The following is a 225,264-nucleotide window of genomic DNA, read 5'->3' as shown; positions in this document are numbered from 1 at the left end:
CGCGCACCGTCGGCTGCCAGCGCATGTCCATCAGCGCCCGGAACGCCTGATCGCAGGCCGTGGCCGAAGTGGCGGCGGCATATTGCGGGTAGAGCGGCACCAGCAGGATACGGTCGCAGCCCTGATCGAGCAGCGCCTGGATCCGGCCGGCCACCTCGGGCTTGCCGTAGCGCATCGCCCAGTCGACTACCACGGACTCACCCATGGCTGCCTGGAGCCGCTCGGACTGGCCGCGGGTAATGGTCTTCAGCGGCCCCTCGTTCAGCGCGTTGTTCCATACGCTCGCATAGTCGCGACCTTTCGGCCCGGGACGCTTCGTCAGGATGATCAGGTTGAGGAGCGGCCACCAGATCAGCCGCGGCACCTCGATCACCCGCCGATCCGACAGGAACTCCTTGAGATACCGGCGCATGGGCCAGTAGGTCGTGCCCTCGGGCGTCCCGAGATTCATCAGCAGCACGCCGACGCGGCCCCAGGCCACCTTCGGGTGGTCGGCCGGCAGCGTATCGGCCGCGGGCGCGAGCGGTGCGAGGGGCCGGCCATTCGCCAGCGCGGCGGGTTCGACGCGTTCGTTCATGGCAGCGTTCCGGCGCCGCGCGCCGAGTCCTTCCTCTGGTTTCCGATATCCGGCGGCCGGCGCTTATGCCTGAGCTTGGCCGGAGGCTTAAACCCCGTCGGGTGCGCTACATGTAGGGTGCGAAGCCGCCCGGCGAAGACCGGACGCGCCATGCCGCACAGCGGTGTGCGGCACACTCGACCCCTGTCCCTAAACACGGGCGGCTCCGGGCCGCAACCGCCGCCCGGGTGATGGAATCCCGGCGCCCCCTATCTCGGCGCAGAAGCTGACCGCGAGAGACCATGACCGATACGCCCGTGGCCGACGCCCTCGCCGCCTTCCGCGCCTCCGCCTCACCCTGGCTGGCGCTGCCGTTCTTCACCGACGGGCAGGCCGACGCCGTGGCGGCCCGAGTCGACGCGCGAATCGCCGCGGGCGCCCGCGTGCTCCCTGCTCCGGACCGGATCTTCCACGCTCTGGCCGAGACGCCGCTGCGGAACGTGCAGGCCGTGATCCTCGGACAGGATCCCTACCCGACCCCGGGCGACGCGAACGGCCTCGCCTTCTCATTCGTGGGCTCGGGCCGCTTGCCTGCCTCGCTGAAGGCGATTCTCGCGGAGGCCGGATCCGACCCCGCCGCCGGTGGGGACCTGAGCGCCTGGGCTCGGCAGGGCGTCCTCCTGCTCAACAGCGCGCTGACCGTCGAAGCCGCCAAAGCCGGCGCGCATCTGCGCTACGGCTGGGCCGCGCTCACCGACCAGGCGGTGAGCGCCGTCTCAGCGCGTTCGGAGCCAGCCGTATTCCTCCTCTGGGGCACTCAGGCGCGGGCCAGGGCCGCGCTGATCGACGCGAGCCGCCACGGCGTGTTCGAGAGCGGCCACCCCTCGCCACTCAACCGCGCCCGGGATTTTCCCGGCTCCGACCCTTTCGGCCGGGCCAATCGCTGGCTCCTCGAGCATGGCCGCCGCCCGATCGATTGGCGCCTCGGCTGAAGGAGGCGCCGAGACCTACTGTGGCTTGGCGGGCTCGGCGGGTTTGGCTGGAGCGGAGGGCTCCTGGCCTGCGGGCAGGAGCACGTTCTTGGCCACCGTGCCCTCGGGCCCATACTCGCCCGCCACGGCGAGACACGCCTGATCGCGGTTCTGCGCCATCTGGTTCGACATCAGCGTGAACATGGTCTGGACCCGGTTGCCGAACGGCCCCCGGGGCTGGACGTCCCCGATCTGGACGTTCTGCTTGGCGAGCAATGCCTCGAACTGGTCGCTGCCGATCCGGTAGCCGCAGACGTTCGAGGCGGCGAAGATGTAGGCGGCGAATTCCAGGGCCCGCGGTGCCGGGGCGTTCCGGATCTGCGCCTGCGCCGGCATGGCCGCGAGCGTGAGCCCGGCGAAGAGGCAAGGTCGGGTCATTGTGAAGCGCATGCGCGGCGGTTTCCTCGATCGTGGGCAGCCTCTCGCGGGCTGCCTCTGGCGGCCGGGACATAGGCCGGTCCCGCGCGCGCGCCAATGCGACCGAAGTTGCCGGCAATGCGAGCGTCGCCGTTCACGACCCGTTGGCCATAGGTTCAGTGCCCTGCCCGTCGCGCGGACGAAAAGACGGCCGTTTTTCGGCGGAACGCCAACATGTGAGAGAGTGTTAACCTGCTCGCGTCACGCCAGGACCTGCAGTGTGTCCAGTTTCAGGCGGTCCGCATCGCATGTTCGGCGTCCATTCTCCTGCGGCCTCTATCCCCGTCCCGGCTCGGGACACCGACCACCAGCGCGTCCGGGCGGGCGCGTCCGGAGCCGCCTCCACGGATCGGCGCACTGCGCCGGCCATATCCGCCACGATATGCCCACATCGCTTTTCCCGCTGGGCCTGGGGTGAGGGCCTGCGGGCCGGTGAGGCCGTGGCCCTCTTGGTGCAGGATCTCGGGCAGGCGGAGGCCATGCGCCTCGGGCTCACCCGCCTGGGCCTGCGCGTCGTCAGCCTCGACTGCGCGGGCCGCGAGCAGGCGCTGGCCGACGCGCTCGCCCAGTCGGCAGCCGTGCTGGTTGTCGTCGATACCGCCCTCGCCGACGTTTATGCCGGCGTGATGGGCCGGCTCTGCGACTATCCTGCTCTGTGGTGGAACGGGCCGGGCGCCGACTTCGCGAGCCTCAACCTCGCCCTCGCCGAGCAGGCCTGAGAGACCCTCACTCGCTTAGGCGGCTCCGGTCCGAGCTGGTGCTTCAGCGCCAGCGGAAGTTCTGCCGCCAGCCTTCGAGGGCCTCGTAGCGGGTGGGGTCGTCCGGGCAGAGACCGCTGCCGCATTCCGCGGCCGTCGAGACGGCATTGGCAAGAACAACGCCCAGGAACAGCAGCAGGCAGGCGGTTCCGAGGGGGCCGGATCGTCCGCGCAGGGAGCGTGATTCGGATTCGAGGATCCGATCGTCCAGGAGCAGCACGCCCACCCCGACGCTCATCGCCACGAAGGAAATGAGTGCGAGGGTGTAGAAGTGCAGGCCGAACAGGGTCGATCCGAAGCCGCCGGTCCCTGGTACGATGTGCAGGGCGACCTGCCGCGCCGACACAGCCGCCCCCGCCATGGCGCCGAGGATTGTGACCGCGTAATGTGACGGTCGTGGACCGAAGCGGACGTTGAGCGCAAAGCCGATGGCTGCCGCCGCGAAGGCCGCCCGCTGAAGGAGGCACAGCGGACACGGCAATTCACCACCGTGAAACTGATACCAGAAAGCCACGATGAGGGCGGCGCAGCAGCCGAGCAGCCCCAGGGCGTTGAAGAGGCGGACCTGGTAAGATGTCATCGTGTGCTCCGCTCAGAAGTTGAGTTGGAGCGTGGCGGTGGCATGCGCGGCAAACAACGCGAGCGTGCCGATCAGCGACACAACCCATAGACCGAGGGCGACGCCGCGCCGTCCGCTCAGGATGGCCGCCGCGCTCCCGGCAAACCCGACGAAGGGCAGAACCATCATCGACAACGCTCCGCTCTGGGGCGGCCGTCGGATGATCCGACTCCGCCTCTGCGAGGGAAGCTTGCCTCAGGGGCTGTTTAAGCTTTGCTGACGGCTTGGCCTGCCGCTGCGGCATCGCCGACCCCGGACCCGCGTGCTATCCTAGCCCCACAAGACCGGCTCCATGCCAGGGAGGCCGGCGCCGGGAGATGCCGCCATGTCCGCAGCCCTTGCCACGGCTTCCTCCGTCGGGACGACCCAGGAGGCGTCAGTCCTGCTGCGCAGCGATGCCGACGGGATCGCGACCTTGACGCTTAACCGACCTCAGGCCCGCAATGCCCTGTCGATGGCCCTGATGGAGGCTCTCCAGGAACAGCTCGACGCAATCCGCCAGGATGCTACTGTGCGAGTCGTGGTCCTGCAGTCAGCTGGGCCTGCCTTCTGCGCCGGGCACGATCTCAAGGAGATGCGGGCCGATCCGTCCCGGGCAGCGACGGAGACGGTATTCCGCACCTGCGCCCGGCTCATGCTGAGCCTCACGCGGCTGCCACAACCGGTGATCGCACGGGTGCATGGGATCGCCACCGCAGCCGGCTGTCAGCTCGTCGCGACCTGCGATCTCGCCGTCTGCACCGAGACGGCCCGCTTCGCCACGCCGGGCGTGCAGATCGGCCTGTTCTGCTCGACCCCGATGGTCGCCCTGTCGCGGGCCGTATCGCGCAAGGCCGCAATGGAGATGCTGCTGTCGGGCGAGCCGATCGACGCCGCGGAGGCTCTGCGGATCGGGCTCGTCAACCGCGTCGTGCCGGAGGCCGATCTCGATGCGGCAGTGGGCGCCCTCGCGGTCCGGATCGCCGGAAAGGCCCGTCGCGTCCTGGCGATCGGCAAGGAGGCGTTCGGCCGCCAGATCGAGATGGGTCTGGAGGACGCCTACGGCTACGCCGCCGAGGTCATGACCCGGAACATGATGATGGCCGATGCCCAGGAGGGCATCGACGCCTTCCTGGGCAAGCGGCGGCCCCGCTGGGAGCCGTGAGCCCGCGTCCTGGCGCGATACGACGCAGGCTGTTCGGCCGCGCACGCGTAGGTGATGGCGTCGCCCTGCCCTAGGATAGGGGGCCGTCCGATCCTGCCGGGCTCGGCGCCGCAACGCGGAACGGCTGATGAGCACCATCGACCTGTTCGGTCTGACGCTGGCCTTCTACGGCACGATGCCGCCGCCGCGACCGCCGAGGCCGAATCGCAACGGCGCGACCTGGGCCGCCGCCGTGATCTTCGGGGGCGTCTGCCTCGCCATGATCGGGCCGATGATCACCATCTGGAGCTTCCACAGGCCCTATGCCGAGGCCAAGGCGCGGTGCATCGCCTCCGGCGGCCGGGTTCTGTACGCGGCCCTCGATGGCAGCGGACCCTATCGCTGCGAGCGGCCCGCCGCGGGCTCCACCATTGCGCATCCGGCCAAGCCGGCGGATTAATCCGCCCGCCGCATGGGCTTCGGGTTAATCCGGCGCCTCCCGACGCCAACCCGGATACCGTGACCTTGGAAAACGCGCTTACCCGCTGGGTCCAGTCGACCGCCCTGATGCGGTCGGATGTCGAGGCGCTGATCGGCTTCGCGCTGGCGATCGGCGTCACCCTGCACGCTTTGCTGCGGAAACGCCGGGTCAGCGTCGCGGTGGGTTGGATCGGACTGGCATGGCTGTCGCCGGTCTTCGGTACCGCCCTCTACCTCACCTTCGGTATCAATCGCGTCTCGCGCCGCGCCCGGCGGCTGCGGACGAAACCCTCCGACGCGACGAAGCTGCCTGATACCGACGACGCCGTAGTGCCGGAAGCTCTGTGGCCCCTCGACCGTGCGATCCGGCGGATCACCAGTTTGCCGGCCTTCGCGGGCAACACTGTGCAGATATTCCGCAACGGCGATGCGGCCTATCCGGTGATGCTGGCCGCGATCCGGGAGGCGCAGACCAGCATCGGGCTATCGAGCTACATCTTCCGGGACGACGCCACCGGCCGCGAGTTCTGCGACGCCCTGGTGGAGGCGCAGGGTCGCGGCGTGAAGGTCCGCGTCATCATCGACGGGATCGGCGGCGGCTATTTCCGGGCGCCTGCCTACCATCGCCTCACGGCTGCCGGGGTGCCGGCGGCCCTGTTCATGCACTCCGCCCTCCCCTGGCGGATGCCGTTTCTCAACCTGCGTTCGCACAAGAAGCTGCTGATCCTCGACGGGCGCATCGCCTTCACCGGCGGCCTCAACATCTCCCAACCGAACCGCGTCGCCCTGAAGCCGGAGCACCCGATCCGCGACACCCATTTCCGGCTGACCGGCCCCGTGGTCGAGCAGCTCGCCGCCGCCTTCGCGGCTGACTGGGCCTTCGTCGACGGCGAGAGCCTCGACGGCGCCCCGTGGTTCGTGGACCTCGAGCCGTGCGGGCCGAGCGTCGCTCGAGCCGTGACCTCCGGCCCGGATGCCGATGTCGAGAAGATCGAGCAGGTCATCCTCCAGGCGCTCGCCTGCGCGCGCCGTTCGGTGCGGTTCGTGACGCCCTACTTCCTGCCCGACGAGCTGGTGACCGGCGCGCTGGCTCAGGCCGCAACCCGAGGCATCACGATCGATGTGATCATCCCGCGGGTCAGTGACCATCCGTTCATCGACTGGGCGACGCGGGCGCATCTCGAGCCGCTCCTGCGGGCCGGTGTGCGAGTCTGGCTCGACGAGCCGCCCTTCGACCATTCCAAGGCGATGGTGGTCGACGACGTTTGGTGCTTCGTCGGCAGCGCCAACTGGGACATGCGCAGCTTCCGTCTCAACTTCGAATTGAATGTCGAGATCGTCGACGCCGAGCTTGCCGCCGACCTCGACCGGTTCATGCGCGGCAAGATGGAGGCGCGGCTCAGCCTGGAGGATCTCGCCGCGCGCGGCCTCCCGATCCGTCTGCGCGACGCAGGCGTGCGACTGCTGCTGCCATACCTTTGAACCGACCGGGGGCATGCGCCTCGGGAGCCGGGCCAAGATGGACGACGATCGGCCGATGATCGGAGCGCCCCCGCGGCAGCACCGCGTGCGCGTGGCAGACGAGGCCGCGGGCGAGGCAGCGATCGAGCCGCAGGGGCAGAACCTCGGCCATCGCGTGGGTCGATTGCCGCGGTCCGACATCGCGGAAACCCGGGATCAGCGCGGGGCCGACGATGTTGTAGTCACCGAGCACGGCGGCTCGCGGGGGCAATTCGCTGACGATGCGGCGCAGCTGCCGACGGTTCAGCATCTGGCCGTGCGACAGATGCACATTGGCCACGCCGAACTCCCCGAGATCGAGGATCTGGCAGACCCGGTGCACGAGCGCCCCTGAGGGCAGCGTGATCACCCGGGGGGGCGCCGGCCAGGGTTTGGGGCTCCACATGGCCAGGCCGTGTATCCGGCCTGGCAGGGGAGCCCAGGCGTAATGTCCGCCGATCCGGTCCAGGAGGAAGCCGATGGCTCGGGTCGCCTCCTGCATCAGCAGCAGATCGGGTTTCTCCCGGGCGACGAGGCCGGCGACGTCGTCCACCGCCGCGCCGGTGCGCCGCAGCAGGTTCCAGCTCACGATCTTGAAGGGCTGATGCGGCCGATCGGCGGGTCGGATTGGCGTAGCAGGTGACGGTGCGAGGTTGGAGCGGACCGGGCGTGCAGCAGGATTCATCGAGCCGGTCTCGTACCTCAACCCGCGGTGCTCCCGCCACCGCCACGCTCTAACGCGCCTGGAGCCGGGACGTTCGATCGGATTCGCGCCGGTGCCGGGCACGTTGTAGTCGGTAACAAGCCGCCGGGCCCAGCCTCGCTGCCGCACAACCCGTCACCGGACGCCGCTTGAGGCGAACCCTCTCGGCAGCCTAAGAGCCCGCATGGTAGCGCCGACGGTCCTGCCGGATCGCCGCCCCCATGTCACCACCGATCCATTCCGGAGACCGATGACGGCGTTCAGCTTCATCCACGCGGCCGACCTGCATCTCGGCAGCCCGCTCTCCGGCCTCGCCGCGCGCGACGCGGATCTCGCCCGGCGCCTGGCCTCGGCCGGGCGGCAGGCTTTCGAGGATCTGGTGAGCCAAGCGATCGAGCGGTCGGTCGCCTTCGTGGTGGTGGCCGGTGACGTCTATGACGGCGACTGGGTCGACACCACGATCGGCCTGTTCTTCGCCCGGCAGGTGGCGCGCCTCGACCGGGCCGGGATCCCGACGATCCTCGTGCGCGGCAACCATGACGCCGAGAGCGTCATCACGCGCTCGATCACGCTGCCGGCTTCCGTGCACGTCTTCCCGACCGCCCGCGCCGGCACCCTGCGTCTCGACGCGCTCCGCGTCGCGATCCACGGCCGCAGCTTCCAGGGCCGGGCCGTGGAGGAGAACCTCTCGCTCACCTATCCGGCTGCCGTGCCGGGCTGGTTCAACCTCGGGGTCCTGCACACCTCCTGCACGGGGCACGCCGCCCACGAGACCTACGCCCCCTGTTCGGTCGCCGACCTCGCGGCTCGAGGCTACGAGTACTGGGCGCTGGGCCACATCCACGAATACGCGGAGCTGTCCCGCGATCCCTGGATCGTGTTCCCCGGCAATCTCCAGGGCCGGAGCGTGCGCGAGTGCGGCGAGAAGGGCGCCGTCGTGGTGGACGTCTCCGACGGGCGGGTGAGCGGCGTCAGCCGCCTGCCCCTCGACCGCGCGCGGTTCGAGCGGATCACAATCGACCTCGCGGCGGCGGCCGATACCCGCGGCGCCGTGGAGGCCGTCGAGGCGGCTCTGAAGCCGCTCGCTGCCGTCGCGGCGCGCCGGCTGCTCCTGGTCCGCATCCACCTCGTCGGCACCACCCGGGCTCACGACGCACTTGCGGCCGATCGGGAGTCTGTGACGGCCGAGATCCAGGCGGCTGCACACCGGTTGCACGAGGACATCTGGCTGGAGCGCCTGAAGATCGAGACCCGCCGCCCGCGCCCACAAGGGGAGCCTTTCGGTACCGCCATCGACCCCGCGGCGCTGCTGGCCGATCTCGACCGGGATCCCGAATTCCGCGCGCGGGCGAAGGCAGCCCTGGCCGAGATCAGCGGCCGGATGCCCGGCACCGCCGCGGCGGAGGCCGGTCTCGACGCGGAATTCGATGCGCTCTGTGCCGAAGCGGAGGCGCTGGTGCTCGGGCGCCTCGGCGGCCGGCACTGCTGAGGCCATCGTCCATGGAACCCCGATGCGCCTGATCCGCCTCGCCCTTGAGCGCTACGGCGCCTTCACGGACCGCACCGTCGAATTCCGGCCGGACGCGCGCCTGCACGTCGTAGTGGGCGCCAACGAGGCCGGTAAGAGCACCGCGCTGGCGGCGGTCACCGACCTGCTGTTCGGCTTCGGCAAGACCACGCCCTATGCCTTCCTGCACGACATGCCGCAGTTGCGTCTGGGTGCGGAGATTGCCGCCGCCGACGGCCGCCGGCTGTCCTTCCGCCGTCGAAAGGGCAACAGCCGGACCCTCATCGACGCCGCCGAGGCACCGCTCCCCGACGATGCCCTGGCACCGTTCCTCGGCGGATTGTCCCGGACGGTGTTCTGCCGGGCCTTTGGCCTCGACGCGGCGAGCCTCCGAGCCGGCGGTCGCGAGATGGTGGACGTGGAGGGCGAGGTCGGCGCGAGCCTGTTCGCGGCGGGCTCGGGCCTCCGCGGGCTTACGGAGTTGCAGACGACGCTCGACCAAGAAGCCGACGCCATCTTCGCCCCGCGCCAGGCCAAGCATCGGACCTTCTACCAGGCGCTGGAGCGCCACGAGCTGGCCCGGCGGGCGATCCGCGAGCGGAGCCTGCGCGCCGGTGACTGGCGTGCGCTGAATGACGAGATCGCCGCAGCGGCCGCTCAGCTCGAGACGCTGCGGGCCGAACAGAAGGCGATCACGGTCGCGCGCGCCCGGCTGGAGCGGCTCAAGCGCGTCCGGCCGATGATTGCCGAGATCGACGCGCTGGAGCAGCGCATCGCTGTCGAAACCGACCTCGTCGACGCGGATTCCACCTGGATCGCTCGCCTCGGTGCGGCCTTGGACGCGTGCCGCACCGCGGAAGCCGAGGCAGCGCGGGCTGAAGCCGCGCTCGAACGAAACCGAAGCGAGGCCGAGGCGGTGCCGGTCGAACCGGGGCTGACTCACCGCGCGGACGAGATCCTGGCGGCGTTCAGCGGCACCAAGGAGTTCGAGAAGGGCGGCACCGATTTGCCGCGGATCGAGGGTGACGCCCACAAGGTCGGACTGGAACTGGAGCGGCTGCGCGCGCGGATCGGCCTGCCCGATCTCACTGCGCTCGAGGCCCGGCAGCCCCCGGATGCCGTGCGCGTCCGGATCGAGCGCCTGATCCGCGAGGGCCGGACCTTCGCGGCCGCTGAGGACCAGCTCGCCCGCGACCTCGCCGCCGCTCGCATTGAGCGAGAGCGCCTCAACCGGGAAGTGGAGGCGGCGGATGCAGCCCGGGATCCGAGCCCCCTGCGGGAGGCGCTGAAGCCACTCGTCCGGTTGCACGAATGGATCGCTGCCCGCGACACCCTCGATGCCACGATCCGCCGGGAGGCAGCGCTTCTGCGCAATCAGGCTGAGCGGCTGTCGCCGCCGGTTGCCGACCTCGCTGTCCTTGTTCGCACGCCCCTGCCCGCTCCCGACACGGTGGCCAATTACCGTCAGCGTCTTGATGCCAAGACGCGCGAGCATGAGCGGGCCGCCGATCGTCGTGACGCGGTGCGTCGGCAGGTCGCCGTGACCCGGGCGCGGCTTCGCGAGCGCGAGGCCGGCCGGCCCATCGCCACCCGGGAGCGGCTCGACGCGGTGCGGGCGAGCCGAGACGCCGCCTTCGCGCCGCTGCGCGATGCCCTCGCAGCCGGACGATCAGCCGGAATCGCCGAGATTGCGGCCTTCGAGCGGGCGCTCATCGAGGCGGATCGCGTCGCCGATGAGCGGGCCTCCGACGCGGCCCGGGTCGCCGCCCACGCTGTCGACCTGGAGCGGCTTGCTACCGAGGAGGCCGAGGCCGTGCAGGCCGACAATGTTCTCGCAGGTCTTGCCGCAGAAATTGCCGCTGGCGAGGCGGCTTGGCGGGACGCTTGGCGGCCTGCCGGCCTGGTGCCCGGGCCGCCGGCCGAGATGGCGGCTTGGCTCGCCGAAGTGGAGAGCCTGATCGAAGCCGAGCAGCGGCTCGCCGAGCAGCAGATCGAGGCAGATCGCCTCGGGACTCGGATTGAGGCCGCCCGGGCGCCGCTGGCCGATCTGCGCGCCCGCGCCGGGCTAGACGCCGCGCCGGAGCTTGAGATCGCCGCCGCGCTGGAGGGCCTCGAAGTGCGGGTCGCCACTCTGGCGAGTCGCTGGGAGGCCAATCTTCAGACCGGCGGCCTGCTTCGCGCTGCCCAGGCCGCAACCGGGCGGCTGGAGGCGGCCCTCGCAGAGGCCGCCGCTCGACGCGCGGCGTGGCAGACCGAATGGGCGGCGGCGCTGCTGCCCCTTGGGCTCGATAGCGAGGCCGCGCCCGAGGAGGCCGAGGGTGCGTTGGAAGCATGGCGGAACGTGCCGGACCGGCTGGCGGAGCGAGCCGCCTTGCAGCGCCGGTCGGCCGGGATCCGCCGGGACATGGAGGCGTTCCGGGTCACTGCGGCCGCCTTGGTCGCGGCGCTGGCGCCCGATCTTGTGGATGCGCCGCCCGCCGGTGCGATCCGGACGCTCCACGGCCGCCTCGTCGCCGCGCAGGCCCGCGAGGCGCGGCGTGTTGAGCTCGACCGTCGCCGCGACGAGGCCGAAGCGGCGCATCGCAGCGCCGCCGAGCATCGCGACTCGGCTCGGGCGTTGCTCCTCCGGCACGTCGCCGAGGCGATGCCGGACCTTGCCGCAGCGCCGATCTCGGAGATCGATCGCCTGTTCAGTCGCATGAGCGAGCGGGAGAAACTCCGTGCCGAGCGTCTGCGGCTTCGCGGCAGCCTCGCCGGTGCGGCCGATGGCCTCCCCGAAGCCGAGTTGCGCGCCGGTCTCGAGACCCTGCCCCCGGAAGCCATCGAGGCTGAGCTGGCGCGGCTGGCGCTCGAGGCCGACGAGCAGGCCGAACGCGGCCAGGTAATCTTCGCCGACCGTGACCGGGCCGAGCGGCGGCGGGCTGAGCTGGAGGGCGGTACTGGTGCCGAGCTGGCGCTCGCCGAGCGGAAGGCCGCGGAAGCGGATCTGCAAGAGGCCGCACGCTCCTGGGCCGTGCTGCGGCTCGCTGGATTGATGCTGGGGCAAGCGGTGGCCCGCCATCGCGCGGGACAACAGGATCCGCTCGTCGCCCGGGCGGGCGCCCTATTCCACGCACTCACCGGCGGCGGATTCTCCGGGCTCGCGCAAATCTACGACGAGGCCGACACCCCGAAGCTCGCCGGGCAGCGCGCCGGGGGCGGCACGGTGGCGATCGAGGGTATGAGCGAGGGCACCCGCGACCAGCTCTATCTCGCTCTTCGGCTGGCCTATTTGGAGGATTACGCCGGCCGCGCCGAGCCGGCGCCCTTCATCGGCGATGACCTGTTCTCCACCTTCGACGAGACCCGGACCGGATACGGTCTGGATGCCCTCGCCGAAATCGGCACCCGGGTGCAGCCGATCCTGTTCACGCACCACCGCCATGTCGCGGAGATCGCCCGCGACAGGCTCGGCGCGGCCGTGGACGTGGTGGCGCTCTAGGAGTGGCCGGCGGAGGGGAGCCGTCCCCTCCGCCGCCGCTCAGGCGCTCGCACCCCCGAGGTAGCGCGCCTCAAGATGTGACCGGAACGCCACCGTGCCGAGCTTCGTCCCGGTGGCGCGGGTGAGCAGGTCGTCGGTGTCGAGCAGGCTACCCACCGCGTGGACATGCGCGCGGAGCCAGTCCCGCAGGGGACCGAATTCGCCCTGCGCCAGGCAACCCGGCAGCTCCGGCTCGGCTGTGCGGGCGGCCCGGAACAGCTGCGCGGCCGCGAGGGCGCCGAGCGTGTAGGTCGGGAAATAACCGAACGCCCCGCTCGGCCAGTGGATGTCCTGGAGGCAGCCGACGCGGTCGTCCGGCACGGTGAGGCCGAGGAGATCGCGGAGGCCGTCGTTGAAGGCCCCTGGCAGGTCGCGCACCGCGAGGTCGCCCGCGATCATCGCGGTCTCCAGCTGGTAGCGCAGGAGGATGTGGGCCGGGTAGGTCGCCTCGTCGGCATCCACCCGGATGAAGCCGGGCGCGACCCGGGTGTTGAGCGCATGCAGGTTCTCCGGCGACCATTCGGACCCGGATCGCCCGAACGCCGTCTGCAGGAGCGGCGCCAGGAAGGTGAAGAACTCCCGGCTCCGGCAGGCCTGCATCTCGACGATGAGCGACTGGCTCTCGTGCAGGCTCATCCCCCGCGCCGCGCCGACCGGCTGGTTCCGCCACGCCGCCGGCCGGCCCTGCTCGTAGAGGGCGTGCCCGGTCTCGTGGAGAACGCCCATCAGCGCCCGGCCGAAATCGGCCGCGTCGTAGCGGGTGGTGATCCGCACGTCGTCGGTGGCGCCGCCGCAGAACGGGTGCAGGCTGATGTCGAGCCGGCCGCGGGTGAAGTCGAAGCCTACGGCCTCCATCAGCTTCAGGCCGAGGTCGCGCTGCACCGTCACGTCGAACGGGCCGGCGATCGGGAGCGGCGCCGGCCGGGATGCCTGGATCTCACGGGCGCGGGCGATCAGGGCCGGCAGCCAGCTAGACAGGTCCGCGAAGAGCGGGTCGATCGTCGCCCGGCGCATGCCGGGATCGTAGCTGTCCAGCAGCGCGTCGTAGGGATCGAGGCCGAGGGCCGCTCCCTTCGCCTGGCCGATCTCCCGCTGGAGCCGCAGCACCTCGGCGAGGTGGGGTTCGAGGCGCGCGAAATCGGCGTCGCGCCGCGCCTCGCGCCAGACCATCTCCGAGCGGGATACGGCGCGGGAGCTGGCCTCGACGAGGTCGCGCGGGACCGCGGTGGCGTGGGCCTGGGCGCGGCGCATCTCCCGCAGGTTGGCGGCGGCCCAGGGTTCGAGGCCCCCGCCCTGCTCGGCCGCCGCCAGCTCATCGGCGGCCTCGGGGGCGGTGAGCATCCCGTGGGCGAGCCCGCGCAGGATCGCGAGCTGGTCCCCGCGGGCCTCGGCGGCGCCGTCCGGCATCAGGGTCTGCGCGTCCCAGCCGAGGATCCCGGCCGCGCCCTCGAGGGCGGCGAGGCGGGCGAAGCGCTGTTCGAGGATCTGATAGGCGGTCATGCGGTCTCCGGTCCGGTACGTCTCGCGGCCTGGCGCTGCGGCCATTACCCGGCCTGAAGCATCTCCAGCTCCAGCCAGCGGTCCTCCGCCTGCGACAACTCGGTCTCGGCCTGGGCCAGCATGGCCGAGGCCTTGTCGAATCGGGCCGGATCGCGGGCGTAAAGTTCAGAATCGGCGAGGATCGTCTTGAGCTGGGCGATCGCCGCTTCCAGCTTCTCGATGCGGGCCGGCAGGGTCTTCAACTCGTGCTGGTCCTTGAAGCCGAGCTTGGGCTTGCCCGCGGGCTGGGTGGCCGGGGCGGCACGCTCGCGCGGCTCCTTGGCCTTCGTCGCGACGGTCCGCGCCTCGATGCCCTGACCGCGCTGGACCAGCATGTCGCTGTAGCCGCCGGCATACTCGACCCAGCGGCCGGCGCCCTCGGAGACCAGCACGCTGCCGGCCACGCGATCGAGGAAGTCGCGGTCGTGGCTCACCAGGATCAGCGTGCCCTGGTAGTCGCCCAGCATCTCCTGGAGCAGGTCGAGGGTTTCCAGGTCGAGGTCGTTCGTGGGCTCGTCGAGCACGAGGAGGTTGGCGGGCTGGGCCAGGGCCCGGGCGATCAGCAGCCGGTTGCGCTCGCCGCCGGACAGAACCGAGACCGGCGTGCGCGCCTGCTCGGGCGTGAACAGGAAGTCCTTGAGGTAGCCGATCACGTGGCGGCTCTGGCCATTCACCGTGACGCTGTCGCCGCGCCCGCCGGTCAGCACGTCGGTGACGGTCATCCCGGGCTCCAGTACGGCGCGGGCCTGATCGAGCACCACCGGCAGCAGGTTGGTGCCGAGCACGACCTGCCCGACATCCGGCGCGAGCCGGCCCATCAGCAGGTTGATCAGGGTACTCTTGCCCGCGCCGTTCGCCCCGACGATGCCGAGCCGGTCCCCCCGCATCACCCGCAGGGACAGGCCGTCGACGATCTTGCGCTCACCGTAGCTCTTCGCGATGTCGCGGGCCTCGACGACGAGGCTCCCGGAGGATTCGGCGTCGGAGGCCTGCATGCTGACGCTGCCCACCGGGCGACGCACCTCGCGGCGGTTCTGGCGCAGCTCGTGCAGGTTGCCGAGCCGGCGAACATTGCGCTTGCGCCGCGCCGTTACCCCGTAGCGCAGCCAATGCTCCTCGGCGACGATCTTGCGGTCGAGCTTGTGCTGGTCCCGCTCCTCCTCCTCGAAGAAGGCGTCGCGCCACGCCTCGAAGCTGGAGAAGCCCTGGTCGATCCGGCGGGTCTCGCCGCGGTCGAGCCAGATTGTGGCTCGCGACAGGGCCGAGAGGAAGCGCCGGTCGTGGCTGATCAGCACGAGGGCGGCGCGGGTGCCCTTTAATTCCGTCTCGAGCCACTCGATCGCCGGCAGGTCGAGATGGTTGGTGGGCTCGTCGAGGAGCAGCACATCGGGCTCGGGCGCAAGCGCCTGCGCCAGTGCGGTGCGGCGTCCCTCGCCGCCGGAGAGCTTGCTGGGATCCTCGGCACCGGTGAGGCCGAGGCTCTCCAGCAGGTATCGTGCCCGGTGGGTCGATTCGCCCGGCGGCAGGCCGGCCTCGACGAAGTCCAGGGTCGTGGCGAAACCCGTGAAATCGGGTTCCTGGGCGAGATAGCGGATCGTCGTGCCGGGCTGGACGAACCGGCGCCCCTTATCGGGCTCCGCCAGACCGGCGGCGATTTTCATGAGCGTCGACTTCCCCGACCCATTCCGGCCGACGAGGCAAGTGCGCTCGCCCGGCGCGATGGCGAGGCTCGCGTTCGTGATCAGCGGCGTGCCGCCGAAGGTGAGTGCGACGTCCTGGAGGGTGAGGAGCGGGGGAGCGGCCATGGGCCGGCTTATGGCAGCGTGGGGCGGCCGGTTCAAACGGCGCCGCCCCCTTCTGTAGACGCCCGGTCAGGCGATCGGATTGGCAGGGCCGGTGGGCGGGCTGATCTCGGGCGCGCCGGGATCATTGACCGGGATCTCGGGCGGCTGGATTCCGGGCGCTTCGGCCGGCGTATTCCCGGGGATTTCCGGCCCGGGCGGCTGCGTCGGCGCTTGCGGCGGATCGTACGGCCGGTCCGGGACCGGCGCCGGCTGCGGCGGCACCTCTGGCACCTGACCCGGATCTGCGAGCGTGAAATCGGGCACCTTCATCCTCCGCGAGACCGACGGTGCAGGTCCGCACCGTTTCGGCGGAAACAAGGTCCGGCCGATCCGGTTCCGGAGCGCTACTTCTTCGTCAGCAGCAGGTTACCCTCCTTGCTCGCCACCTTCTGGATCTTCTCGGCGAACAGGGCGAGGAGGAACGGCAGTTTCACCTCGAGGCGAACGCTCTCCGCGCCCACATCGATCGTGCCGGCGATTTTCTGGGCGACCGCGGACACACCGAAATCAAGGCGGTCACCCGTCCAGGCAAGCTGGTCGACCGTGATGCCGCTCTTGGCCAGGAAGGCCCGCGCCTGATCCGTGCCGTGCTCAAGGCGCCGCTTGGCCTCATCGCGGCCGAGGTCGTGCGGGATGTCGACGATGAGGGGCTTGGGCATGGGGGGCTGATCCGAACTGAACCCGGCAGCAGATGGTGCGTCCGGGTCCAGCAGACAACGCCTCAATCGCGGCCTCGCCCTTTCGGGGCAGAGGCGGCCTGGCGCGTGCGCCGCACCTCAGGGCTCAGTGCAGGACCTGCAGCGACACGTAGGTGGTGCCACCCATGCCGAGGGCGCGGGCGGAGCCGCGCGACAGATCGATGATTCGGCCGCGCACGAAGGGACCGCGATCGTTGATACGCACGACCACCGCGCGGCCAGTCCGCTGGTTCTCGACGCGGACCCGGGTTCCGAACGGCAGGCTGCGATGGGCGGCGGTCAGTCCGTTGGGGTTGAAACGCTCGCCGTTCGCGGTGCGATGGCCGCTGCCATACCACGAGGCTGCTCCGCTTTGCGCGGCGGCCGGGAGGCTGGTTCCGATGACGGTGGACAGCATTCCAAGTGAGACAACGAGCTTACCGAAACCAAACGACATTCGCGACGCATTCCCTTTGTTGTTATCGGGGCGGCGCCAGTCGTTTCAGAAACCGGCCGGAATATGGCAGGCATTTCCAGGCGGTTGCGGTCACATTTTGGCCGATTTTATGCTGGTCGCGCTCAATACATAAGCAATTATTTCAGTTTATTTCCGCTCTTGTTGAGGGTGATGCATTGGTGTGTCGTTTTGCGTATTCCCGAAGAACTGTTCACGTCAGTCTGCGGCGCGGCAAAATGGGATCATTTTCTTAAGCCCTGCACCGGGTGTAACCCTGCGTCCCGCTGAGATGGAAGCGGCTTGCGCCAGACCGGTCATTTGCGACGATGATTGTCATGCGCTGCCGTTTCAAAAGGACAGGCCGCCACGGCCGCGAAGAGCCGGAAGGATGGAGTGTCATCGCCACGTCGGAGAGACGTGGCGTTCCAGAGTAACAGCTGTTTAATCTGTCGGAGCATTGCCCGGGCGCCAGGTCGGCAAAATTTGCAGCCCCAGAACGGGACGCGTCGTCGTCGAATTCGACAACGTGACCTTTACCCTATCGGAGGCATGGTCTGCCGGTCAGTCGCGTAACCGGTGTTTGCCATGGCTTCCCCGCGTACCGTGGCTGCCGACGCCGTCGCCCGGAAACAGGTCTCGCGTGCCGGGCGGCCCGCGTCGGCGCCACGGATGGGTCTCGTACCCGCCCAGCGTTCTCTGCCCCTCGACCAGGTTGTTGTCGGGGACTGCATCGCCGCCATGAACGCCTTGCCGGCGTCGAGCGTCGACTGTGTGTTCGCCGACCCGCCTTACAACCTCCAGCTCGGTGATGCCGGGCTGCTGCGCCCGGATCAGAGCCGCGTCGATGCCGTCGACGACGACTGGGACAAGTTTGCAACCTTCGAGGCCTACGACGGCTTCACCCGGGACTGGCTCGCGGCCTGTCGCCGCGTGATGAAGCCGAACGCGACCCTCTGGGTGATCGGTTCGTACCACAACATCTTCCGGGTCGGGAGCGCGTTGCAGGATCTCGGTTACTGGATCCTCAACGACATCGTCTGGCGCAAGGCCAACCCGATGCCGAATTTCCGCGGCAAGCGCTTCACCAATGCCCACGAGACCCTGATCTGGGCCTCGCGCTCGGCGGAATCGAAGGGCTACACCTTCCATTACGATGCGCTGAAAGGGGGCAATGAGGATCTCCAGATGCGCTCCGACTGGTTCATCCCCCTCTGCACCGGCGAGGAGCGGCTGAAGGATGCGGAAGGGCACAAGGTCCATCCGACCCAGAAGCCCGAGGCCCTGCTCGCCCGGACGCTGCTGGCGGCGACCAATCCCGGCGACGTAGTGCTCGATCCGTTCTTCGGCACAGGCACGACCGGTGCCGTCGCCAAGCGCCTCGGGCGCCGCTTCATCGGCATCGAGCGCGAGACGACCTACGCAGAAGCAGCTCGCGCGCGGATCGCATCCGTCGAAACCCTATCGAAGGCCGCACTCATGGTGGCGCCGACCAAGCGCGCCGAGCCGCGGGTGCCGTTCCTGTCGGTGATCGAGGCGGGCCATATCCGCCCCGGCGAGATCGTCACCGACGAGCGCCGACGCTTCCGCGCGACAGTGCGCCCGGACGGGCAGCTCGATAACGGTCTCGTCATCGGCTCGATCCACAAGATTGGCGCCCTGGTCCAGGGCTTGCCGGCCTGCAACGGCTGGACCTTCTGGCACGTCGAGCGCGGTGGCAAGCCGGTGGCGATTGACACCTTCCGGGCCGGTCTCCGCCAGGCCATGGCGAACGGCTGAGCCCGTTTCGCTTCGAAGCACTCGACGGCTGCGGCGAAGCCGTCGACCGGTGAAGGCGACGATTTTCGTCCCGGCTCCGTCATCTGTGGTCTGCGAATCCGGTCACGGACTCCACAACCGCGCCGGAACCGTACTGTCGCGCTAGGGACTATGACGACGGCGGCTCTGGATTCTGGGCCTTCGCCTGCGGCGGGGCCCGGAACGACGGCGCGATTGCGTGATCACCGTCTTCGGCCCGGACTCCGGCGCCGCGGAGTGGTCGATGCTGCAGGCGGCTCCTCCTCCCCCTCGAGCAGATCGTCCGTCTCGGGCGGCGCGGGGGGCGGCTTCGGCTGGGGCTTAGGCACGGCGCGCACACGCGGACGCTGCTCGGGATCCGGCATCGAGACCGGCGGCTCCATCGCCGCGAGAAGCGGCATCGGCGGCGGCTCTTTCTTGGGGCGCCCGCGCGGCTTCTTCTCGGATTCCGGCTTCGGATCGAAGGCGTGGGCCAGGACCTTCAGCATCAGACCGGGCAGCGGCTCGTCGGCGAGGGCGCTGCGCGGTGTGAAACGCATGCCGGCTGGCACCGGCGTCGACAGCGCGACGCGGGCCACGAACACTGTCAGCTCCAATGGAAAATGCGTGAAGCCGTGGCGGACGAGCCCCGGGAGCCGTTTCCACCGCGCGTCGAGGGGGGCGTCCAGCAAGGCGGCAGCGCTGTCGTAATTTGGGTCCCAGGCGCTGCCCGGCGGCTCGGCCATGTTGCCGAGGAGCCCCTCGGGGGGGCGCGTCCGCAACAGCACCGCCTCGTCGCCGCTGCGGATTGCTACGAAGGCCGCGCCGCGGCGGAGGGCACCCTTGGCGACCTTGATCTTGCGCGGGAAGGTCTCCTGGGTTCCGAGCGACCGGGCACGGCAGGGCGGCATCCACGGGCAGAGCGCGCAGGCAGGGCGCTTGGGCGTGCAGATCGTCGCGCCGAGATCCATGAGAGCCTGGGCGAAATCGCCCGGCCTGTCCTCCGGCACCAGGGCTTGCGTCAGGCGTCGGATCTCTGGCCGGCTGCCCGGGAGCGGCGTCTCAACCGCGTAGGTCCGGCTCAACACGCGCTCGACATTGCCGTCGACGGCGGCCTCCGGCCGGTCGAATGCGATCGCGGCGATCGCACCGGCCGTGTAGGCGCCGATCCCCGGGAGCTTGCGCAGGCCTTCCGCAGTGTCGGGGAACTGCCCGCCGGCCGCCGCGACGGCCTTGGCGCAGGCATGGAGATTGCGGGCGCGGGAATAGTAGCCGAGTCCGGCCCAGGCCGACATCACCGCATCCTCGGGAGCCTCGGCCAGGGCGAAGACGTCGGGGAAGCGCGTCAGGAAACGCTCGAAATACGGCCGCACCGCCGCGATGGTCGTTTGCTGCAGCATGACCTCGGACAGCCAGACCCGGTAGGGATCCGCCAGCTCGCCAGCGAGAGCCCGCCACGGCAGCACCCGTCGATGCCGGTCGTACCAGGCGAGCAGGTCGTCGGCGCGCGGTCCGGGACCGGGCTTGGATTCCGTGGCTGTGCGAAGCGGCATGGGCAGGTCGACAGGGGTCGCGCTGCATAGCCGGAGCCCCGCGGCGATCATAGGGCGGCGAAAGCGCCGGCGCGTGCTCCCTTCGTCAACGATCCTGCGCTAACCTTCGCGGATCCACAGGGCCGGAACCAACATGGCGCGCGTCAAACCGCTGGCCGAGCTGATCGAGAGCTGCATCGGGCCGGCCTTTGCGGCGCAGGGCTTCGCCTCGACCGACATCCTGGCCGCTTGGCCGGAGATCGTTGGCGAGCGGCTCGCCCGCTACTGCCGACCCTCGAAGCTCGAATGGCCGAAGCGTCGCCGGAAAGAATCCGGCACACCCGAATCCGGCATGCCTGAATCCGGTACGCTGGTGGTGCGCGTCGAAGGCGTCTTCGCTCTCGAGTTGCAACATCTCGCGCCGGTCGTGATCCAGCGGATCAACGCCCATTACGGCTGGGCTTGCGTCTCCCGGATCGTGCTGCAGCAGGACCGGATCGGGCGCGGCGGGCGAGTGCCGTCTCCCGCCCGTATCGATCCCGCTGCCGCCGTCGAGGTCCAGCGTGCGGTCGCGGGGATCGCCGATGACGGTCTGCGCGCCGCCCTCGATCGCCTCGGTACCGCCGCGGTAGCGACACGCCCGCAGCGGTGAACGGTCGATTCGGTCACCTTGCCAGGACGGTCGCGCCCGAGTACCGGCATCGGGACGCCACGACTGATCAATCCGGCGGAGTCTGCCCGATGACGACGCGACGCGACGCTCTCAAGTTCTCCGGCCTCGCCCTCGGCGCCGGCCTCGCCCTGCCTTATCTCGGGTCCCCGGCCCGAGCGCAGAATTCCGATACGGCCGCGCTGTTGCAGCCGGGCCCCCTCGGCGATGTCTGGCTCGGCCCGGCGGACGCCAAGTGCACGATCATCGAATACGCCTCGATGACCTGCTCGCACTGTGCTGCCTTCCATCGGAACACGTGGCCGACCCTCAAGGAACGCTACATCGATACCGGCAAGGTGCGGTTCACCCTGCGCGAATTCCCCCTTGACCCGCTGGCTACCGCGGCCTTCATGCTCGCGCGCTGCCAGGGCGATTCCAAGTATTATCCGATCACCGACCTGCTATTCGACCAGCAGCCGGCCTGGGCCTTCACGCCTAAGCCCGTGGACGCGCTGGAACAGATGCTCCGGCAGGCGGGCTACAACAAGCAAACCTTCGAGGCTTGCCTGAAGGACCAGAAGATCTACAGCGCAGTCAACGCGGTGAAGCAGCGCGGGCTCGACGTCTTCAAGGTGGATTCTACTCCCACCTTCTTCATCAACGGCGAGCGCTACACCGGCGAGATGACCGTCGAGGGCATGGAGAAGGTCATCAAGCCGATTATCGGTGCCTGATAGCGGAGCGAGGACCTCGTGCGCAGCGCGGGTCCGGTGCGTCGCTCCAGGTTGGAATACCAGATCAGAATCAAACACTTACGGTGTATGGGGTTCGCCTTGACACTCAAGATAGGCGAAACTATGGTGCGCCCCGCTTGCTGGGGGTGTCCAGCCGGTTCCACAGCCTCCCGCCCGATGAGTTTTGAGCCGTGACCGGCGACGATCCGAGGGACGGGAAAGGGACCGAGCAGACGCCGACGGACAGCGAACTCTCCGCGAGGCTCAGACGTCTCGAGACGCAGATCGAACGGAAGCGGCCGCAGGCTGCTCCCGATCCTTCAACGCGCCCTCGGAACGGCGGGCCATCCTCGCTGGGCCAGGCCATGACGATCTCAACGGAGTTCGTCGCGGGCGTGATCGCGGGGGGCATACTCGGCTGGATCGTCGATCATGTCTTCGGGACGAAGCCCTGGGGCCTGATCATCCTCCTGATGCTGGGGTTCGTCGCGGGGGTCTACAACGTGATGCGGGTGTCGGGTTTCACCGGCGCGCGCCCGGGACGGCGCGATCGGCAGGAGCCATAAGGCGCGCCGGTCAGTAGGGAATGTGGGGCGGCCGACACCCGTCGGCGCGCCGGACAAGAAGGGCGGAAGCGGGAATGGCGGTCACGATCGACCCGATCCATCAGTTCGAGCTGAAGCCGCTCGTTTCGCTGGGCCATATCGGCCACCAGCAGCTCGCGTTCACTCAGTCGGCCCTCTACATGTTCGCCGCCGTCGGCGTGATCGCACTCATCACCATCGTGGCGACTGCGTCCCGCTCGATCGTTCCGGGCCGCATGCAGTCGCTGGCCGAGATCTTCTACGAATTCATCGCCGATACCGTGCACCAGGCGACGGGCGATGGCGGCAAGCGATTCATGCCGCTCGTGTTCTCGCTGTTCATGTTCGTGCTCATCCTGAACCTGTTCGGGATGATCCCCTACGCCTTCGCGGTGACCAGCCACCTGATCATTACCTTCGGCCTCGCCGCGCTGGTGATCTCCACCGTGGTGATCTTCGGCGTGATGAAGCACGGCACGCACTTCTTCGGCCTGTTCGTGCCCTCGGGCGTGCCGAAGCCGCTGCTCGCGATCTTGGTGCCGATCGAGGTGATCTCGTTCATCTCGCGCCCGATCAGCCTGTCGGTCCGTCTGTTCGCCAACATGCTGGCCGGCCACATCGCGATGAAGATCTTCGCGTTCTTCGTGGTCCAGCTTCTTCTCGCGGGCGCCTGGAGCGTGCTATCGCCGCTCCCGCTGTTCCTGACGATCGCGCTGACCGCTCTCGAGTTCCTCGTTGCGGCGCTTCAGGCCTACGTCTTCGCGACGCTGACGGCGATCTACCTCAACGACGCCCTTCACCCCGGCCACTAGTCATCAGACCTGGCCGGCTCCACCCGCCGCAAACGTCACTGCACGTTTCGATCTGAAGAGACCTCAGGAGTTACCATGGATCCCGTCGCTGCGAAGTACATCGGCGCCGGCCTCGCCTGCCTCGGCATGGCGGGTGCGGGCATCGGCCTCGGCAACCTGTTCGGTCAGTTCCTCGCCGGCGCCCTTCGCAACCCGTCTGCGGCCGACGGCCAGCGCGCCACCCTCCTCCTGGGCTTCGCCCTCACCGAGGCGCTCGGCATCTTCTCGCTGCTGATCGCGCTGCTGCTGCTCTTCGCCGTCTGATCGGCGCCGGAGGCCGCGGAGCCCGCGGTCTCCACGGGCAATCGCCCGATGAACGGGTGGGCGCTCCCTCGGAGCGTCCGCCTTCGTCCGTCACCGCATCAGCGGTGGCTTCAGCGAACGGTGTCAGTGTAGCGGTCTCATGGCGCAGCCCAATCCCCTCACCACGCCGCCCCCGGGCGCCGACACGCAGGTCGTGCCGGGCCATGCCGAGCATACGGAAGCGCATTCGGGTGCCTTCCCGCCCTTCGAGACCTCAGGCTTCCTGGCGCAGCTGATCTGGCTCGCCCTGGCCTTCGGACTCCTCTACTACCTGATGGACAAGATCGCGCTGCCGCGGATCCAGTCGATCCTGCACGCCCGCGCCGAGCGCCTGCGTGCCGATCTGGATCAGGCGCAAGCGATGAAGGCCGAGGCGGACGCCGCCGGTGTGGCCTTCGAGACCGCTCTCCGGGACGCCCAGGGCAAGGCGCGCGACATCGCGCAGACCACCCGGAACGCCCTGGCTGCCGAAGCCGAGACCAAGCGCAAGGCGCTGGAGGAGGAGCTGAACGCCAAGCTCGCAGCTTCCGAGGCGACCATCCGCACGCGGACCGAGGCCGCCATGGGCAACGTCCGCTCTATCGCAGGCGAGGCCGCGTCGGCGATCGTCGAGCGCCTGACCGGACACGCTCCGGACCGGGCGAGCCTCGACCGCGCCCTCGACGCCACCGCTCACTAGACGGGATCCCACGATGCTGCTCGAAGCCGAATTCTGGGTCGCCGTCGCGTTCGTCATCTTCATGGGCATCGCCTGGAAGGCAGGCGCCTTCTCGACAATGACCAAGGGCCTGGATGGCCGTGCCAACCGCGTCCGCCACGAACTCGACGAGGCCAAGCGCCTGCGCGAGGAGGCTGCCGCCGTGCTCGCAGACTACAAGCGCCGCCGTGCCGAGGCCGAGAAGGAGGCCGAGTCGATTGTCGCCAGCGCCCGCGAGGAGGCCCAACGCGCCGCCGAGGAGGGTCATCGCAAGCTTGACGACTTCCTAGCCCGCCGTACCAAGGCTGCCGAGACCAAGATCGCCCAGGCCGAGGCCCAGGCCGAGGCACAGGTCCGTGCCGCCGCCGCGGAGGCGGCCGTGAAGGTCTCGGAGACGATCCTGCGCGAGCGGATGCAGGGCGATGCCGCGCAGGGTCTGATCCGCGCGAGCCTCGGGGAAGTCCGGACCCGCATGCGGTCCTGATCTGCAAGCAAGATCGCAACGTTCGAAAAAGCCGCCTCCGGGCGGCTTTTTTCATGGCGGGTGGCGCTCGTCTTCGCGCGCAGCACAGAAACCCTGTCGGCGCCATGTTCATCCCCGTCGCAATGCCCTGGATCGCCCGCCTGTGCTGCAATGGCGAAGTGGCTCCGCCTTTTCCGCGGCGAACGTCATGGCCCTGACGGGGGTTTGCGACGCGCGGGGGATGCGGAGACGTTATGGCAGGCAAGGCACGGATCGTGATTGTCGGCGGCGGCGTCGCGGGCATCGAGCTGGCCACCAGCCTCGGACGGGGCGGTTCGGCGGACGTGATCCTGGCCGATCGCAGTCTGTCGCATATCTGGAAGCCGATGCTCCACACCTTCGCGGCCGGCACCGCTCGGGCCGACCGGCAGAAGGTGAATTTCTTCGCCCAGGCGTGCCGCAACGGCTTCCGCTTCCAGCCTGGCGCCCTCGTCGGCATCGACCGGCGGGCCAGACGCGTCCGGCTCGCCGTCGAGGCCGCGGAAGGGCGTCCGGAGGTGGAACGTGCCTACGATCTGCTCGTGCTCGCCATCGGCAGCCGCGCCAATGATTTCGGCACGCCAGGGGTCGCCAAGCATTGCTTGACTATCGACGACCTGGCCGAGGCCGAGCACTTTCACGAACAACTCCGCTGCCAGCTGCTGGCGCGGCTCGACGGCGGCGGCGTGCTGGAGATCGCCATCGTTGGCGGCGGAGCCACCGGTGTCGAGCTGGCCGCCGAGCTGAAACATGCCATCAACATGCTCGCGGCCTACGGCTCGCCGGACCTGCCGGGGCGCCTGCGCCTGACGCTGATCGAGAGCGGGCCGCGCCTGCTGCCGGCCTTTCCGGAGAAGGTCTCCCGGGCCGCCGCCCGCACCCTGTCGGATCTCGCGGTCGAGGTCCGAACGGGCGCGATGGTGACGGCGGCGGATGCGGCCGGCTTCGTCCTGAAGGATGGCACCCGCATCTCGGCTGAGCTGAAGGTCTGGGCGGCCGGCGTGAAGGCGCCGGATGTGCTCGCTGGCCTCGACGGCCTGGAGCGCTCGCGGACCGGGCAACTCGTCGTCGGTGCCGACCTGCGCACCACTCGCGACCCCGCTATCATCGCCCTGGGCGACTGCGCCAGCCTCACCGACCTGCGAACCGGCCAGCCCGTACCGGCAACGGCACAGGCCGCCCGACAGGAGGCTCAGCACCTGTCTCGGCATCTCGGCCGGGCATTGTCCCGCGGCGAGGCCCCGGCGACGCAGCTCCCGCCGTTCCGTTATGTCGAGAAGGGCGCCATCGTCTCGCTGGCCGACTTCAACGGATGGGGCACCCTCGGCCGCTATACCTTCGGCGGGGGGCGCCTGAATGGGCTTTCCGCACGGCTCACGCACGATCTGCTGTACCGGCAGCACCAAATCGGTCTGTACGGTCCGCTGCGCGGGACGATGACCTGGATGCTCGACGACCTCGACCGCCTGATCAGCCCACCTGTGCGGCTGGATTGAGCCTGTCTACTGGGAGGCACCATGGCGAGCGGCGTGTCGCAATCCGGCTGCGCGCCGTTGATCGATGTTGCATCGGCGCGGGCGACTTCGCGGCGCACGTGCTGACCGGGCGAAATCCACCGACATGCGACGGTCTCAATCCGGCCGCTCGCCCTCCACCGCCTTCGTCTCCTCAACCTCCGGGGCGACCTGCCCGTAATTGAGCACTGCCACCAGGGCCACGCCGCCGAAGGTATTGCCGAGCAATGTCGGGAGAAAGAACGTTAACCCGTAATCGGCCATCGAGGCGGCCCCCGTGACGACCAGGTAGAATGCCTCGACTGATCCGGCGACGATGTGGGCGAGGCTGCAGAGCGCCACCAGCCATGTCATCAGGAGGATCACGAAGGGCGCTGCGCCGGCGGTCGCGGGCAGGAACCAGACCATCAGGGCGATCATCCATCCGGCGAAGACGGCCTTGATGAACGTCGCCCAGAAGCCGTGCGCGATCGCGTCGTGGCTGATCTCCGCGAAGGCCTTGAGGACCGGCGGCTCGAAGGCGCCGGAATGGGCCAGGAGGGTCGCGATCGCCAGCGTTCCCAGGATGTTGCCCAACAGCACGATCATCCACAGCCGGATGACCCGGAGCGCCGTCTTGACCGAGCGGTCGTGCAGCAGCGGCAGGATCGGCGTGATCGTGTTCTCGGTGAACAGCTGCTGGCGGCCGAGGACGACGACCAAGAATCCGACCGCGTAGCCCATCGAGCTGACGATCTTGGCCCAGTCGGTCTCGGGCAGGTGGCTCCGCAATACGCCTGGGACGATCAGCGACAGTGCGATGCTGAGGCCCGCCGCGAAGGCCGAGAGGAACAGCGCGAGGCCGTGACGGCGGAGTTCTTCGTCGCCTTCGAGCCGGATGACCTCATGCAGAACGTAGGCGTCGGGCCGGCCGATCTCCGAGACTTCCTTGCGCAGTTCGTCGCGGCGTGCCTCCGGATCAGCCCGCTTGTCCTTGTCCCGCACCATCCACCAGCCCCGCTACGCAACCCGATCGTTTGGACAGTGACAAGTCAGGCCGAGAGCCGCGACAGCAGCGCCTCAACGGCGTTGCGCGCCTCGGCGAGCGCGCCGGGATCCCGGCTGCGCACGACGATCCGGTTGCGGAACCCCTCCGGGGTGATCGCCGGATAGGAGCCGATCGAGACGAAGGGCCGCGCCTTCGCGATTTCGCCGAGGCCGCCCGCGTAGGTGCCCTCCGGAAGTCCGGCTGCCTCGATCGTCTCGGAGAGCATCGCCGCGCCGCCCTTCAGCGTCGGGGCGATCGAATCCAGCATGGCCTGCATGATGCTCGGCACGCCGGCCATCACGTGGACGTTGCCGATCCGAAAGCCCGGCGCCTTGGACACCGGATTGGCGATCAGGTCGGCCCCGAACGGGATCCGCGCCATGCGCAGGCGGGCCTCGTTGAGATCCTCGGGCTTGTGCCGCTCCAGCAGCATCGCGCGGGCCCGCTCGTCGACGTCGATGCCGACCCCGAAGGCCTCGGCCACGCAATCGGCGGTGATGTCGTCGTGGGTCGGTCCGATGCCGCCCGTGGTGAAGAGGTAGGTGTAGCGGGCGCGCAGCGCGTTGACCGCCTCGACGATCATGGCGGCTTCGTCGGGCACGATCCGGACCTCGCGCAGGTCGATCCCGGCGGCGGTGAGGAAGTCGGCAATCGTGCCGATATTCTTGTCCTTGGTACGACCCGAAAGGATCTCATCGCCGATTACGAGGATCGCGGCGGTCACGGATTCGGTAGGCTGATTCATGGAACTCTGGCGTCGGGCGGATCCTGCAGGCAGATAGCGCATCCGCAGCCCGCGACTATGTGAACCCCGAGGATCCCATGCAGTTCGCCGCGCCGCTCCTGACGGGTCGGCTCGTGCAGCGTTACAAGCGCTTCCTCGCTGACATCGACACCGATGACGGTCGCGTCACCGTCCACTGCCCCAATCCCGGAGCCATGCTCGGGCTGAACACGCCGGGCGCCCGCGTTCTGCTGTCCCGCTCGACCAACCCGGCTCGGAAGTTGCCGCTCACCTGGGAGCTGGTGGAGGCCGATCTGCCCGGTGGAGCGCAGTGGGTCGGCATCAACACGATGCGGCCGAACGCGCTCGTGGCGGAGGCCTTCCAGGCCGGCGCGATCGCGCCGCTTGTCGGGCACGATGCGCTGAAGCCGGAGGTGCGCTACGCCGAGGCCAGCCGTGTCGATTTCCTGGCGAGCGGCCCGGAGGCCGGGCCCTGCCATGTCGAGGTCAAGAACTGCCACCTGATGCGGCGGGCGGGCCTCGCGGAATTTCCCGACTGCAAGGCCGCCCGCAGTGCCCGGCACATGCGCGATCTCGCCCAGGTCGTAGCCGAGGGCGGCCGCGCGCTCGTGGTCATCGTCGTGCAGATGCAAGCCGAGGCCTTCGATGTCGCCCGGGACATCGACCCGGCCTTCGACCGCGCCTTTCGAGACGCGCGGGCGGCGGGTGTGGCGGTCTGTGCCTACCGATGCACCGTCGGGCCTGCGGGCGTCACGATCGCCGAGGAGATTCCGGTGGTCACGCCGCCCTGACGGCGCCGCGCTCGAACATCAGGTTCAGCCGGGAGCGCGCGATCTCACGATAGCCGCAGCGCGCCAGATGCTGCGGCAGGTCGAGCTGCCATTGGCCGGTGCCGTTCTCAACCAGGAGGATCCGCGGCAGAAGCGCCTCCGGCGCCTCGCGGAGGAACGGCTCCAGGATCAGGTCCTCGGCGCCCTCGACGTCGAGCTTGATGGCATCGACCCGGCTGAGGCCCTCGCTGCGCAGGAGTTCGAGGAGCGTCACCGCCGGCACGGTGATCCGCGCCCCCTCGTTGGTGCCGACGATGCGCAGGCTCGACTCGCCGCGGTTGCGCGGATCGATGAACAGGGTCAGCTCGCCGGCCTTGTCGGCGATCGCGCATGCGACCGCCTTGACGGTGTGGAACGGGTTCTGGGCGATGTTGTAGGTCAGGCGGTCGAACACGTCGGGCTGCGGCTCGACCGCGACGATCCGCGCACCCGGTCCGGAAAAGGCAGCCACGCACAGGGCATAAGCGCCGACATTGGCGCCGATGTCGAGGAAGACGCAGTCCTTCGGCAGACGCTTCTCAAGGAGCGCTCGCTCCTCCGGATCGAAGAACTGCGGTGTGAAGAGCACCTTCTTCTCGCAGTTGTTGTTGTAGGGGTGCAGCCGCATCCGCGCACCGTAGCGGGTTACGTCGAGGGGTTTGCCGCCGAGCCGTGCGATGGCGATCCGGCGCAGGAACAGCGCGAGGCGCCGTCCGTACCAGGACTCGGCCGGGATCCGGTTCGTGCGGCGTGTGATCGCCGCCACGAGACCGGACGGTTCATAGGTGCCGTAGGGCTGCGTGTCCGTCATGACCGGGGCGGTTTGCCAGTCGGCGCCGCGACCCGCAAGCGGATCGATCCGCGTTGCTCCCGCGCGCCCGGGTGGTCTAAGCCGTGGCCGAGCTTGATGAACACAGGTTGTGCGGCATGGAGTCCTTCAATTCCGACGGCGTGCGGATCGCCTATATCGACGTCCCGCCTGCCGATGGGGCCGGCAAGCCGATCCTGCTGATCCACGGCTTTGCGTCGAACCACGCGGTCAACTGGGTCAACACCCAGTGGGTACGGGCCCTGACTCAGGCCGGCTACCGCGCGATCGCGCTGGACAATCGCGGCCACGGCGAGAGCGAGAAGCTCTACGACCCGGCCGCCTACAGCTCCGAGGCGATGGCCGGTGACGCGATCAGGCTGCTCGACCATCTCGGCATCGCGCGGGCCCACGTCATGGGCTACTCCATGGGTGGGCGGATCACCGCCCATATCGCCCTGGACCACGCGAACCGGGTGCGCTCGGCCCTGATCGGCGGCCTCGGGATGCATCTCGTCGAGGGCAAGGGCCTGCCCTCGGGCATTGCCGAGGCGCTGGAGGCGCCCGCCGGAACGCCGGCACCCAACCCAACGGCCGCCGCCTTCCGCACCTTCGCCGAGCAGACCCGGAGCGACCTGCGGGCGCTGGCCGCGTGCATGCGCGGCTCGCGCCAGACGCTGAGCCGCGCCGAACTCGCGCAGATCGAGGTGCCGGTGCTGGTCTCGGTCGGGACGCTTGATACGGTGGCTGGCTCCGGCCCGGGATTGGCCGCACTGATCCCGGATGCGCGGGCGCTTGAGATCGAGGGCAAGGACCACTCCACCGCGGTCGGCGCCAAGCCGCATCGGGACGGGGTGCTGTCCTTCCTGGCCGCGCAGCCCTGAGGCGTCAGCTCTTCAGCCGGTATCCGGTCCGGAAGATGTAGGTCACGAGGCCGAGGCAGATCACCAGGAACAGCGCGGTCATGCCGAGGCTGACCGCGATGTTCACATCCGCCTTGCCGAAGAACGCCCAGCGGAAGCCGCTGATCAGGTACACGACCGGGTTGAGCAGGCTGACCGCGTGCCAGAACGGCGGCAGCATGCCGATGGCGTAGAAGCTGCCGCCCAGGAAGGTCAGTGGCGTCACAATGAGGAGCGGCACGAGCTGCAGTTTCTCGAAGCCGTCGGCCCAGAGGCCGATGACGAAGCCGAACAGGCTGAACGTCACCGCCGTGAGCAGCAGGAAGCCGATCATCCAGAACGGGTGGTCGATCCGCAGCGGCACGAACAGGGCCGAGGTCGCCAGGATGATCAGCCCGATCAGGATCGATTTTGAGGCCGCCGCGCCGACGAAGCCCAGCACGACCTCCAGTGGCGAGATCGGCGCCGACAGGATCTCGTAGATCGTGCCGGCGAAGCGCGGGAAGTAGATGCCGAACGAGGCGTTCGAGATGCTCTGCGTCAGAAGTGAGAGCATGATCAGGCCCGGCACGATGAACAGCCCGTAGGGTACGCCGTCGACCGCCGAGACCCGGGAGCCGATCGCCGCGCCGAAGACCACGAAGTACAGGGTGGTCGAGATGACGGGAGCCAGGATGCTCTGTCCGGCCGTGCGCCAGAAGCGGCCCATCTCGAACCGGTAGATAGACCGGACCGCCGGCCAGTTCATCGTGAACGCGGCGCTCATGCCTGTGCCCTCTCCTCGCGTACGAGGCCCACGAAGATGTCCTCCAGCGAACTCTGCTCGGTGTGGAGGTCGTTGAAGCGGATCCCTGCGGCGGACAGCCCGGTGAGCAGGCCGGTGATGCCGGTGCGCTCGGCGCGGGTATCGTAAGTGTAAACCAGTTCGCGTCCCTCCCCGGCCAGCGCCAGCTCGTAGTCGGCGAGGTCCGGCGGCACCGCTGCGAGCGGCTGCTGGAGATGCAGCGTCAGCTGCTTGCGACCGAGCTTGCGCATCAGCGCGGCCTTCTCCTCCACCAGGATAATCTCGCCCCGGCGGATCACGCCGATGCGGTCGGCCATCTCCTCGGCCTCCTCGATGTAGTGCGTGGTGAGGATGACGGTGACGCCCTGCTGGCGCAGGTCGCGGACGAGGCGCCACATGTCTTGGCGCAGCTCCACATCGACGCCCGCCGTGGGCTCGTCGAGGAACAGAACCCGGGGCTCGTGCGACAGGGCCTTGGCGATCAGCACCCGGCGCTTCATGCCGCCCGACAGGGTCATCAGCCGGCTGTCGCGCTTGTCCCAGAGGGAGAGTGCCCGCAAGATCCGCTCAATATGCCCGGCATCCGGGTTCAGCCCGAACAGGCCGCGGGAGAAGTTCACGGTGTTCAGCACCGTCTCGAAGGCGTCGGTGGTGAGTTCCTGCGGGACGAGGCCGATCACCCGGCGTGCGGCACGATAATCCGCCCCGATATCGTGGCCGTCGACCAGAACGGTCCCCGAACTCGCCGTGACGATGCCGCAGACGATGTTGATCAGCGTCGATTTTCCCGCCCCGTTCGGACCGAGCAGCGCGAAGATCTCTCCACGCTCAACGGCGAGGTCGATGTCGCGCAGGGCGGTGAAGCCGGACGTGTAGGTCTTCGATAGCTTCGAGATGGAGATGATCGGCATCGGGGCCTGGAGCGAACTGGGGCATGCACGGAGCGGCAGCCGTGAGACCGCCGCCGGGCGCGGTGGCCGACCGTGCGGACCGGCTTCGACAACGGGCGCCCCTATAGCATGCTGTATTCACGGCGCTGACGGATCCCGTGTGTGCCACCGCACCACGGGCACCCCGGCCGCTTACGTGCGGCTGTAGCGCTCCACCAGTGCCACGCATTCCTTTCGAAGATCCGCGTCTTCGATGCGCGAGAAGGCCGTGAGCAGAGCGACACATTCCCCCGCGCTCGGACCGCGCCCCCTCGAAGACCCTGCCGGTCTCCGGAATGTCGAGACCGGCATCCTTAGCGCGTCGGCAATCTGGCGAAGCAGCACTTCCCGCTCATCAGCAGGTTTCGCTCTGCCGTCGAGATCGAATCCCCCCGCGTCCGCCATGATCTCTTCGAAACCAATTCTTCAGCCGAGCCAAAACGCGCGGGATGTCCAACATGCGCCGTTCGCGAAGCGCGTGGCTCGACCATTCACACTTTCTCGGCAGGTGCAACCTGCCGTTATGATCCCACCTTCGACAAGGCGCTTGACGAACGACGCGTCGGCAGCCGCGAAACAGCGTAATTTGCTGATTATGGTGCGAGTTTCATCAGAATCCGGTCACAGGCGCGCATAGATGTGCTCCGACAATGCAATCTTCGGTTTCGTGCTGCCCGCGCTAGGCCGCTCTCCGAAGCGTGATCAGCGTAGCCAGGCCGACGAGCGTCACGGCGCCGAGGCCCCGGCGCCAGGGATTCACCCCGCGCAGAAGTTCATCGGCCGCCCACCACGCCAACGCTATATCGGCCCCAAGCGTCAGCCAGGAGGCGAGTTCTCCCCGGTCCCGTGCCAACCAAGCGGCTAGGCTGAAGGCCGCGAACAGCCAGAGCTGCAGGTTGGGCCATTGCGCGACCGTGATCGCTCCGGTGGTTCGGTCGCGGAACATCCAGTCGACCGCCCGCCGGACTGGCTTGCGCGCGGGTGAAGACATGGCTCGATCCTTCGCGCGTCCCAGGAGGAGCGCGTCTTGGCGCGTCCTCGGACCAGAACGAGCGGCTGCCCAGGGATCCTACCGTAACGCATTGGTAACGTTAGTAAACGGAAACCGTCGGTAAATCCCTAACGGATCCTGAAAGGACTCGCGAAAAGCCTGCTCATTTGGTGATGATCGGTCATCCGAGCGGCAGCCAATTCGCCGAACAACGAGGATCGATCATGAGCGCCCATCTCGAAGACCTGAAGTTCATGCTGACGCTCAGCGTCGTGGTTCTTTTCGGCAGCGGCCTCGACATCATCCTGCGCTGATTGGGCTGGTGAGAATCGTTCGCGGAGCGGGACCGCCGCGCACAATGGCGCGTTCGAGCGCTGAGCGAGCGGCTGATGGGTGCGCGGGCGACCCACTCCCACGACCGGGCGTGAACGGGACGGCGACCGCCCGCGAGGCGCCTTCCGTGAGCCAACGCGCTCCGACGATGTCGGCAGTCGGGATCAGTCCGGAGCGGAGGAAGCTCCGCAATTCGACGGCCTTTGCCCGCCGCTCCGTCCGCATTTTGAGCACCGCGATCACGAGGCCGACCAGCCCGGCCGCCTCCAGAAACGCCGCGACCACATAGCCCGAAGCCATTCGTTTCCACCAACCATGTCGCGGGAATTGCCGCTCTCGCAGCGGCCGCCCCCGATCTGCGTGGTCATGGTTAGCGCGGCATTAACGGCTACGTAGATCGCCGCGTATGACGAAAATCCCGGCCTTCATCCGCGCCGCGACGGAAGCGAGCCAAGCCTCTGTTGCGGCAAAATGAACCGGGCGTGGCAGATGTGGTTGTGCCACACCCGGGGGCGTCTTCAGGAATCCGTTAGGGTCCGCACCGCCCTACCACATGTCGAGGGCGACGCGGGCCTCGTCCGACATGCGACTCTGGTCCCAGGGCGGATCGAACACCATGGTTACCGCGCAGGATTGCACGCCCGGCACGGCGCTCACCGCGTTCTCCACCCAACCGGGCATCTCGCCTGCCACCGGGCAGCCGGGAGCGGTCAGTGTCATGTCGATTGCGACGTTCCGATCGTCGCCGATATCGACCTTGTAGATCAGGCCAAGCTCGTAGATGTCGGCCGGAATCTCGGGATCGTAGACCGTCTTCAGCGCCGCGACGATGTCGTCGGTCAGGCGATCCAGCTCCGCCGGCGGGATCGCGGAGTCGCCGGCGACGGCGGGGGCGTTCATGCCCCCCGTGATGGTGGCGTCGGTGGTCATCGCTTCACTCTCCCCGGACCCGTGCGGACGGGACCAGCCTCGAACCACATATCAGGTGAACAGCATTTCTGCTCGACCGAGCGCTTCGGCAAGGGCATCGATCTCCGCAGTGGTGTTGTAGAGGCCGAACGAGGCCCGGCAGGTCGAGGTCACGCCGAAGCGCTTGAGCAGTGGCATGGCGCAATGCGTCCCGGCCCGCACGGCGACGCCCTGGCGGTCGATCACGGTGGCGATATCGTGCGCATGCGCCCCCTTCATCTCGAAGGCGATCACGCCGCCCTTCCCCGGCGCAGTGCCGATCAGCCGCAGCGCGTTCATCGCGCCGAGCCGCTCCTGCGCGTAGGCCGTGAGTTTAGCCTCGTGCGCCGCAATGGCATCGCGCCCGACGTTCATCATGTATTCGAGCGCGGCTCCGAGACCCACCGCCTCGATGATCGCCGGTGTGCCGGCCTCGAACCGATGCGGCGGATCGTTGTAGGTGATCGCGTCCTCGCTCACCGTCCGGATCATCTCGCCGCCGCCCTGATAGGGCGGCAGGCGCTCCAGCCACTCCTTCTTGCCATAGAGCACGCCGATCCCGGTGGGGCCGTAGACCTTGTGCCCGGTGAAGACGAAGAAGTCGCAGTCGAGCGCCTGCACGTCGACCGGCTGGTGCACGGCGCTCTGCGCGCCGTCGAGCAGCACCGGCACGCCGTGGGCGTGAGCGATGCGCACGATCTCGGCGGCCGGCGTCACGGTGCCCAGCACATTCGACATGTGGGTGATCGCCACCATCTTGGTCCGAGGTGAGAACAGCTTCTCGTATTCCTCGACCAGAAAGTTGCCCTCATCGTCCACCGGTGCCCACTTGATCACGGCGCCGCGGCGCTCGCGCAGGAAGTGCCAGGGCACGATGTTGGAATGGTGCTCCATGATCGAGAGGATGATCTCGTCCCCTTCGCCGATCAGCCCGGCCCAGCCCATCGACGAGGCCACGAGATTGTAGGCCTCGGTGGCGTTGCGGGTGAAAATGATCTCGTCGGTCGAGGCAGCGTTGAGGAACTGGCGGGTCGTCTCGCGCGCGCCCTCGAATCCTTCGGTCGCGGCATTCGCCATGTAGTGAAGGCCGCGATGGACGTTGGCGTAGCCGGTCTCCATGCAAGAGACCATCGCGTCGATCACCTGCCTCGGCTTCTGAGCGGAGGCGGCGTTATCGAGATAGACCAGCGGCTTGCCGTAAACCTGCTGCGCCAAAATCGGGAAATCCCTGCGGATCGCCTCGACGTCGTAGGCTGGGGTGAGGACGGGTGCGTTCATGGTCGCGACCTTCCGAAAACTTCGCCGATCCCGAAAACAGCCCTCATCCTGAGGGGTCGGAGCGAAGTGGAGGCCTCGAAGGAGCCCTCCAGCTGGCGTTGCGGTCCCTGGATCCCTCCTTCGAGGCCCGCTCGCGCAGGCGCCATCGGATGAGCGTCGGGTTGTAGGAGCGGCCGACCCTGCAGCCGGGTCGGCCAGGGTCGTCAGCCGCGCGCCCTGAGCCAGGCCTCGATCTCGCCGATGAGCGCCGCGCGGGCCCCCTCGTGCGTGACCGACTCCACAGCTTCGCCCACGAAGGCCTGGACCAGCAGGCTCTCGGCGATCGGGCGGGGCAAGCCGCGGGCCATCAGGTAGAACAGCAGATCCGGATCCGGCGCGCCGCAGGTTGCTCCGTGGCCACAAGCGACGTCGTCGGCGAAGATTTCCAGCTCCGGCTTGTTCATCATCTGCCCCTCGTCGGTGAGGAGGAGACAATCGGACTTCATCTTACCGTCGGTCTTCTGCGCAACCTGACGGACGATGATCTTGCCCTGGAACACGCCAGTGGCGTCGCCGTCGATGATCCACTTGAACTGCTCGCGGCCGACGCCGCCAACCGCGGCATGGTCGGCGAGCAGCGTGGAGTCGGCGAGCTGGCCGTTCCGCAGCATGGCCGCGCCGTTGACGACCACGTTGGTGTCCTCGCCCGCGACGTGGACGTAGATCTGGTGACGCGACAGCACCGCCCCGGTGACGAGATTGACGGTCTCGACCTGCGCTTCGGTCTCAACCTTCACCGATAGGGTCGAGAGCGCTATCGTGGCATCACCCTCCTTGTTCAGGCGGGTGTGCCGGAAAGCGGCCCGCGGGCCGACCACGACGTCGAGGGCGTCGTTCGGCTGGCAGGTGAGCCTGTCCGGACCTTCGTGGCTCTCCAGCAGGCTGAACGTCGCACCTTCTCCGAGTTGGACGAGCACCCGCGTCGCCGTGGAGAACGGCGTATCGCCCGAGCCGATAAAGCGCAGATGGAGCGGCCGGTCCGGTTTCGCACCGGCGGCGACCGAAACGACCGCACCGTCCGCCAGGAAGGCCGTGTTCAGCTGATAGACCGGGTTCTCCCGGGCCTGGGGCACGGGCGCGAGCTGCGCCAGGGCGCCATCATTCTTGGTCAACGCCTCATTCAGCGGCGCAACCCGGACCCCGTCCGGCATCGCGTCGAGGTCGGACAGCTCGCGGACGAGATGGCCGTTGACGAAGGTCAGGCGCGCGGCATCGATGTCTGCGAAGCCCTTCGCCTGCGCGACGACGGCCCTGGCGGCCTCGAGGCTCGGTGCGTCGGCGGGTGGTGCGACCTCGGTAATCGCGGCGCGCAGATCGGTATACTTGAACGCCTCGACCCGGCGGCTCGGCAGGCCGGTCGCCTCGAAGAAGCGGAACGCCTCCTCACGGGCGATCGTCGTGTCGCTGGCGAAGCTCCGGCGGGCGGTCTCGAACAGCTTCGACAGGCCGGCCTCGGCGGGGGAGCGGAGGTTGGTGACGTCGGCCATGGCTCAGGCCGCCTCGCCGGTGCGGTACTCGGCGTAGCCGGACGCCTCGAGCTCGAGGGCGAGGTCCTTTCCGCCGGTCTTTACGATCTGGCCCTTCGACATGACGTGCACGGTGTCGGGCACGATGTGGTTGAGCAGCCGCTGGTAGTGGGTGATGACCAGGAAGGAACGGCCCTGGTCGCGGAGCGCATTCACCCCCTCCGAGACGATGCGCAGGGCGTCGATGTCGAGGCCGGAATCGGTCTCGTCGAGCACGCAGAACTTCGGCTGGAGCAGCGCCATCTGGAGGATCTCCATGCGCTTCTTCTCGCCGCCGGAGAAGCCGACATTGAGGGCGCGCTTGAGCATCTCCTTGTTGATCTCGAGCTTGTCGGCCGCGCCGTTCACCGCGCGGATGAAGTCCGGGGTCGACAGCTCCGCCTCGCCGCGCGCCTTGCGCTGGGCGTTCAGGCAGGCCTTCAGGAACGTCATGGTGCCGACGCCGGGTATCTCCAGCGGGTACTGGAAGGCGAGGAAGATGCCGGCCGCGGCGCGCTCGTCGGCGGCCATCTCCAGCACGTTCTGCCCGTCGAGTAGGATCTCGCCGTCGAGGACCTCGTAGTCCTCCTTGCCGGCGATGACGTAGGAGAGGGTCGACTTGCCCGAGCCGTTCGGCCCCATGATGGCGGCGACCTCGCCGTCGTTCACGGTCAGGTTCAGGCCGTTCAGGATGCGGTTGTCCTCGATCTGCACGACGAGGTTCTTGATTTCCAGCATGTCAGTCCAAGTCCTTCAAAACCATTCGTCCCGCATCGCCCGCAGGAACGCGGCGGTCCCGACCGGATAGCCGGAGAGGTCGCCGATCACCGCGTCGATGCCGCACCGGGGACAGAGGGCGGTGCCGTCATCGGCGATCCAGCCCGCGATCTCGTCCGGCGCGAAGACCGCGAGGCAGAAGAAGCATCCGCACAGGACGCTGCTCCCGACCTCGTCGGCGTGCCGCGCGCCGTGCCGATGGGCCGCGCGCAGCAGGTCGTCGTCGAATCGGCCCAGGCGGTCAGCCCACCGAGCCTTCCAGGCTGATCGAGATCAGCTTCTGGGCCTCCACGGCGAACTCCATCGGCAGCTGCTGCAGCACGTCCCGGACGAAGCCGTTGACGATGAGCGCGGTCGCCTCCTCCTCGGAGAGGCCGCGCTGCTGGCAGTAGAACTTCTGGTCCTCGGAGATCTTCGAGGTCGTCGCCTCGTGCTCGAACACCGCCGAGGCGTTCTTCGACTCGATGTAGGGCACGGTGTGCGCCCCGCACTGGTCGCCGATCAGCAGGGAATCGCAGTTCGTGAAGTTGCGGGCGTTGGAGGCCTTCCGATGGGCCGAGACGAGGCCGCGATAGGTGTTCTGCGAGCGGCCGGCCGAGATGCCTTTCGAGATGATCCGGCTCGTCGTGTTCTTGCCGAGATGGATCATCTTGGTGCCGGAATCGACCTGCTGCATGCCGTTCGACACCGCGATCGAGTAGAACTCGCCGCGGGAATCGTCGCCGCGGAGGATGCAGGACGGGTACTTCCACGTGATCGCCGAGCCGGTCTCGACCTGCGTCCACGAGATCTTCGAGCGGGCGCCGCGGCAATCGCCGCGCTTGGTCACAAAGTTGTAAATGCCACCCTTGCCTTCGTTGTCGCCCGGGTACCAGTTCTGGACCGTCGAGTACTTGATCTCAGCATCATCCAGGGCGACGAGCTCGACCACGGCGGCGTGGAGCTGGTTGTCGTCGCGCTTCGGGGCGGTGCAGCCCTCGAGATACGAGACGTAGGAGCCCTTGTCGGCGATGATCAGCGTGCGCTCGAACTGGCCAGTGTCGCGCTCGTTGATGCGGAAATAGGTCGACAGCTCCATCGGGCAGCGCACGCCCGGCGGGATGTAGACGAAGGATCCGTCGGAGAAGACGGCGGAGTTGAGCGTCGCGAAGAAGTTGTCGGTCGCTGGAACCACCGAGCCCAAGTACTTCTGCACCAGCTCGGGATATTCCTGCACGGCCTCGGAGATCGGCATGAAGATCACGCCGGCCTTCGAGAGTTCCTTCTTGAATGTGGTCGCCACCGAGACCGAATCGAAGACGGCGTCGACGGCGACGCGGCGCTCAGGGGCGATACCCTCCAGCACCTCGACCTCGCGCAACGGGATGCCGAGCTTCTCGTAGGTCTTCAGGATCTCGGGGTCGATCTCGTCGAGCGACATCGCCGCGGGGCGCTTGGGCGCCGCGTAGTAGTAGATGTCGTTGTAGTCGACCTTGTCGTAGGCGACGCGCGCCCACTCCGGCTCCTTCATGGTCAGCCAGCGCCGATAGGCGTCGAGCCGCCACTCCAACAGCCACGCGGGCTCGTTCTTCTTCGCCGAGATGAAGCGGACGACATCTTCGGAGATGCCCTTCTCGGACTTCTCCATCTCGATGGTGGTCTCAAACCCGTACTTGTACTGGTCGAGGTCGATCGAGCGGACCCGGTCAATGGTTTCCTGCACAGCAGGCATTAGCGTCTCCTAGGCATCTCCGGCGTCAAGGACCGGGAAGCGTCTGGCGGAAAGCGGGGGCGCGGCGCTCAGGCCGCCTGTCCTCGCCGTCTATATAGGGGCTGCAAGGCCCGTTCGAAGGCGTCGAGGAAGCATGCCACCTCCTCGTCCACCGAGTTCCAGCCGAGGCTGACACGCAGTGCCCCCCCGGCGAGATCAGGATCGACGCCCATCGCGGCGAGCGTCGCCGAGCGCGCGACCTTGCCTGACGAGCAGGCCGAGCCCGACGATACCGCCACGCCGGCGAGGTCGAGGGCGATCAGGGCCGCGGGGGCGTCGAGCCCCGGGACCGAGAAGCTGAGGGTGTTGGGCAGGCGTGCGGCATCGGCGGCGAACACCACCGCATCCGGAGCCAGGGCGCGCACGCCCGCCTCGATCCGGTTGCGCAGGGTCGACAGGCGCGCCGCCTCCCGTGCGAGGGATTCGCGGGCGATCCGGGCGGCCTCGCCCATCCCGACGATCGCCGGCAGGCACTCGGTGCCGCAGCGCTGCCGGCGCTCCTGGCCGCCGCCGCGCAGAAAGGCCCTCTCCAGAGTGACGCCGTCGGCCAGCACCAGGGCGCCGACGCCCTTCGGCGCGCCGAATTTGTGGCCCGACAGGGTGAGCGCGTCGATGCCGAGGCCGGCCATGTCGAGCGGGATCTTCCCAGCCGCCTGCACGCCGTCGCTGTGAACCAGGATCCTGTCATGCTTTCGGGACAAGCCGACGATATCGGAGAGCGGTTGCACCGCGCCGGTCTCGTTATTGGCGGCGTGGACCGAGAGAAGCACGGTCTCGCCCGCCAGCGCGGCGAGACGCGCCTCCAAGATGGCGAGGTCGACCACGCCGTCGGCCTTGACCGGCACCTCCTCCGCGGCCGCCTCGGGGAACCGATGGCCCGCCGCGACGCAGGGATGCTCCGTCGCCGAGTAGAGAAGCCGGGTCGGGGCCGTCGTGCCTCGGCGACGCAGGGCGCCCGACAGGGCGGCGTTCGCTGCCTCGGTGCCGCCGCTGGTGAAGACGACCTGCTCGGGCCGTGCATGTACCAGGGCTGCGACCTCGGCGCGGGCCGCTTCGAGAGCAGCCCGGGCCGCGCGGCCCTCCGCGTGGATGGAGGACGGATTGCCGGGGAGCATCAGCGCGCGCGCCACCGCGTCCGCGACCTCAGGGCGGACTGGCGCGGTCGCATTGTAGTCGAGATAGGCACGTGCCCGGCTCATCCGCGTTCCGTTGGCCCTCTGCTGCGGCGCGTCACAATTCCTTGCCCGCGCACCGGCTCGCCGTGCTAAGGCGCGCCGAGAGAATGAGATCCCGCCGACCCAGCCCGGTCGGCTTTGCAGCCAGCGCGGAGCTTCATGCGGCTTCTTTAGAATAGTTCTAATCATCTAGAACTATTCTAAGACTGCTTTTATGGGGCGTGCGCGACGAGTCAAGGTTGCCGCGCCGCCGCGCCGATCGCCCGGCGGGCGGTCTCGAGAGTGAGAGACGAGCGATGCCCGAAGTCATCTTCACCGGCCCGGCCGGCCGCCTGGAAGGTCGTTACCAGGCTCCCAAGAAGCGCGGTGCGCCGATCGCCATCATCCTGCACCCGCATCCCCAGTTCGGGGGCACGATGAACAATCAGATTGTGTACAATCTTTTCTACACATTCGCCAATCGTGGATTCGCAGCCCTGCGCTTCAATTTCCGTGGGGTCGGCCGCAGTCAGGGTTCCTTCGACCACGGCTCGGGCGAATTGTCTGATGCCGCCGCCGCCCTGGACTGGGTGCAGTCCGTCAACCCTGAGGCGAAGTCCTGCTGGATCGCCGGCGTGTCGTTCGGCTCGTGGATCGGCATGCAGCTGCTGATGCGCCGTCCCGAGATCGAGGGCTTCATCTCCATCGCCGCGATGGCGAACCGCTACGACTTCACCTTCCTGGCCCCCTGCCCCTCATCCGGATTGTTCGTGCACGGTTCCGAGGACCGGGTGGCCCCCGCTCGCGAAGTCATGCCGGTGATCGAGAAGGTGAAGACCCAGAAGGGCGTCATCATCGAGCACCAGATGGTCGACGGCGCGAACCATTTCTTCGACGGCAAGGTCGAGGAACTGACGCAAACGGTGGACACCTACCTCGACAAACGCCTCGGCAAGCGCGAGGAGGCGGCCTGACCCATCCGATCCCTGCGCCTTGACGCGGGGAGCCCCGGAGGAATAGGGCGCGGACTTCGGAATTAAGACTCACCTTCGCAGGTCTGATGTCAGATAGCCTGTCCGACCAACCCGTGGTGCTCCTGGTGGAAGATGACGGCCTCCTGCTGATGGAGGCGTCTGACACCCTTGCGGATGCGGGCTTCACCGTCGTCGAGGCGACGCATGCCGACAAGGCGCTGAAGGTCTTGGAGAACCGTGACGATGTCGGCGTCCTGATGACCGACGTCGACATGCCGCAGGGCTCGATGGACGGTTTCGCCCTCGCCCGCCTCGTGGCGCATCGCTGGCCGTCAATTCCCGTTCTGGTGGTATCCGGGATGGGCACGCCCGGCCCCAACGACATGCCTGATGGCGCCCGCTTCATTCCGAAGCCCTACGAGCCGACGACCCTGGTCCGGACCCTTCAGGCCTTCATCAGCCGCGCGGCTTGACCCACAGAGCCGCTCGGGTTCACCCACGGTCCGGGCACCGAACACCCGACCGAGAGCCATGACGGATCAGAGCCGACCCTACCGCTTCGCGACCCGGGCCATCCATGCCGGCGCGGCGCCGGACCCCGCCACGGGCGCGCGGATCCAGCCGATCTACTTCACGAACGGCTTCGTGTTCGACTCGACCGAGCAGGCGGCGGATATCTTCGCCGGCCGGCGGACCGGCTTCTCGTACTCCCGCGGCTCCAACCCGACGGTCGCTGCGCTGGAACGCCGCATCGCCGACCTTGAGGGCGCCAAGGGTGCGGTGGCAGTCTCCTCCGGGCAGTCGGCGATGCTGCTCGTTCTGATGACTCTGATGAAGAGCGGCGACGCGTACGTCGCGTCGCCGCGCCTGTTCGGCGGCTCGCTCGGCCTGATGCGCCGCCTCGACGGCCGCTACGATCTGAAGCCCCGCTTCGCCGCCGGCATGAGCCCTGAGGATTTCGAGGCGGCGATCACCCCGGACTGTCGGGCGATCGTCTGCGAATCGATCGTAAATCCCTGCGCCTCCGTGATGGACCTCGACGGAATCGCGGCGGTGGCCCGGCGCCACGGCCTGCCGCTGGTGGTCGACAACACCCTCGCCTCTCCGGCTCTGATCCGCCCGATCGAGCACGGAGCCGACATCGTCGTGCACTCGACGTCGAAGTTTCTGGGCGGATCCGGCCAGACAATCGGCGGCGCGATCTGCGATGCCGGCCGCTTCGATTGGTCGAAATCCGGCGGCTACAACCTGATCACCGAGCCCTGGCCGGATTACGACGGGCTCGTCCTGACTAAGGCTTTCCCGGCGACCCCGTTCGCGGCGGCGTGCCGGTTCTTCGGCCTGCGCGACCTCGGGCCCGGCCTGTCACCGATGAACGCGTTCCTGACGCTCATGGGCATCGAGACCTTGCCGCTGCGCATGGAGCGCCACTGCGCCAATGCGCGAGCGGTAGCGGCCTTCCTCAAGGATCATCCGGCGGTGGCATGGGTGAGCTACCCGCTGCTGCCGGGACAACCCGGGGAGGACCTCGCCCGGCGCTACACGCCGAACGGGCCGGGCTCGATCTTCACCTTCGCGTTGAAGGGTGGCGAACCGGCGGCGCTCACGTTCATCGCCAGCCTGGAGCTGATCTCGCACCTCGTGAACATCGGCGAGATCAAGTCGCTGGCGATTCACCCATCCTCGACCACGCACCGGCAGCTGCCGGAGCACGAGAAGGCCACCGCGCAGGTCGGGCCCGAAACCGTCCGCCTCTCGATCGGGCTTGAGAATGAGGCCGACCTGATTGCCGATCTCCAGCAGGCGCTGGACAAGCTGGACTGAGCGGGACGTTCGTGCCCGGGGGGATGCGTGGACTCCCGCGCTCGCAAAGACGGTGACGGCGAGGCGATGCGCCTCGCACTCGATCTCTCCCGCGAGAGAGAGGAAAGCTGTGATTCGTGATCACCGACGGTGCGTGGGACCGCTGCTCAGCGCCGCCGCTCCAAGATCGACACGTAGTTTGCCACCGCCGCGCCGCCCATGTTGAAGATCCCGGCGAGTTCGGCTCCGGGCACCTGCATCTCGCCAGCCTCGCCCATGAGCTGGAGGCAGGCCATCACGTGCATCGACACGCCGGTGGCGCCCACCGGGTGGCCTTTGGCCTTCAATCCGCCGGATGGGTTGATCGGCAGCCGGCCGCTCTTCTCGGCCAGCCCCTCGCGCACGACGCGGTAGCCCTCACCGGGAGCGGCGAGCCCCATGGCCTCGTACTCGATCAGCTCCGCGATGGTGAAGCAGTCGTGGGTCTCCACGAAGGACAGATCCGCGTTGCTGAGCCCGGCCTGTGCGCGCGCCTTCTCCCAGGCCATCCGTGCGCCCTTGAACTCCGTGGGGTCGCGGCGAGACAGGGGCAGGATGTCGTTGACGTGCGCCCGGGCGCGAAAGCCGACCGCCCGATCAAGCCCCTCGGCCAGCTCGGCATCTGCCACCACCAAAGCCGCCGCGCCGTCCGAGATCAGCGAGCAGTCGGTGCGCCGCAGGGGCGCTGCGACGTAGGGGTTCTTGTCCGAGACGCGGTTGCAGAAGTCGAAGCCCAGATCCTTGCGCAGCTGCGCGAAGGGATTTCCAACACCGTTGCGGTGATTTTTGGCGGCGATGCGGGCGAGCTCCTCGCTGCGGTCTCCATAGCGCTGGAAGTATCCCGCCGCGATCCGTCCGAACACGCCGGCAAAGCCCCCTTCGATGTCGGCCTCCTCCTTGCGGTAGGAGGCGCCGAGGAGGATGTCACCCGTCTCGGCGACGGTTTTGGCCGTCATCTTCTCGGCGCCGATCACCAGGGCCACCCGGCCGCGGCCGCTATCCACGAAGTCAAGGGCGGCATACAGCGCCGCCGAGCCGGTGGCGCAGGCATTCTCCAGATGGGTCGCCGGCGCGTGGGCGAGGCCCGGCCGGTTCACTGCCACCAGCGAGCCCTCGAAGCCCTGCTTCGAGAAGCCGGTATTCATCGAGCCGACATAAATGCCGTCGACCTGGGATTCCTCGATCCCGGCATGGGCCACCGCCTCGCCCGAAACCCGGGCGATCAGCCCTTCAACATCCGGCTCCTCCAGCTTGCCAAAGGGTGTGTGGGCCCAGCCCACGATGCAGGCGCGCGTCATCCGGTGACCTCCCGAGTCTTGCGCGGACGATGGGCCCGCCGTGGCCGGCGATCAAGCCGTCCCGAGCGACCTCACCGCAGGTGGAATGCGATCCACGCGGCCGCGGTGAGCGCCAGTGCAGTCAGGAGGCCCCGGACGAGCCCACGATAGCGGCGTCTCACGTCTCAAACAGCTCCGGATGCCGCGCCCGGAGCGAAAGAACCAGGGTAAGTGTCTTCAGATCGGTGATCTCGGCGCGGTCGGCTCGGGCGGCGAGTTCGGCCAGCGGCATCTCGACGACCCGGATATTCTCGTGCTCGCCCTCGGCCCCGCCGCCGGCCTCCGCCCGATCCGCCTGGCCGTAGGGCGCGAGAAAGAGGTGGATCTTCTCGGTGGTGAGGCTCGCGCAGGAATAGGCGGCGGCGACGAATTCCAGGGCGTGCAGATGCAGGCCCACCTCCTCCATCACCTCCCGGCGGGCGTTCGCTTCCGGGCTGCCGTCCTCGATCAGGCCGGCCGGGGCCTCTAGCTGGACCTGCTCGCCGGCCACGAATAGCGGCGGGACCCGCAATTCGCGAACAAGCGTCGCGACCCTCCGCTCGGGGTCGTAGGGCAGGATCCCCACCGAGTTGCCGTGATCCTCGATCTCCCGCTCGACCACGGCGCCGTCGGCGAGGCGGACCTGAGCGATCCCGAACCGGCTCCAGCCCTGGTGGAGGAAGCGGATATTGAGGATCTCGGCTTTCATGCGCATTTCCATCTCTCATCGCCCGACACGGAAGCGTGTCTTCGAGTTCCCGGAACGCCGACGCCGGCGGCGAAGTTTGGTCGGATATGCGCATCGCCACGCTTCCGCGGGGCACGCCCCGGTTAGGATCGATGCGGGCAGGACCGATAAGTGGGATCAGGAGGCGCTCGCGACGCGACGGCGTCGCGATCTGGCTCGTCCTCGTCGTAACCTACATGGTCTTCGCCGGGTCGGTGAGCGCGAATGAGGGCCTCGCCGCCCTCGTCTGCGCCAGTCTCGGCACGTTTTGGTGGTGGGGCGTCGGCCGGCGCGGCGGCGTGCTGTTCCGCTTCGACCGAGGGACGCTGAGTCCAATCGGGCCTGCGCTTCGTGGCATGCCGCGCCAGACGGCCCGAGTGGCTCTTCACTTGGTGAGGGCGCTGCTCGGTGGCGTCGGTGGCGGGACGATCCGTGAGCGGAGCGCCGCCGAATTCGCCTGGGCAACGCCCGAGGGCCGGACGGCGCCGGCCGCGCGGGCTACCGGGCTGCTTGCCGCCTCGCTCGCCCCTGACAGCTACGTGCTCACTCTCGACCGCGAACACGGAACGGTGGCGACGCACGTGCTGGAGGATGACGCGCCATGACCATCTGGACAGCCGCCATCCTGGCGCTGCTGCCGCCACTCGCGCTCGCAGCGGCCCTGGCGTGGCGGGGCCCGCCTGGCCAGCGCTTCGCCGCCTACCAGCTCGTCGGCAGCGTCACGGTCCTGATCCTGACGCTCATGGCCTTCGCCACCGATCAGGCCTCGATCACCGACCTCGCCCTCACTCTGGTCCTGCTCAACCTGCCCGGCACGATGTTGCTCGCGGTCTTCCTGGAGCGCTGGATATGAGCGTCGTCATTGGTCTTCTGCTGACCCTCGCGGTGGCGGTGACGTGGCTCTCCGCACTCGCCCTGTGGCGTCTCCCCCGCGCTCTGGACAGGCTGCACGCGCTGGCCTTCCTCAACGTCTCGGCCTCTGCCCCCATCACGGTGGCTGCCTTCCTGGCCGACGGCCTCTCCGGGCGCTCGCTCAAGATCCTGCTGATGATGGTCATCTTCCTCGGCTGGGCGGCGGTGCTGTCGCACGTGTCCGGCCGGGCCGTGCTGATGCGCGAGGGCTGTTCGGCATGAGGACGCTTCGATGACCGTGATCCTGCCGCTGCTGTTCCTGTTCACCGCGATCTCCGGCACCGCCGTGGTGCTCGTGCGCGATCCCGCACGCCAAGTCTTCGCAATCGCGGTCAACGGGCTTGTCCTGGCAATCCTGTTCGATGGCCTCCAGGCCCCCGACGTCGCACTGTCCGAACTGGCGGTGGGCTCGGCGGCGGTGCCACTTCTCTTCCTGGTGGCGCTCATGGCCGTCCGAACCCAGTCGCCCGAGGAAAAGCCGTGAGCCCGCGCGTCCGCATCGCGCTGCTTGCTCTCGCGGCTCTCGTCCTGCTCCCCGGCGCAGCCGAGGTGATCGCGGGACTGCCGCCCTTCGGATCTACGGTCGCCCAGTACGGCGAACGTATCAACGCGATCACCCCGGAGGCGCGGCACGTCGCCAACATGGTGAGTGCCATCAACTTCGACCTGCGCGGCCTCGATACCCTCGGCGAGGAGTTCATGCTGCTCGCCGCCATCACCGGCACCGTTGTGCTGCTGCGAGGCCGACGTGGCGAGGGCAACACAGGGCACGCCATGCGCCGGCCCGGCCGCGCCGCCATCCCCCGCTCCGAAGCCGTGATCCTCGCGTGCCGGATCGCCGGTCCGCTCACGGCCCTGTTCGGCCTGTACGTGGTTCTGCACGCCACCGTCACCCCCGGCGGCGGCTTCCAGGGCGGCGTCATCCTCGCTTCCGGTACTCTGCTGATCTACCTCGGCGAAGGGTATGCCGGGTGGCGGGACGCCATCCGCAGTCACTGGCTTGACGCTCTGGAGGGCGGCGGCGCGCTGCTTTTCGCTCTGTGCGGACTGGTGCCGATGCTCACCGGTGCTGCCTTCCTGCAGAACATCCTGCCGCTCGGCACATTCCGAGACCTGTTCTCGGGAGGGCTGATGCTCGTCGAGAACCTGGGCGTCGCTCTGGCCGTGACAGGCGGGTTCACGCAGCTCTTCCTGGAATTCATGGAGGAGACCCGCGCGGCGGACGAGGCTGAGGAGCCGGGGGAGGAATCCGCGTGAGTGTTCTGCCCTATGCGGTCGCTGCGTGGCTGTTCGGGATCGGCCTCTACGGCATCGCAACCAGCCGCAACTTCATCCACCTCGTGGGCTGCCTCGGCGTCTGCCAGTCGGCGACCTACGTGCTCCTGCTCGGCCTCGGCTATCGCTGGGGCGGCATCGCGCCGATCTTCTACGATCACCCGCCGGGCACCCCCGCGGTCGATCCGGTGATGCAGGCGCTGGTGCTCACCGACATCGTCGTCGGCGCGACGCTCACGGCGCTGCTCCTCGTCCTGACGATCCAGGCTCACAAGCGCGGCGGGAGCCTGGATCCGGAGAAGCTCCGGCCGATGCGCGCCGGCGGAAAATCCGGGCGCGGCCACGGGTCGAGCCGAGTGAGCGACCGGGAGCAAAGCACCTCTTGACCGCTTTCCCCGCGGCCCTCCTCCCGCTGCCGGTTGCCATTCCGCTCGTGATCTGCGCGGCAATGCTGGCAACGGCGCACCTCCTGCCGGCTCGCCTGCCCGACATCCTGGCGACGCTGTCGGCGCTCACCGTCGCGGTGCTCTGCGGCGTCATCGCGGTGCATTCCGCCGACGGACCCCTGGTCTACTGGTTCGGCGGCTGGGAGCCGCGCGACGGCCTCCATCTCGGGATTGGGTTTTCGGTGGATGAGGCCAGCGGCTGGGTCGCGGCCTTCATCGGCCTCCTCTACGCCCTGACCTTCGTGTTCGCCTGGGGTTTCTTCGACCGCACGCACGGCCACTTCCACATTCTGATGCTGCTGTTCCTGGCCGCCATGGTCGGGTTTTGCTTCACCCGCGACATGTTCAACCTGTTCGTGTGGTTCGAGGTGATGAGCGTCGCAGCCTTCGCGCTCACGGCCTACCACTTGGCGGAATCGGGCCTCGCGGGCGCCATCAATTTCACGGTGGTCAACAGCCTCGCGGGCTTCCTGATGCTCGGCGGCATCGGGCTGATCTACGCGCAGACCGGCACGCTCGATTTCGAGGGCATCGCGGCTGCTGTTGCCCGGGGAGGCCGCGATCCGGTGGTAGCCGGGGCTTTCTGTCTCGTGGCGGGGGCCTTGATGATCAAGGGCGCGATCGTGCCGTTCCAGTTCTGGCTCGCCGATGCCCACGCCGTGGCGCCGAGCCCGGTCTCGGTGATCTTCTCCGGAGCGATGGTCTCGCTCGGGCTGTTCGGCTTGGCGAAGGTAAGCGCGGTGGTCTTCGGGGCCTCTGATCAGGTCCAGCATGCCCTGCCGGCGCTCCTCATCGGCCTCGGCTGCTTCACCGCGCTGTTGGGCGGCTGGATGGCCCTCCTGCAGCGCCATCTCAAGCGCATGCTTGCCTTCTCGACCATCTCCCATGCCGGGATCATGCTCACCGGCCTCGGCGCCCTCTCAGTCGACGGGACGGGCGGGATGCTGGTCTACGTGTTGGGGCACGGGCTGGTGAAGGGCGCCCTGTTCATGGTCGCCGGCATCCTGCTCGCCACCCAGGCCAGCATCGACGAGATCGCCCTGCGCGGCCTCGGCCGGGGGATCTGGCCGGCCGGGATGGCCATGGCTCTCGCCGGGCTGCTGCTCTGTGGCTTGCCCCTCGGCTTGCTCGACCAGGGCACGCGCCTCATCCAGGGGGCGCTGGCGCAGCAGGGGCACGGGATCGCGCTGGTGGCCGGCGTCATTGGCGCCGCTCTGACCGGCGCGGCGGTGTTACGGGCGGCAGGCCGCATCTTCCTCGGGCTCGGGCCCGATCCCGGCGACGAGGCTGGGGCGCCGAGCGAGGACGAGCGGGAGAAGGCCAATCGGCCGCTCTGGCTGATGCTGGGACCGTGCTGCGCTTTGCTCGCGCTCGATATGGGCGTGCCGGCGGGTCTGATCGAGCACGCTCTTCCGCGGGCGGCGTCGGCCTTCATGCACCGGCCGGCGGTTGATACGGTGTCGGAGGGACCGGGCTGGCTGCCCTGGGCGTCCGTGGCCGCCGCGCTGGCTGGGGCCGGCTACGGTCTGTTCCGGAACCGCCTGCCGGCGCTCCTCGTCCGGCCAGTTGGTGCAACGCAGTCGGCGCCGACGCGGGCGCTGGAAGTCCTCCACAGCGGCTTGATCGGCGATTACGCGGCGTGGCTAGCGGTCGGGGTTGCGATCATCGCGGCTGTGCTGGCCATGGCATGAGCGAGCCACGCGCCGCACGACCCTGAAAACACATCTCCGCCGGCTCGAAACCGGCGCGGGCTATCGGACAGAGGCTCGGCCGCGACAAGGCTTCTGGGAAGAGGCGCACGTCGTCGGGGAAAGTGGTGCCGCAAGAGGGATTCGAACCCCCGACCCCCTCATTACGAATGAGGTGCTCTACCAGCTGAGCTATTGCGGCCCTGGTCCTGATAGGACCGTCAGCGACGCGCGGTGTCCGGCGCCGCACGTGGCAGGCTCATAGCGGCCCGGCCCGCGTTAGGCAAGGCCGCAGCCGGCCCTTGCGGACGTCAGATCCTCGGGTCCGAGGCCAACTCGTCGCGCAGGAACGCCGCCACCTCAGCCCGGTCCACGCCCGGGGCGATAAAGCTCTGCCCGATGCCACGGGCGAGGATGAAGGTCAGGGCGCCGTCGCGGACTTTCTTGTCCTGACTCATCGCGTCGACGAGTGCCTCGGCGTCGCCGCATCCACCCGGGACCGCCTGCAGACGGGTCGGCAGGCCGGCCAGCGCGAGGTGGTTGGCCACCCGACCCGCATCCTGGCCGGCGCAGAGCCCGAGCCTGGTCGAGAATCGGAAGGCGAGTGCCATACCGATCGCCACACCCTCTCCATGCACCAACCGGGCGGAATCGTAGCCCGTCAGACGCTCGAGGGCGTGGCCGAAGGTGTGGCCGAGATTGAGCAATGCCCGCTCTCCGTCCTCGTGTTCGTCGCGGGTGACCACTGCGGCCTTGGCGCGGCAGCAGGCGGCGACCGCCTGCTCGCGCTCCGGACCGCCGGCGAAGATCTCGCGCCAATTCGCCTCGCACCAGTCGAAGAAGCCGGGATCGGCGATCAGCCCGTATTTGGCGACCTCAGCGTAGCCGGCGCGCATCTCGCGCTCGGACAGCGTGTCGAGGGCGGCCGTGTCCGCCAGGACCAGGCGCGGCTGGTGGAAGGCGCCGATCAGGTTCTTGCCCAGGGGCGCGTTGATCCCGGTCTTGCCCCCGACCGAGGAATCGACCTGCGCGAGCAGGCTCGTCGGCACCTGCACCAAGCGCACGCCCCGCCGGAGGGTGGCGGCTGCGAAGCCCGCGAGGTCGCCGACCACGCCGCCACCCAGCGCCACGACGAGATCGCCGCGCTCGACCTTCAGGGCCAGCAGCCCGTCGCAGACCTCCGCGTAGCCCGCATAGGATTTGGAGGCTTCACCCGGGGCCACCGTGACCACGCCCACCTGGAGCCCGGCGCGCTCCAGGCTCGTCCGCAACCGCGCGGCGTAGAGCGCGCCCACCGTCGCGTCCGTCACGATCGCCGCCCGGCGGCCCCCGAGCGCGGCCACGGCGGTGCCCGCCGTGTCGATCAGCCCGCGCCCGATGAGGATGTCGTAGGCGCGGCCGGCGTCGAGGGGCACGTGGACGGTCAGGAGGTCCGGATGGTGCGTCAGCTCGGTCATGGGTCGGGTCGCTCAGGTGTCACTGGGCAGCAACGGGGATGGATCCTTCACCGCTGAGATGCGCGTCCAGGGCCTCCAGCACGTCCTGAACGACCCGGTCGTGCGAGACCTCCCGGGAGATGACCATCACGTCGGCTGCGGCATAGACCGGATGGCGCACGGCCATAAGGTCCCGCATCGTCGCCTCGGGATCCTCGGTCTGGAGCAGCGGGCGGTTGCCGCGCTTGCGCACGCGCCGCATCAGCACATCCAGATCGGCCTTCAGCCAGACCGAGACCGCCGATTCTGCGATGCGCGCGCGGGTCGACTCGCGGAGATAGGCGCCGCCGCCTGTCGCCAGGACCAGGGGGCCAGCCCGGAGCAGCCGCGAGATCACCCGCTCCTCGCCGTCGCGGAAGCTCGGCTCGCCGTAGATCGCGAAGATGTCGGGGATCGTCAGGCCGGCTGCCGCCTCGATCTCGATATCGGCATCCTTGAAGATCAGCCCGAGGCGGCTTGCCAGGCGTCGGCCGACGGTGCTCTTGCCCGCGCCCATGAGGCCGACGAGCACGATCGAGCGCAGGCCGAGCGCGCGGCGCAGACGCGCCTCGACCGGTTCACCCGCCTCCTCGCCGCTCATGGCCTCCTGCATCGACTCCTGCATCGCATCCGTGTGGCGTCCCCGCCTCCTCACCGGCGCCCGAGCGTCCGTCGCCGGGCAGCCTCACATCCTGCGGCAGGCTCTTAGCGCGATTCAAGCGCTCTGCGAAACGGATCGCTGTGTCGTTGTGGGCCTTGTCAGCGCCGCGATCACGTGGTCGAACCCGGGCACCGGCGGCGGCTCGGAGAAAGCCTTCGCCCGCCCCCTTCCCGCCGCCAGCGCCCGTCTGCCCGAGGTTCGACCGACGTGCCGACCCTGTTCCGTTTCTTTGCCACCCTCGCGATCCTGGCGGGTTTGGTCTTTGCGGCGATGTTCGCGCTCGCGAACTTCGTCCAGCCGACACCGCGGGAGATCAGCGTGACCATCCCGGCCTCAAAGCTCCAGCCGGGCAACCGTTGAGCGAGTCGCAGGGCAGCGGTGACGCCGCCCCGGCACCCTGCCCCGAGGTCGCCGAGTACCTCGACATGCTGGCCGCGGAGCGGGGCGCCGGCCTCAACACTCTGACTGCCTACCGGCGCGATCTCGAGGATTACCTCGGCTACCTCGCCCGGTCGGGAACCGCGCTCCGCAACGTGGACGCCGGCACGCTCCGGGCCTTTCTGATCGACCTCGAAGCGCGCGGCCTCAAGGCATCCTCGGCGGCGCGGCGCCTGTCATGCGTCCGCGGTTTCCACAAGTTCCTCTACGCCGAGGGCGGTGCCGAAAGCGATCCCAGCGTCGCGGTCTCTGGTCCACGCCGGGGCCGGGTTCTGCCCAAGGTGCTGTCCATCGCGGAGGTCGACCGGCTGCTCGCGACCGCGCAGGCCGCCGCTGTCGCCGATCAGGCGCCGGGACCGGCCTGCCGTGCACGCCGTATGGTCTGCTTGCTCGAATTACTCTACGCCACGGGCCTGCGTGTCTCCGAGCTGGTCGCCCTGCCGCGCGCGGCCGGCGCGAGCCGCGAGCGCTACCTCATCGTCAAGGGCAAGAGCGGCCGCGAGCGCCTCGTTCCCCTGACCGAGGCAGCCCGCGTAGCCATGGCGGCACATCTTCCTGCGGTGCCGGTGGAGTCAGCCTGGCTGTTTCCCGCCGACAGCGACAGCGGATATCTCACCCGCCAAGCCTTCGCCCGCGACCTCAAGGCCCTGGCCTCTGCGGCAGGTCTGCATGCGGACCGCGTGAGCCCACACGTGCTCCGCCACGCCTTCGCCAGTCACCTCCTGCAGAACGGGGCCGATCTGCGCGTCGTCCAAGAGCTGCTCGGCCATGCCGACATCTCGACGACGCAGATCTACACGCACGTGCTTGATGAACGCCTGAAGGCGATGGTCCGGGATCTGCATCCATTGATGGATGGCTGAGGTTCACCGCGCAAAACGCGTGGCAATTCCGGCCGCGTGCCCCAATTGTATACGTATAGCGAACTGCCTAAGAGTGGCCCGTCGCCGTACCGGTATGCGAGCCCGTCTTTACCAGAGAGAGTTTTCCTATGTCAGGCCCAACGGCTTCGCAGATCGGCGCTGAGCCGGATCGGGCGGGGCATTCGCCTGCCGACCAGCTTTCGCAGCAGGAGCGGCAGCGCCTCGACAATCAGCTGTGCTTCGCGGTCTATGCCGCCGCGCACGCCTTCGGACGCGCCTACCGTAATCTTCTCGGGCGCCACGAACTGACCTACCCGCAATATCTGGTCCTGTTGGTGCTGTGGGAGCAGGACGGTTTGTCCGTCAAGGAGATCGGGAATCGGCTGTTCCTGGATTCGGGGACGCTGACGCCGCTTCTGAAGCGCCTCGAAGCCTCGGGGCGAGTCCGTCGCGCGCGGGACCGGGTCGACGAGCGCCAGGTCAGCATCTTTCTCACCCCGGCCGGCGAGGCCTTGCGCGGCGAACTGGCCTGCATTCCCGACGAGGCAGGAGGGCTGACCGGCCTCGATGTGCAGGGCCGTAAGGACCTGCTTCATGATCTCGTCACCCTCAGGCTCGGCCTTCAGGCAGGACTTATTCCCGAATAGCGCCATCCCACAGGGCCGGGAGCGGCTCGGTTGCCGCTCCCAGTTTCGGCGTTAACGCGTCGATGCCTCAGGACTGCGTCTTCAGATAAGCGATGACGTCGTTGATCTTCTTGTCGTCGGGATAGCCCTGGAAGATCATCTTGGTGCCCGGGACCTTCGCCTTCGGGTTCTTCAGCCACTCGTGGAGGTTGGCCTCGTCCCAGGTAATGCCGGAATTCTTCAGGGCGGCGGAGTAGTTGTAGCCCTCGTAGGTGCCCGCCTTGCGGCCGACGACGCCCTTCAGGTCGGGACCCACGCCGTTCTTCTGGAAATTGTGGCACGCCTTGCAGGGGGCGAACGCCTTCTCGCCGGCGGCCGCGTCTCCGGCCTCCTGGGCCTGTGCCGCGAGCGGCATGGCGACGGCAAGGACGGCGCCGAAAACGAGTGAACGCATGGATTTCCTCCTGTTGGCCGCCCTCGCGGCAGCGATGCGGGCAGAGCTTTCCTGCCTGGAATAGCTCTAAATGAATCTGCCCGCCCGGTGCAACGGCCTAGTCTGGCAAAGCCGGTACCGGTGTGCAGGTCAGCGACGTCCCTCGGTCGCCGCTTCCCTCAACACGGTGCGGCCGGATTGGCTCCCCGGACCGTCGGCGGTCCCTCGGAGGCCTCGCCAGGTATGCCTCAAACGTCGTGATAGCTTCGATACCACTCGACGAACCGGTTGATCCCCGTCTCCAGCGGCGTTGCGGGCCGGAAGCCGGAATCGCGCACGAGATCGTCAATGTCGGCGTAGGTTGCCGGAACGTCGCCGGGCTGCATCGGCAGCAGAATTTTCTCCGCCTTGCGGCCCAGCGCTGCCTCGAGGAGCGCGATCATATCCAAAAGCGCCACCGGCTCGTTGTTGCCGATATTGTAGATGCGGTAAGGGGCGGCGCTGGTCCCAGGATCTGGGGCGGCGCCGCTCCAGGCCGGGTTCGGCGCAGCCGGATGCTCCGCCAGCGCCAGGATCCCCGCGACGATGTCGTCGATGTAGGTGAAGTCCCGCAGCATCTGCCCGTCGTTGAACACGCGGATCGGTTCACCTGCCAGGATGGCGCGGGTGAACAGATACAGGGCCATGTCGGGCCGTCCCCACGGGCCGTAGACGGTGAAGAAGCGCAGGCCTGTAGTCGGAAGGCCGTAAAGGTGGCTGTAACTGTGCGCCATCAGCTCGTTCGCCTTCTTGGTCGCGGCGTAGAGGCTGAGCGGATGGTCGACGTTCTGATGCACCGAGAATGGCATGGCGGTGATGCCGCCATAGACGGAACTCGAAGAGGCATAGAGCAGGTGCTCCACGCCGCCATGGCGGCAGGCTTCCAGGATGTTCAGGAAGCCCACGAGGTTGCTCGCCGCGTAGGCGTGGGGATCGGTGAGTGAATGGCGCACGCCGGCCTGGGCCGCGAGGTGGATCACCGTCCGGAAGCGATGCCGGCGGAACAGGGCGTCGAGCCCGTCCCGATCCGCGAGGTCGAGACGCTGGAAGCTGTGGCCCGCGAAGTCCGCGAGGCGGCGAAGCCGCGCCTCCTTGAGCCTCACGTCATAATACGCGTTGACGCTGTCGAGGCCGACGACCTGACGGCCGGCCTCGAGGAGGCGCAGGGCAAGCTGGTTCCCGATGAAGCCGGCGACGCCGGTGACCAGAACTGGAGGCTGGGACATGCGCGGTCCGTCGGGCGGATCGGCCCGCCGACGGCCAGCTGTAGCATGGGGCCGGAACGCCACCAATCGCATGCGCGAGGCGGTCGCGATAAAGGGCCGGATCCGGCCCACACGGCTTGTCGCCCGGGTGCGACGCCCTGTAGATTCGCGCCTACCGTGCGGCCCAAGCCCAGACCGCTTCCGGAGAGCCTGACGCGATTGCTCGCCGCACCGGAGCGGCGCTCAGCCGGAGCGCAGAAGGCGCCTCCCCCGGGAGACGGGGTGCCGCGACCGGCGGATCGGTGCTCGGCGCACCCGGCGCTCGAGACAGCGATCCTCCACGCCTTCGTGTTCGGCCTGTCGGCACTCATCCGGCTCGTCGTGCTGGTGCTGTCCGTCCGGCTCGTCATGCGCTGAGCCTAAACGTTTCACCAGGGGCTGTGGATATCGGTGGTTTGCCTGTCCGTTGGCTTCTTCAACTCGTACGCGAACCGCCAAGTTAGCTATTGAAGCGGCCGAGACGGGGCGGCTCGGCGGCAAGGATTGACGATGTCTCTGACGGGGCGTTTCTGGTTCCGGAAGACTTGGACGGGCCGGCTGGTGTTGCTGGTCGAGGAGGAGCGGCCCCGCTGGTTCCGCCGCGGATCCGGCAAGCCACGCTGGCGCAACGCCAAGCTCCTCGACTTCGCGGAGCCAGAGCTGCAGCCGCTCATGGCGATGGAGAAGCAACACCGTGCTGGCGGTGTGACCGGGCAGCTGCGTACCCTCCGCTCGGTGCCATCCGCGCCGGAGGCGCGGTCGGCGCACGGTTGAAGGGCGCGAGCGGCTCCGCGCGTCGCCATCCTAGTCCTGTGACCGGCGATCACCACCTTTACGGATCGCTCCACCCCGGAGCGGCCCCTTAACCGGTGATGGCCATGCCACGCTACTTCTTCCACACGCAGATCGGTGAGGACATCATCTCCGACCCGACCGGGATCGAGTTGCGCGATCCGGACGCAGCCTGGGAGGCGGCCCGGGACACCATCCGCGCCGCCCTGCACGATCCACAGGATCAGGCCCGGCTGATGACCGCCTGCCTTATGGTCACGGACGAGGCTGGTGAGGTCGTGCTCGAATTCCCGTTCAGCGAGGCCGTCGTGCTGCCGCCGTTGGATGATCCGACGCGTCACTGAGTTCGGCGACGCGCGATCCGCGCCCTACATCGCGGCGCAGCCCATCGACGAGGAGCTGCGCCCGCATGGATTCGCCCCCCAATGATCTCGATGCCCACGCGCTCGGCCGAGCCGCGCCCGCCAAGGGGCTGGCACGGGAAGCCTGTCCCTATGCGGAGGGCACGCAGGCACACGCGCTCTGGCTGTCCGGATACGAGGAAGCCCTTGCGAACGGCGCAGAACCCGTGACCGGCGGTCTCGCCAAGCATCCGGTCGACGGGTCGGGCCGCTGATGGACGCCCGGACCGCACCGCATCCCGGCGCGCATCATCCGGCCCTGGATCGCAAGTCCGTCGGGGCCGTCGTCCTGGGCAACGCCCTCGAATTCTACGATTTCACGGTCTACGCCTTCTTCGCCAAGCCGATCGGCCAGGCCTTCTTCCCGGCGAACGACCCGACCCACAGCCTTCTGGCTTCGCTGGCGCTGTTCGGCATCGGCTACGTCATGCGGCCCATCGGCGGCGTGCTCATCGGCGCCTTCGCGGATCGCGCGGGACGCAAGCCCGCGATGCTGATCACCATCGCGCTGATGGCGGTCGGGATGCTGATGCTGGCCGCCTGCCCGTCCTACGCGATGATCGGCGGCTGGGCGCAGGTGATCGTCATCGTCGGGCGTCTGGTCCAAGGTCTCGCCCTCGGCGGCGAGGTCGGGCCGTCGACGGCCTTCCTGCTGGAAGCCGCTCCGCCGGACCGGCGCGGCTTTGTGACCAGCTGGCAGATTGCCAGCCAGGGCTGCGCCGCCCTGTTCGCCGGGATCGTCGCGACCGCCTTGGCGCTCGTGGTCGGCGACCAGGCCATGGCGCTGTGGGGATGGCGGCTGATGTTCGCCCTCGGCCTCTGCGTCGTGCCGATTGGGCTCGTCATCCGGAGCCACCTGCCGGAGACGGCCGGCGCTTTGGAGGATCCGGACGCGGCGGCCTCGACCATGGCGGTGATCGGCCGACTCCTGCGCGAGCACGGCCGATTGCTGGGTCTGACCTTCCTGGTCATCGCAGCCTCGACCGTCTCGAACGCGGTCGGGACCAACATGCCGGTCTTTGCCGGCGCGACCCTTGGCCTGAGCGAGACGGCGGCCACGGCCGTGCCGATTGCCCTCGGGCTCGCCTCGGTGATCTTCCCGCTGCTCGGCGGCTGGCTGGCCGACCGGTTCGGGCGGCGACCCGTGATGATATGGCCACGGGCGATGATCCTGATCCTGGCAGTTCCAGCCTTCGCCTGGGTGGTGCAGGCGCCGAGCGCTGCCAGCGTCTACGCGGTCACCTTCCTGCTCTCGGCCCTGTCGTCCATCAACGCCGCGGCGGTGATCGTCGGCATCCCTGAGGCGCTCCCGCGGGCGGTGCGCAGCGCCGGGTTGTCAATCGTCTACGCGATCTCGGTCTCGGTATTCGGTGGCAGCACCAACTACGTGGTGAATTGGCTGATCGCCGTAACCGGCGACCGGCTCGCGCCGGCTTACTATCTCGCGGCCTTCAGCCTGGTCGGCACCATTGCCGCCTTCCTGCTGCCCGAGACCCGCGAGCGCGATCTCGACGCTGAGGGTTGAGCCGGCCCGGTTCAGCGCATGCGTTCGAAGCATCGCGGCGGCGTATCCATGCACGCGCCGCGGAGCAGGAATGGGGCACATGTGCGCTCGCGCACGGCTCTCGCCGCGATCGGGACGGTTGCACGTTCTCAACACTAGGTCGGTGCGCACGCCGGGCCTAGACGGGTGGAATGCCAACGCCCCCAGAGACGCGTCGCCCGCTGGTCCTCGCCGCGGTGATGGCGGCGATGTTCATGATCGCCATTGAGGCGACGATCGTCTCGACGGCGATGCCGCAGATCGCCGGGCAACTTGGCGACCTTCACCTCTACGCCTGGGTGTTCGCCTCCTTCCTGCTGACCCAGACGGCCACCACGGTGGTGTTCGGCAAGCTGTCCGACCTGTATGGGCGCCGACCGGTCCTGCTCTTCGGGATCGTGGTGTTTCTGGTGGGATCCCTGTTGTGTGGGCTCGCGTGGTCGATGCCCTCGCTGATCCTGTTCCGTCTCGTGCAAGGCATCGGCGCCGGGGCGATCCAGCCTGTGAGCCTGACCGTCGTCGGCGATCTGTATTCGGCGCGGGAGCGCGGCCGGATCCAGGGTTATCTCGCGAGCGTCTGGGGCATCTCCTCGGTCGCCGGCCCGCTGGTCGGCGGACTGATCATCGGCCATCTGAGCTGGCCCTGGATCTTCTGGATCAATCTGCCGATCGGCGTGATCGCGGCCGGCCTGTTCCTGCGCTTCCTCCACGAGGGCGTCGAGCGCCGTCCCCGGCAGATCGACGCGATCGGTGCGGCCCTGTTCACCGCAGCCATCGCGGCGCTGATGATCGCGCTGACCGAGGCGGGTGAGTCGTTCGAAGCGGCCCTGTGGCCGGCGCTGGCCTTCGTGGTGGCCGCGCTCCTGTTCGTTGTCCAGGAGCGGCGCGCGCCGGACCCGATGCTCGACATCCGGTTGTGGATGCAGCGTCCCATCGCAACCGCCAACACCGCGACGCTGCTCTCCGGCATGACGGTGATCGGGCTCACGGCCTTCCTGCCGATGTATGTCCAGGGCGTGCTGCGGCAATCTCCTCTGATCGCCGGCCTGACGCTGACCCTGATGGTGCTCGGCTGGCCGATCGGCGCCACGACGGCTGCGCGCAGCTTCGTGCGGTTCGGCCTGCGCCCGATCCTGCTGGTCGGCGCAACGCTTCTGCCGCTCGGGGCGGTCGCCTTCGTGGCGCTCGGATCGGAAAACTCTCCGGTCGTGGCGGCCTGCGGTTCGGTCGTCATGGGGCTCGGCATGGGCTTTCTGTCCACCGCCGCCATCGTGATCATCCAGGACAGCGTCGCCTGGGCACAGCGCGGCGCGGCGACGGCCTCCAACATCTTCTCGCGCAATCTCGGCTCGACCCTCGGCGCCACAGTCCTCGGGGCCGTGCTGAATTACCGGCTCACCAACCCGTCGAGCGGCCCGGCGGTGAATTCCGACCAGCTCCGCCGCCTGCTGGATGATCCGGACAGCCTCGGCACCGGCGGCGAGGCGATCCGGGCCGGCCTGCAGCACGCGCTGCACGGCACGTTCTGGACGGTCTTCGCCGTGGCGGTGCTGACCCTGCTCCTCTCGCTGCTGGTTCCACGGGTGGCGATCTCGGACCGTCCGCGCGAACTCGCCGTGGAGTAGGCCGCGCCGACGCCTGTCAAGCGTCGTCATCTCCACAGCGGCCCTTTGACTGTCCCGCCGGAGCCCCCTAGCGTCCGGCGATGCCCCTCGTGCCGCCACCGCGCCCCGCATCCCAGCCCGCGGCGGATATCCCGCCGACCAGCGTGCTCAATGCCAACCAGCCCGAATGGTCGGTGGGCGAGCTGGCAGGCGCCCTGAAGCGCACCCTTGAGGACGCCTTCGGGCATGTGCGCCTGCGCGGCGAGATCTCAGGCTATCGCGGACAGCACGGTTCGGGTCATGCCTATTTCGCGCTGAAGGACGGGCAGGCGCGCATCGATGCGGTGATCTGGAAGGGCGTGTTCGGACGCCTGCGCCAGAAGCCCCAAGAGGGCTTGGAGGTCGTCGCCACCGGCCGCATCACCACCTTCGCGGGGAAGTCATCTTACCAGATCGTCGTGGAAAGCCTGGAACCGGCGGGTCTCGGCGCCTGGATGGCGCTGCTGGAGGAGCGCAAGAAGCAGCTCGCCGCCGAGGGGCTCTTCGCTCCTGAGCACAAGCGGGCGATCCCCTACCTGCCGCGGGTCGTCGGCGTCGTCACCTCGCCGACCGGTGCTGTGATCCGCGACATTCTCCACCGACTGGAGGATCGGTTCCCGCGGCCCGTCGTGGTCTGGCCGGTGCGGGTCCAGGGCGACGGGGCGGCCGAGGAGGTCGCGGCCGCGATCCGCGGTTTCAACGCGCTCCAGGCCGGAGGCCCGATTTCGCGTCCGGATGTGCTGATCGTCGCCCGCGGCGGCGGCTCGATCGAGGATCTCTGGCCCTTCAACGAGGAATGCGTCGTCCGCGCCGTCTTCGAGAGCACGATCCCGCTGATCTCGGCCGTCGGGCACGAGACCGACACCACGCTGATCGACTACGTCTCCGACCGGCGCGCGCCGACTCCAACGGGTGCTGCCGAGATGGCGGTGCCGGTCCGCGCCGATCTGATCGCGACCGTGGCGGATCTGTCTGCCCGCGGCAGAGGGGCGGTCGGGCGCCGGATCGACCGCGACCGGTCGGACCTGCGCGCCCTCGGCCGCGCCCTGCCGAGCGCCGACGCCCTGCTGGCGGCCAAGCGCCAGCGGCTCGATCTCGCCGAGGCGCGTCTCGCCCCGGCCCTGGCAGCGGGCGCCAGTCGCCACCGCGCGCGGCTTCAGCTTCTCCTCGACCGGATGGCGCGGCGCTCGCCCGACGTGGCGCTCGCCAATGCACGCGCACGGCTGGCGCGGATCGACCACCGACCGCTCCACGCCCTGCGCAACGACGTCCAGCGCAAGGGCGAGGCACTGGTCCAGCTCGGGCGCCGCCTCGTCGTCGCGCGGGATGCCAGCCTGGAGCGGGCCCGGGCCCTGCAGGCGCGCCGTACCGACCGTCTGCTCGCTCTCTCGGAGCGCCTCGCCCAGGCGGGCGGCCGCAGCATCGAGCGGCGCCGCGACCGGCTGGACGGGCTGGCCGGCCTGCTTGGCTCGCTGAGCTACCGCGCCGTGCTGGAGCGTGGCTACGTGCTGGTGCGCGACGCCGCCGGGTTGCCTGTCCGCCGCTCCGCGGATGCGGTGACCGCCACCCGCCTCAGCCTGCAATTCGCCGACGGGACCATGTCGGCCGTGCCCGATGGGACGTCCGATCCGTCGCTCCCGGCCAAGCCCGGGCAGCGCGGGAAAGCACTGGCCTCATCGACCTCCGGCAAGCGCGCCCTCCCGCGCGCCGCGCCGACGCGGCAGGGATCGCTTTTCGACGCCTGAGGCGGCCGCCACCAGGGGGCGAGACGCTTCGGCCGTCCGCATAAGCAAGGCAATCCCGTCGACATGACGAAGCTGACGTCACGTGACACCGATGCCCGTCGCTGGACGCGTGACCACTGTTCGGTGAGGTTCGAGCGCGGGAAGCACGTCGCGATCCGCCGTGCCGTTCACTCCGGCTCCGGACCGACCCGATAGTGATAGCGGTACAATTCCCGCTCGAAGCCGAGGGCGCTGTATAGCGCCCGCGCCGGCGTATTCGCGGCGACGACCTGAAGGCAGGCGGCCTCGGCGCCCTCCGCCCGGCCCCAGTGTAGCAGTGCGCCAACCGCGCGCCGGGCGTGGCCGCGGCCGCGTAGGGGCTCGGGCGTCGCCACCGCCTCGATGACCAGCAGCTCGCGGTCGAGTACCCCGAAGGCGATGGCGCCGATGCCGCTTTCGGCTGCGGCCGCCGCGAAGGCTCGTGGCAGTGCCAGGGCGGCGATGGTGTCGCGGAACACCTGTGCGGCGGCGGAGTCGGCTCGGTTCACCGTATCGCGCAGGGCCAACCAGTCCGGAGCCGGGGCTGCGGCGACCGCCACGCCCGGATCGGGCGCCGCCGGGAGGCCGTTGAGATCACGGATGAGCGTGCAGGTCTCGTCGACGACGATGTCGTCTCCATGGGCGCAGAGCGACTCCATCTGAGGTGCGATCGCCGGGATCCGGAAGATCGCGCGCTGTCCAAGACACCCGTAGATCACGCGTGCGGCCTCGATTGCGGGTTCAGGCGCACCACTCCCGCGCATGGGAGTGATGGAATTCTGCCGCTTCGAACGGCCGCCCGCGGCCCGCAGCAAATAGCCGTTCACCAGGAGCTCGCGCGGGCTCGGCCAAGCGTTCAGGCACGCTTCCTCGACGCGCCAAGCCTGTTCCAAATCCGACATCCCGTCCTCCTTCTGTCGCCGTGATCGCACGCGGTCACGTCTTAGCCAACGGGTCCGCCCGCAAGACTTTGACCATGCGGCGTCACGTACGCTTGAAGCATTCTGGCGCCGCGCGATGTCTCCGCGATGTCCGAATCTGAAGTCCTGTTCTGCCTGCACTTTCTGGGTGGCAGTGCCCGAAGTTGGGAGCGTCTCGCACGCACCCTCGACGAGGCGCCGTTGACTTGCGTAGCATTCGATCTGCCCGGATTTGGCGATGCCGCCGGCACGCCGGGCTATTCCGTCGCCGCGATGGCCGATCACGTGGCCGGTGCCATCAGGGCCTACGCGCCCGCGCGCTTCGGGATTGCCGGCCACAGCATGGGGGCCAAGGTCGCCCTGGTCCTCGCGCGGCGGTCCGAGGATGGCGAAGTGGGCTTGGCCGGGCTCACCGATCTCATCCTCGTCTCCGGCTCGCCGCCGAGTCCGGAGCCGATTCCGGACGACAGGCGGGCCAAGATGCTCGCCTGGATCGACGCGGATCCCGAGACCCGGCGGCGCGAGGCGCAGGCCTTCGTGCGCGCGAATGTCGGCGACCGGCTGGATCCAGAGAGCGAGGAACGGGCGGTGGCCGACGTTCTGCGCGCCGCGCCGGTAGCCTGGAAGGCTTGGCTCACGGGGGGCGCGAATGAAGATTGGTGCCGCCGCGTTGGCGTCCTGCGCACCCCGGCGCTGATCCTGGCCGGATCCGAGGATGCCGACCTCGGGCCGGATGCGCAGCAGGCCCTGACGGCGCCCCACCTCGCGCATCACCGCCTCGTGACCGTGGACGGAGCCGGCCACCTCCTGCCGCTGGAGCAGCCCACATCCCTGGCCGCGTGTCTGCGCGGGCATATCGGCGATAGGCCCCGCCGGCCGGTCGAGGCTGCTCCTGGGGTACCACCGGACTACGCGGCGCTGATCGCCTCCGACCGGGTGAACCGCCGCCTGCGCGCAACACTTGAGGAACGCGCTGCACCGGACGATCCCGCCTATCGGCCCGTCGCTCTCGACGCGGTGGAACTCGCCATCCTGCGGGCCGCTCTCGCTCGAGTGATGCCGGCACCGCGTCTCGATCTGGCCGCCCGCCTCGACCGGCGACTGGCATCCGGTGATGGCGACGGCTGGCGCTTCTCGGTGCTGCCGCCGGACGCCGAGGCCTACCGCGCCGCCTTGCGCACCCTGGATGCCGCCGCGCGGGCGGCCCATGCTCGTCCATTCGTGGTCCTCGACGCGTCGCAGCAGGATGCGCTGCTTACCCTCAGCCAGCGCGGTGATCTGAAAGTGCCGGATGCGCTCGGTGGCCGGCTCGACGCCGAGCGGATGCGGTTATGGTTCGAGGACCTGCGTGCCGACGCGGTCCGACTCTGGCTCGGCCATCCCGCAGCGCTGGCGCGGATCGGCTTCTCGGGCATTGGGGCGGGCGGCGACCGACCGGGCGAGATCGCCGACGGATTGCCGGGCTTCCACGCCGTCGGGCTCGACGCGCCCGAGCCCTGGGAGCCCCGGGTGCCGCAGGCGGAGGCGGGACGATGAACCTCGCGGGAATGCGGACCTACCGCGCGGACGACGTTGTCGACGCGGTCGTGGTGGGCACGGGTGCGGGCGGAGCGCCACTCCTCGCGCGCCTCGCCGCTGCGGGCCTCAAGGTCGTGGCGTTGGAGGCGGGGCCGAACTTCACGCCCGCGCACTACGCCTTCGACGAGACACTGGCAGACGAGATCTACTGGACCGATGAGCGCCTGAGCGGCGGCTCGACTCCGGAGGCCTTCGGCGCGAACAACAGCGGCACGGGCGTCGGCGGCTCGACGCTGCACTGGGGCGCCTTCGTGCCCCGTGCCGATGCCCGAGACCTGCGGCTCCATACGGAGACCGGCGAAGGAGTCGACTGGCCTCTGAATTACGGCGATCTGCTCCCGTACTACGAGCGGGTCGAGCGGTTCCTCGGCGTTTCGGGCCCGCAGAGCTATCCGTGGGATGCCGGCCGGCGCTATCCCCTTCCCCCGGTCCCTCGGAACGGCCCGGCGCACATCATGGCGCGGGCCTGCGAGGCCCGCGGCATCCGGTGGGCGGACGCGCCCGCCGCCGTGGTCTCGCAGGATTTCCGGTCCGAGGACGGACCCCGCCGCAACGCCTGCATCAATTGCGGCTTCTGCCACCAGGGCTGCCGCACGGGCGCCAAGGCGAGCATGGACGTGACCTACCTGCCCTACGCGGTGGCGCGCGGTGCCGAGATCCGGGCCGAGGCCGTCGTCCACGGCCTGGAGCGCGGCGCGGACGGCCGGATCACCGGCGTGGTCTACCGCCAGGACGGGGAGGATCGGCGGCAGCTTTGCGGCGCGGTCTTCCTCTGTGCCGGAGCCGTCGAGACGCCGCGCCTGCTGCTCCATCTCGAGCTCGCCAATTCCAGCGGCCAGATCGGGCGTAACTACATGGGCCACGTGGCGACCCAGGTCTGGGGCACCTTCGCGCACGAGGTCCGGATGAACCGGGGCTATCCGTCCTCGCTGATCACCGAGGATTTCATCCGCACCGACGCTGACTTCGCCGGCGGCTACCTGATGCAGAGCCTCGGCGTCATGCCGGTGACCTTCGGCAACTCGGCGGCGCGGGGGCGCGGCCTATGGGGGAAACCGCTCCTCGACTACCTCGACCGCTACAACTACTTCGCCGGAATCGGCATCAACGGCGAGACCCTCCCCTGCGACGCCAACGTGCTGACCCTCGCGGACGAGACGGACAGGCAGGGCATGCGCAAGGCTCAGATCAGCTTCGGCTACAGCACCAACGAGAAGCGTCTCAACGCACACGCCACGAAGGTCATGCGCGACCTCTGGGAGAATGCCGGCGCCGAGGACATCTGGGTGCTGGAGCGCGTTGCCCATACGCTCGGAACCTGCCGGATGGGCCGTGACGGGACGAGCGCGGTGGTCGACCCGCAGGGCCGCAGCTTCGACATCGACAACCTGTGGATCTGCGATGGCTCGACCTTTCCGAGCTCGCTCGCGGCAAACCCGGCGCTGACCATCATGGCGCTCAGCCTGCGCAGTGCAGAGGCGTTCTTGGTTGGCAGTCTCTGAGGCGCCTCAGCCCGCAGCGGCGCGCAGATCCGCAAGCCCGCGCCGCTGTCGACCCTCCGCGTCGAAATTGGCGGGATCGAGCCAGGCTGCGAAGCCGGCGCGGACCCGCGGCCACTCCGCGTCGGTGATCGAAAACCACGCCGTGTCGCGGGAGCGACCCTTCACCACGACGGTGTTCCGGAAGATGCCCTCGAAAGTGAAGCCCAGTCTCAGGGCCGCCGCCCGCGACGGGGCGTTGAGGCTGTCGCACTTCCACTCGTAGCGCCGATACCCGAGCTCGTCGAAGGCCCGGGCCATCATCAGCGCCATCGCCTCCGTGGCGGCGGGCGCACGCTGCAGCCGCGGCCCGAAATGGAGATGGCCCACCTCGATCACGCCGTTGCCTGGATCGATCCGGAGATACGAGGCGATCCCGAGGGCGTCGCCGCTCGCGGGATCGAGAATCGTGTGGAACAGCGGGTCCTCGCTCGCCTGCTGCGTCGTCAGCCGCGCCCGATAGATCTCCGCGCTCTCGGGCATCTCGTCGCCGAGATAGGTCCAGCCGCGCGTGTCGGGGGCGGCGCTGTAGGTGGCGTAGAGTGCGTCCGCATGGGCGGCTGCGTCGAGCGGGACCAGCCGGCAGTGACGGCCCTCCAGGGGCGCGCGCGGCGGCCGCGGACGCGTGCTCCAATCTGGAAGTGCCGGACCGATGGGCTGGCCGAAGCCGTTGAGGCGCGCGCTCACAGGCCGCTCCGCTCGGCGACTAGACCGGCGAGACCCGCCTCGCCGTCGGCGCGCAGCCCCGCGATGACTCCGCGGCGGTCGGCCTCGGGCCTGTTCTGGCTCATCTTCCATTTCCCCTCGGTCCGTGTGATCGAAATCTCGATGCCGATGATTCCCCGCACCTGCGCGGTCACGAAGGGCTCCGGCGCGTCCGCGACCGCCCACGGTTCGGTCCGGGGCGCCTCCCGCAGGGCGGTGAGATCGGCGATCTGGCGCCTGAGCCAGTCCGCATCCTCGATCACCCGCGGCCGACCCCAGGCGTGGACGGTGGCGTAGTTCCAGGTCGGGACCACCCGGCCGTGCTCGCGCTTGCTGGCGTACCAGCTCGGCGTGACGTAGCCCTGCGGCCCCTGGAACACGACCAGACACTCCTCCGCGGCGACGAGATCCCGCCCCTGCGGGTTGGCGCGGGCGAGATGCGCCCGCAGCACCCCGTGGGGACCGGAACCGTCCAGCAGAAACGGGATCGGGTTGGCGGTCAGGCCGTCCGCGCCCGCGGTAACCAGCAGGCCGAGGGGATAGGCGCGGATCAGCGCATGCTGCGCGGCTCGCGAATCGTCCCGGAACTGTGGCGGCTGGTACATGGGCCTGTCCTGCGGCGGTCTTGCAGGACCGTGCTTGACCATTCGGCGGTCCAGGCGAAAGGTCCAATTTTCCAACTGCCACTGGACCACTTTGCGCCATGGCTCGGCCCCCCCTGCCCCTGACGCTAACTCTCGACGCCGCGGCCGCGACGCCGCTGCACGCACAGCTTCGGGAGGCTTTGCGCGCGGCGATTCTCGATCGTCGCCTGCCGCGCGGAGCACGGCTCCCGGCCTCGCGGGTCCTGGCGGCCGATCTCGGCTGCGCGCGCGGGACTGTCGTCCTGGCGCTGGAGCAACTCACCGCCGAGGGTTATCTCACGGCGCGGCAGGGCTCGGCGACGCGCGTCGCCGCGACCCTGCCGGACGACGCGCTCCCCGCGCCGTGTCCGATCCGGCGACCGGGTGCCGAGCCGGCCCCGAACCTGTCGCGCCGGGGCACCCGGCTCGTGGCTGCCCCAGTGCGGCGCTACATGGCGGGGCCGGGCCTGCCCGATGCCTTTGCCCTCGGCCGGCCGGCTCAGGACGCCTTCCCGTTCGAGGTCTGGGGCCGCCTGCTTCAGGCCGAGTGGCGTCACGGCCCGACCGAGCAGCCTGATCCGCGCGGCTCGCCGGCCCTGCGCGGCGCCATCGCCGCCTATCTGGCGCAGGCGCGCGGCGTCGCCTGCGAGGCCGACGACGTCATCGTCACGGCGGGCATCCGCCAGAGCCTGCGCCTGTTGGCCGAACTGCTTCTCGATCCCGGCGAGACCGCGCTGGTCGAAGAGCCCGGCTTTCCCGGTATCGCACAGGCCCTCGCCAGTGCCGGCCTGCACCCGATCCCTGTCGCGGTCGGTCCGGGCGGCCTGCCGGTGACCCTGGCCGCCAAGCCGGCGCCCGGAGCGCGGCTCGCTGTGGTGACGCCGGCACATCACTACCCCCTGGGCCACGCGATGAGCTTGGCGAACCGCCTCGATCTCCTGGCCTGGGCCGAAGCAGTCTCTGGGTGGATCGTCGAGGACGATTACGACGGAGCCTACCGCTATGCCGGGCGCCCACTAGCACCGCTTCGCACTCTCGATCGCGGCGGTCGGGTAATCTATGTCGGCAGCTTCTCGAAGCTGCTGCTCCCCGCCCTCGGCCTGAGCTATCTCGTGCTGCCGCGCGGCCTCGTGGCGCCCGTCAACCAGGCCCTCGCGGAGGCGGGGCCGGCCCCGCCCGGGATCGGCCAATGGGCGCTGGCGCGGTTCATCGAGGACGGACATCTCGCCGGCCATCTCCGCCGGACCCGCCGCCTCTACGCGCTGCGGCAGGAGGCGTTGGTGGAGGCCGCACGCCGCCACGCCGCGGATCTCGTCGCAATCGCCCCGATGGAGGGCGGGATGCATGTCATCGCCCGCCCCGGGGCGGCCTGGGACGCTTCCCTCACCGACGTGGCCGCCGCGGCGGCGCTCGGGCAGGCTGGGATCTCCGCGGTCGCCCTGTCGGCCTATCATGCCGGGCCGGCGGAGCCGGGATTGCTGCTCGGTTACGCCGCCGTGCCGGAGCGGGCGATCGATCCGGCCGTTCGCCGCCTCGCGGAGACCCTGCGCGCCCTCCCCTGACATCCGTGGCGCGGTGCCGTTCACCCCCGCGGCGTCACCGTGACCACGACACCCCCGTGGACAGACCGCACGTCCAAGCTCCGCAGGGTCTTCATCCGGACGGTTGCGCCGCGACCCGGCGCAACGCGCACCACCCGCCGACCGTCGATGCGCAAGCTGAAGACACCGTCGCCGGTGATCCGCAGCGCTGTCGCGCCCTGAAACGAGGCGAGCGCTACCACCGTCCAGCCGGACTGAACCGCCATCCTGACCGGAGCCGGAAGCGCGGTCCGTTTGTCCAGCGCCAGCCATGCGAGCGCGCCGACGGTCATCAGCGCCAGCACGAGACGGCGCGGCCTCGGTGCCCAATGGTGCCGCCGAGACGGGGCGCCCGTGGGCGGCGGTGGATGCGCGACGGCTTCCGGGGCGGATGGCGCCTCCGCGCTGACCGGTTCGTCCGGTGCTGGTGACGGCACCAGATGGAAGCTCACCGCGGGCGCCGGGTCTGCCGGCGCCGGTTCCACGGGAACGTCGTCCGGTCCGTATCGCCGCGGCTCCTGGGACGCCCCGCAGAAGGGGCAGAATTGGACTGCGACGTAGTGGCCGCGTCCGCAGGCGCCGCAATGGCGGATCGGCGATAGAGGGGCTGCGGTCACGGCGTTTGCGCAGTCAGTTCACGATCGCGCCCGTTTCCATAAACCGGCTTAGGCGCTCGATCAGCGGCACGACCATCACCCTGTCGAGCTGCGGCAGCAACCCGTGCCGGGCATGTGCGACGTTGGCTTGGGCCGGGTCCCGGGCCACACGCTGCCAGCGCGCCCGGTCGTCCCGGCAGGCGGACCAAGCCCGCTCGATCGACCGGAACACGAGCGGCAGGCGCTCGGCAGGATCGGCCACGAGATCGTAATGGTGATCGATCAGGCCACCGAAGGTCTGGAACCCGAGTTCCGACAACCGTTCGACGGCACGCGGCGCGCCTACCATCACGAAGGGCAGGCCCGTCGCGGCCGCCTTCAACGACTTCTCGGTGATGCGCTCGACGCCCGATTCGAAGAAGTCGGTTTCGGAGATCACGGTCAGGTCGCAATCCCCATAGGCCTGGGTGTCGAGGGTCATCACCATGTCGGTGCGATGATCGGCATCGATCCGCTGCGCCCGGCGCGGAATCCAGCTGCCGATATCGGCGAGCAGCGTCCCGAAGGCCGCCTCGATCTCCGGGGGGGCGTGGAAGACGTTGATACCGCCTGCCTTCGGGTTGTCCTCGCCAATGCCGTGGAAGGATATCAGCCCGTCCTGGTCGAGCCCGCTGAGCTGGAACCAGCGGTACAGGAGCACACGGTGCCAGCGCAGAGCCGCGTTCTGGCAGAGGAAGCGGGCTGGCCCGGAGGCGCGAGCGAAGGGCGTGTAGCCGGTGCGGTCGAGGGGGTGTTGGGGGAAGAGCCGCGGGCCCGCCTCGGCGTCGAGCCAGAGGGCAACCTGGAGCGGGAAGAAGTCGAAGGTCCAGAACCGCAGGCCCTCGCCGTAGTGCCGCTCGTAATCGAGCCGGAGCAGCCGGTTCTGCGTGACCAGGATAACTCGATCGCGCGGGATGCCGAGACCCGCGAGGTTGCGGTGGAGCGCCTCGAACGTCGGCGCGTGCAGGCCCGGCCCCTCGTTCGAAAGGTCGAGGAGCAGCGCGGCGCGCCCGGCGCGGAGGTTCTCGGCATCCCCAGGCTCAAGGAGGTCGAGGCGGCCGTTCAGCTCCGGGAAGCCCAAGCGCACAAAATCCAGGACGGGCAGGCAGAGCACGTGATTCGCCGCGCCGGGCTGGGCCGTGACGGTAATACGCTTGCCCAGCCAGCCGAGCGCCGCGAGCAGGAAATGCCCGCCCTCGCCCCGCGGAACGAGCAGGATCTCGGTAGGGACTTGCTCGGAAATGACTTGGCTCATCATGACGCCCGAGCGGCGGGTTCGGTCGCGGTCCGCCGCCGTGGAACCGCGCCGAGCCGGATAAAGCCTCGGTGCGGGGGCGTCGAGATCAGGCCGGGACCGGCTCCGCCGCGCGCACCGGCGTCGGGCCGGCTCGGTACGCCTCCGCGGCCTCCTCGGTCCGCCAGCATGCGACGTGGTGACCGGGAGCGATCTCGGCGACCGGCGGCATCTCGCGGCGGCACCGCTCCTCGGCCAGGAAGCAGCGCGGCGCAAAGGGACAGCCCGGTGGACGGTTCGCGAGATCCGGCGGGCTGCCCGGGATGGTCTCGAGCCGGGAGCCCTTGGCCAGCGCCCCTTCCGCCCGGCTGCGCAACAGGCCGATCGTATAGGGATGGTGCGGGTTCAGGACGACCTGATGGGCGGTGCCGGTCTCGACGATCTTGCCCGCGTACATCACGGCGATCCGGTCGGCGACCTCCACGGCCGCGCCGAGATCGTGCGTCACGATGATGATCGACAGGCCGAGATCGCGCTGCAACTCGCGCAGGAGCAGCAGCACCTGAATCTGCACCGTGGCGTCGAGCGCCGTCGTCGGCTCGTCGGCGAGCAGCACCTGCGGCCGGCACGCGAGCGCGAGCGCGATCATGGCCCGTTGGCGCATGCCGCCCGACATCTCATGCGGGTAATTGTCGAGCCGCCGTTCGGGACTCGGGATCCGCACCCGCTCGAACAGGGCCAGGGCGCGCTTGCGGGCCTCGTCCTTCGACATCTTCTCGTGGCGCAGGATCGCCTCGGTGATCTGCCGGCCGACCGTATAGACGGGGTCGAAGGCGAGCAGCGGCTCCTGGAAGATCATCGAGACGTCGCCGCCGCGGAAATCGGCGAGCTGGCGCTTGGTCAGCGCCTGGACGTCCTTACCGGCTGCCAGGATCCGGCCCTCGATGCGGCTGCGGCCTTCAGGGAACAGCCGCAGGATCGCGCGGAGCGTCACGCTCTTGCCCGAGCCGGACTCTCCGATGAGCGCCATCGCCTGTCCGCGTTCCACGGTAAGGTCGACGCCGTCGACCACCTGCACCTTGCCGAAGGCGACGCGTAGGTCGTTGAGCGCGACGGCGGGTTCTGAAGGAGGTATCGGCATGCTCATGCGGCGATCGCTGGAATGGGTGCCGCGGAATGGCCGGAGCCGGGCTGCCGGGCGAGACAGGCGACGCGGTGCAGCGGCTGGATCCCGTCGAGCGGCGGTTCCGTCTGACCGCAGATGTCCTCTGCGAGAGCACAGCGCGGGTGGAAGCGGCAGCCCGTGGGCGGGTCGATCGGGTTCGGCGGGTCGCCCGCCAGCAGCGCCTCCTGTGTGCGGTTCTCGGGATCGAGGGAGGGCATCGAGGCGAGCAGCGCCTCGGTGTAGGGATGAGCCGGCGCATCGAGCACCGTGTCGGAAGGGCCGATTTCGGAGACTCGGCCGAGATACATCACCATCACCCGGTCCGAGATGAATCGGACCACGTTCAAATCGTGGCTGATGAAGATGTAGGTCAGGCCGAACTCGGCCTTGAGGTCGAGGAGCAGGTTGAGCACCTGCGCCTCCACCGACTTGTCCAGCGCCGAGACCGCCTCGTCGAGGAGCACCAGCCGTGGCTCCAGCGCGAGGGACCGGGCGATGTTGACCCGCTGGCGCTGGCCGCCGGAAATCTCGTGGGGGTAGCGACCGGCGAAGCGCTTCGGCTCCAGCCCGACCCGGGCGAGCAGTCCGCGGGCGCGCTCCACCGCTTCTCGGCCGGGCACGCCGTTCACCTTCGGGCCGAAGGCGATCGACTGCTCGACGGTCATGCGCGGATTGAGCGAGGCGTAGCTGTCCTGGAAGACCATCTGGACTTGGCGGCGGTAGGACCGCCAGGGCATGGCGCGCTCGCCGACCGCCTGCCCGTCGTAGAGCAGGCCGCCGGAATCGCGCTCGATCAGGCCCATCAGCAGCTTGGCGGTGGTGGACTTCCCGCAGCCGGATTCGCCGACGATGCCCAGCGTCTCACCCTTGAGGACATCGAAGTCGACGCCATCGACGGCGCGGACAACCTGCTTCTTCCCGCCCGCCTTGCGGACCGGGAAGTGCTTGGTGAGGCCCGAGACCGACAGGAGCGGCTGAGCGGGGCCACCCCGGTCGCGGGCGAACGGATCGGAGGCGTCCGGGATGGCGCTCACTGGCGAATCTCCGTCATTGGCGGATTTCCATGGCGGCGCGCAGGCCGTCCGAGAACAGATTGAATGCGATCGAGACGACGAAGATGCACACCCCCGGCAGGGCGGCGACGACCGGATTGACGTAGATCGCGGTGCGCAGGGTGTTGAGCATGAGGCCCCATTCGGGCTCCGGCGGACGCACGCCGAGGCCGAGGAACGAGAGGCCGGAAGCCAGGATCATCGAGACCGAGATCAGGCTGGTCGAATAGACGAAGATCGGCCCGACGACGTTCCCCAGGACCTGCACGCGCATGATGGTCAATGCCGAGGCGCCCGAGAGCTTGGCGGCATCGATGTAGTCGCGGCGGCGGATGCCGGTGGTGACGCTCTCGGCCACCCGGGCAATCTGGGGCACGAACACGCATGTCAGCGACACGATCGAGTTGAAGATGCCGGCGCCGAGCGCGCCAGACAAGGCGATTGCGAGGAGCACCGACGGGAAGGCGAAGAACACGTCGATGGTTCGCATCAGGATCGTGTTGGTCCAGCCGCCCACGTAGCCGGCCAGGATCCCGATGCCCGAGCCGATGACGAAGGCGATCAGTACCGGGGTGACGCCGATGAACAGCGACAGCCGCGAGCCCAGCATCAGCCGGCTGATCATGTCGCGGCCGAGTTCGTCCGAGCCCAGCCAGTAGGTCGCGTCGCCGACATGCTTGAGGCGGCGCAGCATGGAGCCCTTGTAGGGGTCCATCGGCGTGATCCAGGGCGAGAGGATCGCGATGAGTACGACGATCAGGATTACGGCCCCGGCGCCCATGGCGACGGGGTCGCGCACCAGCCGGTGGCCGACATGGCCCCAGAAGCCGCGCGATGGAGCAAAGGCGGCCTCGGGACCGTGGGTCACGTCCTCGGCGGCGAGTACGCCGCCGTCGAGGGCGACGGAGGCCGCGGTGACGGGAGCAGTCATCGTCGGGCTCCGTCTCAGGCGCGCTCGATGCGCGGGTCGAGGGCGGTCTGCATGACGTCCACCAGGAGGTTGAGGAGCACGAAGAACATCGCCAGCACGAGGATCGAGCCCTGCAGCAGAGGCAGATCCCGCTGGAAGATCGCGGCGTTGAGGAGGAAGCCGGTGCCTGGCCACGCGAAGACGGTCTCGACTAGGATCGAGCCGCCAAGCAGGTAACCGAGCTGCAGGCCCATGATGGCGAGCGCCGTCGGGGCAGCGTTGCGCACCACGTGCCGGAACACGCCGCGCTCATCCATGCCTTTGGCGCGGAGCGCCTCGACGAAATCCTGGGACAGGATGTCGGCGACCAGTGCCCGAACGGTTCGGGCGATGATGCCCATCGGGATCACCGACATCGTGAAGGCCGGCAGGATCAGATAGCGCAGGTGCTCAAGGTCGGGCCGCCAGTTGCTCGAGCCGTCGGGCCCGGCGCCGGTCGGCGGCAGCCAGCCGAGCGTCGCCGAGAACACGATCACCAGCACCATGCCGAGCCAGTAGTGCGGCACGCTCACGCCGAAGACCGACAGCGCGGAGGCCGCCCGGTCGGCGAGCGAATTTCGGTGGTAGCCCGCCACGAAGCCGAACAGGGTGCCGAAGGTGAAGCCGATCACCGTCGCCACGGAGGCCAGGATCAGCGAGTTGACCACCGCGCGGCTGACCTCGCCCAGCACGGGCCGTCCGGTCGCGATGGAGACGCCCAGATCGCCGTGAAGCACGTGCCACAGCCAGATCAGGTACTGGACCGGCAGCGGCTTATCGAAACCGTAGGCGGCCCGCATCTCGTCGATGGTGGCCTGCGTGGCGTCGGCCGGTAGCACCGCGCTCAGCGGATCGCCCGGAGCGAGATGGACGAGCAGGAAGCAGACCACGCTGACCCCGAACGCTACGGGCGTCACGTAGACCAGTCGTTTGAGGATGTAGAGCAGCATTCAACGCCCTGTGTCACGCGAACGAGTCTATTTCCCTCACCCTGTCGGGAAAGGGCAGAGGTGGGGGTGGCGCATGTGGCCCAAGACGCCGCATCCTGAATTACCCTCACCTCCGGATCCTCTCCGCAAGGGGGAGGCGAGAGGCGTCCCGTTCGCTACCGCCCCGCTGTCGCGATAGTGATCTTCGAAAAGTCCTGGAACCAGTTCTGCGCCTGTACGAAACCTTTAACCTTGGGACTCATCGCCCGCGGGTTCACGTCGTGGGTGATCATGACGAACAGCGCGTCGTCAACATACTTCTCGTGGACTTTCTCGAGGACCTTCGTCTGCTCGGCCTTGTCGAACGTGTTGCGGACCTGATCGAACAATTTGTCCATGGCAGGATCACAGTAGTAGCCCCAGTTGGTGCCGTTCGGCGGGGCGAAGTTGCACTGCAGGTGGCGGATGAAGCCGGTGAATGGGTCCTGGATGAAGTACGAATAGTTGATTGCCGAAACGCCGCGGGAGATATCGGCCTTGGCGCCAGCCCGCCAGATGTTGATCAGGGTGTTCCACTCGACCACCTCGTAATCGACCTGAATGCCGACGTCGGCGAGGTTCTGCTGCACGAATTCGTTCATCGGCAGCGGCTGCATCTGGCCGGATCCCGAGGCCGAGATCGCGACCTTGAGCTTCAGCGGCTTGGCCGGGCTGTAGCCTGCCTCGGCGAGGAGCTTCTTGGCCGCCTCTGGGTCGTATTTTACGTCGAAGGTCGGGTGGCCGAACCACTGGTGGCCCGGCGGCATGAAGCCCTTGGCCGGGATCGCAAGACCGCCGAGCAGCTCTTTCAGGCCCTCACGGTCGATGGCCAGGTTGGCGGCCTTGCGCACGCGGATGTCGTTCCAGGGCGAACCCTCGACCCGCGACAGGTGCCACGTCCAGTTATGCGGGTAGGCGTTGGTGATGATCGTGAACCCGGCGCCCTTGAGCGACGCCACGGAATCTGGTGCGGGTGCCTCGATCCAGTCGACCTGGCCGGAGCGGAGCGCCGCGGTACGGGCATTGGGTTCGGGCAGCGGGATGAGCACGAGCTTGTCGAGCTTCGGTACGCGGTTCGTGTCCCAGTACTCCTTGAACGGCACCATCTCGGCCCGCTCGCGTGGTGCGAACAGGGTGAGCTTCCACGGGCCGGTTCCAGAGGGCTGCTTGGCGAAGGCGTCCCAAGACTTGCCGAGCTTCTCCCATTGGGCCGGCGACGACATCATGATCCAGGCGATCTGGTAGGGAAGCGTCGCGTCGGGCGCCTTCGTGGTGATCTCCACGGTGAGTGGATCGACGACGCGGTAACTCGCCACGGCTGGAATCCGGGTCTTGCCCTGGGCAGACTGGCGCGGGTCGTATTGCGGAGCGTCTGCCTTCAGGAGCTTGTCAAGATTCCAGACGACGGCGTCAGCGGTAAAGTCGGAGCCGTCATGGAATTTGACGCCCGGCCGGAGCTTGAAGGTCCACTTGGTCTTATCGTTGGCGTCGACACCCCAGCTGGTGGCGAGCCCTGGGACGAGATCTGAGGCGAGTTCCGCGCTCGACAGGTCCCAATTGATGAGGCCGTCATAGACCGTATAGCCCATGAACCGCATGCCTTCGCCGCCATTGTCGGTCTGGCCGGTGGTCAGCGGAATGTCAGAGGCGGTCATGCCGATCCGCAACGTCCCCTGTGCGAGGACGGCGGTGCTCGCCGAGATCACCAGGGTGCCGGCCAGCGCCACACGGGCGCCGAGATTTCTCAAACGGGACAGCATCTTGAATCGGACACTCGCGTTGGCCCGAGCCTGAGGGCTGCGGGATACGCTCGACCGTATGCAAGCAAGCGGCCAGACGCTCCGCGGCGCGTGACCAAGCCGAATGCGGCTCTATTCGGCGTCGATCAGGCTGACATGGGCCGCGACCACCCGCCAACCCTCCGGGAAGCGCGCCCAGGTCTGGCTCTGACGGCCGATCTTGCCGGGCGCGCCCGCGCGAGTGAACAGCGTCATGGCGGTGGCGAATTCCCGTCCGTAGGTGGTGACCTGCGTCTGCGCCAGGGTGCGCTCCAGGCCCACCGGCGAGCGCGACCGGCGGAAAGCACGGATCGCGTCCATGCCGTAGAGGTTCTCGCCGATGCCGTACCGGATGGTCAGCGGGTCGTCCCGGAACAAGGCTTCCAGGGTCGGAACGTCGTTGGTGGTGAGCGCCGTTTCGTAGGCCCGGAAGGCGGCCTCGACTTCGGCTTTCACGGCAGGATCGTCAATGACCATCAGGAAAGCTCCGCGATCGGTGCCGTGCTTACGCCGGTTCGTTCGAGATGACGCGCCACGCGGAAGGCAAGATCTTCGCGCCAGGGAGCGGCGATCACTTGGACCCCAAGCGGCAATCCGGCGTCGAGCCGGATCGGTGCAGCCAGGACCGGGAGGCCGATGAACGAGATCGGCTGGGTGAATACACCGATGTTGGCCCGCACCGGAAGCGTGACGCCGTCGAGGACGAAGTGGGTCTGGCCGCCCTTCGGCGCCCGGCACGGTGTGGCCGGAGCCAGGATCACGTCGACGGTCTCGAACACCTCGAGCACGCGCGCCCGATACCAGCGGCGGAAGCGTTGCGCCCGCTCTACGTGCGCGGCCGGGATCATCGCCCCAGCGATCAGCCGGTCTCGCACTGCCGGGTCGAAATCCTGCGGCCGCGTCCGCAGGCGGTCGAGGTGGAGCGTCGCGCCCTCCGCGGCGGTGATCAGGTAGGCGGCCGCGCGTGCACGGTGCGCCTCGGGCAACTCCACTCTGCGTTCCGCCTCCAGGGCGTCGGCGGCGCGCGCAACCGCAGCGAAGGCCTCCGGATCGCCGCCGCGGGCGAAGTGGCCGCCAGCCACTGCGATCCGCAGGCCATCGATGCCGCTTTCCAGCGCGGACAAGACCGGCTCTGCCGGACGCGGCGCCGCCACCGGATCGTCCGGATCGGGCCCCTGCATCGCGTCGTAGGCAAGCGCAAGATCGGTCACGCTTCGTGCCATCGGCCCTAGATGGTCGAGGCTGCCCACGAAGGGGAAACTTCCCGCGCGCGTCAGACGGCCGTAGGTCGGCTTGAGGCCGAAGCAGCCGCAGAAGGCCGCCGGAACGCGGATCGACCCGTTGGTGTCAGAGCCCAGTGTCAGGGGCACCATGCCGGCCGCGAGGGCCGCACCCGAGCCGCCGGACGAGCCGCCGGTCATATGGTCGAGGGCGTGCGGGTTGTGGGCATCGCCGTCGTGGACGTTCTCGCCGGTGAAATCGTAGGCGTACTCGCCCATATTGAGGCCGCCCACCAGGATCGCCCCCGCCGCTTCCAGACGCCGTACCAGGGCACCGTCCCGCTCGGCGGGCGGCCGCTTCCGATTGATCTTTGATCCGGCACGGGTCGGGAGGCCCGCGATGTCGATCAGGTTCTTCACCGCGAAGGGCACGCCCGCGAGCGGTCCCGGCACCGCGCCGCCGCGGAGCGCCGCGTCCTGCGCGTCGGCCCGGGCCAAGGCGCGGGCGGCCAGCACGTCGGTGAAGGCGCCGACCCGACCGTCAAGCCGCCCGATCCGCTCCAGCGAATTCATCACGCTCTGTCGTGCGGTGGACTGACCGCTGGCAATCGCCGCGGTGATCGCGGCGGCCGTCCGCGAATCGCTCGCAGTCACGCTTCGAACCTCGGTGCTGCATCGGCCTCGTCGCCCAGGGGGAATGCCTCGACGAGCTCGGCCGCCGCGGCCAGGACCCGAAGATTGGCGGTAACCGGCGCGATCCACATCGGGTCGAGATTGAGGCCGAGAAGAGCGGCGGCAGCCTCAGCATAGGTCACTGGATCGAAGGCAGTGGGTGTTTCAAGCATCGCTGTCCTCAGGCTCGGTTCGGCAAGCACTGTTGGAATGCCAAGCAGGCCTCGTGCCGCGAAGAGACCCGGCCCCTACTTGTGCTGCTCGACATTGTTGCCTCTATTTTAGGCATTTTCGGCTGCGATGCCAGAGCGGGCACAGCAGTGAGGCACGAATGCGCAGGCCGTGTGCAGACCCTAGCGGATAAAGTTCGGGCGCGGCGTCGTACCGACTTCCGGAGACGATCGACTGCCGCTTCGTGCAGCCACGCGGCAGAAATGCTGTGGATTTTGCAGATCTGCTTTGTGAAACAAGAATGCGTTAGGCCGCGCGACGTTCACGCCGCACAGGATCGACTTGGTCGATTATGATTGGCGCGCCCACCTGAGCGCCTGCTCCCGTCCTTGTCCGAAGCTTGTGCACGACCTATCTGTCTCAGGCAGCGCTTTTCGCGCGTGATGATGCAATCCCACCCCTGCTGCTCTGAGCCGTTCGCTGAGTCGATGGTCTGAGGTTTTTCGGCATCGCCGGTCGAAACTTTTACAGAGATTGCGTGCTTTGTCGCTGCAGCGGCCTCTTGCGCAGATCCTGACGATTGCATCGCGCGTGAAGCTCTGATTAAGGGCTTTGCGTTTTTCGAACCCTGGTCCGACCCGAGCGCTCGGTCGAAAGCCGAGCGCTCGGGTCGGACCATCGGCTGTACCGATGGATCGATGCGGTTCCGAGGCACGGGGACGGCGTTGGAAACTGCAGACTGAGTACGTGCCCGGCCTCGCCGGATGTTCCCGCAACACGCGAGACGTACCAAACCGAGAAAGGTCATATGAGCGCATTCGACTACAGGAATTTCGACGACCGCCGCCAGAACTCCCAGAACGCCAAGGCCGCTTTGCTGGCCAAGTTCAAGGCGCGCCCGCCGGCCGACGATCCGGATGTGATTGCCAAGGCCAAGGCGCGTGCCGAGATCGCCAAGGCTCGGGATGAGCGCCTCCGCGAGCGCGAGGCCGCCAGAATCGCCGCCGAGCGGCAGGCCGCCGAGGAAAAGCGCCAACGGGAGGAGGCGGAACTCGCCGCCCAGCTCGCCCGCGAGGCTGCCGAACTTGCAGCGGCGCAGGAGCGCAAGTCGGCCGAGCTGGCCTCCAAGAAGGCGCAACGCGATGCGCGTTACGCGGCCCGCAAGGCGAAGGTCAAGACCAAGCGCTGATTGCGGACCGGTGGCTCATCCGAAGTTCGGGAGCCGCGACGCCCGCCGCAAGGCGGGCGTCGTCGCATGTAAGGATGCTGTCTAACTCCGGAAACCCACGGGCGCCTCGGCGCGTTGGGCGCTGCTGAACCCGCTACGCGCTGATGCGGCGCGGGTAGCCGAGGCCGTGATGCGATCCCGACCAATATTGGCGCTTGTCCTGGGTGCTCTGACACTCGCGGCGCCGTCAGATCCACGGGCGCGGGAGGCTGACTCGCTGGTCGCTTGCGAGACGTTGATCTCGGCACGCCGGATCGATGCGGCCTCCGGGGCTGCCGCCCCTGCTCCCTCGGAGGCCGGCTGCCGTCATATACCGAGCAGCGACGTCGGCCCCGTCGAGCAACGGGCGCTGATCGGTGGCAGACCCTATGAATGCGTGATTGTCGCCAATGCGGGACGATGCCTGTGGCTCGTGCCCTGAGTCGAGCCAGACATCGATTTCGCGAGGCCCCGTACTCTGACGAAGCTTTCCTGGTAAGCGCGGCGCGCTATTTCGGCCTGTCGAGTGAGTGAGGTCCGAACGTCAGTATGCCGAGTACCCTGGCAAGCACGCGTAAATTGGTATTCGCCTCAGCCTGGATCGTCTCGGCTCTAATTTGCGGGGCTGCCCGAGCAGAGCCGCCGATCCGGAGCCCTGAGGACGCGGCGTGCCGCAACGAGGCCCGTGCCAAGGTCTTTTCCGCGCCCAATCCCCAAGGGCTGGAACTCGAAGAGATCGGGCGACGCATCTACTTCGCCTGCATGAGCCGCGTTGCACAGGCGGCCTCGCCGCCGGTGAAGCGCGGAAGCCGGCGTCATCGACACCGGCGGCCTTGATCCGCGACGTTGCGCTCAGGCGTCGAGCGGAGCACCGATCCGGGCGCGGAGCCGGAGGCGTAGGGCCTCGTTGCCCCCCTCGGCCTCGAGCGCGGCCATCAGGCGGAGCAACTGGCTCAGCGGGGTCGACCGGCTCTCGACGGCATCGGCGATCTGCTCCGACAGCGTCTTGGCGGCCGGTACGAAGCGCGGTGCCGGGCTGGCCTGGTGAGTCTGGGGCATGCGAGGCGCTTGTCCTTCGAAGGAATCCAGATTGGCGGGCGGGTCGCTACGCCTTTCAGTCGTTCGGTACCAGCCCCTTTCGCGTGAATACGTAGCCGGCATCGCTCCGCGTTACCCTCAGGCAACAGCGCGGCGGGAAAGTGTGGACGACGGTGGCACTTTCGCAAAAGCTGCTTGCCCAGGCGCAATTCACCTGCCGGCGAGCGGCGGCTGCGCGAATCGGTTGTTTAGATCCGGCAGATCACGGTCGATCGCCACGCAGCCGGCTGCGATAAGATCCGTCTCTGGAAAGCCGCCGCAGACGAGTTCGATCCAGCCCAGGCCTGCTTTCGCGGCAGCCTCGGCATCGTAGGGCGTATCGCCGACGACGCGGATATCGTCGTGCGTCATGCGGTCCAGCTTCTTCAGGGCGACTTCGAGCCTGTCGGGGTGCGGATTCGATCGGTCGGTATCGTCCGAACGCGTGGCGACGTTGAGCAGGTCGCCGATCCCTAAGATCTCAGTATAGCGCTCGACCTCGGAGCGCTTTCCCGATGAGGTGAGCGCAATCTACGGGCCGGCGGCGCGGATCCGTTCGGACAGCGGCCGGACACTGGGGAAGGGCCGGACCTCGGACAGGTAGCGCCGCTTCAACAGGATCGAGCGGTAGGCCTTGATCGTTTCCCTTTCCTGCTCGATCCCCTCCAACGGGAAGACGGGCATCAGTTCGTCGCCGCCTTTACCGATCTGGCGGCGGACCTCCGTGAAGTCTGCCGTCACGCCGAAATGCGCGAAGCCTCCACCCAGGCGAGCCAGGCCGGACAACCTGTCGGGTGTCGGTCAGTTCCGTCCGGTCGGGGCGCACGAACGAAAGAAGCCCGCCCCTGCTAAGGGACGGGCTTCGAAGAGGGGCTCGGCAACGCCGAAGCGTCGGTCCGTCAGTGCATCGAGGCCGGGGTGCGGGCGGGCTTCGCCTTCGCGGCGAGGCCTGCGGTAACGGCCGTCTTGGAGGCCCGGGCGGTTTTCGGGGCGGCCGGCTTCGCGGCGGCCTTCACGGGCGGCGCCTTGGTGGCCGCCGGCTTTGCGGCGACAGGCTTGACGGCGGCAGGCTTGGCGGAGGCGGTCTTGGAAGCGGACGGCTTCGCGGCACCGGACTTCGCAGGGGTGGCCTTGGAGGGCTTCAGTGTCTCGGCCGTCTCGGATGCCGGGGCAGCCGCGATGATCGTGTTCGCGCGCAGTTCGGCTTCGGCGCGGATCCAGTGGGCAGCAGCCTGCCCGTGAACCCGGCCTTCGTTCTCCCAGATGTAATAGGCGCACTCGCGCACGTGGTGCTCGCTGATCAGCATGCGGTCGATCTCCTGTCCGTCCCGGGGCGACGATGGGAGAGTGGGGTTAAGCGTCAGTTAACCCTGCCCGCGGCGTCTGGAGGCGAACGGCGCGCCGGCGCACGGCCTATTCTGCGATCCCCAAGACCCGTCGCGCTTCGGTCAGGAGCACCGCGTGCCGAGCCGCGCCGGGACCCTGATCCGGCGCCTCTCGGCCGGCCCGGGCAATCAGGTCCTGGAACCGGCGCCGGTCGAGGGCGCGGGGGCCGATGCTCGCGAGAACGGCCCCAAGGACGGTCCGCACCGCCTCGGTGCGCTCGTCGGCCATGGCGGCGGCCTCGGCTGCGGCCGCGTGGTTCCGGGCGACCGTCTCCGCGACGGATGCTGCCTCCGACCGCGCTTCCGCGTTCTCGAGCGCCGCCGCAAGGCGCCGCCCGTCCTGCCAGGCCTGGTCGTGCTGGTGCGTGCGCAACGCGAGGAGCACCTTGAGCGAAGCCGCTTCCGAACGCGCCGCTTCCAGCTTGGTTTGTGCCTCGCGCAGATCCGTCAGCAATTCCTGCGCGAGGGTCTGGTCCGCGGTCACGTCCACTGCCGGCTCCTCTGGCTTCCCGATGCCGCCCGTCCTGTCGTGACGCCGCTCGAATGTCCACTCTCACGGGCAGGCGAGACCGGGTCGACCGGTTGAGAAAATCCGCTTGCCGGTCCACATGGAAGGTGGCGCCTCGCGGCGCCTGTCCCGGCCGGCCTTGAACCGGCGCAGCGGAGTGATCCCATCATGTTCATCCAGACCGAAGCCACGCCGAACCCGGCCACCTTGAAGTTCCTGCCCGGCCGTGTCGTCCTGGCTGAATCGACCTTCGAGGCGCGGGACGCCGAGGCCGCCGCCCGGTCCCCTCTGGCGTCGGCGCTGTTCGCCGTTCCGGGCGTGGCAGGCGTGTATTTCGGCCACGACTTCATCTCCGTGACCAAGGCCGAGGATGGCTCGGAGTGGGCGCAGGTCAAGCCGGCCGTGCTCGGCGCGATCATGGAGCACTTTCAGTCCGGCGCGCCGGTGATGGCCGAGGGCGGCCACGGCGAGATCGAGGCCGGCGAGGAGTTCTACGACGAGGCCGACCACGACACCGTCGTGACCATCAAGGACCTGCTCGAGACCCGGGTGCGCCCGGCGGTAGCGGGCGATGGCGGCGACATCACCTTCCGCGGCTACAAGGAGGGCGTGGTCTATCTGGAGATGAAGGGTGCCTGCTCGGGCTGCCCATCCTCCACGGCGACCCTCCGGCACGGCGTGCAGAACCTGTTCCGTCACTTCCTGCCGGAGATCCGCGAGGTCCAGGCGATCTGACGATCCGGCCTCACAGAGCAGCCTGCGGGCCATGCCATCGGGTATGGCCCTCGGGCGAATGTTGCCCGCCGCGTCACACCGGCCAGCCTGTGGCCGCTGCTGAGCGGCCATCAACAGGTTGGCGGTGCCCCGGTGGCGGTTATCCGGCCGATTACGATGCGTCGCAGATGGGCGAATAGCGTTTCTTGAGCCGGCGCGTTGTCCGGCTGTTGGGCAATTTGCGGGCGAGTATGACTTAGTCACGGATCGTCCGCATCTTCGATTTGTTGAATAATCGGCTCCGGGTAATACACGAATTTATCTTGACGAATGCTGTTGCGGCTTGTCCGGGTTGCGGATCGTTCCCGGAGATTCGCATGGACGTCCTCGCGCGCACGAAGCTCCTCACGAAGCTCCTGTCGATCAATCTGATCGTCGCCGTGATCGTCGGCGGCTGCATCTGGTTTGCGCAGAACCGCATGATGGCGGTGGATGCTGCCTATTCCACGATGATCGTCCGCGACGCGAAGGCGGTCTCGAATGTCCGCCGCAGCAACCGGCTGCATATGACGCTGGCCTACCTGCTGTACCGCCTGATCGGCGAGACCGACCCGGAACGGATCCGCTCGATCGTTGGCCGGTTCGACACGGTTGTCGGCGAGACCGGCGAGACGCTCGCCGAACTGGCCCGGCAGGTCCCGGCCTTCTCCGACTTGGTACTGGCCCAGCGGGACCGCACCGACCTCTTTGTCGCGCAGGCTTTGGCGGTGCGCGGCCTGGCCCTGGCGGGTCAGAGGGCTGCGGCGCTCGACCGCGCGCGTGAGGAGATCGATCCGAGCATCACGACCCTCGGCATCGAGGGGAAGCGGCTCGGCGATGCCATCGAAGGCAGCATGTACGCGCGGTCCGATGCGCTCACGGTCCAGACCGGGGCGGCCCGCTACGGTCTGATCGGGTTCGGTGCCCTCGGATTGCTCGCCGGCGTCGTCTGCGCGAGCCTGGTTTCCGTCCTCGGGATCTCCCGGCCCCTGGGCCGCTTGGTCGCCGCGCTTGAGCGCATGGCCCGCGGCGAGGTCATGGCGGAGATCGCGGAGGCGCGCCGTCGCGACGAGATCGGCGCCGTCGGACGGGCGGTCGATGGAATCAAGGCCATGATGGTGCGGAAGGCAGCCGAGGAGGCCGAGCGCCTGCGCCGGGCTGATGCGGCCACCGCTCAGGAACGGCGGCACGCGACGGTCGCCCTGGCGGCGCGGTTCGAGGAGGCGGTCGGCGGTATCGCCGCCCAGGTCTCCGCCTCCGCGGCGGAGCTGCAGGCCACCGCCGCGCGTATGACGTCCGCGGCTGCCGAGGCGGCGAACCAGTCCGGCGCTGTGGCGACCGCCGCCGAGGAGGCCGCCTCCAACGTCGGCACCGTGGCGGCGGCGGCCGAGGAACTCGGCACCTCGATCACCGAGATCGGCCGGCAGGTCGAGAACGCGTCCGATCTCGCCCGACGGGCCGTGGGCGAGGCAGACCAGACCGTCCATCGGATGCAGGCGCTGAGCGGTGTCGTGGCGAAGATCGACACCGTGGTCGGGTTGATTGCTGCCATCTCAGGCCAGACGAACCTGCTGGCGCTAAACGCGGCGATCGAGGCGGCCCGGGCCGGCGAAGCCGGATGCGGCTTCGCGGTGGTCGCCGCCGAGGTCAAGGCGCTGGCAAGCCAGACCGCCAGCGCCACCGACGAGGTCGCGGCCCAGATCGGCGCGGTCCAGGGAACGACCCATGCGGCGGTCGCCGCGATCGGCGCGATCACCGGCCGGATCCGCGAGATCGACGATCTGGCGGCCGGCATCGCGGCCGCGGTCGAGGAGCAGGGTGCGGCCACGCGGGAGATCGTCCGCAACGTCGCTGAGGCGGCGAGCGGAACCGGTGCGGTGACGGGCAACATCGCCGGCGTTGCCAAGGCCGCGGAAGGAACCGGCATGGCGGCCGCGCAGGTGCTGGAATCGGCCTCCGATCTGTCTCGGCAATCCGGCCGCCTCACCGAGGAGGTGCGCCGCTTCCTCGAGACCGTGCGCGCCGCGTGACGGCCCGCGCACCGTCGACGTCCACCGGCGCAAGCCGGCAACACTCCACCGTTGATCCGTCCGGCGCGGCTGCCCCGACGCTGACGACGCGGCGGTTTTGCTCTAACGCTTGAGACTCTGCGCGCCCGTCGCAGCGCAGGGAGGCAATGGCCGGTTCTGACCGGCCCGTGGGAGTGAGCGTGCGTATCCTGGCCATCGACACAGCGCTGGACACCTGCGCCGCCTGCGTCATGGCGGAGGATGCCGAGGCGCCCCTCGCCGCCGAGTCGCTGCCGATGGCGCGCGGCCACGCGGAATCCCTGCTGCCGCTGATCGAGCGGGTGATCGCCCGGGTCGAGGGCGGATTCGAAGCGATCGACCGCGTCGCCGTCACGGTCGGGCCGGGCAGCTACACCGGGCTGCGGGTCGGGCTCTCGGCGGCGAGGGCGATCGGACTTTCGACCGGGAAGCCAGTGGTGGGAGTCGGCACCCTCTCGGCCCTCCTGACACCCCTCCTGGCCGAGACCGTCGAGGGTACGATCGCGGCGGTGATCGATGCCCGCCACGGCGCCGTCTACGTCCAGGCCCTGGGATCCGGCGACGGCCTCGCGCCCGCGCATCTCCCCGTCGACGAGGCGGCCGAGCGGCTGGGCTCCGGCCCGGTGGTGCTCACCGGCTCCGGCGCGCCGTTGCTGGCTGCGGCTTTGGCCGAGCGCGGCGTCGAAGCCCGCGTCGCCAACGTGGCTGGTCCCGATATCGTGTCGGTGGCGTCCCTCGGCCTCGTCGCCGATCCGGCGCAGGCGCTGCCCCGGCCCCTCTACCTGCGAGGCCCGGATGCGCGGCCGCAGGACCATGCGCGGATCGCACGGCGATGACGCGCCCGCTCCCCTTCTGGCCCTTCGACTGGTGGTTCGCGTGGTGGGACGCGCTGACCCCGGAGCCCTACGTCGCCCCCCTCCGCGACGCCGCGCAGGCCCCTGCCCTTGCCCGGCTCCACGCGACGGCCTTCGCGCGCCCGTGGGACGCGCACGAATTCGAGCGCATGCTCTGCGAGCGCTCGACCCACGCGCATGGCCTGTGGCGCGCCGGGATGCTTCAGGGCTTCGTGCTCTCGCGCCGGGCGGCCGACGAGGCCGAGATCCTGACGGTCGTGCTGTCCCCGGCTCTGCGCGGCGGCGGCCATAGCCGCAAGCTGCTCCGCGAGCATCTGTCGAGCCTCGCGCTCGACGGGGTCGCCCGGGTGCATCTGGAAGTCGACGAGGGCAACGCGCCTGCCCTCCGCCTCTACGCGCGGCACGGGTTCCGGCAGGTGGGCTCGCGCACCGGCTATTATCTGAAGGCTGACGGCAGCCGGGCGACCGCGCTGACGATGAGCGCCGATCTGTGACGCCGTGAGCCGCTTCGGCATTGCCTGGCGGGTCGCGGCCCTCGCTCTCGCCTTTGCGCTGCTGGGACCGCCGCACTGGATCGCACTGCGCCTGCTGGGCCGCCGCACGGCCCTGGCGCCGATCCTGTTTCACCGCACCGTCCTGCGCCTGTTCGGCGTACGGGTGACACAGAGCGGCATGCCGCCCGTCCTCGGCGAGCCTGCTCTGGTCCTCGCCAACCACGTGTCGTGGCTCGACATCATCGTGATCGGCGCGTTGCGGCCACTCTCCTTCGTGGCGAAGTCCGAGATTGCCGGCTGGCCGCTGATCGGCACCCTCGCCGGGTTGCAGCGGACGATCTACATCGACCGCCAGCGGCGCGGCGCGACCGCCCACGTCAGCACCGCCATGGGCCATCGCCTGGCCGAGGGCGAGCTGGTCGTGCTGTTCGCGGAAGGGACCACCGGTGATGGCACCCGGCTCCTGCCGTTCCGCTCCTCGCTGGTCGGCGCGGCCCGCGCGGCCCTGCAGGCCGAGGCCGGGCGCGGGCGGGTGCGCCTCCAGCCGCTGGCTATCGCCTATCCGCGTCGCAACGGCCTGCCGGTGACGCGCGCCGAGCGCGCCGAGATCGCGTGGTACGGCGACATGGAACTGGCGCCCCACCTTGCCGCCTTCCTGCAAGGCGGCCCGATCGACGTCCACGTCGTCTGGGGGGCGCCGATCGCCTTCGAGGCCACCACAGACCGAAAGGCCGCGACGGCCGCCGCCGAGGCCGAGGTGCGCGCGGCCCTGCGGGGCATGCGTGCGAGCGGCGGCAGCCTGCCCGCGCCGGATGCGCGGCCGGCTTCACCGGATCTCGGTCTCCAGGGCTCGGAGGTCGCGGCGATCTGAACCCGCCTCGGGTGCCGTCCGTGCAGGCAGGGTCACGTATGCAGCGAACGGGATCCGCTTCGGTGTGATGATCCGGGCGTATGGTCCGAGGGCGTCGCCCGCGCGGTCTCTGCGCGCAGGCGCGGCAAGCCAGCCAGCGCCACGTCGTTCAGTCTTGCGCTACGCCAAGCCGCGGTCTTGCGAGCGGGATGATGCCGGTCCGGAGCATGACCGGAGCTCCGATGGCGCCACCGTGCGACGCAGCTTCACCCCCGGAGACCGGGACGCTTCCGGGCAGCATACTCTTGAAGGACTCCAGTCCTGATCAGCAGGCTCGGCCGGTTCCGATGCCGAATGCAGGCCTGCACGCGGTGCGTCATGTTGGCAGCACGGGTGGGGCTGGAGTTGCACTGGGTGTGTTTGGCTGTCCACGCAAGAATAATCTGGAGAAATGACCGCCGGAATACATGATGCAACGCATTGAGCAGGCGGAATCCGTCTGCTAGCTAAGCCGCAACCCGGAACAGTCGGGAATTGTGGAGGACGCCCGTTGCAAACCTGGAATCAGGTTTACGATCCGTTCGGGAGCGCTTGGCTCTCGACGCTCGCCGCCTCAGTGCCGGTCATCGCACTGCTCGCAATGATCGCCAGCGGGCGGGTGAAGGCCCATATCGCGGCCGTCATCGCCCTCGGCCTCGCCATGCTGGTCGCCATCGTCGGCTTCGGCATGCCAACCGAACTCGCCACCCGGGCGGCCATCCTCGGGATGGTCACGGGCTTCTTCCCGATCGGCTGGATCATCCTCAACGTCATCTTCCTCTACCGGCTGACGGTGGAGAAGGGCTGGTTCGCGATCCTGCAGCAATCGGTCGCCGGCATCACGGCTGACCGGCGCCTGCAGCTGCTCCTGGTCGCCTTCGCGTTCGGCGCTTTCTTCGAGGGCGCAGGCGGCTTCGGCACGCCGGTGGCCGTCACGGGCGCGATCCTGATCGGCCTCGGCTTCTCGCCGCTCGCCGCCTCGGGCCTGTCGCTCATCGCCAACACCGCCCCCGTCGCCTTCGGAGCGCTCGGCGCGCCGATCCAGGGCCTCGCCTCGGTGACCGGCTACCCGCCCGAGATCCTCGGCGCGATGATCGGCCGGCAGCTGCCGCTGTTCTCGCTGATCGTGCCGTTCTGGCTCATCTGGGTGTTCGCGGGCTTCCGCGGCATGATCCGGGTGTGGCCGCCGATCCTGGTCTGCGGCGCCACCTTCGCGGTCGCGCAGTTCCTGATCTCGAACTACGTGAACCCGTGGATCGTCGATATCGGCGCCTCGCTCGCCTCGATGCTGGCCCTGGTCCTGTTCCTGAAGGTCTGGCAGCCCCGCGAGATCTGGACCTCGCCGGCTCTGCGCGGCCACGATCCGTCGCTGGCCGTGGCCGGACCCCGTCCGGTGGCACTCGGCGCCGGCGTGCCCGGCACGCCCCCGGTCCATACCGGTGCCCGCACCGCGTCGCAGGGCGAGATCCTGATGGCCTGGGTGCCGTGGATCATCCTCTCGGTCGTGGTGGCGATCTGGGGAACCGGCTGGTTCAAGGGTATCGTCAACCCGCTCTTCACCTGGAAATACGAGGTGCCGGGCCTGCACAACGTGATCATGAAGGTGCCGCCGGTGGTGGCCAAGCCCGTCCCCGAGGGCGCGGTCTTCCTGTTCACCTACATGTCCTACACCGGCACGGGCGTGCTGATCGCCGCGCTCATTTCCGGCCTGATCATGCGCTTCTCGCCGCTGCGCCTCGTCACGGCCTATTTCGAGACGATCTGGGCCCTGCGCTACTCGCTGATCACCATCGCGGCGATGCTCGCGCTCGGCGTCCTCACCCGCTACGCGGGCGTCGATGCCACGCTCGGCCTCGCCTTCGCGGGCACCGGCATCCTGTACCCGTTCTTCGGAACGCTGCTCGGCTGGCTCGGCGTGGCGCTCACGGGTTCGGACACGGCCTCGAACGTGCTGTTCGGCGGGCTGCAGCGGATCACCTCCGAGCAGCTCGGCTTGCCCGGCGTGCTGATGGCGGCGGCGAACTCGTCGGGCGGCGTGATGGGCAAGATGGTCGACGCCCAGTCGATCGTCGTCGCCTCGACGGCCACCGGCTATTTCGGCCAGGAAGGCAAGATCCTGCGCTTCGTGTTCTGGCACTCGATCGCGCTCGCCTGCCTCGTCGGCCTGTTCGTGATGCTGCAGGCCTACGTGCCGTTCTTCCAGCAGATGGTCATCGACCTGCCCGCTGCGGCGCCGGCCGCGCACTGAAGCCTCGATGGCTGCGCCGGTCGCCCACGGGCGGCCGGCGTCGACGCTCGGGCGTAGGACCCCCGTTCTGACCGACGGAACCCCGCACCGTCTGCGCGCGCCAGTCCACATTCACCGCGTCATTCCGGGCTCCGCTATGCGGCCCCGGAATGACGCGGTGCTGTGATTCGGTGAAGGCCGAGCCTGCGATTGCCGGATGGGAGCCGCCGCCGCCGCGACGGCCCGCACGATCCGTGCTAGAGGCCACGCGCCGGCCCATCCCTGGAGGGCGGGCTCGAGAATGGAAGCGGACTGGTTCGGGACGGCGCGCGTTGAAGAAGGCTTTCGTCAAATCCTACGGCTGCCAGATGAACGCCTACGACGCGGCGCGCATGGCCGACGTCCTCGGCGCTGAGGGCTACGCGGCGACCGACTCGGTCGAGGAGGCCGATGTCGTCGTCCTCAACACCTGCCACATCCGCGAGAAGGCCGCCGAGAAGGTCTATTCAGAACTCGGCCGCCTGCGCGTGCTCAAGGGCGAGCGGAAAGCGCAAGGTCTCGACACGCGCATCGTGGTAGCCGGCTGCGTCGCCCAGGCCGAGGGCGCCGAGATCCAGGCGCGCCAGCCCGCCGTTGACGTCGTGGTCGGCCCGCAGAGCTACCACCGCCTGCCGGACCTTCTGGCGCGGTCCCGGGAGCGCCGCGTCGTCGACACCGAATTCCCCGTCGAGGACAAGTTCAACCACCTGCCCCGGCGGCGGACGCTCGGGGCTTCGGCGTTCCTCACCGTGCAGGAGGGCTGCGACAAGTTCTGCGCCTTCTGCGTGGTGCCTTATACCCGCGGTGCCGAGATCTCGCGGCCCGTGGCGGCGGTGCTCGCCGAGGCCGAGAAGCTGGCCGAAGGGGGCGTGCGCGAGATCACGCTCATCGGCCAGAACGTCAACGCCTATCACGGCGACGGTGCCGACGGCGCGCCCGTGGGCCTCGCCGAACTGGTGCGCGCGGTGGCCCGGATCCCCGGCATCGCGCGGATCCGCTACACGACGAGCCACCCGAACGATTTCGACGACGCGCTGATCTGGGCCCATGCCGAGGTTCCGGCCCTGATGCCCTACCTGCACCTGCCGGTGCAGTCGGGCTCGGACCGGATCCTCGCCGCCATGAACCGCAAGCATACCGGCGACGCGTATCGGCGCCTGATCGACCGCGTGCGTACCGCCCGGCCGGACATCGCCCTCTCCTCCGATTTCATCGTCGGCTTCCCGGGCGAGACCGACGCGGATTTCGCCGATACCCTGCGACTCGTGCGCGAGATCGGCTTTGCGAGCGCCTTCTCGTTCAAGTACAGCCCCCGTCCGGGCACGCCGGCGGCCGATCGCGGCGATCAGGTGCCGGAGACCGTGATGGCGGCGCGGCTCGCGGAGCTGCAGGCGCTCCTCGACGGCCAGCGCCACGCCTATCAGCGGGCGGCCGAGGGCGGGGTCTTCGACGTGCTGGTGGAGAAGCCGGGGCGGCATCCCGGCCAGGTCGCGGGCAAGACGCCGCACCTGCTGGCCGTGCAGTTCGACGCCGCGCCTCACCATATCGGGCAGGTGGTGCCCGTTCGGATCACCGAGGCCGGCTCGAACAGCCTGTTCGGGCAGCTTGTCTCGGCGGCTGCGGCGGCATGACGGGCGGGTTCAAGACGGGGATGTTGGCGAGGATGACGGCTTGAGCGCAACGGACGGGGCGAGCGCGCGCGGCGCGCTCCGGGGTCGCGGCCCGGCGGCGCGGCCGGCCGGATCGGACGCGGCGGTCGAGGTGCCGCTGACCTTTGACGACAACCGCCTCGCGAGCCTCGTCTTCGGCCAATACGACCAGAACGTCGCCCATATCGAGCGCCGGCTGGACGTGACCGCCACCGCCCTCGGCAATCACCTCGTCATCAAGGGGCCGGCCGACGCCGCCGAGACGGCGCGGCGGGTGTTCCAGAAGCTCTACGCGCGGGTCCGCACCGGCGGCAGCACGCTGACGCTCGGCGACGTGGACGGCGCGATCCGCGAGGCCACCGCCCAGGCGACGCTGTTCCCCGCCGAGGCGATTGCCGCCGAGGCCGACAGTCCGCTTTTCGAGCAGATCGCCACCCGCAAGCGCGGGGCCGTGCGCGCGCGCAACCCGGCGCAGGACGAATACATCAAGCTCCTGCGCACCAACGAGCTGGTCTTCGCCGAGGGGCCGGCCGGGACCGGCAAGACCTGGCTCGCCGTCGGCCACGCCGTGTCGCTGCTGGAACAGGGCCATGCCGAGCGGCTGATCCTGTCGCGTCCGGCGGTCGAGGCCGGCGAGCGCCTCGGCTTCCTGCCGGGCGACATGCGCGAGAAGGTCGATCCCTACCTGCGGCCGATCTACGACGCCCTCTACGATTTCATGGAGGCGCGCCACGTCGACCGCGGCCTGCAGACCGGCACGATCGAGATTGCGCCACTGGCCTTCATGCGCGGGCGGACCCTGACCAACGCGGTGGTCCTGCTCGACGAGGCGCAGAACACCACCTCCATGCAGATGAAGATGTTCCTCACCCGCCTGGGCGAGGGCTCGCGCATGATCATCACGGGCGATCCGAGCCAGATCGACCTGCCGCCAGGCCAGAAATCGGGCCTCGTGGAAGCGGTCAGCGTGCTGGACGGCGTCTCGGGGATCGGGCACGTGCGGTTCAAGGATGTCGACGTGGTCCGCCACGACCTCGTCCGCCGGATCGTCACCGCCTACGAGCGCGCCGCCCACGGCAGCGCGGAGACCGACCGCAATCCCAATCCACGGCGGCGGCCGCTGGCGTGAGCATGCCGCACGCGATCGATCTCGCCGTCGAGGACGCGCGCTGGGAGGCGGCGATCCCGGACCTCGAGGCCTTAATCATGCGCGCCGTGGAAGCCGGCCTCGCCATCGCGCCCGAGAAGCCTGGCGGCCCCGTCGAGGTCAGCGTCCTGTTGACCGACGACGCCGCCGTGCAGGATCTCAACCGGACCTGGCGCGGGAAGGACAAGCCGACCAACGTCCTGTCCTTCCCGGCCGCACCGCAGCCGGCTCATCCCGGCGTCCCGACGCCGCTCGGCGACGTGGTCCTTGCTTACGAGACCCTGGTGCGCGAAAGTGCGGAGCAGTCGAAGCCGCTCCAGAATCACCTCGCCCACCTCCTCGTCCATGGCACCCTGCATTGTCTCGGTCAGGACCACGAGATCGGCGAGGCCGAGGCCGATGCCATGGAAGCCCTCGAGGTCGCGGCTCTCGCGACCCTCGGCATCCCGGATCCCTATGCCTGAGCGCGCGACGCCCGATCGACCCCAGACCCGAGAGACATGAGCAACGATCGAAGTCGCGGCGCGGCCCTGGCCGCGCCCAGTTCCACCGAGGGTGAATCCCAGCACCGGGAGCCCTGGTACGACCGCCTGCTTCAGGCCCTCCATCTCAAGCCGCGCGATTCGCTGCGCGAAGGCCTTGAGGAGGCGCTGGCGGAGCCGGATGCCGGCGAGAGCGGCCTCACCCCGCTCGAGCGCGTCATGCTCAAGAACGTCCTCGGCCTGCACAAGGTGCGCGTCGACGACGTGATGGTGCCCCGGGCCGACATCGTCGCCGTGTCGAACGACACGAGCCTCGGCGAGTTGCTCAAGCTGTTCCGCACGGCGGGTCATTCCCGGCTGCCGGTCTACGGCGAGACCCTCGACGATCCCCGCGGCATGGTCCATATCCGCGACCTCGTCGACCACATCGCCGCCAAGGCGGAGCCGGCCCGGCGCAGCGCGCCGGCCGTCGTGAAGCCCGCGGAGACGACGGTCGACGGTGCCGCGGATGCATCCGCGGCACCGCGCCCGCGCCGGCCGGCGGCGCGCCTGCCGCGCGGGCTGGATCTCGGCAAGGTCGACCTGACGACGACTCTGGCGGCTGCGCGCATCCAGCGTCCGGTCCTGTTCGTGCCGCCCTCGATGCCGGCCATCGACCTGCTGGTGCGCATGCAGGCGACCCGCACCCACATGGCCCTGGTCATCGACGAGTATGGCGGCACCGACGGGCTGATCTCCATCGAGGATCTGATCGAGGTCGTAGTCGGCGACATCGAGGACGAGCATGACGTCGCCGAGGACAAATACGTCCAGCGCGTCGACGGCGAGGGCGAGGTCTTCGTGGCCGACGCGCGCACGCCGCTGGCCGAGGTCTCCGAGGTGACGGGCGTCGACCTCGTGGCGGCGGTCGGCGAGATGGCCGAGGAGATCGACACGCTCGGCGGCATGATCGTCACGCTGGCCGGCCGCGTCCCGTCGCGGGGCGAGTTGATCGCCGGCCCGGGCGATCTCGAATTCGAGGTTCTCGATGCCGATCCCCGGCGCCTGAAGCGCCTGCGGTTCCACAAGGGTGCGGCGCGGATCGGTGCCGTCGTGCCGCTCGCCCTGCCCCCGCCGTCGAGCAAGCCGGTCGCCGAGACGCCGCACCCGTGACGGTCGCGGCGTGACGGGTGCGGCGGACGGTTTCGCCCGGTCGCCCTCGGCGGTCGGCGCATCCATGCGCGGGCCGATGCGGGGTCCCATGTCCGATCCGGAGCGCGCGCGCGTGCCGGGCGCCGTCCGGGCTATCGGGCGCCTGACCGGCTGGCGCCGGCTCGGGCTTGCGTGGCTCGCGGGCGCGCTCGGCGCATTGGCCATGCCGCCCTACGGCATCCTGCCGGCCCTCGTCCTGTCCCTGACGGTCGCGGTCTGGCTGCAGGACGGGGCCGCCTCCGACCGGACCACCCTCCGGCGGTTCTGGCCCTGTTTCCTGGTCGGCTGGGCCTGGGGCTTCGGCTATCTCACCGCCGGTCTCTGGTGGCTGGGCCAGGCCTTCCTGGTGGAGGCCGACGAGTTCCTCTGGGCCCTGCCGCTGGGCGTCGTCGGCCTGCCCTTCGTCCTCGGCCTGTTCTACGGGGCCGGCTTCGGCGCGGCGGGCCTGCTATGGGGCCGGGGCGCGGCGCGGATCGCCGCCCTCGCCTTCGGGCTCGGCGCCGCCGACTGGCTGCGCGGTCACCTATTCACGGGCTTCCCCTGGAACACCCTCGGGATGGCGCTGGCCCAGAACCTCTGGCTGATGCAATGGGCCGCGACGATCGGGCTCTACGGCCTGTGCATCCTGGCCGTGCTCGTCTGCGCGGCGCCCGCGACCCTGGCCACCGGCGCGACTCGGCGCGACCGGTTCGGGCCGAGCGTCGCCGCCGCCATCATGCTCATCGGCATGGCCCTCGCCGGCGCCGAGCGGCTCGGCCCGCCCGATCCGGCCGTGTCCGGAATCCGGCTGCGCCTCGTTCAGCCGAACCTGCCGCAGGATGCCAAGTTCAGGCCGGAAAACCGGGCCGATATCGTCGACCGCTACATCGAGTTGAGCCAGCGCCCGACCGAGGCGGGGGCGCCCGAGCCGACCCACATCGTCTGGCCGGAATCCGCCTTCCCGTTCCTGATCCAGCGGGATCCCGACGCCCTGGCCAAGGTGGCGGCCGGCCTGAAGCCCGGGCAGCAGCTGATCACCGGGGCGGCCCGTGCCGAGGAGCCGCTGCCGGGCGAGCGCCTGCGCTTCTTCAACGCCGTCATGGTGATCGGGCCGGACGGCACGATTTCCGACAGCTACGACAAGGTCCACCTCGTTCCGTTCGGTGAATACCTCCCGGCGCCGCTCGATGCCGCCCTGCGGGCCCTCGGCCTACGGCAGTTCGTGGCCATTCCGGGCGGCTTCTCGGCTGGATCACTCGCCGGTCAACGGATCCTGACGGTTCCGGGCCTGCCGCCGGTGGCGGCGACGATCTGCTACGAGGCGATCTTCCCGGGCGCGATCCTGCCTCTCGGACACGCCGCGCCGTCGCCGCAGCCGCCGGGGCTCATCCTGAACGTCACCAACGACGCTTGGTTCGGCGACACGCCCGGTCCGCGCCAGCACCTGGCCCAGGCGCGCCTGCGGGCGGTCGAGGAGGGATTGCCGCTCGTGCGCGACGCCAATACCGGGATCTCCGCAGTGATCGACCCGCATGGCCGAATCGTCGCCCGGACGAGGCTGGACGCGGAGACCTGGCTCGACGCGGATCTGCCCGCCCGCATCGTCGGCGGCACGCTCTATGGCCAGTTCGGCGATGCCGCCTTCGCGCTGATGCTCGCCGCCTGCCTCGGCGGTGCCGTGATCGCGCGGCGGCGGCCGTGAGCCCGGGGCGCACCAGCGCGAACCGTTTCCTGCTCGGCCTGGCGCTGATGCTGGTGGCGTTCAACCTGCGCCCGGCGCTCAGCACGGTCGGCCCGCTGCTGGCGACGATCCGGGACGGCACCGGCCTCGGTGCCGGCGGCGTCGCCATCCTCACCACGCTGCCGGTCCTGTGCCTGGGCATCGCCTGCGCGCTGGCCGCGCCGCTGATCCGCCGGATCGGGCCCGACCTCGCGGTTCTCGCCGGATCGACGATCCTGGTGGCCGGCCTGGCGCTTCGCGGCCTCGGCGGCCTCGTGCCGCTCTTCGCCGGAACGGCGCTCGCCGCGATCGGGATCGGCCTCGACAACGTCCTGCTGCCGGCCCTCGTGAAGCGCGATTTCGCCGGCAGCGGCGGTCTGATGACCGGACTCTACACGATGACCCTGTGCCTCGGCGCCGCCGCCGGCGCCGGGGCGGCGGTTCCGGTGGAGCACGCCCTCGGGGGCGGATGGCCCTCTGCCCTGGCGGTCTGGTCGCTGCCGGCGCTCGTCGCCGCCTTCGTGTGGATCCCGTTCGCGCGCCGGACGATGTCGACCGCCGCGCCCTCCGCCGGGCGACTGCTGCGCGACCCGCTGGCCTGGTGGGTGACCGGCTTCATGGGCCTGCAATCGTCGCTCGCCTACATCCTGTTCGGCTGGCTGCCGCTGCTGCTGCAGGGACGCGGCCTCACGCCGCTCGATGCCGGGCTCTACGCCTCGCTGACCACGCTGGTTCAGGCTCCCGGCGCGCTCCTCACCGCCATGCTGGCCGCGCGCGCCCGGGATCAGCGGGGCTGGATCGTGGCCATCCCGGGCCTCACCGCCGTGGCCTTCCTGGTCCTCGCCTTCGGGGCGGACTCACTGCGCATTCCGGCTGCCGGCGCCCTCGGCTTCGGCATCGGCGGGTGTTTCGGCCTCGGTCTCACCCTGATCGTCCTGCGCGCCGCCGACGCGGCGAGCGCCGCAGGGCTCTCGGCCATGGCGCAGGGCATCGGCTACACGGGCGCCTGCCTCGGGCCGCTGGTCTTCGGCTTGGCCCATGAGTCCACGGGCGGCTGGGGCGTGCCGGGGGCCCTGTTCGTCGGCATCGCCGTCGCGGCGATCCTGATCGGCCAGGCCGCGGGCCGCGACCGCAAGGTCAGCGCGGCCGAGCCTGAGATGCGCGGGAAAGCGGCTCAGCCGCTGGCGTCGCTCCAGCCCGCGAAACCGGCCAGCGGTTCCTGATCGTAGCGCGCCATCAGGTCGGTCATCGCGACCCGATCCGAGAGGCGGCCCTCCGCGGCCAGCTGCGCCAGCCCCTCGAAGAAGCCCTCACGACCCAGCGCCGGCGCGAAGCTCAGGGTGAAGCGGACCGGCTCTTCGCTGCGATTGGCGAAGGCGTGGGCGATCCCGGGCGGGATCAGCGCGAAATCGCCTGGCCCGAGCGCGTGGTCCGTATCGCTGACATGCAGGGCGAGCCGGCCCGCCTCGACCGAGAAGGTCTCGGTCAGCCGGGCGTGGCGGTGCAGTCCGGCACCGGGCGTCCGCGGATCCATGTCGACCCGATAGATGCCGAGGCCGTCGCCCGTCTCGTCGCTGCGCGCCAGATAGGAGATCCGCATGCCGCCGACGACGGCGTTCGGGCCGAGCCCGCGCTGCACGACACTCGTCATCGCCGTCCCCGCTGGGTGTCCAAACAGGAACCCCGCGCGGCCGGGTGACCGCGCGGGGCTTCGATCGTGGTCGCGGCGCGCGCGGCTTACTCGGCGGCGACCCGGTGGGCCTGCGACCCGTCCGTGTAGGTCTCGGACTGCAGGCGCTTGCCCGGGGCGGCCCGGCCCGGCAGCGGCGGCAGGGCCTTGGCCTTCTCCAGGTCGATCCCGGCGCCCTCTGCGACCCGGCGACCGTAATCCTCGTCGGCGTGCCAGAAGTGCCAGACCATCCGCAGCTGGATCGGCTCCGGGCACTGCTTCATGTCGGCCACGAGGTTGGCGATCAGGTCCTCGCGCTCCCAATCCTCGAAGGAGCGGTAGCGCACGCCGGCCTGCGTGTAGTCGTCCTCTGTGCGCGAGGTCTGGTAGCGGCCGAGATTGCCCTGGACCGGCTGGTGATAGTCCTTGGCCGGCTTCGGCGCCTCGCGCAGGCCTTCGGCCAGGGTGGAGGGCTCGTAGTTGATGTGCTTGTTCGGGCCGGTGCCGTCGACACCGTAGGTCATCTGCCCGTCCCGCTGGTTCGAATAGACCTTCACGCCGGGCTGCGGCGCGTTGATCGGCAGCTGCAGGTAGTTGGCGCCGACGCGGTAGCGCTGGGTGTCCGAGTAGGACAGCGTCCGGCCCTGGAGCATCTTGTCGTCCGAGAAGTCGATGCCGTCGACCAGAACGCCGGTGCCGAAGGCCGACTGCTCGACCTCAGCGAAGAAGTTGTCCGGCACGCGGTCGAGCACCATCCGGCCGCAGGGCAGGAGCGGGAACTGGTCCACCGGCCAGAGCTTCGTGTCGTCCAGCGGGTCGAACGAGAGGTGGTCGTTCGGGCCGTCCGGCATGATCTGCACGGCGAATTCCCACTCGGGGAAGTTGCCGGCCTTGATGTTGTCGTACAGGTCGCGGGTCGCGTGGCCGACATCCTTGGCCTGGATCTCGGACGCTTGGCTCGAGGTCAGGTTCCGGACGCCCTGCTTGGGGATCCAGTGGAACTTGCAGAGCACCGCCTCGCCCTGGTCGTTGACCAGCTTGTAGGTGTTGACGCCCGAGCCTTCCATCTCCCGGTAATTGGCCGGGATTCCCCAGGGCGACTTCAGGTGCGTCACCATGTGGATCGCTTCGGGGTGCTGGGCCACGAAGTCGAAGAAGCGCCATGCCTCCTGGCGGTTCGTCACCGGATCCGGCTTGAACGCGTGGATCATGTCCGGGAACTTGATCGCGTCGCGGATGAAGAAGACCTTGAGGTTGTTGCCCACGAGGTCCCAGTTGCCGTCGACGGTCTTGAACTTCACCGCGAAGCCGCGCGGGTCGCGCTCGGTCTCCGGGCTCTCCTTCGCGCCGGCGACGGTGGAGAAGCGCACGAACATCGGCGTCTTCACGCCGGTCTCGTTCAGAACGCGGGCGCGGGTGTACTTGGAGGCCGGCTCGTCGCCGATCTTGCCGTAGGCCTCGAACCAGCCATGGGCGCCGGCGCCGCGGGCGTGGACGACCCGCTCCGGGATCCGCTCGCGATCGAAATGCGTGATCTTCTCGATGAACTGGTAGTTCTCGAGCGTCGCCGGGCCGCGCTCACCGACCGTTCGGGTGCTCTGGTTGTCGCGGACCGGATGGCCCTGGCGGGTGGTCAGGATCGGGCGTTGATCGCTCATGCGTACCGTCTCTCCGTTCTGCGAAGGCTCTCGGCGGACGAGGTCAGCCTGGAACCGTTCTGGTGAAAGGTTATGACCCCGGCGTGACCCCGAGGCAAATGCATCGTCACAAAGGTTCTGATAGACGCAGCCTATGAATCTGGCCGGCCTCTCGCTTCGGGATCTCGAATATGTCGTCGCGGTCGCCGACGAGGGGCATTTCGGCCGGGCCGCCGAGCGCTGTAATGTCAGCCAGCCCACATTGAGCGTGCAGGTGCGTAAGCTGGAAACCGCGCTCGGCCTGACTTTGTTCGAGCGCTCGAACCGCCGGGTCCTGCTCACCGAGGCCGGGCAGGCGATCGTGCGGCAGGCGCGGGTGGTGCTCGCGGAGGCGCATCGGCTGCTGGCGCTCGCCAGCGAGGGCCGCGGCTCGCCGCTGACCGGCCGGCTCGTCCTGGCGGCGATCCAGACGCTCGGCCCCTACTTCTTCCCGCTGGTGCTGCGGCCGCTGCGCGAGCAGTACCCGCTGCTGATGCTGTCGCTGTCGGAATCGCGGACCGCCGACATCGTCGAGGGCCTGCGCGACGGCCGCGTCGACGCGGCCCTGGTGTCGCTGCCGCTGCCGTCCGGCGGGTTCGCGGTCTCGCCGCTGTTCGTCGAGCCGTTCTGGCTCGCCTGCCCGTCCGAGCACACCCTCGCCCGGGGCGGCGCGCTCTCGGCCGCCGAGATCGCGGGGCCGGACCTCCTGCTGCTCGACGAAGGCAATTGCCTGCGCGACCAGACGATCGCGGCCTGCGGCGCCGGCTCCTCGGTCGGCCGCCACGCCACCAGCCTGGAGACGCTCCGCTCGATGGTGGCCGCGGGCGCCGGATACACGCTGCTTCCGGCCCTCGCGGTGCCCGCCAATCCCGATCCCAGCGGCCTGACGGTCACCCGGGCCTTCGATGTCGACGGTCCCGGTCGGACGATCGCGCTGGTCTGGCGGGCGAGCGATCCGCGCGCCGCGGGACTGGCGAGCCTCGCCGCCTTCTTCCGGGCGCACGCGCCGCCCGGCACCACGGCCTACCGGGGCGACGACGCGGTGGCGTGAGGCGCTCGCGTCATGAGGTCGTGATGCGGACGGACGCGCGGCGGGTCTATCAGGACCGGTCAGAACATGCGGAGCAGGCCGATGCGGCGCAGGATGATCTGGGGGGCTCTGGTGCTGCTGGCCCCCGTCGGCGCCCGCGCCGCGCCGACCGACAGCTTCGCGCGGATCGATCAGATCGACCGGGCCTCCCTGGTAATGAGCGTGGAGACCGGCATCGTCCCGCGTCCACTGGCCGCGACCATCGCCCGCGCCCTCGATCAGGTCGCCGCCGACGCCGCCAAGCCGGGTGCGGAACGGCCGGACGACTACCTCCGGATCGAGCCGCTGATCACCGCCATCGCCGGCCCCGACGCCACCCGGATGCATTCGGGGCGCAGCCGCCAGGACATCATCCCGACGGTGCTGAAGCTCGAGCAGCGCGACCGCCTCCTCGCCCTCGCCGCGGCCCTGAACGCGACCCGGGCCGCCCTGCTGGCGGTCGCCGATCGCGAGGCCGACACGATCGTCCCGGCCTATACCAACGGCGTCCAGGCCCAGCCGACGACGCTCGGCCACCTCTATCTGGGCTACGCGGCCGTGCTCGCCCGCGACGCGGATCGCCTGCGGGAGGCCTGGGCGCGCCTGAACCTGTCGCCGCTGGGCGCGGCTGCCCTCGGGACGTCGAGCTTCCCGGTGGATCGCAACCGGCTGGCGGCGCTGCTCGGCTTCGACGGGCCGGTCGAGAACAGCTACGATGCCGGCCAGCTCGCGCCCATGGATCTCGGCCTGGAGCTGACCGGTCTGGCGGGCAACCTCGCCACAATCGCCGGCAGCTTCGCGCAGGACCTCTACGCCCAGTATCACCAGACGCGGCCGTGGATCCTGCTTCGGGAGGGCGCGCTGACCGGACCGAGCAGCATCATGCCGCAGAAGCGCAATCCCGTGGCGCTCTATGCCCTGCGCATGAAGGCCAGCGACGTGGTCGGCGCTGCGCAGGCCTTCGTCATCATGGCCCACAACGTCGAGTCCGGGATGCCGGACTACAAGCGCAACCAGGACGAGCCGCCGGGGCGGACGCTCGCCGAGGCCGCCGAGATGTGCCGGCGCTGGACCCGCGTCCTCGACGGGCTGGTCGTGGACCGGGCGCGCGCCGCCGACGAGGTCGCGGCGGATTACGCGACCACCACCGAACTTGCCGACACGCTCCAGCGCGAGGCGGACGTGCCGTTCCGGCTCGGCCACCACTTCGCGTCGGAACTCGTGGGCTACGGCCGCGGCCACGATCTGCGCCCGGCCGATCTGCCCTTCCCGGAGGTGCGGCGGATCTACGCCGAGGCCGTTGCCGGGTCGGGGTTGATGCCGGACCTGCCCCTCGACGAGGCCCGCTTCCGGGCGGCTTTGTCGGCGCGCGGCATGGTCGACGCCGCCAAGGGACTCGGCGGACCGCAACCCGCGGAGGTCCGGCGCATGCTGGCCGGCGCCCGGGACCGGCTGGCGGCCGACCGCATATGGCTCGACGCCCGCCGCAAGGGGCTGGACGAGGCCCGGGCGCGCCTCGACGCCGCCTTCGCGGGCCTGACGCGCGAGCCCTGATCCCGGCGCGGGGGCGCCGTGCCGAAACTCTGCCGTGACAGGGCCAATATTGCGGTATAGCGCGCGCCTGACGCCTGCCGGCTCGTGCGGGCCGCTCCCGATCGGTTGCCTTGCCCCCTCTCCGCACAATCGGCCTCTGGGCCGCCCTCGCCGCCGCGTCCGCACTCGTCTCGTATGGCCTCGTGCGCGCGCAGTTTCCGGCCGCGCTGCTGCTCGGGCCGATGATCGCGGCCATCGCCTTCGGTGTCGGCGGCTCGCGCCTGCGCGTGCCCCGTTCCGCGTTCCAGGCCTCGCAGGCGGCGATCGGCTGCCTCGTGGCGCACGCGGTCACCGGGCAGATCGCCCAGACCCTGCTGGCGGACGGGCCGCTCATCGTCGCCGTCGTGCTGGTGACCGTCGCGGTCAGCGGGCTCGTCGGCTGGATCCTGACCCGCCTGCGCGTGCTCCCCGGGACCACGGCGGCCTGGGGCTCCTCCCCCGGCGGCGCCTCGGCCATGGTCGCCATGGCGGAGGATTTCGGCGCCGATCCGCGCCTCGTCGCCTTCATGCAGTATGTCCGCGTCGCCGCGGTGGTGTTCTCGGCCTCGCTGGCCGCCCGTTTCCTGATGGAAACCCCGGTCCCGGGAGCGGCTGCGGGCGTGGGTGAGGCGACCGGTCCGCTCTCGCTGCTCGCGACGCTCGCCGTCGCGGTCGTGGGTGCGGGTGCGGCGCTCGCGCTGCGTGTCCCGGCCGGCGCGCAGGTCGGCCCGATGGTGCTCGGCAGCCTGCTTCACGCCACCGGCCTCGTCCGCATGGCGCTGCCGGTGCCGATCCTCGAACTCGCCTACGCCTGCATCGGCATCTATGTCGGCCTACGGTTCACCCGTGAGACGCTGCGCCTGACCGTCACGGCCCTGCCCGGAATCCTGGCGGCGACCTTCTCGGTCATCACCCTGTGCGCGGCCTGGGGCTGGGGGCTGACTCTGCTTCTGCCGATCGACCTCCTCACCGCGGTGCTGGCCACGAGCCCCGGCGGCCTCGATTCGGTGGCGATCATCGCGGTCGGCTCGAAGGCCGACGTCTCCTTCGTGCTGGCGGTCCAGACCCTGCGCCTGTTCGTGGTTCTGCTCACCGGCCCGCTGCTCGCCAAGTGGATCAGCCGGTCCGTGCCGGAGACGGCCATCCGATGAACGCCCTGGTTCTCGCCTTCCTGAATTCCTGGCGCGGCCTGCGCCACGGCGCGCGCACCGAGCGGGCCGTGCGGCAGGAACTCGTGCTCCTGGCCCTTGGCGTGCCGGTCGCCCTCTTCCTCGGCGCGACGCTCTGGGTGCGCGTCGCCCTGATGGGCAGCCTGCTGTTGATGCTGGCCGCCGAGTTCCTCAACACCGCCGTCGAGAAGCTCTGCGACCATGTCCATCCGGGTCATCATCCGATGATCGGCACCGTGAAGGACCTCGCCTCCGCCGGCACCTTCATGGCGCAGATGGCCGCCCTGCTCGTCTGGGTGGCGGCGCTGGTCGAGCGGCTGGGCTGATCTGCCTCGCGCCGGGCGCGCTCGCATCCGCGGGCCGGAGGGTCTATCTGGCCGGCATAGCCCTGCACATCGGCCGAGACTCCACACCGTGACGGACTACATCCGCAAGATCCTCACCGCCCGCGTCTACGACGTGGCGATCGAGAGCCCCCTCGATCCGATGCCGCGCCTGACGCAGCGGCTCGGCCGGCCGGTTCTGCTGAAGCGCGAGGATCTCCAGCCGGTCTTCTCGTTCAAGCTGCGCGGTGCCTACAACAAGATGTCGGGCCTGAGCCCCGACCAGATCGCCCGCGGCGTCGTCTGCGCGTCCGCCGGAAACCACGCGCAGGGCGTGGCGCTCGCCGCCGCCAAGCTCGGCGCGCGCGCGGTCATCGTGATGCCGCGCACCACCCCGTCGATCAAGGTCGATGCCTGCCGGGCTCGCGGCGCCGAGGTGGTGCTGCACGGCGACGCCTTCGATGAGGCGCTCGCGCAGGCGAAGATCCTCGAGGCCGAGCAAGGCCTGACCTTCCTGCACCCGTTCGACGATCCCGACGTGATCGCCGGCCAGGGGACCATCGGCAAGGAGATCCTGGAGCAGCATACCGGGCCGATCGAGGCGATCTTCGTGCCGGTGGGCGGCGGCGGGCTGGCCGCAGGGATCGCCACCTTCGTGAAATACCTTCGGCCGGGCACCAAGGTGATCGGCGTCGAGCCCGAGGACGCCGCCTGCATGGCAGCGGCGCTGGCGGCCGGCACCCGGGTCAGCCTGCCCAGCGTCGGCCTGTTCGCCGACGGCGTCGCCGTGCGTCAGGCCGGCGAGGAGACGTTCCGGCTCTGCCGTGAGCACCTCGACGAGGTCATCACCGTCGACACCGATGCCATGTGCGCCGCGATCAAGGACATCTTCGACGACACCCGCGCGGTGTCGGAGCCCTCCGGGGCGCTGAGTCTGGCCGGCGCCAAGCTCTACGCCGAGCGCGAGGGTGGGGACGGCACGCTGATCGCCATCTCGTCGGGGGCAAACCTGAATTTCGACCGCCTGCGCCATATCGCCGAGCGTGCCGAGATCGGCGAGCAGCGCGAGGTCCTGATCGGCGTGACCATCCCGGAGCGCCCCGGCGCCTATCGTGCCTTCATCAACGCCCTCGGGCCGCGGGCCATCACGGAGTTCAACTACCGCCACGCGCCGGGATCCGAGGCCCAGATCTTCGTCGGCATCAACATCAGCGGCGGCAAGCGCGAGAAGCAGGCGCTGATCGGCTCGCTGCGGGAGGCCGGCTATCGGGTCCTCGACATGAGCGACAACGAGATGGCCAAGGTCCATGTCCGCTACATGGTCGGCGGCCGCGCCGTCGGCGTCGCCCATGAGCGGCTGTTCCGCTTCCAGTTCCCGGAGCGGCCGGGCGCGCTGATGAAGTTCCTCGATGCCTTGGGGCCGGATTTCGACATCACGCTGTTTCATTACCGCAATCACGGCGCCGATTACGGCCGGGTGCTCGCCGGCATCGCGGTGCCGCCGGCCGGGCGCGCGCGGTTCGACGCCGTCATCGAGGCGCTCGGCTATCCGGCCACCGACGAGACCGAGAACCCGGCCTACCGCCTGTTCCTCGACGGCGAGGGCGCCGGGGCGGCGTGATCAGCCACCGGCCCGGACGGTCCTCGATCGAAGACTTCGGCTCCGTCTGAGCCAGCGGGGCGCAGCCATCCGGCTGCGCCACAACCGCCGGCATCGCGCTGCCCTGGTTCGCTGCGCAGCGCCCGCGGTGACGGAGGGTGCTGCGCCGGACGCCGTCACTCCTCGGCCACTTCCACCGAGGTGACATCGGGCATCGCCCGCAGCTTCGCCGCGATCGCCTCGAAGCTCGTCCGGGACAGGCGCACGAACGTGATCGTTACCTCGTCGTGGTCCGGGTCAGGGCCCGGATGGACCTTGAAGGTCCGGACCCGCGAGGCGCGCTCGCCGGTCGCCGCCTGCAGGGTGTCGATCGAGATCGTTCCCGTCCGCGCGGTCAGCCGCAGCGTCTGGGCCCGCATCCGGTCGCGCCAGCGCTCCTCAAACGGCTTCACCCCGGCCAGGATGCCGACGATGAGCGCCGTCGCGGCCAGGGCCGGCACGTAGAGGCCGCTGCCGATCGCCAGCCCGATCGCCGCGACGCCCCAGAGACTGGCCGCCGTGGTGAGGCCCTTCACCACCTCCCCGCGCAGCAGGATCGTCCCCGCGCCCAGGAAGCCGATGCCGGAGACCACCTGCGCGGCGATACGGGAGGGATCGAGCACGACGTGTGCGGTGCCCAGCACGTCGGAGAAGCCGAAGGCCGAGACCAGCATGATCAGGCAGGAGCCGACGCAGACCAGCATGTGCGTCCGCAGGCCGGCCGCCCAGAGCAGGCGCTCCCGCTCCAGCCCAATGACGCTCCCGAACAGGGCCGCCAGCGCCAGCCGGGCCACCATCTCGCCGTTGCCGATCAGGATCGCCTCCGTCCCTCCGCCCCGTGCGGATGGGGCGGATCCTTGCGGCTTAACCGGGGGCGGATCAAGCGATCCCGAGCGCCGCCTTCTCGACCTCGTAGGCGGCCCGCACGGCGGCGGCCCCGTAGGAGCGCTCCAGGCGCCGGACGGTGAAATGCGCGCGTGCGGTCGACTGGAAGTGGTTCATGAAGGCGGTGTTGACCGCGGCTCCACCGAAGGCGCCGAGGATCGGCACCGCCTGCGCGGCGACCTTCTGGGAAACCACCAGACCGAAGCGCGCGGCGATCTGCGCGGTGAATCGGATCAGCGCCGGGGCCGATTGGTCGAGGAGCGTCTTGCTGCCAGCGTAGCGGGCGGCCTCCGACAGGGTCTTGGCCAGGGCGGCACGGACGGCGAAATAGCCGCTCTCGGTCAGCGCCGCGCCGGCCTCGGTCTCGGCCACGGTCCGGCCGCCGAGGGCGAAGACCTGCACGCAGGCGAGCGCCCCCTCGGGGGTCTCCAGATTCTCACCCTCCTCCCGGGCGATCTCGGCGATTGAGCGCAGCATCAGCGTGGTCGAGACCGGGAGCTCCACCGCCAGCGTCGCGAGCCCGAACGCGCCGCCGACCGCGCCCGAGAGCGCCGCCATCGCCTTGTGCTTGGCGTCGCCCGAGCCGAGCAGCCGCGCGATCCGGCCCTCGGCCTTCGCGGCGACCGCGCCGAGGCCGTCACGCTCGGCGGCGACGAGTTCCTTGCGCGGCAGCGTCGCCAGCGCGACGTGGAGCGCGCCCCGCATGGCCGCCTCGGTGCTGCGGCTGACGGCCTCGGTGACCGGCGCCGGCAGCGACCGGCCGATGATGTCGAGGGGGGCGCCGGCCGCCGCGGAGAGCCGCGCCGCCAGGCTCGGACGCTCCAGCACCTGCACGGCGCGGCGCAGGGCGGCCAGGTCCGCGTCGCTCAGCACCGTCTCTGGAGTCGCCGCCGGCAGCGTCTCGCCGGCGAGGGTGAGGTCGCTCGTGCTCATCCGATGATCCTTGGATCTGTCCCGCTCACGCCGCTCCCGGGGCGCGCGCCGTGGTAGGAAGCTCGGGCCCCGGGATGCGGTTCCCCGCCTCGTGCCCGTCTCGCGCCGGCGCCGCAGCCGCCGTCTCAGCCTGCAAGCTGCGCCGCCCGACGGCGACGCAGAGGATCAGGACCGGGATGCCCACGAGCGAGGTCATGACGAAGAAGGCCGGATAGCCGATCGCCGCGACCACGAAGCCCGACGAGCCCGCGATCAGCTTGCCCGGCAGCGCGTAGAGCGAGGAGAACAGTGCGTATTGCGTCGCCGCGTAGGCCGGGCTGGTGAGGCTCGACATGTAGGCGATCAGCACGATGCCGGCAAAGGAGCCGCAGAAATTCTCGACGGAGATGGCGACCGTCAGGCGCCACAGCTCGGGCGCGCCGGCCGCCAGCCACGCGAAGGCGAGGTGCGAGGAGGCGGCCAGGAAGGCGCCCAGCAGCAGCGTCGGGAACAGGCCGAGGCGGGCGAGCGCCCAGCCGCCCGCGAAGCCGCCCGCGATGCCGACCCAGATGCCGTAGAGCTTGGTGACGGTGGCGATCTCCTTGAGGTCGAAGCCCAGCGTCCGGTAGAGCGGGCTCGCCATCACGCCGGACAGGAAGTCGGGCAGCCGGAACAGGGCTACGAGCAGGAGGATGCCCCAGAGGGCGCCGCCGAACCGGCCGTACAGTTCGGTGAGCGGCTCCAGCACGGCGCGGCGCATCGACCAGAAGCGGGACCGGCCGGGCGTCTCCGCCTGGACCGCGCGCGGCCTGTCGAAGGCCGGGGCCAGCAGGGCCGCGATCATCCCGACCAGCATGAGCCCGGCCATGATCAGGTAGGCCATCGTCCAGCCGCCGGACGCGGCGATGAACAGCGCGCCCGCGCCGGCCGTGATCAGGCCGAGGCGGTAGCCGAGATTCGAGGTCGCCGCCAGGATGCCCTGGAAGTCGCTGCCGGCGGCGTCGATGCGCCAGCCGTCGATCACCACGTCCTGGCTGGCCGCGCAGAAGGCCACCAGGAAGGCCCCGAGGCCCAGGAGCGCGAGGTTGGTCTTCGGGTCCGAGAAGGCCATCAGGATCAGGCACAGCGCGACCGCGGCCTGCGTGGTCACCATCCAGGCCCGCCGGCGCCCGAGCCGGGCGCTCAGTACCGGCACGTTCAGGCGGTCGATCGCAGGGGCCCAGAGGAACTTCAGCGAGTAGGGCAGCGCCACGTAGCTGAACAGGCCGATCGCCCGCACGTCGATATCCGAGAAGGCGAGGCGGAGTGTGAAGGTCCCCAGCACCAGGAGCAGCGGCAGGCCCGAGGAGAATCCGAGCGCCAGCATGAGCGCGATCCGCCGGTCCTCGACGATGTCGCGGAGCCGGAAGCGACGCATCGCCTGTGGCTGGTTCGCCATGGCATGGAACTCCTGAGCCTTCGTGGCCTTGATCTCGCGAAATCGTGGCAGCCTTACGCCGCACCGGTTTTCGCTGGATCGTGCTGTCTTGCGCCTCAATCTTGGTAGAAGCTTGCTTAACGCGGTCTCCACATTCCGCGATCGGAGCGCGATGGTGGCGCCGCCGGACGGACGGATGCACCGCCTCATTGTGGAATGATGCGTTGAGTGTCCGATCCGTGTCCGGTCCGCCCCTCGCGACGCTCGTCGACGCCTTCGCGTCCAGCCCGTCGCCGATGGTCATCACTGATGCCCGCGCCCCCGACAACCCGATCGCCTGGGCGAACGTCGCGTTCCTGAACGCGACCGGCTATGCCGCCGACGAGATCGTCGGGCGCAACTGCCGGATGCTGCAGGGGCCGGCCACGGACCGGTCGACGGTGCAGCGCATCCGCTCGGCGGTCGAGGCCGCCGAGCCGATCTCGGTGGAACTGCTCAACTACCGCAAGGACGGGACGTCCTTCTGGAACGCGATGACGATCACCCCGGTGCGCGATGCCGAGGGCCTCGCCTATTTCTACGCCGCTCAGGCGGACATGACCCATGTCCACCAGATGGAAGTGTCGATGCGCGGTACCAACGACGAGCTGGAGCGCCTCGTCCGAGCCCGGACCCACGACCTGACCACGGCCCTGGAGCAGAAGACCGCCCTGCTCCACGAAGTCGATCACCGGGTGAAGAACAATCTTCAGGTGATCTCCTCGCTGATGCTGCTGAAGGCCCGGCGCACGCCTGAGGGCGAGGCGCGGGACGCGCTCCAGAGCATGGCGGAGCGGATCGGCGCGCTGTCGACGGCCCACAGGATGCTCTATTCCGAGGGGGATTGTACGCATTTCAACCTCGGCGATTTCGCGGACGAGTTCCTGGCGGACATGAATGCCGGCCTCGACCCGGAGCGGCGCCGGGTGGAGGCCGATGTCGAGCCGATCGCGGTGACCGCCGCGATGGCGGCACCCCTGGCGCTGCTGATCCACGAACTCACGGCCAATGCGCTGCGGCACGCCTTCCCGGGCGAGCGGGAGGGCCGCGTCTCGATCACCGTCCGCCGAACCGATGCCGGCATGCACATGACGATCCGCGACGACGGCGTCGGGGTCGCCGCGGCGTCCCCCAATCCGGCTGGCTTCGGGCGCAATCTCGTGGAGATGGTGGTTCGACAGATGCGCGGGACGATCGCCTGGACGGACGCCAGTCCGGGCACGACCGTCGAGATCCAGATCCCGATTCGGCAGCCGGCTTGAGAAATCGACGTTGAGGCCGCAAGCTCACTGGCCTCGGGGCGGGAGGACGAAGAACGCATGGGGACCGGGAATGCCGCCGCGGACGCCGTCCTCCGCATCCTCGTGGTGGAAGACGAGGCCCTGATCGCCCTCGAACTCGAATGTCTGCTGGATGATCTCGGGCATGTCACGGTCGGCGTCGCCGGCAACGCCGCCGAGGCGATCGCCATGGGCCGATCCACGGCGCCCGACGTCGCCCTCGTGGACATTCACCTCGTCGACGGCCCGACCGGCATCGAGGTCGCCCGTGCGCTCTCGGCCGACCGGCGCACCACCGTGGTGTTCATGACCGCCAACGCCAAGCGCATCCCGGCCGATTTCGCCGGCGCGATCGGAGTGATCGCGAAACCCTATTCCGAGCGCGTCGTGGCCAGCACCCTCGACTACGTGGCTGATCGCCGGGCCGGCCGCGACGGGCCGGCCTGTCCGGACGGATTCTGGCCGGCGCCCGTCTGAAGCGCTTCGGGCCAAGCCGCCACCGCGCGGCCTCGGGGTCTCAGCCCCGCGCCGCGCGCTCCCGCTTGAGCCGATAGAGCGCATCCAGCGCCTCCCGGGGCGTCAGCGAGTCCGGATCGATGGCGTCGAGCATCGCGCCCAGCGGATCTTCCGGCGTCGGCTCCGGCGGCGGAGGTGGCGCGAGGGCGGCGAAGAGCGGCAGATCGTCGATCCGGGCGCGGGCCGGGCGCCCACGCTCGGCCGTCTCGAGACTCTTGAGGATCGCGCCGGCCCGGGTCACGACGCTGCCGGGCAAACCGGCGAGCCGCGCCACCTGCAGGCCGTAGCTGCGATCGGCGACCCCCGGCACGACTTCGTGCAGGAACACGACTCCGTCCCGATGCTCGGCCACCTTCAGGGTCGCGTTCTCCAGCCGCGCTAGCCGGTCGCCGAGCGCGGTCAGCTCGTGGAAATGCGTGGCGAACAGCGCCCGGCAGGCATTGACCTCGTGGAGGTGCTCCAGGCAGGCCCAGGCGATCGACAGGCCGTCGAAGGTCGCGGTGCCGCGTCCGATCTCGTCCAGGATCACCAGCGAACGCCGCGTCGCCTGATTGAGGATCGCGGCGGTCTCGACCATCTCGACCATGAAGGTCGATTGCCCCCGGGCAAGGTCGTCGGCGGCGCCGACCCGGGAGAACAGGCGGTCGACCCGGCCGATCCGCGCTTCCGCGGCCGGCACGAAGCCGCCCATCTGCGCGAGCACCGCGATCAGCGCGTTCTGGCGCAGGAAGGTCGACTTGCCGCCCATGTTGGGTCCGGTGATCAGCCGGATCCGGCCGCGTGTATCGCCGGAGAGGTCGCAATCATTGGCGATGAACGGTTCGCCCGCGCGCCGCAGGGCGGCTTCGACCACCGGATGGCGGCCGCCGACCACGACGAAGCTCAAGGAATCATCCACCACGGGCCGCCGCCAGTCGAGTTCGACGGCGAGGTCCGCATGGCTCGCCGCCACGTCGAGACCGGCCAGTGCCTCGGCCACCACGGCGATCGCCTCGGCCTTGGCGAGGACGCGGGCCGCGAGGTCGTCGAAGACGGCGGCCTCCAGGGCAAGCGCCCGGTCTGAGGCGCCCGAGATCTTCGATTCGAGTTCGCCCAGCTCGACGCTGGTGAAGCGCATGGCGTCCACCATGGTCTGGCGGTGGACGAACTCGCTCTGGAGACCCTTCAGGCAGGCCTCGCCTACGGATTGCGGAACCTCGATGAAGTAGCCCAGCAGGTTGTTGTGCTTGATCCGCAGGGTCCGGCAGCCGGTTTGCTCGGCATAGCGCGCCTGCAGGGCGGCGATCACCTTGCGGGAATCCTGCCCCAGTGTTCGTGCCTCGTCGATTGCCGGATGATAGCCGGCGCGCACGAAGCCGCCGTCACGACGGCTGAGGGGCAGATCGTCGGCGAGCGCCGCCGCCAGGGTGGCGATGAGATCCGGATCGGCCTCAGCCAGATGCTCCGCCAGCCGGGCGAGATCCTCGGGCAGGTCCGGAATGGCGGTGAGGCGGGCGCCGAGATCCCTGGCCACGGCGAGGCCGTCACGGATGGCGGCGAGGTCCCGGGGGCCCGCGCGGCCGAGGCCGGTCCGCGACAGGGCGCGGGCGAGGTCCGGCGCCCGGACGAGGGCGTCGCGCAGGCCGCCGCGCAGGCGGGCGTCCTCCACCAGATGCGCCACGGCCGCATGTCGCCGGGCGATGGCGCCGAGGTTCGTGAGCGGGCCCGCGAGGTGCTCGGCCAGCAGCCGCGCGCCGTTCGCCGTCACGGTGCGGTCGATCGTGGCGAGCAGGCTCCCGGTCCGCTCTCCCGACAGGGTGCGGGTGAGTTCGAGATTGGCGCGCGTCGCCGCGTCGATCGCCAGGGTCGCGCCGCCGTCTTCGCGGGTCGGAACCGCCAGGGGCGGCCGGGCCGCGAGCTGCGTCCGGGCGATGTAGAGCAGCGCCGCCCCGGCCGCCGCGATCTCGGCCCGGGTGAACTGGCCGAACCCCTCCAGGGTCGTCACCCCGTATTGCTCGCGCAGGCGCCGTTCGGCGGCGGCCGGCTCCAGCTCCGCCTGGGCTAGGGGCACGATCGCGGCACGGCTTTCCTGCCAGATCCGCGCGAGGGCCGGATCGGCGTGGATCGCCTCGGAGAGGACGATCTCCCGCGGGTCGTGCCGGGCGATGGCACCCGACAGGTCACCGCCCGCGACCTCGCTCAGGGAGAAGCGCCCGGTGGAGATGTCGACGGCTGCCAGCCCATAGGCGACTGCCCCCTCCCCGGTCTTCCGGCGGCCGATCGCCAGGAGCAGGTTGGCGCGGGCCGGGTCGAGAAGTCTATCCTCCGTGATCGTACCGGGCGTGACCAGGCGCACGACCTCGCGGCGGACCACGGATTTCGGACCGCGCTTCTTGGCCTCGGCCGGATCCTCGGTCTGTTCGCACACCGCGACCCGGTGACCGAGGGCGATCAGGCGGTTGAGGTAATCGTCGGAGCGCTCGACCGGCACGCCGCACATCGGGATCTCGCTGCCCGCGTGCTTGCCGCGCTTGGTCAGGACGATGCCGAGCGCCCGGGAGGCGATTTCCGCATCCTCGAAGAACAGCTCGTAGAAATCGCCCATCCGGTAGAACAGGAGGCAGTCCGGATTGGCGGCCTTGATCTCGATATACTGCGCCATCATCGGCGTCGCGCCGGCCGGGTCCAGGCCGGGCGTGGGCGTCGGGTCGGGGGCGGGGCGGACGGCGGTTCGGGCCATGCCGCCTCTTAGCAGAGCGCCGCCGGCGAATCAGGCCGCGCGAGTCGACGCGCCTGGGGAGAAGACGATTCGAAGGCGCATCGTCGGTGGATGGCGCCTGGATCCGACACACGCACAACACAGGATCCAGGCGCGGTCCGGACCTCAGTAGCGCGGGCCGCCGGTCGTGTTGCCGAGCTGCTGCTGGTAGCCCGGGCGCGACGGATTCCGGGCGTTCGGGTTTCCATGGCGCATCGTGTTCATGCGCCGCATCCGGCGCTCGTGGCGGGTCGAGTGATGGCGGTGCATCCGATGGTGCTGCATGCGGTGGTGGTGATGCATCGCCACGGTCTCGACCATGTCGGATCCGCCAAAGCCGGGCTGCGCCCTCGCGGGCGCGGCCTCAGAGGCCACAGTTCCCGCCAGAAGGCCGCCGAAGACCACGCCCGCGGTCAAAAGAGAACGAAAACTCATCGTGGAGTAACTCCGATCAACTCATGCAAGTCACCAGCTAAGAATCTGATGCTCGTCATGTTCCGCATCAGAGAACGAAAAATATCGTGCGGTTCCCGGATGAAGAGCGGATTACAGGCGCTCACCGCGCGTACTCGGCCGCGCCGACGTTGGCACTGTCGGGGCTCGTCCGAGCATTGACCCTATACCTGCAACGTGCCCGCGTGGAATGAGCCCAGCGCTGCGCGTGATCTCCAGGGGGCCCGGCAGCTCAGCGCAGGAACGCGCGGAGTTCCGCGTTGACGGATGCGGGTTCCTCGTGCGCGAGCCAGTGGCTGGCCTGCTCGTACCAGCGGATCCGGCCCGCGTCGCAGATTGCGAGGCTCGCCTCCGCCAAGCCGGGTTGCAGCGCGGTATCCCGCCGACCCCAGAGGATCAGCACCGGCACCCGGACCCGGGGCGGGCTCGCCCGCGGCAGCCGAACCAACGCCCGGTACCAGTTGAGCATGCCGGTCATCGCGCCGGGCTGCAGCCACGCCTCGACGTAGCGGTCGAGGTCCGCGCTCGTGAAGGCGCCGGGGCGGCTGGACGTCGTCAGCGCGCGGCGCAGGGCTCGGCAGCGATCCGCCGTGAGCAGTCGTTCGGGCAGGCGGGGGAGCTGGAACAGGCCGACATAGGTGCTGCGCAGCCATTGGCCGGGATGGTGCCGCATGTAGGCGCCCACCACGGCGGGATGCGGCGCGTTGAGGATCGCCAGCCGGTCGACCCGGTCGGGGTTGCGGCTCGCGACCCACCACGCGACGAGGCCGCCCCAATCATGGCCGACCAGCCGCACCGTGGCGGCGCCACAGGCGTCGGCCAGCGCCAGGACGTCGTCTGCCAGCCGGTCGAGGTGATAGGCGGCGATCCCGGCCGGCTTGTCACTCAGCCCGTAGCCGCGCTGGTCCGGGACGATGACCCGCAGGCCGTCTTCGGCGAGCGGCCCGATCTGATGGCGCCAGCCGTACCAGAATTCCGGGAAGCCGTGCAGCAGGATGGTCGGTGGTCCCGTCTCCAAACCCGCCTCGGCCACGTGCAGGCTGACCTCCGGCCGCGCGACCCGGCGGAATCTCACGCCCGCGCCGTGCATCGCGTCTGCCACTTCGTCATGTCGATCTCCCACCGGCTGAGAACGCGTGCGCGCGCGGGTCCGATCCGCTCAGAAGCCGAGCGTGGCGCAAGCGCCGGCTTCCGGAGAGAGCTGGTCTCGCAGGCGGTCCGGCGCCGTGCGCGTCCAGAGGCACAGCAGCACGAAGGCGGCGCCGTGCAGCAGCGCTTGCGGTGCGGAGCGGTCGGCCGCGGCGTCCCGGACCTGCTCACGACCGGGGACGACGGGAGGCGTGGCGAGGTGGGTCATGGCTCTGATCTCCAAAGGTCGTCTGACAGACGTCTTGGGGACGTCGTGTGGAAGGGATCGGAGCCGCCGGCTCAGGGTTACAGGTCCCGCAGCGGCGACCGTGCGCTGCCGCACGCGGACATCTCACCGCAGCGGGTCGAGCCAGCGCGCCAGCGTGCCGGACGCGATCCCGGCGCGGGTTTCCCGGTAGCCGAGCTCCGCCGATTCCCGGAAGCGTGACCAACCCCGCAGATCAATTCCGGACAGCTGGGGCTTGAGCACGGCGGTCGCGTGGGCCGCCGCCATCAGGCTCTGGGCGTCGCTCGATACGGTGGCGGCGCGCAGCAGCAGTGGTGCCAGGCCCGGCATCGCCAGCGGCGAGCCGATCAGCTTGCGCATGATCCTGCCGCTCCAACCGCGCCGCGGCATGTCCTGGAACGCCCGGTCGGTCCCGACATCGACGGCCAGAACCGGGCCGCGCTCGAGCCCGGCGGCGACGTCGGCCGGGAGGTTGTTCATCATCCCGCCATCCACCAGGACACCCTCGTCGCAGAGCACCGGCGGCAGCAGGCCGGGAATCGCGATGCTGGCCCGCAGGGCCTTCGGCAAGTCGCCCGAGCGGTGCACCATGGTGTTGCCGGTGGTCAGGTTCGACGAGACGCAGAAGAACGGCAGCCAGAGATCCTCGATGCGCACGCCGCCGTAGCGCGCGGCGAGGCCGGCATCGACCTTGGCGCCGCGGGTCAGCGCGTGCAGCGGCAGGGTGTAGTCGTTGATCGGGTTGCTGGTGGCGAAGAACGCCTCGATCTGCGCCTGGATCTCCGCCACGCCCCAGCCCATGGCGAGGCTCGCCGCGATGATCGCCCCCATGCTGGTCCCGCCGACGAAATCCGGCGCGCAGGACGCCTCGTCGAGGGCCTTGAGCACCCCGAGATGGGCGAGCCCCCGCGCCCCGCCCCCGCCGAGGACGAGGCCCCGCGCGGCGCCGCTGGCGAGCCGGGCGAGGCGGTGCAGATCCCCCTGGTTGCCGTCCCGAAGCTGGATCCGCATGGCCGTGGGCAAGGCGGCCACCTCCGGATGCAGAGGCTTCGGGCGGCAGGCTGCGGGATCCTGGAGGACGACGAGGTCCATGCGGATCCAGTCGGAGCGCACCCGCTCGAGATAGGCGGCCACGCCCGGTCGCGGCGCTGCGCCGGGCTCGGCCAGGAGCAGGACATGGTCACCGCGCCGCTGGCTCTGGCGGCACCAGGGGCAGTCGATCTCGTGCGCCGCGAAGATCGTGCGCGTGTGGTCGCCCTCGAAGGCCTGGAACCACGCCTCGTCGGCGCCCTCCGGCCAGTCGGTGAGGCAGCCGGTCGTGCCGGGCAGCAGGGCGTCGAACGCGGCGGCGAGCTGCCGCGCCACCCGCGCCGGATCGAGCCCCTCCGTCACGGACAGGATCGTGAAGATCCGCGGCGCGTGGTGGACCGAGTAGCCGTCGTGGGTCGCCCGCAGACGGTCGGCCAGCATCCGGGCGAAGTAGAGGAGCGTGTGCGGATGTTCGGCGATCACCGCCTCGAAGGCGTCGCGAGTGAGCCGCAGGAGGTGCGAATCGCGCAGGGCCATCACGGTGGCCGCCCGCGGCGCGTCCGAGAGCAGCGCCATCTCGCCGAAGGTCTCCGGCGGTCGGAGGCGCGCGATTCGGGTCGGCCGCCCCGCATGGTCGCGGGCCGAGATGCCGACCGCGCCCGAGACCAGCGTGTAGAGCGCGTCTCCGGTCTCGCCCTGCTCGAAGAGGGTCCGGCCGCCCGGCACCGCCAGCGGCACCATGCGGGCTCGTATGGCCGCGACCGCCGACTCTTCGAGGCCGGCCAGGAACGGGATCTCGGGCCCGCTCACGCTGGAACCACCGCGTCCATCGTCCTGTACAGGCCTGCCGACGAACCCAGCGCCATCGTCCCGTTCCCCTCCCGTATCCGATGTGTTTCGCACCACCATAGCGCACTGCGCGCGCCGGTACGCCCCGTGACCGCTTCCCGCATCTGAAACGCCGATCCCTTCGCGCGGCGTCGGCCATCCGCTACAGGCGGAGCAACACCGAAACCGGGAGGAATGCATGTCGAAGGCACAGCGGATCGCGATCGTGACCGGGGCCGGGACGGGTGTCGGCAAGGCCGCTGCCCTGGCGCTCGCCGGCGCCGGATGGCGCGTCGTGCTCTCCGGGCGGCGTCAGGCCCTCCTCGACGAGGTCGCCGCGCAGATCGGCCACGGGGCCCTGGCGGTCTCCACCGACGTGACCGATCCGGATTCGATCGCCGCCCTGTTCGCCCGCACGCGGGCGGAGTTCGGGCGGCTCGACCTGCTGTTCAACAATGCGGGGATCGGAGCCCCGGCGGTTCCGCTGGAGGATCTGCCCCTCGAGACCTGGCGGCAGGTGGTCGACACCAACCTCACCGCCCTGTTCCTGTGCACGCAGCACGCCTTCCGGATCATGCGCGACCAGGATCCCCGCGGCGGCCGGATCATCAACAACGGCTCGATCTCGGCCCACGCGCCCCGGCCGAATTCCATCGCCTACACGGCGACCAAGCACGCCGTGACCGGGCTGACCAAGGCGACCTCCCTCGACGGGCGCGCCTACGACATCGCCTGCGGCCAGATCGACATCGGCAACGCCGACACGCCGATGGGCGGCAAGATGAAGGCCGGCGTGCCCCAGGCGGACGGTTCCCTCCGGGCCGAGGCGGTGATGGACCCGGACCATGTCGGCCAGGCGGTTCTCACCATGGCGAGCCTGCCGCTCGAGGCCAACGTGCAGTTCATGACCATCATGGCCACCAAGATGCCGTTCGTCGGCCGCGGCTGAGCCGGCCCCGGCGCCGAGATCCAGCGTGGAGGCGCCCCCGAACCAGGCTTTCAGAGCCTGTTCGGGACGGGTGTCGGGCCCATGATCGCCGGTTGAGGGCGCTGCCGGAGCCGCCACCGTGAGCCTCGTTCGGATGCGTTTTCCGAGATCGAGAGGGCTCCGACGGAGCGCCCAGGTCGGACGCCGGCCGGCGCTCGGGCACCCTGCACAGGACGGACGCCGCCTGCGAATCCCACGCGAAGGACATAAGACGGAGCATTCCCTGCTCCGGACTCGCGATGCGCCGGCCATTGCCGTCGCGCGGGTTTATCTGCCGCTCAGCCATGCGACCACAGTCGCGCTTTTGGGCGCACAACATCGCCTCGCTGATTGACGGTCCAGACCATAACTCATACAAATCGTTCGGCGGGATCGTTCCGGTCGCGCCCGGGCTCCTGCGCGGAGAGGGCAAGACAGGCTGACACAAAGATCCTTGTGGCTGGATCGATCAAGTGCAGACGGTGTTATTGAACCGGTCAGAGTTCTGCATGGCAATGATGGAAGATAAAATGATCTAATGTGTTGCCAATTTTCCATGATTAATAATCGATCACCGCTGATTATTGTTTCCTAAATTTTAAAAACAGATTATTAAATTAAAAAGTCGATTTGTTTAACATAGCGGCGCGAATAAGACCGAACAGTTGCAAATAAAGGGGGGAATCATGGTCGCGAAAAGGATGTTTTCCCGGCTCTTGCTGGCTGCGTCGCTTCTGGGTGGGCACGCCGTTGGACCGGCGCAGGCGGCGCGTGGTGATTCGATCGGGGTCGCCATGCCCACGAAGTCGTCGCAGCGCTGGATCGACGACGGTAACAACATCGTCCGGCTGCTCAAGGAGAAGGGCTACAAGCCGGATCTTCAATATGCGGATGACGACATCCCCACGCAGCTCGCTCAGATCGAGAACATGCTCACCAAGGGCGTAAAGGCCCTGGTGATCGCCTCCATCGACGGTACGACCCTCAGCGATGTGCTGGCGAAGGCGAGCGAGCGCGGCGTCAAGGTCATTGCCTATGACCGGCTCATCAGGGGCACGCCCAATGTCGATTACTACGCCACCTTCGACAACTATAAGGTTGGTGTCCAGCAGGCCACCTCCATTGTCGACGCCCTCGGGCTGAAGGAGGGAAAAGGACCGTTCACCATCGAGCTGTTCGGCGGTTCGCCGGACGACAATAACGCATACTTTTTCTACGACGGCGCCGTGTCGGTGCTGAAACCCTACCTCGATGCGAAGAAGCTCGTGGTGCGGTCGGGCCAGTTCGGCATGGACAAGGTGTCGACCCTGCGCTGGGATCCGGCGACCGCCCAGGCCCGGATGGATAACCTGCTCTCGGCCTATTACGGCAACGCCCATCTCGACGCGGTGCTCTCGCCCTATGACGGCATCTCCACGGCCATCCTCTCCTCGGTGAAGAGCGTCGGCTACGGCTCCGGCGCCGTGTCGCTGCCGGTGGTCAGCGGCCAGGATGCCGAGCTGCAATCGGTCAAGTCGATCATCGCGGGCGAGCAGACCGCGACCATCTTCAAGGACACGCGGGATCTGGCGAAGGTCACCGTGGCGATGATCGACGCCCTGGAGGCCGGCCGACAGCCCGAGGTCAACGATTCGAAGACCTACGACAACGGCAAGAAGATTGTTCCCTCCTACCTGCTGACGCCGGTGATCGTCACCAAGGCCAACTGGAAGTCGGCTCTGGTCGATACGGGCTACTACACCCTCGAACAGCTCAAGTGATCGACGCTGCGGCGGAGCGCGACCGCTCCGTCCGGTCCCATCCCCGCGCCACCATGGCTGGCGCGGGGTCCGAACGTGCAGTCCGAGCTGGTAGGCGCCGCATGCAGCCCGTCCTCGAAATGCGGGGGATCTCCAAGACCTTCCCCGGCGTGAAGGCCCTTGACGACGTCAACCTCACCGTCGAGCCCGCCGAGATCCTCGCCCTGGTCGGCGAGAACGGCGCCGGGAAATCGACGCTGATGAAGGTCCTGAGCGGCGTCTATCCCCACGGAGCCTACGCGGGCGACATCACCTATGAGGGCCGGCCCGGCCATTTCCGGGATATCTCCGACAGCGAACGCCGTGGGATCGTGATCATCCACCAGGAACTCGCCCTGGTGCCCTACCTGTCGATCGCCGAGAACATCTTCCTCGGCAACGAGCAGGCCCGGTTCGGGATCATCGACCAGGGCCGGGTCTATGCCCGCGCCCGCGAATTGATGGCGATGGTGGGGCTCGACGAGAGCCCCGACACCCTCGTCACCCATCTCGGCGTCGGCAAACAGCAGCTCGTGGAGATCGCCAAGGCCATCGCCAAGAAGGTCAAGCTGCTGATCCTCGACGAACCGACGGCATCCTTGAGCGAGACGGACAGCGAGGCCCTGCTGCAGCTTCTGCTGCGCTTCAAGGCTCGGGGCATCGCCTCGATCCTGATCTCCCATAAGCTCAACGAGATCGCCAGAGTGGCCGACCGGATCACCGTCCTGCGCGACGGCACCACCGTCGAGACGCTCGATTGCCGCAATGGCGCGATCGACGAGGACCGCATCATCCGGGCGATGGTCGGCCGCACGCTGGAGAACCGCTATCCGGTGCGCGCGCCGCGGATCGGCGACGTGCTGATGGAGGTGCGCGACTGGACGGTCCACCACCCCGTCCATGCCGACCGGGTGGTGGTGCGCAATGTCGGCCTGACCCTGCGCAGGGGCGAGATCGTCGGGGTCGCCGGCCTGATGGGCTCGGGCCGGACGGAACTCGCCATGAGCCTCTTCGGCCGGTCCTACGGCCAGGGCATCCGCGGCACCGTCCGGATCGACGGTGCGGAGGTCGACGTCTCGACGATCGAGCGGGCGATCGCGGCGGGCATCGCCTACGTCACCGAGGATCGCAAGCAGCTCGGGCTGGTGCTGGGCGAGGATATCGCCCGGAACACGACGCTCGCGAATCTCCCTGGGATCTCCACCGCCGCGGTGATCGACGAGGCGGTCGAGCACCGGGTCGCCACCGGCTTCCGCACGAAGATGCGCATCCGCTCCTTCGGGGTGACGCAGCGGACCGTGAACCTGTCCGGCGGAAATCAGCAGAAGGTCGTGCTGAGCAAGTGGCTGTTCACCCAGCCCAAGGTGCTGATCCTCGACGAGCCGACCCGCGGCATCGATGTCGGCGCCAAATACGAAATCTACAGCATCATCAACGAACTGGCCGAGGACGGGCGCGGCGTCCTGATGATCTCGTCCGAGATGTCGGAGCTGCTCGGCCTCTGCGACCGCATCTACGTGATGAACGAGGGACGCTTCGTGGCCGAGTTCCCGCGGGTCGAGGCCAGCCAGGAAGCGATCATGCGCGCAATCATGCGCTCCAAGGGCCTGAACGGATGACCGACATCACGGCGAGCAAGTCCATGAAGCCCGGCGGCGACCTCTTCTCGGGCGGCGCGGCCGCGGGCGAGCCACAGGGCCGGCGGCGCGAACGCCTGCTGATGGCGCAGCTGCGCGCCTACGGGCTGATCTTCGCGCTCGCGATCATCACGCTGTTCTTCGAGGTCGCGACCGGCGGCGTCCTGTTCCAGCCGCTGAACCTGACCAACCTGATTCTCCAGAACGGCTACGTCGTCGTGATGGCGCTCGGGATGCTGCTGGTCATCGTGGCCGGACATATCGACCTGTCGATCGGCTCCGCGGTCGGCTTTATGGGGGCGCTCGCGGCCCTGCTGATGGTGCGCTTTCAGGTCGACCCGCTGACCGCGACCGCCCTGTGTCTGGTGGTCGGCGCGATCATCGGCGGGGTACAGGGCTACTTCGTGGCCTATCTCGCCATCCCGAGCTTCATCGTGACCCTGGCCGGGATGCTGGTCTTCCGGGGCCTGACGCAGGCGCTCCTCCAGGGCGCCTCGATCGGCCCCTTCCCGGACGTGTTCCAGCTGCTTTCCAAGGGGTTCCTGGCCAATTTCGCCGGGCCCTGGACCGCGCTCCTGATCGCGTTCGGCGTCACCGCGCTTCTGATCGGCCTGAACTGGCGGAGCCGGCAGGCGCGGATCCGGGCGGAGGGCCCGGCCGAGTCCCTCGCGTCCTTCATCTTCCGCAACGGCGTGACCGCGACGCTGATGCTCGCCTTCGCGTATCAGATGAGCGCCTATCGCGGCCTGCCCAACGTCCTGCTCGTCATGTTCGCCCTGGTGATGCTCTATCACTTCATCACCATGCGGACGACGATCGGACGCCGGATCTACGCGCTCGGCGGCAACATCAAGGCCGCTCGCCTGTCCGGGATCAAGACAGAGCGGCTCACCTTCCTGACCTTCGCCAATATGGGCGCGTTGGCGGGGCTCGCCGGGATGATCTTCGTAGCCCGGCTCAACACCGCGAACTCGAAGGCCGGCGTCGGGTTCGAACTCGACGTGATCGCGGCCTGCTTCATCGGCGGCGCCTCGGCGGCCGGCGGCATCGGCAAGGTCTCGGGCGTCGTCATCGGTGCCTTCATCATCGGCATCATGAACAACGGGATGTCGATGCTCGGGATCGGCGTCGACTACCAGCAGGTGATCAAGGGCGTCGTCCTACTCGCCGCCGTCTGCCTCGACGTCCACAACAAGAACAACCGGCTCTGAGGGCTGCACAAGCTCCGACGCACCGGATCATGTCCGCGTCAGGCGGATCCAGGCGAAGCAGCGCGGATCCACCTTCGCGAGCGGAGCGACGCAATCCGGCACCGCCACGCTCGGAGACGGTGCGCTGCCCCGGGCCGCTTCGCTGCGCGTGCGATAATGGACCGACAGGGCCGCCGTGCCCTCGCATCGCGGCGCCGCCGAGGCCGTGCGCGGATATCCCCGCCGGTAAGGTCAGGTCTTGCGGGCGACCGTGAAGCGGGCGGCATCCCGGAGGACGCGGGCACCCTCCCCCCAGGACGACACCGCGTCCTCGCAGACGCCGACGAGCCGGTCGCATTCGGCGCGGGCACCGTCGATGCCGAGACGGTCGACGAGCGTCGCCTTGCCGGCCTCCTTGTCCTTGCCGGTGGCCTTGCCCATGGCTTCGGGTGAGGCTTCCCGGTCGAGGATGTCGTCGGCGATCTGGAAGGCTTGGCCCAAAGCGAGCCCGTAGCGCAGGAGGGCCGCCCGCTGGCCCTCGTCGGCGCCGCCGACGATCGCGCCGGCCTCCACCGAGAAGGCCAGGATCGCCCCGGTCTTCATCGCCTGCATCCGCAGGGTGTCGTCCACGTCCATGTTGGCCACGCCGAACCGGCCCTCGGCGGTCAGGTCGAGGAGCTGGCCACCGACCATGCCGCCGAGGCCCGAGGCGCGGGCGAGGCCGAGCACGAGATCGGCGCGGATGCGCGCATCCGGCTGCCAGGTCGGATCGGCGACGATCTCGAAGGCCAGCGTCTGCAGGGCGTCGCCGACCAGGATCGCGGTGGCCTCATCGTAGGCCTTGTGCACGGTCGGCTTGCCGCGGCGCATGTCGTCGTCGTCCATGGCCGGCAGATCGTCGTGGACGAGGCTGTAGCAATGGACCAGCTCGACGCCGGCCCCGGCGGCCAGGGCCGCGGCCTCCGAACCGCCGAGCATCCGGGCGGTCTCGATGGCCAGGAACGGCCGGAGACGCTTGCCGCCGCCGAGCACCGCATGGCGCATGGCTTCCATCAGGCGCGGCGGCCGGGCGATCTCGCCGGCGCCGAGCGTGGGGCCGAGCCGCTCAACCAGGAAGGTCTCGACCATCCCGGCGACCTCCGTCAACCTGTGGGTAAAATCGGCGGCCGGCGTGACTGCCTTGACCGAACCGGTCGGTGCCTGCGTTGAGGGGGTCGGGGTCATCGGGCTTACGTCCGGTCCTGGCCTTGCGAAAACCAATCGGGTGTCAGTTGGGCGGGGACGGACTCACGGTGGATGGGGCTCGACGCAGGCGGGAGACGGCAGGTCGAGACCTTCCACTCGCGCGCCCGCGCCGTTCCCGCCGCGTCCGCCAGGCCGTGGGAGCGCTGCTGCTGCTCCCCGCCGTCGGGTTCGTCCTCGCGCTGACGTTGGCGCTCGTCTATAGCGCGGTGATGCCGCCGTCGACCCTGATGCTCGGGCGATGGGTGACGCTTCAACCGGTGAACTGGGATCCGGTCCCGCTCTCCGCCGTCGCGCCGGCCCTGACCCAGGCCGTGATCGCCTCGGAGGATCAGCGCTTCTGCCTGGATCACGGTGTCGATTTCGGCGCGATTCGCGACGTCGTCGAGGACGAGGATTCGCCGAACCGCGGCGCCTCGACGATCGCCATGCAGACGGTGAAGAACGTCTTCCTGTGGCCGGGCCGATCCTACATCCGCAAGGCCATCGAGATCCCGCTGGCGCTGACGCTCGACACGCTCTGGGGCAAGCGCCGGATGATGGAGATCTACCTCAACGTCGCCGAGTGGGGCGACGGGATCTACGGGGCGCAGGCCGCGAGCCGGCACTGGTTCGGCAAGGATGCCAGCCGGCTGAACCGGGGCGAGGCCGCTCTCCTCGCCGCCGTCCTGCCGAACCCGATCACCCGCAGCGCCGGCCGGCCCTCGCCCGGCGTGCGCCGCAGGGCCGCACGGATCCAGGGCCTGATGGGGCAGGTCGACGGGCTCACGGGCTGCCTGCGGCGGTAGCAGGGGCCCGCGGGCCTCTGTAAGACGGGCCTTCGAAACGCGGGACCCGGGGCCGATACACGATGAGCGATGCCGTCTACGACCTGAGCCTGGAGCGCATCGCCCTGATCCGCCGGATGGTCGTCGCCTGGGGCGGCGTCGAGCCGGGGGCGCCGACCATCCACCCGGCGGCGCCCTACGGCAGCCTGGACCGCGACGGCGACATCGCCAACGTCACCGGCGACGACGAGGGGGCCGAGGAGGAGCACCGGGCGCTCGAGGACGGCCTCGCCGTCTTCATCCAGAATGCGCAACTGAAGCCGGGCCGGTACCAGTACCACAACGGTCTGGCGAAGCTCGATCCGGGCGCGGTTGGCGACGTCTTCCGGGACGCGGCGACCGGCGAGACGCCGGACGTCATCACCTTCGCGGTGACCCCGGAGCACCTCGCCCTGATCCGGCGGCTCAATGTCGGCTGGAACGCCGCGCAGGGGGTTCCGCACGTCGATCCGCAGCGGCCCTACGGCGAAGAGGGACCCTACAGCGCCGTCATGCGGCGCCATCTCGCCGCCGTGCCTGGGGCAGCCGCGAACGACGACGAGGATGCGGAGACGCGGCTGGTCCGGCTCCATCGCGAGCTGCAGCCGGCCCTGCAGATCTTCCTGCGCTACGCCGATCTCGGGCCCGGCGACTTCCGTCGGGCGGCCGCGCGCTGGGAGCCCGCCTGACTCTTCGCGGCCTCGGCGGGCCCGAGGGACTCAGCCCTCGCGCTTCTTGCGCTGCGCCAGCGTGCGCAGCCGCAGGGCGTTGAGCTTGATGAAGCCCGCCGCGTCGCGGTGGTCGTAGGCGACGGCGCCCTCCTCGAAGGTCACGAGATCCTGGTCGTAGAGCGAGTGCGGGCTCTCGCGGCCGATCACGTGGACTCCGCCCTTGTAGAGCTTCAGCCGCACCGTGCCGGTGACCTTCTCCTGGCTCCTGTCGATCAGGGCCTGGATCATCTCGCGCTCCGGCGAGAACCAGAAGCCGTTGTAGATCAACTCCGCGTATTGCGGCATGAGCTGGTCCTTGAGGTGCGCGGCGCCCCGGTCCAGCGTGATCGACTCGATGGCGCGGTGGGCCGGCAGCAGGATCGTACCACCGGGCGTCTCGTACATGCCGCGGCTCTTCATGCCGACGAAGCGGTTCTCCACGAGGTCGAGCCGGCCGATGCCGTTCGCGCGGCCGAGCTCGTTGAGCTTGGCCAGCAGGCTCGCGGGCGACAGCGTCTCTCCGTCGATCGACACCGCGTCGCCGCGCTCGAAGCCGATCGTGATGAGCGTCGGCTGATCGGGCGCTTCCTCGGGGGAGAGGGTGCGCGAGTAGACGTAGTCCGGCACCTCGACGGCCGGATCCTCCAGAACCTTGCCCTCCGAGGACGCGTGCAGGAGGTTGGCGTCGACCGAGAACGGGCTCTCGCCGCGCTTGTCCTTGGCGATCGGAATCTGGTGCTGCTCGGCGAAGGCGATGAGTTGCTCGCGGGAGCGCAGGTCCCATTCCCGCCAGGGCGCGATCACCGTCACGTCCGGCTTCAGGGCGTAATAGCCGAGTTCGAACCGGACCTGATCGTTCCCCTTGCCGGTGGCGCCGTGGCAGACCGCGTCGGCGCCGACACGTTCGGCGATCTCGATCTGCTTCTTGGCGATCAGTGGCCGGGCGATCGAGGTGCCGAGCAGGTACACGCCCTCGTAGACCGCGTTCGCCCGGAACATCGGGAAGACGTAATCGCGGACGAATTCCTCGCGCAAATCCTCGATGTAGATGTTCTCGGGCTTGATGCCGAGCAGCTCAGCCTTCCGACGGGCGGGCTCCAGCTCCTCCCCCTGGCCGAGATCGGCCGTGAAGGTCACGACTTCGCAGCCGTAGGTGGTCTGCAGCCACTTCAGGATGATCGATGTGTCGAGGCCGCCGGAATAGGCCAGCACGACCTTCTTCACAGGGCTCTTCGCGGGGACGGACATGCGGCTTCCGGAACTGGGCGAGGGATCTGGCTCGGCGTCCGCGGCTTATCGCGGGTATCACCGGCCTGCAACCGGCGTGCCGTCTCGCGCGTAGCCCAGATGCCGGAGGATCGGCCGCGTTTCGCCTCACGGCGGCCTTGCGGCTGTGTCAGAAACGGCGCCGGCGTTGCCAGTCGTCATCGCCGCGAGAGTGCATCGGAGAAGCGAAGTCTATGGCGCGCCAGCCAATTCTGGAGTTCTGGTACGAATTCGCCTCCACCTACTCCTACCTCGCGGCCATGCGCGTCGAGGCCGCTGCCGCCGAGGCGGGCGTGGCGATCCGGTGGCGCCCGTTCCTGGTCGGGCCGCTCTTTGCCGCGCAGGGCTGGACCACCTCGCCGTTCAACCTCTACGCGGCCAAGGGCAAGAACATGTGGCGGGACGTCGAGCGCGAGGCCGCGCGCCTCGGCCTGCCGCCAGTGACCCGCCCCGCCCAATTTCCACAGAACAGCCTCAGCGCCGTGCGGGTCGCCATCCTCGGCCAGGACCAGGACTGGCTGGTCCCGTTCTCGAAGGCGGTGTTCACCGCCAGCTTCGCCGAGGGGCGCTCCATCGCGGAGCCGGCGGCGGTGGCGGAGATCCTCGATTCGCTCGGCCTCGACGGGACGCAGACCGTGCGAGCCGCTGCCGCCGAAGCCAACAAGACCAAGCTGCGGGTCAGTGTCGAGGAGGCGCGCTCCCGCGGGATCTACGGGGCGCCGACCTTCCTGGCGGATGACGGCGAGCTGTTCTGGGGCAACGATCGGCTGGAGCAGGCGCTGTCCTGGGCAGCCGGCGAGCGGCCGAAGGGGCTGCGGTAGGGCCGCGTTCACGCCCATTCGCCATCAAACCGACTCGACCCCCTGGTTCTGGTCCGGCCCCGCTTCGGCGCGGCCGGGGCGGGACAGCGATGCCCCGGACGAGTCCCATGTCTGCTTCCATGCCTGTTTCGCGACGCCTCCTCCTCGCCGCAGTCGCCACCCTCGGTGCCGGCGTGATGCCCGTCCGGGCGCAATCCTATGGCCAGCGCGTTCCCGTGACCGGCGACGACGGCAAGGCGGTGGCGAACTCGATCCTGCCGGGCGAGATCACCGGGCAGATCCCGGCCCTGCGCGGCGTCACCTATGTCGGCCCGCGGGAAGCGGGCACCACGCTCTACGAGTTCTTCGACTTCAACTGCCCCTATTGCCGGAAGGCCGCCGCCGACGTGGTCGCCCTGCACGACAGCGACCCGGAACTGCGCATCGGGCTTGTCCACAACCCGATCCTGTCACCGCAGTCGGCCCAGGCCGCCAAGGTGATGCTGGCGGTGCAGCGCAAGCTCGGCTCGGAGGCCGCGTGGCACTTCTATCAGACGCTGCTCGGCAAGCCCGGCCGCATCGATGGGCCCGGGGCGCTCGCCGTCGCCGCCACGCTGGGGATCCCCCAGGCGGAGGTCGAGGAGATCGCCGACAGCGAGGAGGTGCGCGCGGCGCTCAAGAGCCAGATGCGCATGGCGGCCGATCTCGGCCTCTACGCAACTCCGTCCTACGTCCTCGGCAACAGCGGTATCCTCGGACATCCCGGCGCCCGCGCCATGGCGAAGATGATCGCGAGCGTCCGGCGCTGCGACCGGCTTGCGTGCTGAGCCCCTAATGCTGGGGCGCGCCTGGAGCGCCTCCTGCGTCACACTTCCGCCGTCGTGACGCGCTGCGCGCGGCGCCTACCGTGTTGCGTGCGGCCATGCTGGCATGCTAGGCGGTCGCCGCGCCGCGAGGACAGTTCTCGACCCTGTCCGTCGCCGGCGCGATCCCACGTCCCGAACGGTCACGCACCGCGCTCCTGCCGGAGCGCGCGGAGCGGGCGGGCAACCAGAGAAGAGAGCGACGGGTGGCGCAGAACGGTTCCGAGGCTGGTCCCCTGGTCGCAGGCGTGGCGGGCCGGTACGCTTCCGCCCTGTTCGATCTCGCGCGCGACGAGCGCCAGGTCGACGCGGTCGCCGAGTCCCTCAATCAATTCGACACGCTGCTGAAAGAGAGCGCGGATCTCCGCCGCCTCGTCCGCAGCCCTGTGTTCAGTGCCGAGGAGCAGGCCGGCGCCATCGGCGCCGTGCTCGACAAGGCCGGCATCGGCGGTCTCGCCGGCAACTTCATCCGTCTCGCTGCTTCGAACCGCCGGCTCTTCGCCCTGCCCGACATGATCGAGGCATTCCGGAGCTTGGTCCAGGATTCGAAGGGCATCGTCCGCGCCCAGGTGCGCGTGGCCGAGAAGCCGTCCGACGCCGTGGTCGAGGAAATCAAGGCGTCGCTGCGCGACATCGCCAAGGCCGAGGTTGCCGTCGACCTCGTGATCGACCCGAGCCTGATCGGCGGCCTCGTCGTGAAGATGGGCTCGCGCATGGTCGACGCCTCCCTCAAGACCAAGCTCAACGGTATCCGCCTCGCGATGCGGGCCGCGCGTTAAGCGCCCCCATCCGACCCGAACACGCATAAACGCATCAGCGACAGAGGCCCGAGTATGGACATCCGCGCCGCCGAGATCTCCGCGATCCTGAAAGAGCAGATCAAGAACTTCGGCGAAGAGGCCGAGGTCTCCGAGGTCGGACAGGTCCTGTCCGTCGGCGACGGCATCGCCCGCGCCTACGGCCTCGACAATGTCCAGGCCGGCGAGATGGTCGAGTTCGAGTCGGGTGTGCGGGGCATGGCCCTCAACCTCGAGCAGGACAACGTCGGCATCGTGATCTTCGGCTCCGACCGCGAGATCAAGGAAGGCCAGACCGTCAAGCGGACCGGCGCCATCGTGGACGTGCCGGTCGGCAAGGGCCTGCTCGGCCGCGTCGTCGACGCCCTCGGCAACCCGATCGACGGCAAGGGCCCGATCGTCTCCACCGAGCGCCGCCGCGTTGACGTGAAGGCTCCGGGCATCATCCCGCGCAAGTCGGTGCACGAGCCGATGGCCACGGGCCTCAAGGCGATCGACGCCCTGATCCCGGTGGGCCGCGGCCAGCGCGAGCTGATCATCGGCGACCGCCAGACCGGCAAGACCGCCATCGCCCTCGACACGATCCTGAACCAGAAGCCCGGCCACGCCGCCGGCGGTGACGAGAAGGCCAAGCTCTTCTGCATCTACGTCGCCATCGGCCAGAAGCGCTCGACGGTGGCCCAGTTCGTGAAGGTGCTGGAGGACCAGGGCGCCCTGGAATACTCCATCGTGATCGCCGCCACGGCGTCCGACGCGGCGCCGATGCAGTTCATCGCGCCGTTCGCCGGCTGCGCCATGGGCGAGTACTTCCGCGACAACGGCATGCACGCCGTGATCGTGTATGACGATCTCTCCAAGCAGGCCGTGGCCTACCGTCAGATGTCGCTGCTGCTGCGCCGCCCGCCGGGCCGCGAGGCCTATCCGGGCGACGTGTTCTACCTCCACAGCCGCCTGCTCGAGCGCGCCGCCAAGATGGGCGACGCCGCCGGCAACGGCTCGCTGACCGCGCTGCCGGTCATCGAGACCCAGGCCAACGACGTCTCGGCCTACATCCCGACCAACGTGATCTCGATCACCGACGGCCAGATCTTCCTCGAGACTGACCTGTTCTACCAGGGCATCCGCCCGGCGGTGAACGTCGGCCTCTCGGTGTCGCGGGTGGGCTCCTCGGCCCAGACCAAGGCGATGAAGAAGGTCGCCGGCAAGATCAAGGGCGAGCTCGCGCAGTACCGCGAGATGGCCGCCTTCGCGCAGTTCGGCTCGGATCTCGACGCCTCCACCCAGGCGCTCCTGAACCGCGGCTCGCGGCTCACCGAGCTCCTGAAGCAGCCGCAATTCTCGCCGCTGAAGATGGAAGAGCAGGTCGCGGTGATCTACGCCGGCGTGAACGGCTACCTGGACAAGATGCCGGTCAGCAAGGTCCGTCCCTTCGAGGACGCGCTGCTCAGCACCCTGCGCACCAAGCACAAGGACCTGCTCGACTCGATCGCCGCCTCCAAGGACCTGTCGGATGAGAACGCCGGCAAGCTGAAGAGCATCGTCGAGAGCGTCGCCAAGTCGATCGGCTAAGGCACCTCCCCTCCCCCTTGTGGGGAGGGGTTAGGGGTGGGGGTGGTGCAGGAGGCACCGTGCCGCTCCATCCTGAACCACCCCCACCTCCGGCTCCTCCCCGCAAGGGGGAGGAGAGGCCCTTTCAAATGGACCTGGACCTCACCCGATGGCGAGTTTGAAGGACCTGCGCAACCGCATCACCTCGGTGAAGGCGACGCAGAAGATCACCAAGGCCATGCAGATGGTCGCCGCCGCCAAGCTGCGCCGGGCGCAGATGGCTGCCGAAGCCGGCCGTCCCTACGCCGAGAAAATGTCGGCGGTGCTCGGCAACCTCGCGGGCAACCTCGTCGGCGGCGTCGGCGCCCCGCGGCTCCTGTCCGGGACCGGCTCCGAGCAGACGCATCTTCTCGTGGTGTGCACCGGCGACCGTGGCCTCGCCGGCGCATTCAACTCGTCGATCGTGCGCCTCGCAGTGCGTGAGCACGCCCAGAAGCTCGCCGCCGAGGGCAAGACCGTCAAGATCATGACGGTCGGCAAGAAAGGTCTCGACGCGTTGCGGCGGCAGTACCGCGACCAGATCGTCGAGAGCATGGATATCCGCGGCAACCGGCCGGTCGATTACGACTTCGCGGCCGGCATCGCCGACAAGATTCTGACTCGCTTCGAGAACGGCGAGTTCGACGTCGCGACGCTGTTCTACTCCGAGTTCCGCTCGGTCATCTCGCAGATCCCGACCGCACAGCGCCTGATCCCAGCCGAGCTGCCCGCGGCCGACACGACCGCGAAGGCCGCTTCCGGCAACGCCGCCCTGGAATTCGAGCCGTCCGAGGAGGCGATCCTGGAGACGCTGCTGCCGAAGAACCTGACGGTGCAGATCTACCGGGCGCTCCTGGAGAACGCCGCCTCCGAGCAGGGCGCACGCATGAGCGCCATGGATTCGGCTACCCGCAACGCGGGCGAGATGATCAAGAAGCAGACGCTGATCTACAACCGCACGCGTCAGGCCATGATCACCAAGGAACTCATCGAGATCATCTCGGGTGCGGAAGCCCTCTGAGGCACCGCAACCCGACCGCACAGCTTGAAGGGTAGGTTTACGATGGCGAACACCGCAATCCCCGGCACCGGCTCGAACAAGTCCGGCAAGATCACCCAGGTCATCGGCCCCGTGGTCGACGTGCAGTTCGAGGGCCACCTGCCCGAGATCCTGAACGCGCTGGAGACCAAGAACAACGGCGCCCGCCTCGTCCTCGAGGTTGCCCAGCAGCTCGGCGAGAACACCGTCCGCTGCATCGCCATGGACACCTCCGAGGGCCTGACCCGCGGCCAGGAGTGCTTCGACACCGGCGAGCCAATCAAGGTTCCGGTGGGCATGAACACGCTCGGCCGCATCATGAACGTCATCGGCGAGCCGATCGACGAGGCCGGCCCCGTCCAGGCCGACACCTACCGCGCCATCCACCAGCCGGCCCCCTCCTACGCCGACCAATCGACCGAGGCGCAGATCCTCGTCACCGGCATCAAGGTGGTGGACCTGCTCGCCCCCTACGCCAAGGGCGGCAAGATCGGCCTGTTCGGCGGCGCCGGCGTCGGCAAGACCGTGCTGATCATGGAGCTGATCAACAACATCGCGAAGGTGCACTCGGGCTACTCGGTCTTCGCCGGCGTGGGTGAGCGGACCCGCGAGGGCAACGATCTCTACCATGAGATGATCGAGTCCAAGGTGAACGTGGACCCGAAGGAGCATGGCTCCGCCGAGGGCTCCAAGTGCGCCCTGGTCTACGGCCAGATGAACGAGTCGCCTGGCGCCCGCTCGCGCGTCGCCCTGACCGGCCTGACCATTGCGGAGCAGTTCCGCGACGACGGCCAGGACGTGCTGTTCTTCGTCGACAACATCTTCCGCTTCACCCAGGCGGGCTCCGAGGTGTCGGCGCTTCTGGGCCGCATCCCCTCGGCGGTGGGCTATCAGCCGACGCTCGCTACCGACATGGGCGCCCTGCAGGAGCGCATCACCACCACCAACAAGGGCTCGATCACCTCGGTGCAGGCGATCTACGTGCCCGCCGACGATCTGACCGACCCGGCGCCGGCCGCCTCGTTCGCCCACCTCGACGCCACGACCGTGCTGTCGCGCTCGATCGCCGAGAAGGGCATCTACCCGGCGGTGGACCCGCTGGACTCGACCTCGCGCATGCTGTCGCCGACGATCCTCGGCGAGGAGCATTACGACGTCGCCCGTCGCGTTCAGCAGACTCTGCAGCGCTACAAGGCGCTCCAGGACATCATCGCGATCCTGGGCATGGATGAGCTGTCCGAAGAGGACAAGCTGACCGTGGCCCGCGCCCGCAAGATCGAGCGCTTCTTCTCGCAGCCCTTCTCGGTGGCGGAGGTGTTCACCGGCTCGCCGGGCAAGCAGGTGGCGCTGGAAGACACCATCAAGGGCTTCAAGGGCCTCGTGAACGGCGACTACGACGATCTCCCCGAGGCCGCCTTCTACATGGTCGGCACCATCGAGGAGGCCCAGGAGAAGGCCAAGAAGCTGAAGGCGGCGTAAGGCTGCTCCCTCCCCTCCCCCTTGCGGGGAGGGGTCGGGGGTGGGGGTGTTTCAGGATCGGGCGCCGCGGTGCCTCCTGCGCCAACCCCACCTCCACCTCCTCCCCGCACGGGGGAGGAGCGCGCGTTGCGGGTTCGGGAAGCTAGAGACCGATGGCCACCTTCCATTTCGATTTCGTCGGCCCCGAGCGGACGCTGTATTCCGGCGAGGTGACCGCCGTTCAGCTGCCCGGCACCGAGGGCGAGATGACCGTCATGCCGGGCCACGCGCCCGTGCTGACCTCGCTGCGGGTCGGCGTCATCGTGGTCACCGAGAGCCAAGGCAGCGGCAAGCGGATCTATGTCCGCGGCGGCTTCGCCGATATCGGCCCGACCGCCGTGACCGTGCTCGCCGAGCGCGCCGCGCCGATCGAGGAACTGACCCACGAATCCCTGGACCGGGACATCGAGGCGATCGAGATGCAGCGCGACGCCACCGAGGACCTGCAGAAGCGCGAGGAGCTGAACGGCCAGATCGTCCAGCTGCAGGAGACCAAGGCGCTTCTCAAGCTCTGAGCCAAGCTCTGAGCGTTGTTCAGCGGGCGCACTCCAGCGCCCGCACCAGCAGCTCGGCCCGCGCGTCCGAATCCGCCGGACAGCCCCGCTCCAGCCAGACCTTCCGCGCCGCAGCCAGCCCGCGCCCGATGCCGGGCCCCGGCGCGACACCGGCGGCGATCAGATCCGCTCCCGCCAGGGGGAAGATTGGCGACGCTCCCTCACCTTCGAGGGTGCGAAGGGCAGCTGTCGCCGCCTCCGTCACGGTGGGGCGCGGCTCGCCGGCCAGGATCGTGAGCATGTCGGCCAGCTGCGCCAGGCCGTGTCCCGCCGTGAGGGCCCGCATCGCAGCCTCATCCAGGATCGCGCGTCCGTGGAGATCGGCCAGCGCCTCCGCGTAGCCGAGCAGCCGCCCGTGCTCGCTGTTCGAGAGACGCAGTCGATCCCGCAGCCGATCCGCGTCATGGCGGGCGCCGACCGACAGGGCCGCGAGGCGCATCACCGGGGACAGCCCCGCGGCGGCGGCGCGCTCCAGACGTCCAAGCTCGGCGACGCCGCCGGTGATCCGCTGGAGCAGGCCGGTGGCGCTCAGCGTCCTCACCATGACAGCTCCGCCAGAAGCCGTGAGCAGCTTCAGGAACTCCGCCCGCACCCGCTCGCGGGAGAGCCGGTCGAGGCTGTCCCGCGCGGCCACGCAGGCCGCCAGGGCTGCCGAATCGGGCGCCCCGGCTCCGAAGCGGGCATGGAAGCGGAAGAAGCGCAGGATCCGCAGCGCGTCCTCGCGAATTCGGGTTGCCGGGTCTCCGATGAAGCGAACCCGCCCGGCTTCGAGGTCGGGCAGCCCGCCTACCGGATCGTGCGGCGTTCCGTCGGAACTGAGCGAGAGGGCGTTGACGGTGAAATCCCGACGTTCGGCGTCGCGGAGGAAGTCCGTGCCGAATCGGACGATTGCATGCCGACCATCGGTCTCGACATCCTCGCGCAGGGTCGTGACCTCGATCGGTCCGTCCTCGGTGACCAGGGTGATCGTGCCGTGCTCGATCCCGGTCGGCACCGCCTTGAGGCCGGCCGTCCGCTGCGCGGCGTTCATCACCGCCCCGGGCAGCAAGGTGGTCGCCATGTCGATATCGGCGGTCTGGACGCCGAGCAGCGCGTCGCGCACGCAACCGCCGATCAGGCGGGTCTCGGCGCCCGGAATGTCCAGGGCCGCGAACACCCGGCGCACGCCCGGGCGGTCGAGCAGGGCCGTGAGGCCGGCTCGGTGGAGCGCACGGTTCACCGGAAACCACCGGGCACGAGGCGGCCGTTCTCCATGTGGGTGGGCACGTAGCCCCCGGGGCGGCGCTCGGAGAACAGGCCCTCGTAGACCAGCGTGCCGATCACCACCGCCAGCCCGGCCAGGACGAGGCGGAGCACGTGGGGGTCCCAGTGCATTCGGCGCAGCGGGTTGCGACCGGTCAGCAGCAGGTAGACCAGGAACAGGGCAAAGGGGATGAGGAAGAGGCCGAACTCTTCGAGGACGCGACGCAGCATGGGGGCAGCCTAGCGTGCCGGGCGGCCGACGTCGCCGGGTTCGGCCTCGGGATAGAGCCGTTCCCGGAGATTGTTCAGGATCCCCGCGGTAACGCCCCAGATCAGCCGTTCGCCGAAGGTCACGGCATAGAACCAGCGCTCGCGCCCCTGCCAGGACCGGGAACGCAGGCGGTAGCGCTCGCGATCCATCAGGATCGGAAGCGGCACCTCGAACACGTCCGCCACCTCGGCGGGATTGGGTGTCACCACCGCGTCGGCATCGACTAGTCCGATGACCGGGGTCACCAGGAAGCCGGTGCCCGAGAGATACGGATCGAGATAGCCGAGCAGCCGCACCGCGTCGGGCCGGAGCGCGATCTCCTCGAACGCCTCCCGCAGGGCTGCCTCCGCAGGACCTGGATCGGACGGATCGATCTTGCCGCCCGGCAGCGCCACCTGCCCGGAATGGTCGCGCAGATTGGCCGCCCGCATCGTCAGGATCAAACTGGGGCCCTCCGCGCGTCGCACGACCGGCACGAGGACGGCGGCCCGGCGATGGGGCGGCGGCGGCATCACGGCCGAGCCGTCGGGGTCGAGGCTGTGGTCGCCGCGCGGGTTGGAGGTCGGATCGTCCGGCCCCGGCGGATCCGGCGACAGGCCGGCCGCGGCACGGGCGAGGAAGTCGGCGAGCGGGTCGCTCACGCGGTGGCGACCGGCGCGATGCTATGGAAGGTGCCGCCGGCCCACAGGCCGAGCCAGGGCTCGCCGTCGACGACGCGCTCCTCGGCGAGATCGACGAGGTCATAGGTGAGCGCCCGGGTGACGAGCGCCCAGAGCCCGCGGCGGACATGGAGGTAGGGCTTCAGTGCCCCGTCCGGCCCCTCCTCGAAGCGGAGGGCGTGCTCGGCATCGACGCTCACGAGATCGTCCACATTGGTGCGGAAGGAGATGCGTCGCCCCTCGCCCGTGCCGTCGACGGCCATCTCGACGGCCACGAAGGCCGCGTCCTCGACGGTGATGCCGACGCTCTCCACCGGCGTGACCAGGACGGTCTTGCCGTCCGGCTCGCGCCGCAGGATGGTGGCGAACAGCTTGACCAGCTTGTCCCGGCGGATCGGCGAGCCGTTGTGATGCCACGTCCCGTCCGCGGCGATGCGGATGTCGATGGCGCCGCAATAAGGCGGGTCCCACCGCTCCACCGGCGGCAGCCCGCGCGTCGGCACGTCCCCGAGGGCCGCGCTGAGGCGGCTCAAGGTCGGGTCTGGGGCGGGATCCTCGCTCATGCCCGACACAGATAGCGTGCCGATGGCCGGTCAGCCATGGCGGACCGAAGGATCGGCCCCGGTTCCGTCCCGGATTGCAGGGCCTCAACTGTCGGCCCGACGCGCAGGCCGGGTGAGGGCCGACGTCCGCGACTTTAGGACGGCCCGGCACCCTGGGTGTTCACCGTCAGGGCGTAGAGCGACTGGCTCGCCGCCATGAACAGGCGGTTGCGCTTGGGGCCGCCGAAGGTGAGATTCCCGCACACTTCCGGCAGACGGATCCGCCCGATGAGCTTGCCCTTCGGCGTCCAGACGGTCACGCCGTTGTAGCCCACGGCCCGGCCGGCATTGCTGGACACCCAGAGATTGCCGTCGACATCGGCCCGCAGACCGTCGAGCCCGCATTTCACCCCGTCCACGACGCAATCCGAGAAGAGACGCTTGTTCGAGAGCGCGGCCCCGGTCCCGACGTCGAAGGCGTAGATCTCACCCTTGCCACCGGGCCCGGTATCCCCCGGCCCCTTCCCCGTGGAGCAGACGTAGAGCGTCCGGTGATCGGGCGAGAAGCACAGGCCGTTCGGATCGGGCACCTCATCGTCGGTGAGCACACGATCGATCCGCTCGGCCGGATCGATGCGGTAGACCGCGTTCGGGAGCGCACGTCGCCGCAGGACGGTCCCGGCCGGCTGCCCGAGCCGCGGATCGAGATGGCCCTGCGGGTTGCTCGGCCCACCCGCCGCGTCGGGCAGGCCCTCGTAGAGCAGCGCGCCGTAAGGCGGATCGGAAAACCAGTAAGCGCCGTCCGGGTGCTGGACGACATCGTTGGGCGAGTTCAGCGGCTTGCCGTCGAACGAATCGGCCAGGATCGTCGCCGAACCGTCGAGCTCGTAGCGCACGACGCGCCCGGTGGCGTGCTCGCAGCTGAGCTGCCGCCCCTGGCGATCGAAGCTGTTGCCGTTGGAATTGTTGCTCGGCATTCGGAAGGTGGAGACGTGCCCGTCCTCCTCTAGCCAGCGCATCTGCCGGTTGTTCGGGATGTCGCTCCAGACGAGGTAGCGGCCAACGGCGCTCCAGGCCGGCCCCTCCGCCCAGAGGGCGCCGCTCCAGAGCCGCCGGATGGCGCTGTTCGGCACGATGTAGGGTTCGAAGGCCGGGTCGACCGCGATCACGTCCGGATCGGTAAAGTAGGTGGTCGGGGCCGCGCCCGGCCGGAAGTCGCGCGGCGGGCGCGTCACCGTGCTCGGCACTTCGGGCTGCGCCGCCGCGTCACCGACCGTTGCGGCGAGGGCGCCTAATCCTGCGAGGATCGCGCGTCGGGAAGGCGGGGGGAGCCCGCGCTCCGCCTCGATCCCGGATGCGTCGGTCTGCGACGGCCGCATGCGTTTCTCCATCGCGCATCCTGCAAGTGCTCCGCGATGCGCGCCGACAGGCTAGGACCAATGTCCTGCGCGGGTCAATCCGGCCGGCGCCGGAGGATCTTCCAGACTCCGTCCGCCGAGGCGAGGAGTCGGGTGCCGTCGCGGACGTCGCCGCGCATGAACACGAGGGAGCCGGTGCGCTTGACCACCTGAGGCCGGATCTCGATCCAATTGCCGAGGCGGCCGACATCGATGAACTTCATCTCCAGCTGGATGGTCACGCAATTGGCGCCGTCCGCCGCCCACATCGCGGTCTCGCCAAGCGCGCGGTCGGCAAAGCTCATCAGCATGCCGCCATGGACCACGCCAATCAGGTTGGCGTGCTTCTGCTCCGCCCGGAACGCGTAAGCGCCGTCCGCGCCCCTGAGATGCAGCGGCCCGACATGGGCGATGAAGCCCTTGTCCTCCACCAGGGCCCAGCCGTGGCCGACGGGATCGAGGGCTTCCGTTTCGGTTGTCATCGCGTCCGGTCCGTTCGTGCCGATGCGGGAGAAGGACGTGGTGGCCGTCAGGTTCCCCGGGGCTTGACCCGGCGAGTCGGCGCCTCGTTGAGCGGATTCTCAGGCCAGGGATGGCGCGGATAGCGCCCGCGCATCTCGGATCGCACCGCCGCCCAGGATCCGCGCCAGAAGCCCGGCAGGTCTCGGGTGATCTGGATCGGTCGCTGAGCCGGCGACAGCAGGTGCAGGACCAGCGGTCGCCCGCCAGCCCTGGGATGCCGGTCGAGGCCGAAGAGCTCCTGGACCCGGACTGACAGCGCGGGCTCCTCGGCCGTGTAATCCACCGGAATGCGCGAGCCTGTCGGCACCTCGACATGGGTCGGTGCCTCCGCGTCGAGACGGGCGCGCAGGTCCCAGGGCAGCAAGACCTGCAGGGCGTCCGCGAGGTCGCTCGGCGTGACCGACGCCAGGGCGGCGCGACCCGCGAGAGACGGCGCCAGCCACGTCTCCGCCGTCCGGGCCAGCGCCGCGTCCGACAGGTCGGGCCAGGTAGCGCCCTCGGCGGCGTGGAGGAAGGTCACCCGGGCCCGCCACTGCGCCAGGGCCGGCGTCCAAGGCAGGCGGTCAATCCCGAGTTCCGCGATGCCGCGCGCCAGGATCTCAGCGCTGTGCAGGTCGCACGGCACCGGCAGCGGCCGTGCCCCGAGGGTGACGGCGCCGAGCCGACGGACCGCCCGCGCCCGCAGGGCGGCGGCCTGCGGATCGAAGGTGATCTCGGTGCGGGACTCGATCCGGTCGGCGAACAGCCGCTCGACCGCCTCGGCCCCGATCGCCGCCGCGGCCAGGATCCGGGCGTTCCCGGCCGCTCCGGCAAGATCGGCGATCACCAGATGGGTCTCGCGGGCGAGCGGGCTCGCCGGGTCGAGGCGCCCGGCCCGACCGCTCGCCATCACGAACTCGCCCTCGCGGCCGCGAGCCCGCGCCACCCGGTCGGGGTAGGCGAGCGCCAGGAGGGGCCCGGCGGCGGCCGGACCGGCATCCTGGCCCGCAGAACCGCCCGCCCCGGCGATCCGGGCCCATCCTTCGGCGAGCCGGCGCATGTCGGCGGCGCGCCCGCCTCGGTCGCGGCGGAAGCGCTCGACCCGCTCGTCGAGGTCGAGGCCGTCGCCGCCGAGGCCGCGCTCCACCAGCACGGCTGCGAGGTCGGCGGCGGCCCGCGCCTGACCGGTGCCGGCCGCGACCGTCACCATCCGGGCGAGCCGCGGCGGCAGAGGCAGCGCCCGCAGTCGCGCGCCGACCGGCGTCAGCCGGCCGTCGGCATCGAGCGCGCCGAGTTCGGTCAGCAGGGCGCGGGCCTCCGCCAGGGCGGGTGCCGGGGGTGGGTCGAGGAAGGCGAGCGCGGACGGGTCGGTCACGCCCCAGGCGGCGCAGTCGAGGAGGAGCCCGGCGAGGTCCGCTGACAGGATCTCCGGCCGCGTGAACGGCTCGAGGGCGTTGGTGCCCGCCTCGGACCAGAGCCGCCAGCACAGCCCGGGCTCGGTCCGGCCGGCGCGGCCCCGGCGCTGGTCCACGGAGGCGCGGGAGGCGCGGGCCGTGACCAGCCGGGTCAGACCGAGGCCCGGCTCGTAGACCGGGACCCGAGCAAGCCCCGAATCGACCACGATCCGGACGCCCTCAATGGTCAGAGAGGTTTCGGCGATGCTGGTCGCGAGGACGATCTTCCGGGTGTCGGCGGCCGCGGGGGCGACGGCCCGGTCCTGCTCGGCGGGCGTCAGCGCCCCGTAGAGGGGCGCGATCTGCACGTCGGATCCGACCCTATCGGCCAGCAGGTCAGCGGTCCGGCGAATCTCCGCCTGTCCGGGCAGGAACACCAGGATCGAGCCGGGATCCGCGCGCAGGGCGCGCAAAGTGACCTCGGCCACCGAATCCTCGATCCGCCGGTTCGGATCGCGCTCCACGTACCGGGTCTCCACCGGGAAAGCGCGACCCTCGGAGGTCACGACGGGCGCGTCGCCCATCAGGCGCGCGACCCGCGCGCCGTCGAGCGTCGCCGACATGACGAGGATCCGCAAATCCTCCCGCAGGCCGCCCTGCGCGTCGAGGGCCAGGGCGAGACCGAGATCGGCGTCCAGGGAGCGCTCGTGGAACTCGTCGAACAGCACCGCGCCGATTCCGGAAAGTTCCGGATCGTCCAGGATCATCCGGGTGAACACGCCCTCGGTGACCACCTCGATCCGCGTCCGCGCGGTGATCTTCGAGCCGAGGCGGACGCGCAGGCCGACCGTGCCGCCGACCGGCTCGCCGAGCGTCTGCGCCATCCGGGCAGCGGCGGCCCGCGCGGCGAGGCGGCGCGGCTCCAGCAAGATGATCCGACGCCCATCGAGCCAGGGCGCCGCGAGGAGGTCGAGGGGCACGCGGGTCGTCTTGCCGGCGCCGGGGGGCGCCACCAGAACGGCGGCGTTCCGCGCGGCGAGCGCGCGACGCAGATCGGGGAGCGCCGCCTCGATCGGCAGCACGGGTGCGGGACCGGCCATCGCGGCCGCTGATGGCGCGGCGCGGCGCCGAGCGCAACCGGTCCGGACCCGGGTCCGCGGCGCGTCCGGCGTTCCCATGACGCCGTGCGGGATTCGACACGGGCTTCCCGGTCCGGGCCCTGGCGGCCGCGTGGCGCTGCCGCAATCGTGCGGCGCGACTGCACAGATCCAACGGGAGCGAAACGATGACCCTCCGCCGCGCGCTGACCCTTGCCGCCATCTCCCTGGCCCTGCCGCTGGCGACCACCGCGGCGCGGGCGCAGGACCGGCTGCCGACCATTCCGCCCCAGGACTACACCCCCGAGCAGAAGCAGGCCGCCGAGGCCTTCGCGCAGGCGCGCGGCAAGCCACCCTTCGGGCCGTTCGAACCGCTCATGTACTCGCCCGAGGTGATGACGCTCGCGCGATCGATGGGCGACTATCTCCGCTTCAAGCCGAAGATCGGCACCACGCTCTCGGAGCTTGTGATCCTGATGACCGCCCGCCGCTGGACGCAGGATTACGAGTGGTACGTCCACGCGCCGATCGCCGAGAAGGCTGGCATCTCCGCCGAGATCATCGCGGCGATCCGCGACGGCCGCCGGCCGGCCAAGATGAGTGACGACGAGACCCTCGTCTACGATTTCACCGCCGAGCTTCAGGACACGAAGCGTGTCTCCGACGCAACCTTCGCGCGCGCCGAGGCCCGGTTCGGCAAGCCCGGCGTCGTCGATCTGGCGGCGATATCCGGCTACTACACATTCCTCGCCATGGAATTGAATGCGGCGCGCTACGCGATTCCCGCGGATGGCAAACCCCTGCCGCGGATGCCGGAGTGAGCCGGGTTATCCACAGCGATTGGGCAGCGAAATCCAGGTTTTCCACAGGGTTGGCATGGGTTTGGGCCGACGACCCGGCGGACGTTGACGGAACGTTAACCCTTATGGCTTGTTCTCTTTTCGTTCCCGGATGCAACGAAGGAGAACCCGATGCTGACCCAGGTCCTGGCCCGGCGCGACGATCACGCCTGCCCCGTCGAGGCGATCAGCGCGGCGTATCTCGGCTTCGCCGGCGGCGATGCCGGGATCGCCCTGCGTTGCGCGATCGCCGATGCCCTGTCCGACCTGATGGAGGCCGAGCGGCGCACGCGCGAGCGCAGCCGCCTGATCTCCCGCGGCTACATCCGGACCGACCCCGATCCGGAGGCTGGGCCGACAAGCTGAACAGTGGCTGCAGGCCGGCTTCAGCTTCGGTGCAGCGCTGACGCGGCATTGTCGCTCTCGTGATCCGGGGCACCGCAGGTGCTCCGCACTTCCTCTGGAGACAGGTCATGACACGCATCGCTCTGCTCTCGGCCGCTGCGCTGATCGGCGCGGGCACCCTGGCCTCCACGACTGCCGAGGCCCGCGGTGGCGGCGCCATCGCGGCCGGCATCATCGGCGGCCTCGCGGCCGGAGCGCTGATCGGCGCCGCGACCCAGGCCCATGCGGCGCCCGACTATGGCTACGACGATTACGGCTATGCCCGCACCCGCGTGGTCGTGCGGCCGGCCCCGGCCTACCGCGCCTACGAGGAGGACGCGCCGGTCTACGCCACCCGCCGGACGGTGACCTACGAACGGGTCCCCGTCGGCTACGGCCCTGCCCGCCACTGGCACGGGGATTGGGATGGCGGCTACGGCTATCGCGGCTGGTGAGGTGCGGGTCGCTCCGGGTGCCGTGACGGCGCCCGGGAGCTTGGCTTAAGACAGCGGCGCCGGGTCGAATCCGGCCTCCGCAACCAACCGACGAATCCATGCTGGTCCACGAAGGCGAGACGCGCACCCCGGAGGCCGACCGGGCGCTCGCCCTGTCCCTCGCGGCTGTAGCCGGCGCATTGAACACCGCCGGGTTCTACGCGGTCGGCCTCTACGCCTCGAACATGACCGGGAACGTGTCGGCGATTTCCGATCGGACCGGCACGGGCGACCTCATCCTGGCCGCGCAGGCCGGCCTGCTCGTCATCCTCTTCGTCCTCGGTGCCGCCACCGCGACGCTGCTGATCCGGCGACGCCGTCGCAGGGCCCATCCGGGCGCCTATGCCTACGGGGTCTGCATCGAGGCGATTCTCCTCGTCGCAGTTGGCCTGCTCGTGCTGCCGCTTCACGAGCCGGCGCGGAGCCACGCCCTGGTTCTCGGCCTGAGCTTCGTTCTGGGCTTGCAGAACGCGGCCGTGACCAAGATCTCCGAGTCGCGGGTGCGGACCACGCATGTGACCGGCATGATCACCGATATCGGCATTGAACTCGCGCGCCGGCTTGATCGCGGCACGTCCGGACCCGATGCGCTGAAGCCCCACGATCCCGTGCGGCTGAGGCTGTACCTGCTGACCGTCGGCGCCTTCCTGACCGGCGGCGTGGTGGGGGTCGTCGCCTATCGCCTCGTCGGTGTGGCGCTGCTCTTCGTGGCGGCCGCGATCCTGGCGGGCCTCGCCCTTCCCGCCCTCAAGCGCTGATGTCGAGGAGCTGCCCCATCATGCGGTCGCTGGCGCGCGCCACCGCGGCGTTCAACGCGAAGGCCGACTTCGACCCGATCAGGTCCGCGGCGGCCCCCGAGAGATCCACCTGGGCGGCCGGCGGCAGGGCCGTGTCACCGACCGGGACGCCGCTTGCCGCGATGGTCTCGGCGGCTTTCCCGAGCCGATCCGTGGCCCGGGTCATGCCTGTCGTGGCGGTCTGAAGGGCGTCGATCATGCCGGAATCTCCCGCCCGAGATCCTGGCAGGGAGGCGACAAGACCCGGTTTCGGCGATCGCTCAAATGCGAGCCATCACCTGCAGCTGGCCGGCCGGCTTCTCAACCCTTCGGCGCGCACACTGTGACCGGGGAGGCCCCGCCATAGGGCCGTTCCGCTTCCGCGATCTGCTTCGCGGCGGCCTCGCAGGCCTGCTTGGTGTTGAACTCGACAGATCCGATCGCGGAGCCCGAGCCGGCGAGCATGATGATCAGCACGTAGACCACGCCGTTTCCTCCGTCGCGCCGTTCAGCAGTGGCACATCCCGGATCCGAATGGATAGCGTGCCGCGTGCGACCGCGCCGAACGGCGGATCGCGATCGCGGGTTGGTGCGGACGGCGGGAGACCATATGTACCAGAACTAGATATTGAAATCGTTGACATTTTTCGGACGCTTGCGAGGCCCTTTGTAGCGGCTTTTGTAGCGGTTGGCGAGGGATGCGGCCGGGTTGTGAGTTCTCTCTCCGTGCGTTCCGGCACGGCTAAATCACGTGCTGCCGACACGGAGGACAAGAGCAACACGCCTCGGGCTTCGCCGGCCATGCTCTGGGAGACCAGAACAGGCATACGCGAAGCTCCCCGTGCCGGTCTCGGCGCTTAAACTGGTCAAGCTCAACCCAGCCCTCTTCGATCGAAGAGCGACCCTTCAGGTCAAACCATGACCTGCAAGAGGCGGCCTTCTTGTGCGCGTGGCGCTCGCTGGCCATGCTGAGCTTTTAACGCGCGCCGCGACACATTGGCCTTCGCATCCTGGGTTCAGAAATGACGCTGCTCTTCCCTCGCGCCAGCAGTGTTGAGCTTGAACGCTACGTCGTGCCGTTCGGCCGGATGATGCTGGCGTACGGACGTGCTCATGAGGCAGTTGTGGAGCTGGTCCTGCTGGAGATCACCGAGGAAGCAGAAGCCAGGGAGCACGTTGCAGGGACCAAGGGGTTGCCGAAGAAGATGCGTCGGCTGTTCCGGGATAAGCTCGGTAAGGAGGAGTTCGAGCTGATGAACGTCTGCATCAAGCAGTTCTCCGAGGTGGCTTCCGAGCGGCATCACCTCATCCACGGCGAATGGTGGTTCGATGGAAAATGCCTCGTCGTGCGCAGGCTTCACAAGGGGCTGTTGATGCACGCTCTAGACATCACGCCAGCGCGCATCGACGAGTGGGGTGAAACGCTCGACAACATCGCCGACGAGCTGGACATAATCCAAGACACCGCGAGGAGAAAACGAGAAGCCGCGGAGTTCTAGATCCAGACTGGGTGCAAGCAGGACTAGCCTTCAAAAGTGCGGCTCACATGATCACTGATGTTCAGAAAGATGCAAGCGAGGTAAGGCAGCGCCTCTCAGAATGGCTTACCACGGCCGAGTTTCAAGCCATCGTGCAGCAAGCCTCCGAGCAAGTCGGGCCCCACACCATCTTCCGCACTCCCGCTTGGTCGTTCTGGCGTGACGCCTGGATCATCGGGCGCTTTGCCGACCTCATCGGTGCTGATCGTGCGCAGCTTACTTCTCAGATCGAGCAGTACCCCGATGGTCGCGTGCGGACGGCTACAGGGATTTTGGAGGTGGAGGCTACAGAGGCGCTAATGCCTGGGCGCAAGCGGGCGAATGAGTACGCGCCAGACGCTCCAGATATACTCCATGATCCGCAGGAAGAGTGGGATAGACGCCTCGATACCCTTCCAAGCGTGCTTGATCGCGTCATCTGCAAGAAAGTGGGAAACCGGTATGGGCTGAGGCCGACCTTGGTCGTCTACCTGAACATCGGAGCCTACGGCAGCTACCGAGATGCTGAGACGCGAACCAGCGTCGCGAACGTCAAGGAGCGGTACGCTAGCAGCTTCACATCTCTTCATGTGCTGCGAGGTGACGAGTTGCTCTGACGACATCGTCAACAGCGGTCTCGATGATTAGGACGGCCGTATCAACGTCGTGGCGCATCGAAGTCAGTAGGGCAGCACGACTGAACCAGGTCAGTAGGCGGACGTAGGCCTGCCGATCCGAGAGATCAGACATCACCTTGGCTATGCAGCCAGACGCTCTCCATCGGTGTAGCAGAGTTCACTTTCCGAGGAGTTGTGAGCTTGGGTAATGAACCTCGCTCCGCCGGAGGCCAACACCTCATCCTCAAGCATCGAGATGCGCACCTTACCGAGGTATGGAAGGGGCTGTGACACCCTCAGCATCGCACTCGCCTTTTGCCTCGAACGGATGCTGACGTAGCGGCTGACCACCTGCTGCGTCACGTCGAGGACGCTCGCCATCTCAGTGTGCGTGAGGTCGGGGAAGTGATCGCACAGCCAGATGACGCAGCCCTGGACGTTCAGGTCATTGAGACGTTCAGCACGGAAGGCGTTCAGCGCCTCGCTGGCCTGAGCGATCACCGTACTCGCCAGCTTGGATTCGAGAGCGGCCACGGCCTCTGACCACCGGGCCTCGATCCACTCCCGCCCAGCAGGGCTGATGACATCGAAGGGGTAGCGGACCTTGGGCGGCTTGGCGGGGATGTGCTTCCCGAACCCCTGCTTCACGACCTCAGGCGTCAGGCGATGGCGGTTGTGGGTACGGCCACCCTCCACGTAGAGGAAGCCCATCTCCCGAAGGATGATCCTGATCCGACGTGCTGTGACGCCCTTCATCTCACCAAGTTCGGTGATGGTGATCCAGTCCCCGGCGCTGACTTCGACTAGCTCTCCCGTGCGTCGGTCGAATACCTGCTCTGTGTACTTCATGTCCTTTTTCTCTCATGTTGTGGGCTTGGGTAATGCACTTCGCTCCGCCGGAGGCAGACGAGGAGCTTCTGTGAACACGAATGGTCCCCGCACGCTGTTGGACGCACGTGAGTTGTCTTCGTGAGTTTAGGAAGATGCTGTTGGGGGCGCGGACGATGCGTGTATTGGTATCTAGAAAGGACCAATACGCCCTACGCGAGACGTAGGTAGCCTATGGCTCAGTCACCGGCTCGACAGCACCGCCCGTGAGGCTTCGCGGTCTCTGCATGAGCTACGTAGCCGTATCGCCCGGCCACGCATCGTCCTTGCCGACACAAGGCCGGCTGGCGGGTGGTTGAGGTACCGCTCAGCCACCGGTTGAACAGATGGAATCACACAAGCGGATGTTCGATCCGGAGCATCAATTCAGCGCCTCCAGTGCTTCGGCGAGGCTGTTGGCTTGGCACCGCTTAGCCTCCTGCTCCTCGCGCTCCATCCTAACAAGCGCGGCACCGACCGCCCCGAGCGCGTCAATGACCCAGCTCGCAAATGTCAGCGCCGCACGAGGCGTGAGTTCCCGGTACGCTCGCTGCACCTTGCCAGTACGGTGGTTGTACCAGGTGCCGGCGTTCAGGTGGGTCAGTCCCCGTAATCGCCGAGCGAGCTGCATCCGGAAAGATGCGTCGGAGCGGAAGCGGCGGGGCTGATGATCTTCCAACAGGAAGAGAGCGAAGGTCGTCTCGATCACTTCGGTGGAGGAGACATGATCGGCGAGCTTGATCACCTCGCGAGCGGCGATACGCTCATGGCGATAGCCCGGCTGACCTCGCTCGAAGGCGATCAGGACGCGATTGGCATGCTCAACCACCGCTTGCCATCGGTCGGTGCAGTGCGCCCACACCGGACTTGTCGCGTTCTTTGCTACGCGCGCGCCTACGAGCCGCAGGTAGGGGGCGAGGTCCGCCTTGGTAATCGCGCGCTGTTCCGGATGCCCATGGCGCCGTGAGCGGGATCGATGAGTGGAGCAGAATTTCCCATAGCGGGAGGTCCGCGCGCCGCAGCCGGGCGCACGGCAGGTGCGTACTGCCATGTTCGTAGTCCTGTGAAGTTGGGGTGCCGAGGGGAGGACGCAGTTGCGCAGATCGCCAGCAACAAAGAAATTGCGCCCGTCCCGGTGCAGGCAGAAGCCTAATCGAGCGAACTTACGTCATATTAGCTTACGTGGTCCTCGCTCTGGTCGATGTGAGTGAGGTAGTATCGATGCCACTCATTCGCCAGGGCATCCATTGCTTCCTCAGCTTCTTCGGCCAAATTCGACAGCTCAAGCCTCATTTTTTCGATGCGCCGACGAACCTTATCCATTTTTGTCAAGGCCATTTCCACCGGGACCCAATCAGCTGAGCCGATTTGAACATTGTACTCTACAACCACTGAAATAATGTCTTCTTCTACTCCACGAATGTGTCTGAGTGAGCGATTCAGGTCGGGCAGGTTCTCGTGCATATAGATGACTGCGTCGCGCTGTATTTCGGTCATGTCCATGTTGTTTCTCCAGCGTGGCCTTCGCGGCCAATTGAGCGAGCGCCAGGAGGCTGAGAGCTGCTCCGGCGCGGAATGCCGTGCGTGAGAGCGCGGCGTGTTCCTAGTAGAGGCACTAATTGGCCCGTTTCAGAAAAATGTTTTGTTATACAACGAGGTAACCGGCTTCCAACGCGCGATTGGGTGCGTATAGTCGTCCGCCTCAATCGGAGCGAGGCCGTGCCGTCAGTCAGCCCCAATTGCACCGCGTGCAAACCATGCCGGGTCATGCTGTTGACCACGCAGCAGTTCATGCGGCTCGGCGGTGAAAGTTGGGATCGCAGCTTCACGATCCGCGTCGGCAAACGGGCGCGGGCGATCCACGAAGAGTTGCTCGGCCGCGAGCCCAAGAAGGTCCGACCATCCGTCAGAGGCGCCTACCGTAACAAGGTTGGGCTCTATCCGTGCGGCGTGCTGGAGCAGGCTTACAGGCAGGTGCGGGCTGAGGATCTGGAACGCGGCGGGATTTCGATAGCCTGCCCGGAGGATAGCGAGACCGAGGTAAGGAATGAGGCCGGATAGCCACCGGCCTGGAGTCCCAGTCCGGTAAGCGCGAACACTACAAGCACAAATGCCAGAACCTGTGTTCAAATAGATTCCTTATGGTATAATTCTCAAATACTGCTGTAATACTCCTCGTGGGTGAACAGCTTCTCGAGGGTGAATACGATGCCAGTCATCCGAGGGTCATGTTGGCAAGGGGTGGTCTATCACCGCCTCCTACCAAGTGGGCGCGCTCGTCGCAGCTTCGCAACTGAAGAAGCTGCAGATGCTTGGGAGCGAGTCACCAAGCTCCGACTTCAGCGCAGCAAGCCCATTCTTCCCGAGGCGGTGGGTAAACGCCCCAAAACCCATCCTCAGGGACTACCTTGGACCATGGCCGAGCTGGTCGCGCACGTTTCAACGAGCCGCTGGAAGGGCGCCGCCGCCCATCGATCACAGACAACCAACGCAATGGAGATTGTCGCGCTGATCGGCGCCCACAAACCAGTGACTGACCTCAACAAGGCCGATATCGACCGCGCCCGTGGGAAGCTGCTCGATCGGGGCAATCAGCCCTCCACGGTGAACCGAAAGGTGGCCGCGCTCTCGACCTGCCTTACCGAGGCACGGGACATGGGTCTCATCGCCGTTAAGCCGAAATGTGCCAAGTACCGCGAAAGCGATCACCGCATCCGCCGGTTCAGCAAAGCCGAGGAAGCCGAAGCCCTCAGCTATTTCATGATGATGAGCGAGCCGGACATGGCCGACTTCGTTGCGCTCTCGCTGGACACGGGCCTGCGCCAAGGCGAGATGCTGAACCTGAGATACAGGGACGCGGATGGCCGCACGGTCACCGTCTGGGGCACAGGCAGCAAGAACGGCAGGACCCGCTCTGTGCCTCTCACGCGCCGCGCGATCGGCATCCTGGCGGCCCGGCAAGAACGTCTGGCGGCAGCTCCCGGTGACTTAGTCATCCCGATGAGCCGCTACGCCTTGCGCTGGCAGTGGGAGAAGCTCGCCTGCGTCCTAGGCGTCGAGCAGGACAAGCAGTTCGTGCCCCACATCCTTCGCCACGAGTTCTGCTCAAGGCTGGCGGAGCGGGACCTCAGTGCGGTCGTCATCCAACAGCTCGCTGGCCACAGCTGCCTGGCTGTCACGCAGCGGTACGTCCACGTCCGGGCTGAGCACCTCGTGCGCGCAATCCAAGCTCTGGAGGCCGAAGCCAGTCCGGCAACAGAGGCGTAGCCGCTTCGTCGCGCTATACCCGCATCCCGCTCATGCGCTAGGCTTGGGTAATGTCGGTTGTCACGGTTGGGGCGCTCGCACCTATGCCCATCGAGCGAGCGCCGCCTCAGCGTCGGCCGCGTTGTCCCGGATGCGGTAGACCGTCTGTCGGCTCAAGCCCGTAGAGGCCGCAATCTCGCTGACCCCCGTTCCCTGCCCTAGCGCATCCCGCACGGCATCGAACTGCACCCGCGTGAAGCTCGGCTTGCGACCCCTGTAGGCTTCCTCTCGGGCCTTGGCGTGGTCGATGCCAGCCCGTTGGGCTTCCTTCGTGGCCTCTGCCTGTGCCTGGGCTGTCGCGGCCATGAAGGCGATGAGGGCGTCCCGAACGGCCTGCTGCATGGGATCGGTGGTCGCCCCATCGAAGGTGAGGCTGTTAATGACGGTGCGGACGATGACGCCCCTGCGCATCAGCTCCCGAATGGTGTCGCACACGTCCGCGTAGTTGCGACCCAAGCGGTCCACCCATCGGACCACCAGCACATCCCCACGCCGGAGCATGTCGAACAGGCGACGCCCCTGAGGGCGATCCCGAAGGCCGGTGGTAAGCCCAGACACACCGTCGTCGGCCACCACATCGTCGATGACGAAGCCCGCCGCCTCGGCCTGCTTGCGCTGGTGCGCCAAGGTCTGTTCTGCTGTTGAGACGCGAGCGTAGAGGATGGTCTGGGACACAGCAGCACCTGTCCGAATGGCTGGTGTCCGCATAAGCTGATGTCCGTATGGCCACGTCAACCCTTACGGACAGGATTTCGGACATCATCACAGCTGTCCGCTACGGCATACCCATGCGGACAGCTCTTAGGTCTTTTAGTCCTGTGTCGCTGGATCTGATGCAGCGACGACCAGTTTGCCACGGATTGTTACAGCGAGCGCATCCGCTTCGGCCATGAGGGCGAACACCTGAGAACGGATCTCACGGTACCTCTGGTACTCCACGGGAGCAGCAGCATCCATTGCCTCTGCCGTCATCGGACCAGCCGCAGAATGGGAGAGGAAACGCTCGATCTTAGACGCCCGCTCTACGGCGTCTGCCGGAGCGACGATATCGAGCCATGAACGCCATGAACGCTTGCCCTTTCTCTCGTTGCAGCTTCGACAGCAAGGAACGAGATTGCGCACCCTATGTCCGTGCCCCGAGAATTCGCCGTTTACCACCCGGCCGAACACGTGATCCCACGTAGCAGCCTCTTTGGCACAGTAAACACATGACAGAGCCCCTTCTGGGTCTTGTCCTAAGTCTCGGATACCCTGAGCAACAGCCTCGCGAGAATATGCATCAAAGGGCGCGAGGGCCGAGGCAAAAGCCGCAGAGAAGGTGCTCTTCCGACCCAATATTGTTTGCCCCTTGAGGTGCGACTTGATGCTCTCAATGCGCATGACCAAACCGCACCCAGATACCCGCCCAATCACAAACAGGCGCCAAGTGGGAAGGCTGTTAAGGGAGGGCGTTGCTTAGTCAAGCTGACGCCGCATTCTTCGGGAGCCCGCGCGTGCTTCTGCCGTGCGCCTAAACGCGATGCCGCGCGAGATACCATGGGCGTTCGCGCGGGGGCATGGGGGGACTCCGCGCCACACTTGATTGTCGATGTCGGCTCGCATTTTTGCGACACACATTCTGCACCTCGCTTACCACCAGTCCGGACCTTGTTCGCCGCGTAAGCTAGGCAGAGGCGGTGGGCGACCATCATCCACGCGCCTCAGAGGAACCGATTTGCAACCGTAAGATCGCAGCTTGGCTTTTCAGCCGTGGGGCGCTGTGCGATCAAACGACGGAACAGCAGTCGCCTGCTCGGCCGGGGCCCGATCGCCCCGCTATGAATCTGGCATGGTGGCGTAGCTCGGGGAGAAAACGTGGCCGTCGATCTTCAGGAACTGTCGCGGCGCCTTTTTAAGGCAGCGGACCAACTCTGGGCGAATAGCACCCTACGGCCCGACCAGTACGCCCAGCCTGTCCTGGCGCTCATCGCGCTGCGCCAGATGGAGGCGAAATTCGAGCTGGTCGACACCGAGCTTGCCCCGAAGTTCAAAGGGCGGCTCAAGGCCACCCCCGCCGATTACCAAGCTCGGGGTGCGATCTACCTGCCCGAGGTGGCTCGGTATTCCCACCTACTGGCCCTGCCTGAGAGCACGAACCTCGCCGAGGCGCTCAACAACGCGATGAAGAGCGTGGTCGAAAACAACCCCGATCTCGCGGGTGTGCTGCCTCAGGCCTATGGGGCCCTCCCTGATTCCGTACTGCGCGAGCTGATGCGCCTACTCGCCCCGCTGCAGATCGACGGTGACGCCTACGGCCTGATCTTCGAGTACTTCATGGGCGCATTCGCGGCGGCGTTCATGCAGAAGGGGGGCGAGTATTTTACCCCGTCCTCGATTGTGAAGCTGATCGTCGAGGTGATCGAGCCGTATCGCGGGAAGATTTTCGATCCTGCGTGTGGCTCTGGCGGCATGTTCGTCCACTCCGCCGAGTTCGTCCGCCGCCACCATGCGGCACCCGAACGGGACATCAGCATCTACGGCGTCGAGAAGATGTCGGACACGCAGCGTCTGTGCCGCCTGAACCTGGCCGTCCACGGGCTCTCCGGGGACATTAAGGAGGCAAGCAGTTACTACGACGACCCGCATCGGCTGGTCGGCAAGTTCGATTTCGTCATGGCGAACCCGCCCTTCAACCAGTCGGAGGTCGACAAGGCCCGGCTGGTCAGTGAGGCTGGTATCGTGGATGCTCGGTTCCCGCTTGGGATGCCAAACACCAACAATGCCAACTACCTTTGGATTGGCCTGTTTTACGCCGCACTGAATGAGAAGGGCCGTGCTGGGTTCGTGATGGCCAACTCCGCCAGCGACGCGGGTGGCTCTGAGCGGGTCATGCGGCAGAAGCTGGTAGAGAGCGGTGCGGTCGACTGCATCATCACCACCTCGCCAAACATGTTCTTCACCGTCACCCTGCCAGTGACGCTGTGGTTCCTCGATCGCGGCAAGTCCAAGGGCTCACGCAGCGACCAGGTGCTCTTCATCGATGCTCGCCACATCTTTAGGCAGGACAGCCGGGCCCATAGATCCTTCTCGGCCGAGCAGATTGAGTTCCTCGGAAACATCGTCCGCCTGTGGCGCGGGGAAGCCGTGGAGACTGAGCAGGGCAGCGGGGACCGCACAACTGAGATTTTTAGCACTAAGGGGTACCGTGACGTGCTCGGCCTCTGCAAGATTGCCAGCCGAGCCGAGATCGCCGCTCGGGACTGGAGCTTGAACCCTGGCCGCTACGTGGGGGTAAAACCCGGAAAAGTGCAAGATGATGAGGGATTTATGCTGAAACTTGAGGAGATGCAGGAGGAGCTAGAGTTGCTCAACACCGAGGCCGCGCGCTTGCAATCCCTCATCGCGGAAAACGTGGCGGAGCTATTAACAGTATGAGCGCCTGGCGGACCCACCGGATCGGCGAACTTGGGCGGATTGTGACTGGGAAAACCCCACCAGCGTCACTACCAGAGATGTTCTGCGGAACCGTCCCATTTTTAACGCCTACAGATATGAAAGACGACTGCAGGCACGTCGTAACTGGAAGAGCAGTCTCGACCGCTTGGGACCCGAAAAGCCGCGCGCTTTTGCCTGCGCAGACCATCTGTGTCGTCTGCATCGGCGCGACGATTGGCAAAATTTGCATGACGACGGAGCCGACACACACTAATCAACAGGTGAACAGCATTATCGTCGACACGACCCGTTTTGACCCATATTTTATCTACTATGCGATGCGTTTAAAAGCAAGTGAATTGAAGTCGCGTGCTGCCGGTGCTGCGACTCCAATTATTAATAAAACTGCATTTTCCAGTGTAACCATAGAGTCGCCGGATCTACCTACCCAAAAACGAATTGCGTCTTTCCTTACTGCTTATGACGACCTAATTGAGGTTAATCGACAACGATTGACGCTGCTGAAGGATATGTCGCACGGCTTGTTCGAAGAAATTGTCCGTCGAGCGCAAATTGAGGCGCCGGGCAATTATGTTGCAATGACAGATTTAGTTGCAAGCACGCTTGGGGGTGACTGGGGGACCGACGAGCCTGACGAGGAAAACAACCATCAAGTGCGAGTCATTCGAGGAACAGATCTTCGTAGGATCTCTGATGGAGACTTTTCATCGTGTCCAACTCGCTACATCTCCGCTAGCAGCGCACTTAAAAGAACACTAAGGCCACACGATGTAGTGCTAGAAAACTCAATTAACGCAAGAACGAGAGCAGCAGGCACTACACACTTCTGCACTCAGGGAATGCTTGATAGACTCGGTGGGTCGGTCATAGCGGCGAGCTTCTGTAGAGTATTCCGGTTTCGATTGCCTGAAGAAGCAGCCGTATTTCATCTTGAGTTGCAACGCATGCATCACAGTGGAGAGATCGAAAAATTTCAAGTCGTAGCAGCTAATGGAATAGCAAATTTTCAAACAACTCCGTTCCTCCGAGATGCCCGTGCCCGTTTAAGCATAGAAGAAAACCGAAATGCTATAAAGAAAGTTTTACCATTACTCGATACAAGATTTGCGGAGCAGATAGGTATGCTCACAGCATCTCGCAACCATCTATTGCCTCGCCTGATCTCCGGCCAGCTCTCGGTTGCCGCCGCCGAGCGTGAGCTGCTGGAAGCCGCATGAAATGGCCCCATCGTTGACCGGCCACATCGCCTCGGAGGAAGGCTCGGTGGAGCAGCCCGCGCTGGAGCTGCTGGAGGAGCTGGGTTGGCAGCGGGCCAACCTGCTATCGGAGCAACCTGGACCGAACAATCCAACCGGACGCACGAGCTTCCGTCAGACGTACCTGCCCGCTCGGCTACGGGCAGCGCTTACGAAGCTCAACCCGCACCTGCCCGAAGAGGCGCTTGCGCTCGCGGAAGAGCGCCTAACGGAGGATCGGTCGGCGATGCTCCCGGTGGCAGCCAATCGAGCCGTGCTGGATCTCCTGACTGAGGGTGTATCGGTCGATGTTCGGCGTGACGATGGCAAGTTCGAAACTGTAAGTGTTCGCACCATCGACTGGACGGAGCCGACCAACAACGATTTCCTGGTTGCCAGCCAAGTCTGGATCGAAGGTCCACTCCATAAGCGCCGGCCCGACACTATCGGGTTCGTCAACGGCCTACCGCTGATGCTATCCGAGTGGAAGGGCATCACCAAGCCGCTTGCTGAGGCCTACGACGCCAACCTGCGCGACTATCGCGACGCCGTCCCGCGCCTGTTCGATGCCAACGGCTTCGTGATCCTGTCTAACGGCCTCGAAGCTGTGATGGGCGCCAGCCATGCGCCCTTCGAGTTCTTCGCGCCCTGGAAGCGCCTGGAGGAAGGCGGGCCAGAGAGCGTGGGGCTGGAGATGCTGCTCCGCGCCACCTGCGAGCCGAGCCGCTTCCTCGACCTAATCGAGAACTTCATCCTGTTTGATGAAGGTCGTGACGGCCTGCGCAAGGTTGTGGGCAAGTACCATCAGGTGCTCGGGGTCAACCGTGCAATCCAGGCTGTGAGAGACTTGGAGGACAACCAAGGGCGGCTGGGCGTATTTTGGCACACGCAGGGGTCCGGCAAATCGTTCTCGATGGTCATGTTCGCCGAGAAGGTGCTGCGAAGACTCGGCGGCAACTTCACCTTCGTTATCGTCACCGACCGAACCGAGTTGGACGATCAGATCGCCGGGACCTTCGCGGCCACTGGGGCGCTAACCAAGAACGTCGACGACGCCCAGGCAGACAGCCGGGTCCATCTCCGCGAACTGCTAGCGGGCAACGAGCGGTACGTGTTCACGCTCGTTCAAAAGTTCAGTACCGCCGACCGGGAGCCCATGCCGATCCTGTCCGAGCGGTCAGACGTGATCGTCATCACTGACGAGGCGCACCGCAGCCAGTACGATCAGCTCGCCGCCAACATGCGAGCCGCGCTTCCCAACGCTGCATTCATCGGCTTCACCGGCACCCCCCTGATCCAGGGTGAGGAGAGCCGCACCCGCGAGGTGTTCGGCGACTACGTGTCGGTCTACGACTTCGCTCAATCTGTGAGAGACGGCGCGACTGTCCCGCTGTTCTACGAGGCCCGCAAGCCCGAGCTGCAGATGAAGGCGGACGAGCTGCGCGAGGACATGGAGGCGTTGCTGGAAGAGGCAGCGCTAGACGAGGCCCAGGAAGAGCGTCTCAATCGCGAGTTCGCTCGCCAGTACCAGCTAATCACCCGCGATGACCGACTTGATAAGGTTGCTGACGACCTAGTTCTTCATTTCGCGACCCGTGGGTACCGCGGCAAGGCGATGTTCGTGGCGATCGACAAAGCCACCGCCGTCCGCATGTACGATAAGACCAAGTTAGCCGTAGCGCGGCTGATCGCGGCTGACGAAGAGAAGCTAAAGACCGCGCATGAGGCTGAAGGGGCTGCCATCGTCGATCGGCTGGCCTGGATGCGCTCGCTTGATAGCGCTGTAGTCGTCAGCCAATCCCAGAACGAGATCGGCGACATGAAGGCTAAGGGGCTGGACATCGTGCCCCACCGGACTCGGATGCAGCAGGAGGATCTGGAGTCCAAGTTCAAGAACGCTGACGATCCGCTTCGTCTGGTGTTCGTCTGCGCCATGTGGATCACAGGGTTCGACGTTCCTTCGATCAGCACCGTCTATCTCGACAAGCCCATGCGCAATCACACGCTCATGCAGACGATTGCGCGAGCGAACCGGCGGGCTGCCGGCAAGACCTCGGGCGTCATCGTCGATTATGTCGGTGTGTTCCAGAACCTACAAAAGGCCCTGGCAGTCTATGCGGGCGCGGCGGCAGGCGATGGTTCCGCAGCCGGCGCGAGCCCAATCGAGGACAAGCAGGCTCTGGTTGACGCACTGCAGGCCGAGCTAGCCGTGGTGGCGGCCTTCGTTGATCCTCTTGGTGTCAGCACTGACGCAATCCTGGCAGCCAAAGGATTTGCTCGGAACGCGCTGATCGCGGCTGGCGTGGAGGCATTGGTTGCCCCCGACGAGCGCCGCCGTGAGTTCCTGCGGCTCGCTGGCAATGCCGTGAAGGCCTACAAGGCTCTACTGCCCGACGAACGCGCCGCGCCTTACCTCGGGCCGGTTGCCGTCATCCACACGCTGTCCGACGCTGTGAAAGCCAAGCTGGGCCCAGTCGACATCTCGGCAGTCTCTACCCGGATCGCGGCGTTGCTGGACGACAAAATCGAAGGGGTTGCCATCCTTACTCCTATCGTCGAGGGCGACCACGCCGAGGGTCGCGTGGACCTATCGGGCATCGACTTCGACAAGCTTGCAAGCCTGTTCGCCACCACTCCAAAGACCGCTGCTGCGCAGCTTCGCGAGGCAAGCGCGAAGAAGGTAGAGAAGATGGCTGAGCAGAATCCGACGCGCCAGGGACTTGTCGAGCGGTTACAAGAGCTGGTCGCCAAGTACAATGCGGGGTCGATCGACGTGGAGTCGTTCTTCAAGGACCTAAAGGCCTTCGTGCGCCAGTTAGACCAGGAGGAGAGCAGGGCAGCCAGAGAGGGCCTGAACGAGGAAGAGTTGGCGATCTTCGACCTCCTGACCAAGCCCGCGCCCGCGCTTACTCAGGCGCAGGAGATTGAGGTGAAACGAGTGGCCCGCGAACTGCTGGAGAAACTCAAGGTGCTCGTATCTGGGGTCGACTGGCTACGCGGCCGCCAGAGCCGAGCGACAGTCTTTTCTGAGATCAGGTTCAAGCTCAACGAACTACCCGAGGAGCCTTACCCGGAGCCGTTGTGGAACGCCAAAATCGATCAGGTCTGGAATTTCGTGCTTCAGCATTACTCCGCGTAGCGCCTTCTGGGTTGCTGCGGATTCCAATCGCCACAGCATGATTTGAGGATCGCGATGCCGCAAATTTCATTGGCCGAGTCGTTGAAGCGCGACGCAAATTGGGAAATCTCAAATTTCGGCTATAATGGCCCGAACAATCCTTATGTAAGGCTTGGCGTGAAATTTAATATCAGTCGACTTGAGGCTGTTCCGGTATTTGAGTGTTGGATTAAGGACAAAATATGGGGTCGAACTAAGCTGCCTATCAAAAATCATCTAGGTAGATACGAGTTTTTGTCCGTTGATCCAATGGCATTCGAAGATGCTTTCGGGAAGGAGCACGCGCAGCCGGGAAGGTTTCCCTTTGGTGAAGAACTAAGGGTTCTAGAGGTGCATGTAGATGAGATTAAGATCATAATTCATAGGACCGGGGAATTGCTATGCATGCCGACTCGCGCACTCTCTGTCGCATCAATGGTATGGGTGCACTGAGTTTGAAAGCTGCGGCCTGTTCGATCCATGGTATAGCCTGGTGGTCCAAATCCGGCGCTTGATACCTGCAGCGAGGGGCTGCTTGCGACCCGTGTCGGACCGCCGGAAGGTCTGCTTACAAAAAGTCTGATTGGCCCTAAGCGACCGAAATTGGCCGAGAGCGGATCGGCTGTTTACGAACCCCTCAATCGGAAAGCTGTCGATCGTTCCAGCCATATCTCCGTTGGAGGAACTCGTCAGTTGCTGCGGCCGGAAGATCAATAGAAGGACCCGGCAACCAGTTGGCATCGGCTGCTGATCGGCGTGTCGCATGGGCCAGAACCTGATGCCGAGAGACCAGCCGGAAGAAATCAGACATGGCTGAGCTAAGAGAGGCATGCCATCGCATGTCCAAGCTGCGCAGATCATCCGCGAAGGAACGCTCCAGCTCGGCGAGCGGCCTTTGCGGCTCGCCCTCAATGAGCCAGCCCACCACGCCGTAGTCCAACGCGCTCCGGGCTAGAGACGTGAGGTTCTGACCCTCGTTCCTCGCGAAATCCCATGTGTGCCATCGCTCGAAAGCCGCACGCCAGAGCGCAAGCCGGCGCACGGCTCCCGCCCGCGCTCGAAACACCGACAGGCAGTGCGTGACGTTTGCTCGGATATCGCCGTCCGATGTGTCCAGCGAGATGCTTTCGACATACGCCTGAAGCGCGGGTCCGTCGCTGCGGGCCAGAGCACGACCTAATGCGGCCTGCATGTGGGGATGGCGAACTGGATAGCGGTTGCAGATGGCGAGCCAGCGAGGCCAGTCGTCTGCGTCCTTGGCCATGACGATCAGCAGGTTCCTGAGCGCCGTTTCCTCGAGAGGCAGCAAATCGCGTACCTCCCGGTAGGCGACGCGTTCCAGGGCTACGAACCGGGCGTAGCCATTCCCGCTGGCCGTCGCGAGACGAAGGGCGTCCGCGAGCGGCAGTGGCGCCATGGCGAGGTGGCTATGCAACCAGCCCTCGCTTCTGTTGGCCAAACGGACGAGGCGTGGCCAATCGAGATGCGAGAGCGCTAAGGTCGCTTGCCGCGCGCCCAAATCGGGGCGCGGAAGTTGCTCGAAGGCTCGAGCCCGCTCTCCCAGTTCCGCCCAATCGCGTGCCCGTTCGGCCTCCTGCGTGGCATGCAGATGCTCGCGCTCCCAGACCGGTGCATCATCGAGGACCTGCGCTAGAGGCGCTCGATGGTGCAGCACGACCTCGAACGCTGCATTCGTGAGGCGGCATCCTTGAAGACGAGGCTGCACCGCTTCCCAGAAGCCTCCATCAACGTTCCAGGCCGCCACAGACGCCAACGCCGCCTCGATCCGCAAGCCGGATCGATCGCGATGTGGGGCCCACTCAGCGAGCGCCTTTACGGTCCAACCGAGACGTCTCGCCAGATGGAGAGTCTCTTCGTCCGTCAGGCCCGGCGAGGCGGCGAGAGCGCGCGGAACGTCGCCGAGGTCCGCGCGTGTCGCTGTCGTCAAGCGTTCGACCATCGTGTCGGCGCCCGACACCTCGAGATCCGTGATGACGCCCTCGAGGTTGGAGGGAGCTGCAACATCTCCGTCCCACACATCCAGGAGGTGCCGGAGGGTTGACGCGCGCCCTGTCACCACGACCTCCATATGACGTGCTGCGGGTCATCCAATGCCGCCCAAAGGTCCTCGAACGCCCCTGCCACCATGGCTGGGTTCGACACCCGCTGCAGGATGTGATGGGCTTGCCCGAGGCTGTTGACGGAGGTTCCGAGCGACCACGCACGCGGGCCATCGCGCATGTTCGGAAAGATCAGGAAGCGGTCGTGGAAGTGCCACCCCTTCGGTCCTCGGCGGGTCCGGTACTCGAGGCGCAGACCCTGGCGGTTTCCGGCATCGCGTTCGAGAATGGCTCTCTGCCGATCCGCAAAAGGCTGCCTCGGCGCAACAGATCCTTGCGGAGCTGAGCAATCCTGCGAGGTTTCGGGGGGAGGATCACGACCATCCGTTAGGGCTCGCAGCGGTGCGCCGCTGTGACTGCACCAGAAGAGCGTCCGGAGAAGGTCTTCAGCGGAGAGGTACGGGTCCCAGAGATCCACTCCGGTCTGGCCGTGCGTGTCGATAAGGAAGCGGACGTCAGCCAGAGCTCGAACCTGCTGTGCCGTCGAGTTTGCCTGGGGGCGATACTGAACGAAGTCGCGTGTCTCTTCGAGGCGGCGCCTCTCCTCGAGGTCCTGCCGGCGACCAAGCCAGAAGTTTGCGTCCTTGCCGGCCGCCGGGCCCACCAAGCTGCTTCTGGTCTCCGTGAGCTTCACCCGCTCGGCAAAGGGCTGGCCTTCGAGGTCGGGCGCGGTGAACAGACGCGGTTCGTGCTGGATCACATGCATGTCTAGCCCGATCCGCTCGATGGTCGACGTCGATGCTGTTGCGCTGACCAGTATGCCCGCCTCGGCGTCCCAAATCTCCGTTTCCAGAGGTTGGCGATGATTGTCGATGGGAAGCCGAACGCCCTCTGTAAATCGTTCGCCGACCGCCGCTCCGGTCAGCAGCTCGTCCCATCGGGTGCGAGCCGCGGTCGCCAGAGGACGCGGCGGCGAACCGTTGCGCCATGTCACAGCGACATCGGAATGCTCCGCGCCGCGGGGTGCTGTGACGCTCGGTACCAAGATTGTGACGGGAAGCTGGATCAGTACATCGCCAAGCAGATCCGCAAGGCCGGCAAACGCGATCGGCACGCCGGCTGAAACGGCGTCTGAGAGCGTCTGCAGCCGCCGCCGGTCGGCGAAGAAGGGCTCGAAGGGTGCCTTTTGCTGGTCCGTGAGCCGGAAAACGTGCGATCCCGCCCAGAAGTTGTTTTTCAGGACGTTGTTGAGCGGAACGCGGACCGTCCCGTCCGCAGGTGCGAACACCGCAGGTTCTGGCCTCAAGTTGCCCGTTCCAAGCGGGCGCCCGCTCAAGGTCCACTGCCCCGTGGTTTCGAGCGATTCTAACGCGCGATCCAGGGCCACGACTGGCCGGAGTGTGCGCATGACGCCAAACGACCAGTCCCTGAAGCCCTCGATCCGCCCGATCCGGCCGGTAAGGCACTCCGTGCGTTCGGTATCGCCGACGTGGGGACGACCTTCCGCGAGCACGGCGACGGACAGGACATTGATCGTTGTCCCACCGCGCGGCGTGCCAATCACCTCGATCAGCTCGATGTGATCGAACTCGCCGATACGACCTGGGGTGAGAAGGAAGCGCAACTCTTCTCGAAGCTTCTCGAAAGTCATAATCGCTCCCGGCCCACTCTCCCAATGGTCGCAAACATAAAGAAGTTTGGAAAACCAGGCGGCCTGAGCCCGCGCCCGGTTTGCAGATGCCGGAAAAGGACGCCGAATGACAGAGATGGGCGAAGCAGAACGGCCGCTTCCGGGCGGCGGGTCAACTTCCGTTCACCACCCGTTGCGGACTCCGCGGGGAGGCCAAGCGTCGGATTTCGACCACTCGGACGTCGTCTTCAAGGGGATTTGAGTGCCTGTTCACAGCTCATAGCGGGGAAACAGCTTCAGCTCCCCGGCCATGTCCTCCACTGTGGGGGTCTCGTAGTCATCCCCCACATCGTGACTGGCGTGCCCGCAAAAGGCGGACCTGACGCGCCGCTCGATCTTCGCCCTGGCTGCTCTGCGCTTGAAGGTGTGGCGCCATGCGTGGTTCGGGCTGATGTTTCGATCGGTTACTCCAAGGCCCCTAACCCACTCCGCGAGCTTGTTCCTCTGCTTCACCCACGGGGCCTGGACGGGGTTCGTCGGGTCGTCTCGGACAACCCGCTGTCCATCAGGATCGTAGAACAGCGGCCCCTTACCGACGGAGTTCACGAACTCGATTAGGCCCTGCTCAATCAGGTGCTCGTGCAGCGGCACTGTCCGAGCTTGCCCGCCCTTCACCGTACCGGCTTCGGGGCTAATCCGCATGAGCCAGAAGCCGTCCTTGTGGCGCGTGAAGTCCTCGCCGCGAAGCTGCGTTACCTCTCCCGGCCGCGAGCCCGTGTAGGCGCAGATCCAGGGCACCCAACGGCGTGCTGCGATGTTGTGAGAAGCCATGCGGCCGACAGCCGGAGCCGTGGTCGCCTTCAGGATGGTGCGCCACTCATCGTCGTGGAACTCGCGCTCTCTCACCTTCGGTGCTGCCCTACCAACTGCGACGCTTATGCCCTGGAACGGGTTGGAGGCGATGCGCTTGTTCTCGCTCGCCCAACCAAACGCTACGCGAGCAGCACGAAGCCACACGTCGTTCACAACCCGCGCTGTGCGATCAGGGGTGACGAGAGTGCTCTTCCATCCGATGGCATCCTCGCTCGTTATGGTCGCGATGTCTCTGCCCTCGAAGTATGCGTCCAGGGCACGGAGCACGGCTCGCCAGCGGTTCACCGTGGCAGCTCCAGGTTTTCGCTCGGCGATCCATGCCTCAAACAAGGCCCAGCACGTCAGCCCTGCGGCTTTGGTGCGCACCACCGACTTGAACTCCGGGTGACGCTCCGGGCGTGCATCGGGGGCGTAGTCGCCCTCTGCACGGCGCTTGAGGGCATGTGCGGCTGCATCGAGTTCTCCCTCCACGATGTCGAGGAAGGCGTCAGTTGCCGCTTGTGTCAGCCGAATGCCCTGTTCGCGAAGGAAGGGCGCGATTTGTCCCAGCTCGGTCACAGTGGCGCGCACATGGCGACGAGCTGCGGGGCTTTCGGGCTCGTCGTCATCCTCATCAGGAGAGCCAACAGTGTGCCCGGCGAGGCGTAGACGAGCTTCCTCAAGGCGTTCGTGAAGGTGCTCCCACCGCTCGGGATCACCCGGTTCATCCTGATGCCGGCCAACAAACCAGCCGTACCACTGGCCGGCCAGTCCATGTGCTTCGCGGTGCGTTAGCCCCCTGCCCTCACCTCGTGCCGCAGCCCGCAAAGCCTCGATGCGGCTCGTGATGGTCGCGTCCCATTCCCGCAGCTCGGCCTTCGCGGCGCCTGTGGAAAGGCTTGCCGGGCGCCGAAAACGCTCCTCCTGTGACACGCCGTGCGTCTGCTTGTACGCCTCGCGCACATCTTTCGGGATGCCCTTGCGGGAGAACCAGTCCCCATTGGGGGCACGGCTCAGGGAGGTCATCGGCACAGCCATTTGTAGCGCCCTTTGTAGCGGTGGGCGCCGAAAAACATCATAGTGCCAGCATGTTGCTGGAATCGTTGCCGATTTCAAGAGTATGGTGCGGACGGCGGGACTCGAACCCGCACGGCCTTGCGGCCGCAAGATTTTAAGTCTCGTGCGTCTACCGGTTCCGCCACGTCCGCATGCGCCCTCGGTAGCGGGGGCAGCGGGTCCGATCAAGCGGGAGGCGTCCAGCCGTAGAGCCAGGCGTAGCGGTCGCGCATCCCGTCCGGGCCGAGTCGGGCCATCACCGCGTTGCGCAGGAGCGCCACCAGCCCGCCGGCATGATAGGTCCGGCCGTTGCTCCGCGCCGCCTTCTGGACCCGTCGCGCCCGGGGCGTCCGCGCATCCGAGAACGCGGCGAGCGCTGCCGGCACATCCGCGTGGTCGGCGAGGGTGCGCGTCAGAATCGCGGCATCCTCGATCGCCAGGGCTGCCCCCTGAGCGAGGAAGGGCAGCACCGGATGGCCGGCATCGCCGATCAGCGCGAGCCGGTCTCGGGCGAGCGGGCGTGCGACGGCCCGGTCGGCGAGCGACCAGACCAGCCAGGAATCCGGCAGGCTCAGGAGGTTGCGCAGAGGCCCGGCGCAGCCGCGCAGATGGCCGCGCAGCACGGCCGGATCCCCGAGGCGGCCCCAATCCTCGTCGCCCACCGCCTCGGGAACCACAGCCACGACGTTGAGGAACTGGCTGTCCCGAACCGGGTAATGCACCACGTGCCGGCCGCGGCCGAGCCACAGCCCGGTCGCGGCGCCGCGCAGATCCGGCGGCACCGCTTCCATGGGGATCAGCGCCCGCCACGCCGCGGCCTGACCGGGGCGGAGCGGCGCCGAATCGAGATGGGTGCGCAGGCGCGACCGCAGCCCATCCGCCCCGATCGCGAGGTCGAAGACGACAGGCTGGGCCCCGCTCGCGCCCTCCACCGTGAGGACGGCCTCGGAGGCCGTCTGGGCGACGGCCGTCACGGTGCGGCCCATCATCAGGCGGATCGCCGAGCGGCTCCGGAGTGCGTCGAGCAGCAGCGTCTGCAGATCGGCGCGGTGAATGACGTAGTAGGGCGCGCCGAACCGGCTCTGCGCCTGCGCCCCGAGCGCCACGCCGCCGATGCGGCGGCCGCTGTCGAGAGCCCGCACCTCCACGGAGGGCGGCTCGCTCGCCGCGCGGCGCAGGGCTGCCGAGAGCCCGAGGCCGGCCAGAACCCGGCTGGCATTGGGCGAGATCTGGATCCCGGCTCCGACCTCGCTGAAGCCGGTCCGCCGCTCGATCACCGTGACGGAATGGCCGGCATCCGACAGCGCCAAGGCCGCCGTGAGGCCGCCGATCCCGGCCCCGACGATCCCGATCCGCAGAGATGGATTGCCAGAGGGCACGGTGGTCGGCGCCTACTCCGCCGCGAGCTTGGCGTCGTCCCGCCACACGCAGGCCTGCGGCTCCGCCTCGTCGGCCTTCAGGCCGGCGCGGTAGCGATAGAGCGTCGAGCAATACTGGCAGATGATTTCGCTGTCGGCGCCCATGTCGAGGAACACGTGCGGGTGGTCGAACGGCGGCAAAGCGCCGATGCACATGAACTCCTTCACCCCCACGGTGATCACCGGCACGCCCGGCTCGTTGTGGAAGTGCGGTACCGCCTTGCCTGCCATCCGGCCCTCGCCTGCCCCGCGACGGAGTGCGCGGCGAATCTGCCTGCGTGCTCCCGGGCGTCTCGTGGCCGCTTATGCCGCCAGCCCCGCGGCCGGCGCAAGCCTCGCCCGACCGTCCGCCGACGCGGCTTGGCCTCCCGCGCCCCGCACCGTACATAGAGCGACGCCCGATAGACGCCGCCGCGAAAAAAAGTCCCGACCATGCAGCAGGAACAAGCCAGTGCGCAGGGTGCGCGCCGCGCTCCGGAACCGCCGATCCACGGTCCCGAGGGTTTCGAAGGCATGCGCCGGGCGGGGCGGCTCACGGCCGAGGCCCTCGACTTGCTGATGGAGGCGACGCAGCCCGGCGTCACCACCGAGGAACTCGATAAGCTCGCCTATACATTCGCGATGGATCACGGCGCCTATCCGGCCTCGCTGCTCTATCGCGGCTATCCGAAGTCGATCTGCACCTCGATCAACCACGTGGTCTGCCACGGCATCCCCAACGACAAGCCGCTCCGCGAGGGCGACATCGTCAACCTCGACATCTGCCTGATCCTCGACGGCTGGCACGGCGATTCGAGTCGGATGGCCTATGTCGGCGAAGTGCCGCGGAAGGCTCAGCGCCTGTGCGAGATCACCTACGAGGCACTGATGCGCGGCGTCGCGGCGGTGAAGCCTGGCGGCTCGACCAACGATATCGGCCGGGCGATCCAATCCTTCGCCGAGGGCGAGCGCTGCTCGGTGGTGCGTGATTTCTGCGGCCACGGGCTCGGGCGCACCTATCACGATGCCCCTACGATCCTGCACTACGTCGAGGCGAGCTACGACGTCCCTTTCAAGCCCGGCCAGTTCTTCACGATCGAGCCGATGATCAATCTCGGGCGGCCCGCCGTGAAGGTGCTGGGCGACGGCTGGACCGCCGTGACCCGGGACCGGTCGCTCTCCGCCCAGTTCGAGCACACCGTGGGCGTCACCGAGACCGGCGTCGAGATCTTCACGATCTCGCCGAAGGGGCTGCATCAGCCCGTCAATCCGGCGGCCTGAGCGGCCGTGACGGGGGCGCCGGACGACGGCGAGGCGGGGCTGTTCGCCGACAGCGCCGTTTCGTCCTCGGTCGAGAAGGAGACGCCGCATTATCACGGCCACCGCGACCGCCTGCGGGAGAAGTTCTCCACGGCAGGCCCCGACGCGCTGCCCGATTATGAATTGCTGGAACTGGTCCTGTTCCGGGCGATCCCGCGGCGCGACGTGAAGCCCCTCGCCAAGGCTCTGGTCGCTCGGTTCGGCAGCTTCGCCGAGGTGGTGAGCGCCGAGCCGGCACGGCTCATGGAGGTGGAGGGCGTGAGTGCGGGCGTTGCATCGGACCTCAAGGTGATCGAGGCCGCAGCCCGGCGCCTCGCCCGCGGCGCGATCCGCGAGCGGGCGCTGCTGGCCTCGTGGAGCGCGCTGCACGAGTACCTGCGTGCCACCATGGCTTTCGCCCCGCGCGAGGAATTGCGCGTTCTGTTCCTCGACAAGCGCAACCACCTCATCGCCGACGAGGTGCAGGGGCGCGGCACCGTCGATCACACGCCGGTCTATCCCCGCGAGGTCGCCCGGCGGGCGCTGGAGCTGTCGGCGACCGCGATCATCCTGGCCCACAACCACCCGTCCGGCGATCCGACCCCCTCCGCCGCCGATGTGGCGATGACCCGCGAAATCGTGACGGTGCTGGCGCCGCTGAAGATCGTCGTGCACGACCACGTGATCCTCGGCCGAAACGGCCATGCCAGCCTGAAAGGTTTGAAGCTGATCTGATCCTCCGGCTGCCTTGAGCGTTATCGCCGGTGGCTATAGCCATGAACGCGTGGCGCGCCTCTTGCCTCAAGAGCGGGAGCGCACGGGAGGAGCGAGATGGCGGTGACGGCCTTCGACGAGATGAACGGGATCGGCGCTGCCGATCCGGCTGCCGTCCGTGACGCCTACGGCCAGCTCAAGGCCTGGCTGGACGCGACGCCGCCCGAGCATTTCAACACCCGCCGCAGCCAGGCCGAGCTGCTGTTCCGCCGGATCGGCATCACCTTCGCGGTCTACGGCGACAACGAGTCGACCGAGCGGCTGATCCCATTCGACATCATCCCGCGGGTGATCACCAAGCCGGAATGGGCCTTCCTGGAACGCGGGCTGAAGCAGCGGGTCACCGCCATCAACCTGTTCCTGAAGGACATCTACGGCGCGCAGGAATGCATCAAGGCCGGCATCATCCCGGCCGACCTCGTCTACCGGAACGCCCATTACCGCATGGAGATGCGCTCCTTCCGCGTGCCGCACGACCTCTACGTCCACATCGCCGGCATCGACATCGTCCGGACCGGCGAGAACGACTTCTTCGTGCTGGAAGACAATGCCCGCATCCCGTCCGGCGTCTCATACATGCTGGAGAACCGGGAGGTGATGTTGCGCCTGTTCCCGGACCTGTTCTCCAAGCATCGGGTCGCGCCGGTGGAGAACTACCCGGACGCGCTGCTCGCCACCCTGCGCAGCCTCGCACCGGGCTCGGCGGCGCGGGACCCGACCGTCGTGCTGCTCACCCCCGGGCGCTACAATTCGGCGTTCTACGAGCACTCGTTCCTGGCCGACAAGCTCGGCGTCGAACTGGTGGAAGCGTCCGATCTCTTCACCAAGGACGACGTGGTTTACATGCGCACCACGGAGGGGCCGCGTCGGGTCGACGTGATCTACCGCCGCCTCGACGACGATTTCCTGGATCCCCTCGTCTTCCGCCCGGATTCGGTCCTCGGCGTGCCGGGCCTGATGAATGCCTACGAGCGCGGCTCCGTGACCTTGGCCAACGCGGTCGGGACCGGCATCTCGGACGACAAGGCGGTCTACAGCTACATGCCGGAGATCGTGAAGTTCTTCACCGGCGAGGAGCCGATCCTGCACAACGTGCCGACCTATCGGTGTCGCGAGAAGGATTCCTTCGCCTACGTGATGGATAACCTCTCCGAGCTGGTGGTGAAGGAGGTGAACGGCTCCGGCGGATACGGCATGCTGGTCGGCCCACATGCCAGCAAGCGCGAGATCGACGACTTCGCCAAGAAGCTCAAGCACGCACCGGACGGCTTCATCGCGCAGCCGACCCTGTCGCTCTCCACCTGCCCGACCTTCGTGGCCTCGGGTGTCGCTCCGCGCCACGTCGACCTGCGGCCGTTCGTGCTGTGCGGGGCCGACCAGATCCGCATCGTGCCGGGCGGCCTGACCCGGGTGGCGCTGAAGGAGGGCTCCCTGGTGGTCAATTCCAGCCAGGGCGGTGGCACGAAGGACACCTGGGTGCTCGACGCCTGAGGTCCACAACGTCCGGACGTTCCGAGGCGCGGACATCGTGGTCCGCACGACTTGGCTGAAGACCGATGCTCTCCAGGACTGCCGACAACCTCTTCTGGCTCTCGCGCTACGTCGAGCGGGCCGACTTCGTCGCCCGCATCCTCGACGCGGCGCACCGCTTCGCCTCGCTGCCGACGAGCTACGGCGGCGGCGGCGGCAACGAGTGGGAGTCGGCCCTCGCCTCGGCCGGCGATCCGGACGCCTTCAAGACCCATTACAGCGCGGTGAACGCCGACACGGTCTGCGACTTCCTGGCCTTCAGCCCGCACAACCCGTCCTCGATCCGCTCCTGCATCGAGGCGGCCCGCGAGAATGCCCGCTCGGTGCGCACCGCCCTCACCACCGAGATGTGGGACGCGATCAACGGCGCGTGGCTGGAGCTGCGCAACTATGCCGGCAAGGAGCTCAACCGCGACGAGTTCGGCCGTTTCCTCGACTGGGTGAAGACCGTCTCGCTGACCTTCGACGGCTCGGCCTTCCGGACGATGCTGCGCAATGACGCCTTCTGGTTCACCCGGCTCGGCACGGCGATCGAGCGGGCCGACAACACCGCCCGCATCCTCGACGTGAAGTACCAGATCCTGCTGCCGCACGACGAGACGGTGGGCGGCAGCCTTGACTACTTCCAGTGGACCACGATCCTGCGCGAAGTGTCGGCTTTCAACGCCTATCACTGGGTCTACCGGGAGAGCATCAAGCCGGTGCTGGTGGCGGACCTCCTGATGCTCAACAAGCAGATGCCGCGGTCCTTCGCGAATTGCTACGGCGTCATCGTCGAGTATCTCGACCTGATCGCCGACGCGTACGGCCGCCGGGGTCCGAGCCAGAGGCTCGCCGGCAACATGCTGGCGAAACTCGACGGCGAGGACATCAACCGGGTATTCGCCGGGGGGTTGCACGAGTTCGTGGAGGCGTTCATCGCCGAGAACAACAACGTAGGCGAAGCGATCGCCAAGCAGTATCTGGTCGGCTGAACGAGACGGACGGGACAGCGCATGCGCATCCGCGTGGTTCACGAGACCATCTACACCTACGAGCAGCCGGCCCGCGGGCTGGTGCAGATCCTGCGCCTGACGCCGCGCGATCATGACGGGCAGTACGTTCGCACGTGGCGGATCGACACCACCGTCGACGGACGCCTGACCGCCCGCGAGGACGGCTTCGGCAACGTCGTCCACTGGTTCACCCCGGACGAACCGGCCGACGCCCTCACCATCCGCGTCACCGGCGAGGTCGACACCGACGACACGAACGGCATCGTCCGCGGCACGGTCGAGCGACTGCCGGATCAGTTCTACCTGCGCGACACGGACCTGTGCGCCGCGAGCCCGGAGCTGCACGCCTTCGCCGAGCGCGTCGCCACGGAAGGTGACGGTGCTGTCCTGGACCTGCTTCACCGGCTGATGGGTGCGGTCCAGAACGCCGTCGCCTACGAGCCCGGTCCCGCCGCCAGTGCCGTCCCGGCCGGCAAGGCTTTCGCGGCCGGGCGCGGCGTCTGCCAGGATCTCGCCCACGTCTTCATCGCCGCCGCGCGCCACATCGGTATCCCGGTCCGCTACGTGGCCGGCTACCGGGCGCGTGATGACGGGCAGGCCGATGTCGAGGCGCCCCACGGCTGGGTCGAGGCCCTGGTCCCGGATCTCGGCTGGGTGGCCTTCGACCCGTGCTACGACGTCAGTCCGGCGGACAATTACATCCGTGTCGCCACGGGTCTGGACTACCTCGGCGCGGCGCCGATCCGCGGCAGCCGCACCGGGGGTGGCACCGAGACACTGGACGTGAAGCTTCGGGTCGAGCAAGGCAGGGCTTCCGCTCAATCCTGATCGCTCAGACATCGGTCCGCCGACCGCACGAGGGCCCGAAGACGATGACCTACTGCGTCGGTGTCCTGGTCGAGGAAGGGCTGGTCATGGTCGCCGATACCCGCACCAATGCGGGGCTCGACGACATCTCGACCTATCGCAAGCTCCACCATTTCAACGTGCCGGGCGAGCGGGTGATGATGCTCGCCTCCGCGGGCAATCTCTCGATCACCCAGTCGGTGCTCAGCCTGCTCCAGGAGGGCGTGCCCGGCGAGGAGGACGGCGAGCCGCCGCAGAAGCTCGTCGAGGCGCCGACCATGTTCCAGGCGGCGCAGCTCATCGGCCGGGCGATCCGTCGGGTGCGATCGATCGAGAAGGATGGGTTCGAGGCCGCCAACATCCGGTTCTCGATCTCCCTGCTGTTCGGCGGCCAGATCGGAAACGGCGAGATGCGGCTGTACCTGATCTACTCGGCCGGCAACTTCATCGAGTGCAGCACCGATGCGCCGTTCCTCCAGATCGGCGAGCATAAATACGGCAAGCCGATCCTCGACCGGGCGGTGAAGTATACGACCGAGCTGTACGATGCCCTGAAGGTCAGCCTCGTCTCGATGGATTCGACCATGCGGTCGAATCTCGGGGTCGGCCTCCCGATCGACATCGCCCTGGCGCGCCGGAACGCGCTGACGTTGGAGGTGAACCACCGGATCGAGGTCGGCGAGGGCTATTTCCACGATCTGCGCGAGCGCTGGTCGGCAGCGTTGCGGGCGGCCCACCGAGCGATACCGCGGCCGCCTTACGGGCCTTCCAGCTCCTAGAGCAGCCGCATTATCGGCCGTCCTTGCGCGCGGAACGAAGCGATCCAGGGTGGCGCGTCATCGCCGGACGTGGCGCGTCCCTGGGTTGCTTCGCTATGCTCGCAAAGACGGCATCTGTTTCTTCACGTGGCGACGGAGACGGTCAGGTGGCCGTCCGCGCCGCTGAAGTCTCCGCCGCGCTCCAGGCCTCCAAGAGCGTCCGTGTCGCGTCGGCCGGATCCGCGGCTCGCATCAGGCCGCCCATGATGGCGATACCCGCCGCCCCTGCCGCGCGGCAGGACCTAACCGCCTCCGGACCGAGACCGCCGAGCGCCACCACGGGCAGGCCGGCGCCGAGGCTGTCCGCGAGTCCCGTCAGGCCCAGCGCCGGTCCGTAGCCGGGCTTGCTCGCGGTCGCGAAGATCGGGCTGAGGGTCACGTAGTCGGCGCCGGCTTGCGCGGCAGTCGCGACCTCCTGCGGGGTGTGCGCGGAAACGCCAATCAGCGCAGCCCCGCCCAAAGCGGCCCGCGCTGCCGCGATTGCCTCCGATCCCGAGCGACCGCCGAGATGCACGCCGTCGGCACCGAGGGCGCGCGCCAGCGCGATATCGCCTCCGACAGTCAGGACGGCGTTCGCGGCCTGCACGCATTCGGCCACGCGCGCGCCAAGGCGCAGGCGGGCGTCCGCCTCAAGATCCCTGTCGCGGAACCAGATCCAGCGCCCGCCGCCGTCGAGGACCGCCTGCACGGTCTCGACGAGCGGCCGCGGATGCCCGTGCCGGTCCGTCACCGCCAGCAGCGGCGACGGCAGCGCCCTCACGAGCCGACGAGGCCGAGCTGCGGGCTCGACGGCTCAGCCCGGCCGCGGCGGGGGATCCGCCCGGCCAGATGCGCGTCGCGCCCAGCCTCCACGGCCCGGCCCATGGCGCAGGCCATGCGCACCGGGTCGTCGGCTTTCGCGACCGCGGTGTTGATCAGGCAGGCGGAGGCGCCGAGTTCCATGGCGATCACCGCATCCGAGGCGGTTCCGATCCCGGCATCGACCACCACAGGGATCTTCGCCCGGCGGCAGATCAGCTCGAGATTGGCGGGGTTGGCGACGCCCATCCCGGAGCCGATCAGCGAGCCCATGGGCATCACGGCGGCGCAGCCGAGATCCTCCAGGCGCTGGCAGATGATCGGGTCATCGTTGCAATAGGGCAGCACAACGAAGCCGTCATCCACGAGGTGGCGGCAGGCCTCCATCAGTTCGGTGACGTCCGGGTAGAGCGTCTCCCGGTCGCCGATCACCTCGACCTTGATCCAGTTGGTGTCGAGGGCTTCCCGTGCCAGCTCGGCGGTCATGATCGCGTCGCGGGCTGTCTCGCAGCCGGCGGTGTTCGGTAGGAAGCGCTTGCCCTTCAGGATCTTGACCGTGTCCGAACCGTGTCCCTGGAGCGAGACCCGGCGGATCGAGGCGGTGACGACCTCGGCGCCGCTCGCCTGGACGGCGTCGCGCATGATCGCCTGCGTCGGGTAGCCGGCCGTGCCGATGAACAGCCGGGACGACAGGCGCACCCCGGCGATGGTCAGGCTGTCATCCTCGCTCTCGGGGCGCAGCGGCGTAAGGCTCTGGTCCATGCTCAACCTCCCTGCATGGCGCGGACGATCTCGATGCGGTCGCCCTCCGCGACCGGGGTCTCGCCCCAGTCGCGGCGGCGCAGCACGCGGCCGTTCAGCGCGATGGCGACGCCCTGCGGGCTCTCGATCCCGCTCTCCTCCGCCTCGAGCCGGAACACGGTCTCCACCGTCTCGGCCGCGCAGTCCCGCGGCTCCCCGTTGATGACGAGTTTCATGCCGAGGCCCTCACGGCTTCCGGCTGGCCGAAACGTGCGCGCGTGAAGGGACGGGCGACGTCCGGCAGCGCGCCGTGCAACACCAGTTCGGCGACGGCCTGGGCGGTGACGGGGGCGAGCAGGTAGCCGTTGCGGTGGTGGCCGGTCGCGGCGACGAGACCCGGGGCGAGTTCGTCAAGGATCGGCGCGTCGTCGTCCGAAGTCGGGCGGTAGCCGCTCCATACGGACTCGACCTCCATCTCCTCGATACCGGGCAGGACCCTGCGTGCACCCTCCAGCAGGGCGTAGAGCCCGCCCGCGGTGACACCCGGCCGGAAGCCGCAATCCTCCACGGTGGCGCCCACGATGAGTTGGCCGTCGCTCTTCGGCGCCATATGAACCTGCTCGGTCCAGACCATCCGGGCAAGCGTGCCGATACGGGCGGTCGTGCGCAGGGCCAGGGACTGGCCCTTCAGCGGCCGGACTGGCAGGGCGAGCGCGTCAGGCAGCAGGCCGCTCTCCCCGCTCCAGGCGCCAGTGGCCAGGATGACGGTTTCAGCTGTCACGAGGCGATCGCCGGCGCGAATGCCGGTCACGCGGCCACCGGACCAGTCGAGGGCGGTGACGGCTGTCCGCTCGGCCATGACGACTCCCGCCGCATGGCAGGCCTCCGCGAGGGCGTCCATGACCAGACGGGGATCGACCTGATGGTCGAGCGGGCAGTGGATCCCGGCGGTGACGGAGGGGCGCAGGCCGGGCTCAAGACGCCGGACCTCGCTCCCCGGCAGCCAAGTGGCCTCGAGTTCCGACCGACGCTGAAGATCGTAGCGGAAGCGGAGGCGCTCGACCTCGTCGCGGCCGACCGCCAGCACCAGAGTGCCATCGGGACGATAGTCGATGGACCGGCCGGATTCAGCCTCCAGTGCATGGCGGTATTCAGGCCAGAGGCGGAGCGATTCCAGGGCGAGGGGCAGCAGCGGGTCCGAGCCGGGCTCGTGTTCGGCGGCCGGAGCCAGCATGCCGGTGGCCGCGAGGCTCGCGCCCGCCCCGATCGTGTCTCGCTCCAGCACGGTCACGGCGCGGCCCGCCCGGGCAAGCCGCCATGCGATCGACAGACCGATCAGGCCACCGCCGATGACGGCGACGTCGGTCCGCACCGGCAGAACGGCGGGCGCGACGACGCCCTCGGGGCTGCGGCGGCGGCCAATCGGTGAGGCAGGTCGGTCGAGGGGCACAAGCATCTCCGCGTATTGACGTCGCGGGGAGCGGGCCGTGTGCTTCTGTGAGAAGCTGTGGCCTGCCTTTCGGGCGGCCGCGGTCCAATCCCTACGCCGGTATGAGCCGGATCAGGTTCGAAGGATTTCCGCGCCGCAGGTCCTGACGGACGTGCCAGCGGTTTCTCAGCCCCTTGCCGGGGATCTCCCTGGAACGAGAGGAGATTTGGTCGTCCGGGCTGCACCGGTCAACCCCGATGCTGGCCGATGGCCTCCGCAGGCCGGACATTCGCCGGTCGCAGTCACCGCTCGGATACCAAGCCGCGCGAAATCCGATTGCCGCCGCAGAGTGAAGCCGCAGGCAGCACCGACCCTTCACAGATCCCCGGTCAAAGCAGGTGCGATCCTTCGGGCGGAGTGGGACCCGTGCGCACATTCGTGGTCGTCTGCACGATCGGCTTCCTGTCTGCCACGGCGTTCCAGAAGTTGCGGGAGCGGGCGCATCCGGAGACGGAGCCGCCCGTCCTGCCCGCGGCGTCGGTTCCGGCCGTCGACGGTGCCGTGGCGGGCGTCGCACTTCAGTCCGGCCGCAACGGCCACTTCTTCGTCAATGCCCTGATGGACGGCCGCACCCTGCCGATGATGGTCGATACCGGCGCGAGTTCCTGCGCGTTCTCGGAGGAGGATGCCGAGCGGATCGGGATCCGGCTCGCGCCCGGCGACTTCACACGCGTGTGGAACACCGCGAACGGGACCGTGCAGGTCGCACCGATCCGGATCGCCGTGATGCAGGTCGGATCGATCACCGTGCGGGATGTCGAGGCCGTGGTAATCCCGCGGGGACGCCTGGCAACAAGCCTGCTCGGCATGTCGTTCCTGAAGCGCCTGCGCGATTTCAGCGTCAGCGGCGGGACGATGACGCTGCGGGGCTGAAAGCGCTCCGGGCCTGTTCCGACCTGCGATCCGACACCTCCCTGCCGAGCCGGCTTGAACCCGTTGGGCCGACCCGATCCGCTCTCCGGCCGCGGCCAACGCGCCGGTCCCACCGCCGGTGCCGAAGGCTTCGAGATGCTGTCGATGATCGGCTATCGAACAAAGCGCGTCGCCGTTCGATTTATATAAGTTTCGATCGTATATATCTCATAGGCAGCAAATTTCGAATAGGTCTATATAATTTCCCCGGCGTGCGCACTCTGCGCCTATCCCCGATTTTTGATCGTGCTGGAAATAAACGCACCGTTTTGCGAGTGCTGGCTGTTTGCGGTAAGCGAGGCATGAGACGTCATCCTGTATCGTCAACATGCGTAAAGGCGAATTTGATTATGAATAAGTATGGTCAAAAGATCTGCTTGGCGATGATAGTCAAGAACGAGGCGCACATTATTCGGAGGTGTCTGGACTCTGTTCGGCCAGTTATCGATCATTGGATTGTCGTCGATACGGGATCAACGGATGGGACGCAGGATCTCGTCCGTGCGGTGATGTCAGATCTGCCCGGTAAACTGGTGGAGCGGCCATGGGTCGACTTCGCATTCAATCGGACCGAGGTGTTGCGACTCGCGCGGCCGCACGCCCACTATTCGCTCATCATCGACGCCGATGATGAGCTCATCATTCCGTACCAGTTCGCTATGCCGCGCCTCCGCCACGCGGCCTATGCCTTTACGATAATCGATACGGAGAATAATTATACGCGTAGACAGCTGATCGACAATTCCAGGACGTGGGAATACGTTGGTGTGATCCACGAATTCCTGCACTGCACCGGGCAGGCCGATCAGTCGGTCATGGCGCTGTCGATCCGTCGCGGCCATGACGGGGCACATCGACGCGACAAAGAAACGGCATCGCGTGACATCGCGCTCCTTGAAAAGGCGCTTTTGTCGGAGAAGCATCCATTCCTACGTGCCAGATACACATTCTACTTAGCAGATTACTATCATAGTAATGAAAGAGAGCGCGAGGCGCTCGATCTTTATCTGAAGCGGGCTGACCTCGGGCATGGGGACGAAGAGATATACAAGAGTCTGATCAGTGCAGCCAGCATACGCGAAACGTTGGGTGCGCCACCGGCTCGTGTCCTGGAGCTTTACGATCGGGCGATACGGATCCTCCCCGAACGGGCTGAAGCACGGCACAGAGCGAGCCGCTATTGCAGGCACAAAAAGGACTTTCATAACGGATTTCACTATGCCGAGGCTGGTCTCTCGCTTCAGCTGCCTGCTGAAGGGATCGATCTCGAGCCTTGGGTGTATGTCTTCGGGTTACGGCAGGAATTCTCGATCCATGCCTACTATACAAACCAGCATCGAGCCTGTCTGTTCACATGCCTGGAGATACTCGCCCAGTCCGGGGTGCCCGACGAGGTCCGAACACAGACCAGTGACCTCGCCAAGGGAGCGCTCGGCAAGATGATCGAACCCGTCTGGGGTTGTCAGCAAGCCGCCTACAGCGCGGAGTTCGTCCTCGATTGGCTGCGCAGAGATTGTGCGCGTCATGCGGCCCCCTCGGCGCAGTGCCAGGTGGCTCCGACGAGATGACCCTGCATCCTTGCATCCAGCGGAGGGCCCAATGATCAGGCCACGGCAACCCTGCCTCAGTTCGACTTGCGCGGGCGCAGGAACTTCGGCCGGAACACCGCCATGGGTTCGTCGAAACCGTTGAGCCGGTGCTCGCCCAGCGGGATCGGATCCCCCCAGAGGAAATCCACGAACGGCTTCGACATCAGCAATGGCTCGCCCAGGGTGCGGTTGAGCTGCGCGATACGGCTCGCGAGGTTCACGTCGCGGCCGATCACCGTGAAGTCGAGCCGGGAACCGGAACCGACATTACCGTAGGCAGCCTCGCCATGGTGGAGGGCAATGCCGGCGGCGACCGGCACGGGGAACTGGTGGAGGGCGTTCGCCTCGTCGAGGGCCGCCAGGGCGAGCTGAGCCGCGGTCAGGGCACCTTTGGCGGCACCGCCGAGATCGTCGCCCGATTCGCGGAAGATCGCCAGCAGGCCGTCGCCGAGATATTTCAGGACCTCACCGCCCTCCCGTTCGATCGGCGGCACAAGGCAGTCGAAGAACACGTTGAGGAGGCCCACGGCCTCCTCCGGGGTCATGTCGGCAGAGGTGCGGGTGTAGTCGCGCATGTCGGCGAACAGGATCGCCGATCGGATCCGGGTCACCTGTCCGCGGCGGATGTCCCCGGCCAGGATCGCCCGATGGGGCTCGTCGCCGACATAGAGCCGCAGCACGTGGTCGAGCTGTTTGTTGAGGACGCGCATCTCCATCACGGCGGCCAACGCCGGCATGACGAAGCGCAGGATCGCGATGTCGTCGTCCCGGAAGCCCGCGGGGGCCCGGGTGGCGAAGGTGATGCCGTTCTGGGTGCCGTTCGTGAAGAACAGGGGCGCCACCACGTAATGGGTGTAGCCGCCGGCCTTCAGGTCCGGAACGATCGCGTAGGCGTCGTCCGGGGTCTCCGACAGGTCGAGGATCAGCCACTCGCCGCTCTCGTGAACCGTATGGAACGGGCTGTTGAGATAGGCATCCGTCGAGCGCGCGCCGTGCGGGAACAACCGTACGGTGGTGCCGCCGTCCCGGGTCCAGATGCGGCCGACCCCAGCATATTCCGAATGCAGGGTGTCGATTGCCGTCGATGCCCGGTCGACGGGAACGCCGACGGCGATCAGGCGCTCCGCGAGGCCCGCGAGCATCTCCTCGGCGTTGGGCATCCGGGCGCCCTCTCCGAGCAACCAGTCGCGGATGCCGACGGAGGGTTGGAGCGCGCCGAAGGGCACGTCGTCGGCCTCCGAGCCGTCCGCGAAGGCCGTCGGGGATCCGGGCGTTGGCGGGCGGCGTTCGAGCATGGCGCCAGATTGGATGCCGCGCAGCGCCGAGGCAACGCGGTCGGTGGGGAAGCGCCGCGCGATCCGCGGCGCAGGCTCAGTTGTCCAGGAAGCTTCTGAGCTTCCGGCTGCGCGAGGGGTGCTTCAGCTTCCGCAGTGCCTTCGCCTCGATCTGACGGATGCGCTCGCGGGTCACCGAGAATTGCTGGCCGACCTCCTCAAGGGTGTGGTCGGTGTTCATGCCGATGCCGAAGCGCATCCGCAGAACGCGCTCCTCACGGGGCGTCAGCGACGCAAGAACCCGCGTGGTGGTCTCGCGCAGGTTCGACTGGATCGCGGCGTCGATCGGCAGAACGACGTTCTTGTCCTCGATGAAGTCGCCCAGGTGACTGTCCTCCTCGTCGCCGATCGGCGTCTCGAGGGAGATCGGCTCCTTGGCGATCTTCAGGACCTTGCGGACCTTCTCCAGCGGCATGGCCAGCTTCTCGGCCAACTCCTCCGGGGTCGGCTCGCGGCCGATCTCGTGCAGCATCTGGCGCGAGGTGCGGACGATCTTGTTGATCGTCTCGATCATGTGCACCGGGATGCGGATCGTGCGGGCCTGATCGGCGATTGAGCGGGTGATCGCCTGCCGGATCCACCACGTGGCGTAGGTCGAGAACTTGTAGCCGCGCCGGTACTCGAACTTGTCCACGGCCTTCATCAGGCCGATGTTGCCTTCCTGGATCAGATCCAGGAATTGCAGGCCGCGGTTCGTGTACTTCTTGGCGATCGAGATCACGAGGCGCAGGTTCGCCTCGATCATCTCCTTCTTGGCTTGCCGAGCCTCGCGCTCGCCCTTCTGAACCATGTTGACGATGCGGCGGTACTCGCCGATCTCCAGGCCCGTCTCGGAGGCGAGATCGAGGATCTGTGCGCGCAGCTCCGCCACCTGCTTCGAGCCACGCTCGACCAGGTTCTTCCAGCCCTTCCCGCCGAGCGTCCCGACGCGCTCCATCCAGTTCGGATCGAGCTCATAGCCCTGGTAGTGGCGCAGGAACTCGTCGCGGGCCACGCCGTGGCTCTCGGCGAAACGCATCAGCCGACCCTCGTGGCCGATCAGCTGCTTGTTGATCGAGTAAAGCTGGCCGACCAGCGCCTCGATGCGATTGTTGTTCAGCGACAGGGACTTCACGTCTGCGACGACGATGTCCTTGAGCTCGCCCTGCTTCTGGTTCTGAGCCGGGGTGTTCTGCTCGCCGGCCGCCTTGCGCTCGGTGCCCTCGATCTGGAACTTGCGCAGCTTGCGGTAATTCGCGGCAATCGCGTCGAAGGTCTCCAGAACCCGCGGCTTGATCTCCGCTTCCATGGCGGCGAGCGAGACGTTGTTCTCGAGGTCGTCCTCGTCGTCGCCGCCCTCCGGCGGCGCAGGCGGCTCGGCATCGTCGCCGCCATCCTCGCCCTCGGCGATTTGCGGCGCGTTCTTGCCGTCGGGGCCTGCGTAAGTCGCCTCGAGGTCGATGATGTCGCGCAGGAGGACCTTGCCCTCGACCAGCTCGTCCCGCCAGATAATGATGGCCTGGAAGGTCAGCGGGCTCTCGCAGAGACCCGCGATCATCGCCTCGCGTCCGGCCTCGATGCGCTTGGCGATGGCGATCTCGCCCTCGCGGGACAGGAGCTCCACCGAGCCCATCTCGCGCAGGTACATCCGCACCGGATCGTCGGTCCGGTCGGTCGGCTCCTTGGTGGTCGTGGCGACCGTGACGGCGCGCGCCGGAGCGACCTCGGCGACCTCGCCGCCCTCGGCCTCCTCTTCCTCGCCCTCTGCGGCCTTCTCGCCGGCGGCTTCGTCAGTCTCCTCGGCCTCGACGACGTTGATGCCCATCTCGGAGAGCTGCGACAGCACGTCCTCGAGCTGATCCGGATCGGACTGGCCCTCGGGCAGAACCTCGTTGACCTCTTCATAGGTCACATAGCCGCGCTTCTTGGCGAGCTTGACCATCCGCTTGACCGAAGCATCCGTCAGGTCGAGGAGCGGCCCGTCGGTCTGCTGCTCGGGGGCAGCGTCCGTCTCGTCCCGTTCCGTTGCCTTCGTCGCCATGATCAGCCTATTGTTTCGCACGCGGCGCGTTGCGGAGGCCCCGATGAGGCCGGTCTACGCCGTCGGCGCCGCTGTATGAGATCGGCGCCGGATCGCTCCGGTCGCCTTGAGTCGTCGGTTTCCGTATGCAAGCCTGAGGCTTGACCGATTGTTAACTATGGCGGGACACCGCCCCCCGCCACCGCCATGACACAGGGATCACGCGGCCGTCGAGTCACTCGACACCGGTGCATCGGCCTCCGCCTCGGCGGCGATGACGGTTTCAAGCCTCGCCTTCACTTCGCAGAGCCATGCCCACCCGGCATCGGTCGGATCGTCCTCAAACGCCTGCCGTGCTTCGCGAAGTTCGCTATGTAGCGCTCCTGCCTGCCGGTGCAAGATCATCGCTTGTCGGAGCGCGTCTGCGCGGTGAGCGGGATCGGCATGCGGAGCCAGGGTTGTACGGTCCCGCGAGCGGGCCAGCGCGAGGATTCTCTCGGCCGCCGTAGCGAGTCCGGCCCGGTTGATGCGGTTCTGCAACACTTCTGGCGCCGTGTGCTCGTCCTCGGCCGCGCAGGCCAGAAGGACCGACAACAGCGCCCGGGCATCCGGATCCTCGAAATCCAGATCGGCGATCTCCTCGCCGAACTCCGCGAGCATTTCGGGATGGGCCAGCAGGCTGCCGACGATCACTGCCTCGCGCACCGAGGCGGCGCCGGTGAACCCTGCGGAGGCCGTGACCGACGGACTGGGGCTGCCGGTAATGCGCGGCGAGACGGGCTCGCCGGGCCGGGTGAAGCGCTGGCGACCGCGCTGGCCCCCCCCGGCGGCGCGGGCGCCGCGGGGCGACAGGCCGCGCAGGCGCTCCTCGATGTCGTCGCGATAGTAGCGGCGCACGGTCTCGTCGCGGATCGTCGCGACGGTCGTGCGCAGCGTCTGCGTCAGGCCGGCACGCCGCTCAGGCGTGTCGACCGGTCCTGATTCGAGGGCGCGCCGCCATAGCAGTTCCGAGAGGGGAAGCGCCGCCGTCAGAACCTGATCGATGGCCGTGGGGCCTCCCGAACGCAGGAGGTCGTCGGGATCCTGGCCGCCCGGCAGCAGCGCGATTCGGAGCGAGCGACCCGGTTCCAGGAGCGGCAGCGCGATGTCCAGGGCTCGAAAAGCCGCCCGCTGGCCGGCCTTGTCGCCGTCGAAGCACAGGATCGGCTCGTCGGCATGGCGCCAGAGCAGGCCGAGCTGGTCCTCCGTCAGGGCGGTGCCGAGGGGCGCGACCGTCTCGGGATGGCCGGCGAGCGTCATGGCGATGACGTCGACATAACCCTCGACCGCGATGATCGAACCGCGGTCGTGGGCGGCCTTGCGGGCGCCGTGCAGATTGTAGAGCGTGCGGCCCTTGTGGAAGAGCGGCGTCTCGGGGGAGTTCAGGTACTTGGCACGCACCTCCTTGGCGAGCGCCCGCCCGCCGAAGGCCACGACCCGGCCGCGGGTGTCGGTGATGGGGAACATCACCCGGTCGCGGAAATAGTCGTACGGGACCGAGACGCCCTCCCCGGCCGCGAGCAGGCCGAGTTCGACCATCAGCGCCTTGTCGACCCCCTGCCCGGCGAGGTGGTCGCGCAGGGCGTAGCGCTCATTCGGCGCGTAGCCCAGGCGGAAGGCCCGCTGCGTCTCGTCCTTGAGCCCGCGGCGTTCGAGATAGGCGCGGGCTTCGCCGCCCTGGCCCGCCCGCAGCCGATCCTCGAACCAACGGGCGGCCATCTCCATGACCTCGATGGCCCCGGCGCGCTTCTGCTCGCTGGCGCGGTTGTCCTCGGTAGGCGCCGGAAGGCTGACGCCGGCCTCGCTCGCTAGCCGCTCGACCGCCTCGGGGAAGCTGAGGCCCTCCGTCTCCATGAGGAAGGTGAAGATGTCGCCGTGCTTGGAGGATGAGAAGCAATGGTAGAACTGCTTCTGGTCGTTCACGTAGAAGGACGGCGTCTTCTCGGCGTTGAACGGCGACAGGCCGCGCCATTCGCGGCCGGCCTTCTTCAACTGCACGCGACGGCCGACCACCGACGAGGCCGGCAGCCGGGAACGGATCTCTTCCAGGATGTGGGTCGGATAGCGCACGGGGCCTGGGATGGGTTGAGTGAACCCGCTCCTATAGCGCGTGAGGCGTAACGGAGTCCCTTACGCGCCCGAAATCCGGTGGAGGATTGTGGGGAGAGGCTCAGCCCTTCGCCGCCAGCGCGGCCTTCACCAGCCCGCTCGCCTTGCCGAAATCCATCTTGCCGGCGAAGCTGCCTTTCAGCGCGCCGATCACCTTGCCCATATCCTTCGGCCCGGCCGCGCCGGTCTCGAGGATCGCCGCCTCGACGGCCGCCTTCATCTCGGTCTCGTCCATCTGCTTCGGCAGAAAGCTCTCGATGATGGCGATCTCGGCACGCTCGTTGGCGGCGAGTTCCGGGCGGCCGCCCTGCTCGTAGACGTTGGCCGATTCGGTGCGCTGTTTGATCATCTTCTGGAGCAGCGACAGGATCTCGTCGTCGGAGATCGGGTCCTTGCCGTTGCCCCGGGCCTCGATGTCCCGGTCCTTCAGGGCGGCCTGGATCATCCGGACGGTCGCGAGCCGATCCTTGTCGCCGGCCTTCATGGCCTCCTTCATCTCGGTGGTGAGGCGCGCGCGCAGCATGGGATGAACCTTCTCTCGGTCGAAACGGGGGCTGGCCTGCGAATTGCGGATCTGCCCTGTGATAAGCAGACGTTGAGCCCTGCGGGAGGCGGAGCCACATTGACCCCATCGCGGGCCGCTCGCTAAGAGCGCCGCACACGATCATGCCGCAAGCCGAGAGCGCCGCAATCCGGCGCCCGCCTTCGGCCGGACATAAGCGAGACTCAGCCCATGCTGCAAGACGCCACCGCGCACGCCCCCGAGCTCCAGGCGCCCGAGCCCTGGGCCGAGCCGGTCGCGACGGCCCTGCTGGTTCTGGCCGATGGCACCACTCTGGAGGGCTTCGGAATCGGCCAGACCGGGGTGGCCGACGGCGAGGTCTGCTTCAACACGGCGATGACCGGCTATCAGGAGATCCTGACCGATCCATCCTATGCAGGCCAGATCGTCACCTTCACCTTCCCGCATATCGGAAATGTCGGCACCAACGACGAGGATCTGGAGAGCCTTGAAGCGGCGCCGGCCTCGGGGGTCCGCGGCGCCGTCCTCGCCTCGGCGGTGACGAAGCCGTCGAACTGGCGCTCCTCGTCGCATCTCGACGGCTGGCTCAAGGCCCGCGGCATCGTCGGCATCACGGGCATCGACACGCGGGCGCTGACAGCCCGCATCCGCGATCAGGGCATGCCGAACGCGGTGATCGCCAACGATCCCGAGGGCCAGTTCGACCGCGAGGCCCTGAAGGCCCGCGCGGCTGCGCTTGCGCCCATGGAGGGGCTCGACTTGGTGCCGCCGGTGACCAGCCGGGTGCCGTCGGAATGGTCGGAGACCGTATGGGCGCTCGGCGACGGCTACGGCAAGCGCGCGCCCGGCGGAGGCCTGAAGGTCGTGGCCATCGATTACGGCGTGAAGCGCAACATCCTGCGGCTGCTCGCCCAGGCGGGCTGCGACGTCACCGTGGTGCCGGCCACTACGACGGCCGAGGAGATCCTGGCGCTGAAGCCGGACGGCGTGTTCCTGTCCAATGGCCCCGGTGATCCGGCCGCCACCGGCACCTATGCGGTCCCGGTGATCCGCAAGCTGCTGGACGAGAAGGTGCCGACTTTCGGTATCTGCCTCGGCCACCAGCTCATGGGTCTCGCCCTTGGGGGACGGACCGTGAAGATGGGCCAGGGCCATCACGGCGCGAACCATCCGGTGAAGGACAAGACCACCGGGAAGGTCGAGATCGTCTCGATGAATCACGGCTTCGCGGTGGATCCCGACAGCCTGCCGAAGACGGCCGTGGAGACCCACGTCTCCCTATTCGACGGCTCGAATTGCGGCCTGACCCTGACCGACCGCCCGGCCTTCTCGGTACAGCACCATCCGGAGGCCTCTCCCGGTCCGCGCGACAGCCACTACCTGTTCGAGCGTTTCGTGACGCTGATGCGTTCAGGGGAGCCGGAGGCGACCAAGGACGCCTGATTGCGCTGCAGGTCGGGGTGCCCTTGGTCGATACGGCACTCCGTGATCGCCAGCGCAGCGAAGTGACCCAGTGCAGCTCACGGTCGTGAGGCCTGATGCCGCCCTTGTGTGATTCGCGGCGCTTGCAAGAACGGTCGGGTTCCGATCCCAATCGAGCCCCGCCAGGGCCATAAAATCCGCAGAATCTGACGGCTTATGGCCACCCACGACGGCCCGTGAACGGCAGCGCATCCGCGCTCGTCGGCGGCGGCCCGTCGCAGGGGATTGCCGGATGACCATCGACGAGGCGCGCGACGATTTCTCCCGCCTACACCGCAGCTTTACCTTCCATCTCGGCGTCGCCGCGGGCCTGTCCTGGCTGACCGCCCTCTATGCCTCCGTTTATGCCCCCTGGGTGCGCAACATCCGGGCTCTGATCGATCCGACCGATGGCCTCGACCGCGTCGAAAGCACGGTGTCCTACCTGTTCGCCATGCCGGCGGTCCTGGCCCTCGCCTGGGTCTCCGTCTATTTCGGCCGCGAGGCGCTGCGCCGCGCGCAGACGCTCTCGAACGTCGCCGTCGAGTTCGCGGCCGCTGCCGTCGTCGCCTTCGGCATGTTCTACCTCTCGATCGACCGGGCAGTCGCGGCGCTCTACGCCGGATTCTGAGACGGGGCGGCCCGCGACCACCCAGCCGTCGTTACTGCACTTTCTCGAACAACGGCTCGAATCGCTTGGCGGCCAGCTTGTTCTGCTGGACCGCCTTCGCCGTCTCTAGGTTGTCGGGCTTGTCGCCGACCTGGACGAGACCGACCATGCCCATGATGTAATGCGGCGCGCACTTGATGCCGTAGAGACCGGGCTTGTCGAAGGTTACGGTCTCCTCCTTGCCGACCACAGTCTTGAACGGCGCCACCCCATCGGGAGCCATGCCCTTGATCAGCTCGGCATTGTGCCCCTTGTCGGTCGGCACGAACCGGATCGTGTCGCCGGGCTGAATCTTCACGTAGGCAGGATCGAAGACCATCATCCCACCCGGACCACTATTCAGGGTCTTAATGGCAATTTCTACGGCGTTTGCGTCGCTGATCGAGCCGATCAAAAGCGTTGCGGCGAGTGATGCAAACTTGATCATCTTCAGTCTCGAATAAGTATGAGATCAATCGACGGATCTGCCGATCGCCAGAGCCTTATGAGCTGCCCCGTCGTGCGGCAAGATATCGATCGACTCCTGCGAGACTTTATAAATACTCCAGATTGGCGAGCCGACGCCGCATCCATGCGTCGGGCGCGCGGCCAGGTTGCACGGTTGTCCCGGCCTTCCAATACGCTCGTCGCCCGTGTAAACGCGGGGCTCAACGACAATCCCGCCACGCGCGTCCGGGAGCAGGGCTTCGATTGAGCCGTGCCCGATCGGGCGCGCTTGGCCTGAGAAGGCCGCAGATGCCCAAGCGCACCGACATCTCCTCCATCCTGATCATTGGTGCGGGTCCGATCATCATCGGACAGGCCTGCGAGTTCGACTATTCCGGCACCCAGGCCTGCAAGGCGCTCCGCGAGGAGGGTTACCGGATCGTTCTGGTGAACTCGAACCCCGCGACCATCATGACCGACCCGGACATGGCGGACGCGACCTATGTCGAGCCGATCACCCCCGAGATCGTCGCCAAGATCATCGAGAAGGAGCGCCCCGACGCCATCCTGCCCACGATGGGCGGCCAGACGGCGCTGAACTGCGCCCTGTCGCTGCAGAAGATGGGCGTGCTGGCCAAGTACGGTGTGCAGATGATCGGCGCGACGGCCGAGGCCATCGACAAGGCCGAGGACCGGAGCCTGTTCCGCGACGCCATGACCAAGATCGGGCTCGACACCCCGAAATCGGCGCTGGCCAACGCCTCGGCGGCCAAGAAGGCCGACCGTCAAGCCTATCTGGTGGAGATCGCCAGGATCGAGGCGGCTAACGCCGATCCGGCGGCGCGCCAGGCGGCGCTGGCGGCCTACGAGAAGAGCTGGGCCGCGGGCGAGACCGAGCGGCGCAAGCGCTATGGCGAGCACGCGATCGGTCAGGCCCTGATGGCGCTGGCCGAAGTCGGCCTGCCGGCGATCATCCGCCCGTCCTTCACCATGGGCGGCACCGGCGGCGGCATTGCCTACAACCGCGAGGAGTTCCTCGACATCGTCGAGCGCGGTATCGACGCGTCCCCGACCAACGAGGTGCTTATCGAGGAGAGCGTGCTCGGCTGGAAAGAGTACGAGATGGAGGTCGTCCGCGACAGAAACGACAACTGCATCATCGTCTGCTCCATCGAGAACATCGACCCGATGGGCGTGCACACGGGTGATTCGATCACCGTCGCCCCGGCGTTGACGCTGACCGACAAGGAATACCAGGTGATGCGCGACGCGTCGCTGGCGGTGCTCCGCGAGATCGGCGTCGAGACCGGCGGCTCGAACGTGCAATTCGCGATCAACCCCGAGAACGGGCGCATGATCGTGATCGAGATGAACCCACGCGTGTCGCGCTCCTCGGCGCTCGCCTCGAAGGCCACCGGCTTCCCGATCGCCAAGGTCGCGGCCAAGCTGGCGGTCGGCTACACGCTCGACGAGATCGCCAACGACATCACCGGCGGCGCGACGCCGGCCTCGTTCGAGCCGACGATCGACTATGTCGTTACGAAGATCCCCCGCTTCGCCTTCGAGAAATTCCCCGGCGCCGAGCCGACGCTGACCACCGCGATGAAGTCGGTGGGCGAGGCCATGGCGATCGGCCGCTGCTTCGCCGAGTCGCTGCAGAAGGCGCTCCGCTCGCTGGAGACGGGGCTGACTGGCCTCGACGACATCGAAATCGAGGGGCTCGGCAAGGGCGACGACCACAACGCCATCAAGGCCGCCATCGGCACCCCGACCCCGGACCGGCTCCTCAAGGTCGCGCAGGCCCTGCGCCTCGGAGTCAGCCACGAGCAGATCTACGCCTCCTGCAAGATCGATCCGTGGTTCCTGGAGCAGCTTCAGGCGATCATCGATTTGGAGAACCGGGTGAAGGCCCACGGCTTGCCGAAGACGGCAGGCGCCTTCCGCCAGCTGAAGGCCGCCGGATTTTCGGATGCCCGCCTCGCGGTGCTGGCCAAGACCGACGAGGCCGCCGTGAGCGCGGCCCGCCGGGTGCTCGCCGTGCGTCCGGTCTTCAAGCGGATCGACACCTGTGCGGCGGAGTTCAAGTCACCGACCGCCTACATGTACTCCACCTACGTGGCGCCCTTCGCCGGCACGGTTGCCGACGAGGCGTTCCCGAGCGACCGCAAGAAGGTCATCATCCTCGGCGGCGGCCCAAACCGGATCGGTCAGGGCATCGAGTTCGACTATTGCTGCTGCCACGCCTGCTTCGCGCTGTCGGACGCGGGCTACGAGACCATCATGGTCAACTGCAACCCGGAGACGGTCTCGACCGACTACGACACCTCGGACCGGCTCTATTTCGAGCCGCTGACCGCCGAGGACGTGCTGGAGATCATCGAGACCGAGCGGCAGGCCGGCACCCTGCACGGGGTGATCGTGCAGTTCGGCGGCCAGACGCCGCTGAAGCTCGCCCGCGCCCTTGAGGCCGCCGGCGTGCCGATCCTCGGCACCTCGCCCGACGCCATCGACCTCGCCGAGGACCGCGACCAGTTCAAGCGGCTCCTCGACAAGCTCGCGATGAAGCAGCCGAAGAACGGCATCGCCTACTCGGTGGAGCAGGGGCGCCTGGTCGCGGCCGATCTCGGCTTGCCCTTCGTGGTGCGCCCGAGCTACGTGCTCGGCGGCCGCGCCATGGCGATCATCCGCGACGAGACGCAGTTCGCCGATTACCTCCTCGACACGCTGCCGAGCCTGATCCCCTCCGAGGTCAAGGCTCGCTACCCGAACGACAAGACCGGCCAGATCAACACGGTGCTGGGCAAGAACCCGCTCCTGTTCGACCGCTACCTCTCGGACGCCGTCGAGGTCGACGTCGACGCGGTTTGCGACGGCAAGGACGTGTTCATTGCCGGCATCATGGAGCACATCGAGGAGGCTGGCATCCATTCCGGCGACTCGGCCTGCTCGCTGCCGCCGCGCTCCCTGTCGCCCGAGACCGTGGACGATCTGGAGCGCCAGACCAAGGCCATGGCGCTGGCGCTGAACGTCGTCGGCCTGATGAACGTCCAGTACGCCATCAAGGACGGGGTCATCTACGTGCTGGAGGTGAACCCGCGGGCGTCGCGCACCGTGCCGTTCGTCGCCAAGGTCATCGGCGAGCCGATCGCCAAGATCGCGGCGCGGATCATGGCGGGCGAGCCGCTCGCGGCCTTCGGCTTGAAGCCGAAGACGCTGCCGCACATCGCCGTGAAGGAAGCGGTCTTCCCCTTCGCGCGCTTCCCTGGCGTCGACGTGCTGCTCGGCCCGGAGATGCGCTCCACCGGCGAGGTGATCGGTCTCGATACCAGCTTCGGCGTGGCCTTCGCCAAGAGCCAGCTCGGCTCGGGCACGCAGGTGCCGAAGGCGGGCGCCGTGTTCGTCTCCGTGCGGGACGCCGACAAGGCCCGCATCCTGCCGACCATGAAGCTGCTGTCCGATCTCGGCTTCACCATCCTGGCGACCGGCGGCACGCAGCGCTATCTCGTCGAGAACGGCGTTCCAGCTGAGCGGATCAACAAGGTTCTCGAAGGCCGGCCGCACGTGGTCGACGCGATCAAGAATGGAGGGATCCATCTCGTGCTGAACACCACCGAGGGGGCCGGCGCCCTGTCGGACTCGCGCTCACTCCGGCGCGCGGCCCTCTTGCATAAGGTGCCGTATTACACCACTCTAGCCGGCGCGATGGCCGCGGCCGAGGGGATCAAGGCCTATCTAGAAGGCGATCTCAAGGTCCGTGCCTTGCAGGAATACTTCGCAGCCTGAACCTCAGGGTTCCGCTGACTTCATTTCGTGGCCCGGAGGGAGTGCTACACTCTCGGCCGGGCCTCTTCATTGTGGCGCGAGACGATGGCGATAGACAAGGTTCCGATCACGGTGCGCGGGCTCGCAGCCCTCGAAGAGGAGCTGAAGCACCGCCAGCAGGTGGAGCGCCAGCGCATCATCCAGGCGATCGCGGAAGCCCGTGCGCTGGGCGACCTGTCGGAGAACGCCGAGTATCACGCCGCCAAGGAAGCGCAGTCGCACAACGAGGGCCGCGTCCTCGAGCTGGAGAGCATGATCGCGCGGGCCGAAGTGATCGACGTCACGAAGCTCTCGGGCGACAAGATCAAGTTCGGCGCCACCGTGAAGCTCGTCGACGAGGACACGGAGGAGACGAAGACCTACCAGATCGTCGGCGAGCCGGAGGCCGACGTGCGGTCCGGCCGCGTCTCAATCACCTCGCCGATCGCCCGCGCGCTGATCGGCAAGGGTGTCGGCGACACGGTCGAGGTCACGACGCCGGGCGGCGGAAAGTCCTACGAGGTCGTTGCCGTCCAGTACGGCGCCTGAGCCATGCGCCCGCGTTTCTGGGGCCGGCTCGCCGGCCTCCTCCTCGGCGCCGTCGCCGGATCCGCGACGGCGAGCGATTTTCCCGCGACGCCGTTCTTCTCCGACATCCGCGTCGATGTCCGGCCCCTTCTCGATAAGGGCGGGGGCCTCCAGGCCGAGGCGCTGGCGGCCGACCTGACGGAGGCTCTCCGGAAGAACTTCGCCGGCCGGATCGGCGGTCGCGGGCCGCGCCTCGTCGTGGTGGTGAGCAGCCTGTCGCTGCGGCCCTATACCGGCAGCGGCGCTCGGCCGGGCTTAGGCGGCAACTTCCAGACGGATTACATGGAGGGCGAGGCGCTGCTTGTCGGACCAAGGGGCCAGGTGCTCGGGCGCTACCCGCAGATGACCACGACGCCGTCGAGCTATGGCGGTGCGTGGTACGATTCCCAATTCGAGCAGCGCCGACTGGCCGCCATTGCAGACATCTATGCCCAATGGCTCGCCCGCGATCTGCCGCGGGATTAGAGAGGGGCCGCCTGCCCCGGCCGGCGGTGCGGGGCGTTTCCGGTGAGGAGCATGGCAAGCATCGACATGTCGGAGGCGCAGACCGCGCCGCTGAGCCGCCTGGACCCGCGGCATCAGCACCTGCCCGAACTCGCCCGCGCCCGCGCCTGGATCGTCACTGACGGAAAGGCCGGCGACGAGAATCAATGTGTCGGCATCGCCGAGACCTTGGGCCTCGCCTACGAGATTCGCCAGGTACCGGCCTCGGGACCGTTCGGCTGGATGGCACCCTGGGGACCGATTGATCCCCGCGAGGGGCCGCGCCGCCGCGCCGGCGCTTTGTCGGGCCCCTATCCCGATATCCTGATCGCCTCCGGGCGGCGATCCGTCCCGTACCTGCGGGCGGTGCGGCGCGCCACGGGCGGCCGGACCTTCACGGCGTTCCTCAAGGATCCGCGCACCGGCGCGGACAGCGCCGACTTCATCTGGGTGCCGGATTATGATGACCTGCGCGGACCCAACGTCTTCACCACGCTGACGGCGCCGCACTTGGTGACGGCGGCACGCCTGGCGCAAGCCCGAGCTCGCCCGGATCCACGCCTCGCGCGCCTGGACGGGCCGCGGGTGGCGGTCCTGGTCGGCGGCGACAGCCGACACCTGAGCTACCGCAAGACCGACATGATCCGCCTCGTGGAGGATCTGCGCGGGCTCGCCGCGCAGGGCTGCCGGCTGATGGTGACGATCTCCCGCCGGACGCCGAACCCGCTCCGGGACGCCGTAAGGGCGCTCGCGTCCGACACCGGCGGCTTCCTCTGGGACGGCACCGGCGACAATCCCTACGTCGCCATGCTGGCCCTCGCCGAGGCAATCGTGGTCACCTCCGATTCGGCCAACATGGTGAGCGAGGCCGTGTCCACCGGCGCGCCGGTCCTGCTGTTCGACCTGCCGCGCACCTATATCCGGCATCGACGAATGTTCGCCGGGCTGGCGATTGCCGGAGCCCTGCGGCCGTTCACCGGTCAGTTGGCGGATCTGACGTACAAGCCGATCGACGCGACGCCGGTGATCGCGCAAGCGCTCGCCGACGCATATGCTGCGCGCCGCGCAGCCGGACCGGCCTGAGGAGACCGAGATAGATGGCCCACACCCACGCCAAGCTCGTGATCATCGGCTCGGGACCGGCGGGCTACACGGCGGCGATCTACGCGGCCCGCGCCATGGTCGAGCCGCTGCTGATCTCCGGCTTCCAGCCGGGTGGCCAGCTGATGATCACCACGGATGTCGAGAACTACCCGGGCTTCGCCGAGGCGATCCAGGGGCCGTGGCTCATGGAGCAGATGCGCCTCCAGGCCGAGCATGTCGGCACGCGGATCGTCTCGGAATACATCACGAAGGTCGATCTCACGCAGCGGCCGTTTCGCCTTGAGGCCGATTCCGGCGAGACCTATTCCTGCGATGCTCTGATCATAGCCACCGGCGCCCAGGCCAAGTGGCTCGGCATTCCCTCCGAGGCGGCCTTCCAGGGCGGCGGTGTCTCGGCCTGCGCCACCTGCGACGGGTTCTTCTTCCGTGGCAAGGAGGTCGTGGTGGTCGGCGGCGGGAACACCGCGGTCGAAGAGGCCCTATACCTCGCCAACATCGCCAGCAAGGTGACGGTGGTCCACCGCCGCGACAGCTTTCGCGCCGAGCGGATCCTGCAGGAGCGCCTGTTCAAGCACCCGAACGTCGAGGTGCTCTGGCACCGCGAGATCGCCGAGATCTGCGGCGTGCAGAAGCCTGCGCCGAACGTGACCCATGTCCGCCTCAAGGATCCGCGCTCGGGCGAGCTCAGCGAGGTGAAGGCCGACGGCGTTTTCGTGGCGATCGGCCACCAGCCGGCGACCGCGATCTTCGAGGGGCAGCTGCCGATGCGCCATGGCGGCTACCTGACCGTGAGGCCCGGCACCACCGAGACCGAAATCCCGGGCGTGTTTGCGGCCGGCGATGTCACGGACGACGTCTACCGCCAGGCGATCACCGCCGCCGGCATGGGCTGCATGGCGGCGCTGGAAGCGGAGAAGTTCCTCGCCAATTTGGAGATCGGCGAGAGCCCGGTCCAGGCTGCAGCGGAATGACGACAGAGCAGGCTTTCGCGCGCAGTGCCGAGGCCGGCTCATCATTTCAACAACTTCCCGCCTCTTCCGCTTGCGCAGAACCATGCGCCGTGCGCATAGGAGTGCTGACTGCGCCGGGATGCACCGATTGCATGCCCGCGCGGTGCCGCGAGCGGTCATCCGTGCGTCGGCGCCGCGCAGTTCGCCCGGTGATCTGCCTTCCGCTTCGTGCCCGCCGTATTTCCGGGTGCGACCCGCGGGCGCGCGCTGGTAGGGGTTCACGCCTTGGACTGGGACAAGATCCGGATCTTCCTCAACGTCGCTGAGGCGGGGAGCTTCACCAAGGCGGGTGACGATATCGGGCTCAGCCAATCGGCAGTGAGTCGCCAGATCAGCGCCCTGGAGCGCGAGTTGAAGGCGCCGCTGTTCCACCGCCATGCCCGTGGCCTGCTGCTGACCGAGCAGGGCGATCTGCTGTTTCGTGCCGCCCGGGACATGAAGCTGCGCCTGGAGAATACCCGCGCGCGGCTCGTGGAGACCTCCGAGCGCCCGACCGGTGACCTCAAGGTCACTACCACCGTCGGGCTCGGCACATCCTGGCTGTCGCAGCGGGTGGGCGAGTTCCTCGACCTCTACCCGGATGTGCGCATCGAGCTGATTCTCACCAACGAGGAACTCGATCTCGCCATGCGCGAGGCCGACGTGGCGATCCGCATGCGTCGGCCAGCCCAGCCGGACCTGATCCAGCGGCGGCTCTTTACCGTGCACTACCACGCCTTCGCGAGCCCGGATTACGTGAAGCGCTTCGGCGAGCCCAAGACCATCGAGGAACTCGACGATCACCGCCTCGTCTCCTTCGGCGGCAATGAGCCCTCCTATCTGCTCGCCGCCCATTGGCTGGCCGATGCCGGCCGAGAGGGCCGCGACCGGCGCCAGGTCCACCTGACGGTGAACAATATCGGCGCCCTGCAGCGTGCGATGGAAGCCGGCGCCGGCATCGGCATCCTGCCCGATTACGCGGTGGATGGCGGCCAGCAACTCGTGCAGGTGCTGCGCGAGACCGAGATGCCGAGCCTTGAGAGCTACCTCGTCTATGCGGAGGAGATGCGCTCAGTCGCCCGGGTCCAGGCGTTCCGCGACTTCCTCGTCTCGAAGGCGCAGCGCTGGACCTACTGAGCGTCAGATGCTTGATCTCGGCTTTTTCACGGAGACGACTCGATGCGTGCTGGCCTCTACGCTCTGATCCTCGTCGCCGGATCGACCGGTGCCATGGCGAATGACTGCGCGGAAGCTTGGTATCAGCGCAATCTGATCTACAAGCAGGCCGGATACTGCTTCAGCACGCCGCGGGCCATCCGGACCTTCGGCAATGCAGGTTGCCAGTACGACGCTATGGATCGGGTTCCGCTCTCACGCCAGGAGCAGTCGGCCGTGGCGGAACTGCAGGCCTTCGAGCGGACCCATGCCTGCCCGCGTTAGAGCGTGCTCCGCCAAATCCGAAATAGGTCCGACCCAGGGACCTGAGTCGCGACAGGCACTGGGAGGCACGCGCGATCCGGCGCGACTCCCGCTGCCGCGGCCGGGCAGCGCTCACACGAATAGGCGTTCGCCCTCGAGCCCCTTGTAGAGACCCGCAACCTGCTCGCCGTAGCCGTTGTAGATCAACGTCGGCACCCGCTGGTCGGTCCCGAGGACGCGCTCCGTCGCCTGGCTCCAGCGCGGATGCGGCACGGCCGGGTTCACGTTGGCCCAGAAGCCGTACTCGGAAGCCTGCAGCCCCTCCCAGAAGGTCTTCGGCCGGTCTGCGGTGAACGAGACCTTCACCAGCGACTTCGCCGATTTGAACCCGTATTTCCAAGGCACCGCGACACGGATCGGCGCCCCGAACTGGTTGGGCAGCGGCTTGCCGTAGATCCCCGTGACCATAAAGGCGAGGTCGTTGCCGGCCTCCGTGAGGGTCAGGCCCTCCGTGTAGGGCCAGGGATAGAAGAAGGCCCGCTGGCCGGGCGCCATCGCCTTGTCCATGAAGGTTTCGAAGCGGATGTACTTCGCGCCGCCGGTGGGCTTCGCGAGGGCCACGAGCTTCGCCAGCGGGAAGCCGGTCCAGGGCACCGCCATGGACCACGCCTCGACGCAGCGGTGCCGATAGAGCCTCTCCTCGAGGCCGACCTTCCGGATCAGGTCGTCGACGCCGATCTCGAACGGCTTCTCCACGAGACCGTCGATCTTCAGGGTCCAGGGCTGCGTCTTGAGGGCGTTGGCGGCCGGCAGAACCGTCTTCGACGTGCCGAATTCGTAGAAATTGTTGTAGTCGGCGCTGAAACGCTCCGGGGTCAGGGGCCTGTCGAGCGTATAGGCCGGGTTCTGCGGCGCCGGGTAGGACGCCTGGTCGCCCGTGGCCGCCCAGGCCGCGCGGCCGCCCAGGAGCGAGCCCGCCACGAGCCCGACCGCGCCGCCGATCAGGCCCCGCCGATTGAGGAAGACGGCCTCCGGCGTCGCCAGATGTTCTGGAATCTCCCAACCGCACTTGCGCCTGATCAACATGGCCGTCTCCTCGGATATTCCGCGCACCCAACTCACAGATCGGCCACGGCCGACAGGGGTTCAAGCGCCGCAGCCTTACCTTTCGGCGACCGTCACAGCAGGGTTACGCCGCCGACGAGCGGCACCCGGACGCAGGCACGCGCGAGGCGATCGGCCGACGATCAGGCTGGCGGCGTCTCGTCCCGCAGCATCCGCCGCAGCACCTTGCCGACATTGGTCTTCGGCAGTGTCTCGTGGAGCACCACGCGGCGGGGCACCTTGTAGCCGGTGAGCTGAGTGCGCGCATGGACCCGCAGGGCGTCGATGGAGACCGACGGATCCTTCAGGACGACATGGGCCACGACCATCTCGCCGGTCTCCTCGCTCGGGGCGCCGACCACCGCGCATTCGAGTACCGCCGGATGGGCCGCCAGAACGTCCTCGACCTCGTTGGGATAGACGTTGAAGCCGGAGACCAGGATCATGTCCTTCATCCGGTCGACGATCCGGATCTGGCCATCCGCCTGCAGGATCGCGACGTCCCCGGTCCGGAAGAACCCGTCCGGAGTCATGGCCCGGGCCGTCTCCTCCGGCCGGTTCCAGTAGCCGCGCATCACCTGGGGCCCGCGCACGCAGATCTCGCCTGGTTCGCCGACCGGGACCGGCCGACCGGAGAGATCGCGGATCGATACTTCGGTGGAGGGCAGCGGGTAGCCGATCGTGCCGGAGAAATCCTGCATCCCCCGCGGATTGACGCAGACGACCGGCGAGGTCTCGGACAGGCCGTAGCCCTCGATAATCGTGTTGCCGGTCAGGGCCTTCCAGCGCTCGGCCACGGCCCGCTGGACGGCCGTGCCGCCGCCGACCACGAAGTCGAGATTGGCGAAGTCGACGGTGCCGATCTTCGGGTGGTTGATGAGCACGTTGAACAGGGTGTTCACACCCATCAGGTGCGTGAAGCGGGTGCGGCTCAGCGTCCTCACCATGCCGTCACAATCGCGCGGATTGGGGATCAGGAGGCAGGATCCGCCGCTTCGCATGAACTGGAAGAAGCACGCGGTGAGCGCGAAGATGTGGTAGAGCGGCAGGGCCGTGACCACGCAGCGCGTAACGCTCGGATCCTTCGAGTTGAACCAGAGCTGCGACTGCTCGACATTCGCCATGATGTTGCGATGGCTCAGCATCGCCGCCTTGGCGATGCCGGTGGTCCCGCCGGTATATTGCAGGAAAGCGAGATCCTCCGGTTCGACCGGGACAGAGGCCCGCGGCATCGACCGGCCCCGGCGCAGGACGGTGGCGAAGGGAGTCGCGAGGCCGTCCGGCAGCCGGAACGGCGGCACCGCCTTCCGGACGTGCCGACTGGCGAGAGTGATCACCTGCCCCTTGAGCCCAAGTCCATCGCCCGGTCCCACGAGGACGACCCGCTCCAGAGCCACCTCCGGTAGGGCCGCCGCGACCGTAGCGCCGAAATTCTCGAGGACGATCAGGATCCGCGCGCCGGAATCGTTGATCTGCTGCGCGCATTCGCGGGGCGTGTAGAGCGGGTTGGTGTTGACCACGGTCCCGCCGGCCAGGAGGATGCCGAAAATCGCCACCGCGTAGGCGGGGATGTTCGGCAGCATGATCGCGACGCGGTCGCCCTTCGCCAGGCCCTGCCCCTTCAGCCAGGCAGCGAAGTCGCGCGCCTGCTGACCGAGCGTCGCGTAGGTCATGGTCGAGCCGAAGCACAGCATCGCAGGCCGATCCGCGAAGGCCGCCATGCTGGATTCGAACAAGTCGACCAGGGTCCCGAGGCCTGCCACGTCGATCTCCGCCGGAACTCCGGGCGGGTAGGCGGTCAGCCAAGGTCGATCGGAGAACCCGTTGCCGGGCGCATCCGGCAACTTTCCGGCCGCAGCGGCTTGAGCGCCGTGCTCGATCACGTTCGCCTCATGCATCGCGATGCCTCCCGCGGGCCCGACTCTCGGTGGCCGAGTCCCGCAACGCCTGTCGCGACGACTCTGCGGGAACGGCGGCCGGCCCGCAAGGAGGCGGGCTCAGGCGACCGGACGATGCCTGCGCAATGTCGCGAGCGCCGTGTGCGGCAGCGCGGCGGCGATCAGAAGAAGGGCGGCGAGGCCGGCCTCGTCCGGCCGCAGCGCCCGCTTCGGCCAGGGTCCGAATCCCAGATCGGCGGCGAGGCCGACGATAGCGGCGCCGAACCACAGGGTCAGGAAGGCGAGCGCGCCGAAGCCGATTCGGCGCAGGCTCGGCCGCAGCGGCCGATTCGCCGCGACCGCGAACAGTCCCAGGATGCCGCCGAACAGCAGGGCCGCCACGGCGGCACCGAGGCCATAGGCCAGCCAGAGCGGCTGGTGGGTGAGGAAGGCCATCCCACCGGTTGCGAAGGCGCCGCGTAATATGATGCCGCCGAAGGTCGGGTAGAGCCCGGCTGCGGCGAGTGCGGCCGCCCCGGCGAAGCCGAACACGGCCCGCCGCGTCACCGAGGCCGGTCCAGGCTCAGCCGCGACCAGCGCGAGATGTCCGAGCCCGTAGATGAGGGCGAAGGCGAAGAGCGGGTAGCGGCCGATGAAGTAGCCGAAGATCCAGGGCTCCGCCGCCTCCGGCACGGCGGAGTGCTGGCTCACGCCGGTGGCGACCACGAGGGCGAGGACCGCCAGCATCGCGAGGATCGGCCCCGACGCAGCCAGAAGACCGCCGCGGCGCCCGGGTGTTTGTGCGCCCGAGCGGGCCTGATCGGGCGCGGCGTAGGCTTGCGCGGCCATGCTCAGATGTCCCAGGACGGGTGCCGGGTGCGGACCGCCGATGCGACCTACCGCGCCTCGTAATGGTCGCGGATCAGGCGGTCGAGGAGGCGCACGCCCCAGCCCGCGCCCCAGCTGCGGTTGATCTCGCTGGCGTTCGACGACATCGCCACCCCGGCGATATCGAGATGCGCCCACGGGACGTCCTCGACGTAGCGCTTGATGAACGAGGCCGCGGTAGCAGCGCCGCCGTGGCGGCCGCCGGTGTTCTTCATGTCTGCGAACTTGGAATCGATCGCCTTGTCGTAGGCGGGAATCAGCGGCATGCGCCAGACCTTCTCGCCGGTCGCCTCGCCGGCGGCGCTGATGTTGCCCGCCAGCGTGTCGTCGTTCGAGAACATCCCGGCGATGTCCTGGCCCAGTGCCACGATGATCGCGCCCGTCAGTGTCGCGAGGTCGACGATCGCCTTCGGCTTGGTGCTGCGGACGACGTGGGTGATCACGTCGGCCAGCACCAGCCGGCCCTCGGCGTCGGTGTTGATCACCTCGATGGTCTGCCCGGACATCGAGGTCAGGATGTCGGAGGGACGGTAGGACCCGCCGTCCGGCATGTTCTCCACGATGCCGATGGCACCCACCACGTTGCAGCGCGCCTTGCGCGCGGCGAGCGCGTGAAGGGCCCCGACGACCGCGGCCGCGCCGCCCATGTCGCCCTTCATGTCTTCCATGCCCCCGCCGGGCTTGATCGAGACGCCGCCGGAATCGAAGACGACGCCCTTGCCGATCAGGGCCACCGGCGGCTCGGCGGCGGGACCGCCGTTCCAGCGCATGATCACGATCCGCGGTTCCCGGGCCGAGCCCTGTGCCACGGCCAGCAGCGCGCCCATGCCGAGTTCCCGCATCCGGGCCGGCTCCAGCACCTCGATCTCGACGCCGAGCTTGGCAAGCTCGGACGCGCGCCGGGCGAATTCCTCCGGGAAGAGGACGTTCGGCGGCTCGTTCACGAGGTCGCGCGCCAGAATCACGCTGTCCGCGAGGCTGCGGGCGCCCTCGCCCGCGCGCGCTGCCGCTCCGTGATCGGCGAGTAGCAGGGTGAGCGCGGTGCCGGACTTGTCGTCGGCGTCGGGCTTCTTCTTGGTCTTGTAACGGTCGAACGTGTAGGTGCGCAGGCGCGAGCCGAGGGCGAAATCGCCGGCCTGCGCCGCCGTGACCGTGGTCCCCGGCCAGTCGAGAACGACCCGGGCGGTGCGCCCCACGACCTTGCCGGCGGTGAAGCCGCCGAGCGCCGGCCAGTCGGTCTTGGCCCTGTCCTTGTCGGAGCCCAGGCCCACGACCACGAGGCGGTCGGCGTTGATGCCGGACGGCGCCGGCAGGCTCAGAGCCGTCAGCGAGCGGCCCTTGAACTTCTCGGACGCCGCTGCGCGGGCCACGAGATCCGCCCCGGCGGCGCCCAGCGCCTCACGGGCCGCCGATCCGAACGTCAGGTCGTCGCCGACGAAGACCACGAGATCGCCGGATCCACCCGGGCCGTGGCCGCCCTGCTCCAGGGGGCCGAAACCGATCTCGATACCGTCCGCCATACCCGTCGCCCTGCCCGTTATCCCGGAGCCGTACTACGCACCTGCGCTGCTGCGCCGGTCATCCGCCCTGTGTAGCCGCTGAGACGGAGAACGCAACGCGGCGCGTCAGCCCTGGAATCGCCCCTTTTGTCGGGTCCCTGCCACCTTGAGGGCGCGAGAGGACGAGCGGGACTGCCGGGCCGATGAGGCAGATCGAGCGCTACATCTTTCGGATCGCCCTGGGCGCCACCCTCGCCTGCCTGGTCGGGCTGACCGGCACGATCTGGTTGACGCAGGCCCTGCGCGAACTCGACCTCGTGACCGCCAAGGGCCAGACCCTGCTGGTCTTCCTCTTCGTGACGGGCCTGTCGCTGCCGACGCTGATCGTCGTGATCGCGCCCGTCGCCCTGTTCATCGGGACGATCTACGCCCTCAACAAATTGAACGGCGATTCCGAGCTGATCGTCATGTCGGCGGCCGGGATGCCGCCGCGGTCGCTCCTGCGGCCCTTCCTGACCCTTGCGCTGTTCGTCAGCTTCCTCGTGGGGTTCCTGGTCGTCGTGGTGATGCCCGCGAGCTTTCAGGAGTTGCGCGACGTCATCACCCGGGTCCGCGGCGACTTCATCGCGAATGTCGTCAAGGAGGGGCAGTTCACTCAGCTCGACAACGGAATCACCTTCCATTTCCGCGAGCGCGGACCGGGGGGCACCCTGAAGGGGCTGTTCATCCAGGACCGGCGGGAGGCAGGCAAGACAAAGGTCTATCTCGCCGAGCGCGGCAATGCCGCCGATGTCGAGGGGCAGAGCTACCTGATCCTGGAGAATGGCAGCGTCCATCAGCAGCAGAAGGACTCGCGCGATTCCTCGATCCTGACCTTCGAACGCTACACGATCGACCTCGCCGCCTTCGCGCCCCCGGATTCCGACACGATCTACAAGCCGCGCGAGCGCTCGACGGCGCAGCTGCTTTTCCCCGACACGACGGAGGGCTATTACAAGTTGCAGAAGGGGCGGTTCCGCGCCGAACTGCACGACAGGCTCTCCGCCTGTCTCTACCCGCTGGCCCTGGTCTTCATCGCCTTCGCGGCCCTGGGCGATACCCGCACGACCCGGCAGGGGCGCGGCGTTGCGATCGCCGGCGCGATTGTCGCCGTCGTGGCCCTGCGCATCGGCGGCTTCGCGGCGGTCAGCGCCGCTGCGCGCAGCCCCGCGGCGGTCGTGGCGGTCTACGGCGTGCCGCTGCTCGCGATCCTCCTGTCGAGCCTTCTGATCTTCTACGGACCCCGGGTGCGCGCGTTCAACGCGGCCCTCGTCCGCGGCCGGTTCCGCGGCCCGCGCCTCGCGCCGGCGGCCTGAGTCCGATGTTGCTGATCGGCCCCACCCTCGGGCGGTACTTCGCGGCCCGGTTCCTCCGCACGGTGCTCGGCGTCTTCGTCACCGTGTTCGCGCTGGTCTACACCCTCGACTTCGTCGAGCTGCTCCGCCGCGCTGGCGAGGCCCAGGGCGCCTCCGCGGGGCTGATGGCGCAGCTCTCGCTCTACCGCACCCCCGCGGTGGCGGAGGGCGTCTTGCCGTTCGCGGTCCTGTTCGGCTCGATGGCGGCCCTGCTCCAGCTCTCGCGCAAGCTGGAGCTGGTGGTCGCCCGCGCGGCCGGGATCTCGGCCTGGCAGTTCCTGCAGCCCGGCTTCTTCGTGGCGCTCACCCTCGGCGCACTGGCAGTCGGGATCTACAACCCGGTCTCGGCGATGCTGAAGCAGCGCTCGACCGAGATCGAGGCGAAGATCTTCGCCAAATCCACCAAGGCCGGCTCGGGCAAGGACCTCTGGATCCGCCAGAAGGGGCTCGACGGCGAGGCGATCCTCCGTGCCGAGACGGCCATCGAGGGCACGACCACCCTGGCGGGGGTGTCGATCTTCACCTTCGATGCTTCCGGCAAGTTCGCGGAGCAACTCGCCGCCGCCCGCGCCACGCTCCACGACGGCTATTGGGAACTCTCCGATGTGCGCGTTCTCACACCGGACGCACCGCCTGAGTCGTTCGACACCTACCTGATCGCCTCGAACCTCGACCCCGGACAGGTGCGGCAGCGCTTCACCCCACCGGAATCTGTGCCTTTCTGGCAACTTCCCACAACCATCGCGCGGACCGAGCGGGCCGGCTTGGACGCAACCCGGTACCGACTTCAGTACGATGTTCTGTGGGCAAGGCCGGTTCTGTTCGTGGCCATGGTTATCGTCGCCGCAACCGTTTCCTTACGGTTCTTCCGCTTTGGTGGTGTCGGAAAACTCGTCCTGGGTGGCGTTGCGGCCGGCTTCGCTCTCTACGTGGTCCGACAGGTCATGGAGGGGCTCGGGGCGTCCGGACTCGTCGCCGCACCGGTGGCGGCCTGGTTCCCGGCCGTGGTAGGCAGTCTTCTCGGTACGCTCACGCTTCTGTACCAGGAAGACGGCTGACTTCCGCGATCCTTCGCGGGACGGGAGACGGGTGTTGAGGTTGGTGGCGGCAGACGTCACAGGGGTTGGGACGCGCGTTGCGTAAGGTCGCCGACATCCTGCGGAAGGCTGGTTTCCGGACCATGCTGGCGCTCGCCGCGCCGCTGGCGGGAGGCCTGTCCGCTCATGCCCAGGGTTTGCCCGCCGTGACGGCCGGCAAGCCGGGCGACAAGCTCCTCGTCGAAGCCGACGAGCTGATCTACGACAACGACAACGGCACCGTGACGGCGCGGGGCAACGCCGAGCTCCATTACGGTCCGCGGACCCTTCAGGCCGACCGGGTGCGCTACGACCGGAATTCCGGCCGCGTCTTCGCCGAGGGCAATGTCCGCCTCACCGAGGCCGATGGCGGCGTCGTGACCGGTGCGCGCATGGAGCTCACCGACGATTTCAAGACCGGCTTCGTCGACGCCTTCCGCGGGCAGCAGACGGTGCAGCGGAAGTTCGAGACCGTGCGGACCCGCTTCTCGGCACCGCGGGCCGAGCGCCTGAACGGCGAGCAGACCAGCTTCGAGTCCGGCAGCTACACGGCCTGCGAGCCGTGCAAGGACAACCCTGAGACGCCCCCGCTGTGGCAGATCAAGGCGAAGAAGATCATCCACGACAACGAGACCCACACGGTCTACTTCGACGAGTCGACGCTCGAGATCGCCGGCATCCCGGTGGCCTACCTGCCGTATTTCGAGGCGCCGGACCCGACAGTGAAGCGCAAGACCGGCTTCCTGACGCCGCGCTTCATCACGACGACCGCGCTCGGCAACGGCGTCTCGCTCCCCTACTTCATCAACCTCGCGCCGAACTACGACCTGACTCTGACGCCGACCCTGCTCAGCCGCCAAGGCCTGCTCGCCCAGGGCGAGTTCCGCCAGCGGATCGACAACGGCTTCTACAACATCCGCCTGTCGGGCATCTCGCAGACGACGCCCTCGGCCTTCCTGCCGAGCCCGCTGGGTGCCGGCGAGCGCGACTTCCGGGGTTCTGTGGAGTCGCAGGGCCGCTTCTACATCAACCCGCGCTGGCGCACGGGCTGGGATCTCGTCGGCGTCACCGACAAGTGGTTCCTCGACAATTACCGGATCCGCAACCAGAACATCACCACGGATTATTTCCGTGAGGCGACCTCGACGGCCTACCTGATCGGCCAGGGCGACCGCTCGTGGTTCGAGGCACGGGGTTACTATTTCAAGGGCCTGTCGAGCTTCGACTGGCAGAAGCAGCAGCCGATCGTCGCGCCGGTCATCGACTACGACAAGCGCATCAACGGCCCGTCGGAGATCGGCGGCGAGGTCCGCTTCCAGGCGAACATCACCAGCCTGACCCGCGAGACCACGCAGTTCCAGGGCCTGCCGCGCACTTCGAGCTACCTGTTCTCGCCGAGCGTGAACGGTGTCAGCTTCCCGCTCTACCAGACCTGCACGGTCTTCCAGCGCGGCCTGTGCGCCATCGACGGGCTCGCCGGCACCAACACCCGCGCCTCCGCGGAACTCTCCTGGCGCCGCAGCTTCATCGACGATTGGGGCCAGAAATTCACCCCGTTCGCGTATCTGCGCACCGACGCGTTCTTCACCAATCCGAGCTTCTCCGGCTACCAGAACGACCTCGCGCCGCAGGTTGCGAAGATCGATGACGGCTTTGCCGGCCGGGTCATGCCGGCGATCGGCCTCGATTACCGCTACCCGTTCGTCGCCAATTTCGGGGCGCTCGGCGTCCACACCCTGGAACCCATCGGCCAGATCATCGCGCGTCCGTCGGAGACCCGGATCGGCCGCCTGCCGAACGAGGACGCGCAGAGCCTCGTCTTCGACGACACGTCGCTGTTCGAATGGGACAAGTTCTCGGGTTACGACCGGGTCGAGGGCGGCGTGCGCACCAATCTCGGCGGCCAGTACTCCGTCGTGACCCCGTCCGGCTGGTACGCCAACGTTCTGTTCGGCGAGTCCATCCAGCTTGCTGGCGTCAACTCGTTCCGCCGTGGCGACATCGCCAATGTCGGCCTCGATTCCGGCCTGGAGACCCAGCGTTCGGACTTCGTCGGCCGCTTCCAGGTCTCGCCGAACCAGAACATCACCTTCATTACCCGGGCGCGGTTCAACCAGTCCGATTTCCACGTGGCGCGGCTGGAGACCGGTGCGACGGCGCGGTTCGCGCCGTTCCTGCCCCTGACCGTGTCGGCCTTCTACTCGTACTACGAGGCACAGCCGCTGCTCGGCTACAGCCATTACCGCGAGGGCGTCACCGCCACGGCGACCTACAACATCACGCCGAACTGGTTCGTCTCGGGCTCGCTGCTGGTCGACCTCACCCACTACCTCGACGTCCGCAACACCTACACGGATGCGCTGAGTTCCTATCTGGCGAACCCGATCGGGACCGTGCCGCTCTATCAGAATCCGGGACGGTTCTACCTGTCCGGCGCGAGCTTCGGCGGCGGCTATCAGGACGAGTGCACCACCGTCTCGCTGAACTACATCAACTCGCCGATCGCCACCGCAACCGGCGTGCGCGAGCGCAATCAGACCGTGCTGCTGCGGGTCGAGTTGAAGACGCTGGGCGAGGCGGACCTGCGCCAGAACGTCGGCACCGCCACCACCGCGGACGGCATCGCCTCGGTGCGGTGAGGAACCCGGGCCCGCGGCGTGCCAGTTCGGCGCCACCTCCGATGCGGCCCTGTCGGTCATCCCGAGCCGAGCGGCGAGATTTCGGCCCGCGCACGGCCGCACCTCCCCGAGGATGCGCCCGCGCCGCGCGGGCGCTATAGACCGCCCATGCCGCCCCTCGCCCTCACCCTCGGAGATCCCGCCGGCATCGGTCCGGAGCTGGCGCTCAGCGCGTGGCTCGGGCGCACCGGCCCGGATCCGTTGCCGCCCTTCTTCCTGGTGGCCGATCCGGACTTCATCGAGCGCCTCGCGCACCGCCTCGACCGGCCGGTACCGGTGGCGGAGGTCGATCCCGAGACCGCCGCCGACGTCTTCCCGCGCGCCCTTCCTGTCGTGCCGCTGCCGAGTGGCGCGAGCATCGCCGCCGAGCCCGGCGTGCCGGATTCCGTCAATGCCAGCGCGACCATCGAGTCGATCGCCGCGGCGGTGGAGTTCGTGAAGGCCGGACGCGCGAGCGCGGTCGTGACCAACCCGATCGCCAAGTTCGTGCTGACCCGGACGGGCTTCGCCCATCCCGGACACACCGAGTTCCTGGCCGCGCTCGCGGTGCCGCCGGGCCGGACCCCGCCCCGGCCGGTGATGATGATCTGGAGCCCCGGCCTGTCGGTGGTGCCGGTGACGATCCACGTGCCGCTGAAGGACGTGCCGGACCTCCTCACCCAGGAGCTCGTCGAGGAGACGGCGACGATCGTCGCCCGCGACCTGCGAGAGCGGTTCGGCATCCCCGAGCCGCGCCTCGTTCTCGCCGGCCTGAATCCGCATGCCGGCGAGGCCGGCACGATCGGACACGAGGATCGCGATGTCCTCGCCCCGGCGGTGGCGCGGTTGCGCGCGCAGGGCATCGACATCCGCGGGCCGCTCCCCGCCGACACCCTGTTCCACGCCCGCGCCCGGGAGACCTACGACGTCGCCCTCGCACCCACGCACGATCAGGCCCTGATCCCAATCAAGACCATCGCGTTCGACGACGGAGTCAACGTCACCCTCGGGCTGCCCTTCGTGCGCACCTCGCCAGATCACGGCACGGCCTTCGATATCGCCGGCCAGGGCATCGCCAGGCCCGACAGCCTCGTGGCGGCCCTGCGCCTCGCGGACCGGCTGGCTGCCAACGTGGCGGTGCGAAGCCACCCGCCGGACGGGGCCGAGATCATCCCGTTCAGCGTCTATGCCGGGCGGCCCCGCCCGGCCGGCGCACGCCATTTCGATCCCGAGGACGAGCTGTGAGGCAGGAACCATGAGCGGCGGAGACGGCCTTCCGCCGCTGCGCGAGGTCGTCGCCCGGCACGGCCTGGAGCCGAAGAAGGCGCTCGGCCAGAACTTCCTGTACGACCTCAACCTGACCGGCCGCATCGCCCGGGCGGCCGGGCCTCTCGCAGGCGTCACCGTGGTTGAGATCGGCCCTGGTCCGGGCGGCCTCACGCGCGCGCTGCTCGCCGAGGGGGCGGCCCGCGTCGTGGCGGTCGAGCGCGACCCGCGGGCCCTGCCGGCGCTCGCCGAGATCGCCGCCCATTATCCCGGGCGCCTGGAGATCATCGACGCCGATGCCCTCGCCTTCGACCCTCGGCCGCTCGTGGGCGCTGGGCCGGCGCGGATCGTCGCCAACCTGCCGTACAATATCGGCACGGCGCTGCTCACCGGCTGGCTCGACGGCGAGGTCTGGCCGCCCTGGTGGGATCAGGCCGTGCTGATGTTCCAGCGCGAGGTCGCGGAGCGGATCGTCGCCGGTCCGGAGCAGCGGGCCGATTATGGCCGCCTCGGTGTCCTGTGCGGCTGGCGGACACAGGCCGAAATCCTGTTCGATGTCAGCCCGTCGGCTTTTGTGCCCCCGCCGAAGGTGACGTCGAGTGTGGTCCGGCTGGTGCCGCGGGCGAAGCCCCTGCCCTGCCGTGCCGCCGCTCTCGAAGCCGTCACGCGGGCGGCCTTCGGCCAGCGCCGGAAGATGCTGCGCCAGAGTCTGAAGGCGCTCACGGCCGAGGCTGGCGCCCTGCTGGCCGCGGCGGGGCTGGCCGAAACGGCGCGGGCCGAGGAAATCCCGGTCGCCGGCTTCGTCGAGCTTGCCAATCTGTGGGACGCACATAGAAAAGCCGGCACCGCGGTGGCGGCGCCGGCTTGAGAACCTGCGCGGTCGCTCCGGCCGTGCGGCCGGAGCACGGGGCGATCAGCGGGTCTGCTGGATCGCCGAGAGCACCCAGCCGCGGCCGGGCTGGCGCAGGAAGGTCCACAACTCCGTCACCTCGGATGAGTCCGTCGAAACGACGCGGCCGTTGGCGCGCTCGACCATCACGTCCTTGAGGGCGTAGCGCATGGCAACGGTGGCGTAGTCGGTACGATCCTCGCCCCAGGCCTCCGCAAGATCACCCTGCAGCAGCTTCACATCCGAGATCTTGTTCACCACGCCGCGGGCCGCGTTGTTGCGCAGCTCCTCGTCGAAGTAGCTGACCATCTCGGGCGTCGACAGGTTGCCCAGGGTCACCCGGTCCTCACGGGAATAGGCGTCCTGGATGTCGCCGAGCAGCCGCTCGAACGCCTGGTAGTCCGCCGGGCCGATCTGCACAGTGCGGGCCTGCGGCGGCCGCTGGCCGCCGAACATGCCGGCCGCGGGACCGGCTGGAGCACCCCCCATCGGGCCGCGGGCGCCCGGCTTGTCGTCGAGCGACGAGCGGGCGTAGGGCGCACCGGCACCGGCCGGCTCATTCCGGCGACGGAAGAAGCGCAGGGCCAGCATTACCACGAGCACGACGAGCCCGACCTGGAACAGCAGGCCGATCATCGACGCGATGCCGCCGAGGCCCCCGAAAAAGCCGCCGCCGAGCAGCGCACCGAGCAGGCCGGCGCCGAGCAGGCCCGCGAAGAAACCGCCGCCGAACCGGCGGCCCGGTGCGGCCGGGGCCTGCATGCCGGGACTGCCCATGCCGGGGGACGGCGCGGTCTGCGAGCGCTGCATCGTCATGCCGCCGCCTGGGGCGGTCGGCGTGGCGGACGGCGCCGTGTAGGTGCGGGAGCCGCGGGATCCAAAGGACCCGCCGCCGCCCGGGCGGGCTTCCGCGACGGGAGCCGCGACGGTCAGCGCAGCGGCCAGCGCCAGGAGGGCGGCCACACGCCTGCGGCGCGAAATCTCAGTAAACATGTACACGCCTCAGAGGACGAGAACCGGAGGGCGCGGAGCGCCAGTGACGATATGGGAACGGCCGGGCGCGGGTTTTAGTCCTTCCGGATAGGGCCGGAATGACGTTTTCCGCCGGATCGCCTCGGACCATAGCCTTCGGCACGAAGGGCCCACGGCCGCGCTGGGCTCGCCAACGTCTCCCATAACCCGGCGTTCTTCGCTCCGGGCGTTACAGCCCGATAGATCAGTGGAGCGTGCGCTCCGGGGCGGCCGGGAAAGACAGGCGCACCTGCGTCCCCTCCCCGGTCCGGCTGTCGATCGTGATAGTGCCGTTCTGGCGCTTCATCAGCCCGTGGACGATCGCGAGGCCCGCGCCGCGCCCCGCCTCGTGGCTTGTCTGAAACGGCGCCAGCGCCCGGGCGAGCATCTCGGGCGACATACCCTGGCCGGTATCGCCGACTGCGATACCGACGCTGCCCTGGCTCGGCTGCTGCAGGGACCGGTCGCCGGGATCGATCCGGAAGGTCGACAGCATCAGGGTCCCGCCCGACGGCATAGCCTCACATGCGTTGGCGACGAGATGCCGCAGGGCGAACTCGATCTGCGTCGGGTTGCTGATCGCCCGAGGCAGGCCCGGCGTTGCCGCGACCGTGAGGCGGATCCCAGGCGGCAGATCGTGTTCCAGGCGGACCGCAAGGTCTGCCACGATCGCGTCGAGGTCGACCGCCCGCACGTCGGGCGCGATGCGGCGGGAATAGGCCAGCAGGTGCCGGGTCAGGATCGCAGCCCGCTCGGTGGCGTCGGCCGATCGAGCGATCGCCCGTTGGACGAACGGCTCCTGCCGATCGCCGAGCCTGCGCTTCAGGCCGTCGATGTAGCCGATCAGGATCTGCAGGAAATTGTTGAACTCGTGCGCGACGCTGTTGGTCAGGAGCCCCAGCGCCTCGCGCTGCCGGGAGAGCGCCAGCGCCCCCTCGGCCTCGCGGCGCGCCGTCTCGTCGAGGATCTGGCCGATCCGGTTCCGGCTGCCGGGCAGCGGTGCCGTCTCCAGGCGGGCCCAGAAGCTGGTCCCGTCCGCGCGGGCGGCCTGAAATTCCTGCCGCTCCGTACTGGCGGGATCGAGAGGCGTCGTACGTTGCGCGAGGATCAGGTCGAGACCCTGCGCGGCGAGCCGCTCAGCCGGATAGCCGGCCAGACGCTCCAGGGCCGGATTGGCGTGGAGGATGCGGCCCTGTGGATCGAGCAGGAGACTGGGCGTCGGCAGCGCGTCGATGAGTGCCCGGGCTTCGCCCGTGAGCGATCCGTCGTCGGCCGCGCTCTGGTCCGTCCCGGGCTGCGCCATGCTGGGTTCGCGCTCAGCGGATGCGGAAGGTCCGCGACGCGCCAGCGATAACGAGGAACATCGTCACGGCCAAGCGTCGAACACGATAGGCGCTGCTATTGGCGCACCCACATCACGCGGGCCATCCAGGCCACCTCGCCGAGGTTCAGGACCCGGTCCTCGTGCTCAGGATTCATGGAGGCCAGCTCGACGGTCCGCGCCGTGCGCCGCTTCAGCTCCTTGGCCAGGACCTCGCCGCCATGCAGGCGGACCACGACTCGGTCGCCCTTGCGGACGCTGGCGGTAGGCGACACGATCAGCACGTCGCCGTCGCGGAATAGCGGCAGCATGGAATCGCCCTGGATCTCCAGCGCGAAGGCGCGCTCCTCGCCGAGATCCGGGAACTCGATCTCCTCCCATCCGGCGCCGCCGGTGGGCATGCCCTCGTCGGTGAACAGGCGGCCGGCTCCGGCCTGCGTCAGGCCGATCAGCGGGACCATGGTGCGGGCGGGGATCTCGCGGGCCTCGATGAGCCGCAGGAATTCGTCGAGGCTCGAGCCGGTCGCGGCCAGGACCTTCGACACCGATTCCGTGGAAGGCCAGCGCTTCCGCCCGTCGGCACCCACGCGCTTCGAGCGGTTGAAGCTGGTCGCATCGAGGCCGGCGCGGCGGGCGAGGCCGGAGGCCGAGTAGCCGTGGCGCTCGGCGAGGCGGTCGATGGCGTTCCAGATCTGCTCGTGGGACAGCATAGCGGGCTCGGAGGCTCACCCTGAGCGGGCCGGCACCCCCGTCTCACCAGCCGGGATCCGGCTGCCTCGGAGGCACGGAGACGGTTTGCCCGCCGGGTCCGTTCGACACCCGCCGGGTACGCGCGGAGATACTTGACAATTCACATTCCGAACCCGCTCAGCCGGTCCGGACGCGGCTGTGTGACGTCCAGCCTAGTCGTAGGAAAGTAGAACTACAGGCGGCAGATTGCAATCGCTCCTCGAATCAGCCGGGGCGCAGCCCGGTTGCCGCCGGCGCCGGGTGCCTCTATCGCAACCTCGTTTCCGGGGAGCTTCGATGCCGCTCATCTACAAGATCTGTCCGCGCGCCCTGTGGCGCGAGGCCGAGGCCGAGGGCCGGTTCACGGGCGCGCCGATCGATCATCAGGACGGCTTCATCCACTTCTCGACCGCCGACCAGGTCGCCGAGACGGCGGCCCGCCACTTCGCCGGGCAGGACGATCTGCTCCTCGTCGCGGTCGAGGCCGGCGCGCTCGGCGACGGCCTGCGCTACGAGCCGTCTCGCGGCGGCGACCTGTTCCCGCACCTCTACGGCCCATTGCCGCTCTCTGCCGTGGTCGCGGTGGACGAAATGCCGCTGGGAACCGACGGGCGGCACGCCTTCCCGGCCAGAATCCTGCCGGCATGATTGCGGCCGCCTTCCCCCTCGTCCGGCCGCTACTCCACCGCCTCGACGCGGAACGCGCGCACGACCTGACGCTCCGTGCCCTGGCGCTGCTGCCCGCGGGCGGCCTGCCGGCGGACGACCCTCGGCTCGCCGTCGACCTGCTCGGCCGCCGCTTCCCCAACCCGGTCGGCCTCGCGGCCGGCTTCGACAAGGGCGCGCGCGTTCCCGACGCGCTGCTCGGCCTCGGCTTCGGCTTCGTCGAGGTGGGCGGGGTCGTGCCGCGGCCCCAGCCCGGCAACCCGCGGCCGCGGGTCTTCCGCCTCGTCGCCGACGGCGCGGTGATCAACCGCTTCGGCCTCAACAGCGAGGGGCTCCAGGTCGTGGCCGAGCGCCTGCGCGCCCGGAAGGGTCGGCCCGGGATCGTCGGCGTCAATATCGGCGCGAACAAGGACTCCGTCGACCGTCTTGCCGACTACGCCGCCTGCACCGCCGTTCTCGCGCCCCTGGTCGACTTCGTCACGGTCAACGTCTCCTCGCCCAACACGCCGGGGCTGCGCGACCTGCAGGGCGAGGCCTTCCTCGACGAGCTGCTCGCCCGGACGGTCGAGGCCCGGGACGCGGCCGGCGCCGGCGCGGCGATCCTCCTCAAGATCGCCCCCGACATGGCACTGGACGCCCTCGACGCGGTCTGTGCCACGGCCCAGCGACGCGGCGTCCAGGCCCTCGTCGTGTCGAACACCACGGTGGCCCGCCCGGCAAGCCTGCGCGAGCAGGGTCTCGCCCGGGAGAGCGGCGGCCTCTCGGGGCGACCGCTCTTCGGCCCGGCGACCCGGATGCTCGCCCAAACCCGCCTGCGCGTCGGGGACGCGCTGCCGCTCATCGGGGTCGGCGGCGTGGACTCGGCCGAGGCCGCCTGGACCAAAATCCGCGCCGGCGCGAGCCTCGTGCAGCTCTACTCGGCGCTGGTCTACGACGGCCCGGGTCTCGTCAGGCGCATCAAGGACGGCCTCCTGCGGCGCATGAAGGAGGCCGGCATCGCCTCCCTCGGGCAGGCCGTCGGGCGCGACGCCGCCGCTCTCGCCCGCGGGGACTGAGCGGGCGCGAGGGCGAATGCGGCGTGGTGCGAGCGGCCGCGCACCGCCGCGGATCGCGGCGACGGCGCGGCCCGTGAACGGGGCCGAGCCAGCCAAATTTTTTGCAGCCGCAGTTTAGAAAGGCTTTGCACAGCCGGAGCTTAGCCTGTGCCCCGTGCATGAGGGGCCTGCGCCGGCACGCCATTGTGAGGGAACTGGAGAGGCGCTTATCTCGCGGTTGCGAGACACATCGCGTCAGCCAATCCAGGACGGTTCATGGCCCAGTCTGAAGGGTCTTCCAAGCGCTCCTCCGCCGCCGGCGGCTGGGGTGCTCTGAAGAGCTGCGGCAAGCACCTGCTCGGCAGCCGCGCGCCCCTCACCGGCGCCCGCGCGCTGCTGAAGGCGAACCAGCCCGACGGGTTCGACTGCCCCGGCTGTGCCTGGGGCGACCCGGAGCACGGCTCGTCCTTCGAGTTCTGCGAGAACGGCGTGAAGGCGGTCTCCTGGGAGGCTACCGACAAGCGCACGAAGCCGTCCTTCTTTGCCAAGCACACGCTGACGGAGCTGCGCGGCTGGAGCGACTTTGCCCTGGAGGGCCAGGGCCGCCTAACGCATCCGATGCGCTACGACGCGGCGAGTGACCGCTACCTGCCGGTGAGTTGGGAGGACGCCTTCGCGGAGATTGGCGCGACCCTGCGCGGGCTCGACCATCCGGACCAGGCCGAGTTCTACACCTCGGGTCGCGCCTCCAACGAGGCAGCCTACCTGTACCAGCTCTTCGCCCGCGCCTACGGGACCAACAACTTCCCCGATTGCTCGAACATGTGCCACGAGGCGAGCGGCGTCGCCTTGATCGAGGCGATCGGCATCGGCAAGGGCACGGTCCTGCTGGAGGATTTCGAGAAGGCGGACGCGATCTTCTGCGTCGGTCAGAATCCCGGCACCAACCATCCGCGCATGCTCGGCGACCTGCGCCGGGCGGCCGAGCGCGGCGCCAAGGTCGTGGTGCTGAACCCCGTACGCGAGCGCGGCCTGGAGCGCTTTGCCGACCCGCAGAACACCGTCGAGATGCTGCGCGGCGCGAGCCGTCCCATCGCCAGCCACTACCTGCAGCCGCGCTCGGGCGGCGACATGGCGGCCTTCCGGGGCATCGCCAAGGTCGTGTTCGCCCGCGACGCCGAGGCGCTGGCGGCCGGCCGGCCCTCGCTCCTCGACCGCGCCTTTCTGGAGCACCACACCGCCGGGCTCGACGCGTACCGCGCCGCCGTCGCGGCGACGTCCTGGGACGCGATCCTCGACCAGTCGGGCCTTACGATGGACGAGATCGCCGCCATGGCGGACGTCTATCTCGGCGCCCAGCGGGTCATCGCCACCTGGGCCATGGGCGTGACGCAGCACCGGCACTCGGTGGCGACGATCCGGGAGATCGCCAACCTGCTGTTCCTGCGCGGCCATATCGGCCGGGCCGGCGCGGGCCTCTGCCCGGTGCGCGGCCACTCGAACGTGCAGGGCGACCGCACGGTCGGCATCAACGAGCGCCCGCCCGCCGCCTTCCTGGATTCCCTGGAGCAGCATTTCGGCCTCGCCATGCCGCGCCGGCACGGCCACAACGTGTTGGCGGCGATCCGCGCCATGCGGGACGGCACGGCGAAGGCCTTCATCGGGCTCGGCGGCAACTTCCTGCGGGCGACCCCCGACACCCCGGTGGTGGCGCAGGCGCTCGCGTCCTGCCGGCTCACCGTGCACATCGCCACGAAGCTCAACCACGCCCATCTGGTGCCGGGCGCCGTCGGCTACCTGCTGCCCTGCCTCGGCCGCACCGAGATCGATCGGGGCGCCGAGGGCAAGATCCAGATCGTGACCGTCGAGGATTCGATGAGCATGGTCCACGGGTCGGGCGGCATCAACAAGCCGGCCTCGAAGGAGCTGCGCTCCGAGATCGCCATCATCGCCGGCATGGCGCAGGCGACGGTCGGCTCCGCGGCCATCGACTGGGCCGGGTTCGCCGCCGATTACGACCGGATCCGCGAGGCGATCGCCGCCACGATCCCGGGCTTCACCGGTTACAACACCCGGGTGCGCAAGCCGCGCGGCTTCATGCTGCGCAACCTCGCCGCCGAGCGGGTGTTCGAGACGGCCACCGGCCGGGCCAATTTCTCGGCCGACACCCTCCCGGCTGAGACCGAGCACCAGGCCGCCCGGAAGACACACGACACCTTCGTGCTGCAGACCTTCCGCAGCCACGACCAGTACAACACGACGATCTACGGCCTGGATGACCGCTACCGCGGCGTCTACGGCGAGCGCCGCGTGATCTTCGCCCATCCGGACGATCTCGCGGAGATCCGCGACCGGCTTGGCGAGCGGGTCGACGTTGTCGGCACGCACGACGACGGCATCACCCGCCGAGCGGAGGATTTCCGCCTCGTGCCGTTCGACATGCCGCGGGGCGCCCTGGCCGGCTACTACCCGGAGCTGAACGTGCTGGTGCCGCTCTCCACCTACGGTGAGAAGAGCGACACGCCGACCTCGAAGTCGGTGCTGGTCACCCTGCAGGCGCGCGCGGCCGCGTGAGCACGGAGCCCGACGAGGCGGCGTTCGTCGCCGCCCTCGACCGGGTGTCGGCCGCCCGGTCCGATCTCGACCCGCTGGCGGCGGGCCTCCTGGCGGCGCTGGATCTCGGCCTGCCGGGCGACAGCCGCGCCTTCGCCCGCACCTTCGGGGTGGCGCACGCCCTCGTGCTGCGCGCCCTCGCCGGCCTTGAGGAGGCGGGGCTCGTCGCCGTCACAGCGCGCGACGGCCGCACCCAGCGGACGCGTTACGGCCCCCCCGGATCCGCGGCGTGAGTGCCGAGACCCGCGGCACCCGAGGGGCGCCGCGGGCTGGACGGTGGTTCAGAACCCCTTCGCCCTGATCGCCTCGGCCCAGGTCACGGCCCGGCGGTTCACGCCGAGATGCTGCCGCTCGTAGAGCCGGCCCTCCAGCTTGATCGCGCCGCGCTTGGCGTATTCCGGGCGCTCGAACGCCTCGATCACCAGCTTGGCCCGGCGCACCTCCTCCTCGGTGGGCGCGAAGGACGTGTTGGCCGGTTCCAACTGCGTCGGGTGGATGAGCGTCTTGCCGTCGAAGCCGAGGTCCCGGGCCTGACGGCACTCGTCGCGGCAGCCCTCGGTGTCGGCGATGTCGTTGTAGACGCCGTCGAGGATGGCGAGCCCTTCCGCCCGCGCGGCGGCCAAGGCCATCATCATCCAGGGCAGCATCGGCACGCGCCCGGGGACGATCTTTGCCCAGGTGTCCTTGGCGAGGTCGTTGGTGCCGAGCACGAGACAGGTCAGGCGGTTGCGCGGGTCGCGCTTCGCCCGGGCGATCTCCTGGATGTTCAGGATCGAGGCCGGGGTCTCGATCATCGCCCAGATCGCGAGGCCGTCCGGCGCGTCGAGGGATTCGAGACGGTCGGCGATGCTCTCCAGCACGGCCGGGGACGACACCTTCGGCATCAGGATCGCGTCGGGCTTGGCCTCGATGGCGGCGTGGAGATCTGCCTCGCCCCACGGTGTCTGAGGCGCGTTGACTCGGATGATCAGCTCGCGGCTGCCGTACGCGCCGCTCTTCACGGCGGCGCAGACCTGCTCGCGGGCGATCTCCTTCTCCTCCGGGCCGACGGCGTCCTCGAGGTCGAGGATGATGCTGTCGACCGGCAGGGTCTTGGCCTTGTCGAGCGCCCGCTGGTTCGAGCCGGGCATGTACAGCACGCTCCGGCGCAGGCGCAGATCGGTCGTCGTGGCCATCGGGTTCTCCCTCCTGGGCCGTCGCGCGGCCTCCCGTCGTTGCGCTGCACCCTAAAGCACGAAGCCGGCCGCGCCACACCCCAAAGGTCGGGGCGGGTGAGTCCCCGCGCCGTTTGATACCGCGCCGTCTCTCGGCAGATTCAAGCCGCGGTTTGGTCATGTTCCGCCGCTTAAAGGCCGGACGAAACCAATTCTCGGGATCCGGAACCTCTACGATGCGCAAAGTCCTGGTCACCCTCGCCTTGCTCGGGACATTGGCCGCCCCCGAGGCGGCCCGCGCCCAGAGCCGGACCACCCTCGGCGTCGGGTCCGGCGCAGTCGCGGGCGCGCTGGTGGGCGGGCCGATCGGCGCTGTCGCCGGGGCGGTGGTCGGCGGCTTCGTGGGGAACTCGTCTGAGCGCGGGCGCCGGCACGTCCGCCGGGGCCGCCGCTACGGCTACGCGGCACCGCGCCGCTCGTACCCGCGCCGGGCGGAGGCCGTCGTGCCGCGCACCACGGGCTCTGTCGCCCGCCCCGCGCCGGCGGCCCAGCCCACCACCTGGAAGGATCCGCGCTGATCAATCCTCGTCTGTCTCCGCGAGCGGAACCCGCCTAGGTCGCCGGTTCGAGCGCGGCGGGAGCGGGTGTCCGGAACGTGCCCCGGGCGAGGCGCGGGAAGGCGATCGCCTGTCCGAGGCCCCGGGCGCCCAGGAAGCTCACGAAGGCGAGCCACAGCCCGGTATTGCCGAGACCCAGGCTCTCGACCAGCGCGAGGACCGCGCAGTAGGCCGCGAGGGCGCAGACCATCAGGTTGCGCATCGCCCGCGTCCAGGTCGCGCCGATATAGATCCCGTCATACGCGAAGGGCGCCGCGGCGGCGAGCGGCGCCAGGGCCGCGAGGACGAGGTAGGACCGCGCGGCTTCGCGCACCGGCCCGTTCGTCGTCACCGCATCGATGAAGGCCGCGCCGCCCGCCAGCGACAGCAGGCTGACCGCGAGCCCGAAGCCGAGGCACCAGCGCAGGCTCAACGCGGCGGCCGCGTCGAACGCCTCCGGATCCCGGGCGCCCACCGCCTGGCCGCACAGGGTCTCGGCCGCGGTGGCGAAGCCGTCGAGGAAGAACCCGCCGATCAGGAAGAGATTCCACAGGACCGAGTTCGCCGCCAGCACCACGTCGCCCTGGCGGGCGCCCAGCGCGGAGAACAGCACGATGCCGGCGATCAGCGCGAGAGTCCGTAGGATGACGTCGCCGTTGACGCTGAGCGTCCGGCGGAGCGCCGCGGCGTCCCGCAGGTCGCGGAGCGGCACCCGGAAGGGCCGCGAGCCGAGGCGCGCCAGGAGGATCAGCCCGAGGCCGAGCCCAACCGCCTCGGCACCGAGGGTCGCAAGCGCCGCGCCGGCGAGGCCAAGGCCGAAGCCCAGGACCAGGGTGAGCGTCAGCGCGACGTTGGTCAGGTTGATGGCAATCTGCAGCAGCAGGCCGAGATCGGTGCGCCCGCGCCCCAGGACCGAGCCGAGCACGCCGTAGCTCGCGAGGACGAACGGCGCGGACAGGATGCGGATGTGGAAGTAGGTCGCGAGACCGGCGATCACCGCCGCGCTCGCCCCGCTGGTCGCGAAGGCGAGCCGCGCGAGCGGCCCCTGCAGGACCACCAGGACAAGGCCGATCACGGCGCCCGCCGCCAGCGCCCGCGCCAGGATGCGGTCGACCTCGGCGCCGTCCCGCCCGCCGACCGCCTGCGCGGTCAGGCCGGCGGTTGCCATGCGGAGCGCCCCGAACGACCAGAAGATCGCGTCGAAGATCACCGCGCCGAGGGCGATGGCGCCGAGCAGCGCCGCGTCGCCGAGCCGCCCGATCACCGCCGCGCCGACGAAGCCGAGCATCGGCGTCGTAGCGTTGGCGATCGTCATGGGCAGCGCCAGGGCCAGGACGCGGCGGTTCGTCGGTCGGCCCGTGCTGGCGACGGCGTGCATCATGTCTCACGCTAAGAGACGCTCCGCCCGCGCAAAGCGGGCTGATCGCATCGGCGGGTTGCGGTGACGGGCGGCCTCGTGATCGGCGCACGGATCGCGCCCGATAGGTCCGAACCCGTGGCGCCCCGGAACGATGGGCGCGACCGTTCCGGATCGGCCTCGGATCCGTCAGCGGGAGACGGCGAAGAGGCGCGCAACCAGCCAGAGGGGTACGACCACGACCGCCCCGGCGACGATCCAGCCGCCGAAATCGTGGAGCGAGGCGAGACCGACCTCCACCAGCGCTCGGGCCGAATCATAGACGTGCCAGAACAGCCGCCCCGGCGTCAGGCCGAGCATCGACATGAAGGCGCCGACCAGCACCGACAGGAACAGGAGCCGCAGGAACACGCCGGCGGGCGAGCCGCCAAGGAACCGCCGCAGCGCGGAGCGGTGCGACCGGTAGCTGTCCGCCCCGTAGGCGGCGTTCGGCGGGGCGCCCTGCTGATAGTCTTGCCGGCGCCGGTCGTGATCGACGAGCATTGCGTCCTCGTGAAGCCTCAGGACCCTCGGATCGGCGACGAAGCGGGCGGAACCGTGGCCGGCGCACCACACCGCGTCGAAACCCGAGCGCGGATCAGGCGTTGGCGGGTTTCCCGCGCGACATGCAGATGGCAAGCGGCGTCGCGCGCGCCAAGATGCCGGACGGGGTGATCGCGACGCGGGACTTTCGCGGCGCGGCCTCGACCAAAGGGAGAACTCCCGAGAATCGGGGTTGGTGTGAGAGGCTCTGAGTGCTGACGGGACCATACGCACGATGATCGACCACGCCCTGTTCGACCCGGCGACGATCGATCCTGAGACGATCCGGATCAATGCCGAGATCGTGGCAGCGCATGCTGCCCTGCCCGATCCCTGGTCCCTGCCGATCGCCGAGGTGCGCGAGCGGCGCCGCCAGGGCACCAAGGCGGCGCCCGCCATGCCGCACAGCGCCCGGGCGGAGTGGCTCACCATCGAAGGGCCCGGCGGCCCGCTCAAGCTCCGCGTGGTCCGGCCCAAGCCCGGCACGAAGCTGCGCGGCGCCTACCTGCACATCCACCGCGGCGGCTGGGTCTGGGGATCCGCCGACGAGCAGGATCCCTGGCTCGAGCGGATCGCCGATACCTGCGGCTTCGTCGCCCTGTCGGTCGAGTACCGCCTCGCCCCCGAGCATCCCTATCCGGCGGCTCTGCTCGACTGCGAGGCCGCCGCCCTGTGGCTGGCCGGTCCCGGGAAGACCGAGTTCGGCATCCATGCGCTGACCATCGGCGGCGAGTCGGTGGGCGCGCACCTCGCCGTGATGGTGCTGCTGCGGCTGCGCGACAAGCACAACCTGCCGCGGGCCTTCCGGGGCGCCAACCTCAATGCCGGCTTCTTCGATCTCGGCCTGACTCCGTCGGTGCGGAATTGGGGCGAGGAGCGGCTGGTCGTGAACACCCGTGACCTGACCAAGTTCGCCGACGGCTACGTTCGCGAGGGCATCGACCGGCGCCGTCCGGACGTGTCACCGATCTATGCCGAGTTGAAGGGCTTGCCGCCGGCCCTGTTCACCATCGGCACTGCCGACCCCCTCCTCGACGACACGCTGTACATGTCGGCGCGCTGGGCAGCGGCGGGGAACGGCGGCCACACGGCGGTCTATCCCGGCGGCTGCCACGTCTTCGCCCGCTACCCGAGCCCGATGAGCGAGCGGGCGCTGGAGCTCATCGACCGTTTCCTTATGGCTCTCGCCTGAGCGACCCGTCCGAGATCCTGCCGGAGCGGTTCCGCGCCTGGTTCGCAGGGCGCGGCTGGGCGCCGCGACCGCACCAGCTCGATCTCCTGCGGATCGCCGGCGCCGGCCGCTCGGCCCTGCTGGTGGCGCCGACCGGCGCCGGCAAGACGCTGGCCGGCTTCCTGCCGAGCCTCGTCGCCCTCGCCGAGCGCGGGCCGCAGAAGAAGGCGGTGGGTCTCCACACCCTCTACGTCTCGCCCCTGAAGGCGCTGGCCGTGGACATCGCCCGCAACCTCGACGCGCCGATCGCCGAGATGGCGCTGCCGGTGCGCGTCGAGACCCGCACCGGCGACACGCCGGCCCATAAGCGCACCCGCCAGATCAGCCGGCCGCCCGACATCCTGCTGACCACGCCCGAGCAGCTGGCGCTGCTGATCGCCCATCGCGAGGCGGCGGCGTTCTTCTCCGGCTTGCGCTGCGTGGTGCTCGACGAGCTGCACGCGCTGGTCACGTCGAAGCGCGGCGACCTGCTGTCCCTGGCGCTGGCCCGCCTGCACCGGCTGAGCCCTGGGCTGGCGGCGATCGGGCTCTCCGCGACGGTGCGCGAGCCGGATGAATTGCGAAAGTATCTGGTGCCGCAGGGGCCGCTTCCCCCTCCCCCCACCGCGGGCACGCCTTTCAGATTGCACGAAGACACGGCCAACACGGCTACGGGACCGGGCGCGGGTCCCCTCTCCCGTGCGGGAGTGGGACAGGGTGAGGGACGAGAGCTTTCAGAACGTGGCTCGACCGCGCCGCGCGGCGACGACGTGCCTGATCCTGAACCGTCTCGGCCCTCACGCCAGCCCTCTCCCACACGGGAGGGGTGGCAGGTCGGACCGCCCATGGCCGACCTCGTCACGGTGGCCGGCGGCGCCAAGGCGGATCTGCGCATGCTCGACCTCGGTCGGGCGCTGCCGATCTCCGGCCACACCGCCTGGCACTCGATGCCGGCAATCTATGACCTCATCCGGGAGCACCGGACGACGCTGGTCTTCGTGAACACCCGTCTCCAGGCCGAGTACACCTTCCAGGAGCTGTGGCGGCTCAACGAGGACGCGCTGCCGATCGCGATCCACCACGGCTCGCTCGACGCCCAGCAGCGCCGCCGGGTCGAGGCCGCCATGGCGGCGGGTCAGCTCCGGGCGATCGTCTGCACCGCCACCCTCGACCTCGGCATCGACTGGGGCGACGTCGACCTCGTGGTCAATGTCGGCGCGCCGAAGGGGGCGAGCCGAATCATGCAGCGGATCGGCCGGGCCAACCACCGCATGGACGAGCCCTCGAAGGCCTATCTCGTCCCGGGTAACCGCTTCGAGATGCTGGAATGCCAAGCGGCGCTGGATGCCGTCGAGGAGGCCGCGCAGGACACGCCCGACGCTCGCCAGGGCACCCTCGACGTGCTCGCGCAGCACGTGCTCGGCATGGCTTGCGCCGACGCCTTCGACCCCCTCGACCTCTACGACGAGATCGTCTCGGCCGCGCCCTATGCCGGCCTCACCTGGGAGACCTTCGAGCAGGTGGTCGATTACGTCGCCACCGGCGGCTACGCGCTGCGCGCCTACGAGCGCTTCGCCAAGATCCTGCGCGGGCCGGACGGGCTCTGGCGTGTGCGCGACGCCCGCACCGCCCAGGCCTACCGGATGAATGTCGGCACCATCGTGGAGGCGGCCCGGGTGAAGGTCCGGCTCGGCCGGACCCTGCGCGGCAAGCCCGGCACCGTCCTGCCGAAATCCGGCCGGGTGCTCGGCGAGATCGAGGACGAGTTCGCCGAGACGCTCACCGTCGGCGACACGTTCCTGTTCGCGGGTGAGACCCTCCGCTTCGAAGGGCTCGCCGAGGACGAGTGCCTCGTCACCCGCGCGCCGGCCGGCACCGACCCGGCGATCCCGTCCTACGCGGGCGCGAAGTTCCCGCTCTCGACCTTCCTGGCCGCTCGGGTCCGGGCGCTGATCGCCAACCCGTTCGAGTGGGATCGCCTGCCCGAGCAGATCGGCGCGTACCTGCTCCAGCAGCGCCGCCGTTCGGTCCTGCCGGGCGAGCGGGACCTGCTCGTGGAGACCTTTCCGCGCGGCAAGCGCTACTACCTCACGGCTTTCCCGTTCGAGGGCCGCCTCGCCCACCAGACGCTCGGCATGCTGCTGACCCGGCGCCTGGAGCGCGCCGGCCTGCGCCCGCTCGGTTTCGCGGCCAACGATTACGGCATCGCCATCTGGACGACCCGCGACGTCTCCGAGCGCGCCGCCCGCGATCCCGACTTCATCGGCGACCTGTTTGCGGTCGACATGCTGGGCGATGACTTGGAGGCGTGGCTGGACGAATCGGCCATGATGAAGCGCACGTTTCGCCAGTGCGCGGTGATCGCCGGCCTGATCGAGCGCCACCATCCGGGGCAGAAAAAATCCGGGCGGCAGGTCACGATCTCGACCGACCTGATCTACGACGTGCTGCGCAAGCACCAGCCCGACCACCTTCTGCTGCGGGTGGCGCGGCAGGATGCGGCAACCGGACTCCTCGACGTGAGGCGCCTCGGCATGATGCTAGAGCGCATTCAGGGGCGAATCATCCACAGGTCTCTCGACCGGGTCTCGCCGCTCTCCGTATCCGTGATGCTCGAGATCGGGCGCGAGCGGGTCTACGGCGAGGGCGCCGACGAGATCCTGGCCGAGGCTGAGGCGGAGCTTCTCCAAGAGGCTCTGTCCTGACCGCCGATCCGCCCTCTCCCGACGACACCGAGGATGCGATCTTGGCGGCCGGCCTGAGACTCGAGAAGACGCACAAGCACCCCACCCTGCTTCTGGCGGGCGAGACACTGATGCTCGACCTCTGCGGCGGCCTCTGGCTGCCGGAGCACCGGACGCTGATCGTGTCCGACCTCCACTTGGAGAAGGGCTCGTCCTACGCGGTGCGCTCCGGCCAGTTCCTGCCGCCCTACGACACCCGCGAGACGCTCGCCTGCCTGCACGAAGCGGTGGTGCGTCACGACCCCGCCCGGGTGGTCGCGCTGGGCGATTCCTTTCACGATGCCCGCGGGCCCGAGCGCATGGAGCCAGGCGATCGCGCAATGGTGGCGGCGCTGCAGGCGGGCCGGGATTGGGTCTGGATTGCCGGCAACCACGATGCCGCCGTCAACGAAGGGGTCGGCGGCCGCTATGCCGAGGCGCTGGCCATTGGTGGCCTCGTCCTGCGCCATGTGCCGAGCCCGGAGACCGTGCCGGGCGAGATCGCCGGCCATCTCCACCCTTGCGGGAAGGTCGCGATGCGCGGGCGAGCCATCCGACGCCGCTGCTTCGTCACGGACGGCCGCCGCCTCGTGATGCCAGCCTTCGGGGCCTATGCCGGCGGCCTGAACGTCCGCGACAAGGCCATCGAGAGCCTGTTCCAAAACGGGTTCACCGCCCATCTCCTGGGAGACGGGCGGGTCTTCGCCATCGGACGGGCGCAGCTCGCCCGGGATTGAGGGTGCACGTCCGCGCGCGATGCGGCGTGACCGGGATCAGGCCGTCTTCATGAACCGGATCACGCTGTCCGACAGGCTCGCCGAATGGCCCGCGAGGCTCTCGGCGATGCCCTGGACCGTCTGGGCGAGCTGACCGGTGGCGCTGGCGGCCTCAGAGACGCCGCCGATATTGCCCGCCATCTCGTGAGTCGAGACCGCCTGCTCCTCGACGGCGCTCGCCATCGCCAGGGTGAGCTTGGACAGTTCGTCCACCGCCGTCGTGATCATCTCGATGGCGCCGACCGCCTCGCCCGTTGCGCTTTGGATCGCTGAGACCTGCTGGGTGATCTCGCCGGTGGCCTTGGCGGTCTGCTCGGCCAGCGCCTTCACCTCGCTGGCCACCACGGCGAAGCCGCGGCCGGCGGCGCCGGCGCGAGCCGCCTCAATGGTGGCGTTCAGCGCCAGAAGGTTGGTCTGGTCGGCGATCGACTTGATCATGCCCACCACCGCGTCAACCTTGCGGGCATTCTCGGCAAGCTGCCGCATGGTTGCGTCGGTTGTTCCGGCCTGAGCGGCGATCTGCTGCGCGCGCTCCGAAACCCGCCCGACTTGGCCAGAGATCTCCTGGATCGCGCCGTTCATCTGCTCAGAATTCGCAGCAACCGACGAGGCCTTGTGGCGTGCGGACTCGGCGGACTGCATCAGCCCCTCGGCCGAACTCTGCATCTCTTGGATCGCGGTGCCGACCGCGTCGACGACCCGCTTGACGTCGATCTCCATGTTGACCTGGGCGGTGACGACGGCCCACGTCAGCATCGGGCCGATATACTGACCCTTTTCGTCGTTTACGGCCGTGACCCGCAGGTTGAGGGTCTCGGGACCGACCTTGATCTTGGTGGTGTGCGGCAGGCGGCTCGCATCTGCCAGCATGGTGCGCTGGTGGCTCGGGTTCTTGTGGAAGATGTCGAACGACCGGCCGAGCATGTCGTCGACCTTGACTGGCAGATGCTGGTCGATCGTTCCGAGAGTTCGGCGCGATGTGGCGTTCATATAGTCGATCTTGAAGTCGTTCTTCAGATCGGCCGTCATCACCGCCACCGGGACGTTGTCGATCATCGTCAGGAGCCGGTTGATCTCCTTCTTCTTCGCGGAGATGTCCGAGGCGAACTTGACCACCTTGATCGGTCGGCCGCGGGCGTCGAGCACGGGATTGTATGTCGCCTCCAGCCAGACCGAGTCCCCCGCCTTGTCGATGCGCAGAAACTCGCCCGTGACGTATTGGCCGTCCTTCAACTTGTCCCAGAAGGCCGTATATTCCGCCGAGTCGGCATAGCTCTTGTCAACGAAGATGCGATGATGCCGATTCTGAACGTCGGTCAGATTGTACTTCATCACCTTCAAAAAATTCTGGTTCGCATGGACGACGGTTCCGTCCATCGAGAATTCGATGATTGCGAGCGAGCGATCCAAGGCATCAATCTTGGCCTGGGCTTCGCTGAAATTGTTACGGTTGAACATGTCGGTGCTCGCATTCCCCGTTGGCGGGTATAGCGTCGCAGCATTAATGAAGCCTTTCATCGGCCAGTTTGGCAGTCTCCACTCGAGCACAGCCCGGCCGAAATCTTCCGATGGCAATAACCTCGCTTCAAATCGCTAGAACGGTCCTTTGTCGCTGCATATCTTGATTGAGATATTGACTGAAATACATACAAATTCGTGCGAATATCAGAACCATCCGCGCATGCGAAAGTATATTATCGGCGCGACCGCGCTGAGAAGGATGAGGCCTAATGCGTAGGGGTAGCCGAGGGTCCAATCCAGTTCCGGCATGTGCTTGAAATTCATGCCGTAGATCGACGCGATCAGAGTCGGCGGTACGCCGACGACCGAGACGACGGTGAGCACCCGGAAGACGTTGTTCTGCTCTATGGTGATGAGGCCGAGGGCGGCGTCGAGCAGAAACTGCACGTTCTCCGCCAGGCGCGTCTCGAATTCGTCGAGCGATTCGATGTCCCGCTTGATCGTCTCGAAGCGGGGATCCTCCGGCAGGCCGATACCGTCGCAAGCTGCGGAGACGAACGGAACAATCCGTTCGAGTCCGAGCAAGCTCGACCGGATCTTCCCCAGAGCCTTCCCGCGGTTGCTGATGCCGCGCAGGATCCGCCGCAGGGCGAGATCGCGGCGACGGGGCGGCGGGCTCTCCAGGCGCCGCCGTTCGGCGCCGCGGACGTCGAAATCGAAGATCCGGGTCGAGAGTGTGTCGAGCTCCGATCCCATATCCTCCAGAGCGTCCGCGAGGCTGTCGACCAGTTCCTCCAGGACCACGAGGAAGATCTCGCTGGGTGTCGTGCTGCCATCCCCGTCCGCAATGCGCTTCGCCGAGGATTCGAAGGCGCGCAGGTCGTGGAAGCGGATCGTGACGAGGTGGTCCTTGGTCAGCAGGAAGCCGAGCGGCTTCAGCTGCGAAGCGCTCTGCTCGAAGGTGATCATCGGCGTCGAGAGTGAGAGGCCGCCTTTGACCCGGCGCAGGCGGCTTGAGGTTTCGACTTCCGAGAGTGCCGCCCGTGACGGCACGCGCAAGCCGGTCGCGGCCTCGACTGCCTTGGCTTCCTCTGGAGTCGGGTCGTTCAGGTCCAGCCAGACGGTGTTGCGTCCGATCGCGCTGCCGGGCTGCTGCGCCACCGGGCCTTCGGGTCCGTGCAGGCTTAACATGAACGCGCGTTATCCATGGGGCGTAAAGGAGCCGTCGGCGCGTCATCGCGCCGTCGCGCGGGGATGCGACAGCCTTGACTCGGAACCGCAGCGAGCCTATCTCGCGGCCGTCTTTGGCACTCGCCGAGACAGAGTGCTAACAGTCGAGTTCGCGAGCGGTCCCGCCGGCCGCATCAACGCCAACTCCAGACCTGAAGCAAGAGGGCAGCTCATGAAGTTCCGTCCGCTGCACGACCGCGTGGTCGTCCGTCGCATCGAAGGCGAAGAGAAGACCAAGGGCGGCATCATCATCCCGGACACCGCCAAGGAGAAGCCGCAGGAGGGCGAGGTCGTCGCCGTCGGCCCCGGCGCCCGCGACGAGTCCGGTCGCGTTAACGCGCTCGACGTCAAGGCCGGCGACCGCGTCCTGTTCGGCAAGTGGTCCGGCACCGAGGTCAAGATCGACGGTCAGGACCTTCTGATCATGAAGGAATCCGACATCATGGGCGTCGTCGCCGCCTGATTGGGTCATCCGTCATCGCCCTTTGAGGCCTTCACCGGCCTTGGGGCTCAATCCAACTAGACAAGAGGCAAACCATGGCAGCGAAAGACGTTCGTTTCTCCGCCGACGCCCGCGATAAGATGCTGCGCGGTGTCGACATCCTCGCCGATGCGGTGAAGGTGACGCTGGGCCCGAAGGGCCGCAACGTCGTGATCGAGAAGAGCTTCGGCGCCCCGCGCATCACCAAGGACGGTGTGACGGTCGCCAAGGAGATCGAGCTCGCCGACCGCTTCGAGAACATGGGCGCCCAGATGGTGCGCGAAGTGGCCTCGAAGACCAACGACATCGCCGGCGACGGCACCACCACCGCGACCGTGCTGGCCCAGGCCATCGTCCGCGAGGGCGCCAAGTACGTCGCCGCCGGCATCAATCCGATGGACCTGAAGCGCGGCATCGACCTCGCCACGGCTGCCGCCGTGAAGGACATCACCGGCCGCGCCAAGAAGGTCTCGACCTCCGACGAGGTCGCCCAGGTCGGCACGATCTCCGCCAACGGCGACAAGGAGATCGGCGAGATGATCGCCCACGCCATGCAGAAGGTGGGCAACGAGGGCGTGATCACGGTCGAGGAGGCCAAGACGGCCGAGACCGAGCTCGACGTCGTCGAGGGCATGCAGTTCGACCGCGGCTACCTCTCCCCGTACTTCATCACGAAT

The 225,264-nt window shown here is 68.4% G+C and carries 216 protein-coding genes, 2 tRNA genes and 1 riboswitch (1 of these 219 only partly in view); of the genes, 118 read left to right on the top strand and 100 right to left on the bottom strand.

Annotated features, from left to right (window positions below):
* On the bottom strand, positions 1-577 hold the 5' portion of the coding sequence (gene hemH / locus CIW48_RS08910; protein ID WP_149310478.1) for a ferrochelatase. Its footprint begins 506 nt before the window's first position; only the first 577 of its 1,083 coding nucleotides appear in the window; it begins with the start codon at positions 575-577; its stop codon lies beyond the left edge, outside the window.
* A gap of 281 nt (positions 578-858) precedes the next feature.
* Here hemH and CIW48_RS08905 point away from each other — a divergent pair, with 281 nt between their 5' ends.
* The gene (locus CIW48_RS08905; RefSeq protein ID WP_149310477.1) at positions 859-1,548 is read left to right on the top strand and encodes a uracil-DNA glycosylase; all 690 of its coding nucleotides are present in this window, start codon (positions 859-861) and stop codon (positions 1,546-1,548) included.
* A gap of 15 nt (positions 1,549-1,563) precedes the next feature.
* Here CIW48_RS08905 and CIW48_RS08900 read toward each other — a convergent pair whose 3' ends face one another.
* Entirely contained in the window at positions 1,564-1,965 is a 402-nt protein-coding gene (locus CIW48_RS08900) for a hypothetical protein (protein WP_149310489.1), read from the bottom strand.
* 479 nt (positions 1,966-2,444) lie between these two features.
* Between CIW48_RS08900 and CIW48_RS33855 the strand changes: the two genes are divergently transcribed.
* Positions 2,445-2,723: a hypothetical protein gene (locus CIW48_RS33855; RefSeq protein WP_246695171.1), complete on the top strand. Its 279-nt coding sequence runs from the start codon at positions 2,445-2,447 to the stop codon at positions 2,721-2,723.
* 43 nt (positions 2,724-2,766) lie between these two features.
* Here CIW48_RS33855 and CIW48_RS08890 read toward each other — a convergent pair whose 3' ends face one another.
* The gene (locus CIW48_RS08890) at positions 2,767-3,342 is read right to left on the bottom strand and encodes a disulfide bond formation protein B (RefSeq protein WP_149310475.1); all 576 of its coding nucleotides are present in this window, start codon (positions 3,340-3,342) and stop codon (positions 2,767-2,769) included.
* A gap of 12 nt (positions 3,343-3,354) precedes the next feature.
* The gene (locus CIW48_RS33180; protein WP_173009211.1) at positions 3,355-3,510 is read right to left on the bottom strand and encodes a DUF5993 family protein; all 156 of its coding nucleotides are present in this window, start codon (positions 3,508-3,510) and stop codon (positions 3,355-3,357) included.
* A gap of 196 nt (positions 3,511-3,706) precedes the next feature.
* Here CIW48_RS33180 and CIW48_RS08885 point away from each other — a divergent pair, with 196 nt between their 5' ends.
* The 3 genes from CIW48_RS08885 to CIW48_RS08875 all read left to right on the top strand — a co-directional run bounded on the left by CIW48_RS08885 (position 3,707) and on the right by CIW48_RS08875 (position 6,466).
* The gene (locus CIW48_RS08885) at positions 3,707-4,525 is read left to right on the top strand and encodes an enoyl-CoA hydratase (protein ID WP_149310474.1); all 819 of its coding nucleotides are present in this window, start codon (positions 3,707-3,709) and stop codon (positions 4,523-4,525) included.
* 127 nt (positions 4,526-4,652) lie between these two features.
* Positions 4,653-4,964 (top strand): hypothetical protein, encoded by a 312-nt coding sequence (locus CIW48_RS08880; RefSeq protein WP_091779694.1) that lies wholly within the window; start codon positions 4,653-4,655, stop codon positions 4,962-4,964.
* A gap of 65 nt (positions 4,965-5,029) precedes the next feature.
* Complete coding sequence (locus CIW48_RS08875; protein ID WP_149310473.1) at positions 5,030-6,466, top strand: phospholipase D-like domain-containing protein; 1,437 nt, start codon at positions 5,030-5,032, stop codon at positions 6,464-6,466.
* Here CIW48_RS08875 and CIW48_RS08870 read toward each other — a convergent pair.
* Positions 6,384-7,169, bottom strand: coding sequence for an endonuclease/exonuclease/phosphatase family protein (locus tag CIW48_RS08870; protein ID WP_173009218.1), 786 nt, complete (start codon positions 7,167-7,169; stop codon positions 6,384-6,386). The two genes, CIW48_RS08875 and CIW48_RS08870, sit on opposite strands and share 83 nt — an antisense overlap.
* A 268-nt stretch (positions 7,170-7,437) precedes the next feature.
* Between CIW48_RS08870 and CIW48_RS08865 the strand changes: the two genes are divergently transcribed.
* Both CIW48_RS08865 and CIW48_RS08860 read left to right on the top strand, forming a co-directional pair.
* Positions 7,438-8,676 carry a DNA repair exonuclease gene (locus tag CIW48_RS08865; RefSeq protein WP_149310472.1) on the top strand — a complete coding sequence of 413 codons (1,239 nt, stop codon included), beginning with the start codon at positions 7,438-7,440 and terminating at the stop codon, positions 8,674-8,676.
* Between the two features lie 22 nt (positions 8,677-8,698).
* Positions 8,699-12,175, top strand: coding sequence for a YhaN family protein (locus CIW48_RS08860; RefSeq protein ID WP_149310471.1), 3,477 nt, complete (start codon positions 8,699-8,701; stop codon positions 12,173-12,175).
* Between the two features lie 39 nt (positions 12,176-12,214).
* Here the strand turns inward: CIW48_RS08860 and CIW48_RS08855 are convergent, their stop codons facing one another.
* The 5 genes from CIW48_RS08855 to CIW48_RS08835 all read right to left on the bottom strand — a co-directional run bounded on the left by CIW48_RS08855 (position 12,215) and on the right by CIW48_RS08835 (position 16,731).
* Positions 12,215-13,714, bottom strand: coding sequence for a carboxypeptidase M32 (locus CIW48_RS08855; RefSeq protein WP_149310470.1), 1,500 nt, complete (start codon positions 13,712-13,714; stop codon positions 12,215-12,217).
* A gap of 44 nt (positions 13,715-13,758) precedes the next feature.
* The gene (locus tag CIW48_RS08850; protein WP_149310469.1) at positions 13,759-15,558 is read right to left on the bottom strand and encodes an ATP-binding cassette domain-containing protein; all 1,800 of its coding nucleotides are present in this window, start codon (positions 15,556-15,558) and stop codon (positions 13,759-13,761) included.
* Positions 15,559-15,624: 66 nt separating this feature from the next.
* Positions 15,625-15,867 carry a hypothetical protein gene (locus CIW48_RS08845; protein WP_173009217.1) on the bottom strand — a complete coding sequence of 81 codons (243 nt, stop codon included), beginning with the start codon at positions 15,865-15,867 and terminating at the stop codon, positions 15,625-15,627.
* Positions 15,868-15,941: 74 nt separating this feature from the next.
* The gene (locus CIW48_RS08840; RefSeq protein ID WP_012317725.1) at positions 15,942-16,256 is read right to left on the bottom strand and encodes a polyhydroxyalkanoic acid system family protein; all 315 of its coding nucleotides are present in this window, start codon (positions 16,254-16,256) and stop codon (positions 15,942-15,944) included.
* A 124-nt stretch (positions 16,257-16,380) separates the two neighbouring features.
* Positions 16,381-16,731, bottom strand: a complete 351-nt coding sequence (locus CIW48_RS08835; RefSeq protein ID WP_091779684.1) for a septal ring lytic transglycosylase RlpA family protein — start codon at positions 16,729-16,731, stop codon at positions 16,381-16,383.
* Positions 16,732-17,316: 585 nt separating this feature from the next.
* On the opposite strand from CIW48_RS08835, the gene CIW48_RS08830 reads away from it, so the two are divergent.
* Positions 17,317-18,507 carry a site-specific DNA-methyltransferase gene (locus tag CIW48_RS08830; protein ID WP_281407335.1) on the top strand — a complete coding sequence of 397 codons (1,191 nt, stop codon included), beginning with the start codon at positions 17,317-17,319 and terminating at the stop codon, positions 18,505-18,507.
* A 221-nt stretch (positions 18,508-18,728) separates the two neighbouring features.
* Here the strand turns inward: CIW48_RS08830 and mutY are convergent, their stop codons facing one another.
* Complete coding sequence (gene mutY / locus CIW48_RS08825; RefSeq protein ID WP_149310467.1) at positions 18,729-20,057, bottom strand: A/G-specific adenine glycosylase; 1,329 nt, start codon at positions 20,055-20,057, stop codon at positions 18,729-18,731.
* A gap of 133 nt (positions 20,058-20,190) precedes the next feature.
* On the opposite strand from mutY, the gene CIW48_RS08820 reads away from it, so the two are divergent.
* The 8 genes from CIW48_RS08820 (at position 20,191) to CIW48_RS08785 (ending at position 25,855) form a co-directional block, all read left to right on the top strand.
* Complete coding sequence (locus tag CIW48_RS08820; RefSeq protein ID WP_149310466.1) at positions 20,191-20,688, top strand: DciA family protein; 498 nt, start codon at positions 20,191-20,193, stop codon at positions 20,686-20,688.
* A gap of 89 nt (positions 20,689-20,777) precedes the next feature.
* Positions 20,778-21,422: a DsbA family protein gene (locus CIW48_RS08815; protein WP_091779679.1), complete on the top strand. Its 645-nt coding sequence runs from the start codon at positions 20,778-20,780 to the stop codon at positions 21,420-21,422.
* Between the two features lie 191 nt (positions 21,423-21,613).
* Positions 21,614-21,988, top strand: a complete 375-nt coding sequence (locus CIW48_RS08810; protein WP_091779677.1) for an AtpZ/AtpI family protein — start codon at positions 21,614-21,616, stop codon at positions 21,986-21,988.
* Positions 21,989-22,062: 74 nt separating this feature from the next.
* Entirely contained in the window at positions 22,063-22,818 is a 756-nt protein-coding gene (locus CIW48_RS08805; protein ID WP_091779675.1) for a F0F1 ATP synthase subunit A, read from the top strand.
* 75 nt (positions 22,819-22,893) lie between these two features.
* Positions 22,894-23,121, top strand: coding sequence for a F0F1 ATP synthase subunit C (locus CIW48_RS08800; RefSeq protein WP_007566773.1), 228 nt, complete (start codon positions 22,894-22,896; stop codon positions 23,119-23,121).
* A 139-nt stretch (positions 23,122-23,260) separates the two neighbouring features.
* Entirely contained in the window at positions 23,261-23,839 is a 579-nt protein-coding gene (locus tag CIW48_RS08795; RefSeq protein WP_091779673.1) for a F0F1 ATP synthase subunit B', read from the top strand.
* 16 nt (positions 23,840-23,855) lie between these two features.
* Positions 23,856-24,341 carry an ATP F0F1 synthase subunit B gene (locus tag CIW48_RS08790; RefSeq protein ID WP_173009225.1) on the top strand — a complete coding sequence of 162 codons (486 nt, stop codon included), beginning with the start codon at positions 23,856-23,858 and terminating at the stop codon, positions 24,339-24,341.
* Positions 24,342-24,574: 233 nt separating this feature from the next.
* Positions 24,575-25,855 carry an NAD(P)/FAD-dependent oxidoreductase gene (locus CIW48_RS08785; protein ID WP_149310465.1) on the top strand — a complete coding sequence of 427 codons (1,281 nt, stop codon included), beginning with the start codon at positions 24,575-24,577 and terminating at the stop codon, positions 25,853-25,855.
* Positions 25,856-25,990: 135 nt separating this feature from the next.
* Here CIW48_RS08785 and CIW48_RS08780 read toward each other — a convergent pair whose 3' ends face one another.
* Positions 25,991-26,860: a formate/nitrite transporter family protein gene (locus CIW48_RS08780; protein WP_149310464.1), complete on the bottom strand. Its 870-nt coding sequence runs from the start codon at positions 26,858-26,860 to the stop codon at positions 25,991-25,993.
* 44 nt (positions 26,861-26,904) lie between these two features.
* Complete coding sequence (locus CIW48_RS08775; RefSeq protein ID WP_149310463.1) at positions 26,905-27,645, bottom strand: molybdopterin-binding protein; 741 nt, start codon at positions 27,643-27,645, stop codon at positions 26,905-26,907.
* Between the two features lie 77 nt (positions 27,646-27,722).
* Between CIW48_RS08775 and sfsA the strand changes: the two genes are divergently transcribed.
* On the top strand, positions 27,723-28,436 hold the full coding sequence (gene sfsA / locus CIW48_RS08770) for a DNA/RNA nuclease SfsA (RefSeq protein WP_149310462.1): 714 nt from the start codon (positions 27,723-27,725) through the stop codon (positions 28,434-28,436).
* Here sfsA and CIW48_RS08765 read toward each other — a convergent pair.
* Positions 28,423-29,265 carry an FkbM family methyltransferase gene (locus tag CIW48_RS08765; protein WP_091779661.1) on the bottom strand — a complete coding sequence of 281 codons (843 nt, stop codon included), beginning with the start codon at positions 29,263-29,265 and terminating at the stop codon, positions 28,423-28,425. The two genes, sfsA and CIW48_RS08765, sit on opposite strands and share 14 nt — an antisense overlap.
* 116 nt (positions 29,266-29,381) lie before the next feature.
* On the opposite strand from CIW48_RS08765, the gene CIW48_RS08760 reads away from it, so the two are divergent.
* Positions 29,382-30,146, top strand: a complete 765-nt coding sequence (locus CIW48_RS08760) for an alpha/beta fold hydrolase (protein ID WP_091779659.1) — start codon at positions 29,382-29,384, stop codon at positions 30,144-30,146.
* A gap of 4 nt (positions 30,147-30,150) precedes the next feature.
* Here the strand turns inward: CIW48_RS08760 and CIW48_RS08755 are convergent, their stop codons facing one another.
* From CIW48_RS08755 to CIW48_RS08695, 9 genes are all read right to left on the bottom strand, one after another.
* Positions 30,151-30,912, bottom strand: coding sequence for an ABC transporter permease (locus tag CIW48_RS08755; protein WP_091779744.1), 762 nt, complete (start codon positions 30,910-30,912; stop codon positions 30,151-30,153).
* 14 nt (positions 30,913-30,926) lie between these two features.
* Complete coding sequence (locus CIW48_RS08750; protein WP_149310461.1) at positions 30,927-31,859, bottom strand: ABC transporter ATP-binding protein; 933 nt, start codon at positions 31,857-31,859, stop codon at positions 30,927-30,929.
* A 697-nt stretch (positions 31,860-32,556) separates the two neighbouring features.
* Positions 32,557-32,868 (bottom strand): hypothetical protein, encoded by a 312-nt coding sequence (locus CIW48_RS08740; protein WP_246695170.1) that lies wholly within the window; start codon positions 32,866-32,868, stop codon positions 32,557-32,559.
* 879 nt (positions 32,869-33,747) lie between these two features.
* Positions 33,748-34,131: an SUF system Fe-S cluster assembly protein gene (locus tag CIW48_RS08730; protein ID WP_149310459.1), complete on the bottom strand. Its 384-nt coding sequence runs from the start codon at positions 34,129-34,131 to the stop codon at positions 33,748-33,750.
* A gap of 51 nt (positions 34,132-34,182) precedes the next feature.
* Positions 34,183-35,427, bottom strand: coding sequence for a cysteine desulfurase (locus CIW48_RS08725; RefSeq protein WP_149310458.1), 1,245 nt, complete (start codon positions 35,425-35,427; stop codon positions 34,183-34,185).
* Between the two features lie 203 nt (positions 35,428-35,630).
* Positions 35,631-36,953: a SufD family Fe-S cluster assembly protein gene (locus CIW48_RS08715; protein ID WP_149310457.1), complete on the bottom strand. Its 1,323-nt coding sequence runs from the start codon at positions 36,951-36,953 to the stop codon at positions 35,631-35,633.
* A 3-nt stretch (positions 36,954-36,956) separates the two neighbouring features.
* Positions 36,957-37,709, bottom strand: coding sequence for a Fe-S cluster assembly ATPase SufC (gene sufC / locus CIW48_RS08710; RefSeq protein ID WP_149310456.1), 753 nt, complete (start codon positions 37,707-37,709; stop codon positions 36,957-36,959).
* A 280-nt stretch (positions 37,710-37,989) separates the two neighbouring features.
* Entirely contained in the window at positions 37,990-39,459 is a 1,470-nt protein-coding gene (gene sufB / locus CIW48_RS08700; RefSeq protein ID WP_149310455.1) for a Fe-S cluster assembly protein SufB, read from the bottom strand.
* Between the two features lie 68 nt (positions 39,460-39,527).
* Positions 39,528-40,697 (bottom strand): cysteine desulfurase family protein, encoded by a 1,170-nt coding sequence (locus CIW48_RS08695; RefSeq protein WP_149310454.1) that lies wholly within the window; start codon positions 40,695-40,697, stop codon positions 39,528-39,530.
* A 272-nt stretch (positions 40,698-40,969) separates the two neighbouring features.
* Between CIW48_RS08695 and CIW48_RS08690 the strand changes: the two genes are divergently transcribed.
* The 3 genes from CIW48_RS08690 to CIW48_RS08680 all read left to right on the top strand — a co-directional run bounded on the left by CIW48_RS08690 (position 40,970) and on the right by CIW48_RS08680 (position 43,450).
* Positions 40,970-41,626 (top strand): alpha/beta hydrolase, encoded by a 657-nt coding sequence (locus CIW48_RS08690; RefSeq protein WP_043351944.1) that lies wholly within the window; start codon positions 40,970-40,972, stop codon positions 41,624-41,626.
* Positions 41,627-41,712: 86 nt separating this feature from the next.
* Positions 41,713-42,099 (top strand): response regulator, encoded by a 387-nt coding sequence (locus CIW48_RS08685; protein ID WP_149310453.1) that lies wholly within the window; start codon positions 41,713-41,715, stop codon positions 42,097-42,099.
* Between the two features lie 58 nt (positions 42,100-42,157).
* Positions 42,158-43,450: an O-acetylhomoserine aminocarboxypropyltransferase/cysteine synthase family protein gene (locus CIW48_RS08680; protein WP_149310452.1), complete on the top strand. Its 1,293-nt coding sequence runs from the start codon at positions 42,158-42,160 to the stop codon at positions 43,448-43,450.
* A gap of 146 nt (positions 43,451-43,596) precedes the next feature.
* Here CIW48_RS08680 and CIW48_RS08675 read toward each other — a convergent pair whose 3' ends face one another.
* On the bottom strand, positions 43,597-44,766 hold the full coding sequence (locus CIW48_RS08675) for an acetyl-CoA acetyltransferase (RefSeq protein ID WP_149310451.1): 1,170 nt from the start codon (positions 44,764-44,766) through the stop codon (positions 43,597-43,599).
* 157 nt (positions 44,767-44,923) lie between these two features.
* Positions 44,924-45,493, bottom strand: a complete 570-nt coding sequence (locus tag CIW48_RS08670; protein WP_149310450.1) for an NUDIX hydrolase — start codon at positions 45,491-45,493, stop codon at positions 44,924-44,926.
* Positions 45,494-45,624: 131 nt separating this feature from the next.
* Between CIW48_RS08670 and CIW48_RS08665 the strand changes: the two genes are divergently transcribed.
* From CIW48_RS08665 to CIW48_RS08635, 7 genes are read left to right on the top strand one after another with little or no spacing between them, the layout of a single operon-like run.
* Positions 45,625-46,116 (top strand): hypothetical protein, encoded by a 492-nt coding sequence (locus tag CIW48_RS08665; protein ID WP_149310449.1) that lies wholly within the window; start codon positions 45,625-45,627, stop codon positions 46,114-46,116.
* A complete protein-coding gene (locus CIW48_RS08660) occupies positions 46,113-46,364 on the top strand; it encodes a monovalent cation/H+ antiporter complex subunit F (RefSeq protein ID WP_091779630.1) in 252 nt (83 codons plus the stop codon). The genes CIW48_RS08665 and CIW48_RS08660 overlap by 4 nt, the downstream gene beginning before the upstream one ends.
* Positions 46,361-46,645 (top strand): monovalent cation/H(+) antiporter subunit G, encoded by a 285-nt coding sequence (locus CIW48_RS08655; RefSeq protein ID WP_149310448.1) that lies wholly within the window; start codon positions 46,361-46,363, stop codon positions 46,643-46,645. Before CIW48_RS08660 ends, CIW48_RS08655 begins: the two co-directional genes overlap by 4 nt.
* A 10-nt stretch (positions 46,646-46,655) precedes the next feature.
* Positions 46,656-46,907, top strand: a complete 252-nt coding sequence (locus CIW48_RS08650) for a DUF4040 domain-containing protein (RefSeq protein ID WP_091779626.1) — start codon at positions 46,656-46,658, stop codon at positions 46,905-46,907.
* A complete protein-coding gene (locus CIW48_RS08645) occupies positions 46,904-47,680 on the top strand; it encodes an MnhB domain-containing protein (RefSeq protein WP_149310447.1) in 777 nt (258 codons plus the stop codon). The genes CIW48_RS08650 and CIW48_RS08645 overlap by 4 nt, the downstream gene beginning before the upstream one ends.
* A complete protein-coding gene (locus CIW48_RS08640; protein WP_149310446.1) occupies positions 47,677-48,084 on the top strand; it encodes a cation:proton antiporter subunit C in 408 nt (135 codons plus the stop codon). Before CIW48_RS08645 ends, CIW48_RS08640 begins: the two co-directional genes overlap by 4 nt.
* Positions 48,081-49,835, top strand: a complete 1,755-nt coding sequence (locus CIW48_RS08635; RefSeq protein ID WP_149310445.1) for a proton-conducting transporter membrane subunit — start codon at positions 48,081-48,083, stop codon at positions 49,833-49,835. Before CIW48_RS08640 ends, CIW48_RS08635 begins: the two co-directional genes overlap by 4 nt.
* 123 nt (positions 49,836-49,958) lie before the next feature.
* On the opposite strand, the gene CIW48_RS08630 is transcribed toward CIW48_RS08635, so the two are convergent.
* The 3 genes from CIW48_RS08630 to CIW48_RS08620 all read right to left on the bottom strand — a co-directional run bounded on the left by CIW48_RS08630 (position 49,959) and on the right by CIW48_RS08620 (position 51,932).
* A tRNA-Thr gene (locus tag CIW48_RS08630) sits at positions 49,959-50,034 on the bottom strand.
* 109 nt (positions 50,035-50,143) lie between these two features.
* The gene (gene aroB / locus CIW48_RS08625) at positions 50,144-51,289 is read right to left on the bottom strand and encodes a 3-dehydroquinate synthase (RefSeq protein ID WP_149310444.1); all 1,146 of its coding nucleotides are present in this window, start codon (positions 51,287-51,289) and stop codon (positions 50,144-50,146) included.
* Positions 51,290-51,308: 19 nt separating this feature from the next.
* Entirely contained in the window at positions 51,309-51,932 is a 624-nt protein-coding gene (locus CIW48_RS08620) for a shikimate kinase (protein ID WP_244513947.1), read from the bottom strand.
* A 243-nt stretch (positions 51,933-52,175) separates the two neighbouring features.
* On the opposite strand from CIW48_RS08620, the gene CIW48_RS08615 reads away from it, so the two are divergent.
* The 3 genes from CIW48_RS08615 to CIW48_RS08605 all read left to right on the top strand — a co-directional run bounded on the left by CIW48_RS08615 (position 52,176) and on the right by CIW48_RS08605 (position 53,916).
* Entirely contained in the window at positions 52,176-52,328 is a 153-nt protein-coding gene (locus CIW48_RS08615; RefSeq protein ID WP_091779617.1) for a histidine kinase, read from the top strand.
* A complete protein-coding gene (locus tag CIW48_RS08610) occupies positions 52,325-53,269 on the top strand; it encodes a site-specific tyrosine recombinase XerD (RefSeq protein WP_149310443.1) in 945 nt (314 codons plus the stop codon). The genes CIW48_RS08615 and CIW48_RS08610 overlap by 4 nt, the downstream gene beginning before the upstream one ends.
* A gap of 128 nt (positions 53,270-53,397) precedes the next feature.
* Positions 53,398-53,916, top strand: a complete 519-nt coding sequence (locus CIW48_RS08605; protein WP_173009216.1) for a MarR family transcriptional regulator — start codon at positions 53,398-53,400, stop codon at positions 53,914-53,916.
* Between the two features lie 67 nt (positions 53,917-53,983).
* Here the strand turns inward: CIW48_RS08605 and CIW48_RS08600 are convergent, their stop codons facing one another.
* Positions 53,984-54,349: a cytochrome c family protein gene (locus tag CIW48_RS08600; RefSeq protein WP_091779613.1), complete on the bottom strand. Its 366-nt coding sequence runs from the start codon at positions 54,347-54,349 to the stop codon at positions 53,984-53,986.
* A 227-nt stretch (positions 54,350-54,576) separates the two neighbouring features.
* Positions 54,577-55,593 (bottom strand): NAD-dependent epimerase, encoded by a 1,017-nt coding sequence (locus tag CIW48_RS08595; protein ID WP_149310442.1) that lies wholly within the window; start codon positions 55,591-55,593, stop codon positions 54,577-54,579.
* Between the two features lie 261 nt (positions 55,594-55,854).
* On the opposite strand from CIW48_RS08595, the gene CIW48_RS34475 reads away from it, so the two are divergent.
* From CIW48_RS34475 to xseA, 7 genes are all read left to right on the top strand, one after another.
* Positions 55,855-55,989: a hypothetical protein gene (locus CIW48_RS34475; protein WP_281407334.1), complete on the top strand. Its 135-nt coding sequence runs from the start codon at positions 55,855-55,857 to the stop codon at positions 55,987-55,989.
* Between the two features lie 132 nt (positions 55,990-56,121).
* A complete protein-coding gene (locus CIW48_RS08585) occupies positions 56,122-56,385 on the top strand; it encodes a hypothetical protein (protein WP_149310440.1) in 264 nt (87 codons plus the stop codon).
* A gap of 104 nt (positions 56,386-56,489) precedes the next feature.
* Complete coding sequence (locus CIW48_RS08580) at positions 56,490-56,747, top strand: hypothetical protein (protein WP_149310439.1); 258 nt, start codon at positions 56,490-56,492, stop codon at positions 56,745-56,747.
* A gap of 65 nt (positions 56,748-56,812) precedes the next feature.
* Positions 56,813-57,019 carry an Rmf/CrpP family protein gene (locus CIW48_RS08575; protein ID WP_149310438.1) on the top strand — a complete coding sequence of 69 codons (207 nt, stop codon included), beginning with the start codon at positions 56,813-56,815 and terminating at the stop codon, positions 57,017-57,019.
* Positions 57,019-58,329: an MFS transporter gene (locus CIW48_RS08570; protein ID WP_149310437.1), complete on the top strand. Its 1,311-nt coding sequence runs from the start codon at positions 57,019-57,021 to the stop codon at positions 58,327-58,329. The genes CIW48_RS08575 and CIW48_RS08570 overlap by 1 nt, the downstream gene beginning before the upstream one ends.
* A 170-nt stretch (positions 58,330-58,499) precedes the next feature.
* Positions 58,500-59,972 carry an MDR family MFS transporter gene (locus CIW48_RS08565; protein ID WP_149310436.1) on the top strand — a complete coding sequence of 491 codons (1,473 nt, stop codon included), beginning with the start codon at positions 58,500-58,502 and terminating at the stop codon, positions 59,970-59,972.
* Between the two features lie 80 nt (positions 59,973-60,052).
* Positions 60,053-61,735: an exodeoxyribonuclease VII large subunit gene (gene xseA, locus CIW48_RS08560; RefSeq protein WP_149310435.1), complete on the top strand. Its 1,683-nt coding sequence runs from the start codon at positions 60,053-60,055 to the stop codon at positions 61,733-61,735.
* Between the two features lie 167 nt (positions 61,736-61,902).
* On the opposite strand, the gene CIW48_RS08555 is transcribed toward xseA, so the two are convergent.
* Positions 61,903-62,655, bottom strand: a complete 753-nt coding sequence (locus CIW48_RS08555; protein ID WP_149310434.1) for a GNAT family N-acetyltransferase — start codon at positions 62,653-62,655, stop codon at positions 61,903-61,905.
* A gap of 126 nt (positions 62,656-62,781) precedes the next feature.
* Between CIW48_RS08555 and CIW48_RS08550 the strand changes: the two genes are divergently transcribed.
* Positions 62,782-64,209, top strand: a complete 1,428-nt coding sequence (locus CIW48_RS08550; protein ID WP_149310433.1) for an alpha/beta hydrolase — start codon at positions 62,782-62,784, stop codon at positions 64,207-64,209.
* Positions 64,206-65,753 (top strand): GMC family oxidoreductase, encoded by a 1,548-nt coding sequence (locus CIW48_RS08545; protein ID WP_149310432.1) that lies wholly within the window; start codon positions 64,206-64,208, stop codon positions 65,751-65,753. The genes CIW48_RS08550 and CIW48_RS08545 overlap by 4 nt, the downstream gene beginning before the upstream one ends.
* Positions 65,754-65,759: 6 nt before the next feature.
* Here CIW48_RS08545 and CIW48_RS08540 read toward each other — a convergent pair whose 3' ends face one another.
* On the bottom strand, positions 65,760-66,476 hold the full coding sequence (locus tag CIW48_RS08540; protein ID WP_149310431.1) for a GNAT family protein: 717 nt from the start codon (positions 66,474-66,476) through the stop codon (positions 65,760-65,762).
* On the bottom strand, positions 66,473-67,099 hold the full coding sequence (locus tag CIW48_RS08535) for an FMN-binding negative transcriptional regulator (protein WP_149310430.1): 627 nt from the start codon (positions 67,097-67,099) through the stop codon (positions 66,473-66,475). Before CIW48_RS08535 ends, CIW48_RS08540 begins: the two co-directional genes overlap by 4 nt.
* Before the next feature lie 98 nt (positions 67,100-67,197).
* On the opposite strand from CIW48_RS08535, the gene CIW48_RS08530 reads away from it, so the two are divergent.
* Positions 67,198-68,679: a PLP-dependent aminotransferase family protein gene (locus CIW48_RS08530; RefSeq protein WP_149310429.1), complete on the top strand. Its 1,482-nt coding sequence runs from the start codon at positions 67,198-67,200 to the stop codon at positions 68,677-68,679.
* 20 nt (positions 68,680-68,699) lie between these two features.
* Here CIW48_RS08530 and CIW48_RS08525 read toward each other — a convergent pair whose 3' ends face one another.
* From CIW48_RS08525 to CIW48_RS08480, 10 genes are all read right to left on the bottom strand, one after another.
* On the bottom strand, positions 68,700-69,002 hold the full coding sequence (locus tag CIW48_RS08525; protein WP_149310428.1) for a hypothetical protein: 303 nt from the start codon (positions 69,000-69,002) through the stop codon (positions 68,700-68,702).
* 325 nt (positions 69,003-69,327) lie between these two features.
* Entirely contained in the window at positions 69,328-70,587 is a 1,260-nt protein-coding gene (locus CIW48_RS08520; protein ID WP_149310427.1) for a hypothetical protein, read from the bottom strand.
* Positions 70,588-70,675: 88 nt separating this feature from the next.
* Positions 70,676-71,713: an ABC transporter ATP-binding protein gene (locus tag CIW48_RS08515; protein ID WP_149310426.1), complete on the bottom strand. Its 1,038-nt coding sequence runs from the start codon at positions 71,711-71,713 to the stop codon at positions 70,676-70,678.
* Positions 71,710-72,765, bottom strand: coding sequence for an ABC transporter ATP-binding protein (locus tag CIW48_RS08510; protein ID WP_149310425.1), 1,056 nt, complete (start codon positions 72,763-72,765; stop codon positions 71,710-71,712). Before CIW48_RS08510 ends, CIW48_RS08515 begins: the two co-directional genes overlap by 4 nt.
* A gap of 13 nt (positions 72,766-72,778) precedes the next feature.
* Positions 72,779-73,714 carry an ABC transporter permease gene (locus CIW48_RS08505; RefSeq protein WP_149310424.1) on the bottom strand — a complete coding sequence of 312 codons (936 nt, stop codon included), beginning with the start codon at positions 73,712-73,714 and terminating at the stop codon, positions 72,779-72,781.
* A gap of 14 nt (positions 73,715-73,728) precedes the next feature.
* Positions 73,729-74,682, bottom strand: a complete 954-nt coding sequence (locus CIW48_RS08500; protein ID WP_091779580.1) for an ABC transporter permease — start codon at positions 74,680-74,682, stop codon at positions 73,729-73,731.
* A gap of 155 nt (positions 74,683-74,837) precedes the next feature.
* Entirely contained in the window at positions 74,838-76,460 is a 1,623-nt protein-coding gene (locus CIW48_RS08495; RefSeq protein WP_149310423.1) for an ABC transporter substrate-binding protein, read from the bottom strand.
* Positions 76,461-76,571: 111 nt separating this feature from the next.
* Positions 76,572-76,955: an oxalurate catabolism protein HpxZ gene (hpxZ, locus tag CIW48_RS08490; RefSeq protein ID WP_149310422.1), complete on the bottom strand. Its 384-nt coding sequence runs from the start codon at positions 76,953-76,955 to the stop codon at positions 76,572-76,574.
* Positions 76,955-78,352, bottom strand: coding sequence for an AtzE family amidohydrolase (locus CIW48_RS08485; protein WP_149310421.1), 1,398 nt, complete (start codon positions 78,350-78,352; stop codon positions 76,955-76,957). The genes hpxZ and CIW48_RS08485 overlap by 1 nt, the downstream gene beginning before the upstream one ends.
* Entirely contained in the window at positions 78,349-78,543 is a 195-nt protein-coding gene (locus CIW48_RS08480) for an AtzG-like protein (protein WP_149310420.1), read from the bottom strand. The genes CIW48_RS08485 and CIW48_RS08480 overlap by 4 nt, the downstream gene beginning before the upstream one ends.
* Positions 78,544-79,349: 806 nt before the next feature.
* Here CIW48_RS08480 and CIW48_RS08475 point away from each other — a divergent pair.
* The gene (locus CIW48_RS08475) at positions 79,350-79,730 is read left to right on the top strand and encodes a DUF6481 family protein (RefSeq protein WP_091779571.1); all 381 of its coding nucleotides are present in this window, start codon (positions 79,350-79,352) and stop codon (positions 79,728-79,730) included.
* A 567-nt stretch (positions 79,731-80,297) separates the two neighbouring features.
* The gene (locus CIW48_RS33850; protein ID WP_149310418.1) at positions 80,298-80,585 is read left to right on the top strand and encodes a hypothetical protein; all 288 of its coding nucleotides are present in this window, start codon (positions 80,298-80,300) and stop codon (positions 80,583-80,585) included.
* A gap of 15 nt (positions 80,586-80,600) precedes the next feature.
* On the opposite strand, the gene CIW48_RS08460 is transcribed toward CIW48_RS33850, so the two are convergent.
* The 5 genes from CIW48_RS08460 to CIW48_RS08445 form a co-directional block, all read right to left on the bottom strand.
* Positions 80,601-80,807: a hypothetical protein gene (locus CIW48_RS08460; RefSeq protein ID WP_091779567.1), complete on the bottom strand. Its 207-nt coding sequence runs from the start codon at positions 80,805-80,807 to the stop codon at positions 80,601-80,603.
* Between the two features lie 189 nt (positions 80,808-80,996).
* On the bottom strand, positions 80,997-81,296 hold the full coding sequence (locus tag CIW48_RS33845; RefSeq protein ID WP_246695176.1) for an HAD hydrolase-like protein: 300 nt from the start codon (positions 81,294-81,296) through the stop codon (positions 80,997-80,999).
* A gap of 60 nt (positions 81,297-81,356) precedes the next feature.
* A complete protein-coding gene (locus CIW48_RS33840) occupies positions 81,357-81,611 on the bottom strand; it encodes a hypothetical protein (RefSeq protein ID WP_246695169.1) in 255 nt (84 codons plus the stop codon).
* Positions 81,612-81,724: 113 nt separating this feature from the next.
* Positions 81,725-82,132 carry a DUF2934 domain-containing protein gene (locus CIW48_RS08450; RefSeq protein ID WP_149310417.1) on the bottom strand — a complete coding sequence of 136 codons (408 nt, stop codon included), beginning with the start codon at positions 82,130-82,132 and terminating at the stop codon, positions 81,725-81,727.
* A gap of 106 nt (positions 82,133-82,238) precedes the next feature.
* Positions 82,239-82,700 carry an atp-dependent helicase gene (locus CIW48_RS08445; protein WP_149310416.1) on the bottom strand — a complete coding sequence of 154 codons (462 nt, stop codon included), beginning with the start codon at positions 82,698-82,700 and terminating at the stop codon, positions 82,239-82,241.
* Positions 82,701-82,886: 186 nt separating this feature from the next.
* Here CIW48_RS08445 and CIW48_RS08440 point away from each other — a divergent pair, with 186 nt between their 5' ends.
* The 12 genes from CIW48_RS08440 (at position 82,887) to CIW48_RS08385 (ending at position 97,413) form a co-directional block, all read left to right on the top strand.
* On the top strand, positions 82,887-83,453 hold the full coding sequence (locus CIW48_RS08440) for a NifU family protein (protein ID WP_091779561.1): 567 nt from the start codon (positions 82,887-82,889) through the stop codon (positions 83,451-83,453).
* 356 nt (positions 83,454-83,809) lie between these two features.
* Positions 83,810-85,501, top strand: a complete 1,692-nt coding sequence (locus CIW48_RS08435) for a methyl-accepting chemotaxis protein (protein WP_149310415.1) — start codon at positions 83,810-83,812, stop codon at positions 85,499-85,501.
* 179 nt (positions 85,502-85,680) lie between these two features.
* Positions 85,681-86,355 (top strand): tRNA (adenosine(37)-N6)-threonylcarbamoyltransferase complex dimerization subunit type 1 TsaB, encoded by a 675-nt coding sequence (gene tsaB / locus CIW48_RS08430; RefSeq protein ID WP_149310414.1) that lies wholly within the window; start codon positions 85,681-85,683, stop codon positions 86,353-86,355.
* Positions 86,352-86,867, top strand: coding sequence for a GNAT family N-acetyltransferase (locus tag CIW48_RS08425; protein WP_091779559.1), 516 nt, complete (start codon positions 86,352-86,354; stop codon positions 86,865-86,867). Before tsaB ends, CIW48_RS08425 begins: the two co-directional genes overlap by 4 nt.
* Positions 86,868-86,871: 4 nt before the next feature.
* Complete coding sequence (locus CIW48_RS08420) at positions 86,872-87,738, top strand: lysophospholipid acyltransferase family protein (RefSeq protein WP_149310413.1); 867 nt, start codon at positions 86,872-86,874, stop codon at positions 87,736-87,738.
* A gap of 529 nt (positions 87,739-88,267) precedes the next feature.
* On the top strand, positions 88,268-90,004 hold the full coding sequence (locus CIW48_RS08415) for an L-lactate permease (RefSeq protein WP_149310412.1): 1,737 nt from the start codon (positions 88,268-88,270) through the stop codon (positions 90,002-90,004).
* Positions 90,005-90,315: 311 nt separating this feature from the next.
* Positions 90,316-91,653 carry a tRNA (N6-isopentenyl adenosine(37)-C2)-methylthiotransferase MiaB gene (gene miaB / locus CIW48_RS08410; RefSeq protein WP_149310411.1) on the top strand — a complete coding sequence of 446 codons (1,338 nt, stop codon included), beginning with the start codon at positions 90,316-90,318 and terminating at the stop codon, positions 91,651-91,653.
* A 130-nt stretch (positions 91,654-91,783) separates the two neighbouring features.
* Positions 91,784-92,800, top strand: a complete 1,017-nt coding sequence (locus CIW48_RS08405; RefSeq protein WP_246695175.1) for a PhoH family protein — start codon at positions 91,784-91,786, stop codon at positions 92,798-92,800.
* A gap of 2 nt (positions 92,801-92,802) precedes the next feature.
* Positions 92,803-93,282 (top strand): rRNA maturation RNase YbeY, encoded by a 480-nt coding sequence (gene ybeY, locus CIW48_RS08400; RefSeq protein ID WP_149310485.1) that lies wholly within the window; start codon positions 92,803-92,805, stop codon positions 93,280-93,282.
* Between the two features lie 36 nt (positions 93,283-93,318).
* Positions 93,319-94,452: a hemolysin family protein gene (locus tag CIW48_RS08395; protein ID WP_149310409.1), complete on the top strand. Its 1,134-nt coding sequence runs from the start codon at positions 93,319-93,321 to the stop codon at positions 94,450-94,452.
* An 88-nt stretch (positions 94,453-94,540) separates the two neighbouring features.
* Positions 94,541-96,172, top strand: a complete 1,632-nt coding sequence (lnt, locus tag CIW48_RS08390) for an apolipoprotein N-acyltransferase (protein WP_246695168.1) — start codon at positions 94,541-94,543, stop codon at positions 96,170-96,172.
* Positions 96,169-97,413 carry an MFS transporter gene (locus tag CIW48_RS08385; RefSeq protein WP_149310407.1) on the top strand — a complete coding sequence of 415 codons (1,245 nt, stop codon included), beginning with the start codon at positions 96,169-96,171 and terminating at the stop codon, positions 97,411-97,413. Before lnt ends, CIW48_RS08385 begins: the two co-directional genes overlap by 4 nt.
* On the opposite strand, the gene CIW48_RS08380 is transcribed toward CIW48_RS08385, so the two are convergent.
* Both CIW48_RS08380 and CIW48_RS08375 read right to left on the bottom strand, forming a co-directional pair.
* A complete protein-coding gene (locus CIW48_RS08380) occupies positions 97,365-97,841 on the bottom strand; it encodes a cupin domain-containing protein (RefSeq protein WP_149310406.1) in 477 nt (158 codons plus the stop codon). The two genes, CIW48_RS08385 and CIW48_RS08380, sit on opposite strands and share 49 nt — an antisense overlap.
* Positions 97,842-97,927: 86 nt before the next feature.
* The gene (locus tag CIW48_RS08375) at positions 97,928-99,517 is read right to left on the bottom strand and encodes a catalase (protein WP_149310405.1); all 1,590 of its coding nucleotides are present in this window, start codon (positions 99,515-99,517) and stop codon (positions 97,928-97,930) included.
* A 133-nt stretch (positions 99,518-99,650) separates the two neighbouring features.
* Here CIW48_RS08375 and CIW48_RS08370 point away from each other — a divergent pair, with 133 nt between their 5' ends.
* From CIW48_RS08370 to ilvA, 5 genes are all read left to right on the top strand, one after another.
* Positions 99,651-100,586: a LysR substrate-binding domain-containing protein gene (locus CIW48_RS08370; protein WP_149310404.1), complete on the top strand. Its 936-nt coding sequence runs from the start codon at positions 99,651-99,653 to the stop codon at positions 100,584-100,586.
* Positions 100,587-100,667: 81 nt separating this feature from the next.
* A complete protein-coding gene (locus CIW48_RS08365) occupies positions 100,668-102,158 on the top strand; it encodes a lyase family protein (protein ID WP_149310403.1) in 1,491 nt (496 codons plus the stop codon).
* 110 nt (positions 102,159-102,268) lie between these two features.
* On the top strand, positions 102,269-103,327 hold the full coding sequence (locus tag CIW48_RS08360; RefSeq protein WP_149310402.1) for an AbrB family transcriptional regulator: 1,059 nt from the start codon (positions 102,269-102,271) through the stop codon (positions 103,325-103,327).
* Entirely contained in the window at positions 103,324-103,671 is a 348-nt protein-coding gene (locus CIW48_RS08355; RefSeq protein ID WP_091779532.1) for a diacylglycerol kinase, read from the top strand. The genes CIW48_RS08360 and CIW48_RS08355 overlap by 4 nt, the downstream gene beginning before the upstream one ends.
* Before the next feature lies 1 nt (position 103,672).
* Positions 103,673-105,289 carry a threonine ammonia-lyase, biosynthetic gene (gene ilvA, locus CIW48_RS08350; protein ID WP_348645124.1) on the top strand — a complete coding sequence of 539 codons (1,617 nt, stop codon included), beginning with the start codon at positions 103,673-103,675 and terminating at the stop codon, positions 105,287-105,289.
* Positions 105,290-105,444: 155 nt separating this feature from the next.
* Here the strand turns inward: ilvA and CIW48_RS08345 are convergent, their stop codons facing one another.
* The 3 genes from CIW48_RS08345 to CIW48_RS08335 all read right to left on the bottom strand — a co-directional run bounded on the left by CIW48_RS08345 (position 105,445) and on the right by CIW48_RS08335 (position 108,542).
* Positions 105,445-106,104, bottom strand: a complete 660-nt coding sequence (locus tag CIW48_RS08345) for an MgtC/SapB family protein (RefSeq protein WP_149310400.1) — start codon at positions 106,102-106,104, stop codon at positions 105,445-105,447.
* An 82-nt stretch (positions 106,105-106,186) separates the two neighbouring features.
* Positions 106,187-107,125, bottom strand: coding sequence for an EcsC family protein (locus CIW48_RS08340; RefSeq protein ID WP_149310399.1), 939 nt, complete (start codon positions 107,123-107,125; stop codon positions 106,187-106,189).
* Between the two features lie 25 nt (positions 107,126-107,150).
* Positions 107,151-108,542 (bottom strand): AmpG family muropeptide MFS transporter, encoded by a 1,392-nt coding sequence (locus CIW48_RS08335; protein ID WP_149310398.1) that lies wholly within the window; start codon positions 108,540-108,542, stop codon positions 107,151-107,153.
* A 218-nt stretch (positions 108,543-108,760) separates the two neighbouring features.
* On the opposite strand from CIW48_RS08335, the gene CIW48_RS08330 reads away from it, so the two are divergent.
* Both CIW48_RS08330 and CIW48_RS08325 read left to right on the top strand, forming a co-directional pair.
* On the top strand, positions 108,761-109,822 hold the full coding sequence (locus tag CIW48_RS08330) for a histidine kinase dimerization/phosphoacceptor domain -containing protein (RefSeq protein WP_281407333.1): 1,062 nt from the start codon (positions 108,761-108,763) through the stop codon (positions 109,820-109,822).
* A gap of 57 nt (positions 109,823-109,879) precedes the next feature.
* A complete protein-coding gene (locus CIW48_RS08325; RefSeq protein ID WP_149310396.1) occupies positions 109,880-110,317 on the top strand; it encodes a response regulator in 438 nt (145 codons plus the stop codon).
* A gap of 40 nt (positions 110,318-110,357) precedes the next feature.
* Here the strand turns inward: CIW48_RS08325 and mutS are convergent, their stop codons facing one another.
* The 5 genes from mutS to CIW48_RS08300 form a co-directional block, all read right to left on the bottom strand.
* Positions 110,358-113,075: a DNA mismatch repair protein MutS gene (mutS, locus tag CIW48_RS08320; RefSeq protein ID WP_149310395.1), complete on the bottom strand. Its 2,718-nt coding sequence runs from the start codon at positions 113,073-113,075 to the stop codon at positions 110,358-110,360.
* 144 nt (positions 113,076-113,219) lie between these two features.
* Positions 113,220-113,528, bottom strand: coding sequence for a hypothetical protein (locus CIW48_RS08315; RefSeq protein WP_149310394.1), 309 nt, complete (start codon positions 113,526-113,528; stop codon positions 113,220-113,222).
* Positions 113,529-113,778: 250 nt separating this feature from the next.
* Positions 113,779-114,636 (bottom strand): alpha/beta fold hydrolase, encoded by an 858-nt coding sequence (locus CIW48_RS08310; protein ID WP_149310484.1) that lies wholly within the window; start codon positions 114,634-114,636, stop codon positions 113,779-113,781.
* Between the two features lie 69 nt (positions 114,637-114,705).
* On the bottom strand, positions 114,706-114,903 hold the full coding sequence (locus tag CIW48_RS08305) for a hypothetical protein (RefSeq protein WP_149310393.1): 198 nt from the start codon (positions 114,901-114,903) through the stop codon (positions 114,706-114,708).
* 123 nt (positions 114,904-115,026) lie between these two features.
* Positions 115,027-116,760, bottom strand: a complete 1,734-nt coding sequence (locus CIW48_RS08300) for a patatin-like phospholipase family protein (RefSeq protein ID WP_149310392.1) — start codon at positions 116,758-116,760, stop codon at positions 115,027-115,029.
* 217 nt (positions 116,761-116,977) lie between these two features.
* Here CIW48_RS08300 and CIW48_RS08295 point away from each other — a divergent pair, with 217 nt between their 5' ends.
* The 4 genes from CIW48_RS08295 (at position 116,978) to mmsB (ending at position 122,371) form a co-directional block, all read left to right on the top strand.
* Positions 116,978-117,727 carry an SDR family oxidoreductase gene (locus tag CIW48_RS08295; protein ID WP_091779501.1) on the top strand — a complete coding sequence of 250 codons (750 nt, stop codon included), beginning with the start codon at positions 116,978-116,980 and terminating at the stop codon, positions 117,725-117,727.
* Between the two features lie 719 nt (positions 117,728-118,446).
* Positions 118,447-119,505 (top strand): multiple monosaccharide ABC transporter substrate-binding protein, encoded by a 1,059-nt coding sequence (gene chvE, locus CIW48_RS08290; protein WP_173009224.1) that lies wholly within the window; start codon positions 118,447-118,449, stop codon positions 119,503-119,505.
* Between the two features lie 101 nt (positions 119,506-119,606).
* A complete protein-coding gene (gene mmsA / locus CIW48_RS08285; protein ID WP_149310390.1) occupies positions 119,607-121,142 on the top strand; it encodes a multiple monosaccharide ABC transporter ATP-binding protein in 1,536 nt (511 codons plus the stop codon).
* Entirely contained in the window at positions 121,139-122,371 is a 1,233-nt protein-coding gene (gene mmsB / locus CIW48_RS08280) for a multiple monosaccharide ABC transporter permease (RefSeq protein ID WP_149310389.1), read from the top strand. The genes mmsA and mmsB overlap by 4 nt, the downstream gene beginning before the upstream one ends.
* 231 nt (positions 122,372-122,602) lie before the next feature.
* Here the strand turns inward: mmsB and CIW48_RS08275 are convergent, their stop codons facing one another.
* A complete protein-coding gene (locus CIW48_RS08275; RefSeq protein ID WP_246695172.1) occupies positions 122,603-123,478 on the bottom strand; it encodes a polyprenyl synthetase family protein in 876 nt (291 codons plus the stop codon).
* A gap of 251 nt (positions 123,479-123,729) precedes the next feature.
* Between CIW48_RS08275 and mtgA the strand changes: the two genes are divergently transcribed.
* Positions 123,730-124,380 carry a monofunctional biosynthetic peptidoglycan transglycosylase gene (gene mtgA, locus CIW48_RS08270; protein ID WP_246695167.1) on the top strand — a complete coding sequence of 217 codons (651 nt, stop codon included), beginning with the start codon at positions 123,730-123,732 and terminating at the stop codon, positions 124,378-124,380.
* A 62-nt stretch (positions 124,381-124,442) separates the two neighbouring features.
* Entirely contained in the window at positions 124,443-125,087 is a 645-nt protein-coding gene (locus CIW48_RS08265; RefSeq protein ID WP_149310386.1) for a hypothetical protein, read from the top strand.
* A 30-nt stretch (positions 125,088-125,117) separates the two neighbouring features.
* Here CIW48_RS08265 and CIW48_RS08260 read toward each other — a convergent pair whose 3' ends face one another.
* Positions 125,118-126,356 (bottom strand): argininosuccinate synthase, encoded by a 1,239-nt coding sequence (locus CIW48_RS08260; RefSeq protein WP_149310385.1) that lies wholly within the window; start codon positions 126,354-126,356, stop codon positions 125,118-125,120.
* A gap of 212 nt (positions 126,357-126,568) precedes the next feature.
* On the opposite strand from CIW48_RS08260, the gene CIW48_RS08255 reads away from it, so the two are divergent.
* From CIW48_RS08255 to CIW48_RS08220, 7 genes are all read left to right on the top strand, one after another.
* Positions 126,569-127,195, top strand: a complete 627-nt coding sequence (locus CIW48_RS08255; protein ID WP_091779469.1) for a 2-hydroxychromene-2-carboxylate isomerase — start codon at positions 126,569-126,571, stop codon at positions 127,193-127,195.
* A gap of 119 nt (positions 127,196-127,314) precedes the next feature.
* Complete coding sequence (locus tag CIW48_RS08250; RefSeq protein WP_173009223.1) at positions 127,315-128,001, top strand: DsbA family protein; 687 nt, start codon at positions 127,315-127,317, stop codon at positions 127,999-128,001.
* 242 nt (positions 128,002-128,243) lie between these two features.
* Positions 128,244-128,816 (top strand): F0F1 ATP synthase subunit delta, encoded by a 573-nt coding sequence (locus CIW48_RS08245; protein WP_149310383.1) that lies wholly within the window; start codon positions 128,244-128,246, stop codon positions 128,814-128,816.
* A gap of 54 nt (positions 128,817-128,870) precedes the next feature.
* A complete protein-coding gene (gene atpA / locus CIW48_RS08240; RefSeq protein ID WP_149310382.1) occupies positions 128,871-130,403 on the top strand; it encodes a F0F1 ATP synthase subunit alpha in 1,533 nt (510 codons plus the stop codon).
* Positions 130,404-130,551: 148 nt separating this feature from the next.
* Positions 130,552-131,442, top strand: a complete 891-nt coding sequence (locus CIW48_RS08230; protein WP_149310381.1) for a F0F1 ATP synthase subunit gamma — start codon at positions 130,552-130,554, stop codon at positions 131,440-131,442.
* Between the two features lie 42 nt (positions 131,443-131,484).
* Positions 131,485-132,939 (top strand): F0F1 ATP synthase subunit beta, encoded by a 1,455-nt coding sequence (gene atpD, locus CIW48_RS08225; RefSeq protein ID WP_149310380.1) that lies wholly within the window; start codon positions 131,485-131,487, stop codon positions 132,937-132,939.
* Between the two features lie 152 nt (positions 132,940-133,091).
* A complete protein-coding gene (locus tag CIW48_RS08220; RefSeq protein WP_149310379.1) occupies positions 133,092-133,493 on the top strand; it encodes a F0F1 ATP synthase subunit epsilon in 402 nt (133 codons plus the stop codon).
* Positions 133,494-133,512: 19 nt separating this feature from the next.
* Here CIW48_RS08220 and CIW48_RS08215 read toward each other — a convergent pair whose 3' ends face one another.
* The 7 genes from CIW48_RS08215 to hrpB form a co-directional block, all read right to left on the bottom strand.
* Positions 133,513-134,751 (bottom strand): CCA tRNA nucleotidyltransferase, encoded by a 1,239-nt coding sequence (locus CIW48_RS08215; RefSeq protein ID WP_149310378.1) that lies wholly within the window; start codon positions 134,749-134,751, stop codon positions 133,513-133,515.
* Complete coding sequence (locus CIW48_RS08210) at positions 134,748-135,005, bottom strand: DUF6111 family protein (RefSeq protein ID WP_149310377.1); 258 nt, start codon at positions 135,003-135,005, stop codon at positions 134,748-134,750. Before CIW48_RS08210 ends, CIW48_RS08215 begins: the two co-directional genes overlap by 4 nt.
* A 9-nt stretch (positions 135,006-135,014) precedes the next feature.
* Entirely contained in the window at positions 135,015-135,686 is a 672-nt protein-coding gene (locus CIW48_RS08205; RefSeq protein WP_149310376.1) for a CoA pyrophosphatase, read from the bottom strand.
* Positions 135,683-136,267 (bottom strand): DUF1285 domain-containing protein, encoded by a 585-nt coding sequence (locus CIW48_RS08200; protein ID WP_149310375.1) that lies wholly within the window; start codon positions 136,265-136,267, stop codon positions 135,683-135,685. The genes CIW48_RS08205 and CIW48_RS08200 overlap by 4 nt, the downstream gene beginning before the upstream one ends.
* Positions 136,268-136,401: 134 nt before the next feature.
* Positions 136,402-137,625: an SMP-30/gluconolactonase/LRE family protein gene (locus CIW48_RS08195; RefSeq protein WP_149310374.1), complete on the bottom strand. Its 1,224-nt coding sequence runs from the start codon at positions 137,623-137,625 to the stop codon at positions 136,402-136,404.
* A gap of 74 nt (positions 137,626-137,699) precedes the next feature.
* Positions 137,700-138,125, bottom strand: coding sequence for a PaaI family thioesterase (locus CIW48_RS08190; RefSeq protein ID WP_149310373.1), 426 nt, complete (start codon positions 138,123-138,125; stop codon positions 137,700-137,702).
* A 47-nt stretch (positions 138,126-138,172) separates the two neighbouring features.
* The gene (gene hrpB, locus CIW48_RS08185; RefSeq protein ID WP_149310372.1) at positions 138,173-140,638 is read right to left on the bottom strand and encodes an ATP-dependent helicase HrpB; all 2,466 of its coding nucleotides are present in this window, start codon (positions 140,636-140,638) and stop codon (positions 138,173-138,175) included.
* 185 nt (positions 140,639-140,823) lie between these two features.
* On the opposite strand from hrpB, the gene CIW48_RS08180 reads away from it, so the two are divergent.
* From CIW48_RS08180 to CIW48_RS08165, 4 genes are all read left to right on the top strand, one after another.
* Entirely contained in the window at positions 140,824-141,456 is a 633-nt protein-coding gene (locus CIW48_RS08180) for a carboxymuconolactone decarboxylase family protein (protein WP_149310371.1), read from the top strand.
* A 150-nt stretch (positions 141,457-141,606) separates the two neighbouring features.
* On the top strand, positions 141,607-141,840 hold the full coding sequence (locus CIW48_RS08175; protein WP_149310370.1) for a hypothetical protein: 234 nt from the start codon (positions 141,607-141,609) through the stop codon (positions 141,838-141,840).
* A gap of 107 nt (positions 141,841-141,947) precedes the next feature.
* Positions 141,948-142,313: a hypothetical protein gene (locus CIW48_RS08170; protein WP_149310369.1), complete on the top strand. Its 366-nt coding sequence runs from the start codon at positions 141,948-141,950 to the stop codon at positions 142,311-142,313.
* Positions 142,314-142,411: 98 nt separating this feature from the next.
* On the top strand, positions 142,412-143,110 hold the full coding sequence (locus CIW48_RS08165) for a YoaK family protein (RefSeq protein ID WP_149310368.1): 699 nt from the start codon (positions 142,412-142,414) through the stop codon (positions 143,108-143,110).
* On the opposite strand, the gene CIW48_RS08160 is transcribed toward CIW48_RS08165, so the two are convergent.
* Positions 143,100-143,348, bottom strand: coding sequence for a flagellar protein (locus CIW48_RS08160; protein WP_149310367.1), 249 nt, complete (start codon positions 143,346-143,348; stop codon positions 143,100-143,102). The genes CIW48_RS08165 and CIW48_RS08160 overlap by 11 nt on opposite strands.
* A gap of 101 nt (positions 143,349-143,449) precedes the next feature.
* A complete protein-coding gene (locus tag CIW48_RS33175) occupies positions 143,450-143,614 on the bottom strand; it encodes a hypothetical protein (RefSeq protein ID WP_173009215.1) in 165 nt (54 codons plus the stop codon).
* Between the two features lie 536 nt (positions 143,615-144,150).
* On the opposite strand from CIW48_RS33175, the gene CIW48_RS08155 reads away from it, so the two are divergent.
* Both CIW48_RS08155 and CIW48_RS08150 read left to right on the top strand, forming a co-directional pair.
* Complete coding sequence (locus tag CIW48_RS08155) at positions 144,151-144,627, top strand: hypothetical protein (RefSeq protein WP_149310366.1); 477 nt, start codon at positions 144,151-144,153, stop codon at positions 144,625-144,627.
* Between the two features lie 47 nt (positions 144,628-144,674).
* On the top strand, positions 144,675-145,262 hold the full coding sequence (locus tag CIW48_RS08150; RefSeq protein ID WP_149310365.1) for a hypothetical protein: 588 nt from the start codon (positions 144,675-144,677) through the stop codon (positions 145,260-145,262).
* A gap of 141 nt (positions 145,263-145,403) precedes the next feature.
* On the opposite strand, the gene CIW48_RS08145 is transcribed toward CIW48_RS08150, so the two are convergent.
* The 3 genes from CIW48_RS08145 to CIW48_RS08135 form a co-directional block, all read right to left on the bottom strand.
* Positions 145,404-146,111 carry a hypothetical protein gene (locus CIW48_RS08145; RefSeq protein ID WP_197739347.1) on the bottom strand — a complete coding sequence of 236 codons (708 nt, stop codon included), beginning with the start codon at positions 146,109-146,111 and terminating at the stop codon, positions 145,404-145,406.
* Between the two features lie 400 nt (positions 146,112-146,511).
* Complete coding sequence (locus CIW48_RS08140; protein WP_149310364.1) at positions 146,512-147,180, bottom strand: hypothetical protein; 669 nt, start codon at positions 147,178-147,180, stop codon at positions 146,512-146,514.
* Positions 147,181-147,302: 122 nt separating this feature from the next.
* Positions 147,303-147,632, bottom strand: coding sequence for a hypothetical protein (locus CIW48_RS08135; protein WP_149310363.1), 330 nt, complete (start codon positions 147,630-147,632; stop codon positions 147,303-147,305).
* 264 nt (positions 147,633-147,896) lie between these two features.
* On the opposite strand from CIW48_RS08135, the gene CIW48_RS08130 reads away from it, so the two are divergent.
* Both CIW48_RS08130 and CIW48_RS08125 read left to right on the top strand, forming a co-directional pair.
* Positions 147,897-148,190: a hypothetical protein gene (locus CIW48_RS08130; RefSeq protein WP_149310362.1), complete on the top strand. Its 294-nt coding sequence runs from the start codon at positions 147,897-147,899 to the stop codon at positions 148,188-148,190.
* A gap of 354 nt (positions 148,191-148,544) precedes the next feature.
* Entirely contained in the window at positions 148,545-149,396 is an 852-nt protein-coding gene (locus tag CIW48_RS08125; protein WP_173009214.1) for a site-specific integrase, read from the top strand.
* Positions 149,397-149,477: 81 nt separating this feature from the next.
* On the opposite strand, the gene CIW48_RS08120 is transcribed toward CIW48_RS08125, so the two are convergent.
* Positions 149,478-150,110 (bottom strand): recombinase family protein, encoded by a 633-nt coding sequence (locus tag CIW48_RS08120; protein ID WP_173009213.1) that lies wholly within the window; start codon positions 150,108-150,110, stop codon positions 149,478-149,480.
* A 1,179-nt stretch (positions 150,111-151,289) separates the two neighbouring features.
* Between CIW48_RS08120 and CIW48_RS08115 the strand changes: the two genes are divergently transcribed.
* The 3 genes from CIW48_RS08115 to CIW48_RS08105 are packed head-to-tail and all read left to right on the top strand — an operon-like array spanning position 151,290 to position 157,244.
* Positions 151,290-152,849 (top strand): class I SAM-dependent DNA methyltransferase, encoded by a 1,560-nt coding sequence (locus CIW48_RS08115; RefSeq protein WP_149310359.1) that lies wholly within the window; start codon positions 151,290-151,292, stop codon positions 152,847-152,849.
* On the top strand, positions 152,846-154,087 hold the full coding sequence (locus CIW48_RS08110; RefSeq protein ID WP_149310358.1) for a restriction endonuclease subunit S: 1,242 nt from the start codon (positions 152,846-152,848) through the stop codon (positions 154,085-154,087). The genes CIW48_RS08115 and CIW48_RS08110 overlap by 4 nt, the downstream gene beginning before the upstream one ends.
* 13 nt (positions 154,088-154,100) lie before the next feature.
* Entirely contained in the window at positions 154,101-157,244 is a 3,144-nt protein-coding gene (locus CIW48_RS08105; protein WP_246695166.1) for a type I restriction endonuclease subunit R, read from the top strand.
* 655 nt (positions 157,245-157,899) lie between these two features.
* On the opposite strand, the gene CIW48_RS08100 is transcribed toward CIW48_RS08105, so the two are convergent.
* The 6 genes from CIW48_RS08100 to CIW48_RS08075 form a co-directional block, all read right to left on the bottom strand.
* Positions 157,900-159,351: a hypothetical protein gene (locus tag CIW48_RS08100; RefSeq protein WP_149310356.1), complete on the bottom strand. Its 1,452-nt coding sequence runs from the start codon at positions 159,349-159,351 to the stop codon at positions 157,900-157,902.
* Positions 159,336-160,973, bottom strand: coding sequence for a VPA1262 family N-terminal domain-containing protein (locus tag CIW48_RS08095; RefSeq protein WP_149310355.1), 1,638 nt, complete (start codon positions 160,971-160,973; stop codon positions 159,336-159,338). The genes CIW48_RS08100 and CIW48_RS08095 overlap by 16 nt, the downstream gene beginning before the upstream one ends.
* Before the next feature lie 249 nt (positions 160,974-161,222).
* Positions 161,223-162,830, bottom strand: coding sequence for a hypothetical protein (locus CIW48_RS08090; protein WP_149310354.1), 1,608 nt, complete (start codon positions 162,828-162,830; stop codon positions 161,223-161,225).
* Positions 162,831-162,925: 95 nt separating this feature from the next.
* Positions 162,926-163,012: transfer RNA gene (locus tag CIW48_RS08085), tRNA-Leu, on the bottom strand.
* Positions 163,013-163,045: 33 nt separating this feature from the next.
* Positions 163,046-164,239 carry an FAD-dependent monooxygenase gene (locus CIW48_RS08080; RefSeq protein ID WP_149310353.1) on the bottom strand — a complete coding sequence of 398 codons (1,194 nt, stop codon included), beginning with the start codon at positions 164,237-164,239 and terminating at the stop codon, positions 163,046-163,048.
* Between the two features lie 12 nt (positions 164,240-164,251).
* Positions 164,252-164,509 carry a zinc-finger domain-containing protein gene (locus tag CIW48_RS08075; RefSeq protein WP_091779433.1) on the bottom strand — a complete coding sequence of 86 codons (258 nt, stop codon included), beginning with the start codon at positions 164,507-164,509 and terminating at the stop codon, positions 164,252-164,254.
* Positions 164,510-164,710: 201 nt separating this feature from the next.
* Between CIW48_RS08075 and map the strand changes: the two genes are divergently transcribed.
* The 6 genes from map to CIW48_RS08045 all read left to right on the top strand — a co-directional run bounded on the left by map (position 164,711) and on the right by CIW48_RS08045 (position 170,480).
* On the top strand, positions 164,711-165,538 hold the full coding sequence (gene map, locus CIW48_RS08070) for a type I methionyl aminopeptidase (protein ID WP_091779431.1): 828 nt from the start codon (positions 164,711-164,713) through the stop codon (positions 165,536-165,538).
* Between the two features lie 6 nt (positions 165,539-165,544).
* Positions 165,545-166,291: a DNA repair protein RadC gene (gene radC, locus CIW48_RS08065; protein ID WP_149310352.1), complete on the top strand. Its 747-nt coding sequence runs from the start codon at positions 165,545-165,547 to the stop codon at positions 166,289-166,291.
* A gap of 96 nt (positions 166,292-166,387) precedes the next feature.
* A complete protein-coding gene (locus CIW48_RS08060; RefSeq protein ID WP_091779426.1) occupies positions 166,388-167,821 on the top strand; it encodes a circularly permuted type 2 ATP-grasp protein in 1,434 nt (477 codons plus the stop codon).
* Positions 167,822-167,886: 65 nt separating this feature from the next.
* Positions 167,887-168,834: an alpha-E domain-containing protein gene (locus CIW48_RS08055; protein ID WP_149310351.1), complete on the top strand. Its 948-nt coding sequence runs from the start codon at positions 167,887-167,889 to the stop codon at positions 168,832-168,834.
* Between the two features lie 21 nt (positions 168,835-168,855).
* On the top strand, positions 168,856-169,683 hold the full coding sequence (locus tag CIW48_RS08050; protein ID WP_149310350.1) for a transglutaminase family protein: 828 nt from the start codon (positions 168,856-168,858) through the stop codon (positions 169,681-169,683).
* 44 nt (positions 169,684-169,727) lie between these two features.
* The gene (locus CIW48_RS08045; RefSeq protein ID WP_149310349.1) at positions 169,728-170,480 is read left to right on the top strand and encodes a peptidase; all 753 of its coding nucleotides are present in this window, start codon (positions 169,728-169,730) and stop codon (positions 170,478-170,480) included.
* Positions 170,481-170,622: 142 nt separating this feature from the next.
* On the opposite strand, the gene CIW48_RS08040 is transcribed toward CIW48_RS08045, so the two are convergent.
* From CIW48_RS08040 to thiO, 4 genes are read right to left on the bottom strand one after another with little or no spacing between them, the layout of a single operon-like run.
* Positions 170,623-171,279: a thiamine phosphate synthase gene (locus CIW48_RS08040; protein ID WP_149310348.1), complete on the bottom strand. Its 657-nt coding sequence runs from the start codon at positions 171,277-171,279 to the stop codon at positions 170,623-170,625.
* Positions 171,276-172,079 carry a thiazole synthase gene (locus CIW48_RS08035; protein ID WP_149310347.1) on the bottom strand — a complete coding sequence of 268 codons (804 nt, stop codon included), beginning with the start codon at positions 172,077-172,079 and terminating at the stop codon, positions 171,276-171,278. The genes CIW48_RS08040 and CIW48_RS08035 overlap by 4 nt, the downstream gene beginning before the upstream one ends.
* 2 nt (positions 172,080-172,081) lie before the next feature.
* Positions 172,082-172,294: a sulfur carrier protein ThiS gene (gene thiS / locus CIW48_RS08030; protein WP_091779414.1), complete on the bottom strand. Its 213-nt coding sequence runs from the start codon at positions 172,292-172,294 to the stop codon at positions 172,082-172,084.
* On the bottom strand, positions 172,291-173,514 hold the full coding sequence (gene thiO / locus CIW48_RS08025) for a glycine oxidase ThiO (RefSeq protein WP_149310346.1): 1,224 nt from the start codon (positions 173,512-173,514) through the stop codon (positions 172,291-172,293). Before thiO ends, thiS begins: the two co-directional genes overlap by 4 nt.
* Positions 173,515-173,578: 64 nt before the next feature.
* Positions 173,579-173,707, bottom strand: a riboswitch (TPP riboswitch).
* Positions 173,708-173,913: 206 nt separating this feature from the next.
* On the opposite strand from thiO, the gene CIW48_RS08020 reads away from it, so the two are divergent.
* Together CIW48_RS08020 and CIW48_RS08015 are read left to right on the top strand one after the other, a co-directional pair.
* A complete protein-coding gene (locus CIW48_RS08020) occupies positions 173,914-174,420 on the top strand; it encodes a TIGR02281 family clan AA aspartic protease (protein WP_246695165.1) in 507 nt (168 codons plus the stop codon).
* A gap of 422 nt (positions 174,421-174,842) precedes the next feature.
* Positions 174,843-176,027, top strand: coding sequence for a glycosyltransferase (locus tag CIW48_RS08015; RefSeq protein WP_149310344.1), 1,185 nt, complete (start codon positions 174,843-174,845; stop codon positions 176,025-176,027).
* A gap of 56 nt (positions 176,028-176,083) precedes the next feature.
* Here the strand turns inward: CIW48_RS08015 and CIW48_RS08010 are convergent, their stop codons facing one another.
* The 4 genes from CIW48_RS08010 to CIW48_RS07995 all read right to left on the bottom strand — a co-directional run bounded on the left by CIW48_RS08010 (position 176,084) and on the right by CIW48_RS07995 (position 182,052).
* Complete coding sequence (locus CIW48_RS08010; protein ID WP_149310343.1) at positions 176,084-177,343, bottom strand: adenylate/guanylate cyclase domain-containing protein; 1,260 nt, start codon at positions 177,341-177,343, stop codon at positions 176,084-176,086.
* Positions 177,344-177,419: 76 nt separating this feature from the next.
* A complete protein-coding gene (gene rpoD / locus CIW48_RS08005) occupies positions 177,420-179,402 on the bottom strand; it encodes an RNA polymerase sigma factor RpoD (protein ID WP_091779406.1) in 1,983 nt (660 codons plus the stop codon).
* 198 nt (positions 179,403-179,600) lie between these two features.
* Positions 179,601-181,490 (bottom strand): DNA primase, encoded by a 1,890-nt coding sequence (gene dnaG / locus CIW48_RS08000; protein WP_149310342.1) that lies wholly within the window; start codon positions 181,488-181,490, stop codon positions 179,601-179,603.
* 100 nt (positions 181,491-181,590) lie between these two features.
* Entirely contained in the window at positions 181,591-182,052 is a 462-nt protein-coding gene (locus tag CIW48_RS07995; protein ID WP_149310341.1) for a GatB/YqeY domain-containing protein, read from the bottom strand.
* Positions 182,053-182,262: 210 nt separating this feature from the next.
* Here CIW48_RS07995 and carA point away from each other — a divergent pair, with 210 nt between their 5' ends.
* Both carA and CIW48_RS07985 read left to right on the top strand, forming a co-directional pair.
* The gene (gene carA, locus CIW48_RS07990; protein WP_149310340.1) at positions 182,263-183,495 is read left to right on the top strand and encodes a glutamine-hydrolyzing carbamoyl-phosphate synthase small subunit; all 1,233 of its coding nucleotides are present in this window, start codon (positions 182,263-182,265) and stop codon (positions 183,493-183,495) included.
* A gap of 271 nt (positions 183,496-183,766) precedes the next feature.
* Positions 183,767-184,144 carry a hypothetical protein gene (locus CIW48_RS07985; protein ID WP_149310339.1) on the top strand — a complete coding sequence of 126 codons (378 nt, stop codon included), beginning with the start codon at positions 183,767-183,769 and terminating at the stop codon, positions 184,142-184,144.
* A gap of 31 nt (positions 184,145-184,175) precedes the next feature.
* On the opposite strand, the gene CIW48_RS07980 is transcribed toward CIW48_RS07985, so the two are convergent.
* Positions 184,176-184,610, bottom strand: coding sequence for a pseudoazurin (locus tag CIW48_RS07980; protein WP_149310338.1), 435 nt, complete (start codon positions 184,608-184,610; stop codon positions 184,176-184,178).
* Between the two features lie 308 nt (positions 184,611-184,918).
* On the opposite strand from CIW48_RS07980, the gene carB reads away from it, so the two are divergent.
* The 7 genes from carB (at position 184,919) to CIW48_RS07945 (ending at position 193,014) form a co-directional block, all read left to right on the top strand.
* Positions 184,919-188,392 (top strand): carbamoyl-phosphate synthase large subunit, encoded by a 3,474-nt coding sequence (gene carB / locus CIW48_RS07975; protein ID WP_149310337.1) that lies wholly within the window; start codon positions 184,919-184,921, stop codon positions 188,390-188,392.
* A 90-nt stretch (positions 188,393-188,482) separates the two neighbouring features.
* Complete coding sequence (greA, locus tag CIW48_RS07970) at positions 188,483-188,959, top strand: transcription elongation factor GreA (RefSeq protein ID WP_173009222.1); 477 nt, start codon at positions 188,483-188,485, stop codon at positions 188,957-188,959.
* Positions 188,960-188,962: 3 nt separating this feature from the next.
* Positions 188,963-189,463: a hypothetical protein gene (locus CIW48_RS07965; protein ID WP_149310335.1), complete on the top strand. Its 501-nt coding sequence runs from the start codon at positions 188,963-188,965 to the stop codon at positions 189,461-189,463.
* Between the two features lie 51 nt (positions 189,464-189,514).
* Positions 189,515-190,564: a mitochondrial fission ELM1 family protein gene (locus tag CIW48_RS07960; protein WP_149310334.1), complete on the top strand. Its 1,050-nt coding sequence runs from the start codon at positions 189,515-189,517 to the stop codon at positions 190,562-190,564.
* A 14-nt stretch (positions 190,565-190,578) separates the two neighbouring features.
* On the top strand, positions 190,579-191,556 hold the full coding sequence (trxB, locus tag CIW48_RS07955; protein WP_149310333.1) for a thioredoxin-disulfide reductase: 978 nt from the start codon (positions 190,579-190,581) through the stop codon (positions 191,554-191,556).
* Between the two features lie 264 nt (positions 191,557-191,820).
* A complete protein-coding gene (locus CIW48_RS07950; protein WP_091779385.1) occupies positions 191,821-192,711 on the top strand; it encodes a LysR family transcriptional regulator in 891 nt (296 codons plus the stop codon).
* 42 nt (positions 192,712-192,753) lie between these two features.
* Positions 192,754-193,014, top strand: coding sequence for a YARHG domain-containing protein (locus tag CIW48_RS07945; RefSeq protein ID WP_091779383.1), 261 nt, complete (start codon positions 192,754-192,756; stop codon positions 193,012-193,014).
* 111 nt (positions 193,015-193,125) lie between these two features.
* On the opposite strand, the gene msrP is transcribed toward CIW48_RS07945, so the two are convergent.
* The 4 genes from msrP to CIW48_RS07925 all read right to left on the bottom strand — a co-directional run bounded on the left by msrP (position 193,126) and on the right by CIW48_RS07925 (position 198,382).
* The gene (gene msrP, locus CIW48_RS07940) at positions 193,126-194,079 is read right to left on the bottom strand and encodes a protein-methionine-sulfoxide reductase catalytic subunit MsrP (protein WP_149310332.1); all 954 of its coding nucleotides are present in this window, start codon (positions 194,077-194,079) and stop codon (positions 193,126-193,128) included.
* Between the two features lie 161 nt (positions 194,080-194,240).
* Entirely contained in the window at positions 194,241-195,995 is a 1,755-nt protein-coding gene (locus CIW48_RS07935) for an AMP-binding protein (RefSeq protein WP_173009212.1), read from the bottom strand.
* Between the two features lie 99 nt (positions 195,996-196,094).
* Positions 196,095-196,823, bottom strand: coding sequence for a hypothetical protein (locus CIW48_RS07930; RefSeq protein WP_149310331.1), 729 nt, complete (start codon positions 196,821-196,823; stop codon positions 196,095-196,097).
* Between the two features lie 47 nt (positions 196,824-196,870).
* Positions 196,871-198,382, bottom strand: coding sequence for a leucyl aminopeptidase (locus CIW48_RS07925; protein WP_149310330.1), 1,512 nt, complete (start codon positions 198,380-198,382; stop codon positions 196,871-196,873).
* Between the two features lie 182 nt (positions 198,383-198,564).
* On the opposite strand from CIW48_RS07925, the gene lptF reads away from it, so the two are divergent.
* The 5 genes from lptF (at position 198,565) to rsmA (ending at position 205,622) form a co-directional block, all read left to right on the top strand.
* Complete coding sequence (gene lptF, locus CIW48_RS07920; protein ID WP_149310329.1) at positions 198,565-199,716, top strand: LPS export ABC transporter permease LptF; 1,152 nt, start codon at positions 198,565-198,567, stop codon at positions 199,714-199,716.
* A gap of 8 nt (positions 199,717-199,724) precedes the next feature.
* The gene (gene lptG, locus CIW48_RS07915; RefSeq protein WP_149310482.1) at positions 199,725-200,813 is read left to right on the top strand and encodes an LPS export ABC transporter permease LptG; all 1,089 of its coding nucleotides are present in this window, start codon (positions 199,725-199,727) and stop codon (positions 200,811-200,813) included.
* 77 nt (positions 200,814-200,890) lie between these two features.
* Positions 200,891-203,470, top strand: a complete 2,580-nt coding sequence (locus CIW48_RS07910; protein WP_091779370.1) for an LPS-assembly protein LptD — start codon at positions 200,891-200,893, stop codon at positions 203,468-203,470.
* 147 nt (positions 203,471-203,617) lie between these two features.
* On the top strand, positions 203,618-204,733 hold the full coding sequence (gene pdxA, locus CIW48_RS07905; protein ID WP_149310328.1) for a 4-hydroxythreonine-4-phosphate dehydrogenase PdxA: 1,116 nt from the start codon (positions 203,618-203,620) through the stop codon (positions 204,731-204,733).
* A 10-nt stretch (positions 204,734-204,743) separates the two neighbouring features.
* Entirely contained in the window at positions 204,744-205,622 is an 879-nt protein-coding gene (gene rsmA / locus CIW48_RS07900; RefSeq protein WP_149310327.1) for a 16S rRNA (adenine(1518)-N(6)/adenine(1519)-N(6))-dimethyltransferase RsmA, read from the top strand.
* A gap of 45 nt (positions 205,623-205,667) precedes the next feature.
* Here rsmA and CIW48_RS07895 read toward each other — a convergent pair whose 3' ends face one another.
* From CIW48_RS07895 to CIW48_RS07885, 3 genes are all read right to left on the bottom strand, one after another.
* Positions 205,668-206,636 (bottom strand): TIM44-like domain-containing protein, encoded by a 969-nt coding sequence (locus tag CIW48_RS07895; RefSeq protein ID WP_149310326.1) that lies wholly within the window; start codon positions 206,634-206,636, stop codon positions 205,668-205,670.
* Between the two features lie 223 nt (positions 206,637-206,859).
* Complete coding sequence (locus tag CIW48_RS07890) at positions 206,860-207,957, bottom strand: ATP-binding protein (protein WP_149310325.1); 1,098 nt, start codon at positions 207,955-207,957, stop codon at positions 206,860-206,862.
* Positions 207,958-208,052: 95 nt separating this feature from the next.
* A complete protein-coding gene (locus tag CIW48_RS07885; protein ID WP_091779361.1) occupies positions 208,053-208,685 on the bottom strand; it encodes a helix-turn-helix transcriptional regulator in 633 nt (210 codons plus the stop codon).
* Between the two features lie 316 nt (positions 208,686-209,001).
* Between CIW48_RS07885 and CIW48_RS07880 the strand changes: the two genes are divergently transcribed.
* The 4 genes from CIW48_RS07880 to CIW48_RS07865 all read left to right on the top strand — a co-directional run bounded on the left by CIW48_RS07880 (position 209,002) and on the right by CIW48_RS07865 (position 213,250).
* Positions 209,002-209,352 (top strand): DUF952 domain-containing protein, encoded by a 351-nt coding sequence (locus tag CIW48_RS07880; protein WP_149310324.1) that lies wholly within the window; start codon positions 209,002-209,004, stop codon positions 209,350-209,352.
* Entirely contained in the window at positions 209,349-210,425 is a 1,077-nt protein-coding gene (locus CIW48_RS07875; protein WP_149310323.1) for a quinone-dependent dihydroorotate dehydrogenase, read from the top strand. Before CIW48_RS07880 ends, CIW48_RS07875 begins: the two co-directional genes overlap by 4 nt.
* A 255-nt stretch (positions 210,426-210,680) precedes the next feature.
* Entirely contained in the window at positions 210,681-212,978 is a 2,298-nt protein-coding gene (locus CIW48_RS07870; protein WP_149310322.1) for an FdhF/YdeP family oxidoreductase, read from the top strand.
* Positions 212,975-213,250 carry a hypothetical protein gene (locus CIW48_RS07865; RefSeq protein WP_149310321.1) on the top strand — a complete coding sequence of 92 codons (276 nt, stop codon included), beginning with the start codon at positions 212,975-212,977 and terminating at the stop codon, positions 213,248-213,250. The genes CIW48_RS07870 and CIW48_RS07865 overlap by 4 nt, the downstream gene beginning before the upstream one ends.
* 48 nt (positions 213,251-213,298) lie before the next feature.
* On the opposite strand, the gene CIW48_RS07860 is transcribed toward CIW48_RS07865, so the two are convergent.
* Positions 213,299-214,192 (bottom strand): CoA ester lyase, encoded by an 894-nt coding sequence (locus tag CIW48_RS07860; protein ID WP_149310320.1) that lies wholly within the window; start codon positions 214,190-214,192, stop codon positions 213,299-213,301.
* Positions 214,193-214,407: 215 nt separating this feature from the next.
* Between CIW48_RS07860 and CIW48_RS07855 the strand changes: the two genes are divergently transcribed.
* Positions 214,408-214,749 (top strand): YMGG-like glycine zipper-containing protein, encoded by a 342-nt coding sequence (locus CIW48_RS07855; RefSeq protein ID WP_149310319.1) that lies wholly within the window; start codon positions 214,408-214,410, stop codon positions 214,747-214,749.
* 34 nt (positions 214,750-214,783) lie between these two features.
* On the opposite strand, the gene CIW48_RS07850 is transcribed toward CIW48_RS07855, so the two are convergent.
* Complete coding sequence (locus CIW48_RS07850; protein ID WP_149310318.1) at positions 214,784-216,148, bottom strand: MATE family efflux transporter; 1,365 nt, start codon at positions 216,146-216,148, stop codon at positions 214,784-214,786.
* A gap of 165 nt (positions 216,149-216,313) precedes the next feature.
* The gene (locus tag CIW48_RS07845) at positions 216,314-216,667 is read right to left on the bottom strand and encodes a DUF6460 domain-containing protein (protein WP_149310317.1); all 354 of its coding nucleotides are present in this window, start codon (positions 216,665-216,667) and stop codon (positions 216,314-216,316) included.
* Between the two features lie 274 nt (positions 216,668-216,941).
* On the opposite strand from CIW48_RS07845, the gene CIW48_RS07840 reads away from it, so the two are divergent.
* Genes CIW48_RS07840 through pdeM form a run of 3 tightly spaced genes read left to right on the top strand, consistent with a single transcriptional unit; the run spans position 216,942 to position 221,376 of the window.
* Positions 216,942-217,898, top strand: a complete 957-nt coding sequence (locus CIW48_RS07840) for an alpha/beta hydrolase (protein ID WP_149310316.1) — start codon at positions 216,942-216,944, stop codon at positions 217,896-217,898.
* On the top strand, positions 217,895-220,621 hold the full coding sequence (locus CIW48_RS07835) for a ligase-associated DNA damage response DEXH box helicase (RefSeq protein WP_149310315.1): 2,727 nt from the start codon (positions 217,895-217,897) through the stop codon (positions 220,619-220,621). The genes CIW48_RS07840 and CIW48_RS07835 overlap by 4 nt, the downstream gene beginning before the upstream one ends.
* A gap of 41 nt (positions 220,622-220,662) precedes the next feature.
* A complete protein-coding gene (gene pdeM / locus CIW48_RS07830) occupies positions 220,663-221,376 on the top strand; it encodes a ligase-associated DNA damage response endonuclease PdeM (RefSeq protein WP_149310314.1) in 714 nt (237 codons plus the stop codon).
* A gap of 36 nt (positions 221,377-221,412) precedes the next feature.
* Here the strand turns inward: pdeM and CIW48_RS07825 are convergent, their stop codons facing one another.
* Both CIW48_RS07825 and CIW48_RS07820 read right to left on the bottom strand, forming a co-directional pair.
* On the bottom strand, positions 221,413-222,873 hold the full coding sequence (locus tag CIW48_RS07825) for a PAS domain-containing methyl-accepting chemotaxis protein (RefSeq protein WP_149310313.1): 1,461 nt from the start codon (positions 222,871-222,873) through the stop codon (positions 221,413-221,415).
* 207 nt (positions 222,874-223,080) lie between these two features.
* Positions 223,081-224,067: a magnesium transporter CorA family protein gene (locus tag CIW48_RS07820; protein WP_149310312.1), complete on the bottom strand. Its 987-nt coding sequence runs from the start codon at positions 224,065-224,067 to the stop codon at positions 223,081-223,083.
* Positions 224,068-224,278: 211 nt separating this feature from the next.
* Here CIW48_RS07820 and groES point away from each other — a divergent pair, with 211 nt between their 5' ends.
* Positions 224,279-224,569, top strand: coding sequence for a co-chaperone GroES (groES, locus tag CIW48_RS07815; RefSeq protein WP_091779337.1), 291 nt, complete (start codon positions 224,279-224,281; stop codon positions 224,567-224,569).
* 74 nt (positions 224,570-224,643) lie between these two features.
* Positions 224,644-225,264, top strand: a 621-nt coding sequence (locus CIW48_RS07810) for a TCP-1/cpn60 chaperonin family protein (RefSeq protein ID WP_281407332.1), incomplete at its 3' end; no start/stop codon positions are given.

Source organism: Methylobacterium sp. P1-11 (assembly GCF_008329595.1).
Classification (GTDB): Bacteria; Pseudomonadota; Alphaproteobacteria; order Rhizobiales; family Beijerinckiaceae; genus Methylobacterium.
This window is presented reverse-complemented; position numbering and strand designations above follow the sequence as displayed.

What these genes read in the sequence shown, in the direction of transcription:
- CIW48_RS08725 (WP_149310458.1), bottom strand. Translation starts at nt 35,427, where the DNA reads ATGAACGCACCCGTCCTCACCCCAGCCTACGACGTCGAGGCGATCCGC.
- CIW48_RS08815 (WP_091779679.1), top strand. Translation starts at nt 20,778, where the DNA reads ATGACGACGCGACGCGACGCTCTCAAGTTCTCCGGCCTCGCCCTCGGC.
- lnt (WP_246695168.1), top strand. Translation starts at nt 94,541, where the DNA reads ATGTCCGATCCGGAGCGCGCGCGCGTGCCGGGCGCCGTCCGGGCTATC.
- CIW48_RS08100 (WP_149310356.1), bottom strand. Translation starts at nt 159,351, where the DNA reads ATGGAGGTCGTGGTGACAGGGCGCGCGTCAACCCTCCGGCACCTCCTG.
- CIW48_RS08295 (WP_091779501.1), top strand. Translation starts at nt 116,978, where the DNA reads ATGTCGAAGGCACAGCGGATCGCGATCGTGACCGGGGCCGGGACGGGT.
- CIW48_RS08900 (WP_149310489.1), bottom strand. Translation starts at nt 1,965, where the DNA reads ATGACCCGACCTTGCCTCTTCGCCGGGCTCACGCTCGCGGCCATGCCG.
- CIW48_RS08740 (WP_246695170.1), bottom strand. Translation starts at nt 32,868, where the DNA reads ATGTCTTCACCCGCGCGCAAGCCAGTCCGGCGGGCGGTCGACTGGATG.
- atpD (WP_149310380.1), top strand. Translation starts at nt 131,485, where the DNA reads ATGGCGAACACCGCAATCCCCGGCACCGGCTCGAACAAGTCCGGCAAG.
- CIW48_RS08530 (WP_149310429.1), top strand. Translation starts at nt 67,198, where the DNA reads ATGGCTCGGCCCCCCCTGCCCCTGACGCTAACTCTCGACGCCGCGGCC.
- CIW48_RS08260 (WP_149310385.1), bottom strand. Translation starts at nt 126,356, where the DNA reads ATGTCCGTCCCCGCGAAGAGCCCTGTGAAGAAGGTCGTGCTGGCCTAT.
- CIW48_RS08475 (WP_091779571.1), top strand. Translation starts at nt 79,350, where the DNA reads ATGAGCGCATTCGACTACAGGAATTTCGACGACCGCCGCCAGAACTCC.
- CIW48_RS07945 (WP_091779383.1), top strand. Translation starts at nt 192,754, where the DNA reads ATGCGTGCTGGCCTCTACGCTCTGATCCTCGTCGCCGGATCGACCGGT.
- sufC (WP_149310456.1), bottom strand. Translation starts at nt 37,709, where the DNA reads ATGCTGGAAATCAAGAACCTCGTCGTGCAGATCGAGGACAACCGCATC.
- CIW48_RS08585 (WP_149310440.1), top strand. Translation starts at nt 56,122, where the DNA reads ATGTCTCTGACGGGGCGTTTCTGGTTCCGGAAGACTTGGACGGGCCGG.
- CIW48_RS08055 (WP_149310351.1), top strand. Translation starts at nt 167,887, where the DNA reads ATGCTCTCCAGGACTGCCGACAACCTCTTCTGGCTCTCGCGCTACGTC.
- CIW48_RS08435 (WP_149310415.1), top strand. Translation starts at nt 83,810, where the DNA reads ATGGACGTCCTCGCGCGCACGAAGCTCCTCACGAAGCTCCTGTCGATC.
- CIW48_RS08515 (WP_149310426.1), bottom strand. Translation starts at nt 71,713, where the DNA reads ATGAGCATGCCGATACCTCCTTCAGAACCCGCCGTCGCGCTCAACGAC.
- CIW48_RS08880 (WP_091779694.1), top strand. Translation starts at nt 4,653, where the DNA reads ATGAGCACCATCGACCTGTTCGGTCTGACGCTGGCCTTCTACGGCACG.
- CIW48_RS08135 (WP_149310363.1), bottom strand. Translation starts at nt 147,632, where the DNA reads ATGGACATGACCGAAATACAGCGCGACGCAGTCATCTATATGCACGAG.
- CIW48_RS08255 (WP_091779469.1), top strand. Translation starts at nt 126,569, where the DNA reads ATGGCGCGCCAGCCAATTCTGGAGTTCTGGTACGAATTCGCCTCCACC.
- rsmA (WP_149310327.1), top strand. Translation starts at nt 204,744, where the DNA reads ATGAGCGGCGGAGACGGCCTTCCGCCGCTGCGCGAGGTCGTCGCCCGG.
- CIW48_RS08830 (WP_281407335.1), top strand. Translation starts at nt 17,317, where the DNA reads ATGGCTTCCCCGCGTACCGTGGCTGCCGACGCCGTCGCCCGGAAACAG.
- CIW48_RS07820 (WP_149310312.1), bottom strand. Translation starts at nt 224,067, where the DNA reads ATGTTAAGCCTGCACGGACCCGAAGGCCCGGTGGCGCAGCAGCCCGGC.
- carA (WP_149310340.1), top strand. Translation starts at nt 182,263, where the DNA reads ATGCTGCAAGACGCCACCGCGCACGCCCCCGAGCTCCAGGCGCCCGAG.
- CIW48_RS08155 (WP_149310366.1), top strand. Translation starts at nt 144,151, where the DNA reads ATGACGCTGCTCTTCCCTCGCGCCAGCAGTGTTGAGCTTGAACGCTAC.
- CIW48_RS08805 (WP_091779675.1), top strand. Translation starts at nt 22,063, where the DNA reads ATGGCGGTCACGATCGACCCGATCCATCAGTTCGAGCTGAAGCCGCTC.
- CIW48_RS08865 (WP_149310472.1), top strand. Translation starts at nt 7,438, where the DNA reads ATGACGGCGTTCAGCTTCATCCACGCGGCCGACCTGCATCTCGGCAGC.
- CIW48_RS08380 (WP_149310406.1), bottom strand. Translation starts at nt 97,841, where the DNA reads ATGACGAGTGTCGTGCAGCGCGGGCTCGGCCCGAACGCCGTCGTCGGC.
- CIW48_RS08800 (WP_007566773.1), top strand. Translation starts at nt 22,894, where the DNA reads ATGGATCCCGTCGCTGCGAAGTACATCGGCGCCGGCCTCGCCTGCCTC.
- CIW48_RS08695 (WP_149310454.1), bottom strand. Translation starts at nt 40,697, where the DNA reads ATGAGCCGGGCACGTGCCTATCTCGACTACAATGCGACCGCGCCAGTC.
- CIW48_RS08370 (WP_149310404.1), top strand. Translation starts at nt 99,651, where the DNA reads ATGAATCTGGCCGGCCTCTCGCTTCGGGATCTCGAATATGTCGTCGCG.
- CIW48_RS08190 (WP_149310373.1), bottom strand. Translation starts at nt 138,125, where the DNA reads ATGACAACCGAAACGGAAGCCCTCGATCCCGTCGGCCACGGCTGGGCC.
- CIW48_RS08850 (WP_149310469.1), bottom strand. Translation starts at nt 15,558, where the DNA reads ATGGCCGCTCCCCCGCTCCTCACCCTCCAGGACGTCGCACTCACCTTC.
- CIW48_RS08175 (WP_149310370.1), top strand. Translation starts at nt 141,607, where the DNA reads ATGCTGACCCAGGTCCTGGCCCGGCGCGACGATCACGCCTGCCCCGTC.
- sfsA (WP_149310462.1), top strand. Translation starts at nt 27,723, where the DNA reads ATGCAGTTCGCCGCGCCGCTCCTGACGGGTCGGCTCGTGCAGCGTTAC.
- CIW48_RS08690 (WP_043351944.1), top strand. Translation starts at nt 40,970, where the DNA reads ATGCCCGAAGTCATCTTCACCGGCCCGGCCGGCCGCCTGGAAGGTCGT.
- CIW48_RS08820 (WP_149310466.1), top strand. Translation starts at nt 20,191, where the DNA reads ATGGCGCGCGTCAAACCGCTGGCCGAGCTGATCGAGAGCTGCATCGGG.
- CIW48_RS08045 (WP_149310349.1), top strand. Translation starts at nt 169,728, where the DNA reads ATGACCTACTGCGTCGGTGTCCTGGTCGAGGAAGGGCTGGTCATGGTC.
- CIW48_RS08670 (WP_149310450.1), bottom strand. Translation starts at nt 45,493, where the DNA reads ATGAAAGCCGAGATCCTCAATATCCGCTTCCTCCACCAGGGCTGGAGC.
- mutY (WP_149310467.1), bottom strand. Translation starts at nt 20,057, where the DNA reads ATGCCGCTTCGCACAGCCACGGAATCCAAGCCCGGTCCCGGACCGCGC.
- CIW48_RS08010 (WP_149310343.1), bottom strand. Translation starts at nt 177,343, where the DNA reads ATGCTCGAACGCCGCCCGCCAACGCCCGGATCCCCGACGGCCTTCGCG.
- CIW48_RS08180 (WP_149310371.1), top strand. Translation starts at nt 140,824, where the DNA reads ATGACCCTCCGCCGCGCGCTGACCCTTGCCGCCATCTCCCTGGCCCTG.
- CIW48_RS07895 (WP_149310326.1), bottom strand. Translation starts at nt 206,636, where the DNA reads ATGTTTACTGAGATTTCGCGCCGCAGGCGTGTGGCCGCCCTCCTGGCG.
- CIW48_RS08125 (WP_173009214.1), top strand. Translation starts at nt 148,545, where the DNA reads ATGGCCGAGCTGGTCGCGCACGTTTCAACGAGCCGCTGGAAGGGCGCC.
- CIW48_RS07875 (WP_149310323.1), top strand. Translation starts at nt 209,349, where the DNA reads ATGATTGCGGCCGCCTTCCCCCTCGTCCGGCCGCTACTCCACCGCCTC.
- CIW48_RS07960 (WP_149310334.1), top strand. Translation starts at nt 189,515, where the DNA reads ATGGCAAGCATCGACATGTCGGAGGCGCAGACCGCGCCGCTGAGCCGC.
- map (WP_091779431.1), top strand. Translation starts at nt 164,711, where the DNA reads ATGCAGCAGGAACAAGCCAGTGCGCAGGGTGCGCGCCGCGCTCCGGAA.
- CIW48_RS08310 (WP_149310484.1), bottom strand. Translation starts at nt 114,636, where the DNA reads ATGCACGGCGCGGGCGTGAGATTCCGCCGGGTCGCGCGGCCGGAGGTC.
- CIW48_RS08565 (WP_149310436.1), top strand. Translation starts at nt 58,500, where the DNA reads ATGCCAACGCCCCCAGAGACGCGTCGCCCGCTGGTCCTCGCCGCGGTG.
- thiS (WP_091779414.1), bottom strand. Translation starts at nt 172,294, where the DNA reads ATGAAACTCGTCATCAACGGGGAGCCGCGGGACTGCGCGGCCGAGACG.
- ybeY (WP_149310485.1), top strand. Translation starts at nt 92,803, where the DNA reads ATGCCGCACGCGATCGATCTCGCCGTCGAGGACGCGCGCTGGGAGGCG.
- CIW48_RS08440 (WP_091779561.1), top strand. Translation starts at nt 82,887, where the DNA reads ATGTTCATCCAGACCGAAGCCACGCCGAACCCGGCCACCTTGAAGTTC.
- trxB (WP_149310333.1), top strand. Translation starts at nt 190,579, where the DNA reads ATGGCCCACACCCACGCCAAGCTCGTGATCATCGGCTCGGGACCGGCG.
- CIW48_RS08345 (WP_149310400.1), bottom strand. Translation starts at nt 106,104, where the DNA reads ATGGTGGCCCGGCTGGCGCTGGCGGCCCTGTTCGGGAGCGTCATTGGG.
- CIW48_RS08220 (WP_149310379.1), top strand. Translation starts at nt 133,092, where the DNA reads ATGGCCACCTTCCATTTCGATTTCGTCGGCCCCGAGCGGACGCTGTAT.
- CIW48_RS08230 (WP_149310381.1), top strand. Translation starts at nt 130,552, where the DNA reads ATGGCGAGTTTGAAGGACCTGCGCAACCGCATCACCTCGGTGAAGGCG.
- CIW48_RS08075 (WP_091779433.1), bottom strand. Translation starts at nt 164,509, where the DNA reads ATGGCAGGCAAGGCGGTACCGCACTTCCACAACGAGCCGGGCGTGCCG.
- CIW48_RS08545 (WP_149310432.1), top strand. Translation starts at nt 64,206, where the DNA reads ATGAACCTCGCGGGAATGCGGACCTACCGCGCGGACGACGTTGTCGAC.
- CIW48_RS07880 (WP_149310324.1), top strand. Translation starts at nt 209,002, where the DNA reads ATGCCGCTCATCTACAAGATCTGTCCGCGCGCCCTGTGGCGCGAGGCC.
- CIW48_RS07995 (WP_149310341.1), bottom strand. Translation starts at nt 182,052, where the DNA reads ATGCTGCGCGCGCGCCTCACCACCGAGATGAAGGAGGCCATGAAGGCC.
- CIW48_RS08195 (WP_149310374.1), bottom strand. Translation starts at nt 137,625, where the DNA reads ATGCGGCCGTCGCAGACCGACGCATCCGGGATCGAGGCGGAGCGCGGG.
- xseA (WP_149310435.1), top strand. Translation starts at nt 60,053, where the DNA reads ATGCCCCTCGTGCCGCCACCGCGCCCCGCATCCCAGCCCGCGGCGGAT.
- CIW48_RS08505 (WP_149310424.1), bottom strand. Translation starts at nt 73,714, where the DNA reads ATGACTGCTCCCGTCACCGCGGCCTCCGTCGCCCTCGACGGCGGCGTA.
- CIW48_RS07935 (WP_173009212.1), bottom strand. Translation starts at nt 195,995, where the DNA reads ATGCATGAGGCGAACGTGATCGAGCACGGCGCTCAAGCCGCTGCGGCC.
- CIW48_RS07925 (WP_149310330.1), bottom strand. Translation starts at nt 198,382, where the DNA reads ATGGCGGACGGTATCGAGATCGGTTTCGGCCCCCTGGAGCAGGGCGGC.
- CIW48_RS08335 (WP_149310398.1), bottom strand. Translation starts at nt 108,542, where the DNA reads ATGGCGAACCAGCCACAGGCGATGCGTCGCTTCCGGCTCCGCGACATC.
- CIW48_RS08665 (WP_149310449.1), top strand. Translation starts at nt 45,625, where the DNA reads ATGCGGGCAGGACCGATAAGTGGGATCAGGAGGCGCTCGCGACGCGAC.
- CIW48_RS08520 (WP_149310427.1), bottom strand. Translation starts at nt 70,587, where the DNA reads ATGAGCCAAGTCATTTCCGAGCAAGTCCCTACCGAGATCCTGCTCGTT.
- CIW48_RS08150 (WP_149310365.1), top strand. Translation starts at nt 144,675, where the DNA reads ATGATCACTGATGTTCAGAAAGATGCAAGCGAGGTAAGGCAGCGCCTC.
- CIW48_RS08730 (WP_149310459.1), bottom strand. Translation starts at nt 34,131, where the DNA reads ATGACCACCGACGCCACCATCACGGGGGGCATGAACGCCCCCGCCGTC.
- CIW48_RS07825 (WP_149310313.1), bottom strand. Translation starts at nt 222,873, where the DNA reads ATGTTCAACCGTAACAATTTCAGCGAAGCCCAGGCCAAGATTGATGCC.
- CIW48_RS08365 (WP_149310403.1), top strand. Translation starts at nt 100,668, where the DNA reads ATGCGGCGCAGGATGATCTGGGGGGCTCTGGTGCTGCTGGCCCCCGTC.
- CIW48_RS08500 (WP_091779580.1), bottom strand. Translation starts at nt 74,682, where the DNA reads ATGCTGCTCTACATCCTCAAACGACTGGTCTACGTGACGCCCGTAGCG.
- CIW48_RS08680 (WP_149310452.1), top strand. Translation starts at nt 42,158, where the DNA reads ATGACGGATCAGAGCCGACCCTACCGCTTCGCGACCCGGGCCATCCAT.
- CIW48_RS08090 (WP_149310354.1), bottom strand. Translation starts at nt 162,830, where the DNA reads ATGACCTCCCTGAGCCGTGCCCCCAATGGGGACTGGTTCTCCCGCAAG.
- CIW48_RS08765 (WP_091779661.1), bottom strand. Translation starts at nt 29,265, where the DNA reads ATGACGGACACGCAGCCCTACGGCACCTATGAACCGTCCGGTCTCGTG.
- CIW48_RS07850 (WP_149310318.1), bottom strand. Translation starts at nt 216,148, where the DNA reads ATGATGCACGCCGTCGCCAGCACGGGCCGACCGACGAACCGCCGCGTC.
- CIW48_RS08325 (WP_149310396.1), top strand. Translation starts at nt 109,880, where the DNA reads ATGGGGACCGGGAATGCCGCCGCGGACGCCGTCCTCCGCATCCTCGTG.
- thiO (WP_149310346.1), bottom strand. Translation starts at nt 173,514, where the DNA reads ATGCTTGTGCCCCTCGACCGACCTGCCTCACCGATTGGCCGCCGCCGC.
- CIW48_RS08145 (WP_197739347.1), bottom strand. Translation starts at nt 146,111, where the DNA reads ATGAAGTACACAGAGCAGGTATTCGACCGACGCACGGGAGAGCTAGTC.
- CIW48_RS07965 (WP_149310335.1), top strand. Translation starts at nt 188,963, where the DNA reads ATGCGCCCGCGTTTCTGGGGCCGGCTCGCCGGCCTCCTCCTCGGCGCC.
- CIW48_RS08840 (WP_012317725.1), bottom strand. Translation starts at nt 16,256, where the DNA reads ATGCCCAAGCCCCTCATCGTCGACATCCCGCACGACCTCGGCCGCGAT.
- CIW48_RS08555 (WP_149310434.1), bottom strand. Translation starts at nt 62,655, where the DNA reads ATGTCGGATTTGGAACAGGCTTGGCGCGTCGAGGAAGCGTGCCTGAAC.
- CIW48_RS08760 (WP_091779659.1), top strand. Translation starts at nt 29,382, where the DNA reads ATGGAGTCCTTCAATTCCGACGGCGTGCGGATCGCCTATATCGACGTC.
- CIW48_RS08685 (WP_149310453.1), top strand. Translation starts at nt 41,713, where the DNA reads ATGTCAGATAGCCTGTCCGACCAACCCGTGGTGCTCCTGGTGGAAGAT.
- CIW48_RS08035 (WP_149310347.1), bottom strand. Translation starts at nt 172,079, where the DNA reads ATGGACCAGAGCCTTACGCCGCTGCGCCCCGAGAGCGAGGATGACAGC.
- CIW48_RS07985 (WP_149310339.1), top strand. Translation starts at nt 183,767, where the DNA reads ATGACCATCGACGAGGCGCGCGACGATTTCTCCCGCCTACACCGCAGC.
- CIW48_RS33180 (WP_173009211.1), bottom strand. Translation starts at nt 3,510, where the DNA reads ATGATGGTTCTGCCCTTCGTCGGGTTTGCCGGGAGCGCGGCGGCCATC.
- CIW48_RS08600 (WP_091779613.1), bottom strand. Translation starts at nt 54,349, where the DNA reads ATGCGTTCACTCGTTTTCGGCGCCGTCCTTGCCGTCGCCATGCCGCTC.
- CIW48_RS08315 (WP_149310394.1), bottom strand. Translation starts at nt 113,528, where the DNA reads ATGAGTTTTCGTTCTCTTTTGACCGCGGGCGTGGTCTTCGGCGGCCTT.
- CIW48_RS08755 (WP_091779744.1), bottom strand. Translation starts at nt 30,912, where the DNA reads ATGAACTGGCCGGCGGTCCGGTCTATCTACCGGTTCGAGATGGGCCGC.
- CIW48_RS08170 (WP_149310369.1), top strand. Translation starts at nt 141,948, where the DNA reads ATGACACGCATCGCTCTGCTCTCGGCCGCTGCGCTGATCGGCGCGGGC.
- mmsB (WP_149310389.1), top strand. Translation starts at nt 121,139, where the DNA reads ATGACCGACATCACGGCGAGCAAGTCCATGAAGCCCGGCGGCGACCTC.
- CIW48_RS08450 (WP_149310417.1), bottom strand. Translation starts at nt 82,132, where the DNA reads ATGCTGATCAGCGAGCACCACGTGCGCGAGTGCGCCTATTACATCTGG.
- CIW48_RS08890 (WP_149310475.1), bottom strand. Translation starts at nt 3,342, where the DNA reads ATGACATCTTACCAGGTCCGCCTCTTCAACGCCCTGGGGCTGCTCGGC.
- CIW48_RS08870 (WP_173009218.1), bottom strand. Translation starts at nt 7,169, where the DNA reads ATGAATCCTGCTGCACGCCCGGTCCGCTCCAACCTCGCACCGTCACCT.
- carB (WP_149310337.1), top strand. Translation starts at nt 184,919, where the DNA reads ATGCCCAAGCGCACCGACATCTCCTCCATCCTGATCATTGGTGCGGGT.
- lptF (WP_149310329.1), top strand. Translation starts at nt 198,565, where the DNA reads ATGAGGCAGATCGAGCGCTACATCTTTCGGATCGCCCTGGGCGCCACC.
- CIW48_RS08140 (WP_149310364.1), bottom strand. Translation starts at nt 147,180, where the DNA reads ATGGCAGTACGCACCTGCCGTGCGCCCGGCTGCGGCGCGCGGACCTCC.
- CIW48_RS08375 (WP_149310405.1), bottom strand. Translation starts at nt 99,517, where the DNA reads ATGAGCGATCAACGCCCGATCCTGACCACCCGCCAGGGCCATCCGGTC.
- CIW48_RS08160 (WP_149310367.1), bottom strand. Translation starts at nt 143,348, where the DNA reads ATGATCGACGCCCTTCAGACCGCCACGACAGGCATGACCCGGGCCACG.
- CIW48_RS08275 (WP_246695172.1), bottom strand. Translation starts at nt 123,478, where the DNA reads ATGGTCGAGACCTTCCTGGTTGAGCGGCTCGGCCCCACGCTCGGCGCC.
- CIW48_RS08845 (WP_173009217.1), bottom strand. Translation starts at nt 15,867, where the DNA reads ATGAAGGTGCCCGATTTCACGCTCGCAGATCCGGGTCAGGTGCCAGAG.
- CIW48_RS08110 (WP_149310358.1), top strand. Translation starts at nt 152,846, where the DNA reads ATGAGCGCCTGGCGGACCCACCGGATCGGCGAACTTGGGCGGATTGTG.
- CIW48_RS08785 (WP_149310465.1), top strand. Translation starts at nt 24,575, where the DNA reads ATGGCAGGCAAGGCACGGATCGTGATTGTCGGCGGCGGCGTCGCGGGC.
- CIW48_RS07845 (WP_149310317.1), bottom strand. Translation starts at nt 216,667, where the DNA reads ATGCTCGTCGATCACGACCGGCGCCGGCAAGACTATCAGCAGGGCGCC.
- CIW48_RS08650 (WP_091779626.1), top strand. Translation starts at nt 46,656, where the DNA reads ATGACCGTGATCCTGCCGCTGCTGTTCCTGTTCACCGCGATCTCCGGC.
- atpA (WP_149310382.1), top strand. Translation starts at nt 128,871, where the DNA reads ATGGACATCCGCGCCGCCGAGATCTCCGCGATCCTGAAAGAGCAGATC.
- CIW48_RS08095 (WP_149310355.1), bottom strand. Translation starts at nt 160,973, where the DNA reads ATGACTTTCGAGAAGCTTCGAGAAGAGTTGCGCTTCCTTCTCACCCCA.
- CIW48_RS08570 (WP_149310437.1), top strand. Translation starts at nt 57,019, where the DNA reads ATGGACGCCCGGACCGCACCGCATCCCGGCGCGCATCATCCGGCCCTG.
- CIW48_RS08605 (WP_173009216.1), top strand. Translation starts at nt 53,398, where the DNA reads ATGTCAGGCCCAACGGCTTCGCAGATCGGCGCTGAGCCGGATCGGGCG.
- CIW48_RS08130 (WP_149310362.1), top strand. Translation starts at nt 147,897, where the DNA reads ATGCTGTTGACCACGCAGCAGTTCATGCGGCTCGGCGGTGAAAGTTGG.
- CIW48_RS08060 (WP_091779426.1), top strand. Translation starts at nt 166,388, where the DNA reads ATGGCGGTGACGGCCTTCGACGAGATGAACGGGATCGGCGCTGCCGAT.
- CIW48_RS07980 (WP_149310338.1), bottom strand. Translation starts at nt 184,610, where the DNA reads ATGATCAAGTTTGCATCACTCGCCGCAACGCTTTTGATCGGCTCGATC.
- chvE (WP_173009224.1), top strand. Translation starts at nt 118,447, where the DNA reads ATGTTTTCCCGGCTCTTGCTGGCTGCGTCGCTTCTGGGTGGGCACGCC.
- pdxA (WP_149310328.1), top strand. Translation starts at nt 203,618, where the DNA reads ATGCCGCCCCTCGCCCTCACCCTCGGAGATCCCGCCGGCATCGGTCCG.
- CIW48_RS08595 (WP_149310442.1), bottom strand. Translation starts at nt 55,593, where the DNA reads ATGTCCCAGCCTCCAGTTCTGGTCACCGGCGTCGCCGGCTTCATCGGG.
- CIW48_RS08675 (WP_149310451.1), bottom strand. Translation starts at nt 44,766, where the DNA reads ATGACGCGCGCCTGCATCGTGGGCTGGGCCCACACACCCTTTGGCAAG.
- CIW48_RS08535 (WP_149310430.1), bottom strand. Translation starts at nt 67,099, where the DNA reads ATGTACCAGCCGCCACAGTTCCGGGACGATTCGCGAGCCGCGCAGCAT.
- CIW48_RS08655 (WP_149310448.1), top strand. Translation starts at nt 46,361, where the DNA reads ATGAGCGTCGTCATTGGTCTTCTGCTGACCCTCGCGGTGGCGGTGACG.
- CIW48_RS08480 (WP_149310420.1), bottom strand. Translation starts at nt 78,543, where the DNA reads ATGCTTGAAACACCCACTGCCTTCGATCCAGTGACCTATGCTGAGGCT.
- mmsA (WP_149310390.1), top strand. Translation starts at nt 119,607, where the DNA reads ATGCAGCCCGTCCTCGAAATGCGGGGGATCTCCAAGACCTTCCCCGGC.
- CIW48_RS08250 (WP_173009223.1), top strand. Translation starts at nt 127,315, where the DNA reads ATGCCTGTTTCGCGACGCCTCCTCCTCGCCGCAGTCGCCACCCTCGGT.
- CIW48_RS08580 (WP_149310439.1), top strand. Translation starts at nt 56,490, where the DNA reads ATGCCACGCTACTTCTTCCACACGCAGATCGGTGAGGACATCATCTCC.
- msrP (WP_149310332.1), bottom strand. Translation starts at nt 194,079, where the DNA reads ATGTTGATCAGGCGCAAGTGCGGTTGGGAGATTCCAGAACATCTGGCG.
- CIW48_RS08715 (WP_149310457.1), bottom strand. Translation starts at nt 36,953, where the DNA reads ATGGCCGACGTCACCAACCTCCGCTCCCCCGCCGAGGCCGGCCTGTCG.
- CIW48_RS07860 (WP_149310320.1), bottom strand. Translation starts at nt 214,192, where the DNA reads ATGGCCACGACGACCGATCTGCGCCTGCGCCGGAGCGTGCTGTACATG.
- CIW48_RS07885 (WP_091779361.1), bottom strand. Translation starts at nt 208,685, where the DNA reads ATGCTGTCCCACGAGCAGATCTGGAACGCCATCGACCGCCTCGCCGAG.
- CIW48_RS08795 (WP_091779673.1), top strand. Translation starts at nt 23,261, where the DNA reads ATGGCGCAGCCCAATCCCCTCACCACGCCGCCCCCGGGCGCCGACACG.
- CIW48_RS08495 (WP_149310423.1), bottom strand. Translation starts at nt 76,460, where the DNA reads ATGCTGTCCCGTTTGAGAAATCTCGGCGCCCGTGTGGCGCTGGCCGGC.
- CIW48_RS07930 (WP_149310331.1), bottom strand. Translation starts at nt 196,823, where the DNA reads ATGGCCGCGCAAGCCTACGCCGCGCCCGATCAGGCCCGCTCGGGCGCA.
- CIW48_RS08660 (WP_091779630.1), top strand. Translation starts at nt 46,113, where the DNA reads ATGACCATCTGGACAGCCGCCATCCTGGCGCTGCTGCCGCCACTCGCG.
- CIW48_RS33850 (WP_149310418.1), top strand. Translation starts at nt 80,298, where the DNA reads ATGCCGAGTACCCTGGCAAGCACGCGTAAATTGGTATTCGCCTCAGCC.
- CIW48_RS08835 (WP_091779684.1), bottom strand. Translation starts at nt 16,731, where the DNA reads ATGTCGTTTGGTTTCGGTAAGCTCGTTGTCTCACTTGGAATGCTGTCC.
- sufB (WP_149310455.1), bottom strand. Translation starts at nt 39,459, where the DNA reads ATGCCTGCTGTGCAGGAAACCATTGACCGGGTCCGCTCGATCGACCTC.
- CIW48_RS08340 (WP_149310399.1), bottom strand. Translation starts at nt 107,125, where the DNA reads ATGAGCACGAGCGACCTCACCCTCGCCGGCGAGACGCTGCCGGCGGCG.
- CIW48_RS08460 (WP_091779567.1), bottom strand. Translation starts at nt 80,807, where the DNA reads ATGCCCCAGACTCACCAGGCCAGCCCGGCACCGCGCTTCGTACCGGCC.
- CIW48_RS08780 (WP_149310464.1), bottom strand. Translation starts at nt 26,860, where the DNA reads ATGGTGCGGGACAAGGACAAGCGGGCTGATCCGGAGGCACGCCGCGAC.
- CIW48_RS08750 (WP_149310461.1), bottom strand. Translation starts at nt 31,859, where the DNA reads ATGCCGATCATCTCCATCTCGAAGCTATCGAAGACCTACACGTCCGGC.
- CIW48_RS08265 (WP_149310386.1), top strand. Translation starts at nt 124,443, where the DNA reads ATGAGCGATGCCGTCTACGACCTGAGCCTGGAGCGCATCGCCCTGATC.
- CIW48_RS08395 (WP_149310409.1), top strand. Translation starts at nt 93,319, where the DNA reads ATGAGCAACGATCGAAGTCGCGGCGCGGCCCTGGCCGCGCCCAGTTCC.
- CIW48_RS08210 (WP_149310377.1), bottom strand. Translation starts at nt 135,005, where the DNA reads ATGCTGCGTCGCGTCCTCGAAGAGTTCGGCCTCTTCCTCATCCCCTTT.
- CIW48_RS08355 (WP_091779532.1), top strand. Translation starts at nt 103,324, where the DNA reads ATGAACGCCCTGGTTCTCGCCTTCCTGAATTCCTGGCGCGGCCTGCGC.
- hrpB (WP_149310372.1), bottom strand. Translation starts at nt 140,638, where the DNA reads ATGGCCGGTCCCGCACCCGTGCTGCCGATCGAGGCGGCGCTCCCCGAT.
- CIW48_RS08905 (WP_149310477.1), top strand. Translation starts at nt 859, where the DNA reads ATGACCGATACGCCCGTGGCCGACGCCCTCGCCGCCTTCCGCGCCTCC.
- CIW48_RS08885 (WP_149310474.1), top strand. Translation starts at nt 3,707, where the DNA reads ATGTCCGCAGCCCTTGCCACGGCTTCCTCCGTCGGGACGACCCAGGAG.
- CIW48_RS08855 (WP_149310470.1), bottom strand. Translation starts at nt 13,714, where the DNA reads ATGACCGCCTATCAGATCCTCGAACAGCGCTTCGCCCGCCTCGCCGCC.
- CIW48_RS08305 (WP_149310393.1), bottom strand. Translation starts at nt 114,903, where the DNA reads ATGACCCACCTCGCCACGCCTCCCGTCGTCCCCGGTCGTGAGCAGGTC.
- CIW48_RS08165 (WP_149310368.1), top strand. Translation starts at nt 142,412, where the DNA reads ATGCTGGTCCACGAAGGCGAGACGCGCACCCCGGAGGCCGACCGGGCG.
- hpxZ (WP_149310422.1), bottom strand. Translation starts at nt 76,955, where the DNA reads ATGGTCATTGACGATCCTGCCGTGAAAGCCGAAGTCGAGGCCGCCTTC.
- CIW48_RS08015 (WP_149310344.1), top strand. Translation starts at nt 174,843, where the DNA reads ATGATAGTCAAGAACGAGGCGCACATTATTCGGAGGTGTCTGGACTCT.
- CIW48_RS08620 (WP_244513947.1), bottom strand. Translation starts at nt 51,932, where the DNA reads ATGCAGGAGTCGATGCAGGAGGCCATGAGCGGCGAGGAGGCGGGTGAA.
- CIW48_RS07855 (WP_149310319.1), top strand. Translation starts at nt 214,408, where the DNA reads ATGCGCAAAGTCCTGGTCACCCTCGCCTTGCTCGGGACATTGGCCGCC.
- CIW48_RS08425 (WP_091779559.1), top strand. Translation starts at nt 86,352, where the DNA reads ATGACGCGCCCGCTCCCCTTCTGGCCCTTCGACTGGTGGTTCGCGTGG.
- CIW48_RS07840 (WP_149310316.1), top strand. Translation starts at nt 216,942, where the DNA reads ATGATCGACCACGCCCTGTTCGACCCGGCGACGATCGATCCTGAGACG.
- rpoD (WP_091779406.1), bottom strand. Translation starts at nt 179,402, where the DNA reads ATGGCGACGAAGGCAACGGAACGGGACGAGACGGACGCTGCCCCCGAG.
- CIW48_RS08200 (WP_149310375.1), bottom strand. Translation starts at nt 136,267, where the DNA reads ATGAGCGAGGATCCCGCCCCAGACCCGACCTTGAGCCGCCTCAGCGCG.
- CIW48_RS08575 (WP_149310438.1), top strand. Translation starts at nt 56,813, where the DNA reads ATGGATTCGCCCCCCAATGATCTCGATGCCCACGCGCTCGGCCGAGCC.
- groES (WP_091779337.1), top strand. Translation starts at nt 224,279, where the DNA reads ATGAAGTTCCGTCCGCTGCACGACCGCGTGGTCGTCCGTCGCATCGAA.
- mutS (WP_149310395.1), bottom strand. Translation starts at nt 113,075, where the DNA reads ATGGCCCGAACCGCCGTCCGCCCCGCCCCCGACCCGACGCCCACGCCC.
- CIW48_RS08550 (WP_149310433.1), top strand. Translation starts at nt 62,782, where the DNA reads ATGTCCGAATCTGAAGTCCTGTTCTGCCTGCACTTTCTGGGTGGCAGT.
- aroB (WP_149310444.1), bottom strand. Translation starts at nt 51,289, where the DNA reads ATGACCGAGCTGACGCACCATCCGGACCTCCTGACCGTCCACGTGCCC.
- CIW48_RS08050 (WP_149310350.1), top strand. Translation starts at nt 168,856, where the DNA reads ATGCGCATCCGCGTGGTTCACGAGACCATCTACACCTACGAGCAGCCG.
- CIW48_RS07890 (WP_149310325.1), bottom strand. Translation starts at nt 207,957, where the DNA reads ATGGCGCAGCCCGGGACGGACCAGAGCGCGGCCGACGACGGATCGCTC.
- CIW48_RS08775 (WP_149310463.1), bottom strand. Translation starts at nt 27,645, where the DNA reads ATGAATCAGCCTACCGAATCCGTGACCGCCGCGATCCTCGTAATCGGC.
- CIW48_RS08860 (WP_149310471.1), top strand. Translation starts at nt 8,699, where the DNA reads ATGCGCCTGATCCGCCTCGCCCTTGAGCGCTACGGCGCCTTCACGGAC.
- CIW48_RS07870 (WP_149310322.1), top strand. Translation starts at nt 210,681, where the DNA reads ATGGCCCAGTCTGAAGGGTCTTCCAAGCGCTCCTCCGCCGCCGGCGGC.